Source organism: Rhodococcus sp. D-46, from assembly GCF_011290655.1.
Lineage (GTDB): Bacteria > Actinomycetota > Actinomycetes > Mycobacteriales > Mycobacteriaceae > Rhodococcus_F > Rhodococcus_F qingshengii.
The window spans coordinates 1-230,686 of record NZ_JAANTF010000009.1; the positions used below are offsets into that span (position 1 = coordinate 1).

Genomic DNA, 230,686 nt, shown 5'->3' on the forward strand with positions numbered 1-230,686 from the left:
TCCGCATCGTCGTCGACTTACCGGCACCGTTCGGGCCCAGGAAGCCCGTCACGATGCCCGGCTTGACCGTGAACGACAAATCGTCCACCGCTTTCGTCGGTCCGTAAACCTTGGTCAATCCCCTCAGTTCAATCATGAGGAGAACTGTGCCCTACCGGCACTGACCAGCACATCGGTCCCGAGGATGACATGAACCCTGAGATGTGAATACGGCAGTTCAGGGAAAACCCTGTGCTCGACCGGAAGTCGGAACTGGCGCGGCATGCGGGTAGGGCGCATCGAAGTCGCCGTCGAACAATCGCCAGTAGAAGTCGTTCATCCTCGCAGCGACGGGCGCGTGCCGTGTCACGATCGCGGCCACCTCTGGTGTCACATCACATGGAATATGACCTGTGGCGCATCGTCGTACGTACTGGTTGCGGGCGACTGGTCCGCCGCTCGTCGGCCTCGGTACCCCGCAGACCTCGGTCACCAGCCAGTTGACCAGAAGCATGGCGGCGTAGTCGGCGTCATGAGTGGCGTGGCGCCGGACGAAGTCGTGCTCGGCAGTCGACAGGTCGAAGTGTGGGGATGTGGCCAGTCCGAAGTCGGTGAGATAGATCCGCTCCATGTCGGTGCGCATGTTGCCGAAATGTCCGTCCATGTGCAGCAACTGTCGATCGCGCAAGAACGCCACGATCTCCGAAAACTGTCGCTCGACTTCGGCAGCTTTGGCGGACGGGTTGTCTTCCAGCCAATTCGAGATCGGGTGTTCGATGTACTCGCAGAACAGTACGAGGCTGCACGGCGCAGCGGCAAGCGCTTCGAGACGGGTCCGCACTTCACGGCTGGCGCCGGCGGTGTGAACGGAATCGATGTCGGCGTGTTCGACCGCAACGGGCGAACGTCCGGGAAGTATCCGCCAGTGGTAAAGCATTGGGAACGACTGTGTTTCGCCGGCCAGAACGGCATCGGTGACCACGAGGTTCGCGGCCAGTTCTCGCCAGGCGTTGAAGCTTGGGCCACCAATGCCGTACTGGCAGAACGTCGGCAGATCGAAATGGTTGGAAGTAGAGCCCACCTCGGCGATTTCCCGCACGCTCAGTGGGATGCGTTTGGTGAATACCGGAACGCCGTTGAGCCTGTTGTCATAGACCCTGATCACTCCTGCGGCGCCACCTACGCCGACACTCGAGATTCGAACGGTGTCGACCAGTCGCGCCAGTTCGACATCGTTCTGGGAAGACAGGAACGCCGACAGCTTTCGGTGGCGTTCAATCCTGACGTCTGTCATTCCACGACTGTGCCACAGGCTCGTCCGGCTTCGATTTCGCGGAGCCGCCTGTCGAAGTCACCGATTCTGGCGGTGTCCTCGTAGTAGTCCTCTTGCTCGATGATCTTTCCCCACTTGGTCCGAACGAGAAGCACTGTTCGATTTCGATAGATGACGGCGCCGTCGGGGCCAAGGGCTCGGTCGTCGAAACGGGCGAGCAGGGTCATGCGCCAGAGCGGACCACCGAAATACGCTTCGGTGACCGCGCCTTGAAGCCCCGCATCGACAAATTCTTGGAGAAACGTCTCGATTCGGTCCCCATCGTTTCATCTTCGAAGCTTGTCGTGGCATCGATGCCCTGTCAACGAAATGCCCGGGTCTGCTGATATCTGACAGAGAATTGGATATTGACAGTGACTGTCACAATAGGTGAGACTCGCATTATCGAGAACGGCCGGATCTCGGCCGAGGCGGGAGGACGTTGCTGATGTCACTACGGGAGAGACAGCGGTTGCAGGTGCGAGCAGACATTCAACGTGCGGCATTCGATCTGTTCGCGCGTGACGGTTTCGAGGATGTGACCACCGAGCAGATTGCGGCGGCAGCGGGGGTATCGGCGAGTACGTACTTCCGGCACGTCCGTAACAAGGAGGATCTGCTGTTGGATCCGGTCAGGCAGGGCGGTGCCGGAATCGTGACGCTCCTCGAGGATCGCCCGGCATCCGAGTCGGCTGATCTTGCGATCTCGCGGGCAATCCTGGAACGCTCCAATGCTTTCGAGTCCTCGGAGATCGATCAGTGGCGAGCAGCGTTCCGCACCGCGCCGCACCTGATGGATCGAGTCGCCCTGATCGCGCCCGAGCATCGTGATCGGTTGGTCGAGTTGGTGGCACAACGGATGTACCTCGATCCGGAAAATGACAGCCGTCCAGGACTTCTCGTTCATTTGATGTTGGCAGCGGCGGAGTTCGGTTATCGGCAATGGATACGTAACCCTCACAAGCGCGGGGCATCACTTCCCGTGTGCGTCGAGGGGGCGCTCGACGCAGTTCGGGGATCCCGGTGGCACACGCAGGACGAAGATGACACGAAAGGTCGTGACCAGTGATGGACGAGAACTCTCAGGGCGCCGTGCCGCCCGTAGTAGATGTGCCCGTAGTGGATGTCGTTGTTGTCGGATCGGGGGCTGCCGGCATGTCTGCAGCCATCACCGCAGCCCGCAACGGACTCTCGACGATACTCGTGGAGAAGTCCGAATACTGGGGCGGTTCGTCGTCCCGGTCCGGGGGCGGCGTGTGGATTCCGGGAAACTCGATACTTCGCCGCGAGGCACCGAAAGATGATATCGACTCTGCGCGAACATATCTGAAGAGCATTGTCGGAGAGGATGCAGACGCCGACCGAATCGACACGTATCTCGATCGGGGTCCGGAAGCCCTCGATTTCCTGATTCGTCACTCTGCGTTGGAGCTCGAATGGGTGAAGGGTTACTCCGACTACTTTCCCGAGGCACCTGGCGGACGTGCAAGCGGCCGCTCGTGCGAGCCGCGCCCGTTCGACGCGCGAGCTCTGGGCGACGATCTTGCGACACTTCATCCGCCGTACATGAAGGTTCCGCTCAACATGGTTGTCCAACAATCTGATTACCGTTGGCTGAGCACGGGGATCCGGCATTGGCGGGGTCCGGTGCGGATGCTTCGGGTAGGAATGAGATCTCTGGCCGCAAGAGCTCGGAGGAAGAAGCTGATCGGGCTCGGGCCGGCGCTCATGGCCGAACTGATGCTCGGAGTTCGGGACGCCGGAGTGACGGTGGAGCTCGGGACGAGGCTTGTGGATTTGGTGACCGACAGTGATCGTGTCGTGGGTGTGCGACTCGAGTCCGGGGGAGTGCAGACCACCATGCACGCTCGATGCGGTGTCATCCTCGCGTGTGGCGGGTTCGACAACAACGACGACATGCGAGGCGAGTACCAGCGACGGCCGAGTAGCGCGCAGTGGACTCTCGGGGCACCGACCAATACCGGGGATGGCATCCGTGCAGCTCTACGCGTCGACGCCGCAATTTCGTACATGGACGACGCGTGGTGGGCCCCGTCGATTCCACTGCCCAAAGGCCCGTGGTTCGCCTTGGCGGAACGCTCGTTGCCTCGCAGCCTCATGGTCAACGCCAGCGGTCAGCGCTTCATGAACGAGTCACTTCCCTATGTCGAAGCGGCACACGCCATGTTCGGCGGAAAGTACGGCCGAGGTGAAGGACCCGCTGAGAACATCCCGGCTTGGCTGATCTTCGATCAGACGTACCGTGACCGTTACCTGTTCGCGGGGGTTCCGGCGCGCAGGCCGATACCTCGGTCGTGGATCGAATCGGGTGCGATTGTGCGAGCTGGATCGATTGCCGAACTCGCTGCCGAGATCGGAGTGCCGGGCGATGCGCTGTCCGCCACCATCACACGATTCAACAGTCACGCGCGCGACGGAGTCGATCGCGACTTCGGCCGTGGGACAAGCAGATACGACCACTACTACGGCGACTGCACCAACAAGCCCAACCCCAGCCTCGGAGAACTTACGAAGGGTCCGTTCTATGCCGCGAAGATGGTGCCTGGAGACCTGGGGACCAAAGGCGGCATCAACACGGACGCTCGCGCGCGAGCGTTGCGCGCCGACGGTTCGGTCATCGACGGGCTCTACGCGGCAGGTAACACCAGCTCGCCGGTGATGGGTCATACCTATGCCGGTCCAGGTGCAACTATCGGTCCCGCAATGGTTTTCGGATATCTGGCGGCGCTCGATGCGGTCGGTCGATCCCGTGACGGTAGTGAGCTCGAGACCGAAGGCAGGAATAATGGTTTGGCAGATCGTCGTGGGTAGGGTTCTCTTGACAGCGTGACCCACCTCAACATCGCCGACGTCGATTACTTTCTCCCTGATGGTCGGCAACTGCTCAGCGGTGTCAGCTTTCGGGTCGGCAACGGTGCAAAAACTGCACTGATCGGGCCCAACGGGACTGGTAAGACGACGTTGCTTCGCATTATCGCCGGAGACGCCGTCGCCGACGAGGGCGCTGTCACTCGATCCGGAACACTGGGCGTGATGCGGCAATTCGTCGGCCAGGTTCGCGACGAGTCCACCGTGCGCGATCTTCTGTTGTCCGTCTCGCCGGCACGGATCCGGGACGCAGCACTGGCGCTCGATACGGCAGAAAACGCGATGATCGAGCGCGACGAGGAATCAACTCAAATGAAGTATTCGCATGCGCTGGCCGATTGGGCCGACGTGGGCGGCTACGAGACCGAAGACTTCTGGGACAAGGTCACTACCGCGGCTCTCGGTGTTCCCTATGACCGTGCGAAGTGGCGCGCGGCCAACTCCCTCAGCGGTGGCGAGCAGAAACGGTTGGTTCTCGAAGCACTGTTCGCTGGGCCCGACGACGCACTCCTGCTGGACGAGCCGGACAACTACCTCGATGTTCCGGGCAAGCGATGGCTGGAAAAGACGATCTCGGAATCGTCGAAAGTGGTTTTGTTCGTCAGCCACGACCGCGAACTGATCGCCAACGCGGCCACCCACATCGTGACGCTCGAGCCCGGAATCAGCGGCGCAACGTCGTGGACCCACGGTGCTGGGCTGGCCAGCTACCACCAGGCCCGCGAGGATCGCAACGCTCGATTCGAAGAACTGCGTCGACGCTGGGACGAGGAGCACGCGAAACTGCGTGCCCTGGTTCTGCGATTGCGTGAAAAGGCCAAGTTCAACGACGGCGTCGCTGCGCGGTATCACGCCTCGCAAACGAGGTTGGCGAAGTTCGAGGAGGCAGGGCCACCCGAAGCGATTCCACTTCAGCAGAAGGTGACGGTTCGGTTGGCGGGCGGGCGAACCGCCAAGCGCGCGTTGGTATGTCAAGATCTCGAGCTGACCGGATTGATGAAGCCTTTCGACACCGAGATCTGGTACGGAGATCGGGTTGCCGTGCTGGGCTCCAATGGATCCGGAAAGTCGCATTTCCTTCGGCTCTTGGCGGGTGGGGGGACCGATCCGGGGAGCGAGCATCTGCCTGTCGAGGCGCTCGACATCGCGCCGGTCGAGCACGGGGGTACTGCGACGCTGGGTGCTCGGGTACGTCCCGGATTGTTTGCGCAGACACACTCCAGGCCCGATCTGACCGGAAACACGCTGCTCGAGATCCTGCACATGGGCGACGAACACCGCAGCGGAATGGGACGCGAAGCGGCGAGCCGCGCGCTGGACCGTTACGGATTGTCCCAGGCTGCGGAACAGAAGTACGACGACCTGTCCGGCGGTCAGCAGGCACGATTGCAGATCCTGCTCCTCGAGCTCTCCGGCGCCACGATGTTGTTGCTCGACGAACCGACCGACAACCTCGACCTTCATTCGGCTGACGCGCTCGAGCAGGGCATTGCTCAGTTTGCCGGCACGGTCATCTCGGTCACGCACGATCGCTGGTTCGCGCGCGGGTTCGACAGGTTCCTCGTCTTCGGATCGGATGGGAACGTGTACGAGAGCGAGTCGCCGGTGTGGGACGAGGCCAGGGTCGAACGAGCGCGCTGAGATCGAGCAGCCACTCCCTACCTGGTGAGAGGCGGCAGCTCGTTGATCATCGCGCGAAGGAGGCCCGGATCGCTGCGATCCGATCGAGGCGGGGGACAGCGCGAAAGATCGAGCTGTGTCGGAAAGCGCCACACAACGCGACCTGGATCTACCCTGTTCACTGCCGAGTACCAGTGGGTGAGGGGCTCGGCGAGCGCCGCGTGAAGCTCGAAATGCCGTCGGCGGCGGCTGGGGTCTCCTTCGCGCTGAAGTAGAAGCTGCTCCGGTGACGGTATCGAGATGACGGTCAGATCCGCGAAACCCAGTTCGAGGTGCTCGAAAGCTGTCTCGACTGCCGCGAGCTCGTACTCGAATCGCTCCCGAGGTGCTGCGCCCACTGCAGCGAGACACCAGCTGTAGTGCAGTTTCAGCGGGTCGCTGTCGCAGAGCGCGATACCGGTTCTCGCTTCGAGATCTTCCGCTTGCGACCATCGCTTCGAATTGACCGTTGTCCAGTAACTTGCCTGAAGGTCGAGATCCGTACCGTCCGGCTCGAACCCGGTGGGCTGATACTCGGCGACGAATCTCTCCGCCGCGGATTCGCCACCGAGTTGGGTTCGGCACCAGGTGGTCTTGCCGGCGGCGCTGGGTCCTTCTACTGCGATGATCACCAGTCCATTCTCCATAATGATTGGGGCGGTTGGTTTTTCCCGTTGCCAGGAATCACTTAACATCCCCAGGATCCTCGTTGGCGGTCCGACACGGCCTGTTTCGGTGTGGTGGGTCACAAAATCACCGTGACGGTTGCCACATAACGGACGGATAACGATCGGTATGGTTGAAGCTCGAATCAATTAGTTGACCTGTGGTTATTGCTCGAGTTTCGACTGAGTCTGGTACAGCAGTGCCGGAAAACTGCCCCGTGACCAATCCGTGACCATCACCTACGGTCGTTGACAGCCCGAAACTACCGGGCAAACACCGACCCGCAACTGCGTGCTTCTGCCCCGCGGGTCCGGTACTCCCGAAACCTTCGCGGGGCAGGAGTGAAACAGACGAGTCGATCGACGAGACGTGAAAGCGTCCGGGCCGACCTCGTCCGCGGTAGCGGAGAGGATTTACCCAATGACCAGCATCACCTTCAAGCGCGCCCTCGGCGCAGTTGCAACCGCAGGCGCAGTCGTCGCGATCCCGCTCGCCATGAGCACCGGCACCGCTTCGGCAGCCGGCCACGACTGGTCCGGAGTCGCAAACTGCGAGTCCTCCGGTAACTGGGCCGCCAACACCGGAAACGGCTTCTACGGTGGTCTGCAGTTCACGCAGAGCACCTGGAACGCATTCGGTGGATCGGGCAACGCTGCCAACGCCAGCCAGGCCGAGCAGATCCGTGTCGCCGAGAACGTTCTCGCAGGCCAGGGCGTCGGCGCATGGCCCGTCTGCGGTCAGTACCTGACCACCGGCACCACCGCAGGCAACTACGAGGCCGCAGCCGCCCCCGTCACCGCTGAGGCTTCCGTCGAGTCGGCTCCGGCAGCAAGCACCGGAAGCGGCAACTACGTGGTCAAGGCAGGCGACACCCTGTCGAAGATCGCTGCTGCACACGGCATCTCGCTCGAGAACCTCGCCAGCCAGGTTCCGAACATCAACCTGATCTTCCCGGGACAGTCCCTCTCGGTCTAGTCTCGTGGCCGTTTAGGTCCTCAATGCGTCGAAATTGTCCGGAGCTGATGCAGCCCCGGACAATTTCGGCGTTTCTGCGTTCGCAATGAGCGTTGCCGCTTCCGTATGGATGGGGTCAAGATCCTGGCGCCACCCAAGAATGTGCAGCGCCGACCCGGCGATGACAGCTGCGTCGGGAATCGGGGTGCCTTCGAGCGCGTCGGCTCGCGCGCTGATCACGCTTTCTACCAGGCGAAACGGAAGCTCGGCCAGGTGCGTTGATGATGGATCGTCAATCGCGTCGAGCACATCCTGGGCGAGTGCCCGGTATTGCTCGCGAAGCCGATCGCGATCGGCTCGGAACGACATGAACCTGTCACTTCTCAGTTCCGGTAAGAGATAAAGGACGCCGAGGTTCCACCGTCCGGTGATCAGTTGGGCCGCGTCGATGTACGAAAGTGCGTACAGCTTGACCTCGGGTGCGGTGTCGAGTGGCCTGAGATTCTCCGCGAAGTCGAGCGCCGGCGTCACGGTGTCGGCGAGCAGTGCAACCAGGATGTCGTCCTTGGTGGCGAAATGGTTGTACAGCGACGCCTGACGCATTCCGACTGCTTCGGCGATGTGGCGTGTGGACGTCGCGGCGAAGCCTCGGGTGGTGAACAGTTCAGCGGCTGCATCCAAGATCTCCGCCCGGGCAGTGCCACCCGGGCGTCGGCGAGCGGTCAGGCGGGGTCGTCCGGGGCCGGCGTTGGTCACGCCTTCCATAGTGGCAGGCTGCGGCCTTACGTGCGGGATGGCCGCCGCTGTGAGCATTCGGTCACGTGCTCGAAACGTACTCAACGAGCCTGTTACAGAATCAGGCGAATCGTATACGCGGGCGTCACCTGCGGCGAGTGGATTTCGCGAAAACTATCAATCGACAGTTATTCGCCTCTGAATCGCCTCGCCGAAGGAGTACGCCGTTGAGTGCAACCACCCCGGCTGCGCAGCCCACCACCGCATCCGCACTCGCCTCTTCGCCTCACGACGACGGTGACCTCGCGGAGTTCGGCTACGAGCAGCAGCTGCATCGATCGCTGGGAAAGTTCGCGTCTTTCGCCGCGGGCTTCTCCTTCGTCTCCATCCTCACCACGATCTTCCAATTGTTCGGCCTCGGTTTCGGTTTCGCGGGTCCGGCATTCTTCTGGACGTGGCCGGTCGTCTTCATCGGTCAGTTCATGGTCGCTCTGAACTTCGCGGAACTTGCTGCCAGATATCCGATTTCGGGTGCCATCTACCAGTGGTCGCGGCGGATGGGTGGTGAGATCGTCGGCTGGTTCGCCGGTTGGTTCATGATTCTCGCTCAGATCGTCACTGCATCGGCCGCCGCGATCGCCTTGCAGGTCGTGCTCCCCAATGTGTGGAGCGGGTTCCAGATCATCGGCGAGGACAGCGCACTCACCTCATCGAGTGGTGCCGCCAACGCCGTGCTGCTCGGATCGGTACTTCTGGTTCTGACCACCATTATCAACTGCATCGGCGTCAACTGGATGTCGCGTATCAACAACATCGGCGTGACCTGCGAAATCGTCGGTGTCATCGCAGTGATTGGGATGTTCTTCACCCACGCTCAGCGCGGACCGGACGTCGTCTTCGACACCGGCAGTGCCGGCGGTCAGCCCGGATACGCCTGGGCGTGGATCATGTCCGGACTGATGGCTGCTTACGTCATGGTCGGCTTCGGTTCGGCAGGCGAACTGGCCGAGGAGACCCGCAACCCCCGACGCGTCGCACCTCGTACGATCCGGCTTGCACTGTCCGCTTCCGCGCTCGGCGGCGGCTTGATGATCCTCGGCGCGTTGATGGCAGCGCCCTCACTCACCGACGGACGCCTGGCCACGGAAGGTTTGCCGTACGTACTGACATCGATTCTCAGTTCCCCGTGGGGCACGGTCTTGTTGATCGACGTCTCGATCGCAGTGTTCGTGTGCACCTTGGCCATTCAGACTGCTGCTTCACGGCTGATGTTCTCGATGGCCCGCGACGGGCGGCTTCCTGCCTCGCAGGTACTGGCAAAGGTCAACCCCCGCACCGGAACACCTATCGCGCCGTCCGTCCTCATCGGTCTGGTCTGCATTGCCGTCCTGGCCGTCAACGTGGGCAACTCGGCAATTTTTGCAACCCTGTCCAGCGTATGCATCATCTTGATCTACTTGGCCTACCTCATGGTGACCGTGCCGCTGCTGGTTCAGCGTCTCAAGGGATGGCCTCGCACGGCAGTCGGCCCCAAGTTCGACGCCGAAGGCAAAAAGCTTTTCTCCCTGGGCGTCTGGGGAATTCCGGTCAACATCGCCGCGGTTGTGTACGGCGCGCTGATGGTGATCAACCTGTCCTGGCCACGAGCCGAGATCTTCAACCCCACCGGGGAGTACCCCATTCTGCAGTGGGCCGCGCCCATCACGGTAGCGCTGGTCGTGGGGCTGGGAGTCGCTTGCTTCCCACGTGGCCGCGCCACCCCGAATCCCGTCACGATCGGAGCCTGACCATGAGTACTCAGACCACCGCCGGAGCGCGCGAGCATGCCCGGTCTCAAGCTGGAACGATCACCGATTCCATGCCCGTATTGCCGGCAACGCGTTGGCCGAACCCACCCGAAGACGTCGCTCCCGAACGTCTGACCTGGGCTGAGACAGTGCCGGGTGGGCGGTACACGACCAAGGTTCTCGCACGTGGAACCCGATTGCGACTTCGCGACATCGCTGGCAGCGCCTGCGCAAACATCTTGCTCTATCGCGCCGACGCCCCCTGGGAGCGTCTCAACGTCGCCGATACCGTCAAGGTGCCATGGCAGGCCTATCTCGGCGTCGGGCACCCGTTGCTCTCCGATCAGGGGCGAGTACTTGCGACCGTGGTCGCAGACACGTCGGGTCACCACGACGCGTTCTGCGGAACGACGTCACGCGCCACCAACGAGGCGAAGTACGGGCAGGGCTCGCTGCACAGTGCCTCACCCGCCGGGCGTGAACTGTTCACCGTCGCTGCCGCGAAGAACGGACTCGGGCCGCAGGACATTGCGCCTCCGTTGTCCTTCTTCCACGGTGTCCGCGTCGAGGCGGACGGCGCTCTCACCAGTACGGGGTCCGCCGGCTCAGGCGCAACGGTCGACCTTCTGATTCACCTGCCCGTCATCGTGATGATCGCCAACACCGCGCACCCACTCGATCCGGCGCCGCAGTTTCCCACCACGTCCCTCGAAGTGCTCGCGTGGAAGGCCGCCGACGAACTCGGCAGCCTTGACGATCTCGGGCCGGAATACCAACGCGCAGTGCTCAATACCGAAGATGCCTGGACGGCTTCGAACCTGGAGGAGATCGCATGACCACCACCTTGGATGTCCCCGCCCTCGTTCCCGGAACGGTGATCCTCGACGAGATTGCTGACGCATTCGGGCCGTGGTCCGCAGTTGTCCGTGCCGGTGACGTTCTGACCATCGTCGATCTACACGGAAATCAAGCCGTCGACACCCTCGTCTACGCCGGTGACGATCACAGCGTTCGGTACTCGGCAGCAGCGACGGTCACAGCCCAGAAGAACCTGTTTCTGTCCACAGGCTCCGTGCTCCGCAGTGACGACGGAACTCCACTCATGACCCTGGTCGCAGACGAGGTCGGAAACCACGACACCGTCGGCGGCGCGTGCTCACAGGAATCGAACACCCTGCGATACGGCCACCACACCAAGCATCAGCACGCGTGCGTCGAGAACTTCCTCGTCGAGGGCGCAAAATGGGGGCTCGGTAAGCGGGACCTGGTGTCCAACATCAACTTCTTCATGAACGTCCCGGTCGACCCCGACGGCACACTCGGAATCGTCGACGGACTGTCGGCACCAGGCAAGCGGCTCGCGTTGCGTGCCGAACGTGACGTGCTCGTCCTCGTGTCCAACTGCCCGCAGATCAACAACCCGTGCAACGGCTTCGATCCCACGGCCGTCCGCATGATCGTCACACGGCCGGGAGCAGACGAATGAACGCAAAACTGACCATCGTGCGTCCCGGAATGCTGACGACGGTTCAGGACTATCCAGGACGCGTCGGATACTGGCAGATCGGAGTCCCACCATCGGGCCCGATGGACGACCTGTCGTTTCGGTTGGGAAACACCGCACTCGGAAACCCCGAAGGCGCCCCCGGCATCGAATGCGCGATGGCCGGACCTGCCATGACGTTCGACGAAGACACCACGGTCTGCATCACAGGTGCCCCGGTGTCGGTGACCGTCGACGGCGTCGTACACGGTCAGTGGCGACCAGTTTTCGTCCCCGCTGGATCGGTGCTCGACGTCGGAACGGTCAGCGGCCCGGGACTGCGCATCTACGTACTCGTACAGGGCGGAATCGAGACCGACGACTATCTCGGCAGTGCGTCGACCTTCACCCTGGGCAGGTTCGGGGGACACGAAGGTAGGACTCTGCGGGCAGGAGACGTTCTCAAACTCGGACAGGCGACCGGGGTCGCGGGAGCTGTTCCCGCCGAGCATGTTCCGGCGATACACACGTGCTGGGAACTTGCGGTGACCGAGGGCCCGCACGGGGCGCCGGAGTTCTTCACCCGCTCCGACATCGACACGCTGTACGCGACCGAGTACGAGGTCCACTTCAACTCCGACCGCACCGGTGTCCGGTTGATAGGTCCGAAACCAGACTGGGCCAGAACCACCGGCGGCGAAGCCGGACTTCACCCTTCGAACATCCACGACAACGCGTATTCGATCGGTGCACTCGACTTCACCGGCGACACGCCCATCCTCCTCGGACCCGACGGACCGAGCCTCGGCGGCTTCGTCTGCCCGATCACGGTGGTGTCCGCTGATCGCTGGAAGCTCGGACAGTTGGCTCCCGGGAACAAGATTCGCTTCGTGCCGGTCCGCGCCGAACGGGCAGCCTCCCGGCGTGACCTCGGAGTATCGCGTCGAGCCTCCAATTCGGTTGTTCATTCCTCCGGTGGTGACGGCGACGACGGCGTCATAGCCCGTCGTGACGGCGACACCGTGGTCACGTACCGGCGCTCAGGCGATGACAACGTGTTGGTCGAATACGGCGACATGAATCTCGACCTGGCGTTACGTGCGCGTGCTCATGCACTGCATCAGCGACTCGACGCCGAGAAGCCGGCCGGACTACTCGATCTCACCCCGGGAATCCGCAGCCTGCAGGTCCGCGTCGACCCGGACGTGCTGCCCGTCGGCAAACTGATGGGAATGCTCACCGAGGCGGAGGACACCTTGCCGGCGGCCAACGAACTCGTTGTGCCCAGTCGCACTGTGCGGATGCCACTGTCGTGGGACGACCCGGCAACGCGCGAAGCGATCCAGCGGTACATGCACGGGGTTCGCGCCGACGCGCCGTGGTGCCCGTGGAACATCGAGTTCATCCGCCGGATGAACGGTCTCGAATCCGTGAACGACGTGTTCGACACCGTCTTCGGCGCCGAATACATGGTGCTCGGACTCGGTGACGTCTACCTCGGAGCGCCGGTCGCGACGCCGCTCGATCCGCGTCATCGTCTGGTCACGACCAAGTACAACCCCGCCCGCACCTGGACCCCCGAAAACGCCGTCGGGATCGGTGGGGCGTACCTCTGCATCTACGGCATGGAAGGCCCAGGCGGGTACCAGTTCGTCGGACGTACGACGCAGGTGTGGAATCACCGCCACCCCGCGAAGTCCGGGCCGTTCGAGGAGGGCACTCCGTGGTTGCTGCGATTCTTCGACCGGATCTCCTGGTACCCCGTCGAGCCGGAAGAGTTGATGGATCTGCGCGCGGACACCGCCGCCGGCCGCGGCGGGGGCGTCGAGATCGAGGACGGCAGCTTCTCGCTGGCCGAGCATCAGGAGTTCCTCGCGTCGAACTCGCGCTCGATCGAGGAGTTCCGCGCGATGCAGTCCGTCGCGTTCGGGGCCGAGCGTCAGCGCTGGTCCGACGCAGGAGAGTTCGCGCTGCCCGGTTGATGGTCGAGTGAGCACAGTCGTCTTAGAGTGAGCACCGCTTCCAGAGTGTCGGAAGCGGTGCTCACTCAGCAGTAGCGGTGTTCAGTCCGCCTGGAACGGGCAGCAGATGTCTGCGTCAGCGAGTCAACGCGCGATTGAACAGATCGATGAACGGGCGAGGCGACGGGGTTCCGGTGGGCCGGAAAGGCGCAGAATCCCTCGACGCGGATACCCACTCGGTTCTGCTCACCCGCGACAAGTCGAGCTGATACCGGGTGTCGGCGGCGAGTCGGTGCAGGAAGAGGGTTCCGGTTCGCCCGTTTCCTTCCCGAAACGGGTGGGCATGATTGAGCGTCGAGTACACCGATGCGAGCGCGAACGACGCAGCGCCGTGATCGAGTGCTACCCAATCGACGGCGGCGATGATCTCTTCGACCTCGGACAGGTAGTTCCGAATCGCCGAGACCGGAGCAAACGTTGCCGCACCTTTCCTGATGTCGACGGTTCTGATGTGTCCGGCCCACTGGTACAGATCTTGGAAAACGTGCTGGTGAAGTAGGAGAAGTTCGGCTGTGTCTCGCGTGTGCGGTACGAGGTCGCTGCCGAGATGCGCCTCACCCAGACGAAGCGCGGTCGCCGCGAACTCGAGTGATTGCAGTGCGGCGGGATCTCGTACGTCGAAATTGTTCGCGAGCACCGATGTACCGCGATAGACGTACGGCGCTGATCTTCGCCAGCGGATCCGCGGGGGAATCGCAGACGAGAGGCCGACGGCTCGCGCCAATTCCTGCTCGAAATACTCACGCCGAGAAAGCATCCCGATCATCACGGCCTCGAGTTCCGCGATCTGTTCATCGCTCGGATCCCAGCCTTCGAGGCGCTCCGCCGCCAGAACCTGTTCGAGCGCAGTGCGATTCACGGATCGATGTCGGGTAGCGCCGACGCGGACGCGGCATATTCGAGTCGTCGTTGCACACCTGCGACCTCGCGCACTGCATTGCTCAGCAAGCTCCGCGAGAGCGGAGTGAGTTCGGAGATCACGACTTCGTCGGTCGGTGGCCGACCTGCCGCGAACTGATCGGTCTGGTGGCGGACACGAATCTGCTGCAACACCTCGAAAGATTCGATCAGTACCTGGGCGTCGTCGTCGAGTAGGAAACCGCTTCCCGCTGCAGCCTTGAGGCGTTCGAGTGTCGAACTCGTGCGGGCGCCCACGGAAATCCCCGCCCAACGAGCGATGTTCACGATCGGTTGGACGGCGCTGGCTTTGAGGTCGACGGTTCCGGTCCGACGCGTCATCACGTCCTTGAACGAATGGAGCTTTGCCTTGTCTCCGACGGCTTCGCGAAGGAGCAGTCGCATGACGGCCGGGTGCAGTCGCAGTTGATCCAACGCCGCAGGGCGAGGATCCAACGCCGGATCGCCCGCGACGACACGGGCATCCGCCAGCATCGACAACATGACCAGGGCCTGGTCCTGGTACGGATTGGATACCCATTTCCGCAGCGCAGTGCGCCATTGTGGGAGCGTCCGAGCGAACCTGGCCTGGGTCGCGACGGCGTTCTTGGTGTCGCGAGGGAACCCGCAGAGATCGAGGATGTCGTGGATCGTCTTCGCGGCGTCGGCTCCCTCGTGATGAGATTCGCCGCCCCACACCAGCGCACTGTCGATATCCGAAGAGGGGAGCGCTTCACGTCTGGCGACGCTGCCGAGCGACAGCCACGCGAAATCCGGTCGCTCGTCTCCGTCCACCACCAATTCGATGGCGCGCCTGACCGTCACGTCGATCAGCACCGCCAGCGTCGCACCGATGTCGAGCGGTGAGACCCGTGACGCCACCAATTCCGTCACCAGAACAGGGACCGCGCGGGCTGTTTCGACGAGGTGGGCGTCATCCTGTGCTGTGGCGAGCGCTGCGCGCAGTTCGAAACCCTGATTGGTGGCCGAAGTCAGGAGGTCGCTGAGTTCGAGCACGCCCATCAGTGCGCCTGCCTCGGTCACGACCGGGAGATGGCGCAATCCGTACTCGAGCATGTCGGTCACGGCGTCGGCGCCCAATCGATCCGGATCGACTGTCACTGCTGACGGCGTCATCACCGTTGATACCGGCTGATTGCTGTCGATACCACCGACTACCACACGAGCACGTAGGTCACCTTCGGTGAAGATTCCGAAACCGGTTGTCTCCGTCGGGATCACAACAGCGCGGCGGCCCGCGTCGGTCATCAACTTCGCGGCCTCGCGGATGGTTGCTCGGCCATCGCAGACAATTGCGGGCCCGCGCAACAGGTCTCGCACCCGGCGCATGGCGGGACTCTGCATGCCTTGCCCCGTCGAGTGCCCCGTCATGGGGTCATTGTCGCAGGTGTGTCCGGTTCAGGCAGCGGAGGGTGAGATGTCACAGACCACCGAGTCGCGAGAGTACGTCGAGAGCGGAATCTGTAGTACGCCAGAGTGCGTCGATCTCCTGTTCTGCGCCCGGACGTGTCTGCGGATTCTGGAGGGCGAATCCGTTGGCCAGCGTGATGGTGTTGTATCCGCTGTCGGCGGCGCGGAGCAACAATTCCGAGGGCTGCGAGTTTCCGGCCAATCGGTCGAGTCCTTCGCCGACGAAGTAGAACCGCCAGAGCGGCCCCAGATCGGCGTCGTACTCGGCCTTGGTGAGGGTCACGATCGAACCACCCTTGACGGCAATGGAATCGACGATCTTGTAAAAATCGGGGACATCCTCCGCAGTGGTTCCGGACGTGGCGACGGCGTGAGCGAGGTCGACGGTGAGATGCGCGTTGTAGCCGGCCATGGCGACCCGTGCTGGACTGGCGTCGCACTGACGTGTCAGGGCGAAGTAGTTGCTCCACGCCGGATCGGTGGGAGTACCGGTGAACTCTGCATGGACGTTCACCAGGTACCTGCGCAGCAATTCGTAGCTGACGGAATGGGCCCACTCGTCATCGGCGAAGGCCGCAGGGTCTCGCTGCAGCGGCATCACCGCCTCGTGCTCGACAGCGTCGAGGCCGATGGAGAACAAGCCTCGCCAATCGTGGTGTGAGACGAGGATCGACGTGATCTCACGATGACGTTCGACAGCGGTCTCGAGCCGAGGCAGTCCGGCACCGTTCAGGGTCGTGACGTCGCTGAGTTCGGCAATCCGGCCCACCTCGGCATTGCTCAACTGGCTGCCGCAAGCCGTCGAAAGACTCTCGCCCGGATCTGCGAGTGCAGAACCGGGCGAGAGGAAAGCGGCGGTGATGCCGAGCGCGAGCGTCAACGGATACAGCCGCATCGGTTTCATCGGCTCAGACTAGGCGCCCATTTCACAAATGTCCGGATTGGCGATCAGCTGAGGACCGCGTCGGCCTCGATCTCGATGAGCAGAGCGGTGTCGATCAGCGAGCTGACCTCGAGGATCGTCGTGGCGGGACGAATCTCGCCGAACACTTCACCGTGCGCGAGAGCGGCCTGCTCCCACTGCGTCATGTCGCGCAGGTACATGCGAGTGCGGATGACGTCGTCGAGCGAGGCGCCGGCCTCGGCCAGTGCTGCCTTGATAGTTTCGAGCGCTGCGCGGGTCTGATCTGTGAGGGTCTCACCAGGAGCGGTGGTGCCGGAGACTGCGATCTGGTTACCGATGCGCACGGCACGGGAGTAACCGATCTTGGGTTCCCATTCGGAACCGGACGAAATATTGATTCTGTTCGACATGCACCGAATTCTGCCAACAACTTCCCGGCCGTGGTGAGGCACGGTCGGGTATTCGCTCCATCTTGACATACCTTAGAACAAGTGTTCGACTTGGGGCCATGAGGTGGTCGGGTCAGGCATTGGATGCAGATGACGGAGCGCTACCCGGACTCGAACGGGCCGGGTTGGTTCGCTCCGTGCAGACTCCCGAGTTCGAGGGAATCACGTTTCACGAGGTGCTCTGCAAGAGCGCGCTCAACAAGATGCCCGAAGAGTCGACGTTGCCGTTCAGCTTCACCGTCAACGCTTTTCGTGGTTGTTCGCACGCATGCCGATATTGTTTCGCGAGACCGAGTCACGAGTATCTCGACCTCGACGCCGGCGCGGATTTCGATTCCCAAGTGGTCGTGAAGACGAACATTGCCGCGGTGCTCCGCAAAGAGTTGGCGCGAAAGTCCTGGAAACGGGAGGCGGTGGCACTGGGTACCAACACCGATCCCTATCAGCGAGCGGAGGGCCGATACCGCTTGATGCCCGGCATTATTCGCGCGTTGACCGAATCCGGAACTCCCTTCTCGATCTTGACGAAGGGAACTTTGCTCCGACGGGATCTGCCGCTGTTGAAAATGGCGGCGGCGCAGGTCGACGTCGGAATCGGAGTGTCGTTGGCGATCAACGACGCTGCACTTCAGAAGCAGATCGAGCCTGGTACCCCGTCGCCGCGGGCGCGTCTCGAGATGATCCGCGCCATCACCGACGCGGGATTCTCGTGCAATGTCATGGTGGCGCCGGTCATTCCGTTCCTCACCGATTCCACCAGTCATCTCGACGGGCTGTTCGAGGCACTGTCCGAAGCCGGTGCGACGAGTGTGACGGTCTTCCCGATGCACCTGCGGGGGAGTACTCGGGGTTGGTTCATGAATTGGCTTGCTCAGGAACATCCGGCGCTCATCCGTCGCTACCGCGAGCTGTACGGGCGGGGCGCGTATGTCACTCCCGAATACAAGCGTTGGCTCGCAAGCCGTGTCGAGCCATTGGTCGAGCGCCATGGGTTGGGTGGTCGTTCGGAGCATCGAGACGTCAGTGCAGCTGGCAGTGAGCCGCGTGAGGCGCCCCGGGAACTGGTGGGTGCGGGAGCAGCTCTCACTTTGTTCTGACGGCCGCGGGCGCGTAAATCGGAGGCGCCCCGGACGTTTGCCGGGCTACATTCGCCTGGTGCTACTCACACTGACGTCCACCCCGACCCCGCAGACTCCTGATGCGACCGCGTTGAGCTACCTGCTGCACAAACATCCCGACCGCGTGCAAAGCTTCGACTTGGCGATCGGCACCGCCACGGTTCTGTACCCTGAGGCCTCAGCCGAAAAGACCACGGTGGCAGTGATTGTGGACGTCGACCCCATCGAACTTGTGCAGAGTAGGTATCGACGCGGCAAGAGTGGCGACAACTTTTCGCTGGGTGAGTATGTCAACGATCGGCCGTATGCGGCGTCGTCCATACTCTCGGTTGCTCTGTCGAAGCTGTTTCGCACCGCGTTGACGGGAACGTGCAAGTCGCACCCGGAACTCGTCGGAACCGAACTCGCGTTGACCGTCTCGATTCCGGTGGTTCCGTGCGGCGGCGATGCGGAATTGCCTCGTCGGTTGTTCGAGCCGCTGGGCTGGGATGTGACCGCGATACCGGTGCAGCTTGATCCGCACCTGCCGACGTGGGGAAACTCCGACTTCGTGTCGTTGACGCTCACCGGGGAACACACGGTGCAGAGTGCCCTTCGGCACCTCTACGTGCTGTTGCCGGTCCTCGACGACGTGAAGCACTACTGGGTGGGACCCGACGAGGCAGACAAGTTGATCCGCGTCGCTGGAGAGTGGTTGGCGTCGCATCCGGATTCCGCGCTGATCATGTCCCGCTACCTGGCGCGTCGACGCGACCTGGTCGAATCGGTGGTCGATCGACTGATTCCCGAACAAGCAGAGGCGCAGATCGAAGTACCGCGACCGGATCCGCCGCTGGCACGGCTTCGCGTCGACGCAGTTTTGGCGACACTTCAGCGACTGCACGTCAGAACGATTGTCGACATCGGTTGCGGCGAAGGCAAACTGATCGAGGCGCTGATGCCGCACGCTCAATTCGACAAACTTGTCGGCGTCGATGTGAGCGCGCGCGAACTGACACGGGCGCAACGCAGATTGAAGTTCACCGAAATGTCCGACGCCCAACGTGAACGTGTGTCTTTGATGCAGTCGTCCGCGACGTACCGCGACGCACGCTTGAAAGGCTTCGACGCAGCCGTGCTGATGGAGGTGGTCGAGCACGTCGACACGGCGCGCCTGCCGGCGCTGGTCAGATCGGTCTTCGTGGACGCAGCACCGCAGTATGTGCTGCTGACTACTCCGAATGCCGACTACAACGTGCTGTATCCGGCATTGGCCGCGGGAGAGTTCAGGCACCCCGATCACAGGTTCGAGTTCTCCCGAACCCAATTCCGCGACTGGGCATCCGAAACGGCCCGAGTCCACGGCTATTGCGTGGAGTTCGAATTTGTCGGAGCAATTGATCCGGTCCTTGGCGGGCCGACACAGATGGCAATCTTCACGAAGGAGGCACGAACGTCATGACGGTGTACGAGATTCCAGATCTCGCCCTGGTAGTACTCATCGGCGTCAGTGGCTCGGGAAAGTCGACCTTTGCGGCGCGTCACTTCAGTGAGTTCGAAACTCTCTCGAGTGACACATTCAGAGGGTGGGTCAGTGATGATCCGAACTCACAGGAGTCGACGTCCGATGCTTTCGAAGTGCTGGAGTTCGTCGCGGCCAAGCGTTTGCGACGCGGACGCCTCACGGTGGTCGACGCGACCAACGTCCAGCCCGCCGCGCGCAAGCGACTCGTTGCGTTGGCTCGCGAGCACGACATACTGCCGGTGGCAGTCGTGCTCGATATTCCGGAATCGGTCTGTTCTGCGCGCAACGACGCACGCTCTGATCGGACGTTCGGACGCGACGTCATTCGCCGCCAGCACCAACAGCTGACTCGCTCGCTTCGCGGGTTGGGCAAGGAAGGTTTCCGTTCGGTTCACATACTCAGAGGTGAGGACGCGGTTTCCGAAGCCACATTCTTGCGCCACCCGCTCCGCAGCGATCTGCGTGTCGAGCGTGGTCCGTTCGACGTCATCGGTGACATCCACGGATGTCGAAGCGAGCTCGAGACGCTCCTCGTGAAACTCGGCTACACCATCGACTTCGGGACGGATGGCAGAGCTGTCGATGCGGTGCCGCCGGTCGGGCGAACTGCCGTCTTCCTCGGTGACTACGTGGATCGAGGTCCGGATTCGGTCGGTGTGCTGCGTCTGGTCATGGGGATGGTCGCGGCGGGACACGCGATAGCGGTTCCGGGTAACCACGAGAACAAACTCGTCAAGGCGCTGCGCGGCAAGAAGGTCACGCCGAGTCACGGACTCGCCGAGACCCTCGAGCAGATGGCCACCGAGTCGGCGGAGTTCCGCGAAAGCGTCGTCGACTTCTGTGACGGCCTCGTCGCGCACCTCGTCCTGGACGACGGCAAACTCGTTGTCGCGCACGCCGGTCTCAAGGAGGACTACCACAACAGGGCATCCGGTCGAGTCCGGAGCTTTGCGCTCTACGGTGAAACTACCGGTGAGACGGACGAATTCGGCTTACCCGTTCGATACCCGTGGGCGCAGGACTACCGAGGATCAGCGATGGTCCTCTACGGTCACACGCCGGTGCACGAGGTGGAATGGATCAACAACACCGCGTGCCTCGACACCGGGTGCGTCTTCGGTGGATCCCTCACCGCCCTTCGATACCCGGAACGAGAGATCGTGTCGGTTCCGGCGGAGCAGGTTTGGTACGAGCCGGTGGTACCGCTGGCACCGCCGACTCGTGATCCGGATGTGCTCGATCTCGCCGACGTCCTCGAAACGACCGGCGTCGACACCGAACTGCGCGGTCGAGTGTCCGTTCGCACCGACAACGCTGCCGGCGCCTTGGAAGTGATGAGCCGATTCGCGGTCGCGCCGCAATGGCTGCGGTACCTACCGCCGACCATGGCGCCCTGCGCGAGCGCCCAATCCGATGACTATCTGGAACACCCGTCGACCGCGTTCGACGCATACCGGGCCGGCGGAATCGGAACAGTGATCTGCGAAGAGAAGCACATGGGTTCGCGGGCAGTGGTGCTCGTGTGCCGTGATCGATCGGTTGCTCAGTCCCGCTTCGACGCACCGGATGCGCTCACCGGGATGGTGCACACCCGCACCGGCCGCCAGTTCTTCGACGACGACCTGACTCAGCAGTTGATCGACGACATCGCCGCCGCAGTCACCTCCGCTGGGTTGTGGGAAGAGCTGGGCACCGACTGGCTGCTCCTCGACTGCGAACTGTTGCCGTGGAACGTCAAAGCGGAAGGTCTGCTGCGCTCGCAGTACGCGTCGGTCGCGGCGGCCGGGCGATCAGACCTCACAGCTCGCGAGGCCGTGTTGGCGCGGGCCGGGTCGCGGGGCCTGGACGTGGCGGAGATGTTCGAACAGACAACTGTTCGGGCCGCCAGTATCGAGCGCTTCGGCGAGGCGTACCGACGGTACGTGTGGCCGACGAACGGACTGGACGGCGTCACCATCGCGCCGTTCCAGATTCTGGCGGCCGAGGGCCAGTCGTACGGGGAACGGGATCACGAATGGCACCTCGGTATTTCGGACCGCCTGGCCGCGGCCGACCCGAGTCGATTTACCACTACACGTCGCCTGGTGGTCGATCTCGGTTCCGAGGACTCGGTGTTCGAAGCGACGAAGTGGTGGGAGTCGCTCACCGGCGACGGTGGTGAGGGGATGGTCGTCAAACCGCTGGCGAATCAGATTCACGGACCGCGGGGGTACAACGCGAAGGTTCAGCCGGGGATCAAGGTCCGCGGCCGGGAGTACCTGCGATTGATCTACGGTGCCGACTACCTCGAACCGTCGACGCTTGCGAGATTGCGTAACCGCAACCTCGGACACAAGCAGTCGATGGCGCTGCGCGAGTACGCGCTCGGCATGGAGGCGGTATCCAGGCTCGTCGACCGTGAACCTTTGTGGCGAGCGCACCAGGCCGTGTTCGCGGTGCTGGCTCTCGAATCGGAGCCGGTCGACCCGCGGTTGTGACGGCCGGTGCGCGGGCTCGGATTGATACCGTCGGGTATGGGTGTGATTGCTCGCTTGGACGGTTTCAATCGACGCCATCCGTGGAGTCACAACGATCACTACGGCCGGTGGGTTCTACGTAATCTGCGCGGGGTCAGGTCCGGTCGCGCTCTCGACGTGGGGAGCGGGACCGGCAATCTGATCGACCTCTTGCGTCGGCGGTTCGACGTGGTGGTCGGTGTGGAACCCGACCTGACAACCTCGGCCGCCGTGCGCGCAAGGTTTGTCGACGACGGGAACGTGATCATCGACGCGCAGCGGATCGAGGACTTTGCATCCGAGGCGAAGTACGACGCGATCACAGTCGTCGCAGCGTTGCATCATCTTCCACTCGAAGAATCGATGAAGCAGCTGAGTAGCCTGCTCGAACCGGGCGGGCGGCTCGTCGTGGTCGGGTGTTATCGATCGACCACAGCCACCGACGCACTCCTGTCGGTGTTGGCGACCGTGTGCAATCCCGTCGTCGGCGTCGTCAAGCATCGACGGGTTGCCTCCGAGCCGCTGAAGGCGATGACGGCTCCCACCGCGGAACCGGGGGAGTCGATGGCTGACGTCCGGCGCGCGGCCGCGTTGTGTCTGCCAGGTAGTCGGATCAGGAGACGACTGTTCTGGCGATACACCCTGATCTACGACGAGAGTCCGGCCGGCGCGTCGGTGGGGGAGTGAGTAGACCGTTCCGGTTCCTGGGGAAACGCGCGTCGGCCGAACCCGACTATCGCCAACGAAGCGATCATCAGAGCGACCCCGATGCCCGCCAGATGTGAGAGCCCGCCACTGTCGACGACGGCCGCACCGAGCAGAGCGCCCGTTGCAATCGCGATCTGGAACACGACAACGTAGATGGCCGAGGCACGGTCGGTCCCGATAGGGACGGCGCGCAGAACCGAGGACTGGAGGCAGATCGGAACGGTGGTGAACGCCGCACCCCACAAGATCGTGGCGACGACAGCGAACGCTCCCATCGACGGCGCCAAGAGCCAGAAGATGGCCAGCGCGCCTGCCACCGTCGCGATCGAGATGAGCGTGAAGAGACGCGGTCGGCGGTCGTAGTACTTGCCGGCGACCCACACTCCGACGGCGCCGGCGGCGCCGTAGACCAGAAGCATCGCGGTACGGATGCCACCGGACGAGCCGAGGCTTTCCTCCACCAGAAGTGTGAAGAACGTGTACGAAGCGAATTGCCCAAGGGCGGCAAACAGCGTTGCCGCGCAGATGACGGCGAGTGCCCGTTTCATCGCCGGTGTCGGCTTCGGTTTGTCTCGCTTACTCCGATGGTGTTGATCGACCGGCATTTCTGGCAACGCACGATACAGTGAGAAAGCAATGCCCACTGCCACCACACCGATTGCCGCCGACGCGGTCCGCCAACCCCAGGACTGGCCGATCGCCGAAGACAGGGGTCCTCCGAGAACAAAAGCGAGAGACGTACCGGCATACACCATCGCGATGGCCTTGCCCTGTTGTCCGCGCGGAACCAGGGTGGCAGCGACCGGTGCAACGACAGCCCAGAACACTCCGTGCGTCGCAGCGCAGAGCAATCGTCCGATCACCAGCATCGGATAGTTGACGGCCAATGCTGCGACCAGTTGCGACACCGCGAGGGTGGCCACCGTCAGAACGACGACGCGTCGTCGCGGCCAGGTTTTGACCGCTCCAATCAGCGGAAGCGTCAAGACCGCGACACCGTATGCGTAGAAGGTCAGCAGTAGGCCGACACGCCCTTCGGTGACGTCGAGGTCCGTTGAGACTTCGCTGAGCAGTCCGACGGGGAGCATTTCGGCCGTCACGTAGGCGAAGGCTGCTCCGGCCAGTGTCATCAGCCGTAGCGTGGTTGCCTTCGGCAGTCGAGCACTCATGTTGTGTAACGATACATGTATCGATACACGCCTGCGCAATGGATATTTTTCACTCGCTATGCTGATGCTCATGGCCATACGTGCGCAGCGTTCGAGTCGTCCGACGATGGCCGACGTCGCCAAGGCCGCAGGCGTGTCGGTGATGTCGGTGTCGTACTCCTTCGCGCAGCCCGAGCGCGTGTCTGAATCAACGCGGGCCAAGGTGTTCGCCGCCGCCGAAGAGCTCGAGTACGCGGGCCCGAACCGGGCGGCGCAGTCCTTGCGGAGCGGGAAATTCAACAACATCGCGGTCGTCTTCAGCGAGAAGCTGACGTACGCCTTCGAAGACGCAGTAGCTCGGCGATTCCTCTCGGGAGTCGCCGAAGCGTGCCTGGATGCGAACGCCGGGCTGATGATGCTGCCGAACTCGGGGAAACCGGGAGACGTCGACAGAGTTCGCGACGCGGCAGTAGACGGTTTTGTCGTCTGGACCACCGTCTTCGACGATCCCATCCTCGACGCGATTGTCGGCACCGGAAAACCCGCATGCATCCAGGGTGGTCCGTTGCACGAGGGTGTGGATCTCGTCGGGATGGACGATGTCGCCGGCGCCGTCGCGATCGCGGCAGTCGGGTTGTCGGGGGCGCAGCGGCCCGCGGTGATCAGCCTTCCGTGGGATCGTGAGCGTCGGTCCGAGATTCGGATGGACGTGGATCCAGGTGAAGCGTTCTTTCCGGTGTCCCGCCATCGGCTCGAGGGCTACGAGCGCGCCGTCCGCGACGCGGGCCTCGATTGGCCCTCGGTGCGGGTAGGGGTCGTCACTGTCAACGAGCGGAGCGAGGGTGCGCGGATGGCTCGGTCCCTGCTCGACGTTCCCGAGAGCCGAAGGCCCGATGTCATCTTGGCGATGAGTGACGAACTGGCTCTGGGGGTTCTGGACGCGATCCGTGAACTCGGCCTCGCGCTGCCCGACGATGTCGCAGTCGTCGGATGGGACGACACAACAGCCGCATCGGACGCCGGCCTGACAACGGTTCGCCAGTCCCTGTTCGATCAAGGGCGCAATGCAGCTCGCGTGGTTCTCGGGCTGGACGATGCGGTCGAGCCGGTCGAATGGTCGGTGCGTCGGCGAACCTCGACACGATGATCACGCCGGTAGTCATCGACGGTCTGCGTTTTCGGTGGTTTGTTCCTCCAGAATTGGGGGAGACCGTCCGGTGGGGACTCTCCTGGAATGTCGACAACCCGCGCCGGTGGGCGGTTGCCGAAGTCGCGGGTGCATTGCACCTACTTGCCGGAACTCCTCGTGACGACCCAAACGCGCGTCAGGCGTGGATAGACTTCGGCGCAGATGCCGCCACGACCGGGGTAGTTCGGCGCCTGCGGCTCATGTCGATCGAGTCCGACATGCTTCCCGACCCGAAGATTCCGCACGGCGCAGATTGGGGTTGGGCTACGAGGCAATTCGTGCCTGGCTCCGAGCGCTTCTACGAGTTGGCCCGTGCACCTCGCGCGTTGCGCTCGTATCAGCTGACCGATCGTGAATACGGGCCGCGGCGCGAGGACTTCCTCCTGGTCGACCTCGAGACGGCGGCTTGATCGTTGGGACCTGACACCGTTTTTATTCAGTGGACACAGACTCCAGCTGACCGGAACCAGTGTCTGCTCGACGAAACCGGTGCCAGGTGCTGCGACTAGCGCGCTCCACTGGCCACGTTCAGTGAGTATTTGCCGGGCGGCGCCCCGACATGCTTGACGAAGTGCCGCGACAGGTGGGATTGATCGTGGAATCCGACGTCGACGGCCACGTCCGCCAATTCGCGCCCGGCGAGGATTGCGCGTCGCGCCAGATCGATTCGACGTCCCGTCACGTACTTGTGAGGCGGAAGCCCGAAATGCTTCGCGAAGTTCTTGATCAGATACGTGGGCTTCCGCTGCAGGATGTTCGACGCTTCCCGCATCGTGATTCCCGTTGTGAGTCGCGCATCGAGCAGGTCCCGAAGTTGATCGGCAACGCGTTCGTCAACGGTCGGCGTGTGAAGGGATCGACCTGTGGCCGGTGTGAGGATCTCGTTCAATCTTTCAGCGAGGAACCCCAGGCGACTTTCGGCCTCGAGTGATTCGCCGTCCGGGCCGAGTGCAGAGTGCAGTTGATCGATGCGATGGCGCAGCAGAGGGTCTCGAATCTCGGGGCTGTCCACCGCCGGGCCTATGAGGACCTCGCCGAGAACTGACGTGTCGAGGTAGAGGATTCGTTGACGAAATCCGGCCTCGGTGACCGGAACTCCGTCGTGTGCAATGCCTGGCGGCAACAGAGTCACGATCTCTGGTGCTGCGCCATGAGCGCGATGATCGAGGTCGTATGCAATCGTGCCGCGGTCGACGAGCATCAGGGACCACTGATCGTGCGTGTGTTTGGGATAGGCGTGTCCGACAAAATCGGCATGGAAGACCTCGGTGATTCCCGCGAGGCTCGGTGCCCACGCGGTGATCTGTGCGCCGCGGGGGTCCATGTCAGAAACGTACAAGACGCAGCTGCCTCGGGTGACGAAGAGTGGCGGGGTCGTCATCGCAGTGGTGGCGCGCCCGAGGGAGGAACAACATGAACAGTTCGGCAACAGCGGTATCGCTCCGCGAGAAGTTCGGTCAGTTCACCGAGCACTGGTCGCCCAAGAAGATTGCGGGCCTCAATGATTACGAGATCAAGATCGTCAAGATCAAAGGTGAATTCGTCTGGCACTCCCACACCGACACCGACGAAATGTTTCTGGTGACAAAGGGGCAGATCCGAATCCAACTGCGCGACGGAGATGTTTCGCTGGGGCCCGGTGAATTGTTCGTTGTGCCTCGCGGAGTCGAGCATTGTCCCATCGCCGAAGAGGAAGCGGAGGTGATGTTGATCGAACCCGTGGGCGTGGTGAATACCGGGAACGTCGGAGGATCACGAACCGCGGTGCTCGAGGACTGGACGTAGCTAGCGGCTCTTCCAATCCAGGGGATTGGTTCGGAGCGGCAGTGCCATGCCCGATCTCCAGAGCGTCGCCGCGCGAGAGTGCGGACGGAGCTGGACCTCGCGCCTCATCGACTGCGTGAACTCGTCGGTGAACCCTGTTCGCGGGTACTCCGCGATTGCTGCATCAACAGTTGCTCGCGGAATTTCGGGCGCACGCCGACCGGCAACGTCGAAATGCGCTGCGGCATGCAGTAGATAGGCGTCAGCGCCCGCGCCGCGGTCGACGGTCAGATCCATGTGCAGACGGATCGCTTCGCCGATTCGCTGTACCGACCTCTCCGAAGTTCCCACTCGGGTCGCGAGTTCTTCTGCGTCTGCGGCACTGATGTAGGTGAAACACCCGTGCTCGGCCGATCCTTCTGCGCCCAGTCCGACATCGTGTAGGGCGCACGCAGTGAAGAGATCTTCGGGGTCGTACTCGATCGCATCGATCTGCGCGAAGGCGTCGGCCCAGATCCAGCAGCGCAGGCTGTGGTTCAAGACCGCGGGGGAGAGGGTTCCTCTGGCGTGATCGAGCGCTTCGCTGCACAGCTTGGTGTCGGGGAGTGGGCGTTTGCGCAGCTCGGGTGTGCGAGTGGGGTAGCGGCCGAGCCGGAGTCGGAGCATCGACGGAGCACTCATGGCCTGCGCAGCAGCCGCGCGGGCCATGAGTTGTATCTGCTCGAGAGTGGTGAGCTCACCAGGGCGCATCGAATTCCTGTTCTGGGTGGGGGACAGCTGGATACGAATCTAGTTGGCAGGGAAACTTCTTCACAGATGTCCAATATCTGTCAATGACGGAAACACGGAATTATCCGAATATTGGTTGAAAGCAAGTGCCATCCAACGGCAACCCCCAATCTGTAGCCTCACCTCTGCACATCGCAAGAACCATCAAGCAACGACGGTGGGGCTCGGGCTCAGATGACGCCGAACCCGACGATCCCCGGGACTTCCGACGGGACGATGCGATGGAGCATGACCTTGTTGTTCTCGTTGCCGCCGACGGTCGTCAGAGTGCCGGCGTCGTTGACCAGAACGACGTTGACGTGTTGGCCGAAGGGGCTCGAGTCGCCGTACAGGATCGTGTCGCCGACCTTGGGTTGGTAGTCCTGACCGTAGGGGACAAACGCGTCGACGGACTCGTAATACTCCTGCAGCGTGTACACCCCGGGGATGCGCCACGACCCTGAGTTGGGGTTCGAGAACGGCGTGCCGATCTGGTTCATCGACCAGCTCACGAAATCGGCACACCACGATTCTTCGACACCCTCGGCGTATTTGGTGCCGGGACTCCCTGACTCCCACTCCTGCTCGAGGACGCCCAGTAGCGCACTCTGCTGAGCGCTGAGAATGCTGTGGTCGACGGCCGGGAACGAATCGAGATTCTCGCCGGCAAGAGCGTCGTCGCCGCGCGCGAACCACCACAGTGCGCCGGCGACAACTACGACCACCACAACGCCGAATACGCCCAGAACAGCGAGAGTGCGTCTGGGCGTATTCGGTGCGTGCGACATCACGCCACGATAGTCAATTACTCGAGCGGGGGCGCCGAGCGATCGATCGTCGTCGCGAGGGGCTTCTCCTTGACGAAGAGCAACAGGACAACCGCCGCGATGACCAAGGGGACGAGGTACAGGAAGATCGGCGCCAGCGCGTCGTTGTATGCACCGACGATGATCTCGCGAACCTGGCTCGGCAACTTCCAGAGGATTCCCGGGGTCAAGGAGTTCTCGTCACCACCGACCGCGCCGCCATTCGCCGGGAGTCGCTCGGCCAGGAGATTGGTCAGACGCGAGGCGAACAGGCTGCCCACGATCGCGCTGCCCAACGACGCACCGATCTGGCGGAAGAAGTTGTTCGACGCGGTGGCCGTTCCCACTTCGGCCGCGGGGAAGGTGTTCTGCACGATCAAGATCAAGATCTGCATGACGAGGCCGAGTCCGATACCCATGAGTGCGATGTAGCAACCGAAGACCAGCAGTGAGGTCGACGGCGTCAGACGTGAGAGCAGGACCAGAGCAACAGCGACGATGGATGTTCCGACGATGGGGAAGATCTTGTAGCGGCCGGTCTTGCTGACCAGCTGGCCGGACCCGATGGAGGCGACGAGCAGGCCCGCCATCATGGGAATCATCATCAATCCAGCTTCGGTGGCGTTCTTGCCGGTCACCATTTGGATGTAGGTCGGCAGGTAGGCGAGCGCACCGAACATGGCGATTCCGATGATCAGGCCGGCGACGGTGGTCAACACGAAGTTGCGCTGAGCGAACAGGTGCATCGGAATCACCGGTTCGTCGGCACGCTTTTCGACGAAGACAAAAGCCACTGCCGTCACGACGCAGCCGACGATCAACCCGATGATGACGGCCGATCCCCAGGCGTAGGTGTTTCCGCCCCAGGTAGTGAACAGGATCAGACACGTCGCTGCCGTCGCGACGAGAACCATGCCCAGATAGTCGATGCGAGGCTTGCCGAGGTTCGGCTTCCGCAGGTGCAGAAATGCCATCGCGCTCGCGATGGCGAGTAGGCCTAGGGGGATGTTGATCCAGAAGGCCCAACGCCAACCGATGCCCTCGGTGAACCAGCCGCCGAGTAGGGGACCGGCAACCGAAGCCAGTGCGAACACCCCGCCCATCGCACCCATGTACCGGCCGCGTTGCCTGGCGGGGACGACGTCGGCGATGATCGCCTGGGAAAGCAGGATCAATCCGCCGCCGCCGAGTCCCTGCACGGCTCGACCAGCGATGAGTGTGGTCATGTCGTGGGACAGACCGCCGATCACCGAACCGACGATGAAAATGCTGATGGCGCCGATGAAGAGGCCCTTGCGGCCGATCAGGTCACCGAGTTTTCCGTACACCGGCATCATGACGGTCGAGGCGAGGATGTATGCCGTCGTCACCCAGACCATGTGGTTGACGCCGTTCAATTCGCCCACGATGGTGGGCAACGCGGTACTGAAGATCATCTGGTCGAGCGAAGCCAGAAGCATCGTGATCATCAGCCCGACAAAAACGAGGATGATCGACCGTTTGTCCGGCGAGGCCTCGGTGTCGGTATGCGTGCCGTCGGGCTCGACGGTCGCAGCTTCTCGAGTGGACATGTAGTTCCTTAGTTGAGTGACGGCGGGTGCGAGAGTGTGGATCAGCTCTCGGACCTCAGTATTCGAGCCATCAGGAGTAGTGCCGGATCGAGCAAATCTGTTCTGGGGCTTGCCCGTTCACTGTTCTGCCATTTTCGGAAGACGTAACGCATCGCGGCGCCTGCGGTGATGACCGTTGCTGTGGCTTCGTCGGCAGCGGCTGTGTCCGAGTGCAGGCGGCGATACTCGGTTCTGTTCGACAACTCCCGCGTGAGGATCCGGGTGAGCGTGTCTTCAAGATCGTGGAAGGTGGCCAGATGTTGTTGCAACAGCGTGGGATGACGCTCGAACAATTCGCGTCGATGCGCGAGCAGATCGGGTCGCTCGTCGACGATTTGCATCGCCGCCTCGAATACCGCGAGGGCGCCGCGCAGCGGATCGTCCGGGTGCTCGCCGATGAGCGTGAGCATGGTCGTCTCACTTGGCACGACGAGCATGAGCCCACCGATCGCTGCGTCCTTGGTGGGGAAGTAGTTGAAGAACGTGCGGGTCGACAGATTGCAGGCTTCGCAGATTTTCTCGACGGTCACTTCGTCATAGCCCAGGTCGAGAACGAGTTCGACGGCGGTGTGCTCGATCAGCTGCCTCGTCGCAATTCGTTTTCGTTCGCGCAATCCGAGAGTTTCGGTTCCCATTTCATCCATAATTGCACAGAGTGCAAAGTTTCATCGAATGCAATATTTCGCCCAAGAATGCCTCATGAAATGCAAAATGGGGATCGGGTGCCTGGTGGATAGGATGAACCGCGTGGAAGACACCTTGCCCCCTTGCCCTGAATGCGCCGGCGAATACACCTACGAGATGGGCGCGTTGATGGTCTGCCCGTCCTGCGCGCACGAGTGGGCGCCGACCGATAGTGCCGGCGAGGACCTGGGTGTGGTGAAAGATGCCGTAGGCAACATTCTTGCGGACGGCGACACGGTGACGGTCGTCAAGACGCTCAAGGTGAAGGGCAGTCCGACCGGCATCAAGTCAGGTACGAAAGTTCGCAACATCCGCCTTGTTCAGGGTGTTGGTGACCACGACATCGACTGCAAGGTCGACGGCATCGGACCGATGCAATTGAAGTCGAGCGTCGTCAAGAAGGTGTGACCGGACAGCGATAGTTGTCGGCTCGAAATCCTGTTCAGTTTCGACGGTTCGATAGCCACAATCGAGGTGATTCTCGACCGCTCGAACGAATGGACCGAACTGTGCCGAACTCGATCTGCCTGGCGCCCGCACTCGATAACACCGCACTCGATACAGACGAGCAGTGGAAACGCATCGTCGATGCGCTGACGCGCAGGGGTTTCCTCGGCGCCGGGCTCGGTGCCGCGGCCGCGACCTTGCTGGCAGCGTGCAGCAGCGACGAAAACGGCTCGGCGCCAAGTGGTCTCGTCACAGTGCAGGATGAGACGGGCAGTGTCGAGATTCCGTCGGACCCGCAGCGAATGGTCATCGCCCATGTCAGCGCCATGGCGACGGTGCTCGACCTCGGTGTGCCGCCGGAGAAGATCGTCGGCGGCTTCTTCGGTCTCGAGGGTGTGAGCGGTGACGCGGTGTTGCGTACGATGCCGGAGGCTGCGAACATCCCGAACCTCGGTACGGCGGGGACGTGGAACAAGGAAGCGATCATCGGCGCGTCGCCGGATCTGATCGTCATGCTCCTGACGGCCGGAAATGCTTATGCGGCAAAGTCCTACGACGAACTCTCCGCGACCGGTGTTCCAGTATTCGCCGGCTTCAACGGGTACCTCACGTGGGCCGAGATGAAGAAGTTGGTCACCTCGATGGGCGTCGCGGTCCGACGCGAAGACGCTGCTGCGGAATTGAACGCGAGAACGGAAGAGCGCCTCCTCACAATCAAGGATCGACTCTCCGCCCTCGGTTCGTTGCCGTCGGTGACCCTCCTCCGCACCGGCGAGAACGGTGTCGTCTACAACCAGGTCGACGCTCTTCTCGACGCCCTCGGTTTCCCCGGCGAACGAGCTACATCGGAGGAGTTCACGCGCACACTCACAGCGGAGCAACTCGATCAGGTGACCAGCGACGTGATCATCGTGGGCGCATTCCAGGACCAGCAGGACGTCCGTGCGCAGTTGGCGATGAACCCGCTCTGGGAGCGTCTTCCCGCTGTCCGCTCGGGGAACGTCCATTACGTCGACGACAGCCTGTGGGGCTCGGGCTATTCTCCCCGCGCGACCGAGCTGCGACTCGACGACATCGAGCGGATCTTCAGCTGACGCCGTCGTGTCACCTCGACTTATCGGTGCATTACCTCGAGAATCATGACCATGGACAAAATCAGGTTCTTCGAGCTGGTCACCGAATGGTTCGAGGTACTCGGTGTTGTCGCCATGGTTCTCGGGTTCGTGTTCGCATTCGTGATCGCGGGGCGCGCATGGAGTCGAACGCGGGACGGTAGTTCGGCGTTTCGTACTCTGCGCGAGACCATGGGCGCGGTCATCCTTCTCGGCCTCGAGATCCTTGTCGCCGCTGATCTGGTGAAGACGGTGACGTCGTCGCCGTCGCTGACAGACGCCGCAGTTCTGGGCATGATCGTTCTTATTCGGACCGTGCTGAGCCTGTCGATTCAGATCGAGATCGACGGGGTACTTCCGTGGCGCAAGGCGTTGGTGTCAAGTCCGGAACTCCTGGTACGCGCAGCGCGCGGATCAGGAGGCCGCACGACGCCCGACGCGTCGAGTTCGTAGCGATAGCCGTTGCGAGTGAAAGGTCGGGCAGATGACAGCAGTGCGCACCGAGCATCTCACGGTCGACGAAAGGCGGGCACGCGGCCGTCAGGCGCGTAGAGATACGCCATTGGCCGCGCTCGCGGATCTGGCAGAGAGTGACCGTGATCCGATATCACTGCTCGAATTGCAGGCGAAGTCGCGGGTACAGGACCTGGTGCCCATCCGATACGGGCGGATGTCGGCATCGCGGTTCTCGTTCTTCCGCGGCGCTGCGCTGGTGATGGCCGACGATTTGTCACGCAGTCCGGATTCGGGTCTTGCCAGCCAACTCTGCGGCGACGCGCACCTGAGCAACTTCGGTATCTATGCGACGCCCGAGCGAAAGCTCGCGTTCGACATCAACGACTTCGACGAAACGTACCCGGGACCGTTCGAATGGGACGTGAAACGACTGGCCGCAAGTTTGGTGATCGCCGCAAAGGACAACGGATTTTCGGGCAAGGAGCGGAAGAAGATCGTTCGCGGATGCGCGGCCGAGTATCGGGAAACCATGATCACCCAGGCAGGATTGGGAAATCTTGCAGTCTGGTACTCGCACATCGCACCCGAGGACGGGCTCGAGGCTCTCCAGATCGACCTGAAGAAGCGCATGCTTGCTCGCACACAAGCGACGCTGGACAAGGCTCGTCGCCGCGACAGTGTGCAGGCGGCAGGCAAGTTCACCGAAATCGTCGACGGCCGGCGGCAATTCATCAGTGATCCGCCGCTGATCGTGCCCGCAAACGAGTTGTTCGCAGGGACCGATCTCACGCAGATCGAGGAGTTGCTACGTCAGCGCGTTCGGTCGTATCGGAGCACGCTGCAGTGGGACCGTCGGGTGTTGCTCGAAAGCTTCGAGATGACGCACATTGCGCGGAAGGTTGTCGGTGTCGGGAGCGTCGGAACACGCGCATGGATGATCCTCATGAAAGGCGTCGACGACGACGATCCGTTGATCCTGCAGGTCAAGGAAGCGCAACCCTCGGTATTGTCCGGCTACGTCGATGGTCCGACCTTCAAGAACGAAGGGGAACGCGTCGTCAACGGGCAACGCTTGATGCAAGCGACAAGCGACATCTTTCTCGGCTGGGAACGAGGGCCGGGGCTCGACGAGGGTGAGCACGATTTCTACATTCGTCAACTGCGTGACGGTAAAGGGTCGGCAGTCATCGAAGAGATGGTGCCGCAGGGGCTGGAACTCTACGGGCGCCTGTGCGCCAGGGTCCTTGCCTACGCACACGCTCGCTCGTCCGATCGGATAGCGATCGCCGAATATCTCGGTGACGGAACCGAATTCGATTTCGCGATCGGGGAGTTCGCGGCTGCCTACGCCAAGCGCAATGCACGCGATCATGCCGCTCTGCTGACCGCGATCGACGACGGTCGCGTGTCAGCAGAGCGGGGAGTGTGACGACTCAGGCGAACACGCCGTCGAGCCAGCCCTGCCACGCTGCCGTTGCTGATCCACCGTCAGCGCCCTCTGCGAAGAGGTGATGGGCCGCGTCGACGTTGCCGCCGAAAGCATTTCGGCCGTAGAACCGCAGCAATGCGTCCTCGGTGCGCAAGCCGATGAACCAGTCGTTGATGTAGTCGACAATCGCGTCGACGGTTCCGATTCCGGGGACTTCCACCGACGCGGAGTCACCGACACCGGCGCCCGAGGTGATTCCGAGGGCGCTGCGAAGCGTTCCCATCGCTTGCGGCGCGGACGAGGATTCCGGGCCTTCGGCCGAGACATAGGTGACGGGTTTTCCGGCGAAGTACCGCACGTATTGGCCGAGACTGTGCAGGTAGAAGTCCGTGTGCTTGCTCGCGCCGTCGTACTGGTTGTCCCAGTCATCGGCAAACACTCCGGCGTGGACGTAGCGGACAACGGCGGTGCTCTCGTCGCGTGCTTCGACGACGTATTCGAGGTTGTTGAACCAGCCGTCGGGGCCTTGCATGTGGATGGCGAGTTCGCGGGGCGGCTCCCAGGTCGCGATGATCGGGCTGTCCGGGCGGCTGCCGTCGGCGGGGATCTCGAGAGGGGAGGGGAACATCCAGCCGGCCGTTTCGGCCGAGATGGCGGCCCAGATCTGCTCGGGGGTTCCTGGGACGACCACCTCGCGGCGGATTTCGAATTTCTCGGACATTGCTACTTCTCCGTTTCGGGCGCGTCGATGGCTTGGGTTGTGATGGTTTGGGGTGTGGTGAGGCTGGGATGCAAGGCGACAACGAGGCGGTGTTTGCGTCCGCCTTCGGAATTGCCGTTGTGATACTTGGCGACGAGTGAGTTGATCGACTCGCCGAGTTCGCCGGCGAACGCGGCACGGTCGGCCGCCGTGGCAAAGGTGATGTCGCTGTCGATGGCAAAGGACGCCAACGGTTTTCCGGCTGCAGTTGCGCCGGCGATCAGCTCGCCGACCTCTCGGACGATCCGCGCTGCGAGACTGACGAGCCAGCGCGCCGAGAGCTGATCGGGGAACCGGCCCGGGTCTGGGGCGAGCGCCGACATGGCGGCAGGGGATATGACGTACGACGCGGCACTGGCCTGCATGATTCGCTCGGTCATGTTGCCTCGCTTGCGTTCCTCGACGAGCTCGACAAGTCCGTGGTCTTCGAGAGTGCGCAGGTGGTAGTTCACCTTCTGGCGTGTCAGCCCGATCCGGGGCGCCAGCGAGGATGCCGATCCCGGCACCGCCAATTCGGCCAGAATCCGTTGCCGAATCGGATCGAGCGACGCCTCGGCAGCTCCGGGGCGATCGATGACTGCTACGTCCAACATGAGAAAACCATCCCACCGACAACAAAATCTGTCAAGACAGAAAAAATTTTCGGTGGGATGGTTTCGGAGATTCGCTATCGCTTGAGGTCGGGCGGGTTGTTCAGATCCCGCGCCGAGTACGTGTCACACGACGAAATCTGGCCGGTCTGGTATCCGGTCATGAACCACGCCTGACGCTGTGCGGAGGAGCCGTGTGTCCAACCTTCAGGGTTGACCCGACCGGTCGTGGACTTCTGGATACGGTCGTCGCCCACCGACGAGGCGGCGGACAACGCGTCGCGAATGTCGTCTTTTGACAAGGGCTTCAGGAACGGTTGACCGGTCGCCTGATCGGGAATCGTGTCCGCAAAATGTGCCCAGACGCCTGCGTAGCAATCGGCCTGGAGTTCGGTGCGAACCGCACCCGACTGCTCACCCTGCGGGTCGGCCTGCGCGCGGCCGATGTCGCCGAGCTGATTCTGGATGTGATGTCCGAACTCGTGCGCGACCACGTACTCCTGTGCGAGCGGTCCGGCGCTGGAACCGAAACGGTCGACGAGTAGTTGGAAGAAACTCGTGTCGAAGTACGCAGTCTGGTCGGCCGGGCAGTAGAACGGACCGACGTCACTAGACGCCTGGCCGCAACCGGTGTTGACCGAACCGCTGAACAGAATGACTTCGGGTCGCACGTACGCCGTGCCGGTCTGCTTGACCAACTGCTGTTCCCAAACGTCGTCGAGGCTTCCGACGGTCAGTGTGACGCGGCAGTTCACATCGGCGTTTGCCTGAGCACCGGTGCACTCGTCGACCGACGACAGTCCGGTCGACGAACTCGAAGTCTCGGTAGACGTACCCAGGAGTGAGCCGGGGTCACCGCCGAACAACAGCGCCAGGATCAGAACGATGATGCCGCCCGCGCCACCGCCGATCGCGATTTTGCCGCCGCGGCCACCGCCACCCCCGCCGCCTTGAACCTGAACGCGTCCCGCTTCGCCGCGGGCCCCCTCGTTGAAGGTCATCTATGTCCGCTTTCTGCTGTCGTGAACAAGTGCTTGCCGTCACTTCTGGAGATAGCTTCGCATGCGATGCGGGTCCGCGTTTCCGCTCTGTGCAGTTCGCTCCGTAGGATCGCAGGCAAAGTAGTCGGTCGTCGGTTATTGGAAGTAGTTCGAAAGGAATCCCGTGCTGCGCACACATCTCGCCGGTTCATTGCGACCCGAGCAGGCAGAGCAGACCGTAACGCTCACCGGTTGGGTAGCCAGGCGTCGTGATCACGGCGGAGTGATCTTCATCGATCTCCGTGATGCATCCGGAGTTGCGCAGGTAGTTTTCCGGGCAGGTGACGTGGCCGAGCAGGCGCACCGTCTGCGCGCGGAATACTGCGTTCGCGTGACCGGAACGGTCGAGGTTCGCCCAGAGGGCAACCAGAACTTCGAGATCCCCACCGGAGCGATCGAGGTCAACGCCACAGAACTCGAGGTTCTCAACGAAAGCGCACCGCTGCCGTTCCAGCTCGACGATCAGGTCGGCGAAGAAGCGCGCCTCAAGTACCGCTACCTCGACCTGCGTCGTGAAGGCCCCGGCTCCGCAATTCGCTTGCGCTCCAAGGTAAGTGCTGCAGCGCGCGGCGTTCTCGCGCATCACGAGTTCGTCGAGGTCGAGACTCCGACGCTCACGCGCTCGACGCCCGAGGGTGCCCGTGACTTCCTGGTGCCGTCGCGCCTTCAGCCCGGTAGCTTCTACGCACTGCCGCAGAGCCCGCAGCTGTTCAAGCAGCTCCTCATGGTCGGCGGCATCGAGCGCTACTACCAGATCGCACGTTGCTACCGCGACGAGGATTTCCGCGCCGATCGCCAGCCCGAGTTCACTCAGCTCGACATCGAGATGGCTTTCGTCAACCAGGACGACATCATCCTGCTCGCCGAGGAAATCCTGACGGCGCTCTGGAAGCTCGTCGGCCACGAGATCAAGACGCCGATCGACCGCATGACCTACACCGAGGCAATGCGTCGTTATGGCAGCGACAAGCCGGACCTGCGTTTCGACATCGAACTCGTCGAGTGCATGGACTTCTTCAAGGACACGACGTTCCGCGTGTTCCAGGCGGAGTACGTCGGCGCCGTCGTGATGCCCGGCGGTGCAAGCCAGCCGCGCAAGCAACTCGACGCCTGGCAGGAATGGGCCAAGCAGCGTGGGGCCAAGGGTCTGGCGTACGTGTTGGTCGGTGAAGACGGCACTCTCGGTGGACCTGTTGCCAAGAACCTGACCGACGCCGAGCGTGAGGGCCTGGCCGCCCACGTCGGAGCTCAGCCGGGAGACTGCGTCTTCTTCGCAGCTGGTGCAACGAAGCCGATGCGCGCCCTCCTCGGCGCTGCCCGTGGTGAGATCGCCCGCAAGAAGGACCTCATCGATCCTGACGCGTGGGCCTTCGTGTGGATCGTCGACGCTCCGATGTTCGAGCCGACCGCCGACGCCACTGCATCCGGTGACGTCGCTCTCGGCCACTCCGCGTGGACCGCCGTGCACCACGCGTTCACGTCGCCGAAGCCGGAGTTCTTCGACACGTTCGACACCGATCCGGATTCCGCTCTCGCCTACGCGTACGACATCGTCTGCAACGGCAACGAGATCGGCGGCGGCAGTATTCGTATCCACCGCAAGGACATTCAGGAACGAGTGTTCAAGGTGATGGGTATCTCCGAGGAAGAGGCGCAGGAGCAGTTCGGCTTCCTCCTCGACGCCTTCGCCTTCGGTGCGCCGCCGCACGGCGGAATCGCATTCGGCTGGGACCGCATCACCGCGCTCCTCGCCGGCATGGATTCCATCCGTGAGGTCATCGCGTTCCCGAAGTCCGGCGGCGGCGTCGACCCGCTGACGGATGCTCCGGCACCGATCTCGGCTCAGCAGCGCAAGGAATCGGGTATCGACGCGAAGCCCGAGAAGAAGTCAGAGGACAAGAAGTCCGAAGGCGACACCGGCGAAGCCAAGTAGAGCCGACACCGGATCGCCATGCTGCATTTGCGGGTGATCTGCCCGACCGAGCGCACCGAGCAAGTTCTCGGTGCGCTCGCGTCGCAGCGGGGCGCGACACACATCGTCGTGATGCGCGACGTCGCGGTTCATCCTGCCGGCGACATGGTGGAGGCCGACGTCGCCCGTGAGGCGGCAAACGACGTCGTCGATGCCCTGAACGAACTCGGCGTCGCCGAGGACGGCGGAATGACGCTCGTACCGGTCGAGACGGTGTTGTCGGCGGCGGCGCGCAAAGCCGAGCGTGACGTGCCTGGTGATCCCGCGGATTCCGTCGTGTGGGAGGAATTGCTGTCCCGCACTCGCGAAGAGTCGACTCTCAACGGATTGTTCGTCGCGTTCCTGACCATTGCGTGTCTGCTGGCCGCGATCGGCGTCGTGACCGACTCTCAGATCACGATCGTCGGCGCCATGGTCGTCGGTCCGGAGTTCGGTCCGCTGGCTGCTTTGGCAGTCGCACTCGTACGGCGGGATCGACGGTTGCGTCGGCGTTCGATTCTCGCGCTTGCCGTCGGATTCCCCATCGCGATGGGCGTGACGCTTGCCGCAACGTTCGTGGTGAAGTTCTTCGGATGGATGGACGTCGTCAGTCTCGAGTCACTCCACGAGGTCGATTTCGTATACAAGGTCGGGCCCATTTCGTTTGTCGTCGCGCTTCTTGCCGGTGCGGCTGGGATGCTGGCACTCGTCTCGTCGAAGTCCGCTGCCTTGGTCGGGGTGTTCATCTCTGTCACCACGGTTCCTGCCGCCGGTTTCGCGGTGGTTGCGGCAGCAAACGGAGAATGGCGGATCGCCGGGTTGTCGTCTCTGCAACTGGCTGTCAACCTGCTCGGGATCGTCACTGCCTGCGTGATTGTTCTCTGGCTCAGAACCCGGGCCGACGAGGAATTCGAAGCAGCGTTGAAAGGCATTTCTCGATTTGTCGACGAGGACAAAACTCCATGACGTCGCAGGTTCGGAGTTCTGCTCACCGACAGCAAAATTCTCGAGAGAACTGTGAGCCGGTGTGGCGATTAGGGACTTTTGTCATCGCCGCAGGTAGTCGGCAATTTCTGTTGCTGTGAGGCCTTGAATTCTCCGCTGCGAGCGGACGAGCTGGGCATGATCGGAGTCACTAACGGGTAAGTTGGTCGGTGATGACCGCATTACTGGCAGACCCCGTTTCCGAAGTCGTCGCAGCTGCTGAGCAGTTGCTGACACGCCGCACAGGGGCACCCGTAACCCTGGTGGATCCCGTAGATCTCGGGGGGAGTGGCCGCACCGTCGTGCTGCGCGTTCGTGTCGCCGAGAACCCGTTCTCCCTGCCCCGAACTTTGGTGATCAAGCAGGTCCGCGACAACTTCCAGGGAGCTACCAAAACAGCGATTGCGCTCCCGGCCGCGTCCGAAGGTGACTTCGACGTCGAGACCGCATTCCTTCGTGAAGCGGTGTCGTATCAGTTCGCCAACGCGCTTGCCAAGGACGCACGCCCCGGCGCCGAACTGTTGGCGTCCGACCTCGATGCTCGCCTCCTGATCCTGAGTGATCTCGGCGACGCCACCGCAATCAGCGTCCGACTCGAAGACTCCGACCCGGACACCGTCACTTACACGTTGATGGCCATGGCTCAGGCAATGGGACGCATGCACGCCGCGACCGTCGGCCGTGAGGACGACTTCACCGCGCTTCTGCGTCGAGCCGAGGTTGCGCATTGTTCCGACGAAGTGGCGGATCAGGTGGGACGTGCCGTGGCCGGTGTTCCCGCGATGCTGGTGGAAAGTCTCGGCATCGATGTGAGTTCGGACATTCTCGAGCAGGTTCAGCATGCGCAGACACTGTTCAGCGGTGGCCGGTTCCGTGCCTTCAGTCCGTCGGACCTGTGCCCCGACAACATCATCGTCAACGACGACGGCGTGCAGTTCCTCGACTACGAGTGGGGTGGCTACCGCGATGCCCTCCTCGACATCACCTACGCGTTGGTGTCTTTCCCCGGTTGCCTGTGCAACATCGACCTGACCGAAGAGCGGGCGTCGGCGATGGTCGATGCCTGGCGGGCCGAGGTGGTGGGGATGTGGCCCGCCCTGGCCGACGAGGCCGAATTGGGGCGCAGGATCGTCGAGGCCCAACTCATCTGGGTCTGGCTCAGTACCTATCTGTACCTGCCCGAGGATCATTCGCGTATCGCCGCCGTCCGCGAACATTATCTCTCGATTCCACGCGCCGACGCACTGGTCGGACGCTGGGCCAGGCTCGCACGCTCGGCTCAGCTCGCCGGCAACGACGCCGTCGAGGCACACGCCCGCGAGGTCGTGGCGGCGCTGCGGACCGAGTTCAGCTGAGGCCCTGACCGATCACACACAGAAGGGCGCCCGTGCACGAAGCACGAGCGCCCTTTCTGGGTCGAGTCCGATCAGTTGTCGGAGACCAGATCGTTCTCGGACAGGTCCGTCGCCGCGAGCGCTGTCGCCAGATCGGGATGCCGGAACGTCGACGTCACCTGGTCGGCCACGACTCGGAAAGCAGAGGCCAGGGTCGCGGACTTGTCCGGTTCGGCCGCCCACGTTGCGGTCTGTTCGACGACGACCACGCCGTGGTGGACGTACATCTTTCCGGGGACGAGCGTGATGCCGGCGTTGGTGGCCCACTCGCGCAGGGCAGCGAGTCCCTGGCTCGCGCCCTTGGGGCCGCCTACCTCGATGTCGTCACTCGACAACTGCAGCAGAGTGTCGACGTCTTGGGAGTTGAGTGCATCGTGCCACGCGAGGACGGTGGCGATCTCGGAGGTGCTCATGGCGACAACGCTATCCAATGCGGATTCACGACTGGGTGAGGGCTGGCGGAACAGCGGATTGTGTCGGGCGTCGGTGGTCTCTAGTAGCGTCGATTCGTGAGCGATTGGCAAGCGGAAGACAGTGTGGGGGCGAAAGACGGCGTGGTGGCGGAAGACGGCCTGTTCGAGGCAACTCCGGAGGAATCCGCGATCGTCGACGAACCAGATGTCGTGTCTGTAGCCGAGCGCGCCCTGTCCTCGGTGCCGCCCGGTGCTCCTCTGGCTGTCCGCATGCGTCCGCTCACTCTTGGTGAAGTTGTCGGTCAACAGCACTTACTCGGGCCCGGCGCGCCACTCCGCAGAATGGTCGAGGGGTCCGGCGCCGCATCGGTACTTCTGTACGGACCTCCCGGCACCGGCAAGACCACGCTCGCATCGTTGATCTCGGGTGCTACCGGCCGCCGGTTCGAGGCTCTGTCGGCTCTGTCCGCCGGAGTCAAAGAAGTCCGCGGTGTCATCGAACTCGCGCGCCGCCGCCTGCTGAACGGCGAACAAACCGTCTTGTTCATCGACGAAGTTCATCGCTTCTCCAAGACCCAGCAGGACGCCTTGCTCGCCGCGGTCGAGAACCGCATCGTGCTCTTGGTCGGCGCGACCACCGAGAACCCGTCGTTCTCGGTCGTCTCCGCTCTGTTGTCGCGCTCGTTGGTCCTGCAACTGCAATCGCTCACCGCTGCGGATGTCCAGGAACTGCTCGAGCGCGCTGTCGCCGACGAACGCGGGTTCGGCGGAGCGATCACGATCGACGACGACGCGATGGAACACCTCGTTCGTCTGGCGGCCGGCGACGCCCGCCGAGCCCTGACGGCACTCGAGGCTGCCGCCGGAGCTGCACTGGACACGGCCGGTGACGCTTCGGGCCCGGTGGTGCTCGACCTCGCGACCGTCGAGGCCAGTGTCGACAAGGCCGCGGTTCGGTACGACCGTGCCGGAGATCAGCACTACGACGTCATCAGTGCATTCATCAAGAGCATTCGTGGATCAGACGTCGACGCCGCCCTGCACTACCTCGCACGGATGCTGACCGCGGGCGAAGACCCTCGCTTCATCGCACGGCGTCTGGTGGTTCACGCCAGCGAAGACATCGGCATGGCTGATCCGATGGCGCTGCAGACTGCCACCGCCGCGGCGCAGGCAGTGCAGCTGATCGGTATGCCGGAGGCTCGTCTGGCGCTGGCACAGGCCACCATTCATCTGGCGACGGCTCCCAAATCGGGTGCGGTCATCGCCGCACTCGGCGCGGCCATGGCCGACGTGGCCGCCGGAAAATCCGGACTGGTACCGCCGCACCTGCGTGACGGGCACTACAAGGGCGCCGAGCAATTGGGCAACGCAGTCGGATACAAGTACCCGCACGACACACGTGATGGTGTTCTGCGGCAACAGTATCCACCGGACGATCTGGTGGGTGTCGACTATTACCAGCCCACCGCGCACGGCAACGAGCGGGAGATCGCCGATCGGGTGAGCAAACTTCGCCGAATAGTTCGTGGCTGACGCCTGCCAGGTTCCACCGGCCGACGCGTTAGTCTGGACACCCATAGCTCGACGCTCTTGAAGGTAAGGACCGGTTAGTGCAAACCCACGAGATCCGCAGGCGATTCCTCGACCACTTCGTCAAGGCCGGCCACACCGAGGTGCCCAGCGCCTCGCTGATTCTCGACGACCCGAACCTTCTGTTCGTCAACGCGGGCATGGTTCCGTTCGTGCCGTTCTTCCTCGGGCAGCAGACGCCGTCCTACTCACGGGCGACGTCCGTGCAGAAGTGCGTCCGCACCCTGGACATCGAAGAGGTCGGCATCACCACCCGCCACAACACCTTCTTCCAGATGGCGGGCAACTTCTCCTTCGGTGACTACTTCAAGAAGGAAGCCATCTCCCACGCCTGGCAGTTGCTGACAGGTTCGGTCGAGGACGGCGGATACGGCATCGATCCCACGCGCCTGTGGGCCACCGTCTACCTCGACGACGACGAAGCGTTCTCGATCTGGCGCGACGAGGTAGGAGTGCCCGAAGAGCGCATCCAGCGCCGCGGCATGAAGGACAACTACTGGTCCATGGGCATTCCCGGGCCGTGCGGCCCCTGCTCGGAGATCTTCTACGACCGCGGCGCCGAATACGGCGTCGAGGGTGGCCCCGAAGCCGACGAGGATCGCTACATCGAGATCTGGAACCTCGTGTTCATGCAGAACGAGCGCGGCGAGGGCACCAACAAGGGCGACTACCCGATCCTCGGACCGTTGCCGAAGAAGAACATCGACACCGGCATGGGCGTCGAGCGCGTTGCGTTCCTCCTGCAGGGCGTCGAAAACGTCTACGAGACAGATCTTCTCCGCCCCGTCATCGACAAGGCCGCCGAACTGACCGGCAGTGTCTACGGGACCGACCACACTTCAGACGTCCGTTTCCGCGTCATCGCCGACCACGCACGCACCGCAGCGATGTTGATCGCCGACGGTGTGAACCCCGGCAACTACGGCCGCGGCTACGTCCTGCGCCGGTTGCTGCGTCGCATCGTGCGTTCGGCCAAACTGCTCGGCAGCGAGCAGCCCACCATGCGCGAGTTCATGATCGTCGTCCGCGACACGATGGCGCCGTCGTACCCGGTTCTGGAAACCGACTTCACGCGCATCGAGAACGTTGCCGTCGGCGAGGAGACCGCGTTCCTCAAGACGCTGGCTTCGGGTTCTGCTCTGTTCGAGAATGCTGCCGAGACGGTCAAGTCGTCCGGAAAGTCGGTCATCGCCGGCGATCAGGCGTTTGCACTGCACGACACCTACGGCTTCCCGATCGACCTCACGCTCGAGATGGCGTCCGAGGCCGGTCTCACCGTGGACGAGGACGGCTTCCGCACGCTCATGGCCGAGCAGCGCAAGCGCGCCAAGGACGACGCTCAGGCTCGTAAGCACGCCCACGCCGACCTCACGGTCTACAAGGAACTGCTCGACCGAGGCGCCACCGAGTTCACCGGTTTCGACGAACTCGTCTCCGAGGCTCACGTCCTCGCACTGATCGTCGACGGCGTCCGTGTCCCGGTAGCGAAGGCCGGTCAGGACGTCGAGGTCATCCTCGACCGAAGCCCGCTCTACGCAGAGTCCGGTGGACAGATCGCCGACATCGGTTCGCTCACCGCGCCGGGCCTCGAAGCCAAGGTCAACGACGTACAGAAGATCGCCAAGAAGGTCTGGACGCACAAGGTGACGGTGCAGAAGGGTGAGATCACCGAGGGCGACGTCGTACTCGCGCACGTCGACGCCGAGTGGCGCAAGGGTGCAACCCAGGGGCACTCCGGCACCCACATGGTGCACGCTGCACTGCGTCAGGTGCTCGGCCCCAACGCGGTGCAGGCAGGCTCGCTCAACAAGCCGGGTTACCTCCGCTTCGACTTCTCGTGGCAGGGCGCGCTGTCCGACTCCCAGAAGCAGGACATCGAGGCACTTACCAACGAAGCCGTGGCGTCGAACTACGCGGTCAACACATTTGTCACGGATCTCGACAAGGCCAAGGCGATGGGTGCGATGGCACTCTTCGGTGAGAACTACGGCGACGAGGTTCGTGTCGTCGAAATCGGCGGCCCGTTCTCGATGGAACTGTGCGGTGGCACTCACGTCGGAAGCTCCGCACAGATCGGTCAGGTCACGCTGCTCGGTGAGCAGTCGGTCGGCTCCGGAATCCGACGCGTCGAGGCGTACGTCGGTTTGGACTCCTACCGCTACCTCGCCAAGGAACGCGCGCTCCTGGCCGGACTCTCCTCCTCGCTGAAGGTTCCTTCGGAAGAGGTGCCCGCCCGCGTCGAGGCGCTCGTCGAGCGACTCAAGGTGGCCGAGAAGGAACTCGAGCAGACCAAGGCCAAGGCTGTGCTGGCGTCGGCAGGCGAGTACGTCGCCAAGGCCAAGCGCATCGGCAGTGTCCTCGTCATCGCCGAGCCTGCTCCCGCCGGAGTCGGCGGAAACGACCTGCGCAGCCTCGTCACGGACATCAAGGGTCGCCTCGGCTCCGAACCTGCCGTCGTAGCTCTGCTCGGTGACGTCGACGGCAAGGTTCCGTTCGTGGTCGCCTCGAGCAAGGCAGCTCAAGGTCTCGGTGTGAAGGCCGGCGAGCTGGTCGCGTCGTTCGGTCCCAAGATCGGTGGCCGCGGCGGCGGAAAACCCGACATGGCCCAGGGTTCGGGTTCGGACTCCGCAGGAATCCCGGCGGCGCTCGATGCGATCCGGGACAGAGTCGGAGAGCTGGCGGGCGGCAGCTGACGGTGGTGGCTACGCAGCAGGGTCCCGATCGCCCCGGCATCGACGACCCTGGTCGCGGGCGGCGCATCGCCATCGACGTGGGCAGTGTTCGCATCGGCGTCGCGTCCAGCGACCCCGACGGCATCCTCGCGACACCGGTGGAAACGGTTCCACGCTCGAAGGAGCGTGGGCCCGACGCGCCGGATATCCGGCGCATTATCGCCATCGTGTCCGAATACGAGGCCGTTGAGGTTATCGTCGGACTGCCACAGACGCTGCGCGGTGAGCAAGGTAAAGCCGCCGGTATCGCGACTGCATTCGCCAAACGACTGCAGCGGGCCGTCGAACCGATCCCGGTGAGACTGTCCGACGAACGACTGACGACCGTCACGGCTGCGCGCAATCTCCGCGAAAGTGGAGTCAAGGCACGCGGCCAGCGACCGATGATCGATCAGGCTGCGGCGGTGGAAATCCTGCAAGGCTGGCTGGACGAGCGGAGTAGAGCTGTGAAACCAGGGGAGTCGTCGAAGGACGCTGCACTGGAGGGCGATCTGTGAACGCGCGGTGGGATGAGGGCGGCGGAAGCCGGCCCACCAGTTCGTTCGACTTCGACAACGACGAGACCATGGTCATGCGTGCACTGCCGCAGAACATCGATCCGCCGCATATGTCGCGAGCCGAGGCACGCAAGCAACGCGAAGCGCGCAACAAGCGCGCCAAGCGTGGCAAGAAGGTCGGCGTTCTCGCCCTGCTGGTGTTGGTGATCGCAGTCCTCGGTGTCGGTGCATACGGCGCTCTCTGGTACATGGATCGCAACAAGACCGCGGAGGATTTTGCCGGCCCCGGCGGCGCACCCGTGGTCATCCAGATCAACAGTGGAGAAACTGCATCGGAGATCGGTGCGACGCTCGAGGCGAAGAACGTCGTCGCGAGTTCCGCTGCTTTCTACAACGCGGCGATCGCCAATCCGTCTGAGATCCAAAAGGTGCAACCCGGCTTCTACCAGGTGCCGGTGCAGAGTAGCGCCGCGAGCGCACTCGACACCTTGGTTGCCCCGGACTCCCGAGTCGGCAGTGTTGTCATCGCCGAAGGGCGTCAGCTGCACGACAGTTCGGACGCGCAGACCGGCTCGCTCAAGAAGGGCATCTACAACCTCATTTCCGAGGCGAGTTGTGTCGGCCCGGTTTCCGCTCAGAAATGTGTCTCGACAGACGAATTGAACACTGCGGGAGCATCTTCCGATCTGGCTTCGCTCGGCGTGCCCGAATGGGCGATGTCGTCGGTCAAGAGCGTGCCGGACAAGGACCGTCAGCTCGAAGGCCTGATCGCCGCCAGCAGTTGGGATTTCGATCCCACTGCGACGCCCACCGAGATCCTGCGGTCGTTGGTCGAGGGTAGCGCCGCCAAGTACGAGGCCACGGGAATTCTTACAGCCGGCAGCGGGGTCGGAATGTCTCCGTACCAGTTGTTGGTGGCAGCGTCGCTGGTCGAGCGTGAGGCGTTGCCCGCTGACATGGCCAAGGTCGCGCGGGTGATCGTCAACCGACTCGCAGTCGATCAGCCTCTGCAGTTCGACTCCACGGTCAACTACTCACTCGACACCACCGAGGTCGCAACCACGGATGCCGACCGTGAGCGCGTCACGCCGTGGAACACGTACGCAATGCCGGGTCTGCCTGCAACGCCCATCGCTTCGCCGAGCATCGACGCGCTGAAGGCCGTGGAATCGCCGGCGGCCGGTGACTGGTTGTACTTCGTCACGATCAACAAGGAAGGCCAGACGCTCTTCACCAAGAGCTACGAGGAGCATTTGGCCAACATCGAACTGGCACAGCAAAGTGGGATTCTCGACAGTGGACGGTAGTACCGCGACTTCGCTCGCGACGCCCCGTAAGGCGGCAGTTCTCGGAAGCCCGATCGCTCACTCGAAGTCCCCGTTGCTGCATCTTGCGGCGTACGCGGCTTTGGGGCTGAGCGATTGGACCTACGAGCGGATCGAATGCACCGGCGAGCAGTTGCCTGCCCTCGTCGACTCACTCGGCCCCGAATGGATCGGCCTCTCGGTGACGATGCCGGGCAAGATCGCAGCACTCGAATATGCCACCGAACGCACACCGCGAGCGGTGACCATCGGCTCGGCCAACACCCTGGTTCGCATCGACGGCGGTTGGCGTGCCGACTGCACGGACGTCGACGGAGTCAGCGGTGCGTTGATCGCCGGCGGTGTCGGCGATCTCAGCGGCACTTCGGCGGTAGTTGTCGGCGCGGGCGGCACCGCGCGGCCGGCATTGGTCGCGTTGGCCGACATGGGAGTTCGGACAGTCACCGTGGTCGCGCGTGATCCGGGGCGCGCATCCGGTGCCATCGAATGCGGCGGTGCTGTCGGGTTGGACATTGATCTGGTCGCCTTCGACGACGCACGGCTAGGCGGGATCTGCGCCGAATCCTCGGTCTTGGTCAGTACCGTTCCCGCGGAAGCGGCAGCGCCCTTTGCCCAGCAATTGGGGAAGGCGCGATTTGTCCTCGACGCGATCTACAACCCCTGGCCGACGCCACTTGCTTCGGTTGTCGAGGCGGCCGATGGCACGGTGATCGGTGGCCTCGAGATGTTGCTCAATCAGGCCTTCGGGCAGGTAGAGCAGTTCACGGGCAAGCCCGCTCCGCGAGAGGCGATGGCAGCCGCTATCGCTTAGGTCTGTTCACAGTGTCGAGGTAGTCCACAAGACGATTCGTAGTCTGCCGCTGGCGAACGGCAGACGCCAAGCTCGAAACCATGTGGACGTTGATGGTCTTGGCAGGCTCGGGGGTAGTCGCTGGCTTCGGAGCTCGGGCGATCGTCGACAATTGGTTGCGGCGACACGGTTATCGACCAGTCGTGACTTTCTGTTGTGTGCCGCAGTGCGCCGTCGCAACAGGCTGGGTTGTCGTCGGTGCGCTGAATACCTCGGTGGTGCAGTTATTTTCCGGTCTCGCCGTGGTGTGGTGGTGCGTCGCGATCTCGACTGTCGACCTGGCTGTGCGTCGGCTGCCCAACAGTTTCACGCTGCCGGGCTACGCCGTCGTGATGGTCTACGCGACGGTGTCGGGAACGGTGTGGGTGGCGGTGGTGGGGTCGGCACTGCTCGCCGGAATCCACCTCCTGGCGCACGTGATGTCGCCTGGTTCCATGGGCGTCGGCGATGTGAAGCTCTCGCTTCCTCTGGGCGCCGTGACCGGATTGGTGGGAGCGGACGCCTGGCTGTGGTCGTTGGTGTCTGCCTCGGTGCTCACCGCAACGCTGGGCACCGCGCTGGAACTGCGAAGACGAGGGCCGGTAGCCCACAATTCGCCCATTGCGCACGGACCCTCGATGTGCCTGGCAGCCTGCGGTTCGATTGCGTTTGCCTGGCTGACGTGACGAGTGCAACATCCGCGAGAAGTCTGGCGTTATTGACCGTTCAACGACGGACGGTGAACTGCAGGAAAGACGTAACCGTCGGTTTCATAAATGCGGGTATTGCCAGCGCGCGGTCCCAGTATGCGGCGAGTCGGACTTGCCGAATGTCCACACCCTGACGTTCACTGAGGTTTCGGAAATGGGACAAAACGAATCTCGTTTCGCACTCGATTATCGGGGGAACCTATGCGCACAAGGCTTTTCGTCGCTGCGGCAGCCTGTTTGGCGGCTGTGGCTGCAGGAGCGGGCGTCGCCGGCGCCGCGCCTGCACCTTCATCGGTGGCACTGGGCGGGGGCTCAGGAATCCTGCTGCCGGACGTGGATCACTCCGATCCTGACCGAGTTGCAGCATGCACGTTGACCGCGGTCGGCTACGACAACGCCGGTTCTCTCGTGGCACTCACCGCCGGACACTGCGGAGTTGTCGGGGACCGGGTGTTCGCCGAGTACCTGCCCGAGGCCGGACCCATCGGTCGGTTCTCTTACTCGAGTCCGGTCTCGGACATCGCCGTGATCGATCTCGACGACGCCAAGGTAGCTCCGCTGCGTACCGTCGGCGGCACGACGATCAACGGAATCGGCGCCCCGCCGGCCCCGGGCACGATCGTGTGCAAGGAAGGCCGTTCGACCGGCACCACGTGCGGTATCACCTGGGGTTACGACTCCGTCTACGGTGAGATCGTCGAGCACACGTGCTCGATTCCCGGTGATTCCGGTGGACCGCTCGTCGTCGGTGACCGCCTGGTGGGCTTGATCAGCAACGGCTACCCGCCGTACTGCTTCGAGCCGCTTCCGCCGCCGTTCCACGCTCCCGACAACTCGGCGGACATCAACATCGGTTTGGCTGACATCAACGCAAACGGTGGAGGATTCCGCCTGTTCTAGACCCACAGGTACCTCTGAGATGGCCCACACGCCTCGTGCGTGTGGGCCATCTGTGTTCACCGGGAGGACCACTGTGACAACTGAGGTCTGCGACGTGGAAAGATGGTCGGCGTGCTGCGTTGGATAACTGCCGGAGAATCCCATGGTCCCGCCCTCGTCGCGATGCTCGAGGGCATGGTCGCGGGGGTCGAAGTGACCTCTGAGGCCATCTCGTCGGAACTTGCCCGTCGTCGACTCGGTTACGGCCGTGGCGCACGGATGAAGTTCGAGGCCGACAAGGTCACCATCATCGGCGGTGTCCGCCACGGATTTACGCTCGGTGGCCCCGTGGCCATCGAGATCGGCAACACCGAGTGGCCCAAGTGGGAAACCATCATGTCCGCCGACCCGGTCGACCCGGACCTGCTCGCCGATCAGGCTCGCAATGCCCCGTTGACGCGCCCGCGTCCCGGACACGCCGATTACAGCGGCATGCTCAAGTACGGCTTCAACGATGCGCGTCCCGTCCTCGAGCGCGCCAGCGCTCGCGAGACCGCAGCCCGGGTGGCCGCTGGAACCGTCGCACGGTCCTTCCTGCGTCAGGTATTCGGTGCCGAGGTCGTTTCACACGTTATTTCCATCGGTGCTTCCGAGCCGTACGTCGGACCCGTGCCGGAGGGCAAGGATCTCGACGCGATCGACGCGAGCCCGGTCCGCGCATTCGACAAGGCTGCAGAAGAGTCGATGATCGCCGAAATCGAATCGGCGAAGAAGGACGGCGACACCCTCGGTGGCGTCGTGGAGGTCGTCATCCACGGCCTGCCGGTCGGACTCGGCACTTTCGTCAGCGGCGCCGAGCGTCTCGATTCACGACTTGCTGCTGCTCTCATGGGAATTCAGGCCATCAAGGGTGTCGAGGTCGGCGACGGCTTCGAGACCGCGCGCCGTCGTGGCAGCGAAGCTCACGACGAAATCCGCCCGGGCCCGGACGGCATCGTGCGCTCCACGAACCGCGCAGGCGGTATCGAAGGTGGCATGACCAATGGTGAGGCTCTTCGAGTTCGCGCCGCGATGAAGCCGATCTCGACGGTTCCGCGCGCTCTGGCGACGGTCGACATGGAGAGCGGCGAGGAAGCGGTTGCCATCCACCAGCGCAGCGACGTGTGCGCGGTTCCGGCTGCCGGCGTCGTCGCCGAGTCGATGGTTGCGCTCGTCGTGGCTCAGGCCGCACTCGAAAAGTTCGGTGGTGATTCCATTGCTGAAACCACTGCCAACTACCGTCGTTACGCCGAGGGCATCGCAGCCCGACCGCCTCGATAGGACTCACGTATCGATGAAGCCGAAGGCTGTACTCATCGGTCCGCCCGGTGCCGGCAAATCGACCATCGGTCGACGTCTCGCGCAGGCACTCGAACTCGAATTGGTCGATACCGACGCCGAGATCGAACGGACCACGGGTAGGACGATCCCGGAGATCTTCACCCATGACGGAGAGCCTCGGTTTCGTGAGATCGAGGAATCGGTGGTTCGCGAAGCGTTGCAGGCCACCGACGGAATCGTCTCGCTCGGCGGTGGTGCGATCCTCTCCGATCGCACGCGCGAACTGCTCCAGGGGCACACGGTCATCTACCTCGAGATCAGTGTCGCCGAAGGGCTTCGCCGCACTGGGGCGAACAATCATCGCCCGCTGCTGGCCGGCGGAGATCCCAAGGTCAAGTACCAGGAGTTGATGAGGCGTCGTCGTCCGCTGTACCGGCGTTCGGCCACGATTCGGATTCGGACCGACGGCCGAAGTCCGGCGCGTGTCGTCGGGCAACTGGTGTCGAAACTTCAAGACAAATGAACAACCGGAGCGGAGTAGTGGAGCAGTGACCGAACCCGTACGTGTAGAGGTGAAGACCGCAAGTCCTTACCCGGTCGTGATCGGCCGCGGCCTGCTCGGTGATCTCGTTGCCGAGTTCGACGGCGCGCGCACTGTCGCGATCTTCCATCAGCCGCCGCTGGCAGAGACCGCGGAGGCCGTACGGGCTGCGTTGGCGGAGAAGGGAATCGACGCCCACCGTATCGAGATCCCCGATGCCGAGGACGGCAAGGATCTTGCTGTCGCGGGCTTCTGCTGGGACGTGCTCGGCCGGATCGGCCTGACTCGCAGCGACGCGATCATGAGTTTGGGCGGGGGAGCGGCGACCGACCTCACCGGCTTCGTCGCGGCTACGTGGATGCGCGGTGTCAAGGTAGTTCACGTCCCCACCACCTTGCTCGCGATGGTCGACGCAGCAGTGGGCGGCAAGACCGGTATCAACACCGAAGCGGGCAAGAACCTCGTCGGTTCGTTCCACGAACCGGGAGCGGTGTTCATCGATCTCGCGACGCTCGAGACTGTGCCGCACAACGAGATCGTTGCCGGCATGGCCGAGGTCATCAAGACCGGATTCATCGCCGACCCGGTGATCCTGGATCTCATCGAAGCCGATCCCAAGGCAGCTCTCGATCCGTCGGGAACTGTTCTGCCCGAGTTGATTCGGCGCTCCGTAGAGGTCAAGGCCAAGGTCGTGGCCGCGGATCTGCGCGAGTCGGATCTGCGCGAAATCCTCAACTACGGCCACACCCTCGGCCACGCGATCGAACGTCGTGAGCGCTACAAGTGGCGCCACGGTGCCGCTGTCTCCGTCGGCCTGGTCTTCGCTGCCGAACTCGGACGGCTCGCGGGCCGACTCGACGACGCCACCGCGGATCGTCACAAGTCGATCCTCGATCTCGTCGGGCTGCCGACGTCGTACGACGGTGATGCGTTCGGCGATCTGATGAAGGGAATGCAGACCGACAAGAAGAACCGTGCCGGGCTGCTGCGTTTCGTGGTCCTCGACGGACTGGCCAAGCCGGGTCGCCTCGAGGGGCCGGATCCGAGTCTGCTGGTTGCGGCGTACTCCGCGATTGCCCGCGATGCGCGGCCGGCCGGCGGAACGGTCCTGTTGTGAGGATCAACGTCGTCAACGGACCCAATCTGGGGCGTCTGGGTAAGCGTCAGCCCGAGGTCTACGGCGCGACCACACACGACGATCTGATCGAATTGTGCGTCGCGGCAGGCAAGGAGCTCGGCGTCGAGGTGATCGTCCGTCAGAGCGATCACGAAGGCGATCTGCTCGGTTGGATCCACGACGCGGCGGACGCGGGGGAACCGGTGATCCTCAATGCCGGTGGCTTGACGCACACGTCGGTGGTCCTGCGAGATGCATGCGCCGAACTGACCGCAGGTCTCGTCGAGGTACACATCTCGAACGTTCATGCGCGAGAAGAGTTTCGGCACCACTCCTACCTGAGTCCGATTGCGACCGGAGTGATCGTCGGACTCGGCGTCGCCGCGTATCCGCTGGCGATCAGGTTCCTCGCCGAGCGAGGCTGAACGAGGGAAGTCGAAAAAACAGCCACACGAATGCGGCCCCGAGGAAAATATCCTCGGGGCCGCATTCGGTTGTGTGGACGGTGGGCGTTACTGCTCGCGCTTGCCCAGATCGATCGCCGGGAAGACCGCGGTATCGGCGTCGGATTCCTCGACGGACATCGCGGCTCCGCTGTATGCGTGCTGCTCGGTGGGGGAGTCGTAGCCCTCGCTGACGGGCACCGGTTCGTGGTGACGCTCGTGGGACGGGGTCTGCGGAGCTGTTCCGTTCTTGCGCTGTTCACGGCTGACGAAGAAGCGTCCGACGGTGATGGCGATCATGGCGGGGACGAAGATGAGAAGGATCGTGAACGCCGCACCGGAGGTCACCTCGAAGAACAAGCCCTGCTGGGTGAGTTCGAGGGAGGGGACGAGGCTGAGTGCCCAGCTGGCAGCGCCGGCGACGAACCCGCCGACCAATGCGGCCTTGAGCCACAGCATGGTCAGATCGGCGCCGTCCTCGGGTTCGGGGAAGTTCTGGCGGTCACGAATGCCGTCGATACCACCCCAGATCGCGGCGAAGACGATGACGATCAACAGGGACAGCCAGCGCAGGGTGGACCCCTGAAGTGGCCACTGTGCGATCGCTGCACCGAGCAACGCACGAAACACAACATGTATCAGGGCCATGCCGAGGCCACGTACCAACCACGCATTCATGGGTACAGCCTAACTAGAACCCATTACACCTTGTGGCCTAACCCACACTTATTGCTGTAACCGCGAGTTTCGAGTTGATCGGCAGGTCTGCGCGGGCGGTAGGTTCGAGGGATGCCGGTCGACTTCAGAACACGCCGTGAATCCCTCAGACGCCTCCTCTCGGAGCGCGAACTCGACGCGATTCTCGTCACAGATCTCCTCAACATCAGATACCTCACCGGTTTCACCGGTTCCAATGCGGCGCTCGTCGTCAGTGCATCCGATTCAGCGTCCGACGAGCGTGAGACGGTGATCTGCACCGACGGCCGCTACGTGACGCAGGTGTCAGAGCAGGTGCCGGACCTTCGGGCCGAAATCGCCCGTTCGAGTGCTGCGCACTTGATCGAGAAGTCCACGGCGCCCGTTCTCGCGTTCGAGTCACATGTGGCGACGTTCGCCGAACATCGGGCTTGGACCGAAGCAGCGCCGAAGATCCGGTTCGAACCGGTGAGTGGACTCGTCGAACAATTGCGCATGGTCAAGGACGAGTACGAGGTGGAGTTGTTGCGAGCCGCGTGCACCGCAGCCGATGTCGCGTTGGCGCAGTTGATCGCTCGCGGCGGTCTGCGACCTGGCCGAACGGAACGAGAGGTCGGCCGCGAGCTGGAAAATCTGATGCTCGACAACGGGGCGGACGGTATTTCCTTCGAGACGATCGTGGCGGCCGGCGCCAACTCGGCGATTCCGCATCACCGACCGACCGACGCGATCCTGGCGTCGGGTGACTTCGTGAAACTCGACTTCGGCGCCCAGGTCGGTGGGTACCACTCGGACATGACACGGACCTACGTGCTCGAGTCCGTTTCCGATTGGCAACGGGAGATTTACGAGCTCGTCGCGCGTTCGCAAGCTGCCGGTTGCGACGCGCTCGCGCCGGGTGTCGAATGTGCGGCAGTCGACGCCGTCGCCCGTGCGGTGATCGACGATGCAGGCTACGGCGAGTTGTTCCTGCACGGCCTCGGCCACGGTGTGGGGCTCGAAATCCACGAAGCACCGGGGATCGGCAAGCTCGGCACCGGTACACTTCTTTCCGGCGCGGCGGTGACCGTCGAGCCGGGCGTGTACTTCTCCGGGCGCGGAGGTGTACGGATCGAGGACACGCTCGTTGTTCGTGAGCAGGGGCCAGAGCTGCTCACACTGACCGCAAAAGACCTTACCGTCGTCTGAGACGGTTTCCCGACCCCTAGGAGACGCGAAGCAAGTGGCTTCCACCAGTGATTTCAAGAATGGTCTGGTTCTGCAGATCGAAGGCCAGCTGTGGACGATCATCGAGTTCCAGCACGTCAAGCCCGGCAAGGGCCCTGCCTTCGTGCGCACCAAGCTCAAGAACGTGCTCTCGGGCAAGGTAGTGGACAAGACGTTCAACGCCGGTGTGAAGGTCGAGACCGCCACGGTCGACCGTCGTGACATGACGTACCTGTACCACGACGGCAGCGACTACATCTTCATGGACGGCGACACCTACGACCAGGTGTCGATCAGCGAATCCACCGTCGGCGACCAGTCGCGTTTCCTGCTCGAGAACATGGCAGTCCAGGTCGCGACCCACGAAGACGTTCCCCTCTTCGTCGAGCTTCCGGTCACCGTCGAGCTCGTCGTCAAGCACACCGATCCGGGCCTGCAGGGCGACCGCTCCACCGGCGGCACCAAGCCTGCGACCCTCGAGACCGGTGCCGAGATCAACGTCCCGCTCTTCATCAACACCGGTGACAAGCTCAAGGTCGATTCTCGTGACGGCAACTACCTCGGGCGTGTGAATTCCTGAGTGTCCGGCACACATAAGAAACTCGGTGCACGCCACAAGGCGCGCAAGCGTGCCGTCGACTTCCTCTTCGAAGCCGAGGCACGTGACCTCGATCCGGTCGCACTGGCGTCGGAGCGTTCCGATCTGTCCGTCAAGGACGACGCGGTAGCACCCGTCGCGGCCTACACCGTCACGTTGGTGTCCGGCGTTGCGGAGAATCTGGACCGGATCGATCAGGTCATCTCCTCGCATCTGCAGGACTGGACGCTCGAGCGTCTGCCCGCCGTCGACCGTGCGATTCTGCGTATCGCCGTGTGGGAGCTCTTCCACGCGACGGACGTTCCGCCGGTTGTCGCCGTGGACGAGGCCGTCGAACTCGCGAAGCAGCTCTCGACGGACGACTCTCCGGGATTCGTCAACGGAATCCTCGGCCAGGTCGTTCTCGTTGCGCCGCAGGTTCGATCGGCTGCGGCCGCGACCTCCCAGCGCGCGCAGGAATCGGATTCGGGTACCGAGTAGCAAGTTTTGTTCCACCACCGCCGTGCGAGTGTCACCGAGCGCGTTGTGTGTCTGCACACAACCGGTCGGAGTCGCTGCTCGCACGGCGGGATCAGGTCTGTCGGCTGATAGGGTGGGGACCGTCAGACATCCTTTAACGATCCGTCCAGTGAGGCGGAGAAGGAGGTCGCTGCATGAGCGTGCCCGAAGGGTCTCGCCCATCCGATCTTGCAGGTCCAGGTAACTCGAAGGCGCCGGTCGGTGCCGAGGCAGGTAGCGAAACCCGCGAATTGTTGTCCGCCCAGGATGTGGGCCGGACCATCGCGCGGATCGCTCACGAGATCATCGAGAAGACCGCACTCGACGGACCCGAGGGAACTGCCCCTCGTGTGGTCCTGATCGGTATCCCGACGCGTGGAACCACCCTCGCCACGCGACTGCGCGCCAAGATCGAAGAATTCTCCGGTGTGCGTCTTCCCATCGGATCTCTCGACATCACCCTCTACCGCGACGATCTCCGGAACAAGCCGCACCGCCCGCTCGAGCGCACGTCCGTCCCCGAGGGTGGCGTCGACAATGCGCTGGTCGTTCTCGTGGACGACGTCCTCTTCTCCGGTCGCACCGTGCGCTCGGCACTCGACGCGTTGCGCGATCTGGGCCGCCCCCGCGCGGTCCAACTCGCAGTGCTCGTGGATCGTGGTCACCGCGAACTCCCGCTGCGCGCCGACTACGTCGGCAAGAACGTCCCGACCGCGAGGTCCGAGGACGTCAAGGTTCTCCTCCAGGAGCACGACGGCAGGGAAGCGGTAGTCATCTCCGGGGGTAAGAGCGCGTGAAGCACCTACTTTCCATCGCGGACCTCGATCGTGAGTCCGCGGTAGAACTTCTCGACGAGGCAGAACGGTTCGAGCAGGCACTTCTGGGACGAGAGGTACGCAAGCTCCCGACGCTGCGCGGACGCACGGTCATGACGGTGTTCTTCGAGAACTCGACGCGCACCCGGGTGTCTTTCGAGGTGGCAGGCAAATGGATGAGTGCCGACGTCATCAATGTCAGCGCATCCAGTTCCTCGGTGTCCAAAGGTGAATCCCTGCGCGATACCGCGATGACCCTGCGCGCGGCCGGTGCCGACGCACTCATCGTGCGCCACCCGGCTTCGGGCGCCGCCCACCAGATCGCAAAGTGGACCGGAGCGGCCGACGACGGTGGCCCGGCAGTCATCAACGCAGGTGACGGCACGCACGAGCACCCCACTCAGGCGCTTCTCGACGCTTTGACCCTTCGCCAGCGTCTCGGCGACATCGAGGGCAAGCGGATCGCCATCGTCGGCGACATCCTGCACAGCCGTGTCGCCCGCTCCAACGCACTGCTGCTCTCGATGCTCGGTGCCGAGGTTGTTCTTGTTGCGCCGCCGACACTGCTGCCGGTCGGTGCGCACACGTGGCCGGTCACGGTTTCGCATTCGCTCGACGCGGAACTGCCCGGACTCGACGCGGTGCTGATGCTGCGGGTTCAGGCCGAACGCATGAACGGTGGCTTCTTCCCGTCGCAGCGCGAGTACTCGATCAACTACGGCCTGTCCGAGAAGCGGCTGGCGATGCTGGCCGATCACGCGGTGGTCCTGCACCCCGGCCCGATGCTGCGCGGCATGGAGATTGCATCCGCCGTTGCCGATTCCTCCAAAACTGCTGTACTGCAACAGGTTACCAACGGCGTACACATGCGCATGGCTGTCTTGTTCCGACTGCTGGTCGGGTCGGAGGACGGTGCGCTGTGATCAGAAACGAGAACGGAGAATCACCCGTGAGTGTCCTGCTCCGCGGAGTCCTGATCTACGGAGAAGGTGAGCCCACCGACGTACTCGTCGGCGACGGCACGATCCTCGAGATCGGCGTGGACCTCGATCCGGCCACGGCATCCGAGGTGATCGATGCCGGCGGGCAGATCCTGCTTCCCGGCTTCGTGGACCTGCACACACATCTGCGTGAGCCCGGCCGCGAAGACACCGAGACCATCGAAACCGGAAGCTCGGCAGCGGCTCTGGGTGGATACACCGCGGTCTTCGCGATGGCCAACACGAGTCCCGTCGCCGATTCGGTGGTCATCACCGATCACGTCTGGCGACGCGGGCAGGAAGTCGGCCTCGTCGACGTCCACCCCGTCGGCGCAGTCACAGCGGGCCTGGAAGGCAAGCAACTCGCCGAGATGGCGACCATGGCCGCAGGCGTCGGCAAGGTCAAGATGTTCTCCGACGACGGCCACTGCGTCTACGACCCACTGATCATGCGTCGCGCGCTCGAATACTCCAGCTCACTGGGCGTCCTGATCGCCCAGCACGCGGAAGAGCCGCGTTTGACCGTCGGTGCGGTCGCCCACGAGGGCCCCACGGCCGCGCGTCTCGGCCTGGCCGGGTGGCCGCGAGCAGCCGAAGAATCGATCGTGGCCCGCGACGCACTGCTCGCGCGTGACGCCGGCGCCCGCGTTCACATCTGCCACGCCTCCACCGCCGGAACCGTCGAACTCGTGAAGTGGGCTCGCAGCCAAGGGATTTCGATCACCGCCGAGGTCACCCCGCATCACCTGCTCCTCGACGATTCACGGCTCGAAACGTACGACGCGATCAACAAGGTCAACCCGCCCTTGCGTGAGGCCAGTGATGTTGCCGCGCTGCGCAAAGGTCTGGCCGAGGGAATCATCGACTGCGTCGCGACCGACCATGCTCCGCACGCCGAGCAGGACAAGTGCTGCGAGTTCGCAGCCGCTCGCCCCGGAATGCTCGGCCTCGAGACCGCACTCTCGATCATCGTGCAGACGATGGTCCAGCCCGGCCTGCTGGACTGGCGCGGTGTTGCCCGGGTCATGAGCGAGCGCCCCGCGGCAATCGTCGGCCTCGACGATCAGGGCCGTCCCATCGAGGTGGGGGAGCCCGCGAACCTGACATTGGTCGATCCGTCGGCCGAGTGGACGGTCCACGGTCCCGACCTGGCGAGTGTCGCGCATAACACTCCGTACGAGTCGATGACATTGCCCGCTCGGGTCACGACCACACTGTTACGTGGCCGCATCACCGCACACGACGGGAATGTGCGGCTGCGGAGTAGCGAGGAGTAGCGCGTCATGGACAGAGCACTGTGGATCATCGGTCTGGCGATCTTCTGGGTCGCGATGATCGGCCTGATGTACGTCGGCTGGCGTGGACGCGCTCGACGCCAGAAAGACAAGATCGGCGAACTGCCGACGGTACCGGCAACCCTGGGTGAACTGCTCGTCCTGCCGACCACCGGCCTGTACGTCGGCAGCACCATCGCACCCAGTTGGCAGGACCGAATCGCCGTCGGCGACCTCGGTTTCCGCGCCACCTGCGAGATCAGCCGCTACAGCGGCGGAATTCTGGTCGAGCGTGACGGCGCGTCGGCCATCTGGATTCCGGAGAAGTCGATCCGCGCGATCCGCACGGAGAACGGTCTTGCCGGCAAGGTCATGAGCAAGGACGGCGTCCTGGTGATTCGCTGGGAATTGCCGAGCGGAACCGAGATCGACACGGGCGTGCGCGGTGACGACAAGACGGTTTATCCGGACTGGGTCAAGCCGGTGACTGCTTCGAACAAGACCGCTTCGAACAAGACGAATGACAACGAAGACGCAAGCTCTGGCGACATCGAGCAGAACGGAAAGAACGCATGAGCGGCTTTGACAACAGCCCCGCAGTACTGGTCCTCGAAGACGGACGGGTGTTCCGCGGAACCACCTTCGGTGCGGTTGGACAGACCCTGGGCGAAGCGGTGTTCAGCACCGGAATGACCGGCTACCAGGAAACGCTCACCGATCCCAGCTACCACCGCCAGATCGTCGTCTCCACCGCACCGCAGATCGGCAACACCGGCTGGAACGACGAAGACGACGAGTCGGTCGGACCGACCGGCGAGCGTGCCGGCGCGAAGATCTGGGTTGCCGGGTACGTCGTTCGTGACCCCTCGCGCGTCACCTCGAGCTGGCGTGCAACTGGTTCGCTGCAGGCCAAGCTCGAAGAGCAGGGCATCGTCGGAATCGCCGGGATCGACACTCGTGCCCTGGTTCGCCACCTGCGTACTCGCGGTTCGATGAAGGCCGGAATTTTTTCCGGTGAAGCCATCGCCGCCGATGACGAACTGGTCCGACGGGTTCAGGATCAGCCGACCATGCTCGGCGCCGATCTTGCCGGTGAGGTCAGCACCACCAGCGGCTACGTCGTCGAGCCGAAGGGCGGGGAGGCGCTGTACACGGTTGCCGCCATCGACCTCGGTATCAAGACCAACACCCCGCGCATGTTCGCCGAGCGCGGTATCCGCGTCCACGTGTTGCCGTCCAACGCGAGTCTCGAACAGATCCTCGACCTGAAGGCCGACGGAGTGTTCCTCTCCAACGGTCCCGGTGACCCGGCCACCGCCGACGGCGCAGTCCACCTCACGAAAGAGGTCATCGGACAGGGCTTGCCGCTGTTCGGTATCTGCTTCGGCAACCAGATCCTGGGCCGCGCCCTGGGCCTGAGCACCTACAAGATGAAGTTCGGCCACCGCGGCATCAACATCCCGGTGATCGAGCATCAGACCGGTCGCATCGCGATCACCGCTCAGAACCACGGCTTCGCGCTCGAAGGCGAAGCCGGTCAGGAATTCGACACCCCGTTCGGCCGCGCGGTGGTCAGCCACACCTGCGCCAACGACGGAGCCGTCGAAGGTGTTCGCCTGCTGGACGATTCGGCCTTCTCGGTGCAATACCACCCCGAGGCAGCAGCCGGCCCGCACGACGCCGCGTACCTCTTCGACCGCTTCACCAGCCTGCTCTCCGCACGGAAAGAAACCGGAGTCAAGAACTAATGCCACGCCGTACAGATCTCAAGCACATCCTGGTAATCGGCTCCGGTCCGATCGTCATCGGTCAGGCCTGCGAGTTCGACTACTCGGGCACCCAGGCCTGCCGCGTCCTCCAGGAGGAGGGCCTGCGCGTCAGCCTGGTCAACTCCAACCCGGCCACCATCATGACGGACCCCGAGTTCGCCGACGCCACGTACGTCGAGCCGATCACGGCCGAGTTCCTCGAGAAGGTCATCGCCAAGGAAGCCTTGCAGGGCAACAAGATCGACGCCGTCCTCGCGACGCTCGGCGGTCAGACTGCGCTCAACGCCGCAGTGGCGCTGCACGAGCAGGGCATCCTCGAGAAGTACGACGTCGAACTGATCGGCGCCGACTTCGATGCCATCCAGCGCGGCGAGGATCGCCAGAAGTTCAAGGACATCGTCGCCAAGGTCGGTGGCGAATCCGCGAAGTCCGCAGTTTGCTACACGATGGACGAAGTACACGCCACGGTCGCCGAACTCGGCTACCCGGTTGTCGTGCGTCCGTCCTTCACCATGGGCGGCCTCGGTTCCGGCATGGCGTACGACGTCGACGATCTCAACCGCATCGCCGGTGGCGGTCTGGCCGCGTCGCCGACGGCGAACGTCCTGATCGAGGAATCCATCCTCGGCTGGAAGGAATACGAACTCGAGCTCATGCGCGACAGTCGCGACAACGTCGTGATCGTCTGCTCCATCGAGAACGTCGACCCGGTCGGTGTCCACACCGGAGACTCGGTCACCGTCGCCCCGGCGATGACGCTGACCGACCGCGAGTACCAGGCGATGCGCGACCTTTCCATCGACATTCTGCGTGAGGTGGGCGTCGACACCGGCGGCTGCAACATCCAGTTCGCGATGGACCCGAAGGACGGCCGCCTGGTCGTCATCGAGATGAACCCGCGTGTCTCCCGCTCGTCGGCTCTGGCGTCGAAGGCGACCGGTTACCCGATCGCGAAGATGGCGGCCAAGCTTGCCATCGGCTACACGCTCGACGAGATCGTCAACGACATCACCAAGGAAACCCCGGCTTGCTTCGAGCCGACGCTCGACTACGTCGTCGTCAAGGCTCCGCGGTTCGCTTTCGAGAAGTTCCCCGGTGCCGACGGAACTCTGACCACCACGATGAAGTCGGTGGGCGAGGCCATGAGCATCGGCCGCAACTTCACCGAGGCTTTCGGCAAGGTCATGCGTTCGCTCGAGACCAAGCGTGCGGGTTACTGGACCGGCGCCGACATCGAGACGGAGAGCCTGGATGCACTGCTCGCCGATCTGAGCGTTCCGCAGGACGGCCGCATGTACGGCATCGAGAAGGCATTCGCGCTCGGCGCAACTGTCGAGCAGCTCTTCGACGCCACCAAGATCGATCCGTGGTTCCTCGACCAGTTCCAGCAGATTCACGAGCTCGGTGAAAAGCTGCGCGCTGCGGAGTCTTTCGACGAGGCTTCCCTGCGTCAGGCCAAGTACCACGGCATCTCGGACCGCCAGATCGCGGCTCTGCGCCCCGAACTCGGTGGTGACACTCACGCAGGTGAGGACGCCGTTCGCGCTCTGCGTGATCAGCTGGGCGTGCGCCCCGTCTACAAGACCGTCGACACCTGCGCCGCAGAGTTCGAGGCCAAGACGCCGTACCACTACTCGACCTACGAGCTCGATCCCGAGGCCGAGTCCGAAGTTGCTCCGCAGACCGAGCGACCCAAGGTTCTGATCCTCGGATCCGGCCCCAACCGCATCGGTCAGGGTATCGAGTTCGACTACTCGTGTGTCCACGCGGCGCAGACGCTGTCCGAGGCCGGGTACGAGACCGTCATGGTCAACTGCAACCCCGAGACCGTCTCCACGGACTACGACACCGCTGATCGCCTGTACTTCGAGCCGCTGACGTTCGAGGACGTCTTCGAGGTCTACCGCGCGGAGGCGCAGTCGGGCACCGTTGCCGGCGTCATCGTCCAGCTCGGCGGCCAGACCCCGCTCGGACTGGCGAAGCGTCTCGAAGCTGCCGGCGTCCCCATCGTGGGAACCAGCCCCGCAGCCATCGACCTGGCGGAGGACCGCGGCGAATTCGGCCGCGTACTGACCGAAGCCGGTCTGCCCGCACCGAAGTTCGGTACCGCCACCACGTTCGACGGCGCCCGCGAGATCGCGGCAGGTATCGGCTACCCGGTGCTGGTGCGTCCGTCGTACGTGCTCGGTGGTCGCGGCATGGAGATCGTCTACGACGAGGTTTCCCTCGCCGACTACATCTCGCGCGCCACGGAGATCTCCGACGATCGTCCGGTCCTGGTCGACCGCTTCCTCGAAGACGCGGTCGAGATCGACGTCGACGCTCTGTGTGACGGCACCGAGGTGTACCTCGGCGGCGTCATGGAGCACATCGAGGAAGCCGGCATTCACTCCGGTGACTCGGCGTGTGCGCTCCCGCCCATCACTCTGGGCCGGGCGGATCTCGAGAACGTCCGCCGCTCCACCGAGGCTCTCGCGAAGGGCATCGGCGTCAAGGGCCTGCTCAACGTCCAGTACGCCCTCAAGGACGACATCCTCTACGTGCTGGAAGCAAATCCCCGCGCCAGCCGCACGGTTCCGTTCGTGTCCAAGGCGACGGCCGTCCAGCTGGCCAAGGCATGCGCCCGCGTCATGCTCGGCGAATCCATCGCGGAACTGCGTGCGAGCGGCATTCTGCCGGCGAAGGGCGACGGCGGAAACACCCCGGCCGGTGCACCGATCGCGGTCAAGGAAGCTGTGTTGCCGTTCAACCGCTTCCGCCGCGCCGACGGTACCGGCGTGGATACCTTGCTCAGCCCGGAAATGAAGTCCACCGGTGAAGTCATGGGAATCGACTTCGACTTCGGTACGGCTTTTGCCAAGTCGCAGACTGCCGCCTACGGTTCGTTGCCCACCACGGGCGCGGTGTTCGTCTCGGTCGCCAACAAGGACAAGCGTTCGCTGATCTTCCCGGTCAAGCGCCTGGCAGACCTCGGATTCACCATTCTTGCCACCGAAGGAACCGCAGATGTTTTGCGGCGCAACGGTATCGAGTGCAAGCAGGTGTACAAGCAGTCGGGTGAAGATGTTCCGGCCGGTGCCGAGACCATCGTCGACCAGATCCGCAGCGGCGAGGTCGCCATGGTCATCAACACGCCGTACGGCAACAACGGCCCGCGTGTCGACGGCTACGAGATCCGAAGCGCAGCGGTTGCGTCGAACATCCCGTGCATCACGACGGTGCAGGGCGCCTCGGCTGCCGTGCAGGGCATCGAAGCAGCCATTCGCGGCGACATCGGAGTTCACTCCCTGCAGGAATTGCACGCAGGTCTTCGTCAGCCGGCACAGCAGTCGTGAGTCACAGTTGGGGGCATCGTCTCCGGTCCGCGATCGCGGACCGGGGGCGGCTGTGCGTCGGTATCGACCCGCATCCCGCGCTTCTCGACGCGTGGGGACTGCCGCGTACGGCCGAAGGTCTCGAGACTTTCGCTGAGATCTGCGTCGAGGCGTTCACCGGTGAGGTCGGACTGGTCAAACCGCAGGTTGCGTTCTTCGAGGCTTACGGCAGCGCCGGCTTCGCCGTGTTGGAGCGGACCATCTCGGTTCTTCGCGATGCAGGAACGCTGGTCGTCGCGGATGCCAAGCGCGGTGACATCGGTTCGACGATGGACGCGTACGCGCAAGCCTGGTTGGGTGATTCGCCGTTGGCCTCCGACTCGGTCACCGTTTCGCCGTACCTGGGATTCGGGGCGCTGACTCCGACACTCGAACTGGCACGGCAGAACGCCCGCGGGATCTTCGTCCTGGCACGAACCTCCAATCCGGAAGGCGGCGTACTTCAACAGTCGTCGACTGACGGTGTGAGCGTGGCTCAGTCGATCGTCGACGCTGCGGTCGATGCGAACGGCGACGGCCGTGACACCGTCGGACTGGTGGTCGGTGCAACTCGGGACCACGGTCTGGACCTGTCGCAGTTCAACGGCCCGATTCTCGCTCCGGGACTCGGCGCTCAGGGTGCGACGGCAGCGGATCTCGCAGACATCTTCGCGGGATCGACCGAGCTCCTGCTGCCGAACACTTCCCGTGGGGTGCTCAAGCATGGTCCTTCGGTATCGGCACTTCGGGAGGCAGCAATGCGTGACCGAGACGAGATCGAAGCCGCATTGGCGAACTGATCCGTGAGTGACCTCGAGGCTCGTTCGAGCGGTGGAACCCGGTGGTACCGTCCGTCGGTGAATCGTTGGTGGCAGATCGGACTTCTCGTCGCGGCGTGCGCGCTGCTGGCCACCGGGTTCCAATCCGTCACCGGCGTACACGGCGACGATCTCGCCGTGTACCGGACGGCGGGTCAGGCCGTCCTCGACGGCTCGAACCTGTACGACGAGTCGTTCAACGCGAGACTGCCGTTCACGTATCCGCCCTTCGCTGCGCTCGTCGCCGTTCCAGTCGCCCTGGGTTCCTGGGGTGCGGTCCAGTGGGGATGGAGTTTCGTCAGCCTCCTGATGCTGGCCGCGATCATCGTGCTCAGCTATCGCGAAGTCCCGTTCACACGTAAGCGGCCAGTCGTCGTCTACGTGGGTTTCCTGGTCCTGTGGACGGCGGCATCGCCGATCTCCGATCACCTCGGGTACGGCCAGGTCGGGTTGTTTCTGACTCTCCTGTGCTTGATCGACGTGCTGGCTCGACCACGGTGGATTCCCGAGGGTGTGCTGGTGGGGATCGCCGGCGCGGTCAAACTGGTGCCACTCGTCTACATCGGTTACTACGTGATCACCGGGCGCTGGAAAGCAGTTGCGGGCGGCCTCGCCGGCTTCCTCGGCGCCACGGCTCTGGGCTTTGCGGTTCTCCCGCGCCAGACGATCGACTACTTCGGCGACATCGCCTCACTCTCGGGGCGCGTCGCCGTCGGTGACCCGTCCGTGTTCGGTAACCAGTCCGTGCGTGGAATGGCCTTGCGGCTACTTCCCGAGGGCCTGGTGGGTCCGGCATGGCTCGTCGCCTGTGCGGTGTTGGGTGTCCTCGGAATTGTCGCGACGCGGCGCGCTCAGCGCCTGCGGGGCCATCTCGCCGGTTTCACGGTGGTGGCTCTGCTGGCGGCAATCGTGACTCCCATTGCCTGGACGCACCACTTCGTGTGGTTGGTGCCGGCGGTCGGTGTACTCCTCGTTCCGATCAAGTCTGGCGTGGGGGAGGGCACTCGATCGGTCCCTGTGTGGTCCTGGATCGCGATCGGTCTCACCGCTGTCGTAGTGCTGTTTCGGCTTCCTCGAGTCGGCGCGGACATGGATATCCCGGTAGTCGGCTTCGTGCTGGAGAATTCATTGCTCTGGGCGAGCCTCGCGGTAGTGCTCGCTCTGGCCGCCCCCGGCGTGAGTCGCATCGAACCCGAGACGGTCGACGCCGGCGATCCGAAATCGTCGCTGCAGACCTGAAAACGGGCCGCGACACGCGCATAGGCGTCGAAAATGCTCGAAAATTTTGGATGTGTCGGCGACCACGTTCATTCCCGCAGGTAACGATTTCGCACACTCGCACGGGGGTGTCTCACGCTATGGGTCGAAATACATTGTGTTACAGTCTATTTCGGTACTGTACGCACGTTCGTGTGGCGTCGAATTCGTCTCGATCCAGCCGAAAACGGTGACGATCCGTGACATCGATTCGACGCGCATAACCCACCGCGATCTGCATCGGACCGCGGGGGGTGGGTTAGCAATTCGCGCCAGGCGTGAGTACGGTCGCTATCGCTGCTGGTTATCAGCGGAATAGACAAAATTTGCACACGACGAGACGGAGGAACCGTGGCCCTTCCCCAGTTGACTGATGAGCAGCGCGCTGCTGCTTTGGAGAAGGCAGCTGCTGCCCGCAAGGCCAGGGCTGAGCTCAAGGAGCGCCTGAAGCGTGGCGGCACCGACCTCAAGCAGGTCCTCAAGGACGCCGAAGACAACGAAATCTTGGGCAAGATGAAGGTTTCGGCACTGCTCGAGGCGCTGCCCAAGGTGGGCAAGGTCAAGGCTCAGGAGATCATGACCGAGCTGGAGATTGCACCGACCCGTCGCCTTCGTGGCCTCGGTGATCGGCAGCGCAAGGCTCTGCTCACCAAGTTCGACTTCGAGGCCTGAGCCGACAAGTGATGATTGCTGACGCGGCAGTGTCTGATGATTGCTGACGCAACAGTGTCAGAGAGCAAGACCGCAGTGCGGAGGGGTCGGCTGGTTGTACTGGCCGGCCCTTCGGCTGTCGGTAAGTCCAGCGTCGTTCGCGAGCTGAGAACTCGGTTGCCTGAACTCGTTTTCAGTGTTTCGGCGACCACTCGCGATCCCCGTCCAGGTGAAGTGGACGGCAAGGACTACCGATTCACCTCCCGTGAAGAATTTCAACGGATGATCGACTCCGGTGAACTTCTCGAATGGGCTGAAATCCACGGCGGCCTGCAGCGCTCCGGCACCCCCGCAGCTCCGGTCGAAGAAGCGCTCGAAGCTGGAAAGCCCGTTCTCGTCGAGGTCGATCTCGCCGGAGCACGAGCTGTCCGCAAGGCGATGCCCGAGGCTCTGTTGGTGTTCATGGCTCCACCGAGCTGGGACGTTCTGGTGCAACGGCTGACCGGACGTGGAACCGAAACGGAAGACGTCGTGGCGCGCCGACTCGAGACGGCCCGAGTGGAATTGGCCGCACAGGACGAGTTCGACACGGTCATCGTGAACGAGGATGTAAGCCGTGCTTGCGATGAGTTGGTATCCTTGTTGGTTGGGAACTGATTCCGCACCCTTCGGGAACCGATTTCCACCCCGTTTCTCAGATATCCGGATCGATAAAACTAGTTCTTCAATGAAGATCTAATTCAGGAGACACAAGAGTGAGCAGCACTTCAGCCGCGTCCGCAGCAGGTCAGGGCGCTCTGCCTGCCTACGACACCCCGCTCGGCATCACCAACCCGCCGATCGACGAGTTGCTCGAACGCACCTCTTCCAAGTACGCCCTGGTCATCTACTCAGCCAAGCGCGCGCGCCAGATCAACGACTACTACAACCAGCTCGGTGACGGCATCCTCGAATACGTCGGACCTCTGGTCGAGCCCGGTCTGCAGGAAAAGCCGCTGTCCATCGCGTTGCGTGAAATCCACGCTGATCTCCTCGAGCACACCGAAGGCGAGTGAGCACCACATCTGCCGCACCCGAACCTCGTTCGGGTGTCGGGGGAGTGTCCGACGCGCCCACATCGATACGTAAGCGCATTGTCGTCGGTGTCGGTGGGGGTATCGCCGCGTACAAGGCGTGCTCGATCATCCGCAGCTTCACCGAGAGCGGTCATCACGTCCGCGTGATTCCGACTGAATCCGCTCTGGAGTTCGTCGGGCGCGCGACGTTCGAAGCACTCTCCGGCAACCCGGTTCACACCGGCGTCTTCAACGACGTCCCGCAGGTTCCGCATGTCCGTCTCGGACAGGAAGCCGATCTGGTCGTCATCGCGCCGGCAACCGCTGATCTGATGGCGCGAGCGGTCATGGGTCGCGCAGACGACCTGTTGACGGCCACTTTGTTGACCGCGCGCTGTCCGGTCGTCTTCGCCCCAGCAATGCACACCGAGATGTGGGAGCACCCCGCAACGGTCTCGAACGTGGCGACACTGCGTTCGCGCGGCGTCCACGTGATCGAACCAGCCTCCGGGCGTTTGACCGGGAAAGACACCGGAGCCGGTCGACTTCCCGAACCCGACGAGATCGTCGGGTTGGCATCGTTGCTCCTCGAGCGCTCGGACGCGTTGCCGCGCGACCTGGAGGGTCGCCGCATTCTGGTCACCGCCGGCGGTACTCGCGAGCCGCTCGATCCCGTGCGCTTTCTCGGTAATCGCAGCTCAGGCAAGCAGGGCTACGCGCTCGCCCGTCTTGCCGCGCAACGCGGCGCGCACGTGACACTGATCGCCGGGTACACGGCTGATCTCGCCGACCCCGCCGCTGTCGACGTCGTGCACATCAAGACGGCCGAAGATCTCCGGTTGGCAGTGGAAAAGCACGCACCGGGACACGACGGAGTCGTCATGGCTGCGGCTGTCGCGGACTTCCGCCCCACCACCGTCGAAGGCAGCAAGATCAAGAAGGGCGCAAACGAACCCGACTCGATCAGCCTCACCAGAAATGCCGACATCCTCGCCGGTCTCGTCGAAGCGCGTCGTGACGGCGACTTGGATGCTCGAACGGTGATCGTCGGATTCGCCGCTGAGACCGGTGACGCCCATGGTGACGTACTCACCTACGCCCGCTCCAAGCTTGCCCGCAAAGGTTGCGATCTCCTCGTGGTCAATGCGGTCGGCGAGGGCAAGGCGTTCGAGGTCGATCACAACGACGGTTGGCTGCTCGGTTCCGACGGCTCGGAGTCAGCTCTCGAACACGGATCCAAGGCTTTGATGGCCAGTCGAGTACTCGACGCCCTGGTCAAGCTCTTTCCCGAGTAGCGACACGCGCCCGGTGGTGAGAGTTACCCCACGATAATCGGGTGAGTACAAGGGTGTTGCGCAGGCGGTCCAACCGTTATCGTCGGCTCAGCCCCCAGCTAACAAAGCATGACAAAACGGTCACCGAACGGTGATTCGGATACTTCAATAAGCTGTAGTCAAGAACTCAGTCGTCGAGAGGGAGATCTGTGAGCAAGTCCGGCAGTCGGCTATTCACCAGCGAGTCCGTCACCGAGGGGCACCCGGACAAGATCTGTGACGCGATCAGCGACTCGATCCTCGACGCGCTGCTCACCCAGGACCCGCGCGCCCGCGTGGCCGTCGAGACACTGGTCACCACCGGCCAGGTTCACGTAGCCGGTGAGGTCACGACCACTGCGTACGCGGACATTCCGAAGATCGTGCGCGACACGGTCCTCGAAATCGGCTACGACAGCTCCGCAAAGGGCTTCGACGGTAACTCCTGCGGCGTCAACGTCGCGATCGGCGCCCAGTCGCCCGAGATCGCGCAGGGTGTCGATCACTCGCACGAGGCTCGCGTCGACGGAATCAGCGACGACGAGATCGACCGTCAGGGTGCGGGCGACCAGGGCCTGATGTTCGGCTACGCCACCACCGACACGCCGGAACTGATGCCGCTGCCCATCGCGCTGGCTCATCGTCTCTCTCGCCGGTTGACCGAGGTCCGTAAGTCCGGCGTGCTGCCGTACCTGCGCCCGGACGGCAAGACCCAGGTCACCATCGAGTACGACGGTGACAAGGCTGTCCGTCTCGACACCGTGGTCATCTCCACCCAGCATGCCGCTGACATCGACCTCGACAACCTGTTGACGCCCGATCTTCGCGAGAAGGTGCTTCACTCGGTGCTGACCGACGTCAACCTCACCGATCTCGACACCTCCGATGTTCGTCTGTTGGTGAACCCGACGGGCAAGTTCGTCCTCGGTGGCCCGATGGGTGACGCCGGTTTGACCGGCCGCAAGATCATCGTCGACACCTACGGCGGAATGGCTCGCCACGGTGGCGGCGCGTTCTCCGGCAAGGACCCGTCAAAGGTCGACCGCAGCGCTGCCTACGCCATGCGCTGGGTGGCCAAGAACGCTGTTGCCGCAGGTCTGGCCGACCGCATCGAGGTTCAGGTCGCCTACGCCATCGGCAAGGCAGCTCCGGTCGGACTCTTCGTCGAAACCTTCGGCACCGAGAAGACCGATCCGGCACGGATCCAGAAGGCGATCACCGAGATCTTCGACCTGCGTCCGGGAGCGATCATCCGCGACCTCGACCTGCTGCGCCCGATCTACGCGCAGACGGCGGCATACGGTCACTTCGGTCGCACCGATATCGACCTCCCGTGGGAGAGCACCGATCGCGCCGACAAGCTGCGTAGCGCAGCTGGTCTCTGATCACTGACGTACAGACGGGGCGCGGGTGGGCGCGGAAAGAGTAGCGGCAGAAGTCGATCCGGTCGCCCGGGTGCTGCCGATGCTCCCGCTCGCTCACCTCGACCGTGAATTCGACTACCTCGTTCCTCGTGAACTCGAAGCGGATGCGCAGCCCGGAGTCCGGGTGCGCATCCGCTTCGCTGGTCGTCTGGTGGACGGTTTCATCGTCTCGCGCGAGGCGACCAGTGACCATCAGGGGAAGTTCGGCTGGCTCGAACGCGTCATCTCGTCCGAGCGGGTCCTGACGGCCGAAATCGCGCAAGTCGTCGATCGTGTGGCGGAGCGTTATGCCGGAACCCGTGCCGATGTTCTCCGTTTGGCGGTACCGCCGCGGCACGCGAAGGTCGAGGCGGAACCGTGGGGGCCCGCCGAGCCGCCGTCCGCTCCTGAACCGATCGAAAATGGTTGGCATCTCTACAGATTCGGTGACGCCTTCCTGTCCGCCATTCGCGAGTCGAAAAGCCCGCGTGCGGTCTGGCAGGCGTTGCCTGGTGAAAACTGGCCACTGCGCCTGGCCGAACTGGCCGGGGCCGTAGCGGCAAGTGGTAAATCCGCGATCCTGGTTGTGCCCGATCAACGCGACCTGGACCGCGTCGTCGCCGCTTGTACCGAACTCTCCGGAGCGGATGCGGTGGTAGGTCTGTCCGCGGGCCTGGGGCCGGCCATGCGATACCGAAGGTGGCTCGCTGCACTGCGCGGGACCGCCCGGATCGTCGTCGGCACGCGGAGTGCTGTTTTTGCGCCGACGGCCGAGACCGGTCTTGTCGTCGTCTGGGACGACGGCGACGACAACTTGTCCGAGCCGCGGTCGCCGTATCCACATGCCCGCGAAGTTGCCGTCCTGCGTGGCTACGTTGCCGGGTGCGCCGTCGTGATCGGTGGGTTCTCCCGTACGGCGGAAGCGCAGGTACTCGTCGACTCGGGATGGGCGCACGATCTGGTCGCTACGCGGGACGTCGTTCGTGCCCACGCACCCAAGATCACCGCGCTCGCCGACAGCGATCAAGCCTTGGCCCGCGATCCGGGAGCCAGAGCGGCTCGTTTGCCCGCTATTGCATTCGCGGCCGCCCGGCGCGCTCTGGGTGAGGGCAACGGAGTCCTGGTGCAGGTGCCTCGGCGGGGGTACGTACCGACCCTGGCCTGCGGAAAGTGCCGTGCCCCGGCACGGTGCCGTCGGTGCAACGGCCCACTGGCTCTTCCCGCTGCGGCAGGTCCCGACGGCGCCGGGACACCGGCGTGCCGCTGGTGCGGGGTTGCCGATGCCGCCTACCGATGTCACGCGTGCGGGGCGAAAGCGTTGCGCGCGGTGGTGGTCGGTGCCGGCCGGACCGCCGAAGAACTCGGGCGGGCGTTTCCCGGTGTGAAAGTTGTTCTGTCCGGGGGCAGTGATGTGGTCAAGGAACTGCCACACGGGCCCGCGTTGGTGGTCTCGACAGTGGGTGCGGAGCCGGTGATGACCGGCGGCTACGGCGCCGCGCTCTTGCTCGACGGTTGGGCACTGCTCGGCCGGCCCGATCTTCGCGCCGCCGAGGAAACACTCAGACGCTGGATGTCGGCTGCTGCCATGGTGATTCCGCTGTCCGAAGGCGGTGAAGTTGTGGTTGTCGCAGACTCGGGTATCCCGACGGTGCAGGCGTTGGTCCGATGGGATCCAGTGGGGCACGCACAGTCTCAATTCGAGGAACGGGACGAGGTCGGCTTTCCTCCGGCCGTTCACATGGCTGCGATCGACGGTGGATCCGCGGCAATTGCGGAGTTGGTGGATTCAGCTGATCTGCCGGCAAGTGCTGTACTGCTCGGACCAGTGGAATTGCCTGCGGGGGAGAGGCTTCCGTATTCCGGTGAGGACGAGAGCGGTGTCGCGCCGGAGCGAATGCTGGTCCGCGTTCCACGCAAGGACGGTCGCGGCCTTGCGGACGCTCTGGCACATGCGAGGGCCGCGCGCAGTGCGCGGAAGTCTTCGGGTCCGGTCCGCATTCAGATCGACCCACGCCGCATCGGCTGAGTTTCGAGTTGTCGGAGGAATCCTTGCGCTACCCGATATGACGATATATCGTCGAACTATCAACGATAGTGATGGAGGTTCGACGATGGATGCAAGTTTCCCGAACGAGGGGATGTTCGGCCGGCGCGGTTTCTTCGGCGGTTTCGGCCGTGAGCAACGGCCACCATTTGTGATGTGGGTGCCGACGGACGACGGCGCGTCGGGCGATGGTCCCGGCGATCGAGACGGTGGACGACGCGGTCGACCGCACGAGCGGCCGGGCTTCGGTGACATGCCACGCAGAGGCCATCGGCGGGGGCGTTTCGGTCCAGACGGCGGACCCGGCCCCGGCTTCGGTCCGGGCGCTCAGTTCGGTCGCGGGCGAGGACGTGGCGGACGAGGTCGTCGAGGAGATGTGCGCGCTGCGATTCTGCTGTTGATCGCGGAAGAGCCGATGCACGGCTACGAATTGATTCAGCAGATCGTCGAGCGCAGCGGCGGCGTCTGGAAGCCGAGTCCGGGCTCCATTTATCCCGCGCTGTCCCAACTCGAGGACGAAGGACTGGTGATCATCGAAAAGGTTGCCGGCCGCAAGACCGCCAAGCTGACAGAAGAAGGCGTCGCGTACGTCGAGGAACATCGCGCCGATCTCGGGGCGCCGTGGGATGACGTTCGTCTCAGCGTAGGGGAGCCGGAGCAGGACCTTCGAGAACTGATCGGCCAGCTGATGGGCGCGGCCGGTCAAGTGGCTGCTGTAGGCACACCAGCGCAGGTCAAGGCCGCAGCCGACGTGCTTGTCGAGGCGCGCAAATCGCTCTACCGAGTGCTTGCCGGTGATGACGCCGGTGAAGGCGGCAATTGAGACGTCGGATACCTACTGTTCGGTAGGGTATGCGCCTCGAAGTTTCTGGTGTTACGGTCAGCTCCCTCGTAGGATCAGAGCAGGAGCAGGAACAATGTCTGGCGTCAAACGGTCTGTGGGACTGACATTTTCGGTAGCAGTGGCGCTGCTGATCGGAGCACCGCCGGCTATATCGGGTGCCGCACCGACGCTTCCGTCTGCGAGTGCCGACGCGATGGACGTTCCTCTCGACGTCGGTCCGGGTCAGGCGACCCGTTCCGTTGCTACGGCATATGCGCATGCTCATCCAGCATCCGCACCTGCCGGATCGAACGATTTCGGCTGTGAGCCTTCCGCCACGCATCCCCGACCGGTTGTACTCGCCCACGGAACCGACACCGAGGCGTACGCGGATTGGGCGGCCCTGTCGCCGGCACTGGCAGCTGACGGCTACTGCGTCTTCGCTCTCAATTACGGCGGTGCGATCAAAGAAGAAGACGGGGACGTCGCACACGAGACCTACGGCGTCGGCGACATAGTCGGTAGTGCCACCGCGTTCGGTTCTTTCGTCGATCAGGTGCTGACCGCGACCGGAGCGGACAAGGTCGACGTGATCGGCTATTCCCAAGGCGCGACGGTGACGCGGTACTACGTCAACAAGATGGGCGGCGACGCCTACGTCGATCATTGGGTCGGTTTGGCTTCGCCGACATACGGTGGGGTGATGTTCGGGTTGGTTCCCATTGTCCGTGCGATCCCCGGCGGAGAAGACTTTGTCGAAGACGTCTTTTCGCGAGCTGTCCGCGAGCAGATGCAAGGGTCGGATATGTTGAACACCCTCAACGCCGGCGGTGACACCGTACCCGGAGTGCGCTACACGACCATCGGGTCCACTGTCGACGAGATGATCCAGCCGTCCTCGAACATCGCGCTCCGCGGTGCCGGTGCAGAAAACATCGTCCTCCAGGATCTGTGCCCGTCTAACCTGACCGGCCACTTCCGCATGCCGTACGACCCCTACGTGATCGACGTCATCCGGACGGTCCTCGACCCCGATGCCGAGCGGCACGCTTCGTGCAGCGTGGTGCCGCTCGGCACGGATATTCCGCAAGTGGTCATCGACGCAAATTCGTGAGCTGCAAATTCGTGAGCTGCTAACTCGTGAGCACCGAGATCACGTGGGTCGGGATGTTTACTCGGCGAGCTTGGCAGTGGCCTGCGCCCACAGGAAGAACTTGTTCGTTCCGAGGTCGCGGACGGTCTTGATGTTGAACGCTGCCTTCAAATGTTCTGCGTCCGAATCGCTTACGCCGTTGAGTGCCGCGACCGGGGCGTCCGCCAATTCTTCGACGGACTTTCCTGCGTAGGCCTTGTCGAACTTACTGTCGATGCCTGCCATCTAAGTTCCTCCGTGTGATCGGTGTATCCCGTATCAGCCTCCGCCGAGTGGCGACGACAGAAACAGTCAATACCGAGGACCGGTGAATGTGCAGGGTTCTGATCAAAGAAATTGCTGAGAAAGTGGTTCGGTGTGGCGCGAGGTAGGTCGTAGCTCTCGCAGTCCTTAGACTGACAGTTCCACCCACCGACACATCCGGGAGCATTTTCGTGAGTTGCAGTCCACCGCGTTCGACAGGCCGATCGGCTGATCAGAGTCCGAAGAGCCCAACGAAACGGGAGAGCTGACATGCGCGTCGTGTTCGCCGGAACACCCGAACCCGCGGTTCCTTCACTGCGTCGGCTCATCGAATCCGCCAACCACGAAGTGGTAGCCGTCGTCACGCGTCCGGACGCTGTGGCGGGCCGCGGTCGAAAAGTCACCCGATCGCCGATCGGTCTGCTTGCCGACGAGCACGGCATCCCGGTGCTGACGCCGGCCAAGGCGTCCGATCCCGACTTCGCGGCCGAACTCGCCCGCCTCGAACCGGACTGTGCACCCGTCGTCGCCTACGGAAACCTGTTGCCACAGAACGTCCTCGACATTCCGAAATACGGTTGGGTCAATCTGCATTTCTCGTTGCTTCCCGCGTGGCGCGGCGCCGCGCCGGTGCAGGCCGCGATCAGTGCCGGTGACGAGGTGACGGGTGCGAGCGCGTTCCGTTTGGAAGCCGGGATGGATACCGGCCCCGTGTACGGAGTGATGACCGAGCGGATTCGCGACACCGATACGGCGGGCGACCTGCTCGGACGTCTCGCGGAAAACGGCGCTGCCCTCCTCGAATCGGTACTCGACGGACTCGAGGCCGGCGAGATCAACGCGGTTCCGCAGTCTGCCGACGGCGTCTCGTATGCCCCCAAGGTGACGGTGGACGCGGCCCGCGTGCGGTGGGAACTGCCCGCTCGCACAGTGGACCGGCATATCCGAGCCGTCACACCCGCACCCGGGGCATGGACGATGATCGGTGATCTTCGAGTCAAGGTCGGCCCGATCACCGTCACGGACGAGACCCTGGCAGTCGGTGAGATCTCGGTACGCAAGGATGGTCTGTACATCGGTACCGCGACCACCGCGGTGCGACTCGGGCAGATTCAGCCCCCGGGCAAGAAATTGATGTCGGCAGGGGACTGGGCACGCGGTGCCCGACTCGACGCGGAGGTACGAGCACAGTGACCGAATCACGACGACCGGCACGGCGGACACAGGGTCCCGGAGCCAAGACCGGCGGCGGCGGCAAGAACACCAAGCCGAAGCAGGCCAAGCGGCCTGATCCGGCAACCGCCGGGCTCGATCAACCGCGTCTGGCGGCGCGTGACGTCCTGCGCGCGGTCCGTGAGCGTGACGCGTACGCGAACCTGGTTCTGCCAGGGCTCCTGCGTGACCGCAAACTCGACGCACGCGATGCGGCGCTGGCAACCGAACTGGCGTACGGCGCGGCACGTGCTCAGGGACTGCTGGATGCGGTGATCGCCCATGCAGCGGGTCGGCCGATCGAAGAGATCGACGGAACTCTGCTCGATGTTCTCCGACTCGGCTCGTACCAATTGCTGCGCACTCGTGTCGCACCGCATGCTGCCGTCGCAACCTCGGTCGATCTGGTCCGCGCCGAAAACGGCCAGGGCCGAGCAGGATTCGTCAATGCGGTCCTGCGCCGTGTTTCCGAACGCACCCAGGAGGAGTGGGTCGAGCTGCTGGCCCCGAAGGACCCGGTCGGCCGGCTCGCCTTCGAGCACGCTCACCCCCTGTGGATCGCGCAGGTATTTGCCGACTCGCTCGGCGCTGCTGCCGGTGAACTCGAAGACGTCCTGATCGCCGACGACGCCCGCCCTGCCGTACACCTCGTCGCCCGCCCCGGCGAGATCTCCGCCGAGGAGCTTGCACTGGTGACCGGCGGCGAGATCGGGCCGTACTCGCCATACGCCGTGCATCTCGACGGCGGTGACCCCGGACAGCTCGAGGCGGTCCGCCAAGGCTTGGCGGGCGTGCAGGACGAGGGCAGTCAGCTGGTGGCCCGCGCCCTCAGCATTGCTCCTCTCGAAGGTGAAGACTCCGGACGCTGGCTCGATCTCTGCGCAGGTCCGGGCGGTAAGGCAGCGCTTCTCGGCGCTCTCGCCGGTATCGAAGGCGGGCGACTCGACGCCGTCGAGCCCGTCGAACATCGCGCCGAACTGATCCGCAAGACCACTCGCGAGCTTCCCGTGGACGTACACGTGGCGGACGGCCGCGAATCCGGGCTCGAACCCGGATACGACCGCATCCTCGTCGACGCTCCCTGCACCGGGTTGGGTGCGCTGCGTCGGCGCCCGGAGGCACGTTGGCGTCGGCAGCCGTCCGATGTGGCCCCGCTCGTGAAGTTGCAGCGTGAATTGCTTGCTGCCGCAATCGAACTGGTTCGCCCCGGCGGAGTGGTGCTGTACTCCACGTGCTCGCCGCACTTGTCGGAAACGCTGGCTGTGGTCGCCGATGCGGTGCGGCGTCATGGCGTCGTGGAACTTGACACCAAGGAATTGGTGCCAGGTGTCCCGGACGTCGGAGACGGATCGTCGGTTCAGTTGTGGCCGCATCGACACGGCACGGACGCTATGTTCATGGCCGCTTTGCGTAAGCCGCTGGCCTGATCGGATGACTTCTGGGCATCGGTAGTCGTATGGTGCCTACATGGTTACGTGGGAACAGGTTGTAGTACTGGGTTCGGCTCTTCCCTCCGTGGAAGAGTCGACCTCGTACAACACCCCGGCACTCAAGGTGGCAGGTAAGACTTTTGCACGGCTCCGCACCGAAGCGGAGGGCGCTTTGGTCGTGATGTGCGGTCTGGACGAGAAGGAGGCGCTACTCGCCAGTGGCGAGGCGGCTTTCTTCACCACCGATCACTATCACGGGCACGGCTCGATCCTCGTGCACCTCGAACTGATCGACGAGGTGCAGTTGGGTGAGATGCTCGAAGACGCGTGGCGGATCAAGGCACCGGCCAAGGTGCGAAAGCTCCACACCGTCGTCAAGAACTGATCTGATTGCACCGGCTCCGATGTGCATGCACGGTCGGCAATGAGACACAGCTAAACTCGGCGTCGTGGCTTCCCCGATGATTGCACCGTCCATTCTGTCCGCAGATTTTGCTCGACTCGCTGATGAAGCGACTGCCGTGTCCGGCTCCGACTGGCTTCACGTCGACGTGATGGACGCGCATTTCGTTCCCAATCTCACGCTGGGTCTGCCGGTGGTCGAGAGTCTGCTGAAGGCGACGGATATTCCGCTCGACTGCCATCTCATGATCGAGAATCCGGAGCGCTGGGCGCCGCCGTACGCCGAGGCCGGTGCGTACAACGTCACGTTTCACGCCGAGGCCACCGACGATCCGCGTTCGGTTGCCCGCGATATTCGTGCAGCTGGTGCCAAGGCGGGGCTGAGCATCAAGCCTGGAACCCCGATCGACGACTACCTGGAAATCCTCGAGGACTTCGACACCCTCTTGATCATGAGCGTCGAACCCGGATTCGGTGGTCAGTCCTTCATGCCTCAGGTGCTCGACAAGGCACGCGCAGTTCGAAAGCTCGTCGACTCGGGTGAGCTGACGCTCCTTGTCGAAATCGACGGCGGCATCAACGCTTCCACGATCGAGCAGGCCGCTGAAGCAGGGATCGACTGCTTCGTCGCCGGTTCGGCGGTGTACGGAACGAGTGATCCCGGTGAGGCGGTGCGCAAGCTGCGCGCGCAGGCCGCCTCGGCGTCGCCGCACCTGACGCTGTCGGTCTGAGCCGCTCGATGGCAAAGGGTGGACAGGCGTCGACGGCTGATCTCGACGCCGCGATGCAGATCGCGCTGGCCGCAGCTGATTCCGCGCGCGGATTCACCAGCCCCAACCCACCGGTCGGCGCGGTCATCCTCGCTGCCGACGGAACCATCGCGGGCGTCGGTATGACGCAACCGCCCGGTGGACCGCACGCGGAGGTCGTGGCTCTCGACGAGGCCGGCGATGCAGCGCGTGGCGGTACGGCAGTGGTGACACTGGAACCGTGCAATCACCAGGGGCGAACCGGCCCTTGCTCACAGGCATTGATCGATGCCGGAGTCTCGGCGGTTGTCTACGCCGTCGGTGATCCCAATCCCGAGGCTTCCGGCGGCGCAGCGACGCTCATGCGCGCTGGAATCAGCGTCACGGCCGGACTGAGAGCACCCGAGGTGGAAGCTGGTCCACTGCGGGCCTGGCTGCACAAACAGCGCACCGGTCGCCCGCACATCACGTGGAAGTACGCGGCCAGTCTGGACGGACGCAGCGCCGCCGAGGACGGAACGAGTCAGTGGATCACCGGTCCGCAGGCGAGGGCGCGCGTGCATGCGCAGCGAGCGCAGATCGATGCGATCGTGGTCGGTACCGGCACCGTGTTCGCCGACGATCCGTGGCTGACCGCACGTCAGCCCACCGGTGAGCTCGCGGCGCACCAACCCGTTCGCGTCGTCGTCGGAAAGCGCGAAATACCCTCGACGGCAAGCATTCTCGACGACACCGCACCGACTCTGGTGCTCAACACCGACAACATCGACGAAGTAGTCGAGGCGTTGGGGGAGTACACGGACGTACTTCTCGAGGGTGGGCCCCGTCTGGCCGGAGCATTCCTTGCCGCCGGATATGTCGACGTCATAGAGGCATACATCGCTCCGATCCTGCTCGGCGCGGGCGCCTCCGCACTCGTCGATGCCGGAGTGCACACCATCACCGACGCCCACCGATTCCGTTTGGAGTCTGCGGTAACGATCGGCCCCGATATTTTGTTGAGTCTGGTTCCGGAGAGTTCTGCTCCGGGGAACGAGGAGTAGGGCGCGTGTTCACAGGAATTGTGGAAGAACTCGGCGAAATCGTCGCCAAGGAAGAACTGGTCGATGCTGCACGTTTCACGGTGCGCGGGCCACTGGTCACCTCCGACGCCGGCCACGGTGATTCGATCGCGGTCAACGGAGTGTGCCTGACGGTGGTCGACGTGCTTGCCGACGGTTCGTTCACCGCAGATGTCATGCAGGAAACCCTGAACCGCTCGAGCCTGGCGAAATTGGATGTCGGCTCTCGCGTCAACCTCGAGCGTGCCGCGGCGCTGAACAGCCGACTCGGCGGCCACCTGGTTCAAGGGCATGTCGATGGAACAGGCCACGTCATTTCCCGCTCGCCGTCCGAGAACTGGGAGGTAGTGCGGATCGCACTGCCCGACTCCATTTCCCGTTACGTCGTGGAGAAGGGTTCGATCACCGTCGACGGAGTCTCGCTGACGGTCTCCGCGCTGGGCGGAGACCGCGGGTTCGAGTACTTCGAGATCTCGCTGATCCCGACAACGCTCGAGTTGACGTCGCTCGGAACCGCTGTGGTCGGTACGCCGGTCAACCTCGAGGTGGACGTGATCGCGAAGTACGTCGAGCGGCTTCACTCTGCCGGTCGGTAGGACCAGGCTGATCGGACCCGTCCGATTGGTCGTAGGGTTGTCAGTGCATCCGTCGGATGCACTTGTTGTATTCGATGATGTGAAAAGTCAAGACTTTGGAGTGCGAGCACGTGACCAGGTTCGACAGTATCGAGCGCGCAGTGGCAGATATCGCTGCAGGTAAAGCTGTTGTCGTCGTGGACGACGAGGATCGCGAGAACGAGGGCGACCTCATCTTCGCCGCCGAGAAAGCCACCCCGGAACTGGTGGCGTTCATGGTCCGGTACACCTCCGGCTACCTGTGCGTGCCGCTCGACGGTGACGATTGTGATCGGCTGGGCCTGCCCCCGATGTACGCCACCAACCAGGACAAGCACGGCACGGCGTACACCGTCACGGTCGACGCCCGTGAGGGAATCGGTACCGGCATCTCGGCGTCGGACCGCGCTGCGACGATGCGTCTGCTCGCCAACCCCGAATCCGGTGCCAACGATTTCACTCGCCCCGGTCACGTCGTTCCGCTCCGCGCGAAGGAAGGCGGAGTACTGCGTCGTCCTGGCCACACGGAAGCTGCAGTCGACCTCGCCCGCATGGCGGACCTGCGTCCTGCCGGCGTCATCTGCGAAATCGTCAGCCAGAAGGACGAAGGCGCGATGGCTCAGACCGACGAGCTGCGAGTATTTGCCGACGAACACAACCTTGCTCTGATCTCGATCGCGGACCTCATCGCGTGGCGTCGCAAGCACGAGAAGCACGTGCTGCGCATCGCCGAGGCCCGCATCCCCACCCGCCACGGTGAGTTCACCGCTGTCGGCTACACGAGCATCTACGACGAGGTCGAGCACGTTGCGCTGGTGCGTGGCGACATCGCAGGCCCCGACGGAGACGGTAGCGACGTGCTCGTCCGCGTTCACTCCGAGTGCCTCACCGGCGACGTCTTCGGTTCGCTGCGGTGCGATTGCGGCCCGCAGCTCGACGCCGCACTGGACATGGTCGCCCAGGAGGGCCGCGGCGTTGTTCTGTACATGCGCGGGCACGAGGGTCGTGGCATCGGTCTCATGCACAAGCTGCAGGCCTACCAGCTCCAGGACGCCGGTTCCGACACCGTCGACGCCAATCTCGAACTCGGCCTACCGGCGGACGCCCGTGACTACGGCATCGGTGCCCAGATCCTCGTCGATCTGGGGATCTCGTCGATGCGTCTGCTGACCAACAACCCGGCCAAGCGTGTGGGTCTGGACGGCTACGGCCTGCAGATCACCGATCGTGTTCCGATGCCGTTGCGCGCGAATGCGGAGAACCTCACCTACCTGCGCACCAAGCGCGATCGGATGGGGCACGATCTGATCGGACTGGACGAGTACGAGGCGAACCAGAACACCGCACAGCCGGGAACCGCATTGTGAGCGGGGAAGGTCAGCCGCAGCTCGCGATCGCCGAGGCCAAGGATCTGAAGCTGGCGATCGTTGCCGGGCAGTGGCACGCGACGATCTCCGAGGCTCTGATCGCCGGCGCGCAGCGCGTCGCGCAGGAGGCACAGATCAAGGACGTGACACTGGTCCGTGTCGCCGGCGCGATCGAACTGCCGGTCGTTGCGCAGGCATTGGCGCGCACGCACGACGCCGTCGTCGCTCTCGGTGTTGTCATCCGCGGCGGCACGCCGCACTTCGAGTACGTGTGCGACGCGGTCACCGCGGGCCTCACACGCGTCTCGCTCGACGAAAGCACCCCCGTGGGGAACGGTGTCCTGACCACCGACACCGAGCAGCAGGCTCTTGACCGTTCGGGTCTGCCGGGTAGCGTCGAGGACAAGGGCGCACAGGCCTGCGCCGCCGCACTGGACACCGCAGTGACCCTGCGCCATCTCCGAGCACCATGGACCGAGGATTCGTTTCGATGAGTACACCCGGCGACAACGAGAACTGGGAACTGATTGCGTCACCGCGTAAGTCGACGCGATACGCGATCGGAGTTGCTGTCCTCCTGGTGATCGTTCACGTCACTCTGGCACTCCTGCTTCGCCAGGGGTCCACCGGCGTGTACTTCCGTGCCGCGGACCAGATCGCGATGGCAGGCATCGGCACCATTCTGGCTCTCGGTGTGCTGATGTTGACGCGGCCCCGGGTCAAGGTGGGCAAGCAGGGTATTGCCGTACGAAACATCCTGGGCGAGAAGATCGTCGACTGGGATCTGTTCGAGGGACTCTCGTTCCCCGACGGTGCCGCCTGGGCACGCATCGAATTGCCCGACGACGAGTACATGGCAGTGATGGCGATCCAGTCCAATGACCGCGAGTACGCCGTCGACACGGTCGGTAAGTTCCGCGAACTGGCCGACCGCTACGCACCGGTCGCGCACAAGAGCATCTGACGTCTTCCGACCGGTTCGGTGCCCGCATCCTGCGCGTTTCCGAGTCGGTCGGTGGCGGCGACTAACCTGAAACCGTGCCGGATCCCTCGACTTACCGCCCCGCTACCGGAACCATTCCGGCTGCGCCGGGCGTCTACAAATTTCGCGATCCGCATGGTCGGGTCATTTACGTCGGAAAGGCGAAAAGCCTCCGTTCACGTTTGAACTCGTACTTCGCGGACGTCACGACACTTCATCCCCGTACTCGGCAGATGGTGACCACCGCCGGCAGCGTCGAGTGGACCGTCGTCAGTACCGAAGTCGAAGCGCTTCAGCTCGAGTACAACTGGATCAAGGAATTCGATCCGCGGTTCAACGTCCGGTACCGCGACGACAAGACGTATCCGGTTCTCGCTGTGACGCTCAACGAAGAGTTCCCGCGCTTGTTCGTCTACCGCGGTCCGCGGCGCAAGGGTGTCCGCTACTTCGGTCCCTACTCCCATGCCTGGGCGATCCGCGAAACTCTCGATCTGCTGCTACGAGTCTTTCCCGCACGAACGTGCTCGTCCGGAGTCTTCAAACGGCACAACCAGATCGGCCGGCCGTGTCTGCTCGGCTACATCGACAAGTGCTCGGCGCCCTGCGTTGGGCGAGTCAGCGCCGAGGAGCATCGTCAGATCGTCGAAGATTTCTGCGACTTCCTCGCCGGCCGCACGGACAAGTTGGTCAAAGATCTCGAAAAGCGCATGCAGCAGGCTTCCGAGGATCTCGACTTCGAGACCGCAGCCCGTCTGCGTGACGATATCGGGGCTTTGCGCAAGGCGCTCGAGAAGCAGGCCGTCGTACTCGGTGACGGCACCGACGCCGATCTCGTCGCCTTTGCCACCGATGATCTCGAAGCCGCCGTTCAGGTGTTCCACGTGCGGGGCGGACGCGTGCGGGGTCAGCGTGGATGGGTCGTGGAGAAGGCAGGCGACGCCATCGACTGGGCCGCACTCGACGCCGAGTCCGACCTGCCGATCCTGGTCGAGCAGTTCCTCACCCAGTTCTACGGGGAGCAGGCGGCCCTCGACCCGGGAGCGGGTTCCGAGGCCGGGATCAGCGCAGTTCCCAAGGAAGTTCTGGTGCCGGTTCTGCCGGCAAACGCGACCGAGATCCAGGCGTGGCTGAGCAAGCTTCGGGGATCGCAAGTGCAACTGCGGGTTCCGCAACGCGGCGACAAGAAAGACCTCGCCGAAACAGTCCAGCGAAACGCGAAAGAGGCTCTGGCGCAGCACAAGCTCAAGCGCGCCGGCGATTTCACTTCGCGTTCCGCGGCGCTGCAGGGCATCCAGGAAGCACTGGACCTGGACTCGGCTCCGCTACGAATCGAATGCATCGACATCAGTCACGTCCAGGGAACCGACGTCGTGGCGTCACTGGTCGTGTTCGAGGACGGGCTCCCGCGTAAGTCGGACTACCGCCATTACGCGATCAAGGAAGCTGCCGGCGACGGTCATTCCGACGACGTCGCGAGTATCGCGGAGATCACGCGTCGGCGGTTCCTGCGCCACAACCGCGACCTGGGCGTCCTCGCGGCGTCGGCGTCGACCATGGACTCGGACGGTGGGGATCTGGCTCCCGAAGCGGCGATCGACCCGGCGACGGGCCGGCCTCGGCGGTTCGCCTATCCGCCCAATCTGTTCGTCGTGGACGGCGGCGCCCCTCAGGTCACGGCGGCAGCGGCGGTCCTCGACGAGCTGGGGGTCACTGACGTCGCGGTAGTCGGGTTGGCCAAAAGACTCGAAGAGGTATGGGTACCGGGGGAAGAAGATCCGGTCATCCTCCCTCGGACGAGCGAGTCGTTGTACCTACTGCAGCGCATCCGAGACGAAGCCCACCGCTTCGCGATCACGTTCCATCGCAGCAAACGCTCGAGGCGGATGACGGCTTCGGCTCTGGATTCGGTCAAGGGGCTCGGTGAAACTCGTCGAACCGCTCTGGTGGCTCACTTCGGTTCCGTGGCGAAGCTGAAAACGGCAACGGTCGAGGAGATCATGCAGGTCCCCGGTATCGGTGAGACCACCGCCACAGCAGTTCTGGCCGCACTCGGCACGGATTCGGCTGCAGCCGACGCGGGCGCTGAAGCTCGAGCGCTGCCAGCCGCGGTAGGGGATGATGAGCTGGACACGGAATCCGAATCGTCTGTTACGTCTGCTGACGCGCCCAGCGCCGAATCCGGTAGCGGTGACGAGGGCTCCGAGTCGCGAGAATTGTCCATGCCGACGACGGGGCCGAGTGCACAGTGACTACCGACAGCGCCAAAGACAGTCGAACGATGGATTTCCTGCTGGTGACGGGATTGTCCGGAGCAGGTTTGAGTACCGCTGCCAAGGTGCTCGAAGACCTCGGCTGGTATGTCGCGGACAATTTGCCACCTGAGCTCATTTCCCGAATGGTCGGTCTGAGCCTGACCTCCGATCCGCCGGTCGATCGTCTGGCCGTCGTGATCGACGTGCGGAGTCGACTCTTCACCGGCGATCTCGGGTGGGTGCTCACCGAACTCGAGGCGGAACCGATCCATACTCGGGTGCTGTACCTCGAAGCGTCGGACGACGTGTTGATCCGACGGTTCGAACAGGTGCGCCGCAGTCATCCGTTGCAGAACGACGGCATCGACGGCACGTTGTCCGAAGGGATCGCAGCCGAGCGTCGGCAGTTGGCCGTGGTGAAGGCGGCCGCCGATCTGGTCATCGACACGTCGGCACTGAAGGCGCATCAGCTGCGTCAGAAGATCGAAACGGCGTTCGGAAACGATGCCAACCGCACGATGAAGGTGACGGTCCAGTCGTTCGGATTCAAGTACGGCCTGCCGATGGACGCCGATCTCGTCTGTGACGTTCGTTTCCTGCCCAATCCCCACTGGATCCCTGAACTTCGCCCGCACACCGGTCAGGATGCCGACGTCCGCGACTACGTGTTGTCCCGCGAGGGCGCGGAAGACTATCTCGACACCTACCGACATCTGGTGGATTTGACGATCGCCGGATATCGACGAGAAGGAAAGCGCTACATGACAATTGCGGTCGGATGCACCGGCGGTAAGCACCGAAGCGTAGCCATGTCCGAAGCTCTCGCGAGGCGTTTGGGTTCCGAGGACGACATCTCGGTCAGCATCGTGCACCGGGATCTGGGGCGCGAATGAGTGAACCGACACATCGCTCGCGGGAGACACCCGAAGGGCCGGCCATCGTCGCGCTCGGCGGCGGGCACGGATTGTTCGCCACGCTCCAGGCCGTCAGACGCTTGACGGTCGACGTCACCGCCGTGGTCACGGTCGCCGACGACGGTGGTTCGTCGGGCCGGCTGCGCGCCGAACTCGGCGTCATCCCGCCTGGAGACCTCCGGATGGCGCTGGCAGCTCTCGCGTCGGACGAACCCGAGATAGTCGACTGGACTCGGACCATTCAGCATCGCTTCGGCGGTGTCGGCGCACTTGCCGGGCATTCGGTGGGCAATCTCATCCTGGCCGGACTGACCGAGGTGCTCGGCGATCCGGTCGTCGCGCTCGACGAGATGGCGCGACTGCTGCGAATCCGTGGCCGTGTGCTGCCGATGTCGCCGATCGCGCTCGAGATCGAAGCCGACGTTCAGGGACTCGAAGAGGACCCCCGCGTCAGCCGCTGCATTCGTGGACAGGTTGCCGTCGCGACGACCCCGGGCAAGGTTCGGCGTGTGAGACTGCTCCCGTCCAATCCGCCCGCGTGCCCCGATGCCGTGACTGCGATCGATCGGGCCGATCTCGTGGTTCTCGGCCCGGGATCGTGGTTCTCGAGCGTGATCCCACACGTCCTGGTACCCGAACTCGTCGAATCACTGTCGTCGACGACGGCTCGAAAAGTACTGGTGCTCAATCTCGCACCCGAGCCGGGGGAGACCGCCGGATTCTCCGCGGAGCGTCACCTGCACGTACTCTCCCAACACGTGCCCGATTTCCGGGTCGACTACGTGGTGGTCGACTCGGCGTCGGTACCGGCCGGGCGTGAACGTGAACATCTGCAGCGTGCGGCGGATCAATTTTCAGCCGAAGTCAGGTACGCGGATGTCGCGGACACCTCACCGGGCGCAGCGCATGTACACGATCCGGCAAAACTGGCCGATGTACTGGCTGAACTGTCGAGCAGTGCGGCAGTAGGGGATTCGACACAGTCTTCCCTGCAAGAACAGCAATCCGAAGAACAGAGGGAGAACGCTTCGTGGCAATGACAGCGGAGGTCAAGGACGAACTGAGCCGGTTAGTGGTGACTCAGGTCAGCTGCCGCAAGGCAGAGGTCTCCGCGTTGCTGCGCTTTGCCGGTGGGCTCCACATCGTCGGCGGCCGGGTGGTCGTCGAAGCAGAGGTGGATCTGGGCTCCACGGCGCGACGTCTGCGCCGGGAGATATTCGACCTGTTCACCTACAGTGCCGACGTGCACGTACTCAGTGCGGGCGGGCTTCGAAAGTCCGCTCGCTACATCGTGCGTGTAGCGAAGGAGGGTGAGGCCCTCGCGCGCCAGACGGGACTGCTCGACCTTCGCGGGCGCCCGGTTCGCGGCTTACCTGCGCAGGTCGTCGGCGGAAGTGTCGGCGACGCCGAAGCAGCGTGGCGCGGTGCGTTCCTCGCGCACGGTTCCCTGACCGAACCCGGCCGTTCGTCGGCGCTCGAAGTGAGCTGCCCCGGCCCGGAAGCTGCACTTGCTCTGGTTGGAGCTGCGCGGCGTCTGGGGATCTCGGCGAAGGCACGTGAGGTTCGCGGAACGGATCGTGTGGTGATCCGCGACGGTGAGGCCATCGGCGATCTCCTGACCCGAATGGGAGCCCAGGACACACGCCTGGTGTGGGAGGAGAGGCGGATGCGACGCGAGGTCCGCGCCACCGCCAATCGTCTCGCCAATTTCGACGACGCAAACCTGCGACGCTCTGCTCGCGCTGCCGTTGCGGCTGCTGCGCGCGTCGAGCGTGCGTTGGAGATCCTCGGTGAGGACGTGCCCGATCACCTCGCGGCGGCGGGTGCACTGCGCGTCGAGCATCGGCAGGCGTCCCTCGAAGAACTCGGCCAGTTGGCCGACCCGCCGATGACCAAGGACGCCGTTGCCGGACGTATCCGTCGCCTGCTGTCCATGGCTGATCGCAAGGCCAAGGAAACGGGCATACCCGACACCGAATCCGCAGTGAATGTGGAGCTACTCGAAGAGGGGTGACCTGCCCTCCGTCAGGGTGGGCTGCGCACGTTCGGGCCACGCGCATTAGGGTATGAGTCACATCGACCGATGAACCCCACGTCCGCGTCGTGCACACACGGATTCGGAGTATGCGTGGGTCAAGTTGCACACCAGAATCATGGTCAAAGGAGCGAATTGTGACTGTCCGGGTTGGCGTAAACGGTTTCGGCCGTATCGGACGTAACTTCTTCAGGGCGGTGGATGCGCAGAAGGCGCTCGGAACCACCGATATCGAGATCGTGGCAGTCAACGACCTGACTGACAACGCGACGCTCGCTCACCTGCTGAAGTACGACTCCATCCTCGGCCGTTTGCCGTACGACGTGTCGCTCGACGGTGACGACACGATCGTCGTCGGCGATCAGCGCATCAAGGCCCTCGCACACCGTGGCCCGTTGAACGAACTTCCCTGGGGCGAGCTGGGCGTCGACGTCGTCGTCGAGTCCACCGGCATCTTCACCGACGCCGCAAAGGCCAAGGGACACCTCGAAGCCGGCGCCAAGAAGGTCATCATCTCGGCTCCGGCCAAGGGTGAAGACATCACCATCGTGATGGGCGTCAACGACGACAAGTACGACGGCAGCCAGAACATCATCTCCAACGCGTCGTGCACCACCAACTGCCTCGGCCCCATCGCCAAGGTTCTCGACGACGAGTTCGGCATCGTCAAGGGTCTGATGACCACGATCCACGCGTACACCCAGGATCAGAACCTGCAGGACGCTCCGCACGCAGACCTCCGTCGCGCCCGCGCAGCTGCCCTCAATATCGTTCCCACCGGTACCGGTGCAGCCAAGGCAATCGGCCTGGTTCTCCCGCAGCTGCTCGGCAAGCTCGACGGCTACGCACTGCGCGTGCCGATCCCCACGGGCTCGGTCACCGACCTCACCGCGAACCTGAAGAAGTCGGCCACCGCCGACGAGATCAACGCTGCGATGAAGGCTGCTGCCGAAGGACCCCTCAAGGGCATCCTGAAGTACACCGACGCACCGATCGTCTCCTCGGACATCGTCACCGACCCGCACTCGTCGATCTTCGACTCGGGTCTGACGAAGGTCATCGACGACCAGGTCAAGATCGTCTCCTGGTACGACAACGAGTGGGGCTACTCCAACCGCCTCGCCGACCTCATCGGCCTCGTCGCCAAGTCTCTCTGAGCGGAGTTTCGATAACAGTGGCAGTTCAGACGCTGAAGGATCTGCTGGACGCTGGGGTCGAAGGGCGCACCGTACTGGTGCGTTCCGACCTCAACGTCCCGTTGGATGGCGGAGAAATCACGGACCCGGGTCGCATCGTCGCGTCCGCTCCCACCCTGCGGGCACTTGCCGAGGGTGGAGCGAAGGTCATCGTGACCGCGCACCTCGGGCGCCCCGACGGTCAGCCCGATCCCAAGTTCTCCCTCGCACCGGTTGCCGCGAAGTTGGCCGAAATCCTCGGTCGCAACGTGCAACTCGCCGGTGACGTCGTGGGACAGGACGCGCTGGCTCGTTCCGAAGGACTCACCGACGGTGACGTCCTGATGCTCGAGAACATCCGTTTCGACCCTCGCGAGACCAGCAAGGACGAAGCCGAGCGGGTCAAGCTCGCCAAGGCTCTCGTCGAGCTGGTCGGTGACGACGGCGCATTCGTCTCCGACGGATTCGGTGTTGTTCACCGTAAGCAGGCGTCGGTCTTCGACGTCGCGAAGCTGCTCCCGCATTACGCCGGATACCTGGTCGGCGCCGAGGTCGAGGTGCTCGCCAAGCTCACTCAGGACGCAGCGCGTCCGTACGCGGTGGTGCTCGGTGGCTCCAAGGTCTCGGACAAGCTGGCCGTCATCGAGGCACTGGCGCCGAAGGTCGACACCCTGGTGATCGGCGGCGGAATGTTCTACACGTTCCTCGCGGCTCAGGGTGTGTCCGTGGGCAATTCGCTGTGTGAAGAGTCCATGATCGAGACCTGCAAGGATCTCCTCGACCGGTACGCCGACGTCATCCACATCCCTCAGGATGTTGTCGTCGCGGACTCCTTCTCGGCCGATGCCGAGTCGAAGATCGTTCCGTTCGACAAGATTCCCGACGGCTGGATGGGTCTGGACATCGGACCGGAGTCGGTCAAGCGCTTTGCCGCGATCCTGACCGGCGCCAAGACGGTGTTCTGGAACGGCCCGATGGGCGTGTTCGAGTTCCCGAAGTTCGAGGCAGGCACCCGCGGTGTCGCCGAGGCAATCGTGGAGGCAACCGAGAAGGGCGCCTTCAGCGTCGTCGGCGGCGGCGACTCCGCAGCAGCCGTTCGTCAGCTCGGTATCCCGGACGAGGGCTTCTCGCACATTTCCACCGGTGGTGGCGCTTCCCTCGAGTACCTCGAGGGCAAAGAGCTGCCTGGCATCGCAGTACTGGAAGGCTGATCCGACATGGCACGTAAGCCGTTGATCGCCGGCAACTGGAAGATGAATCTGAACCACCTCGAGGCTATCGCCCTGGTGCAGAAGATCGCTTTCTCCTTGCCTGCGAAGTACTTCGACAAAGTGGACGTCACGGTCATCCCGCCGTTCACCGACATCCGAAGCGTCCAGACGCTGATCGAGGGCGACAAGCTCCTCCTCACGTACGGCGCGCAAGATGTCTCGGCTCATGACTCGGGTGCGTTCACGGGCGAGATCAGCGGCTCCATGCTGGCCAAGCTCGGTTGCACCTTCGTCGTGGTCGGCCACTCCGAGCGTCGCACCCTTCACGGTGAGACCAACGAGACCGTCCTCGCGAAGACGAAGGCTGCTCTCAAGAACGGCCTCACGCCGATCGTGTGCATCGGCGAAGGCCTCGAGATCCGCGAAGCGGGCGAGCATGTCGCCTACAACGTCGACCAGCTCAAGGGTTCGTTGGCGGGCCTGAGCGCGGAGGAGATCTCCAAGATCGTCATTGCGTACGAACCTGTCTGGGCCATCGGCACCGGCCGTGTCGCTTCTGCCGCCGATGCACAGGAAGTGTGTGCTGCGGTACGAGCAACAGTGGCCGAACTTGCCGACGCCGAGGTCGCGGCCGGCGTTCGCGTTCTGTACGGCGGTAGCGTCAGCTCGAAGAACGTCGGAGAGATCGTCGGCCAGACCGACGTCGACGGCGCTCTTGTCGGCGGCGCGTCACTCAAGGCTGACGAGTTCGCGACACTGTCTGCGATCGCTGCAGGCGGTCCACTCCCGTGATGATCGGGTAGTGAGCTGAAACTGCTCGAGACTAAGACTGCGGGTGTGTGACCGAGTAGGTCACACACCCGCAGTTTTTTTGTTCGCGAGTCAGCTCACCAGTTTGGTTTCCAGAGCGCCGACGAGTTCGGGAGCAAGCTCCAACCCGGCGGTCAGATAGTTCTCGACGGTCCCGTAGTGGTGCTCGACCTGCTCGAAGGCAGCGCCCAGGTAACTCGCGTCGACGGAAAGCAGCAACCGGATCACCTCGCCCTTGTCTGCATCTGTGGCAGCGGCGATCTTCGCGACTGTTGCATCGATGTACTCGGCCGAGTACGTGTTCGTGAGCAGGTAGTCCGCCGTGATCGTTTCGCGCGGTACACCAGCGAGTGTCTGCAGTAGTGCTGCCGCCCAACCTGTTCGGTCCTTGCCCGCCGTGCAGTGGAAGAGTTGCGGCCCCTCGGTGGTCGCCAGGGCGGCGAACAACTGCGAAAATCCGTTCCGAGTGACGGGGTCTGCGACAAAGCTGCGATTGATGTTCTGCATGAAAGCTGTTGCAGCGTCCGCTGTTCGGAGAGCCATCGCTTCGGCGTGGATGTTTCCGGACAGGATGGGAATGTGGGCGTACATCGCCGGCGCCGGCACGATGTCGGGAGTTTCGTTCGCCTCGGTTTCGGAGCGCACGTCATAGACGGCGGTCAGCCCCAGCGATTCCACGATTGCAAGATCCTCGGGCGAGGGCGTCAGTACGTTTGCACGGTAGAAGACTCCGCGGCTCATCGCCTGTCCGCTGGTCGTGACGTACCCGGGGCCGGCCACGTCGCGGAAGTTGTGAATCGAAGCCAGACGCGGTGTGTTGGGCAGGGCAGTGTCGGAAAGCATGGAGCCGGCCTTTCGGAGGTAGAGTCGCGTCGACTGAAAAACTACTGAATCGGTATCTCGACAGTGTGATCGATGCCACTGACCAAGAATCGTGCCTGGCCGGGTGCAAAGTCATGTGCGAGGCGGGTATGTGGTCAGGCTATCTGCGCGCGCCTGTATGGTGTTATCGGTTGTAGTTGTCCCTATTGGATTGGTGGACGTAGACAGACATGAAACTGTTCCTGGATATCCTGCTGGTCATCACCAGCTTGCTCCTCATCGCCTTGGTGCTCCTGCATCGCGGTAAGGGCGGCGGTTTGTCGAGTCTGTTCGGTGGCGGTGTCCAGTCCAGCCTGTCCGGATCGACTGTTGTCGAGAAGAACCTCGACCGGTTGACGGTCTTCACCGCGTTGATCTGGCTCATTTCGATCGTCGGCATCGGCCTGGAGATCAAGTTCGCCTGATTCTCGGCTCATGACTTACAGCCGGTAGTTTTTCACACACGAATTTCAGACACGGAACCCCGCCTATCGAGCGGGGTTCTTTGTTTCGGTCGATAATTGTGTGATGACTGAAACCGCGTCGCATCGAGAAACACCGCGAGAGGCCACCGAGCCGCTGCGCGAAGACATCCGGCTTCTCGGCGGAATACTCGGACAAATAGTGCGAGAGCAAGCCGGCGACAATGTGTTCGATCTGGTCGAGCGAGCCCGTGTCGAGTCGTTCCGAGTCCGTCGTTCGGAGATCGATCGTGCCGAACTGGTGTCGCTGTTCGCCGAAATCAGTACGGACGACGCCATTCCCGTCATCCGGGCGTTCAGTCACTTCGCACTGCTCGCCAACCTGGCCGAGGACATCCATCGCGAGCGTCGACGGGCCATCCACGTCAACGCGGGGGAACCGCCCCGCGACAGCACTCTCGCGGCCACGTACACCAAACTTGATGCAGCCGATATCGATTCGGCCACCGTCGAAGAAGCGCTTCGGGGCGCCCTGGTCTCACCCGTCATCACCGCTCACCCGACGGAGACTCGACGCCGTACGGTGTTCGAGACGCAGAGTCGGATCACCGAGTTGATGCGATACCGCGAGCGCACGGCGCTGAGCGTCGCAGAAACCGCTGATGTAGATCTGCAATTGCGCCGTCAGATCCTGACCCTGTGGCAGACGGCTCTGATCCGGCTCAGCCGCCTCCGCATCCAGGATGAAATCGAGGTAGGCCTGCGCTACTACGACGCAGCGTTGTTCGAGGTGATTCCGAAGATCAATGCGGAGGTTCGCAAAGCTCTGCGCGCGCGTTGGCCGGAAGCTGGCCTGCTGCCGGAACCGATCCTGAGGCCGGGTTCGTGGATCGGCGGTGACCGAGACGGCAATCCGTACGTGACCGGCGAAATCGTCCAGCGCGCCACGTCGCGCGCTGCGGCGACTGCTCTCGAGCATCACCTCGAGGAACTCGAACATCTCGAGCGTGAACTGTCGATGTCGGCGCGGCTGGTTTCCGTCACGCCCGAACTCGATCTGCTGGCGTCTAGCTCCGGCGACGACTCTGCCTTCCGGGCCGACGAGCCGTACCGTCGCGCGATTCGCGGTATCCGCGGGCGCTTGAGCGCCACAGCACTGACGGTACTGGGGGAGTTGCCCGCCCACGGCTCCGACGACGGACTCGAGGCGTACACCGACCCGGCACAGTTGCAGCGGGATCTCGGAATCATCGACACCTCGTTGCGTCGTTTCGGTGACGAGACCATCGCCGACGATCGACTCGATCGGCTCCGAGAAGCGGTGGAGGTGTTCGGCTTTCACCTGTCCGGTCTGGACATGCGGCAGAACTCCGAGGTACACGAAAGCGTCGTCGCAGAACTTCTGGCGTGGGCCGGAGTTCACCCGGACTACGCGTCCTTGCCGGAAGCCGATCGAGTCGAATTGCTGTCGGCCGAGTTGACGACGCGGCGACCACTGACTTCGCCGGACGCCGAGTTCAGCGAATTGACCACCAAGGAACTGGCCATCATGGCGGCCGGTGCCAAGGCAGTGCGGGTTCTCGGAGCGGGTGCGGTACCCAACTACATCATCAGCATGTGTACCTCGGTCAGTGACATGCTCGAGGCCGCAGTGCTGCTCAAAGAGGTCGGGGTGCTCGATCCGGGCGTCGGTAGCGAGCCCTCGTGCCCGATCGGCATCGTGCCGTTGTTCGAGACGATCGAGGATCTGCAGGGCGGCGCCGACACATTGCTGGCGACGCTCGACATCCCGATCTATCGTGCGATCGTCCGTTCCCGTGGTGACAGTCAAGAAGTGATGCTCGGGTACTCCGACTCGAACAAGGACGGCGGGTACCTGGCAGCCAACTGGGCGCTGTACCGTGCCGAACTCGACCTCGTCGATGCCGCGTGTAAGAGCGGAATCAGGTTGAGGCTCTTCCACGGCCGCGGCGGAACCGTCGGACGTGGCGGCGGACCGAGTTACGAAGCGATTCTGGCTCAGCCTCCCGGTGCAGTCGCTGGTTCTCTGCGAATCACCGAGCAGGGTGAGGTGATTGCGGCCAAGTACGCTGAACCGCGTCTGGCACATCGCAACCTCGAAACACTCATCGCCGCGACTATCGAGTCGACGTTGCTCGACGTCGAAGGACTCGGCAGCGATGCCGACGCTGCCTACGCGGTACTGGACGAGCTCGCGGCCCTCGCCCGCACCGCGTACAGCGAATTGGTCCACGACACAACAGGATTCGTGCAGTACTTCGAAGCGTCGACACCGGTCGCCGAGATCGGGGCACTCAACATCGGCTCTCGTCCGGCCTCGCGCAAGCAGACCAAGGCGATCTCCGATCTGCGAGCGATTCCCTGGGTGCTCTCGTGGAGTCAGTCTCGCGTGATGCTTCCGGGTTGGTACGGAACCGGCGCCGCGTTCGAAAGATGGATAGACGGAGACGACACTCGGCTTGCCACGTTGACGGCCCTGTACGAGAAGTGGCCGTTCTTCCGAACCGTGCTCTCGAACATGGCCATGGTGATGTCGAAGTCGGATCTCGGTTTGGCGGCCCGGTACGCGGACCTCGTGCCCGACGCCGAACTGCGCGATCGAGTCTTCGGAATGATCACCGACGAGCACGAACGCACAATTCGCATGTACAAGGCAATCACGGGCAACGAGAACCTCTTTGCCGACAACTCGGGCCTCGAGCGTTCGGTCCACAACCGGTTCCCGTACCTCGAACCTCTCAACCATCTACAGGTCGAGCTGATCCGTCGGTACCGTTCCGGCGACGAGAGCGATCAGGTGCGTCGGGGTATCCAGCTGACGATGAACGGCCTTGCCACTGCGCTTCGTAACAGTGGCTAGGTAACAGCGGCTGGTTCTGCAGGTTTACCAGGGTGTGCGTGCGGCGACTCTAGAGCTGTCGCACGCACACCCAACGCTGCGCACCGGACCGAACGGGGACCGCAGTGGATCTGCAATTGGACGGACGAACTGCCGTCGTTACCGGCGCGGGAAAAGGTATCGGGTTGGCGATCACTCGGGCCCTGGTGGCCGAGGGAGTCCACGTCGTCGCGGGCTCGCGGACGCTCTCGCCGGAACTCGAATCGCTGCAGTCCGGCGGCGCCGTCACCTTTGTCGGCGTCGACCTCGCGAGTGTCGAAGGATCAACCCGACTGCTCGAGGTTGCAGCAGCGAGGGGCGGCGTCGACATCCTGGTCAACAACGTCGGCGCCGTCACCCCGAGAACGAGCGGTTTCGCGGCCATCACAGACGAAGAGTGGGCGGCGTCGTTCAATCTGACGTTCTTGTCGGCTGTACGCACTGTTCGCGCTGCGCTGCCGGAGTTGATCCGCCGAGGTGGCGGGAGCATCGTGACGATCAGTTCGGTCAACGCATTCTTACCTGACCCCACGGTGATCGACTACAGCGCCGCCAAAGCGGCGTTGACCAACTTCTCGAAGTCGTTGTCGAAAGAACTGGGCGGGCAGGGGATCCGCGTCAATACCGTCAGCCCTGGCCCGGTGCAAACGGAGTTGTGGCTCGGCAAGCACGGAGTGGCCTCGACGCTGGCGAAGGCGAGTGGATCAGCCGCCGACGACATCGTCGAAAGCGCCGCGGCCGGAGCCGAGACTGGGCGGTTCACCTTCCCCGAAGAGGTTGCCGACCTGGTGTTGTTCCTCGCCAGCGATCGTGCGGGGAACGTGACAGGCGCGGATTTCGTGATCGACGGCGGTCTGATCAAGACCTTGTGATCATTGCTGCCTGAAACCTGATCATGTGCGCGACAGTCGACGACGTGATGCACAGGATCACTGCGGCCGCGATGACCACCCACAGTCCCCACCCGATGGACGGTCCGGCAGTGTGCCCTGCGAACTCGGTACTACGTCGCACGATGGACGCGGCGTTTCCGACGGCAACGATCAAGACCGCGATTCCGACCAAAGGGCCGGTGCAGTGATTCTTGATCTCGGGCGTGACGTCTCGAACCATGAGGGTGATCAGCGCGGTCACCGCGCAGAGAGCGAGGACGAGAGTGATCACTCCGCATTCGTCGATACCACTGTGGTCCAGTGCGGAGGATGACGTCCACGGGCCGAGGCTTCCGGCGACGATCCCGGCGCACGCCCAGAGCGATCCGATGAGGCTAGGTCCGAAACGGTCGGGCATGAGGGAGGGAATTGCGCGGGTCGACGGCGTCTGAAACCCGAAGGCGCGTTGGTGATCCGGCTGGTTGGGTGTGAACGTCACGCGACGGACCACCTTTCCTCCGCGGCGTCGAGCCGCCCAATCCAATGCTTTTCCGGAGTCTAAGGGCCGCCCAGTTCACTTTTGCCGAATCGAGCGAAATTGATCGAACCGGCGCTAGGGCTCGAGCAACTCGGCGTGAGAATATTCGTTGCGGCCCGCACCGACGAGGCGCTTACTGATCAAACGGCGTCGTGAACGACACTGGTTTGCCGGCGGCGCGCGCGTACGCGATCTCTCGGCGCGTGGACTCACCGATGTATCCGCGAGGGTTGACGACCAGAACCCGATCGGCGAGGTCGATCTTGCGCAGATGGAGCGCGTCGAGCAGGTTCTTCTGCTCGACAGAGACCGCCTCGTCTGCTTCAACCGGCGCGACGACGATCACGCCCGCGAACGTCAGGTCGCGGTTCGCCTCCCGCATCTCTTCAGCGAATCGCGCAGAGCCGCAGATACAGACAATCTCAGGTCGATCGGGCACGGTTCAGTCTCTCATCGACGCGAGAGCCCGCGGCCACACCAATCTCGTCAGATATCTTCGGCAACGCACCCCAGCTGTCAGTGAACGAAGTCCAGAGCTTCCTTGATCCACGCGTTGAATTCGACGTTCGAACTCGTCCCGGTTCGGTCGACGACGATCCATCCCTTGCTCATCGGCTTACCCCGCATCTCGGGCCAACTTGCACCCTTGTGCGTCAGAAGCTCGTCGACTCGATCGGGGTCACACCGAACCATGATGTTGCCGTGTGAGTTCGCACTGGCGGCCAGCTTCCCGTTCACCATGAAGCTCAGCCCACCGAACATCTTTACTTCCTCGACGTCGTCCTCGCCCGAGAGCGCATCGCGGATACGCTCAGCCAGCGCTTTGTCGTATGCCATGGAGGCCTCCTGGGGTGGAGTTCCAGGTTAGATCAGATGGCGCAGGTACGTGTGCGGGTCGTGAAGGAACCGCTGCCAGTTCGAGACCAGATCGAGGTCCTCCCAGCTCGAGGCTCGGATTCCCCATTCGCCGATCTCGAGCAGGTTGGCGTTCGGCAGCGCCGCGATGATCGGCGAGTGCGTCGCGATCACCGCCTGCGCGCCGGATTCCACCAGCTCGCCGAGCAGCGCCGCCAGTGTCAGGGTCCCCTGGAAGGAGAGTGCGGCATCGGGTTCGTCGATGAGATAGAAGCCGCCGTCGGCGGTCCTCGACGACAGGATCTCGAGCAGCGCCTCACCGTGGGAGAGGTGATGGTAAAGCGGTTCAGGTCGCTTGGGATTGGGGTTGTCCTCCAAGTACGTGTACAAACCGTGCAGGGTTTCGTCTCGGAGGTAGTACGCCCACTTCGATGCTCCGGGACTCCGCTCGATCACAAGGTCGAGGCCGCCCGGTTCACTCGATCGAGTCTGATGCCGCGTATTGGTCGACCCGCCTTCGGCGTTGAGACCGAGAACGGCGGCAATAATTTCGATGACGGTCGACTTTCCCGCTCCGTTTTCGCCGACCAGAATGGTGACACCCGGTGGAAGCTCGAGACCGTGCTGAACGATCTGCGCGACTACAGGCACCGTCATCGGCCAGCTGCCTACGTCGGCGCCCGACGATGGCCCGGCCTTGATGCGGCGGATGGGTTGTCTCTGCACGGCCATACGTTCTCACAAGGCTCCGACGAGAACGGACGTTAGTGGCGCTGCGCGAGCAATTCGACGATCCGAGCCACGAGATCGAGAGGGATCGGTTTGTTCAGCGGGAACTTCACCGTTGATTTCGCAGCCCGGTAAGGGTCGACGGACTTCTCGAACTCGGCGTCACCCGCCGGGAGCGGGTACATCGAGATGTGGTTTTTCCAGCCTGCGAAGTGAATCAGGTTCTTTCCGTTCACCGTCATGGTCGGCATCTGATAGCTGATGGTCTCATCGAGGCCTGGAACCGTGTTGTGAATCGTCTCGCGGATACTCTCGAGGGCTGGTTGCACGTCGGTGGGAATCGAAGCGATGTATTCGTCGATCGTCGCGAATTCGGCCATGCGCGGATCATAATCGCAGCCGGATTCATTTGGTCCGCCAGAAATCGGGGCGGCTGCCGTCCGCGTCGGTGAACCCGTATTCCGTTCCGAGTTCGCCTGAACTGACCGATCGCTGATTCCATCGCTGTCGATTCGGATCGGCAGCGATGGCCGCGATCGCACGTCCGATGAATCTCGGTGACTCGGAGCGTGCGAAATCCGCGGGCGCAGTCGGACCATCCCGCTCCGGCAACAAAGCGTCACGCCAATTCGATTCGCCGACACCAAAATTCTCGAGCATCATCTCCGATCGCAGGAACCCGGGAGTGATGGCGACGGCAGTACAGCCGAACGGGGCAAGTTCGTGGCCTTGCGAAAATGCGAGCCTGTTCACGGACACCTTGGCCAAGTCGTAGAACACCGAGATGCGATAGTTCGATGCGTTGTATTCGGTAGTGCCATCGGTTATTTCGGCGACCAGTCCGCCTGGCCGATCAGTCATGAGCGGCAGGAGGTGGTGCGACGTGGTGATGTGGGTGTCGATTGCCAGACGCAAGATGTGAAACCCCTTGTCCAGATCGTGTTCCCATACCGGCGTGTTCCACTCCGCCGGCCCACCCTTGAGTAATTCCGCGCCCCAGATGTCGTTGACCAAGATGTCGATATGGTGATAGTCGATTCGCAAGCGTTCGGCGAGATCAGCCACTTGTTTGCTCTTGAGATGATCGACGGCAATCGGCACGCCGACGCCGCCCAGCTCGGTGACCAGCTCTGCCGTCTCTTCGATTGTCTCTCCGCGCGGATAGTCCGACTGAAGAATTCCGGCAGATGTGCTCCGGCCAGTGCAGATGACGGTTGCACCGGCCTCGCCCAAGGCCGCGGCGATTCCGCGTCCGGCGCCCCTCGTCGCCCCGGCAACTACAGCCACTCGCCCGCGAAGTGCGTCCGGATTCGGTGTCCACGACATTGTTCGATTGTTCTCGCCTGGATTGCTTCGTTCAAGAGTGAACGCGATCTGCGGAACCGAACCTTACTTCGCGGCGTCCAAGGTAGTAATCACTCGGATGAAGGAGGTAGGGGAGAGATGGATCGTTGTGTGGGGCGCAGTGCTGGTTGGAGAAACGGGATCTCGGGATTGAGTTCCGTTCCGTCAAAAGGAAATTCGCATCGGATCCGGACTCGGCGGGTAGTCGAAAGTCGCCACGGTGAGGAAGTCGTCGACGTACCACCAAGCCGGGAATCGCCCGAAGACGATTCCCGACCGGTGTGAAATCAGATCTGTGAAATCAGATCTGTGAAATCAGATCTGTGAAATCAGATCAGGGAAGCTGCGAGGCAGCGTCCGAATCGAGGAACCAACGTGTCGCAACCAAACCGGTGGCGCCGGCGGACGGCCAGTCGTCGGCCGAAGCACCTCCGACGGCTTTGGCAACGGCCTCGGCCTTTGCAGCACCCGAGACGAGCAGCCAGACCTCTTTGGCTCGCCGAACAGCAGGCAACGTGAGGGTGATCCGCACCGATGGCGGCTTGGGGGAGTCCGTCACCGCGACTACGAAACGCGCTTCTTCGCGAACAGCGTCGGTATGCGGGAACAACGAGTTGACGTGTCCTTCGCCGCCCATACCGAGCAGGTGCACGTCGAACGTCGGAACCTGATTCCCGTGTGCCTGGGCGCCCAGCAGTTGTTCGTACGCCGTCGCCGCCCCGTGTGGATCACCGTCGTAGATACCGTCGGATGCGGCCATCGCATGTACCCTGTCGGGATCGACCGGCACATGATCGAGAAGCGCCTCACGTGCTTGCACTTCGTTCCGCTCGGGATCGCCGGACGGCAGGAACCGTTCGTCGCCCCAGTACAGATCGATCTGCGACCAGTCGATGTCGCCGGGAGCTTCACGCAACTTCTCGAGAAGTGCGATGCCGGTTCCACCGCCAGTCAGCACGATGGACGCAAACCCGCGAGCCTTCTGGGCATCGACGATGGTCGTGACCAGGCGTGCGGCGGCAGCGTCGACAAGTTGGCCGGCGTCGGAAAACTTCTCCACGACAACATCACTCATAGGTCACCTTCTCCAATCCGGCCAGAGCTTCTTCGTAGATCTCGTCCGGATCGAGCCGACGCAATTCCTCGGCGAGGCAATCGCGTGTCTCTCGACGACCCAGAGAAACCAGCGCGTCAGGCTGGCCGGTGCGGATCAACGTAGCGGTCGTGCCCTCCTGCGGACGACTGATGGAGATACTGCGGGTCTCGAGCTTCAACTCGACCGTCAGCTCACCCGTACGTCGAATGACCGGACCGTCGATCTTGGCCGCCAACCAACCGGCGAGAATATCCAGTGCCGGTTCGGTTTTGAGACCGGAGACCACCGCTGAGGTGATCTTCTCGTGCGGCGGCTGATCGAGAGCCGACGCGAGGAGCGCGCGCCAGTAGGTGACGCGACTCCAGGCGAGATCGGTATCGCCGGCGGTGTACGACGCGAGTCGCCCCTTGATGGTGGCGGTCGGATCGGGGGCGCCGGTGGCATCGGTGATGCGCCGTATCGCGAGCTTCCCGACGGGATCCTTGGCCGGAATCTCGGGTGCCTCGAGGGGCCACCACGCGACTACCGGTGTATCGGGGAGCAGGAACGGGATGACGACGCTGCTCTCGTGATCCGCAAGCGGACCGTAGAGACGCAACACGACAACCTCCGAGGCGCCGGCGTCCCCGCCGACACGGATCTGAGCATCGAGCCTGGGCTCACTCTGCTCGTCGCCACGCAGAAGCACGATGACGCGGCATGGGTGCTCGCGGCTTGCTTCGTTGGCGGCCTCGATGGCTTCCTCGGCATTCCCGGTGTCCCTGGTGCAGACGACGAGCGTCAACACTCGTCCCAAGGTGACAGCGCCGCCGGTCTTACGTACCTCGACCAGTTTCTTGCTGACCTGGACCGTGGTGGTGGACGGCAAATCGAGAATCACTAGGGTCGCCTCCATTCGCGTCCGGTGCGTTGCATCATTTCGTCCGCAGACGGTGGTCCCCACGTTCCGGCCTCGTAGGGTTCCGGCTTACCGCCGGCAGCCCAGTGCTCGAGGACGGGATCGAGGATCTCCCAAGACAATTCGACTTCGGCATTCACCGGGAACAGAGACGGCTCGCCGAGCAACACGTCGAGAATGAGCCGCTCGTACGCCTCCGGAGACGACTCGGTGAAAGCCTGGCCGTACGAGAAGTCCATGTTGACGTCACGGACTTCCATGCTCGATCCGGGAACCTTCGAGCCGAACCGCATGGTGACGCCCTCGTCGGGCTGCACGCGGATGACCAGAGCGTTCTGGCCGAGGTCTTCGGTCATCGTCTTGTCGAACGGTAGGTGCGGTGCACGTTTGAACACCACCGCGATCTCGGTGACACGGCGTCCGAGTCGTTTGCCCGTGCGCAGGTAGAACGGCACACCCGCCCAGCGGCGGGTGTCGACCTCGAGGGTGATGGCGGCAAAGGTCTCCGTGATGGAGTCCGCTGCGAAGCCGTCTTCTTCGAGGAGCCCGACCACCGGCAGCCCACCCTGCCAGCCGCCCGCGTACTGGCCGCGGGCGGTGGTCTCGTCGAGGGGCTCGGCAAGGCGAGTAGCCGAGAGGACCTTGATCTTCTCCGCCTGCAGATTGAGCGGCTCGAAGCTGATGGGTTCTTCCATCGCCGTGAACGCGAGCAACTGCAGCAGGTGGTTCTGGATCACGTCACGGGCCGCGCCGATGCCGTCGTAGTACCCCGCGCGTCCACCGAGGCCGATGTCCTCGGCCATCGTGATCTGAACGTGGTCGACGTAGTGCGCGTTCCAGATCGGATCGAACAACTGGTTCGCGAAGCGCAGAGCCAGAATGTTCTGGACGGTTTCCTTACCGAGGTAGTGGTCGATACGGAAGACCGTGTCCTCGGGGAACACCTTGTTGACGACGGCGTTCAGTTCGCGAGCGCTCTCGAGGTCGTGGCCGAACGGCTTCTCGATGACGACTCGTCGCCACTGACCGTCCTCGGCCTGCGCGAGGCCCGACGCCGACAGTTGCTCGAGCACCTGAGGAAACGCGTTGGGCGGAATCGCAAGGTAGAAACCGTGATTGCCGCCGATACCACGTTCGTTGTCGAGCGTGGCCAACGTGTCGGACAGGTTCTGGAAGGCCTCGGCCTCGTCGAAACTGCCCTCCACGAACCGGATACCTTCGGCGAGCCTCTCCCAGACGTCCTGACGGAACTTGGTGCGAGCGCCGTCCTTGACTGCTTCGAGGACGACGTTCGCGAAGTCCTCGTCCGTCCAGTCACGCCGGGCGAACCCGACCAGAGCGAATCCGGGCGGCAACAGTCCACGGTTGGCGAGGTCGTAGATGGCGGGCATGAGCTTGCGCCTGGCAAGGTCGCCGGTAACACCGAAAATCACCAGGGCGCAGGGCCCCGCAATGTGCGGAAGCCGTTTGTCGGTGCTGTCCCGAAGGGGATTCACCCAATCTGATGCCGCCGCGGAATCGCTCACAGGCTCAGCTCTTCTGGGTTGCTGCGCGGAGCTGCTCGGCGGTTGCGTCGAGCAACTCGTTCCAGGACACCTCGAACTTGTCGACGCCCTCTGTCTCGAGGACTTTGAACACGTCCGCAAGATCGATGCCGACTGCAGCGAGCTGATCGAAGACCGCCTGTGACTTCTGAGCGGTGCCCGAGATCGTGTCGCCGGTGATCTCGCCGTGGTCGGCGAGAGCGTCGAGCGTCTTCTCCGGCATGGTGTTGACCGTGTTCGGCGCAACCAACTCGGTGACGTAGAGAGTGTCGGGGTAATCCGGGTTCTTCACGCCGGTCGACGCCCACAGCGGACGCTGAGCCTTGGCGCCGTCGGCCAGAAGAGCCTGGAAGCGCGGCTGCACCTCGAAGATCTGCTGGTACGCGTTGTACGCCAGACGTGCGTTTGCGAGTGCAGCCTTGCCACGAAGCTCGAGGGCTTCCGGCGTGCCGATTGCCGTGAGGCGGTTGTCGATCTCGGAATCCACGCGGGAGACGAAGAACGAGGCGACCGACTCGATGGACGAGATGTCGCGGCCGGCAGCCTTGGCGGTGTCCAGACCTTCCAGGTATGCGCCCATGACTGCCTCGTAGCGCTCGACCGAGAAGATCAAGGTGACGTTGACGCTGATGCCCTCACCGATCACCTTGGCGATGGCGGGAATGCCTGCCAGCGTCGCGGGAATCTTGATCAGGACGTTCGGGCGATCGACGATCTTGTGCAGCTCGATCGCCTGCGCGACGGTGGCGTCGGTGTCGTGTGCCAGGCGAGGATCAACTTCGATGGACACGCGACCGTCGACGCCGTTCGACGCCTCGAACTGCGGAGCCAGGATGTCGCACGCAGCACGCACGTCGTCGGTGGTCACCGCGGTGATGGTGGCGTCGACATCGGCGCCGCGCTGTGCGAGCTCACGGACCTGAGCGTCGTACGCCGATCCCTTGGACAGTGCCGCCTGGAAGATCGACGGGTTGGTCGTGACACCCACGATCGACTTCGTGTCGATGAGGTTCTGCAGGTTGCCGGACTGGATGCGATCCCGCGAGAGGTCGTCGAGCCAGATGGAAACGCCTGCAGCGGAGAGCTTTTCGGTATTCACGTTCTGTGTCATCGAGATCATCCCTTCACAGCTGCGAGGGAGCGCTGCGCGGCTTCGACAGTCGCGTCGGCAGTGATGCCGAACTCCCGGAACAAGGTCTTGTAATCGGCGGAAGCGCCGTAGTGCTCGAGCGAGACGGCCTGACCGGCGTCGCCGAGGATGCGCCACCACGGCATCGCGATGCCGGCTTCGACGGACACACGCGCGCGCACGGCGGGCGGAATGACCTCGTCGCGGTACGCCTGATCCTGCTCGAGGAACCAATCGAGGCACGGCACGGAAACGACGCGGGTTGCGACGCCCTGAGCTTCGAGGGTTTCGCGAGCCTCGGTGGCCAGATGCAGTTCGGAACCGGTCGCCAGCAAGATGACCTCGGGCGAACCGTTGGCTGCGTCGACGAGGACGTAAGCGCCGCGCTTGACACCCTCGGCAGCCTTCTCCTTGGTGCCTTCGAGAACCGGGATGTCCTGGCGCGTGAGTGCCAGAGCCGTCGGGCCCGTCTTGTTCTCGAGTGCTGCCTGCCATGCGAAAGAGGTCTCGTTGGCGTCACCCGGGCGGACGACGGCGAGGTTCGGGATCGCACGAAGAGCAGCGAGGTGCTCGACCGGCTGGTGGGTCGGGCCGTCTTCGCCGAGACCGATGGAGTCGTGGGTCCAGACGTAGGTGACGGCAGTCTTCATCAGTGCGGCCAGGCGAACCGCCGGACGCATGTAGTCGGAGAAGACCATGAAGGTTCCGCCGTACGGGCGGGTGGGTCCGTGAAGCGCGATGCCGTTGAGGATCGAGCCCATCGCGTGCTCGCGGATGCCGAAGTGGAGCGTGCGGCCGTAAGGCTGCGCATTCCAGTCGTTTGTGGAGATGGAGAACGGGCCGAACGAATCTGCGCCCTTGATGGTGGTGTTGTTGCTGCCGGCGAGGTCGGCGGAGCCGCCCCACAGCTCGGGCAGGATCGGTCCGAGCGCGTTGAGCGCCGAACCGGAGGCCTTGCGAGTCGCAACGCCCTTGGCGTCGGCCTCGTAGGTCGGGAGAGCGTCGGCCCAGCCGGCAGGGAACTCACCGGCGAACAGGCGGTCGAAGAGTTCCTTGCGCTCGGTCTCACGTGCAGCCCACGCGTCGAACTCGACCTGCCATGCCTTGCGTGCGTCGGCGCCGCGGGAGACGACCTCACGGGCGTGAGCCAGGGCGTCGGCGTCGACGTCGAAGGACTTGGCCGGATCGAAGCCGAGGGCTTCCTTGACCGCTGCAACTTCGTCGGCACCGAGAGCGGAGCCGTGGACGTCGCCGGTGTTCATCTTCTTCGGAGCCGGGAAACCGATGATGGTGCGGAGCAAGATGATGGAGGGACGATCGACGACGGCCTTGGCCGCGGCAACCGCGTCGAGGATGCCGGAGACGTTCTCGCCACCTTCGACGTGCTGAACGTGCCAGCCGTATGCCTCGTATCGCTTTCCGACGTCTTCGCCGAGAGCGATGGTGGTGTCGTGCTCGATGGAGATCTTGTTGTCGTCGTAGAAGACGATGAGGTTGCCCAGTTCCTGGACACCGGCGAGAGACGAGGCCTCGGACGTAACGCCTTCTTCGATGTCACCGTCGGACGCGATCACGTAGATGTGATGGTCGAAGGGGGAGGAGCCGACCGGGGTCTCCGGATCGAACAACCCACGCTCACGACGCGCAGCCATCGCCATACCGACTGCGGACGCAAGGCCCTGGCCCAGCGGACCGGTGGTCATCTCGACGCCGACGGTGTGGCCGACCTCGGGGTGGCCGGGGGTCAGTGCGCCCCACGTGCGGAGAGCTTCGAGGTCAGCGAGCTCGAGACCGTAGCCCGACAGGTAGAGCTGGGTGTACAGCGTCAAGGATGAATGGCCACAGGAGAGAACGAAGCGGTCACGGCCGACCCATTCTGCATCCGAAGGATCGTGGCGCATGACGCGCTGGAAGAGGGTGTATGCCAACGGCGCCAAGCTCATTGCAGTTCCGGGATGGCCGTTGCCGACCTTCTGAACCGCGTCGGCGGCGAGCACGCGGGCGGTATCGACAGCCTTGGTGTCCAGGTCGGTCCAGTCCGAGGGGTGGACGGGTTGCGTGAGGACGTGGATCTCGTCTGTGATCGACACTGGCAGATGTCTCCTGACATGGTGTACGTGGATTGCGAGGGTGGGGTGTCCCTCCACTGCGTAACCCAGCCTAATGGTCCTGGCTGTCCGGGTCGATTCGGTTCCTCAATGGCTGCGGTCTACCATCGTTCGTAGTAGAGAACAGTGTCAGCAGTGTGTCGTGAAGAGTTAGTGCGGTAACGCGTGGTGCAAGGAGAGAACGTGCGGACAGGGCAACAGCCGAGCGGACATGGCTTCGGCAGCCCAGGTGCCGCCCCGCGGGCGACCAATACCGATACGGTGTGGGGTCGCGCAACGGGCAAGGTTCTGGCTTATATCGCGCTCACGAAGCCGCGAGTGATCGAATTGCTGTTGGTGGCAACCATTCCGGCAATGCTGTTGGCCGATCGCGGAACAGTCGACATCGTTCTGATCCTCAGCACCCTCTTCGGTGGCTGGATGGGCGCGGCGAGTGCGAACTCGCTCAACTGCGTCGTCGACGCCGACATCGACAAGGTCATGAAGCGCACGGCGAAGCGTCCGCTGGCCCGCGAGGCGGTGCCGACGCGCAACGCGCTCGTCTTCGGGCTCCTTCTCGGACTCGCGTCGTTCCTGTGGCTGTGGTGGCGAGCCAACCTCTTGGCCGGCATCCTCGTCGTGATCACGATCGCGTTCTACGTCCTCATCTACACGATGGTTCTCAAGCGTCGTACCTGGCAGAACGTCATCTGGGGTGGCGCAGCCGGATGTATGCCCGTCCTCGTGGGCTGGGCCGCTGTCACCGGGTCGCTGAGCTGGCAGCCCGTCGTGCTGTTCCTGATCATCTTCTTCTGGACGCCGCCGCACACCTGGGCGCTGGCGATGCGATACAAAGAGGACTACAAAGCTGCCGGTGTTCCCATGCTTCCGGTGATCGCCACCGAAGAGCACGTCACCAAGCAGATTCTGTTCTACAGCTGGGCAATGGTCGTCACGACGCTTGTCCTCGTCCCCGCGTCGGGCGTCATCTACGCCGCAATCACCATCGTCGCCGGTGCGTGGTTCCTGCTCATGGCACATCAGCTGTACCGCAGCGTTCGCGGTGGTGCTCAGGTCAAACCGCTCCGCCTGTTCCTGCAGTCCAACAACTATCTTGCGATCGTGTTCGTCGGCCTCGCTGTCGACTCGGTTCTCGGACTGCAGACGATCAGCGACATGCTCAGCTGATTCTGCTGTGCGCCTTTATTAACCGCGGGCGGTTAATAAAGGCGCACAGCACTTCGCTAGGGAATCAGAACGATCGACCCGGTCGTTGCTCGACCTTCCAGATCCCGATGGGCTGTTGCCGCGTCGGCGAGGGGATACTCGGCGCCGACGCGAATATCGAGCTTCCCGTCCGCAATGGCGTCGAAGACATCGCCGGCACGCCAGGTCAGTTCCTCACGAGTGCGAATGTGATGCGCGAGCGTCGGACGCGTCAGGAACAGCGAACCCGACGAATTGAGCCGCTGCGGGTCGACAGGCGGAACCGGTCCACTGGCCGCACCGAACAAAGCGACCGTGCCGCGGATGCGCACGGAAGCCAAGCTCGAATCAAAAGTTGTCGCACCGACGCCGTCGTATGCCGCCTCTACTCCTTCGCCGCCGGTCAACTCCCGGACTCGCGCTGCTATGTCCTCGTCGTACCGCAGGACCTCCGAGGCACCGGCGCCGCGCGAGAGTTCTTCTTTTGCGTCCGATGACACAGTCGTGATGACCCTCGCCCCGAGGCTGACGGCCATCTGCGTCAGGATCAACCCGACGCCGCCCGCGCCTGCGTGCACGAGCACGGTGTCGCCGCTCTGGATCGGATACGTCGACTTCGCGAGGTAGTGCGCTGTCATCCCCTGCAGGAGCGCCGACGCTGCGGCCGATGCCGGGACACCGTCAGGCACTTTCACGGCGACTGCGGCGGGAACAGCCACCTTCTCGGCATAGCTGCCAGTGGCAGCGGCCCACGCGACCCGGTCGCCCACGGCGAATTCGTTGACCTCGGAACCGACAGCTTCGACGACACCGCTGCCCTCGTCGCCGGGAATGTAGGGGAGCGGACGCTTGTACTGGCCCATTCGGAAGTACGTGTCGATGAAATTGATGCCGATCGCTTCGGTCTTGACGAGTAGATCGCCTGGGCCGGGTGTCGGTTCGGGTTGTTCGGTCAGAGTCAGAACGTCTGGTCCGCCGGTCTCGGTCACGTAGATGGCTCGCATGGTTTCTGTTCTACACCCGAGGCGGCCGACGCTCAGTCCATGCCTGGTGTCGCTTCCGGGCTACCGACCAGTATTGTCGAGTCATGAGCACCGATACCGAGAAGTCGGACGCCACCCCGTCCGCGCCGGAACTGCCGAAGTCCACGGTGAACGCCATCACCAAGTTCGTCGCCGAGCACGGCGGCTCCGCCAGCGCCGTCATCCAGCCGGTCGGCCTGGCCGGCGTTCGCATCACCCTCGTAGGTGCCGACGGCATCCTCGGTGATCAGGTCGTCGAGGACCTCGCCACGGCAAACGCGGTCGTCGCGTCCTTCGACAACGTCACCGTCGCCGAGTGGGAGCGCGAACTGACGAGCATCGTCACCCCGCAGGAAGGCCATTTCAAGAAGATGGCCGGTTGGGTCGCCAACCAGACTCGGTTCCCGAAAGCTCGCAACGAATCCTGAAATGACGTGTGGGGCGTAGGAACACCTTTTGGTGTTCCTACGCCCCACACGTGTCTTGAAGCGTCAGACAGCTGGTATCGGCGAATTGGTCGGCGTGTACTGGCGGGTCTTACCCGCAGCCCAAACTGCTGCGGTCGCAGCCGTGCACAGTCCTGCACCGGCGACGTGCATGATCACCAGAACTTCCGGCACATCGGTGAAGTACTGCACGACACCGATGAGCGACTGCGCGAGGATCAGTCCCAGCAGGACCTTCAGACGGATCTTCACGGCTGCGGATGTCCCGACCGCATACAGGCCGAAGGTCAGACCCACGACCAGCGCGAGATATCCGACCAGAAGCTGTGAGTGCAGATGGACGAGCGTCACGATCTCGATCTCCAGGCGAGGCACCGTCCGGTCCAGTCCCTTGTCGCCGGCGTGCGGGCCTGCGCCCGTTACGAGAGTTCCAGCGACCAAAACGCCGGCGAGCGCGACACCTGACAGCGCGGTAAGCCAGCGCAACGGCTTCGGCATCACGACCAGAGTTGTTGCTTCGTCGGGTTCCGCGATCTTCGCGTACATCACCGTGGCAACCCAGACCATCAGCATCGACGCAACCAGGTGAATGGCGACCGTCCACCACAGCAAGCCTGTGAGGACGGTGATACCGCCGATCACTGCCTGAACGACAGTGCCGAGCGGCATCATCCAGGCGTAGACAAGCACTTCTTTGCGTCGGCGAGCGCGAGTCACCGCAAGCACGATCGCAGCGGCGACGATGACGACCAGGAAGGTCAGCAGGCGGTTGCCGAACTCGACGGCTTGGTGAATCACCGCGACCTGTCCGTGGCCGACCGGGACGAAGCTACCGGGGAAGCACTGCGGCCACGTCGGGCAACCGAGTCCCGAGTCCGTCACGCGCACCACCGCGCCGGTGACAGCGATGCCGCCCTGCGTCAGGATCACGATGAACGCGATGATCTTCTGCGTTTTCAGCGAGGGGAGAGGTAGTCGATCCACCAAGCGTAAAAATCCGGCATACACACGATTCACCACGCCAACGATCGTAGTTCCCCATCAACTACACAGTGTCGTTGGGGCCAGCTCGCTCCGCGCCTGCCCCGCGTCGTTGGGGCCAGCTCGCTCCGCGCCTGCCCCGCGTCGTTGGGGCCAGCTCGCTCCGCGCCTGCCCCGCGTCGTTGGGGCCAGCTCGCTCCGCGCCTGCCCCGCGTCGTTGGGGCCAGCTCGCTCCGCGCCTGCCCCGCGTCGTTGGGGCCAGCTCGCGTCAGTTCGCGCGAACTCGCACGATTCCCGAGATCGTTCCCTGGAAGTACTCGCCCGACTCGGTGATGAGTGCAGACATCTGAAGGGTGTCGTTGAGGATCGTCGACGGCAACGGAGTCGAACCGATCTGAGACCCGTCCTTCGAGTCGATCACCGCGAAGGAGTAACCGTCCAGCGGAGAGGTGTTCGGAGCACCGTCCCGTGTCACCGTGTAAATCGAGCCGTCAGCCGTCGAGAGGTGAGGTACCGCGGAGCTGCGAATCGTGTTGTCCCACACGACATGGCAGCCGACCGGATCGATGTCGACGCGGGTCATTCCGCCGTTGAAGGGTGCCGTGGCGGGGACCGCTGGACCGGCACCTTCAGGAGTCGTGGGGTACGGGTATCCGTGAGTGCCGGCGACGTAGACGGAATGACCGATGCCGACGGGGGAGTTCTCGCTGCCGCTCGGTGAGCCGTCCTGGCTGGCAGCGGACAACACCGGCTGCGTGCACACCTCGGCGCCCGTGTCAGCGCGATAGACATGCAAGCTCACTGTCGGGTGGGCGTTGTCGACGATGGTCAAGAAATCGCTGCCCGTCGACGGGCCGAAGTATGTCGGCGTCGATCCGGTTCCCCAGCTGAGCTGACCCGGATTACGGGCCGGCCCGCGGTCGTACGGCTGACGCCAGTCGATGACGACCTCGTCGCCATTTCGCTTCAGTTGGTAGAGCGCGTGGGTAGTTGCGACAGCAGTGCCCGTCGGGGAGGTGGAGATGCTGTTCTGCACCTGTTCACCTTCGGGGAGCGCAATGCTGTGCGCGATTCGATCCGCGCCGACATACCCGACGGTGCCGTGCCCGGTGGCGAACCAGACATTGCCGTCCCAGTCCGGAGCGAGGCCGGTGACGTTGTCGTCGGCGGCAACCGCACCACTGAGATCGATGACCTCCGCGAGTTCCAGCCGCCAACTGCCGTCCGGATTCTGCGCATGGGAAATGCGGACCAGTTGACGGTTTCCGTCGACGGCTACGAGACGGTTCTCGTTGTCGAGGTAGGCGTAGACGCCGCCGAGCAGACTGCCCTTCGCGAGCGGCAGTTGTGCTGCGGATCTACCCAACGGCGTGGCGTCGGCCTTCGGATCGATCAAATGGATGGTCGGGATCTGGCCGATCATCGTCGTGCAGAGCGAGACGACCATGCCGTCGGAACCCTGGAGGACCGTCGGGCAGGCGGCCATCATCGGGAAAGCTGTCACCTCGTGTGGGCCGGTTCCTGGACCAGGCAGCGGCGTGACGTCGGACGAGCCCGCGTCACCGTGCATGGTGGAAGTACCGACGGGACCGAGGTACGGATTTGCAGGTGCGAGGGGACCGGACACCGAAGGGGTCGCCGTTGCGGGTCCGGCACACAACATGACTGTTGCGGCCACACAGCCGACGATCTGAGCTGTCCGTCGTGTACTCACGTGAACTTGAACCACCTTGCTGCGCAGACTCCGGCCACTGCGGCCCAGATGAGAAGTACGAGAATCGAGAACCAGTCCATCGAGGTGTCGAGGGCCGCTTCGAGTGCGTGTGCGAGAGCGCCGGACGGAACAATGCGGACCAGCGTGTGGACGGCGGTCGGAAGTTCACCACTGGCGAAGACCACACTGCCGATGCCCACCATGATGAACCACAGGATGTTGGCGAGAGCGAGAACGATCTCTGCTCGCAAAGTACCGCCGAGCAGTAGGCCAAGCGCTGCAAATGTGACAGTACCGATGGCAATGACCACTGCGCCGAGTACAAGTTCGACGAATGACGGACGCCATCCCAACGCCAAACCGATAGCGCCGAGCAAGAGTGACTGCAGAGCCACGACGATGATGACGGCAGCGCTCTTGCCTGCGATGATTCCCCACCGCGGTAGCGGCGTTGCACCGAGTCGCTTGAGCGCGCCGTATCGGCGGTCGAATCCGACGGCGATGGCCTGTCCGGTGAACGCCGTCGACATCACGGCAACCATCATGACACCAGGGAGCACGGTATCGACCCGAGAATCGCCCAAATCGCCGATCGGAAGTAGACACAGTCCGATGAGCAGGGTGATCGGGATGAACATGGTGAGCAGCAATTGCTCACCGTTGCGGAGCAGAAGAGTCAACTCCAGTTTGGTCTGCGCCGCCAGCATCTTGGCCGCCGAATTGGGGCGGGGATCCGGCGAGAAGGTGCCTGGCTCGAAGCGGTTCTCGGCGAGCCGCCGGTCTCTGGCAACGCTGATGGGACTGCTCTGGCCGTTCGACGCTGTTTCGTTCATGACCTTGATCTCCGTCATCCCCTCAGTTCCCGGCCCGTCAATTCGAGGAAGACGTCTTCCAGACTCCGTTGATCGACGCGAATGTCGTTGATCAGCACGTCCTGATCGGCACACCATGTTGCGACAGTCGCCACGGTTGCCGGATCGATTGCACCTTCGACGACGTAGGTGCCGGGGTTGGATTCCTCGATGCGGAACCCGGCGAGTGAACCGGCCAGCGAATCGAGGCTCAAACCGGGAACCGTCGTCAGACGGAGTTGTCCTTCGGCGCCCTTGCTGGTGACCTCCGCCGGCGTTCCCGACGCGACGATCTTGCCGTGGTCGATGATGACCAGTTCGTCGGCGAGCGCTTCGGCCTCGTCCATGAGGTGTGTGGTGAGCAGGACGCTCACGCCGTCGCGTCGCAGAGCGTCGATGAGTTCCCACACGAGTAGACGTGCCTGAGCGTCGAGGCCGGCGGTGGGTTCGTCCAGAAATACCAATTCGGGACGGCCGACCAGCGCGCACGCCAGGGACAGTCGTTGCTGCTGGCCTCCGGAGAGGCGGCGGTACGGGGTCTTGCGCGCATCGGTGAGGCCGAGTTTGGAAAGGAGCCAGGCGGGATCGAGCGGGTCGGCCGAGTATGCGGCCACGAGGTCGAGCATTTCCCCGGCCTTGGACCCGGGGTACGCGCCGCCGCCCTGCAGCATGACACCGATTCGCGAGCGGACTTCACCGGAGTCGGCGATGGGATCGAGACCGAGCACTCGAACCGTGCCGGCATCGGGGGTGACAAACCCTTCGCACATCTCGACGGTGGTTGTCTTACCGGCTCCGTTGGGGCCGAGCAGGGCAACTACCTGGGCCGTCTCGACAGTGAGATCGATACCGTCGACGGCTCGAACACCGTCGAAGGACTTGACGACACCCTGGATCTGTACCGCCGGCGTCGACGATCTGGAGGCTCTCGAGGTCACGGGGAATCAGCGTAAGCCCCCGCCGAGTTGTCTTCGTCTACCGGTCCGCCTTTCGTGATCTCCGCTACTGGCTTGTCGCTACGCCAGGGGAGTGAATTGCGGGTGAAGACGATGAGCGTTCCGGCGGTGAGGATGGTCGCGATGACGGCCTGCACGATCATGAACGGAAGGTATTCGGCGCCGTTGGACATCAACATGACGCTGACGATCGAGGTGAAGACGACGGCAGGGATGCGGAAAATCGGCGCGGTGGCCCACGCCGCCAACGGAAGGATCGCCCACAGCAGGTACCACGGCTGAACGACGGGGAACAGGAGAACGATCGCTCCGAGTGCGATGCCGAGTCCACCGACCGGGTGTATGCGGCCCATGTACACCGAGATCATCATCCGTGCGGTGACGAGCATGGCGACGAGAGTTGCGATGGGCCGCGTGATCGTGAGGATCGCCGTCGTGTGATCGCCGAGTCCGAGTAGTACACCGGCCAATCCCGTGCCGACGCCCAGGAGCGTCGGGATGGACATCCAACTCCGGACTGCGGTGGCGGTGTCGAGGGTGTTGATCCAACCCATACCGAGCCCACTGGCCACGCTGATGACAAACGTGACGACAGCGGCAACGATGCCCAGGAGAATCGCGGCTCCCGCCAAGGCTTTCCAGGTTCCACCCCAACGCCGGGCCAAAGCCATGCCGACAAATCCCAGTGCAAGCAAGGACGGAATTTTGACGGTCGACGACAAGGCGATCAAACCTGATCCCGCAACGAGATAGAACAGCGCTCGCCCACGGATGGGCCCGGACCCTTCGACTGCGCGAAGAGCGATCTCGATTCCGGCGAGCATCAACCCGAGCATGAGTGCTTCGTTGTGGATGCCGGCCACCAAGTGGAAGAGCAACAGTGGGTTCGCGGCACCGAGCCAGAGCGAACTGACGGCAGAGACACCGCATCGCTTGGCCAGTCGCGGTATCGCCCACACGATGAGCGCGACGCCGGCCAATGCGAGCAAGCGGTGCAAGAAGATTCCGGCCACGATGTTGTCGCCGGTCAGTGAGCTGATCCCGCGTCCCAGCCACAGGAAGAACGGTCCGTACGGAGCCGGGGTGTCGCGCCAGATCGTCGGAACCGTGCGGGTGAGAACGTGGTCGACGCCCAGTGCCGCCTTGGGGCCGATGGCGTACGGATCGAGTCCACGGGCCGCGATTTCGCTTTGAGCCAGATACGAGTAGACGTCGCGGCTGAACATCGGCGGTGCGACCGAGAGCGGCAGGATCCACAGCAGGAGTGTGCGGTCCAACTGGGAACGGGTCATGCGCCGCGGTGCGCCGGAACGGCTGCGTATGTCCCCGACTGCAAATCGGCCCATCATCAGCCAGGCCAGAACGACGAGCACGGTTCCGGTCATCGTCATGGTGAGTGAGACCGTCGGCATACGTCCGGGAAGGCTGAGGACTCGAAGTCCTGCGGTCGGATTCTGCAGGACGGGTTGTGCGCCGGCGCCGAGCGCTCCGACTGCCATCAAGACCGCGCCGGTTGCGCCGAATCGGCGAATCCCTCGCAGTTGTGCGGTTTCCTTCGCGTTCAGGCCAGGGCGCTCGTCCTCGTCGCCGTGCAGCACCGCGGCCATACTCTGCCGGGGAGCGGATCCGAAAGGTCGAACGCCGATTGTGGAAAGCGCGAGTGCCTTGGGTTTTTCCAGCAGGATCGCGCGCGCCGATCGGGCGGTCGTCGTCTTCTCGGGGGTCTGCGGCACACCAGGCAGCGTAGCGGCTCCATCCAGCCGGACAGACAAGCACAAACAACGTACGTTGTCCGGATATTCCCGAATGTAATGCAGGTTGCCCTTAGTAGACCTGCGAAAAGAATTCCGTCACACTTGTGTTGTGAAAAGAAATGCGTCAGACCCACGAAGCAAGGAAGTTGCAGGTCAGCCCACTGTAGCGGCCTCGCCGAGTGCTGCCGCAAATCCGGTGACAGTGAGCGTCGAAGGTCAGACGCGGGCGGCAGTGGTCAAGCTGCTACTCGAAGAAGGCCCCATTACCGCCTCCGAAATCGGCACGCGCCTCGGTTTGAGTGCCGCAGGTGTCCGACGTCACTTGGATGCGTTGATCGAGTCCGGCGAAGCCCGAACTGCTTCGGCGTCGTCGCTGCGTCAGCGTGGACGAGGTCGTCCCGCCAAGCAGTTCCAGATCACCGCGACCGGTCGCGGCCGCCTCGGCCACACCTACGACGATCTGGCGGGAGCCGCGATGCGGCAACTCCGTGAAATCGGCGGAGACGCGGCAATCGAGGAGTTCGCCAAGCGTCGGGTTCAGGCGATCGTCGGAGACGTCGAACCGGCTGATCCGACAGATGTCGACAACGTCGAGGCGACAGCGGACGCAATCGCCGAAGCCTTCAACGCGGTGGGGTTCGCGGCGTCGACCCGGCCGGTCGGCAACGGCGTGCAGATCTGCCAACACCATTGCCCGGTTTCCCATGTGGCAGAAGAGTTTCCGGAACTGTGCGAGGCAGAGCAGCAAGCATTCCGGCAATTGCTCGGGACTCATGTTCAGCGTCTGGCGACCATCGCCAACGGTGACTGCGCCTGCACGACGCACGTGCCCCTCGTGTCCACCGGGAGTAGATGACCGGACCAGAGTGTTCTACAGAGCGTTGCCACCGTGCAGCGTTCGAATAGAGATTTTTCAGCTAGTTCTTCAAAGTCAGAACTGCTCGACCACAGCGACCAGCCCTCGCTGAACCCGAGCAGCCGTCAAGAAACAAGACTCCGGAAGGAGCTCGCATGACCGTCACATCAGACCAGGCGACTACCACTGCGGCAGCAGGCACCGAGCCGCTCACGCAGGAAGAGACCATCGCGTCCCTCGGTCATTACGGCTACGGCTGGTCCGATTCCGACGAAGCCGGAGCCAGCGCGCAGCGCGGGTTGTCCGAGGCTGTCGTGCGGGACATCTCCGCCAAGAAGAGCGAGCCCGAGTGGATGCTCGACATCCGCCTCAAGGCGCTGCGCACCTTCGACAAGAAGCCGATGCCGAACTGGGGCAGCGACCTCGAAGGTATTCACTTCGACAACATCAAGTACTTCGTCCGGTCCAGCGAGAAGCAGGCCGAGTCGTGGGAAGACCTGCCCGAGGACATCAAGAACACGTACGACAAGCTCGGCATCCCCGAGGCGGAGAAGCAGCGCCTCGTTGCCGGCGTCGCAGCTCAGTACGAGTCCGAGGTCGTCTACCACTCGATCCGTGAGGACCTCGAGGAGCAGGGCGTCATCTTCCTCGACACGGACACCGGTCTCAAGCAGCACCCGGAGCTGTTCAAGGAGTACTTCGGATCGGTCATCCCGGCCGGCGACAACAAGTTCTCCGCGCTGAACACCGCCGTGTGGTCCGGCGGCTCGTTCATCTACGTTCCGCCGGGAGTCCACGTGGACATCCCGTTGCAGGCGTACTTCCGCATCAACACCGAGAACATGGGTCAGTTCGAGCGCACCCTGATCATCGTCGACGAAGATGCCTCCGTGCACTATGTCGAGGGTTGCACCGCGCCGATCTACAAGTCCGATTCACTGCACTCGGCCGTCGTCGAGATCATCGTGAAGAAGGGCGGCCACTGCCGCTACACGACCATCCAGAACTGGTCCAACAACGTCTACAACCTGGTGACCAAGCGCACCAAGGTCGAGGCAGGCGGATCCATGGAGTGGGTCGACGGCAACATCGGCTCCAAGGTCACCATGAAGTACCCGGCCGTGTGGCTGATGGGCGAGTACGCCCGCGGTGAGGTTCTCTCCGTTGCGTTCTCCGGCGAGGGCCAGCACCAGGACACCGGCGCCAAGATGCTCCACCTCGCGCCGCACACGTCCTCGACCATCATCAGCAAGTCTGTCGCCCGCGGCGGTGGACGTGCGTCGTACCGCGGTCTGGTGCAGGTCAACAAGGGTGCCCACGGTTCCAAGTCGACCGTCAAGTGTGACGCTCTGCTCGTCGACCAGATCAGCCGCAGCGACACCTACCCGTACGTCGACATCCGCGAGGACGACGTCACCATGGGTCACGAGGCCACCGTCTCCAAGGTCAGTGACGATCAGCTCTTCTACCTGATGAGCCGCGGACTGACCGAGGACGAGGCGATGGCCACCATCGTGCGTGGATTCGTCGAGCCCATCGCGAAGGAACTCCCGATGGAGTACGCGCTCGAGCTCAACCGCCTTATCGAACTTCAGATGGAAGGGGCTGTGGGTTAGTGACCACGCCAGAGACCGGAGTCATCGGAGCTGTTGCCGGGGAGAACCCGACCGCTCCTGTAAAGGGTGCAGCCACCGGCTCACCCATCACGAACAAGGGTGAGCAGTTCTCCTCGTTCGACGTCAATGCTTTCGAGGTTCCCGGCGGACGTGACGAGATCTGGCGGTTCACCCCGCTGCGTCGTCTCCGGGGATTGCACGACGGCAGCGCCGTCGCCAACGGACAGGTCACCGTCGAGGTCGACGGCGGAAGCGACATCACCGTCGAGACCGTCGGGCGTGACGACGCACGTCTGGGCAAAGCCGGCGTTCCCGCTGATCGCATTGCAGCGCAGGCGTATTCGAGCTTCGAGACGGCAACGGTCATCTCGGTTGGCGCCGAGGTCGAGGTCGAGAAGCCCGTCGTGGTCACCATGACCGGCCCCGGAGTCGACAACGTCGCCTACGGACACACCCAGATTCGTCTGGCGCAGTTCGCCAAGGCGACGTTCGTGATCGACCAGCGCGGCAGCGGAACCTTCGCGGAGAACATCGAATTCGTTCTCGGTGACAGTGCGCAGCTGACGGTGGTGGCCATCCAGGACTGGGCGGACGACGCAGTTCACGTGACGTCACACCACGCTCGCCTGAACCGCGACGCAGTGCTTCGGTACACCTCGATCAGCCTGGGCGGCGATCTGGTTCGCCTGTCCGCCACCGTCAAGTACGACGGACCGGGCGGCGACGCCGAACTGCTCGGCCTGTACTTCGCCGACGCCGGCCAGCATCTGGAACAGCGTCTGCTGGTGGACCATTCGCAGCCCAACTGCAAGTCCAACGTGGTCTACAAGGGTGCGCTTCAGGGAGATCCCGGATCCGGCAAGCCCGACGCGCACACCGTGTGGATCGGCGACGTTCTCATCCGCGCCGCAGCGGAGGGCACCGACACGTTCGAGCTCAACCGCAACCTGGTGCTGACCGACGGCGCCCGCGCCGACTCGGTTCCGAACCTCGAAATCGAAACCGGTGAGATCGTCGGGGCCGGCCACGCAAGTGCAACGGGACGTTTCGACGACGAGCAGCTGTTCTACCTGCGTGCTCGTGGTATCCCGGAGGATCAGGCTCGTCGTCTGGTCGTACGTGGGTTCTTCCACGAAATCATCAACAAGATCGCTGTTCCCGAGGTGCGCGATCGCCTCGAAGCCGCAGTCGAAGCCGAACTCGCAGCCGTCGGCTCCTGACCGCCCCGCCGGCGACACCACCCCGTCGCTACGCTCGCCCGCCTCATCTTGAAGGAATTTCATGTCTACCAGTGACAACACCACCACCTCGGTCCTCGAGGTTCGTGACCTGCACGTCGAGGTCGCCAACTCCGATGCCAACGCCGAGCCCATCCAGATCCTCAAGGGCGTCGACCTGACGGTCCGCTCCGGGGAGACCCACGCGATCATGGGCCCCAACGGCTCCGGCAAGTCGACTCTGTCGTACGCCATCGCCGGTCACCCCAAGTACCAGGTCACGTCCGGCTCCATCACCCTCAACGGTGAAGACGTCCTCGCAATGAGCGTCGACGAGCGTGCACGTGCCGGGCTCTTCCTGGCCATGCAGTACCCCGTCGAGGTTCCCGGCGTTTCCATGTCCAACTTCCTGCGCACCGCCGCTACGGCCGTGCGAGGCGAGGCTCCCAAGCTGCGCCACTGGGTCAAGGAAGTCAAGGAAGCCCTCAGCGAGCTCGAGATCGATCCCTCGTTCATCGAGCGCTCGGTCAACGAAGGCTTCTCCGGTGGCGAGAAGAAGCGCCACGAGATCCTGCAGTTGGGCATGCTCAAGCCGAAGATCGCGATCCTCGACGAGACCGACTCCGGCCTCGACGTCGACGCTCTGCGCACCGTCTCGGAAGGCGTCAACCGCTACAAGGAGCGCGAGAACGGCGGCGTTCTGCTGATCACGCACTACACGCGCATTCTGCGCTACATCAACCCCGACTTCGTTCACGTGTTCGTCGGTGGCCGCATCGTCGAGTCCGGTGGACCGGAGCTGGCCGACGAGCTCGAGACCAACGGCTACGTTCGTTTCACCGCGGACACCGCAGCTACCCAGGGAGCGTAATCACGATGACCACCTCGGTGCGCGAGCTCGACGTCACAGCGGTTCGGGCCGACTTCCCGATCCTGGCGCGAACCGTGCGCGACGGAAAACCTTTGGTGTACTTGGATTCCGGCGCTACCTCGCAGCGTCCGGTCCAGGTTCTCGATGCCGAACGGGACTTCCTGACCACGTGTAACGCGGCAGTACACCGGGGTGCTCATCAGCTCGCAGAAGAGGCGACGGACGCGTACGAGAATGCTCGCGCCACCATCGCTTCTTTCGTGGGCGCGGATTCGGACGAGTTGGTGTTCACCAAGAACGCCACCGAGGCTCTCAATCTGGTGACCTACGTTCTCGGTGACGATCGCTTCGACCGCCATGTCGGTCCTGGCGACGAAATCGTCATCACCGAACTCGAACACCACGCCAACCTCGTTCCCTGGCAGGAACTTGCGCGCCGAACCGGTGCGACGCTCAAGTGGTACGGAGTCACCGACGACGGCCGGATCGATCTCGATTCGCTGGAGCTGACAGACGCGGTGAAGGTCGTTTCGTTCACCCACCAGTCCAACGTGACCGGCGCGATCGCGCCCGTCGAGGAATTGGTGCGACGAGCACGCGCCGTCGGTGCACTCGTCGTGCTCGACGCGTGCCAGTCGGTGCCTCACATGGCCGTCGACTTCCACGAACTGGGAGTGGACTACGCGGCGTTCTCGGGCCACAAGATGCTCGGCCCTTCGGGGGTCGGAGTTCTCTACGGCCGTCGTGAACTGCTGGCAGCGATGCCTCCGTTCATCACCGGCGGGTCGATGATCGAGACGGTCACCATGGAGGTCAGCACCTACGCGCCGCCGCCTCAGCGTTTCGAAGCCGGCGTACCGATGACCTCACAGGTGGTCGGACTGGGCGCTGCCGTGGATTACCTGAACACCTTCGGGATGGACGCCGTCGCTGCGCACGAGCACGTGTTGGTGGAGGCTGCTCTCGAAAAGTTGTCGGCGATCGAAGGTCTGCGCATCATCGGACCACAGACGTCCGAGAACCGCGGCGGAGCGATTTCCTTTGTCGTGGACGGTATTCACGCCCACGACCTCGGACAGATCCTCGACGACGAGGGCGTCGCGATTCGCGTCGGACACCATTGTGCGTGGCCGCTGCATCGTAAGTTCGGTGTCGCTGCGACGGCCCGTGCGTCGTTTGCGCTCTACAACACCACCGCGGAAATCGATGTTCTCGTTGCCGCGATCAAGCGTGCGCAGGAATTTTTCGGTGTCGCAGGGGAGTTGAACTGAATCATGCGCATGGAGCAGATGTATCAGGAAGTGATCCTCGATCACTACAAACATCCGCACGGCCGCGGACTCCGTGAGCCGTTCGGCGCCGAGGTGCACCACGTCAACCCGACGTGTGGCGACGAGGTGACGTTGCGCGTCCAGATATCCGAGGACGGAACGGTCTCCGACGTCTCGTACGACGGTCAGGGTTGTTCGATCAGCCAGGCGTCGACGTCGGTGCTCAACGACCTCGTCATCGGGATGCAGGTCACCGACGCACTGAAGACGGTGACGGCGTTCAACGAGATGGTGAGCAGTCGGGGCACCGTCGAGGGGGACGAGGACGTTCTCGGCGACGGTATCGCGTTCGTCGGAGTCTCGAAGTATCCGGCACGCGTGAAGTGCGCCTTGCTCGGATGGATGGCATTCAAGGATGCTGTAGTCCAGATTGTCGACGGCAGTGCTGTGACGACGGCGGACAGCAGCAGTGAATTGGTCGACACGACTGAAGGACAGGGATCATGACCGAGACACAACCAGTGCAGGACGCCGAGGTCGGCGCTCCGGTGAATCCGAATCCCGATTCCACTGCGGAATTCGGTGGCGCACAGGGCAGTGGCACTGTCCCGTCGCCTGAGCGACTCGACGAACTCGAAGAAGCGATGCGCGACGTCGTCGATCCCGAACTGGGAATCAACGTCGTCGATCTCGGCTTGGTCTACGGACTCTTCGAAGACGACGGTGTCGTCACGATCGACATGACTTTGACGTCGGCGGCGTGCCCGTTGACCGACGTGATCGAGGACCAGGCGCGCGGCGCACTTGTGCGTAGCGATCTGTGTACCGACATGAAGATCAACTGGGTGTGGTTGCCGCCGTGGGGACCGGACAAGATCACCGAAGACGGACGCGAGCAACTGCGCGCACTCGGCTTCACGGTCTGACAAGCAACCTCGGCACGATCAACTGAATACATTTCACCGGAGCGTCGGTGCCCGTTCGTCGGGTACCGGCGCTTCGGTTTGTTATATAGGGCCGTTTTAGCCATGATATTCAGGACAATAGTCCCAAATGGTTGTTTGATGAATATTTGCTGGAAGCTGACTGATCGGTAACATCGCAGCTGATTGTCACGATGTGATCTCCGGCGGGCGATTTGCCAGTTTCCACCCGAGCTTTCCAAAGTATTCGTCTCATTTTCGAAGTGCCCCGATCAGTTCGAAGCGTCCAGCGGACGCATAAACCTGTTTGCATCATGATCAAGTTGTAAGAGGGAGATTCGTGTGGATGGCAGTCCCGACCGAGGAATCGTTTCCGCAGCTCGTCCGGACGACGAACTCACCTTCCCTCTTTCTGCCGCGCAACTTTCCCTGCTTGTCGCACAACAGCTTCGACCCGAGATTCCCGTCAGCATCGCTCAGTACGTGGACGTGGACGGCCCACTCGACATCGAGCTGCTGACCGCTGCCAGCAAACAGACCGGTCGTGAGATCGGCTCCGGATATCTGCGCCTGGTCGAGGTGGACGGGGTTGCGCGTCAGTGGCTCGATCTCGACATGGACGACTCCCTCGACGTGGTCGATCTTCGCGCCGAATCGGATCCGGAATCTGCAGCGCAGGAATGGATGCGCAGAGAGCACACTGCTGCCATCGATCCGTTCACCGATCGCCTGGTCAGGCTGGCAGTCCTGGTGCTTCGCGACGACCATTACTACTGGTACAGCCGTATTCATCACGTAGCGCTCGACGGTTTCGGCGCGATGTCGATGATGAACCGCACAGCCGAGATCTACACCGCCGCGGTGCGCGATCTACCAGTTCCCCCAGCGGTAACTGCCCCCCTCCAATCGTTGGTGAAGGCAGAGGCCGACTATCTGGGCTCCACGCGGTGGGAGCGCGATCGCGACTACTGGAACACCAAGATGGCCGACAAACCGGGCGGAACCTCGCTCGCGTCCTCGACTGCTCCGTCGCAGGCATGGTCTCGCCTACGGTCGGCGACGGTACCTACGGAACTGCGGAGCTCCCTCGAACGGCTGGCCGCCGCCCACGATGTGACGACGTCGTCAGTGGTGATCGGTGCTCTGGCGGCTTACCTCGCCCGGGCCACCGGGACCCGCGACGTGGTCCTCAGCCTGCCGGTCTCGGGGCGGACGACAAAAGCTGCTCGCCGGTCCGGCGGAATGATGTCGAACGTCGTCCCGATACGTGCGAGCGTCGATCCGCATTTCGCGGTCGGGGACTTGCTGCACGAGGTGAAGATCGAACTCACCGGCGCACTGCGTCATCAGAAGTACCGCCACGAGGACCTACGACGCGACCTCAACGCCGGTGATCACAGCATCGCCGACGGACGAGGCTTCCACGGGCCGTTGATCAACCTCATGCTGTTCCATTCCGGAATCACTCTCGGGGACGCGCACGGCGAACTGAACGTGATCTCGACCGGGCCGATCGAAGACCTCTCCGTCAACGTCTATCAGACTTCCGCAGCCGAAGAGATCCAGATTGACTTCGCCGCGAATCCAGACCTGTACACCAACGAGGACATCTCGCGTCACCACCGGCGTTTCCTCGAGTTCCTCGACTTGTTCTGCGCTGCGGAATCGGGAACTCGATTGATGGATATCGACCCCGACGCCGCGGGTAAATGGATCGCCGAAGTTCAACACGCCCGCAACGTCGAGTACTGGTCTGCGACCTTGTCGAACCCCGCCGAGGAACTGGGTTTGCCGGTCGTCGCCGGATCCGGTCGAACGTCCACGCCCCTCGAGATCGAGGCAGGCCTCTGCCGGAGCCTCGAGACGATGGCGACGACGATGAACACGAGTCTGTTCGTGCTGTTCCAGTCTGCGATGGCCGGACTGCTGCGCCGCGTCGGTTCGGCCGACGAGGTGTCGATCGGTGTCTCGGTCCGAGGGTACGGCGCCTCCAATCCGGACGATTTCGTCTCGATGTTCGCCAACCAGTTGGTGCTTCGCTCGACGGTGTCGAACACCATGACGCTCACCGACCTGGTCGGTGCGGTGGACACCGTCGCAATCGAAGCTCTCGAACACGCAGACATTCTTCTGTCTTCGGTGACCGCCGCACTCGGTGACGGCCGCTGGGTCGAGACGGGCCCGTTGTTCCGGGCGATGGTCTGTTTCGAGGAGCCGCTGGATGCTCACCCGAGATTTCCGGGGCTCATGGTCGGTGCGCCTATCGGATCGGATCTGGCCACCGTGCCGGAACTGTTTGTTTCCCTGGCGATTCCGACTGGTGAGCATGCCGATTTCGATCAGCCGATCTCCGGTGTTCTGGATTGGCTCGGCACGAAGAAGCAAGCCGAGGACCTCGCCGACCGTTATCTACGAATCTTGACCGCGATGGTCGGTACTCCGCACTCGGCGCTCGGCTCAGTGGATCTACTGCGCCCGGAGGCGCGCCAGGCGCTGGTGCCGCCCGTTCTGCCGATTACCCCGGTCCGAACGCTCTCCGAGATCCTTTCCGACCGCATTCGTGCGACCCCGGAAGCGATCGCCGTTGTCGCGGGCAGCGAGCGCGTGTCGTACCGCGAACTCGATCGACGATCGAATCAGTTGGCGCGCAAGCTCGTCGATCATGGCGTGCAATCCGAGTCGTTGGTCGGAATCATGCTGCCGAAATCCGTGGACATGATCGTTGCCGCTGTCGCGGTAGTGAAGGCCGGCGGCGGATACCTCCCACTCGATCGTGCACACCCCGCCGAGCGTTTGGCATACGTGGTCGAGGATGCGCAACCGGTGTGCGTCATCTCCGATTCCACTTTCCCGAACTCCGCCTTCCCGAACTCTGACGTGGTGGTCGTCGGGGTCGAATCCGACGAATACTCCGGTGAGAGTCTGGAAACCGATGAGCGCCCGCGCGGACACGGAGCCGACAATCTGGCGTACGTGATCTACACCTCGGGGTCGACGGGCCGACCCAAAGGTGTCTCCGTCACCCACGCCACTGTGGTGCGATTGTTCGAGAACACGCACGTCGAATTCGGATTCGACGGCAACGACGTGTGGACGATGTTCCACTCGTTCGCCTTCGACTTCTCGGTCTGGGAACTGTGGGGCGCGCTGCTCCACGGCGGAACGCTGGTCCTGGTCGATCACGAGGTATCACGCGACCCTGACGCCTTCCGGGCGCTGGTCGCCGCAGAAGGCGTCACCGTGCTCAATCAGACGCCCTCGGCCTTCTACCAGTACATCGAAGCCGACCTTCGGGCCGATTCGGAGACCCGGCTCCGGTACGTGATCTTCGGTGGCGAAGCCTTGGACCTGCGTCGACTCGGGCGCTGGTACGACAATCACCCGGGGTACGAAAGTCACACGGAATCCGCGCCTGCACTCGTCAACATGTACGGCATCACCGAGACGACGGTGCACGTCACCCATCTCGAACTCGACCGGGCGAGCGCGAGTGCGCTGACCGGCAGCCGGATCGGTGACGCGATCGACGGACTTCGTGTGTACCTGCTCGACGAGCATCTCTCCCCGGTCCCGGTGGGGATCGCGGGGGAGATCTATGTCGCGGGCGGTCAACTCGCCCGTGGCTATCTGGGCCGTCCAGACCTCACCGCGGGCCGGTTCGTTGCCGATCCTTTCAATGCCGGCGGACGACGGTTGTACCGGTCCGGCGACCGCGCACGATGGATTGCGCCCGGACAACTCGAGTACCTCGGACGCGGCGACGCGCAGGTCAAGATCCGCGGATTCCGGATCGAACTCGGCGAAATCGACTCCGTCATCCTCAGCGCGCCGGGAATCGACGATGCCGTGACCGTCGTGGCTCCGACGCCGGCGGGCGGCGCTCTCGTGACCTATGTGACCGCTTCCGACGTCGTGGACGCCGACGCCCTCCGAGCTCACGCCGCCGAAGCCCTCCCGACCTACATGGTTCCCGATGCCTTCATGGTCCTCGATTCGATTCCGTTGACCACCAACGGAAAACTGGACCGGCGTGCGCTGCCTTCGCCTATCCTGGCCTCCACCAAGGTCTTCCGACCCCCGACGACCCCGACCGAGGGCAAGGTTGCGGCGGTTCTGGCTGACATCCTGAGTAGTGGACCGCTCGGACTCGACGATAATTTCTTCCATCTGGGCGGAAACTCGCTGGTAGCGACGACGGCGGTAGCGCGCTTGACCGAAGCCACCGGGGTTAAAATGCCGCTGCGTGCACTCTTCGACCATCCCACGGTGTCTGGGATCGCGGCGACGATCGAGCGTGCGGCACAGACCCCGGACGCCGACGGTATTCAGGTCGTGGCCCGGCCGGCTGTACTGCCTCTCGCTCCCGCGCAGCAGCGACTGTGGTTCCTGAACCGCGTGGCACCGGAATCAGGTGCGTACAACATTCCACTGGCGGTGTCGTTGCGCGGCGCCGTCGATCCCGACGCACTCAGTGCCGCGATCGTGGACGTCGTGACACGTCACGAGTCACTACGCACCGTGTTTCCTCAGGTCGGTGACAACGCGACGCAGAAGGTTCTGGGCCTGGGCGAGGGGATCGCAGGGCTCGAGTCGATCGACGTGGAACGCGGAAGCCTCGAGAGAGTGATCTTCGAATTCTCTTCGGCCGGTTTCGATCTGGTCCGCGAACGTCCGGTGCGCTACCTGCTGATCACTGTCGCCGCCGAGAAGGAAGGCGATGAGGAGGAAGCTGTCCTCGTAGTGGTTCTGCATCACATGGTGGCCGACGGTTGGTCACTCGCCCCGTTGGCTGCTGATCTCACCGGCGCTTACGCCGCTCGCGTCGGCGGCAACAGCCCGCAGTGGGCACCGCTTCCAGTGCAGTACGCCGACTACACGCTCTGGCACCGAGAACACCTCGGGGACACGGCATCCACCGAATCGCTTGCCCACTCACAGATCACGTTCTGGAAGCGGCAGCTGGCAGGAGCACCCGAGCAGCTCCACCTGCCGACGGACCGTCCGCGCGCACTCGACCCGACCATGCGCGGAGCCGGAGTCGACATCAGAATCGGCGCTTCCACGCATCAGAAGCTCGTTGTACTTGCCGCCGATCACGACGCCACGCCGTTCATCGCCCTGCACGCGTGCTTCGCCCTGCTTCTGGCCAGGTACAGCGGCACGGACGACATCGTCATCGGAACACCGGTGGCCGGGCGAGGGGACAGATCTCTCGATCTGCTCGTCGGCATGTTCGTCAACACTCTTGCCCTGCGGACCGTCGTCGATCGGGACGTAACGTTTGCCGCACACCTGTCACAGGTCAGGGCCGTCGACGTGGATGCCTTCGACAATGCGGACGTGCCTTTCGACGTCGTCGTGGACGCGCTCGAACTGGACCGCTCGCCTGCGCACCACCCGGTCTTTCAAGCGGCCATCACCTCGCGGATAGCCACCACCCACACTGCCGAACTGGCCGGGGTGTCGATGACGGCGCGGGCAGTCGAGACGGGGCTGACCAAGTTCGACCTCGAGCTCACCGTCACCGAACGTCACGAGGCCGGAGCTGCAGCTGGGATCGATGCCACGTTCACCTATTCCACCGACCTGTTCGACAGCGCGACCGTCGAAGCGTTGGCGCGAAACTTCGTGACCCTCGTGGAATCGGCAGTGTCGGAACCGACTGCACCGGTTGGTGACCTTCGTGTACTCGGATCGCGGGAGAGTGCCGCGACGTTGCCGCGACGCGGTGTGGCTTCGGTGGGCGAATCGACGCTGGCGCAGATCCTCGGAGACACCGCGAGGAAGTATCCCGACGCGATCGCCCTCGAAGACTCCGAGCGCTCACTCTCGTACGGGGAGCTGGAGCGTCGATCGAATCGGATCGCTCGATACCTCATGGACCTGGGCGTCGGCCCCGAGACACCGGTCGCACTGGCAGTTGCCCGATCGGTCGCCTCCGTGCTCGCAGTCTGGTCGGTCACCAAAGCCGGTGGCGTTTTCGTCCCGGTCGATCCCCGTTATCCCGCAGATCGAGTTGCGCACATGCTCGCGGATTCGGGTGTGCGGATCGGAATTCGGTCCGCCGAGGTTGCGGCCGGTCCGGCAGCCGGCGGGAACGTCGCAGTCTGGATCGACCTCGGCGACGCGGACACGGTCGCAGAATGTGCCGCCTACTCCGACGCTGCCATCGACGACGCTGACAGAACAGCGTCGATCACTGCGGCGTCGGCCGCGTACGTCATCTACACCTCCGGCTCGACCGGAGTGCCGAAGGGCACCGTCGTCACTCACGCGGGTTTGGCCAATCTTGCTCGCGAACAACAGGATCGGTACCGGATCACCGCCGGGTCGCGAACTCTGCATTTTGCGTCACCGAGCTTCGACGGCGCCGTACTCGAGCTACTGCTCGCCGGTTCGACCGGCGCGACGATGGTGATCGCCCCTCCCGACATCTACGGAGGGGAGGCGTTGAGCGAGTTCCTCCGAAGCCACGAGGTCACTCATGCCTTCATCACTCCGGCTGCGCTGGCGACCGTCGATCCGGCGGGCGTGACGGCACTGGAATGCGTAGTCGTCGGCGGCGACGTGTGCACGCCGGAATTGGTCTCGAGCTGGGGCAACGGGCGCAGACTGCACAACGGATACGGTCCGACCGAAACCACTGTCATGGTTGCCATCAGTGACCCACTCTCACCGGGGGAGCCGATCACCATCGGCGGTCCCATCCGCGGCATCGACGCCGTGGTGCTCGACTCTCGGCTGCAACCGGTCCCGATCGGCGGCGTCGGCGAGCTGTACATCGGTGGGCCGGGCCTTGCACGTGGTTACCACCTTCGTCCCGCGCTGACGTCGGATCGGTTTGTCGCGCATCCGTACTCGACGCCCGGTGCCCGGATGTACCGAACCGGTGACCTGGTCCGCTGGACCAAGGACCTGACCCTTCGCTACGTGGGCCGCAGCGATCATCAGCTCAAGATCCGCGGGTTCCGCATCGAACTCGGCGAGATCGACGCTGCTCTGATGGATTCCCCTCTCGTCCAGTTCGCCACGACGATTCCCGTCGAATCCGCCGCGGCTACCACTCTGGCGTCGTACGTGTTGCTGAGCGGCGACGCTGATATCGAGTCGCTGTTCGTGGGACTCGCCGACACGCTACCGCGGTACATGATTCCGTCGTCGATCACCCCGATCGACGCCATTCCGTTGACTCCGGTCGGCAAACTCGATCGCAGAGCGTTGCCGACGCCGATACCGCGCGAAATCCTCGGAACGGGCCGTGAACCCGAGGCCGGACTCGAACGAACCGTTGCCGACGTGTTCGCTTCACTGCTCGACGTGCCCGAGGTCCGGGCCGGAGACAGCTTCTTCGATCTCGGGGGCAACTCGCTCGTCGCGACGCAGGTGTCCGCGCGGTTGAGCGCAGCGACGGGACTCACGGTGGACGTTCGCTCGATCTTCGAATCACCGACCGTCGAAGCTCTCGCTGCGCGTCTGGCGGCGAGCGCCGAAGAGTCAGACGATCGACCTGCCCTGAGCGCCGGTGCTCGCCCTGACCGCCTACCGCTCTCCGCAGCGCAACAGCGCCTGTGGTTCGTCAATCGCTTCGATCCGCAGTCCTCGGTCTACAACATTCCGTTCGCGATCCGCATCACCGGCGACCTCCACGGCGATGCACTCGAGGAGGCGCTTGCGGACGTCATCGCACGCCACGAGGTACTTCGAACGATCTACGTCGACAGCGCGGACGGGCCGAGCCAGGTCATCCGAGCGCTCTCCGACGTGCAGTTCTCCGTCGAGCGCTACTGCGGCTCCGAAGGTATCGACGCGGCGACGAGGGAGTTTGCGGCGCGGGGGTTCGATCTTGGTTCGGATCTGCCGATTCGGGCACTGCTCGTGCGCGTGGACGCCGACGCTCACGTACTGGTCGTCGTCATCCACCACATTGCCTTCGACGGCTGGTCGCTGACTCCTTTTGCCGCAGATTTCATCGCGGCGTACTCGGCGCGCTCTGTCGGAGATGCACCGGTTTTCACGCCGCTCGACGTGCAGTACGCCGATTACGCGCTGTGGCAGCAAGACTCGCTCGGACAGATCAACGATCCGGAGTCTCTGGTTGCCCGCGAGCTGACGTTCTGGACAGCTGCCATGGCTGGCGCCCCGGACGAGGTACTGCTACCGGTGGATCGCCCACGCGGATCTGTCACCACGACCGCCGTCGGATCGGTGCCGATCGTCATCGACGCGGCGACGGCGGAGCGACTCGGCGCCCTGGCGCGGCGCAGTGGCATGACGCAATTCATGGTCGTACACGCGATCTTGGCGGTTGTTCTCGCCCGTCTCGGTGCAACCGACGACGTGGTGGTCGGCACCCCGGTGGCAGGCCGCGGGCGACCCGAGCTGGATTCCCTGATCGGGATGTTCGTCAATTCGGTACCGCTTCGGACGCCGGTCGATCACCGAGCGTCGTTCACCTCCCTGCTCGAGGTCGTCCGTGAACGCGACCTTGCCGCCTTCGCGCACCCCGAGCTGCCCTTCGAGGTGCTGGTCGACGCCCTCGATCTCGACCGGTCCACTACGCGACACCCCCTGTTTCAGGTCATGCTGTCGTACCACCAGAATGTGGTCTCGCCGCAGGTCACGGTCCACGACGCGCATCTCGAAGCGCAAGCACTCGAACCGTCCGTCGCGAAGTTCGACCTCGAGTTCACCCTGCTGGCAGGCGATTCCGAGAAGACCGAGATCACCGGGTCGCTCAGGTTCGCCGAGGCGCTCTTCGACATTGCCACCGCGGAAACGATCGCCGCGCGTGTGCAGTCGGTGGCCCGCGCCGTCGCCGCAGATCCGGACGCCGCGATCGACGACCTAGATTTCCTCAGCACCCTCGAGCGGGCGTCGCTGATGCCGGTTCGCGGTCCGGCGTGGACCAGTTCGCGCACCTTGGCCGAAATATTGACGCGGACCGCCACCCGTTCAGGCGATTCGGTGGCCCTTCGATCCGGTGACACCACCGTGCTCTACCGAGATCTCTTCGCCCGTGCATCGGCGCTTGCCCGCCGTCTGACCACGGAACGGATCGGTGCCGAAGACATTGTGGCGATCGCGATTCCGCGCTCGATCGACTCGATCGTCGCCTTGTGGGGCGTTTCCTTGACCGGCGCCGCGTTTGTTCCGGTCGATCCGCGATACCCCGCCGATCGCATTCTGCACATGCTCACCGACTCCGGAGCCACTCGCGGAGTGACGACGGAAGCGGTGATCGAATCACTGCCCCGCCCGGTTCCGTGGATGACAATGGACGACATCCACGGCGACGGTGTCGGGCAGCCGGTTCCGGCCGCGCCGATCCGAATCGACAACCTCGCCTACATCATCTACACCTCCGGATCGACGGGAAAGCCCAAGGGCGTCAGCATCACTCATCGTGGCCTGAGCGCGTTGGCGGCCGAGCAGACGGCGCGTTACGGCATCTCGGCGCAGTCGCGGACGCTGCACTTCTCCTCACCGAGCTTCGACGCATCCATCCTCGAACTGCTGCTCGCAGTCGGTGAAGGCGCGACGATGGTGATCGCCTCTCCCGACGTCTACGGCGGCCAGGACCTCGCCGAATTGGTCACCGATCACCAGGTGACCCACGCGTTCATCACACCGGCAGCGCTGGCCTCGGTCGATCCCACCGGGCTGGACGTCTTGCAGTCGATCGTTGTCGGTGGCGAGGCATGCCCACCCGAACTGGTCCGTAAGTGGGCACCGGGTCGCCGATTGTTCAACGGCTACGGGCCGACGGAAACCACCGTCATGGTCTGCATCAGTGATGCCTTGAGCGTGGGGGAGACCGTGACCATCGGCGGGCCCGTCCGCGGCGTGTCCGCGGTAATTCTCGACGGCTCGGCTCAGCCGGTACCCGTCGGGGTCACCGGTGAGCTCTACATCGCCGGCCTGGGACTTGCCCGCGGCTACCTCGACCAACCCGCCTTGACGGCGACGCGATTCGTGGCAGCGCCGTTCGGCCCGGCCGGCACCCGCATGTACCGGACCGGTGACTTGGTTCGGTGGACGCCGCTCGGGACGATCGAATACGTCGGACGCTCCGATCACCAGGTGAAAGTGCGCGGATTCCGCATCGAACTGGGCGAGATCGACTCCGTCCTCAGCACTTACCCCGGCGTCGAGTTCGCGGTCACCGTGGGCGTCGACGCAGCTTCCGGTGAGACGATGTTGGCGTCGTACGTAGTGCTCGGCGCCGATGCGGTCGAGATGGACGAGTTGCTGAGCCATACGCGCCGCTCACTGCCCGCCTTCATGGTGCCGTCGGCGATCACCCCGATCGATCACGTACCGCTGACCCCCGTCGGGAAGCTCGACCGATCGGCGCTGCCGGCGCCGACACTGCGTTCGTCCGAGCGAAGTGTCGAGCCGCTGACGACCGCGACCGAACTCCAGGTTGCCGGCGTCGTGGCGGAACTGCTGGGTATCGAACAGATCAGTGCGTCGGACAGTTTCTTCGAACTCGGTGGCAACTCACTGCTCGCCACCAGACTGGCCCAGCGACTCGGCGAGTCGTTGGGCAGGCAGGTGCCTGTCCGAATGCTGTTCGAGCACCCCGAAATTCGGGAACTTGCCACCGCGCTCGACACATCCGCCGGGGCGAAGGCGCTTCCACCGATCACCGCCGTAGACCGCCCCGAGCGAATTCCGCTGTCCTACGCGCAAGCACGCATCTGGTTCCTCAACCAGATGGATCCCGGCTCACCCGCGTACAACGTCCCTGCTGCGATCTCCCTCGACGGTGCACTCGACGTTCCGGCCCTCGAAGCTGCGGTCCTCGACGTGATCGAAAGGCACGAAATCCTGCGCACGGTGTTCCCCGACTCCGGCACCGGTCCACACCAGGTGATCCAGGATGCATTCACCTCGTTCGAGTACGGAAATGCGGACACCCGTGAACCGGCAGAGTTCGCCAGAGAATTCGCGTCGCGTGGATTCGACATCACGACCCAAGCTCCCGTTCGCGCGCTCCTGCTCGAATCGACGCCGCAGCACCACACACTTGTCATCGTGATCCACCACATCGCGGCGGACGGATGGTCGATCGCGCCGTTGATGAAGGACGTGCTCACCGCCTACGTCGCGAGAAGTTCGGGACACGCTCCCGAGTTCACCCCGCTCGAAGTGCACTACGCGGACTTCGCCATCTGGCAGCGGGAAGCGCTGGGCTCGGTGGACGAATCCGAGAGCGTGCTAGGGGCACAGGCGTCGTACTGGCGGGAGACGTTGCGGGGAGCACCTGAATTGATCGACCTTCCGAGCGATCGAGCGCGCCCGCGCACCCAGTCGTTAAGCGGTGCCCACACCGCGGTCTCGCTTCCGGCGCACACCCGGATCGCGGTCGAGGCGGTTGCCGGAGCCAATGCGGCGACGCCGTTCATGGTGCTGCACGCTGCCTATGCCGTTCTGCTGTCCAGGCTGAGTCGAAGCACCGACATCGTGATCGGATCTCCGGTCGCCGGGCGAGGACACCGAGTTCTCGACGACCTCGTGGGAATGTTCGTGGGCACGGTCGGACTGCGCACGACGGTCGATCCCGGGTCGACGTTCGTCGACGTTCTGCGTACTGTCCGCTCCGTCGATCTCGACGCCTTCGCCCACGCGGACATTCCGTTCGAGCAGGTCGTGGACGTGGTGGCGCCGACCCGGAGCACCGACCGTCATCCGGTGTTCCAGACGATGATCTCGTTCCACGGCGCCCACCCGACGACGTGGGACCTGCCTGGACTTGCCGTTCGTGCCCACGAGATCACACCGGACATCGCCAAGTACGACCTGCAGTTCACCGTTGTCGAACAGACCGCGGAGGAAGGCGGCGGCTACGAGGCCTCCCTCACCTACGCGAAGGATCTCTTCGACACCGATACGGCGGAGTCGTTTGCTGTGATGCTGGAAACGATCGTCGAGACACTGACTGCCCAGCCCTCCGCCGTCGTCGGTGACGTGGATCTTGCGGGACGTCGCCTGCGTGCGTTGCCCGGACGTCCGGCCGGCGATGCTTTGACCTTGCCGGAGTTGCTGCTTCGCGGCGCTGCCGATCCGCACGCTCCGGCAATCGTCGACGTCGCCACATCCGTCACGCTCACGTACGGCGAACTCGACCGACGCTCCGACGCTATGGCGTTTGCGTTGATCGCTCGCGGAATAGCGCCGGAAATGATGGTGGCACTGGCGCTTCCGAGGTCGGCCGACTATGTGATCGCGCTCTGGGCCGTAGCGAAAGCCGGCGGAGTGTTTCTTCCCGTGGATCCGGCGTACCCCGCCGAGCGGATCGAGCACATGCTCACCGACAGTGGAGCGGTACTCGGTATCACCAGGGGCGAGTATGCGGCCGACCTTCCTGGCGTCACATCGTGGATCGAGTTGGATGCGATCGAATTCACCACCGAAATCGAGGCAGTCCATTCCGAGACACTGCCGGACGCGCCACTCGAGTTCGACAACCCGGCCTACTTGATCTACACCTCGGGCTCGACAGGAAAACCCAAGGGCGTATTGGTCACTCACGCGGGACTGGCAGCGTTTGCCGACGAACAGCGGGAGCGTTTCGGCGTCACCGCGCACTCTCGCGCTCTGAGCTTCGCCTCGACGAGCTTCGACGCGTCGGTTCTCGAGCTCCTTCTGGCTTTCGGCGCCGGCGCAACGATGGTGATAGCGCCTCCGACAGTTCTCGGCGGTGTCGAATTGCACGAACTGCTCGACGAGCAGACGATCACCCATGCTTTCGTGACTCCAGCCGCCTTGGCGACTGTCGATCCCGCCGGGCTCGACCATCTCGAAGCCGTCGTCGTCGGCGGCGACGCCTGTTCCGCCGACCTCGTATCTCGGTGGGCACCGGGGCGCCGAATGTTCAACGCGTACGGCCCGACCGAGGCCACCGTCGCCGTCACCATCAGTGATTCGCTGGTCGCGGGGGAGCCCGTGACGATCGGCGGCCCGATCCGCGGCGTGGACGCGATGATTCTCGATTCCCGACTGCACTCGGTTCCCGGCCAGGTCGTCGGTGAGCTCTACGTCAGCGGCGACGGTCTCGCCCGCGGGTACCTCGGCAACCCCGCACTCACAGCCGCGCGCTTCGTCGCCGACCCGCATGGACCCGAAGGCGCTCGCATGTACCGCACCGGGGATCTTGTGCGCGAAAATCGCTCAGGGGCACTGATCTACCTCGGACGCGCAGACCACCAGGTCAAGATCCGAGGGTTCCGAATCGAACTCGGAGAAATCGACGCGGTGCTGGCAGCGGAAGCGTCCGTGCATTCGGCTGTCAGCGTCGTCGTCGGGGAGGGCGTCGACGCTCGGATCGTCGCGTACGTCGTCCCGGCACATGCGGACTTCGACGCCGCCGCGCTACGCCGTCACGCAGGTATATCGCTGCCTGCGCACATGATCCCGTCCGCTGTTGTCGTGATCGACGCAGTCCCGACCACACCGGCGGGCAAGCTCGATCGCAGCGCTCTGCCTGCTCCCAACTGGGAGTCGCCGAGTGGACGCAGTCCGGAAGGCAGCGACGAGATCGCGATCTGCGCTGCTTTCGCAGAGGTACTCGATCTGGCCGACGTAGACACGTACGCCGATTCGAGTTTCTTCGAACTCGGCGGCAACTCACTCATGGCAACGCGTTTGGTCGCTGCCATCAAAGAACGCACCAGCATGACCGTCCCCGTCGCGTGGATATTCTCCGACCCGACTCCGGAGGCATTGGCGCGCAGACTCTTCGAACTCGAGGCAACAGTTGTGACAAGTGACGCGGATACCTCCGCACTTGCGGTAGTCCTGCCACTACGTCCGGAAGGCCGCGCCGAGCCACTGTTCTGCATCCATCCGGCCATCGGATTGGCCTGGTGCTACGGAGCGCTCGATCGCTACGTCGACTCCAGCCGGCCGCTCTACGGCCTGCAGTCGCCGGTCCTGACGGACTCCGAATTTCGGGCGGAGCTGATCGAGGACTTCGCGGCGCGGTACGTCGAGGAAATTCGCGGAGTTCAGCCGCACGGTCCGTATCACCTGCTGGGGTGGTCCATCGGCGGATTGATCGCTCACGCGGCGGCGGTACAGTTGCAAGCCGCGGGTGAGAGCGTCGCCGACCTGATTCTGCTCGACAGCTTCGTTCTCGAAGACCCGACGATGGCAGGCGCGCAGCCTTCTCTCGCCGAACTGATCGGCGGGTTGGGGATCTCGGTCCCGGACACCGGCGAGCGTGATCTGACACCCGAGGACGCCGAAGCGCTCTTGCGCGAAGCCATCGGCGATCACCCCTTGGTCTCGAGCGATCGGATCGAGCGACTGTTCGAGGAATACTCCGCCGGCGCCGAACTGGCTCACCGATACCGCCCGGGCAAGTTCGTGGGCGATCTGCTGTTCTTCTCGGCACACGCCGACACCTTCGACCCGCTGCGAACCGCGTCGGCGTGGCGACCGTTCGTCTCCGGGGTGATCATCGACCGTCCGGTGCCCACGTCACACGCCGAAATGTTCACCGAGGCAGGTCTGGAGGCGATCGGACCCGTGATCAACCTTGCGGTCGGAACGGGTCGTCACGCGGCCCCGGACGTCGACGCAGAGTTGGACGCTCTGATCGAGATCCAAGACGTGCGCGGCTGACTCAGGCTCGTTTCTTCCTCGGTGTAGTCGACTTCGACGAGCCGGCCTTGGAGGCGTTCGACTTCGCTTCGTCCACACTGCGCTGCAGTGCGGCAACCAGGTCCACCACCTCCGCATCGGTGCCCTCTTGGTCGACCTCGGCGGCCGGGATGACCTTCTTGCCGCCGTTCTCGATCATCTCGTCGAGCAACTGCCTCAGTTGGAGCTGATAGTCGTCGGTGAACTCGGTCGGATCGAAATCGCCCGCCATGCTCTCGACGAGCGTCTGCGCCATCTTCAGTTCCTTCGCCTTCGGCTTCTCCACGTCGTCGAGGGAAGGGAACTCTGCTGCACGAACTTCGTCGGGCCACAGCAAGGTCTGGATCACCAGAACACCATCGCGAGCGCGCATCGCGGCCAGGCGCGTCTTCTGTCGCAGCGTGAAATGCACCAGTGCCGTTCGATCACTCTCGGTGAGCACAGTCGAAAGCAGGACGTACGCCTTCGGCGACGCCGAATCGGGCTCGAGGAAGTAACTCTTCTCGAACAAGATCGGATCGATCTGATCGTTCGGCACGAATTCCAGCACCGGAATCTCGTGCTTCTCCGCAGCCGGGAGTTTGTTGAAGTCCTCGTCGCTCAAGATGACGCGCGATCCGTCTTCCGAGTCGTACGCCTTGTCGATGTCCGCGAACTGAACCGTGTTTCCGCACTCGGAACACACACGGTTGTACTTGATGCGGCCACCGTCTTTTGCATGGACCTGGTGAAATCGGATGTCGTGGTCCTCGGTCGCCGAGTACACCTTGACCGGGACGTTGACCAGACCGAAGGCTATCGAGCCTTTCCAAATCGAGCGCATGCCTCCCATGATGGTCGCCGCCGGCCGTTTGCGCGAGGCAAACGATCACGGTTGATCCCGAACCGTTGCGTGTGGATGGGTCGGTTCGGGGCGTATCGAGCGGGTATCCGCTTCGAGAACCCGACTCGCACACCTGGGGAGACGCTCCGATGAGAATCCGAACCTACCGTCGACGCGTCACCGCGGCGCTGGCGATTTCACTGGTTCCACTGCTGTTTGCGCCTTGGCCCGCGAACGCAGATCCGGCACGCACCGTAACCATCAGCGTCCACTCCGACGCGATGGGCCGCGACATTCCACTCGAGGTGGTCCTCCCCGCCGACACGAGCGCCCCACGGCCCACGTTGTATCTGCTCAACGGCGCCGGTGGTGGCGAGGACAGTGCAACGTGGGAAGGACGGACCGATGTCCTGGACTTCTTCGCCGACAAGAACGTCAACGTCGTGACGCCGCTGGAAGGTGCGTTCAGCTACTACACCGACTGGCAGAAAGACGATCCCGTACTCGGGCGCAACAAGTGGCAGACGTTCCTCACTCGCGAACTGCCGCCCGTCATCGATGCGCAGTTCGGTACCAACGGGGTCAACTCCATCGCGGCGATTTCGATGACGGCGACGTCGGTACTCAATCTCGCGATCTCGGCACCAGGGCTTTATCGGAGTGTCGGGGCCTACAGCGGGTGCGCGGAGACTTCCACCCAGCCGGGTCAGGACTATGTGCGGTTGGTGGTCGGCGCGCGGGGTGGCGCTGATCCGACAAACATGTGGGGACCGTTCGACGGTCCGGGGTGGCGCGAGAACGATCCGGTCGTGAACGCGGAGAAGTTGCGGGGGACCGCACTGTACGTTTCCACCGGATCCGGGCTGCCAGGTCCGCATGACAACCTTCAGGCACCCGATGTGAACGGAAATCCCGGAGCCCTCCTTAATCAGATCGTCGTCGGCGGCATCATCGAATCCGCGGTCAACGGGTGCACGCACGGCTTGGCGGACCGACTGAACGCACTGGGCATCCCCGCGACCTTCGACTTCAAGCCGACTGGAACCCACTCGTGGGGCTACTGGCAGGACGACCTACACAATTCCTGGCCGATGATCGCCGGCTCGATGGGAGCGCAGTAGTCGGTCCGGAGTGCTCACCTCAGAAACGGCGCGCGCATCAACGTCTTTCGGACGTGCCACGGTGACGATCGGAACAGGGTTGCCATCACCTTCGCCGTCGCGGACGCGTCCCGCCGATCGGACAGGTAGGACCGCTGAGCCTCGACCGGTAGATCGAAGAACGTGTCGAAGAATGTCGCGACCTCTCTCGAGCCGAGGGTGAGAAGTGCGTTCAGGCCAACGCGGCGAAGGGCAGACACCGCCTTGGCCGACCGCGGCCAGAGCGCCGCGTTGGGATCTCCACCGTCGGCGATTGCTTTGGCGACAGCGTCTGCCTCGGCGAGTGACGAGGCAACGCTGTATCCGGTTCCCGGATGCATCAGACCGCCTCGCCCGCCGAAACGGAGGACACCGTCGGGGAACGATTCCTTCGGGCCTTCGACTGCAAAACGGACTCGCTCGACCGGTGCGTCGTCGGGGACTTCGCAGCCCCGATTGCGAAGCCGGGTGCGCAGACGCGCTTCGAGTTCGCGGAGCCCCAACGCCGGCCGGCCGACGAGGCAGGTCTCCTCGAGGAGAACTCGCTCGTCATCGAGTGGGACCGCATAGAGAAACGACGGAGTGTCGGCGTCGGAGGCGCCGTTGTCTGTTCGCCAGTCCATGAACCAGGCTTCGCCACCACCCAGAATCGGATCGGCCAGAGCGCGGTCGACGATCACTCCGAAGGCGGTCTGCTGGGCGGTTGTCACCGTCAGTTCGGTACCTCGGGCGTCGATGACGACGGAACCTGTCAGCTGCGATCCGTCCACGCACAGGACGGCGGTAGGTGACAGTGTTTGAGCACGCACGGCTCTGAACTGTACGGATGTTCCCGAGAGAAATGATTGCAGTAAAGATGTACTCAATACGCAATATGTGCGATCAAGCGTTTTCTGTCTGCGGGTCCACACGCTCGGGCGTTCGATCCGGCTTGCGATCACATCGACCGGCAGCCACGACGGCAGCTCGTCAGCCCACGCCGAATAGGTCGGCGTCCACACCCGATGGGGATGCGGATCGACAACGACGACGGTGAGTTGCCGGGCGATACAGCGGGTGGCGAGTGCCCGCCCGGCCGGGCCGCCACCGACGATCACCACGTCGGCGGTGGAGTTGTCTGTGCTCACGACCGGCGCACTACATCGATCCCGTTGCGAGCAGACCGCCGTCGACCCGGACCGTTTCGCCCGTGATCCACGCCGCCGCGTCGGAGACGAGGAAGCCGACCAGACCGGCAACGTCCTCGGGGGTGCCGAGCCGCTTCATCGGGTAGCCCGCCGATGCCTTGTCCTCGCCGGCAGCGACCAGGGCTGCCGCGAACTGCGTCTTGACGATCCCGGGAGCTACGGCGTTGACACGAATCTTCGGTCCCAGTTGCCAGGCCAGTTCTTCCGTCAGGCGGATGAGCGCAGCCTTCGACGCGCCGTACGCCGCGATGACGCCCGTCGACCGGATCCCGGCCACACTTGCCAGGTTCACGACGGCTCCACCGTGTTCGCCCATCCATGCCCGATGTGCTTGTTGGACGTAACCGAGGGCGGCAACCACATTCACGTCGAAGATCTTGCGCACGGCGTCGAGGTCAGCTTCCATGAGCGAACCGAAGACGGGGTTGATTCCGGTGTTGTTGACCAGAATGTCGAGTGAACCGAATTCGGACACGGCGCGGTCGACGGCACCGGAGCGGGCTTCGGCATCGGCTGCGTTGCCCGCGAATGCGACGACCTTTCCGCCGTGCCCCAGAGCGGACAGCTCGGATGCGGCGGCCTCGAGAGGCTCCGGCTTGCGGGCTGTGATCAAGACGTCGGCACCGCGAGCGAGGAGTTCGGCGGCGACAGCTTTGCCGATTCCGCGACTTGCGCCGGTGACGATGGTGGCACGGCCTTCGAGGTCGCGAGGACGAGTGCTGTTTTCGCTAGTCATGTCCCGAACGTTAGCGGACTCACACGCTGCTGGTCGGAACGACCGTCAGGTCACGGTAAAATCGATAGTTCTTGTGTCTGTAGTCAGGCATTGTTTACCCGTATTCGTCGTTTTTCCTGAGGAGTTTGCTTGATTACCGCCACTGACCTCGAAGTTCGTGCCGGTGTCCGCACCCTTCTCACGGCTCCCGGGCCTTCGTTGCGCATCCAGCCGGGCGACCGGATCGGACTCGTCGGACGTAACGGAGCCGGAAAGACGACCACACTGCGCATCCTCGCCGGCGAAGGTGAGGCATATGCGGGAAGCGTCGTACGTACCGGTGAACTCGGATACCTCCCGCAGGACCCCAAAGAGGGCGACCTGAGCGTCCTCGCCAAGGACCGGGTTCTCTCCGCACGTGGCCTCGACACGATGCTCCGCGAGATGGAGAAGCAGCAGATTCTGATGGGCGAGGTGCTCGATCAGGAATCGCAGGACCGCGCGGTCAAGAAGTACGGTCAGCTCGAGGATCGGTTCTCGGCCCTCGGCGGATACGAAGCCGAGAGTGAAGCTGCACGCATCACCAGCAGCCTCGGTCTCGAAGACCGCATTCTCGGGCAGCCGCTCAGCACGCTGTCCGGCGGTCAGCGTCGTCGCGTCGAATTGGCGCGCATCCTCTTCGCCGCCTCCGACGGCAGCGGTGCCCGCTCGGACACGACTCTGCTGCTCGACGAGCCCACCAACCACCTCGACGCCGACTCCATCACCTGGCTGCGTGGCTTCCTCCAGAACCACGAGGGTGGACTGGTGGTCATCAGCCACGACGTCGACCTGCTCAACGACGTCGTCAACCGCGTGTGGTTCCTCGATGCCGTCCGCGGTGAGGCCGACGTCTACAACATGAACTGGAAGAAGTACCTCGACGCTCGTGCCACGGACGAGCAGCGTCGTCGCCGCGAGCGCGCCAATGCCGAGAAGAAGGCCGGTGCGCTGCGGATTCAGGCCGCCAAGATGGGCGCAAAGGCAACCAAGGCCGTCGCGGCTCAGAACATGGCCAAGCGAGCCGACAAATTGATGGCGAACCTCGATGCCGAACGTGTCTCGGACAAGGTTGCGCGGATTCGTTTCCCCGAACCCGCCGCTTGTGGCAAGACTCCGCTGATGGGCAAGAACCTCACCAAGGTGTACGGCTCGCTCGAGATCTTCACCGGTGTCGATCTCGCGATCGATCGTGGGTCTCGTGTGGTGATCCTCGGACTCAACGGTGCAGGTAAGACCACACTGCTCCGCATCCTCGCGGGCGCGGAGAAAGCGGACGCTGGTGAGCTGATCGCCGGTCACGGACTCAAGGTCGGCTACTTCGCTCAGGAGCACGACACCCTCGACGACGACGCGTCCGTGTGGGAGAACATCCGCCACGCCGCGCCGGACACAGGGGAGCAGGAACTGCGTTCGCTGCTCGGTGCCTTCATGTTCACCGGCCCGCAGCTCGAACAGCCGGCCGGAACGCTCTCGGGTGGTGAAAAGACGCGTCTGGCTCTGGCCGGTCTGGTGTCGTCCGCTGCCAACGTTCTGCTTCTCGACGAGCCCACCAACAACCTGGACCCGATCTCACGCGAGCAGGTGCTCGACGCGCTCCGCAGCTACACCGGTGCCGTCGTCCTGGTCACCCACGATCCGGGCGCTGCCGAGGCCCTCAACCCCGAGCGGGTCATCCTCCTGCCCGACGGCAACGAGGACCACTGGTCGCAGGAATACCTCGAGCTGATCCAGCTCGCCTAACCCCCTGTGCGCCTTTTTGGTAGTGGGAACTACCAAAAAGGCGCACAGGGGCGAAGCCCCTCAATCTCTCCGCCGCACCGATTCCTCGACCAGATCGAGAACCGCTGACAGGTTGTCGACGCCGTGGCCGGAGGCGATTCTCGCGACCAGGCCGTCCATCACCAGATCCAGGTATCCGATCAGAATTTCGGTGGGGACGTCGTCACGGAGTCTGCCTGCCGATTTCTGTCTGGCGAGACGCGCACTGGTCGCTTCCGTCAGTTCTACGGAGCGCTGTGACCACTTCTCGCGGAAATCGGCGTCGTTGCGCAGTCGACGCGCTATCTCCAGTCGCGTTCCCAGCCAATCGAATTGGTCGGGCTGCGCGAGCATGTCCCGCATGACCTGGACGAGGCCCTCTTCGGCGACGACATCTGCCATCCGGCTCGCATCCTCGCTTGCGAGAGCGAGGAACAGGCCGTCCTTGTCCTTGAAGTGATGGAAGATCGCTCCGCGGGACAAACCGGTGACTTCTTCGAGACGGCGAACTGTGGCGCCGTCGTAGCCGTATTCCGCAAAGCAGCGGCGGGCGCCGTCAAGGATCTGACTGCGCCGTGCCGCGAGATGGTCTTCACTGACCTTGGGCACGGGCATCCCTCCTTTGTCGGGTTGCCTGTGAACACTTTCGGCCGTAGGCGCTGAATGTCGACTCAGTGCACAAAGCGCTCACGACCACCGATGAAACCTGGTTCGCCTTCCGGCGAAAGTGGTCGTGAGCGCTTTGTGACCCGTCAGGGGCCGAAAGTGCTCACAGGCACGTAGTGCCTACTAGCCGCGGATCATGTTGCGAAGCACGTACTGCAGGATGCCGCCGTTGCGGTAGTAATCCGCTTCGCCGGGGGTATCGATGCGTACGACTGCGTCGAACACGACCTTCTCGCCGTTCTCGCGCGTCGCCGTGACCTTCATGGTCTTCGGGGTGACGCCCTCGTTGAGCTTCTCGACACCTTCGATGTCGAAGGTCTCGGTGCCGTCGAGCTTGAGCGAACCTGCGGACTCGCCGACCGGGAACTGCAGCGGGACAACGCCCATGCCGATCAGGTTGGAGCGGTGGATGCGCTCGAACGACTCGGTGATGACGGCCTTGACGCCGAGCAGGCTCGTGCCCTTGGCTGCCCAGTCACGCGAGGATCCGGAGCCGTACTCCTTGCCGCCCAGGACGACCAGCGGGATGCCGGCTGCCTGGTAGTTCTGCGACGCGTCGTAGATGAATGCCTGCGGTGCGCCTTCCTGCGTGAAGTCGCGGGTGTAACCACCCGAGACGTCGTCGAGGAGCTGGTTGCGCAGACGGATGTTCGCGAACGTTCCGCGAATCATGACCTCGTGGTTACCGCGACGCGAGCCGAGCGAGTTGTAATCCGCACGCTCGACGCCGTGGGAGTCGAGGTACTGCGCAGCGGGGGTACCGACCTTGATCGGACCTGCCGGGCTGATGTGGTCGGTGGTGACCGAGTCGCCGAGCAGTGCGAGGACGCGAGCGCCCTTGATGTCCTTGACCGGAGCCGGATCCATCGTCATGCCGTCGAAGTAAGGTGGCTTCCGCACGTAGGTGGAGTTCTCGTCCCACTCGAAGGTGTCACCCTTCGGGGTTTCGAGGTTCTGCCAGCGGCTGTCGCCCGCAAAGATGGTTGCGTACGACTTGCGGAACATGTCCTGGTCGATCGAGGACTTGATGGTCTCTTCGATTTCCTGCGTGGACGGCCAGATGTCCTTGAGGTAGACGGGGTTTCCGTCGGTGTCGTTACCGAGCGAATCGGTCTCGAAGTCGAAGTCCATGGTTCCGGCGAGGCCGTAGGCAATCACGAGCGGCGGGGAAGCCAGGTAGTTCATCTTGACGTCGGGGGAGATACGTCCCTCGAAGTTACGGTTACCCGAGAGCACCGCGGTGACCGAGAGGTCGTTGTCGTTGATCGCCTTCGAGACTGCCTCGGGCAGCGGTCCGGTGTTACCGATGCACGTGGTGCAGCCGTAACCGCCGAGGTAGTAACCGAGCTTCTCGAGGTACGGCCACAGGCCGGCCTTCTCGTAGTAGTCGGTGACGACCTGCGAACCGGGAGCCATGTTGGTCTTGACCCACGGCTTGGTGGCGAGGCCCTTTTCGACGGCGTTGCGTGCGAGCAGTGCAGCACCGAGCATGACCGACGGGTTGGACGTGTTGGTGCAGGAGGTGATACCTGCAACGACGACGGCGCCGTGGTCGAGAACGAACTCACCGGCGTCGGACTTGACGACGACCGGCTTGCTCGGACGGCCTTCTGCACCGTTGGCAGCAGAGAGAACGTCGACCGCTCCGTCGTCGGCAAACGACAGAACCGCGGGATCGGAAGCCGGGAAGGACTCTTCGACGGCCTCGTCGAGCTGGGTGTGCTCGGTCGGGTGGTTCTCTTCCACGTAGTTGTGGATGTCCTTGCGGAACGCAGTCTTGGACTCCGACAACAGGATTCGGTCCTGCGGGCGCTTCGGGCCGGCGATCGAGGGAACAACGGTTCCCAGATCCAGCTCGATGTACTCCGAGAAGACGGGTTCCTTGTCGGGGTTGTGCCACAGGCCCTGTTCCTTGGCGTACGCCTCGACGAGAGCGAGCTGCTCGTCGCTGCGGCCGGTGAGGCGCAGGTATTCGATGGTCTCGGCGTCGATCGGGAAGATCGCTGCGGTGGAACCGAATTCGGGGCTCATGTTGCCCAGCGTCGCGCGGTTCGCGAGCGGAACCTCGGCAACACCGTTGCCGTAGAACTCGACGAACTTGCCGACAACGCCGTGCTTACGGAGCATCTCGGTGGCGGTGAGCACGACGTCGGTTGCGGTGACGCCGGGCTTGATCTCACCGGAGAGCTTGAAGCCGACGACGCGGGGGATCAGCATGGAGACGGGCTGGCCTAGCATTGCTGCCTCGGCCTCGATGCCGCCGACGCCCCAGCCGAGCACGCCGAGGCCGTTGACCATCGTGGTGTGCGAGTCGGTGCCGACACAGGTGTCGGGGTATGCCTGTCCGTTACGCGACATGACGGTGGGTGCCAGGTACTCGATGTTGACCTGGTGAACGATGCCCATTCCCGGGGGGACGACCTTGAAGTCGTCGAATGCGCCCTGGCCCCAACGGAGGAACTGGTAACGCTCGCCGTTGCGCTCGTATTCGAGGTCGACGTTGCGCTCGAGTGCGTCGGCCTGGCCGAAGACGTCGAGGATGACCGAGTGGTCGATGACCATGTCGGCGGGGGAGAGCGGGTTGACCTTGTTCGGGTCGCCACCGAGGGTGGTGACGGCCTCACGCATGGTGGCGAGGTCGACGATGCAAGGAACGCCGGTGAAGTCCTGCATGATCACGCGGGCAGGCGTGAACTGGATTTCGATGCTCGGCTCGGCTGAGGGATCCCAGCTTGCGATTGCGCGGATGTGATCCGCGGTGATGTTGGCGCCGTCTTCGGTGCGGAGAAGGTTCTCGGCGAGAACCTTCAAGGAATAGGGCAATTTCTCGGTGCCGGGGACGGCCGAGAGGCGGAAGATCTCGTAAGAGTTCTCACCGACCTCGAGGGTTCCCTTGGCTCCGAATGAATCGATACTGGTGCTCACGTCTGCTCCACTCGTCTATGAGGGTCGCTACCGACGGGGCTGTGTCGGCAGCTGAAGCGAGGTACTTCGGCCGGGAAGATCCTCCGTAGCTCACGCCAATCGCACAGTTCGCGTGAGAACTGTCCGAACATCGGAGCTGCAGTAGAACCTGTCCTGACCGGTGGTACCTCTTGGTCCAAGTCTAACAGTACGCTTGTCCTGTGAGAATTCAGGGCAAGTTGACCGAAACAATCTTCATGCAGACTGCGGGCCTGCGCAACGCAGGCTTGGCTGGGTGACCGCACCCACAGCTACCGCTCGGGCGGCACGCGCGGCGGTTGTGTGTGACGCCTGGTGGCAGTCGACCTGAAGTAGGGTGCATGCAGGCCCGTCGCGGGTCGGCCGCCGAAAAACGACCTCGGAAGAACTCCCCGCATCTCAGCGGTGGACGGAATCCGAACAGCACCCGGATGAGAGATGTCTGCTCCTACAAATCACGCTTTTGCGCCTGTGCACGTGAAGTCCCCGTCGCACGTCGCTGTTCCGTCGGACGTCGATCTCGACGACGTGCTCGCGGACATTTCGACGGACGGCGTCTCCGCCCCCGCGGATGATGTTGCGGGGCTGACCGCGGTGGTGACCGACGCTCGTGAACGTGGTGTCGACTTGAGCGTCGTAGTAGTCGACGCAAATCCGGGCCGGCCGTCCGATCTTCGAGACCTGGCCACGACGGTCGGCAAAACAGAAGGCGGAACGGTTCTCGTTCTGAGCCCTGACTGGATGGGTAGCTACAGCGATTCGATCAGTCGAGTGCAGCTCGAAACTGCACAGGACCGATCTTTCGGCGAAAGCGCAAGCGTGACCGCGGACCGCTTCTCGCACGAGATCGTGGCGCCAGGTCCGCCGTGGACGCTTTACACGGTCCTTGTCATCGCAGTGGTGGCGGTTATTGCCGGTATTACCTTTGCCGTCAAGTGGCGGCGAGAGCCAGAAAACGCGCAAACCAGACATATCGCCTCGACTTCAGAAACACCAGCACCATCCGACCACCGGGCCGATTCCGTCTGACCTTGGTCCTTTTGCGAGATTTTCAGTAACTCGTCGAAAACAGGTACTCACTGCTGTTTGCGGTGAGTACCTGCCCTTTTTGGTGCCTGCATGCCATCCGACCAGCTCAAATACCGTTTGTGTTATTTGTGGCTAAAGTTTCCAAAGAACGCTTGAGTGTCGTACGGTACAACTGGCACTTTTTGGGGAAGAAGTGTCGCAGACAGGCTGATGTTGTTCGACGCGTACTTGTCGGTTGCCTCGTTCTCGAGGTGTCGACGGTGGCGTTCGTACGGCACGTCCAGGTCGACGAGCAGCTCTCGGGCTGTGGGCGACCGGTGCTTGGTCTGCGCATTCCCTCCCCGCACGGATCGGCGACCCAGCGGGCCGTGGCGTTACACGCGAGGGAGAGTTATTTGTGAGGCAAGTAACACGTGGCGGCGAGTCCCGTCGTGGTCCTTCCCGTAAATCGATGCGCCTGGCGCAACTGGTCATCGGATTCGGCGTCGTCGGATCCCTGATCGTCGGGACGCCGGCCATGTCCTCGGCCGTACCGCCACCGCCGCCGAATCCGAGTGACTCGGATATCGCCGCGGCAGATTCGCAGGTCTCGTCGAGCGTCGGCACCGTCAGCGCGCTCATCAATCAAGTCGCATCGGCAAACGAACAGTTGTCGGCACTCGACAACGAAGTTGCGATCAAGCGTGAAGACGTCAACAAGACTCTCGTGGATCTGCAGAACGCTCGCGGCGCCGCAGACTCCGCAGCGCAGGCCGTCGGAGTCACGAAACAAGCTCTGAAGGACGCGTCGGCGCAGATCGAGGTCGCTCAGACGGACTTCGACAAGTACGCACGCTCGAGCTACGTCAAGGGCACCAATACTGCGTCGATCTCGTCGTTCCTCGACGCCAAGGGTCCTGGCGACGTTCTCGACCGCGCGCAGGTCCTCAAGCTTCTCGCCAATACGCAGAGTGCAGTGCTCGACGGTCTCCAGCGAGCACGTACCGAGCAGGCGAACAAGGATTCCGCGACCCGCCAGGCCAAGCAGCAGGCCGATGCCGCCGCCGAGGTCGCCGCGCAGCTGAAGGATCTGGCGGAGCAGGCGATTCAGATCGCGCGCAACGCTCTCGATCAGCAGGTAGCCAAGAAGGCCGCGATCGAAGCCGAGCGCAACTCTGCCCAGGCTCAGCTCGACGCCGCCCGCAACGCCGTCGCCGGCTTGCAGGGTCAACGCCAGGCATACGCGACCTGGGACGAACAGCGCCGTGCCGAGGAAGCTCATCAGAAGGCTCTCGAAGCCGCGGCCAAGGAAGCGGCCGCTCAGGCCGCCGCCCGTGCCGCAGCCGACCAGGCAGCCAAGGATCGAGCTGCCGCACTGGCAGCGGCCCAGCGTCCGCACACCGCGGTCGAAGACCCGACTCCGACCGTCATCCCGGACGACGACGACACCTGGACTGACGAAGAAACAGGGACCGACGAGGAAACAGGCACGGACGAAGAGACCGGCACCGACGAGGAAACGGTCACGACGCCCAAGCCCACCACCCCGAAGCCGACGACGCCGAAACCCACCACTCCGAAGCCTTCCGTTACCGGAAGCGCTGCAATCGAGTCCGTCATCGACCGCGGAATGTCTCAGCTAGGCGTGCAGTATGCCTGGGGCGGCGGCGACGAGAACGGACCGACGCGAGGCATCCGTGACGGCGGCGTCGCTGACAGTTACGGCGACTTCAACAAGGTCGGGTTCGACTGCTCCGGCTTGATGATTTATGCCTTTGCCGGCATCGGGATCTCGCTGCCGCACTACACCGGCTACCAGTACACCGCAGGCACTCAGGTTCCGTCTTCGGAGATGAAGCGCGGCGACATGATCTTCTACGGCCCCAACGCCAGCCAACACGTGGCGCTCTACCTCGGTAACGGTCAGATGCTCGAGGCACCACAATCCGGTTCGAGTGTCATGGTCTCACCGGTTCGGTGGGGCGGAATGACGCCGTACGCCGTCCGACTGGTGTCCTGACCGTCAGAGGAAATGCCGCTGACACCCGCATTGTCAGGGAAGTATCAAGTTCCCGACGTGGTGTTACGGCATCGAGCGCAACTACCTGGAATAGTTGACGGGGAACACGTTACTGTCGGTACTTTTCTAGGTGAAAGCGATGGATTCTTGGTGACCTCACGTGAAGATTCGGTCGGAACGGTCGACGTAAGCAAGGCGAGTGGAAGTGCGGACGGAGCAGCACCTTCCCTGGCAGCCGACGTTCAGACCTTGGAACGAGCGATTTACGAGGTCAAGCGAGTCATCGTCGGGCAGGACCGGCTTGTCGAGCGCATTCTCGTCGGACTTCTCGCCAAGGGGCACGTCCTCCTCGAAGGCGTACCCGGTGTCGCCAAGACGCTGGCCGTCGAGACTTTCGCGAAGGTCGTCGGCGGTTCGTTCTCCCGCGTCCAGTTCACCCCGGACCTGGTGCCCACCGACCTGATCGGCACGCGCATCTACCGTCAGGGCCGCGAGGAGTTCGACACCGAACTCGGCCCCGTCGTCGCCAACTTCGTGTTGGCCGACGAGATCAACCGTGCCCCGGCCAAGGTGCAGTCCGCGCTCCTCGAGGTGATGGCAGAACGCCACGTCTCGATCGGTGGCAAGCGGTACCACATGCCCGATCCGTTCCTGGTGATGGCGACGCAGAACCCCATCGAGAACGAGGGCGTCTACCCGCTCCCCGAAGCGCAGCGCGACCGCTTCCTGTTCAAGATCCTCGTCGATTACCCGACAGTGGAGGAAGAACGCGAAATCGTCTACCGGATGGGCGTGGCAGCGCCGGAGCCGCACCAGATCCTCGGTCCGGAGGAGTTGGTCAGGCTCCAACGCGTCGCCAGCAACGTCTTCGTTCACCACGCGCTCGTCGATTACGTTGTCCGGGTCATCGCCGCTACGCGTACTCCGCGTGAAGTCGGACTCGAGGACGTCGCAGGCTGGATCGCGTACGGCGCCTCACCCCGCGCGACGCTCGGCATCATCGCCGCGTCGCGGGCCCTCGCTCTCGTCCGCGGGCGCGACTACGTAGTGCCGCAGGACGTCATCGAGGTGATCCCGGACGTGTTGCGTCACCGTCTCGTTCTTTCCTACGACGCCATGGCCGACGAGGTGACTCCCGACGCCGTCATCGCCCGGGTGCTGCAGACCGTCGGACTGCCGCAGATCGCCGCGCGGCCGGTCCCCACCGTTCCCGGTCCGCCCCAGCAGGGCGCACCACAAGCACCGCAGTTCAACGCACCGGGCACAGCTAACCCACAGGGCACAGCTAATCCGCAGGGCAACGGCGCGCCGATCGCGACCGCTGAGACGATGAGTCGCCCGCAGTGACCGAAGGCCGCGACGGTGGCCAGGCGACACCCGCCGGATCCACCGGTTCTCCGCCGTCGTTCCGATCCGGCGAGCTCAGCGACCCGAAACTCACCGCTGCGCTGCGCACCCTCGAGCTGACGGTTCGCCGCCGCCTGGACGGTGTGCTGCACGGCGATCATCTCGGCCTGATTCCCGGTCCGGGTTCGGAGCCGGGAGATGCCCGCGAGTACCAGCCGGGCGACGACGTGCGGCAGATGGACTGGTCCGTCACCGCACGGACGACGCACCCACACGTGCGTCAGTCTGTCGCAGATCGTGAGCTCGAGACGTGGCTCGTCATCGACTTGTCCGCAAGTCTCGACTTCGGGACCGCTGGATGCGAGAAGCGCGACCTGGTCGTCGCCGCAGCCGCGGCCATCACTCACCTGACCAGTTCGGGCGGTAACCGCGTCGGCGCCATCATCTCGACCGGCGCACAGACAACTCGAATTCCGGCCCGCGGTGGGCGAATTCACGCACAGGCGATGCTCCGCAAGATCGCGACGACTCCGCACGCGCCGGACGGGGTACGCGGTGATCTGGTCGGCGCGATCGAAGCGCTCAGACGCCCACAGCGTCGGCGCGGACTCGCGGTCGTCATCAGCGACTTCCTCGGACCGATCGACTGGGAACGCTCGCTGCGCGCCATTTCAGGACGGCACGACGTGCTCGGTGTGGAAGTGGTCGATCCGCGAGACCTCGAACTGCCCGACGTGGGTGACGTGGTGCTCCACGATCCCGAGTCCGGCCGGACCAGAGAATTCACCACGACGCCGCAACTGCGCGCCGACTTCGCCAGAGTCGCCGCCGAGCACCGCGTCGAGGTCAGGCAAGCTCTACGTCGATGCGGCGCACCGCTCATGTCCCTGCACACCGATCGGGACTGGATCGCCGACGTCGTGAGATTCATCTCGGCACGCCGACACAGTTATGGTGCCGGCGCCGGAACTGGGGGCGTTCGTTCGTGAGTCTTTCTCAATTCACCGCACCGTGGTGGCTGCTGTTCCTCGCTGTCATCGCCGCGTTGGTGGTCGGTTACGTACTCGTGCAGAAGCAGCGAGCCAAGCACACACTTCGGTTCACGAACTTCGCACTGTTGGAGAAGGTCGCGCCTTCGCGGCCCGGGCGGTGGCGTCATATTCCGGCGATTCTGATGGTCATCGCATTGGTGTTCTTCACCGTCGCCCTTGCCGGTCCGACGGCAGACAAGAAGGTCCCGCGAAACCGCGCCACGGTGATCCTCGTGATCGACGTGTCGCTGTCGATGCAGGCCACCGACGTCGAGCCGACGCGATTGGCAGCAGCGCAGGAAGCTGCCAAGTCGTTCGCCGACGGTCTGACTCCCGGCATCAACCTCGGGTTGGTCGCATTTGCCGGGACCGCTTCGGTTCTGGTGTCGCCCACCACGAATCGTGACGCGACGAAGGTTGCCATCGACAACCTCAAGCTCAGTGAGCGAACGGCGACGGGCGAAGCGATCTTCACCTCGTTGCAGTCGATCGACACGCTGTCGGCTGTTCTCGGCGGCAGCGACCAGGCGCCACCGGCGCGCATCGTGTTGCTGTCCGACGGTAAGCAGACCGTTCCCGAAAACTCGGACGATCCGCGGGGCGGATTCACCGCTGCCCGTCAGGCCAAGGACAAGGGCGTTCCGATCTCGACCATTTCCTTCGGAACGACATACGGGCGAGTCGAGATCGAAGGAGACCGAATCCCCGTCCCGGTCGACGACGCGTCATTGAAGGAGATCGCCAACCTTTCCGGCGGAAGTTTCTTCACGGCATCGAGCCTCGAAGAACTGCGCCAGGTGTACGACACGCTCGAAGAGCAGATCGGTTTCGAGACGACACGAGGCGATGCGAGTCGACCGTGGTTGGTTCTCGGCGTCGTGTTCGCGACCGCTGGTCTGACGATTGCCCTGGTACGCAGGCAGCGTCTGCCCTGATCGAGAGCAGTTCCGAATTGTCCAAATACCGCTGGTACGCGGCCCGCAGAGAATTGATAGGTTGATCGCCATGTCTACCCCTCCCACGACAGTGGTTTCCGAACGGACCGTCACCACACCGCGCTCGGTGCTCGTCACCGGCGGTAACCGCGGAATCGGCTTGGCCGTCGCTCAGCGGCTCGCCGCAGACGGCCACAAGGTAGCCGTCACGCACCGCGGTTCCGGTGTCCCCGAAGGGTTGTTCGGCGTCGTGTGCGACGTCACCGACACCGAGTCGATCGACCGTGCATTCAAAGAGGTCGAAGCGCACCAGGGGCCGGTCGAGGTCATCGTCGCCAATGCCGGCGTCACCGACGACACACTGATCATGCGAATGAGCGAAGAGCAGTTCACGAGCGTCGTCGACGCGAACCTCACCGGTACGTTTCGCCTCTCGAAGCGTGCGACCCGGTCGATGCTGCGCGCGCGTTTCGGACGGTTCATCTTCCTCGGCTCTGTGGTGGGTCTGGCAGGTCAAGCCGGCCAGGTCAACTACGCCGCGTCCAAAGCAGGCATCGTCGGTATCGCTCGTTCCCTGACAAGGGAACTCGGCTCACGTTCGATCACCGCCAACGTCGTCGCTCCCGGGTTCATCGAGACCGACATGACGGCAGCACTGGGCGACGACGTCAAGGACAAGGCCACCGAGTTCATCCCGTTGCAGCGGACCGGAAAGCCGGAAGATGTTGCAGCAGTTGTCAGTTTCCTCGCCTCCGACGATTCGGCCTACGTCTCGGGTGCGGTCATCCCCGTCGACGGTGGACTCGGCATGGGGCACTGACCCGCTTTTCGCACACACACCTTTCTCGTACGTCTGAAATCAGGAGGACATCTCATGGGCGGCTTGCTCGAGGGTAAGACCATTCTTGTCACCGGCATCATCACCGATTCGTCGATCGCGTTCCACGTGGCCAAGGTCGCGCAGGAGCAGGGCGCGAAGGTACTGATCACCGGATTCGATCGTCTGCGCCTCATCGACCGCATCGCCCAGCGACTGCCGCAGCCCGTGCCGCCGGCAATCTCGCTCAACGTCCAGAGCTCGGAGGATCTCGCATCTCTCGCCGAGCGTGTGCGCGAGCTGGCTCCCGAGGGTATCGACGGCGTCGTCCACTCGATCGGCTTCGCTCCCCGCTCCTGCCTGGGAAGCCCGTTCATGGACGCGCCGTGGGAAGACGTGGCGGTCGCACTCGAGGTGTCCGCATACTCGTACAGCGCACTGGCCAAGGCCTTGCTGCCGGTGCTCAACGACAACGCGTCCATCGTCGGTATGGACTTCGATCCGGCACGCGCAATGCCCTTCTACAACTGGATGGGTGTCTCCAAGGCAACCCTCGAGGCCGTCAATCGGTACGTGGCCAAAGAGGTCGGCGTCCGCGGCATCCGCTCGAACCTGGTGTCCTCCGGCCCGATCAAGACCCTGGCCGCCAAGGCCATTGCCGGCGACAGCACCGGTCCGGGCGCGGAGTTGGACAAGCTGAACACCGCCTGGGACGGTGCTGCGCCCATCGGCTGGGACGTCGACGATCGCGAGCCGGTCGCCAAAACGGTCTGCACCGTTCTCTCGGATTGGTTGCCCGGCACGACCGCGTCGATCATCTACGTCGACGGCGGCTTCCACGCGATGGTCGGCTAGTAGCACCCCTTCTACTACGCAGGTGAGTACCCGGGTGACTCCCGCCGAACGGCATCGCGCAAGATTGAACTCATGACCGTAAGTATGGACATGCAGTTCGATGCTCTTCTCGTTTTGTCGTTCGGCGGTCCCGAAAAACCCGAAGACGTACGGCCGTTCCTCGAAAACGTCACGCGCGGTAGGGGAGTGCCACCGGAGCGGCTCGACGCCGTTGTCGAGCACTACATGCATTTCGGTGGAGTTTCGCCCATCAACGCGCTCAACCGAGACCTGATCGAACGGGTCGAAGGTGAGCTGGCAGCAGCCGGCGTGGATTTGCCCGTGTACTTCGGCAACCGCAACTGGCACCCGATGGTCGAAGACACCGTTGCCAAGATGCGCGAGGACGGTGTCCGCAACGCCGCCGTGTTCGCCACGTCGGCGTGGGGTGGTTACTCCGGATGTCGGCAGTACCACGAGGACATCGCCCGTGCCCGTGAGGCGGTCGGTGACGGCGCACCGACGCTGACAAAACTTCGCCAGTACTACGACCATCCGCTGGTCGTCGGCGCGTTCGCCGACGGTGTGCGCGCGGCCCGCGCAGAGTTGCCCGAAGCGACTCGCGATACTGCGCGCCTGGTGTTCACCGCGCATTCGGTACCGAGTGCCGCAGACCGCAATGCAGGGCCTCCGGCAGAGGGCGGAAACCTCTACAGTCGACAGGTCGCCGAGGCCGCGAAGTTGGTTGCCGAGGCCGTCGGCGCCGAGGATTTCGATCTGGTGTGGCAGTCGCGATCAGGCCCGCCGCAGGTTCCGTGGCTGGACCCCGACATCTGTGATCACCTGGATACGTTGTCCGCCAAGGATGTTCGCGCCGTGATCGTATGCCCCGTCGGTTTCGTCTCCGATCACCTCGAAGTGGTGTGGGACCTGGACACCGAGGCCAAGGACAAGGCAGCCGAACTCGGGATGGATTTCGTTCGGGCAGCAACGCCCGGCCGCGATCAGCGTTTCGCGCAGCTGGTGCCCACGCTCGTTCGGGAACTGGCCGAGGCCGAGCAGCCACTGCGACTGGGGGTCGAGCCGCTGCTCGGCTCGACCACCAACGGTCTCTCGTGTGCGGTCAATTGCTGCGCGGCCGTTCAGCGTCCCCGCTGACGGTCCGGCGCTCAGGTGTTCGGATGCTTGAGCTTTCCGCAGGGCCCGGGAACGGTGGACGTGCTGCGCGAGGTGAGGAGCGTCTCGACGATCTGTCGATCCTCGGGGCTCAGTGACGGGTCTATGTAGTTGAGTTCGGGCGCGCCCAGTTCGCGGACTCGCCCGGCGAGGGTCGCGACAAACGAGACGCGTTCTTCGTCGTCGTCGTTGACGTCGTGGATCTGCAGCACCGACACCGGAAACTTGCGCAGCGTCACAGGCAGGAAGCGGGCGCCGAGCACATGGTCGACGTTGAATCCCGCCCACTGCCCCTGGTTGGCCTCCACGCATTCGGCGTCGGAGTGAATTGCGCTCTCGCCGATGTACTTACGTGCGGGCAGCATCTTCTTGGGTGCAAGTTCGGATGCGCCCTGCTGAAGGACGGGAAAGTCGCCGTCCGAGTACAACCAGGGCTGGTTGGCCATCGAGATCAACCGACCGGCGTCCAGATCCGGGAGATAGCGAGACTTGAGGAGAAACGCGACGCTGTCGACCGAGATGCCCAGCAGTTCTGCGGCCTTCTGTCGGCTCATCGCGAACGTCGGGGCATTCTTCGGGGCGATCTGGATCAAATTGACCATGCGAACTCCTGTAAGTGTTCAATTGTTGCGGGCTTGGTACAGCTGACATGACAATTCGCCGATTATCAACCTCTAGCTGATTTCCGACTTGTAGATGAGTCGGTTGTCACCATCCGAGTTCACGCAACCGGGGATCTCCGATCCCGAAGTGGTGGCCGATTTCGTGGATCACTGTTCGGCGAACTTGCTCGATCACCTCGTCTTCGGTGCTGCAGATCGCACAGATGGCCCTGCGGTAGATCGTGATGCGGTCGGGAAGGACGCCGGCGTACGTGGTGGTTCTCTTGGTCAGTGGGATGCCCTGATACAGCCCGAGTAGCCCCGGTCGTCCACCTTCGAGTTGAACGGTCACTGCGACATTGGCCATCTCCGCACCCAATTTCGGTGGCAGGCTGTCGAGCGCCCGCTTGACCATGTCCTCGAACTGGCTGTCGTCCACGTCGATCATCTGCCCATTGTGCGTGCGGGGGCGGGATCCGGGTGTGTCCATGTGGAAACAGTGCAGCTTACGGCTATGTTCATTGCGTGGCCGAAGACCTCTATCACCGTTACGAATTCACATTCATCGTTCAGATGCTGACAGTCTCGCAAGAGCAGGCGATCGAAGAGAGCTTGGGCGGAAGGGTCGAGGACCGACGCGGGCTGCAGCTGCTGACGCTCACCTCGGAAGGTATGCGAGCGGCGACAACGGCTATCACAGTGGTGGACCAGTTGGTGGCTGCAGGCGTGCGTCCCCAGCGGACACATCCCGATCTGGTGTCACGTCAGGACATTGCCGACCGTGCGGGGGTGACGCGGCAAGCTGTCGGGCAGTGGGTGCGAGGGGTCCGGCAGGCGGCTACGCCTTTCCCGATTCCGTACAACTCGGTTGCCGGGGGGATCTGGTTCTGGGGCGACGTCCTGGATTGGTTGCGCCGTCAGGGGTACAGCCAGGACACCGGTTTGCGCTACCCGACGCTGGATGAACATATTCGCATCGACCGCCATATCGCGATCAATCACAAGACTGTGGGTTGATCGATCAAAAGGTTTGCTTGAAAATAGCTATTGAAACAAACCGACGGTAGGTATAAAGTCCCTAAATACCTCAATCAATCTATCGGTGCGTCGGTCCTGCTCTGGGGGGAGTCTGGTCTGCGCTGCAGATACCCGAGCATGCGAGCAGGAATTCATGGTTTCGACCCCCGAAGTACGACCGATGCCCAAATCGGCCGCGCTCACGACTTCTGTGGCTATTTCCAGCGATGGAGCAACGGCGAAGCTACGTGAAGGTGTATCGGGCAGGGGCCGTCTGCGAGCGGCGACGGCGGCGCTGTTCCGGCGCTCACGCCCACGTATGACCTTCGCGCCACCGTTGAGCGTGCTTCTTCTCGTCACCTCCGACAACGGTCTCTCGCAGCGGGCCGGTCTTGTTCTTCGCGAGGCGGGACACCAAGTCCGTACAGCCGTCGTCGCCGACGCGGACGCAGTGCTGGCCGCGACTTCTTCGGGAGATTTTGACCTCGTCATCTGCCCGTTCTTGAAAGCCTATGTCCCGGAATCTGTTTGGCAGCGGTGGACAACGATCATCATCCATCCCGGCCCGCCCGGAGATCGCGGGCCGTCGTCGCTGGACTGGGCGATAACGGATGGCGAACCGATCTGGGGTGTCACGGCATTGCAGGCCGCTGAGGAACTCGATGCCGGGCCGGTGTGGGCGTGGCGGACGTTCGAACTCCGGAACGGGGCAACCAAATCCTCGGTATACAACGAGGAAGTCACCGACGCGGCGATGGAGTGCATTGGAGAGGTCGTCGAACATTTCCGTACTCCTGACTTCCAGCCGATTCCATCGGACCGAGTTGCGCGGCCCGTGGCTTCGACCCGATCGCGGCCGAGCATGAAACAGGCCGATCGCGTTTTCAGCTGGGAGGAAGACGCGCCGAGCATCGTCCGCGCCGTCAACGCCGCCGACGGGTTTCCCGGCGTCGCCGTTCAGTTGGGGCTCGACCGGGTCTACGTCTACGACGCTCACCTCGATACCCACGTCGATGCAGCGCCCGGCACCATCGTCGAGTACTTCCACCAGGCAATACGTGTTGCCACCGGTGCGGGCTCCGTTTGGATCGGACATGCGCGGCTCGTCGGCGCCGGCAATGTCAAACTTCCGTCGACCGCGGTCGTACGTCCGGACGTGTTCGTTCCACAGGTCTGGGAGGGTCGTTACCCCGAGACCGACTATCACCGCGACGGCGATATCGGATATCTCTCGTTCCGCTTCTACAACGGTGCGATGAGTACGAAGCAATGCGCGCGACTGGCCGCCAGGCTCCGCTGGGCGATCGCGCAGGACACCAAGATCCTTGTCCTGACGGGTGACTACGACAGATTCAGCAACGGTATCCACCTCAACGTCATCGAGGCCGCGTCGGATCAAGCCGGAGAAGCGTGGGCCAACATCAAAGCCATCAACGAGATCGCGAAAGCGATCGTCACCTGTACGGAACAGGTTGTGGTGGCGGCATTCACAGGCAACGCCGGTGCCGGCGGGGTCATGCTCCCGCTTGGAGCCGACGTAGTCGTGGCCAGGGACGGTGTGGTTCTCAATCCTCATTACGCCACGATGGGCCTGTTCGGCTCGGAACTGCACACGTACACACTTCCGGCTCGGGTCGGCGAGCAGCAGGCCCGCAGTCTGCTGGCCGAGTGCAGTGCGATAGGCATCCGTCGAGCCTTGGACATCGGACTTGTCGACGCGATCGGCCCCAGGCGGCCGGATCTGTTCGAGGCGTGGTTGCGCGAGGTCGCCACCGACTTGCTCGAAGGAGATCGGCTGGAATCGATGCTGGAGCGCAAACGTCTTCGACTGGAACGTGATCCGGTGGAGCCCTACGAGGAGCGTGAGCTCGAAGAGATGAAGATCGACATGTTCGGTGACCGCAACGGGTTTGCCGAGAAACGCCGGAACTTCGTGCTCAAGCTCTGATCGACACGCTGTTCGCCGACGCGACACGGGCAATGCGAACAACGTCCCACAGTCGTCGCAGCAGGTCGTCACGCCTCTGCGCAGTGGACACGCTCGGGGCCTGATTGGTCGATATCGACGCAGCCACGGTGAGAATGGCTGCCACGTTGTCGGCGGTGTCGATCACCTGTAAATGCCGAGGTGACAGTGTCGACGGCCAGCGGTGTCCGGCCTGGGCCTGCAGGGCTTCGGCGACCAGCGTACGAGCGTCGTTTCCAGGCATTCCGGTGGCTACGGTCGGAAGCCCGCCGAGCACCTCGGCTGCGTCCCGAACAGCTTGGCGCAGTTCGTATTCGGCTTCGCGGAGTCCGATCGATTCGGCGCTGCCCGCCACAGTGGGAATGGAGAAGACCGTCCATCGCAGGACGTCCGGGCCTTCCTTCGACGGCACGAGTCCGACTCCCGGCTTGCCGACGGCGCCGATCTGTATCCCTTCACCCGTTGCGATCGCAGCGCGCGCGAACTCGGTCCCGGTGGGCAGACCACGTACGTCACCGGCCGTGGGAAGGACCAGGCGGACCTCGGCAGCCTCCGAGCGCGCGATTCTGAGCAGGGTGGGCACACCGGAAGCCGTGACTCCCGGCCATTCGAGATCGTGGCGGACCGCGGTTTCCGCATCGGCGGCGCCGATCAGGTGCATCGGTGCCCACGCGGCAAGGGCGTCGATGACGTCGTCCGGCGCAGCGTCGCCGGCGAGCCATGACGCTGCCCACACGGTGAGGGTTGCGCTGGGAGAACTCATGACCGTGAAGTTTAGTTCGGCGTGGCGACATGCGCGGCCCCGGCGTTGTGACCTAGCGTGATCCGGCGTGAGCGGTGGCAACGGATACGGTGACATTTTTGCGGGTCATACCCGCAAACAGAAGCGCGTGACGCCTGAAGTGGCGGCCGAGCGTGATCTTGTCGTCGAGGATGCGGCGACGGGATTCTGCGGTGCGGTAGTCGGTTTCGAGCGCACGTACGACGGCGATTTCGTGCGACTCGAGGACGGTCGTTCCCGGACGCGGTTGTTCGCGATGCGCGAGGCGGCCTTCCTCATCGACGGCTCACCGGTCACCCTCGTACGCCCGGCCCCCAAGCCCGTGTCCACCAAACCCGCACGGTCGGCTTCGGGTTCGACGCGAGTCGAAGGCTTACGCGCCCGCACGGCACTGCCCAGCCGGATCTGGGTGGAGGGAGTACACGATGCTGCCCTCGTCGAGCGGGTGTGGGGTCACGATCTTCGCGTCGAAGGTGTTGTCGTCGAACATCTCGAAGGACTCGACAATCTGGGGGAGCGGCTTGCCGAATTCGGGCCTGGTCCCGGCCGCCGCGTCGGGGTCCTGGTCGACCACCTGGTCACCGGTTCCAAGGAAACCCAACTGACTCAGGGCCTCGGCCCGGACGTGTTGGTGACCGGGCACCCGTACATCGACGTGTGGGAGGCCGTTCGTCCCAAATCTGTCGGAATCGCCTCCTGGCCGAAGATTCCACGCGGCGAGGATTGGAAGACGGGAATCTGCCGCGAACTGGGCTGGGGGACACCTCAGGAGGGCTGGCGGCGGGTCTACAACTCGGTCGAGAGCTTCCGCGATCTGGAAGCTCCTTTGATCGGTGCAGTCGAACAACTTGTCGATTTCGTTACCGAGCCGAACTGACGTAGCGGCGGCCTGGGTCACACATTCTGGTTAGATGGTGTTGTGGCTGCACTTATTTGGCTGATCGGAGCACTGGTGCTCGCCGGGGCCGAAGCACTGGTGGGGGATTTCTTCCTGCTGATGCTCGCCGGTGGGGCGCTCGCTACTGCCGGTGTCAGTGCTGTCACCGACTTCCCGGTGTGGGTCGACGCCGTCATGTTCGGAGTGTTCTCCGCCGCCCTCGTCCTGGGCGTGCGACCGATCATGTTGCGTCGCTTCGGTAGTCCGCCGCCGACCCCGACCGGAATACAGGCACTCGAAGGTAAGCACGCTCTGGTTCTGGAAGAAGTGGGCGAGCATTCCGGGCAGGTCAAGTTGGACGGCGAGGTGTGGACTGCCAGGCCGTACGACACTACCGAGGTGTACCCGCCGGGTACCAAGGTGACGGTGATGGAAATCAACGGCGCAACAGCAGTCGTCTGGAGGGGACCTTAATGGCAGCACTCATAGTGCTCGGTGTGTTGGTGCTATTCGTGATCTTGGTGGTCGCGAAGTCGGTAGCACTGGTACCGCAGGCAGAAGCCGCGGTGATCGAGCGGCTCGGTAGGTATTCGAAGACGGTGTCCGGGCAGCTCACGTTCTTGATCCCGTTCGCCGATCGTGTGCGCGCCAAGGTGGATCTTCGTGAGCGGGTGGTCTCCTTCCCACCGCAGCCGGTGATCACCCAGGACAACCTGACACTGTCCATCGACACGGTGGTGTACTTCCAGGTCACCAATCCGCAAGCTGCGGTGTACGAGATCAGCAACTACATCGCTGCCGTCGAGCAGTTGGCGACCACCACGCTGCGAAACGTCGTCGGTGGAATGACCCTCGAAGAGACGCTTACCTCGCGTGATTCCATCAACGGTCAGCTTCGTGGTGTCCTCGACGAGGCGACCGGTCGCTGGGGCCTGCGAGTGGCCCGCGTCGAGCTCAAGAGCATCGATCCGCCGCCCTCGATCCAGGAGTCGATGGAAAAGCAGATGAAGGCGGACCGCGAGAAGCGCGCGATGATTCTGACGGCTGAAGGTCACCGCGAATCCGCTATCAAGACCGCCGAGGGTGCCAAGCAGAGCCAGATTCTTTCTGCCGAGGGAAACAAGCAGGCCTCGATCCTCAACGCCGAGGGTGAGCGTCAGTCCCAGATCCTTCGTGCTCAAGGTGACCGCGCGGCCAAGTACTTGCAGGCTCAAGGCGAGGCCAAGGCCATCGAGAAGGTTTTTGCTGCAATCAAGTCCGGTAAGCCGACTCCGGAATTGCTTGCATACCAGTATCTTCAGACGTTGCCGCAGATGGCGCAAGGCGATGCGAACAAGGTGTGGCTCGTACCCAGCGACTTCGGTGACGCGCTGAAGGGATTTGCCAAAACGCTTGGCGCGCAAGGGCAGGATGGCGTTTTCCGGTACGAGCCGCCGGCCGCCGAAGAGAATCTTCCCAATCCTGAGGACGATTCAGCCGAGGTGGCGGAGTGGTTCGAGACCAAATCCGATCCGGCTATCGCGGAAGCAGTGCGCGCTGCTGAAGTTGCTGCACGCACACCGGTCGAAGACCCGGCAGCTGCGGTCAGGCACCGCCGTGAGAGTGCGCCCGAGCAGCCTGGATTCGTAGATCCCGCGTTGCCACAGCAGGGCGAAAATCCTTGGCCGGGTCAGTTGCCGCTGCCGCCCGAGCGTGAAGATTTCCAGCAGAAGTACCTGTACCAGGGGCAGCCGCCCGAGGGTGGCCAGCGCCAGTAGACGCCTCTCGTAGCGAACGTTGATCGGGACGGGCACTCATCACCTACGTGATGAGTGCCCGTCCCGTTCCGCATACGGCGATCGCCCAGAGGACACTGACGAAGGTTCCCATGATGAACTGCTCGGACGCATGAGGTTCGCGAAGTTCCGGGTACCGCGCGAGCCCCTTGACTGCCAAGACGATCGCGATGCCTTCCGGCCAGGTTGCGAGAATCGATGCCGCCACCGCGAGCCGTTCGAGGATGCCGATCACACGTCCGCCGCGAAGAGGTCCGGCGTCCGGTGCCGGGCTCCCGTCCGGTTGGCGACGCGCGATCTTGAAGGTGGCAAGTACCAACGGTGCACCGGCCGTGGCGGCGGCAAGTACGCACAGGACAAGCGTCGCCCCGAGAGCGAAACCGGTGACCGGGGTCGTTCGGGTCGATGCCAGTGCGGCAACACCCAGCGCCGGAAGAGCCACCACGGACGACGCCCATTCGGGGACTTCGAGTCGACCACGACTGAGCGGTCCCAGTGCCGCTGCAACTGCTGGTGCCGCGGCGGCGACGGCGAGCGCGATCAACGCCAGAACGACCATGTATTCGAGCCCCCTGCTGTGTCGACGAGTTTGTACCGGTGCGAGCGTGAGCAGTCTAGGGCTGGAGTCTGACCAAAAGTCGTTCTGCGAGTCTGCGCCCGGCGAGTTCTGCGTGCCACCCGGCTGTCAGGAGTCGCTTGGACATGGCCTGTTTGGTGATTCCGAGGTGGGCCGCTGCGCTGACCTGAGTGAGTCCGCTGTCCATCAGGGCGATGGCTTCGCGTCCGTCCTTCGTCTGTCTCGTGACGATCGTTCCGAGCAAGGTGAACGCGGCATCGACATCTGCGGCGAGTTCGTCGCGTGAGCTATCCGCCGGCGCCTGTTCGACGGCAATTCTGGCCGGAGCTCGCTTGGCTCGCTCGACGGCGATCCGAGCAGCTTCGAATGCCGGTCCGCGTCCGGCCCGGGTCTGCCGTGGGAGAGGCTGCTCGACGGGACCGATCCCGATCCCGACACTCCAGTGCTCGCGCCGAATCAGCTCGAGTGCGACGAGGACGAGTAGCGCCGGATCGTCGGTCACCGCTTGAATCTCGTCGCCCGCTGTGCGCTCGAACGGCCGCAGGAGCCTGCAATCGGCCATGTCGTCGATGATGTCCCCGACGCGGTCGACATCCCGTCGGCTACCTCGCTGATCCACCGTCAGTACAAACATTAGTCAATGCTAGATAGTTGACTTTCAATAGTCAATCGTTTTGGGTTGACTCAATCAAATCAACCTCTTGGGGTTGACCGTTGTCAACGATGGTTTCGCCCGGTGAAGGCTGACGGCGAGCGTCGAACACCAGACCGGCGATGCCGATCGCAATGCAGATCCCGGACAGAATCAGGAGACGAGGATCGGCTTCGCCGGAGAGCGCATCGCCCAGAACGACAATCCCAACAGTGCCGGGCAAGATGCCGACGACGGTGGCAAGGATGTAGGGCACGATCCGGATCGACGAAATGCCGCAGCAGTAGTTCACCACCGAGAAGGGGACAAACGCGATCAAGCGCAGAGAGCCGACGGCCAGCCACCCCCGCTTTTCGATCCGCTCGTCCACCCGCCGGATCGTCGGACTCGAAATCCGTTGCCACACGACGTCGCGGCCGATGGCGCGGACCAGGTAGAGGGCCAGAACGGCGCTCACAGTCGTTGCCGCCACGGTAAGAGCGATGCCGGTCACCGAGCCGAAAAGAACCCCCGCGCTGAGCGTGAAGACGGTGCGCGGGAACGGCGCGACGGTGACTATCGAATGAACCAGGAAGAACACGAGGGGAAACGCCGGGCCAACCGAGTCCGCCCACTCTCGCACCTGGGACACCGTGGGATGTGGGGCGAGGAGGGCTGCGAGGAACAAAGCGAGCACTACCAGGACTATTGCGATCAATCTTCGGTCCAGCAGGCGTCCCATCACAGGTCACAAGGCTACCTGCGAACGGTGAACCGGGCCGACTGCCGACCCGCAATCGTGAGTCGAACATCGCCACGGGGGCGGGAAAGCGACGTGCTCCAGGCGACAATGAAACGGCGCTGTGACGAAAACCACTAGGCTTTCGGAGTGGCCTTCACCTGCAGTCCCGGCCAGTGAAACGAACTCGCGGGTAACCCGCAAACATGCTGAACAATCGCTAGGTAAGGGCCGGTTACACGTGCACGAACGACCGAATCCGCACGTCGCCCGGCCGGTCGGAAAGTGGCCACGAACAGCCCTGTGAAGAACATGACGTGATCCTCACGATATCTGGGCTCAACCGCGGGTTAGCATCACAGAACTAACGAACAAATCCGATTATCGGTAAAGCGCTCACGCAAAAAATGAGAGGGAGCGGACACAGTGTCATTAGCTTCAGAAGCCGAGGCTGTCGAGCAGGCGTACGCGGAGTGGCAGCGCTCCGTAGCCGGTGTGCTCGCCAAGTCCCGCAGAGTCGATGCGGCAGAACTGGGCCCCGAGCCACAGAAACTGCTCGAAACCGTCACCTACGACGGTGTCACTGTCGCACCGCTCTACAGCCCACGCGACGAGCGTCCCGAGCAGAGCTTGCCGGGCACGTTTCCGTACGTGCGTGGCGTCGACGCTCACCGTGATGTCAATGCCGGTTGGTTGGTTTCCGCTGCATTCGGAACCGCCTCGGCGGCCGAGACCAATCGCGCCATCCTGGACGCCCTCGAAAACGGAGTCAGCGCACTCTGGTTGAAGGTGGGCGCCGACGGCGTTCCGGTCACCGACCTCGCCGCTGCGCTCGAGGGCGTGCTTCTCGACCTCGCACCGCTCACGCTCGATGCAGGCGCAGCGACAAACGATGCAGCCCGAGCACTCATCTCACTCCTCGATGCACGCAGCGAAGCCGGCGACGGTGTCAGCGATCGCAGCAGTATCCGAGTTCACCTCGGTGCAGCACCGCTGACCAGTTCGTTCTCCGGCGCAGCCGACGTCGAATTTGCAGGCGCAGTCGAGTTGGCCGCCCTCGCCGCCGCTCGTGCGGAAACCGTGCACGCGATCACCGTGGACGGCACGGCCTTTCACAACGCGGGTGCCGGCGACGCCGAAGAACTCGGAGCCGCAATCGCCGCCGGCCTCGAGTACCTCCGTGCACTCACCGCCCAGAGCGGCCTGACCATCGGTGCTGCGTTGTCGCAGTTGGCTTTCCGCTACGCGGCAACCGACGATCAGTTCCAGACCATCGCGAAGTTCCGCGCCGCACGTCTCGTATGGGCACGCATCGCCCAGGTCTGCGGAGCTTCCGATTTTGGTGGAGCGCCGCAGCACGCAGTCACCTCCGCCGCGATGATGGCTCAGCGTGATCCCTGGGTGAACATGCTGCGCACGACCCTCGCTGCATTCGGCGCCGGCGTCGGCGGAGCAGATGCAGTGACTGTTCTTCCGTTCGACGTCGCCCTGGCCGACGGCACCCTCGGTGTCAGCAAGTCCTTCTCCTCGCGCATCGCGCGCAACACACAGCTGCTCCTGCTCGAGGAGTCGCACCTGGGCCGTGTCCTCGATCCGTCGGCCGGGTCTTGGTACGTCGAGGACCTGACACAGCAGATCGCCGCCACCGCGTGGGAGTTCTTCCAGGAAATCGAAGCAGCCGGCGGATATCTGGCGGCACTCGAAGCGGGAATCGTCTCCGGTCGCATCGCCGCTACCAAGGCCAAGCGCGACTCCGACATCGCACACCGCAAGACCACGGTCACCGGTGTCAACGAGTTCCCGAACCTCGGCGAAACGCCGCTGTCCGCCGAAGCCGTCGAGCCCGGCCAGTCCGTCGCCCGCTACGCAGCTGCATTCGAAGCGCTTCGTGACCGTTCGGACGCGTTCCTCGCCGCCGGCGGCGCCCGTCCCACTGCGCTTCTCGCGCCGCTGGGCTCGGTTGCAGAACACAACGTGCGCACCACGTTTGCGTCCAACCTGCTCGCTTCGGGTGGTATCGACGCAGTCAACCCCGGCCCGCTCGAGGTGGGCGCCGAAGCCATCTCCGCTGCAGTCAAGGCTTCCGGTGCCACCGTCGCCGTGCTGTGCGGCACGGACAAGCGCTACGGCGAGAGCGCCGCAGCGGCCGTCGCCGAACTTCGCGCCGCCGGCATCGCCAAGGTGCTGCTCGCAGGACCGGAGAAGGCAGTCGCCGACGCGACCGGCGATTCTCGCCCGGACGGATTCCTCACCGCCCGCATCGACGCAGTGTCGGCACTGACCGAACTGCTCGACTTCATCGAGACGGGAAGCTCCAAGTGACGACACGAGAGGTCAAGCACGTGATCGGCAGTTTCGCCGAGGTCCCACTCGAGGACCCGCAGTCTCCGGCACCCACACCGCCGTCGGTCGAGCAGGCCCAGGCGCTCATCGAAGAGGGCGCCAACGCCAATAACTACGCCGCCGAGCAGGTTGTCTGGTCCACCCCGGAAGGCATCGACGTCAAGCCGGTGTACACCGGTGCGGACCGCACGGCCGCCGCCGAGTCGGGTTACCCGCTCGACAGCTTCCCGGGCGCAGCGCCGTTCCTGCGTGGTCCGTACCCGACCATGTACGTGAACCAGCCGTGGACCATTCGCCAGTACGCCGGATTCTCCACTGCCGCGGAGTCGAATGCGTTCTACCGTCGTAACCTCGCGGCCGGTCAGAAGGGCCTCTCGGTCGCCTTCGACCTCGCTACACACCGCGGCTACGACTCCGATCATCCTCGCGTTGCCGGTGACGTCGGAATGGCCGGTGTCGCAATCGATTCCATCCTCGACATGCGTCAGCTCTTCGACGGAATCGACCTCTCGCAGGTGTCGGTCTCGATGACGATGAACGGCGCCGTGCTGCCGATTCTCGCGCTGTACGTCGCTGCGGCAGGCGAGCAAGGTGTCACTCCGGACAAGCTGGCCGGAACGATCCAGAACGACATCCTCAAAGAGTTCATGGTTCGTAACACCTACATCTATCCGCCGAAGCCCTCGATGCGGATCATCTCGGACATCTTCGCGTACTCCAGCGCGGAAATGCCGAAGTACAACTCCATCTCGATCTCGGGCTACCACATCCAGGAAGCCGGAGCGACGGCCGATCTGGAACTGGCGTACACCCTCGCCGACGGCGTCGAGTACATCCGCGCCGGCCTCGACGCCGGTATGGACATCGACAAGTTCGCACCTCGCCTGTCCTTCTTCTGGGCCATCGGCATGAACTTCTTCATGGAGGTCGCCAAGCTCCGCGCCGGACGCCTCCTGTGGGCCGAGCTTGTTGCCAAGTTCGATCCCAAGAGCGCGAAGTCTCTCTCGCTGCGTACCCACTCGCAGACCTCCGGCTGGTCCCTGACCGCGCAGGACGTCTTCAACAACGTTCCGCGTACCTGCGTCGAAGCCATGGCTGCCACCCAGGGCCACACTCAGTCCTTGCACACCAACGCACTCGACGAAGCGATCGCATTGCCGACGGACTTCTCCGCCCGCATCGCCCGTAACACCCAGTTGCTGCTGCAGCAGGAATCCGGCACCGTGCGTCCCATCGACCCGTGGGGTGGCTCGTACTACGTCGAGTGGCTCACCAACGAACTCGCCAACCGGGCTCGTAAGCACATCGAAGAGGTCGAGGAAGCCGGCGGAATGGCTCAGGCCATCAACGAAGGCATCCCGAAGCTGCGCATCGAGGAAGCTGCCGCCCGCACCCAGGCACGCATCGACTCCGGTCGGCAGCCGCTCGTCGGCGTCAACAAGTACGTTCCCGACGAGGTCGACACCATCGAAGTTCTCAAGGTCGAGAACTCCAAGGTCCGCAAGGAACAGCTCGAGAAGTTGGTTCGTCTTCGCGCGGAACGTGATCCGGAAGCCGTCGAGGCCGCACTGGCGAACCTCACTCGCGCTGCCGCATCCACCGAAGGCGGCATGGAGAACAACCTCCTCGCCCTCGCTGTCGTCGCCGCCCGCGCGATGGCTACCGTCGGCGAGATTTCCGACGCCCTCGAAAAGGTGTACGGACGCCACCAGGCCGAGATCCGCACCATCAGTGGTGTGTACCGCGACGAGGCAGGAACGGTGAGCAACATCAGCAAGGCGATGGAACTGGTCGAGAAGTTCGCCGAGGACGAGGGACGTCGTCCCCGCATCCTCGTCGCGAAGATGGGCCAGGACGGTCACGACCGTGGCCAGAAGGTCATCTCCACCGCCTTCGCGGACATCGGATTCGACGTCGACGTCGGACCGCTGTTCCAGACCCCCGAAGAGGTCGCCAATCAGGCGGCCGACAACGACGTCCACGTAGTCGGTGTGTCGTCGTTGGCAGCCGGTCACCTCACCTTGGTGCCGGCGCTGCGGGAGGCTTTGGCTGCGGCCGGTCGTCCCGACATCATGATCGTCGTCGGCGGCGTCATTCCGCCCGGTGACTTCGACGAACTCTACGAGGCCGGCGCTGCTGCCATCTTCCCGCCCGGCACCGTCATCGCCGACGCTGCCAGCGGATTGTTGGAGAAGCTCTCCGCCCAACTGGGTCACGACAACAGCTGAGAAGGGGGTCACTGAAGATGGCACGTCAGCCCATCGACATTGATTCCCTCGCCGAGGCGGTGCGCGGAAATCAGCGTGCCGGCCTCGCTCGGGCGATCACCCTCGTCGAGTCCACCCGCGACGACCACCGGGCCCTCGCGCAGCAACTTCTACTGAAGTTGCTGCCGGAGGCCGGGGGAGCGCACCGGATCGGCATCACCGGCGTTCCCGGCGTCGGCAAGTCGACCTTCATCGACGCGCTCGGAATGTACTTGCTGGGCAAGGGACATCGGGTTGCGGTGTTGGCGGTCGATCCGTCGTCCACCCGCACCGGCGGCTCGATTCTCGGCGACAAGACACGCATGGCTCGGCTCACCGTCGAACCGAATGCGTACATCCGGCCGTCACCGACGTCCGGCACGCTCGGTGGTGTTGCCAAGGCAACCCGCGAGACCATCGTGCTTCTCGAAGCTGCCGGTTTCGACGTCATCCTGGTGGAAACGGTGGGTGTCGGCCAGTCCGAAGTCACTGTTGCCAACATGGTGGACTGCTTCACGTTCCTGACCCTCGCTCGTACCGGTGATCAGCTCCAGGGCATCAAGAAGGGTGTCCTCGAGCTCGCAGATCTGGTGGCGGTCAACAAGGCCGATGGCAAGCATGAGCGCGAGGCAAAGGGCGCTGCCCGTGAATTGGCGGGTGCGCTTCGCCTGATCTACCCGCACGACGCCATCTGGAAGCCGCCCGTCATCACGATGAGCGGTCTCGAAGGTGTCGGGCTGGACGAGTTCTGGGGAACTGTCACCAAACACCGTGAGGTGCTCACCGAAGCGGGACAGTTCGAGGAGAAGCGTCGCAAGCAACAGGTCGATTGGACCTGGACGATGGTCAACGATCAGCTGCTACGCAGGCTCTCGAGCAACGATCGGGTGCGTGCGATCCGGGCCGACGTCGAGCAGAGCGTGCGTGACGGTTCGCTGACGGCAGCGTTGGCGGCGGGGCGAATTCTCGACGCGTTCGACGGAAGCAACTAGCGCGGAAAGAACGAAATCCCGGGTATCCGAGCGCGGATACCCGGGATTTCTTCTGTGACGAGCTATCGTTCGCGTTTGACTGCAGGCTCGGTGAGTTCGGTCTCGACAGCGAGTTCGACTCCCGTGAAATCGCCTTCTGCCTCGGCCGGGGTGAGAGTGGACCGCTTCCACGCGTAGAACAGCAGCGCTGCCCACGCGCCGAGAATGGTCAGGTAACCGGCCACTGTAACCGCCCCGGTGATGTCGAAGGATTTGAACAGCTTCTGTGCGTTGGTCAACACGATGACGCCGCCCACCGCCGTTCCGAGCAAGGTTGCAGGTACGCGGCTGACCAGCCACGCCGCGAACGGAGCTGCGATGACACCGCCGAGCGCGAGACCGGCGACAACGAGGAGGTTTCCCGCCGACTCACGTCCCAATCCGACAAGGAATCCCAGCGACGCGGCTGACGCGACCAGAAACTCCGAGGCGCTGACCGAGCCGATCACGGTGCGCGGCGCGGTCTTTCCTCGTGAGAGCAGCGTGCTGGTGGTGATCGGACCCCAACCACCACCGCCGGATGCATCGATGAAGCCACCGAACAGGCCGAGTGGGGACAGGAAACGTGCAGTGTGCGGGGTGGTACGAGCGTCCGCGACGGCCGGTGGGCGGACCGAAAAGCGTAGTGCCACATAGATACCGATGGCCAGCAGGATCGTCGCCGTGATGGGGACTGCCGCTTCGGTGGACAGACCCGAGAGCACAGTTGCGCCGATGAATGCACCGACTGCGCCGGGCACACCGAGCTTGGCGACGAGCTTCCAGTCGATGTTCTTGAACTTCCAATGCGACACACCCGAAGCGAGGGTGGTGCCGACCTCGGCCAGGTGAACAGCGGCGCTGGCCTGAGCCGGACCGAGGCCACCGATCATCAACAGAGTGGTTGCGGTGACACCGAAGGCCATACCGAGGGCGCCGTCGACGAGCTGGGCGCCGACGCCGACAAGGGTGAACAAAAGAAGGTTGAACATGAGAAGACAGACTCCGAGCGAAGAAGCGACAAAGTCAGGGGTGCAGGCAGCGAGAATCGCCGCTCAGCAACACGCCTGATCGAAGCATGCGCTACGACGAGTGGGCCAGAACGCCATCAATCCGAGCGCAAATGCCGGGGAGGCATCGTGGCTGGAAATCTGCACGTCAGGTCCTTTGTTCTCGTTCGTTGGCGTTCTGTCCATGCGAGCATAGCCGGTGCCCGGCTCGGTCAACCCACGACGCGGGCGTAATTTCCCACTCGGTGGACAAGTCGATCGAAGAATTCCGCCGGATCGGTGCTGACCGCGATATCCGCGTTGGGCTCACGCTTCCAGTGCCCGACCCAGTCCGCAACCGTCGTTCCGATCAGCAGTGGACTCTCGGTTTCGACATCTACCGTTGCCGGTTTCAGCGTCGCCAGGCTCGGATCGAGCGCGACGGCAGCAGCGAAGGGATCATGCATGTGAGCAAGAAATCCCTGGTCGTATTCACGATGGAATTCCATGTAGAACCGGATTGCGTCGGACATATGCCTGATCACGCTGTTGGACGCGGAACTGCGGGCGTCGGGACCGTCGTCAGGCGAGATGATCTCTTCCGGGGTGCTCCCGGCAGCTTCGGCGAGCCGACGCACATGTTCGGGGAACATCTCGATGGATTCGGTGACGTTGAGGCCGCAGATGATCGGGCGCCGGTGCGCGGGTACGACGGAGAACGCGTCGAACACCTCCTTGGCGGCGTGCGGATCGACCGAGACGTTCCACTCCGCGGTCGGCGTCGTGTTGCCCGGATAGTTGAACGACCCACCCATCACTACCAGTCGCTTCAGCAGAGACGGCAGATCGGGTTCACGTTTGATCGCCAAGGCCAGGTTGGTGAGCGGCCCCGTCACCAGCCCGGTGAGTTGTCCGGGGTACTCCCGGACGAGATCCACCCAGAGGTCGGTGGCGGTTCGGACCGAGCGCTTGCGACCCGAATCGGGGAGGACCGCATGGCCGATTCCTTGCGGACCGTGAGTCTCCTCGGTGGTGCGCAACGGTATGACCAATGGCTCGCGGGCGCCGAGTGCAACCTCGATGTCCGGGGCGCCGCAGAGCGCAAGCCAGTTCAAGTTGTTGGCCGCGACCTGTTCCACCGGAACGTTGCCGGCAGTGCTCGCAATCCCCAGTATCTCGGCTTCGGGGCTGGCAAGGAGATAGAGAAGCGCCAACGAGTCGTCGATACCGGTGTCGACGTCGACGATGAGCTTGTGCATGTCACTCATCGGTGGCCACCAGGATCGTCGGGGAATGCAGGACGGGGAAGTTCACCGACCGAGCGATGAAGCACTTCGTGTGTGCGGGGCCGTGAAGCTCCTGGGCCTTCTCGACCATCGACGCCTCCGCGACCAACACCGTCGGATTCAACGTCACTTCGATGAACTGGCCGCCGCCATCGGATTCCTCGATCATGCTGCCGACCGGCTGATCGCTGTAGTCGAGAACGACGACCCCAGCGGCAGCTGCCAGCCCGAGGTACCAGAGCATGTGGCACTGGGCGAGGGAGGCAACGAGCAGTTCCTCGGGGTTCCATCGCTGCGCGTCGCCGCGGAACGAGGGATCGGAGCTGCCGAGAAGTTCCGGCTTTCCGACCGCGGATATTGCATGATTGCGCGAATATCCCTGCGTGCTGGACGTTCCGGTTCCCAGATCGCCCGTCCACTGAAGGTCGAGTGTGTAGGTATGTGACTTCACAGGTCCATCTTGCCCTGAATGTGCCGGTCCCTCAGTGTGCCCACTCCGCGCGATCCGATCCCCACGGATGCGCCGGTTCGGGGTAGTCCTCGAACTCTGCCAGCGCGGGTCGTGCGGTGGTCACGTCGGCATGGTTGACAACAACATTCAGGCCGGGAGCGGTCGGTAGACCGGGATGGGCGGTTCGGCCGGGTGCGTCGAGAAGACGAGCGCCTGTGCTTGCCAGCGACACGTCGACGTCGCGGCCACGGCCGTCGTGCGAGCGCAGTGTCAACGCGTCGAGGATCCCCGCTGCCAAGAAGTATCCGGTCGAGTGGTCGAGTGCCTGCGCCGGAAGTGCGCCAGGGTTCTCACCACCCTCGAGGAACGAAATGCCGGACGCGGCCTGCACGATGCTGTCGAAGCCACGGCGATTCGCCCACGGACCTTCCCATCCCCATGCGCTGACGCGCCCGTGAATCAGGTGGGCGGGAAGATCCTGCCCGATGAGCGCTTCGAGTGCACCCGGCCGGTAGCCGGTGACCAGTACGTCTGCGGTTTCGAGGAGTTCTCGGAACGCTGCCGCTCCGGCCGAGGACTTCAGGTCGAGAAGCGCCGACCGCTTGCCCTGTCCACTGTCGAGGTGCTGCCATCCGATCTCGGGGATCGCCGGGGGATCGATCCGCAGAACGTCAGCGCCGACCAACGCCAGGGCACGCGTCGCGACCGGACCGGCGATGACGCGGGTCAGGTCGAGAACGCGTGGGCGCGTCGGATGCGTGCGGGGTTTTCCCTCGTCGCGTGCTCGGATGGATACCAGAGGCGCAGACCTCGCAGCTGCGCACTGCTCACTCAGGCGCCACTCGGTCTCGGTACGAACACGGACCGCGATGGCTCCGATCTCGGCGGCCTGCTGCTCGATCTCGATGGCGCTGAGTTCGGATATCCGTTGCGCCACTGCATCTTTGGGTGATCCATGAACGAGCGCGAGGACGGCGAGCAGGCGGTCGCGATGGTGCGGATAGTTGCCGTGCGTGCGGACCCAACCGTCGCGGGCGGCAAAGAACCCCGAGTGCTCGGAGAACCCGTTGATCGGCTCGCCGCCGATCCGGAACAGTCGATCGCTCGAGAAGGACGCGGCGATGCGCTCGGGATCGAGGGTCCAGTGTCCGTCGCCCGGGCGGGTTGACCGATGAATCGCCGAGGCGAACGCCGCGACTGAGCCCGCAGCGAGGTCGAACACCGGCAAGTGCGCCGCAAGGAAACCCGCCGAGTCCGGGCATTCGATGTGCCCGCGTCGGTCGTCGCTGTGCACCCCGACGTCACGCTGGTATTCGTCGAGATAGAACCCGTACCCGTGATCCATGCGACGCCTTTCGGCAGTTCAGTGGCCGAGAAGCTCCCGGCACTTCTCTGCCAGCGTATCGCGGAGCGGCGCAGCACGATCCGCCAACTGTTGTTGCTGACGCACGTATTCGGCGCGGCCCGCGGGAGTTTCGATACGAATGGGGGAGTACCCGTACTCGGCAAGGTCGTATGGGCTCGCGCGCATGTCGAGTTCACGGGCCAGGAGCGCGTGTTCGAAGCACCGCATCACCAGGTCGGAATCGACGAGTGGCAACAACTTGAAGCTCCACTTGTACAGATCCATACCGGCGTGCAGGCAGCCCGGCTGTTCGTGATCGATCTGAGTTTCGCGTGCAAGCGGGAGCGAGTTCTTGGGGGCCGCGTCCGGTGTGAAGAACCGGAACGCGTCGTAGTGCGTGCATTTGAGTGGCAGGGATTCGACGACCGCGTCGGTACCGGCGAACCCGAGTCGCAGCGGCACCGACTGGTGACGGATTGCGTCCTCGCCGCCGCGATAGACCATCGCCCATTCGTGGAGGCCGAAGCAACCCAGCACAGCGGGCCGCGCAGACGTCTGATTCAACAGATTCCACACGAATTCGACTGTGTGACGCCGACGCTCCAGCACTGAGGCCTCGACCGTCGCGGTACCCGACTCGTCGACGCGGTAGCCGGAGAAGGCTGCGTATTCGGCGGCGTTCTCGAGCGCGACTCCGTACCCGGGGTGCCAGCGGCGCAGTTGGGCGGGTTTGAAGTTGTAGTACGTGAAGAGGAAGTCGTGCACCGGGTGAGAGATACCGGCGCTACGACGCGCTCGGTGCGGCTCGACGAGCTTCTCCACCTCCTCGAGGTGAAGTGCCCGCCGAGCCGTCCACTCGCTCTGCGCGAGTGCGAGTGAATGCACCGAACGTGTCATCGATCAGCTGTTTCTTTGTCCGGGAACAGCATCCGTGCCGCGGTGCGTGCCGTCGCGGACCGTTCCGACGTACTCCTCGAGGAGATCCTCGAGCGCGACGATACCGATCACCACTCCGTCAGCGTCCGTGACAGCGCCGAGGTGCGAGCTGGCCCGACGAAGGCCGGCCAACGCTTCGGCCAGCGGTGTGCTGAGCGGAACGATGGGCAGCGGCCGGATATCCGACGTCGGAACGACGGTGTCCGGTCCAGCGGCCTCGTCGAGCACCTCGTCGAGCACGTCCTTGAGGTGCACGTACCCAGCCAGCGATCCGTCGCTCGCTCGCACCGGGTAACGCGAGTATCCGGTCTCGATGACCGCACGCTCGATCTCACCCAGTGTTGTTCCCGACGGTGTGAGGGGAATGGTCCGCACCTTGTCGAGAGTGATCAGGACCTCGGAGACGGTCCGATCGGTCGATTCGAGTGCCTGCTTCAACCGCCGGTGTTCTTCGGCGTCGATCAGACCTTCAGATCGCGATTCACCGATCATCGCGGACAACTCCACCGCCGAGACCGTGACGTCGAGTTCGTCCTTGGGTTCGACGCGCAGGAGCTTGAGCACTCCGTTCGCGCACAGGTTGTAGAACGCGATGATCGGGCGAGCGATCTTGATGAACGCCAGATGCACGGGAACGAGCAGCATGGCCGTCTTCTCGGGGCCGGCCAACGCGATGTTCTTGGGCACCATCTCGCCGAGCAGGATGTGCAGCACGACGACGAGCGACAGCGCGATGGCAAACGAGATCGGGTGCAGCAATCCGTCGGGCAGGCCGACGGCTTCCATCGGCACCTCGAGGAGGTGCGCAATGGCGGGCTCGGCGACCTTACCGAGGAGGATCGAGCAGATCGTGATGCCCAGCTGAGCCGCCGCAAGCATGAGCGAGAGGTTCTCACCGGCCTTGATGACTGTGAGCGCCCGCTTCTTGCCTTGCGCGACCAGTGCTTCGAGGCGGTCACGTCGTGCGGAGATCAGTGCGAACTCCGCACCGACGAAGAATGCATTGCCGGCGAGCAGCACGACGGTGAGGAGTACACCGAAGAGGTTATTCATCGTCGGACTCCTTCTTGCTGTCGTCTGCGGATTCGGGTTCGACGTAAGCGGGGACCGGCGTGATGGTCACCCGGTCGATACGGCGGCCGTCCATGCCGGTCACTCGTGCAATCCACTTTCCGCGCGAATCACCGGACGAGTCGACGTCGGGCAATTCCACCTCGTCACCCTCGTCGGGGATGCGGCCCAGTTCGGTGAGCACCAAGCCGCCGAGCGTGTCGTAGTCGCCTTCGGGAGCGGTGTACCCGGTTGCCGAAGTGACCTCGTCGATGCGCAGGAGACCGGAGCACGACCATCCGTCGCCGACGCGCTGCACGTCGAGTTCGGGTTCGTCGTGTTCGTCGCGCACATCGCCGACGATTTCCTCGATGAGGTCTTCCATCGTGACGATGCCGGCAGTTCCGCCGTACTCGTCGACGACGAGCGCAACCTGCATACCGTCCGAGCGGATTCGCTCCATGACGGTGTCTCCGTCCAGGCTCGACGGCACGACGGGAACACGTTGAGCCAGACTGTCGACGCGCGTCGTGCGCCGACGTTCGGCCGGAACGGTGAACGCGTGCTTGATGTGTACGACGCCGACCGTGTCGTCGAGATCGCCGCGAACGACCGGGAAGCGCGAATAGCCGGTCCGCGACGCCGTCACGATCAGGTCTGCGACGGTGTCCGAGAGTTCCAGCGATTCGATCTTCACTCGCGGAGTCATCAGCTCTTCTGCCGTGCGGTCACCGAACTGCAGTGAACGGTCGACGAGCATCGCCGTGCCCTTGTCGATGGACCCGCGCTGCGCGGACGTCCGCACGAGGGACCCGAGTTCCTGCGGTGATCGCGCGGAGCGCAATTCCTCCGCGGGTTCGATGCCCAGGCGTCGCACGATCCAGTTGGCGGTTCCGTTGAGGCCGTTGATGGCCCACCGGAAGATCAGCGAGAACCCTGCTTGCAGGCCCGCAGTCGCGCGGGCGGTGGGCATCGGCTTGGAGATTGCGAGGTTCTTCGGTACGAGCTCACCGAAGATCATGGAGAACGAGGTCGCGATCACGAGAGCCAGGATCAAAGACGTTGTCGAGGCAGCGGATTCACTGAGCCCGACGGCCTTCGTGACCGGTGTGATGAACCGTGCCAGGACCGGCTCGGCCAGGTAACCGGTGATCAGGGTTGTGATCGTGATGCCCAGCTGAGCGCCGGAGAGCTGGAACGAAAGAGTCTTGTGCGCGTGTTGAACCTGCCGCGAGCGTCGGTCGCCGCCACGAGCAGCTTCGTCGACGGTGCTGCGTTCGAGCGCGGTCAGTGAGAATTCGGCCGCCACGAAGAGGGCGGTGCCTGCAGTCAGCGCGATGAAGCCGACCAGGCTGAGAATGGTGAAAACGATGTCCATGTGTCATCGCCACCTGAGATGTGCACGGGGGCCGCCGGGTTTGTCTCCCGGCTCGCTAGAGGAGCCCTCCGAACCGGCGGAATCAGAAGATTCCTCGGATAAAACGACGGGTGTAGCGCCGGGTAAGTGTGTGGGTGCCTCGGGCACCGGGTTCCTTTCGTCAGAGCCGAGTAGTTCTCGGCTGTAGCGGGCTCGGTCGGGTCGCCGAAGGGCACCCGACCGAGTTTTGTTTTCTGTTTACGGATCCAATGATACCGGCGGGTGCCCGGGAGTAGGGACCCGAGCACCCGCCGACAGTCACAGAACGTGGTTCACCAACCAGACGGAAGCGGCCGTCCTTCGGCAAATCCGGCGGCGGACTGCACGCCCAGAACGGCCTTCTCGTGCAGCTCCTCGAGAGAGCGCGCACCCGCGTACGTGCAGGTACTGCGCACGCCGGAACAGATCTGATCGATCAGGTCCTCGACTCCGGGGCGCTCGGGATCGAGACGCATCCGCGAACTGGAGATGCCTTCCTCGAACAATCCCTTACGAGCGCGATCGAAAGCCGTTTCGGTGGCCGTGCGAGCGGCAACAGCGCGCTTGGAGGCCATACCGAAGCTCTCCTTGTACGCGTTGCCCGCCTGATCGACTTTGAGATCGCCGGGGGACTCGTATGTGCCGGCGAACCACGAGCCGATCATGACGTTCGACGCGCCCGCCGCGAGGGCGAGTGCAACGTCGCGGGGGTGGCGAACGCCGCCGTCGGCCCAGACGTGCTTGCCGAGCTCACGTGCCGCTGCAGCACATTCCGCGACGGCCGAGAACTGCGGGCGTCCGACGCCGGTCATCATGCGAGTCGTGCACATGGCTCCGGGTCCGACGCCGACCTTGACGATGTCCGCGCCTGCGGCGATCAGATCACGGGTTCCCTGTGCGGAGACCACGTTGCCTGCAACCAACGGGACGCCGAGATCGAGCGCCTTGAGGGTGGTGAGCGCATCGATCATTCTCTGCTGGTGACCGTGAGCCGTGTCCACGACGATTACGTCGGCACCGGCGTCGACGAGTGCCTTGGCCTTGGCGCCCACGTCACCGTTCACACCGACCGCCGCAGCGACCCGGAGTGCGCCGCGCTCGTCGACTGCGGGGTCGTAGATGCCGGCACGAATCGCGCCGGTGCGGGTGAGGACGCCGGCAAGAGTCCCGTCTTCGTTGACGATGACCGCCAGCGGATCATGCTTGGTTTCGAGCAGTTCGAAGACCTCACGCGGTGTGGCGGTGACCGGGGCCGTGACGAAGTCGGTGATCGCGACGGTACGGAGGCGAGTGAACCGATCGACATCCGCGCAGGCAGCCTCGGTGACGACACCGAGAGGCTTACCGTCCTCGACCACCACGACCGCGCCGTGAGCGCGCTTGGGAAGCAGCGCCAGCGCATCGGAGACGGCGTCGTCCGGACTCAGCGTGACCGGCGTATCGGCGACGAGGTGGCGGCTCTTGACGAACGCCACGGTCTCGGCGACAGCTTCGGTGGGGACGTCCTGCGGAATGATGACCAGTCCGCCGCGGCGGGCGACAGTCTCCGCCATGCGGCGGCCGGCGACTGCGGTCATATTGGCGACCACGACGGGAATGGTCGTTCCGGATCCGTCGGAAGAATTGAGATCGACGTCGAACCGAGAGGTGACCTCGGTCCGGTTAGGGACGAGGAAGACGTCGTCGTAGGTCAGGTCGTATGGGGGGCGTTGCCCTTCGAGGAACTGCACGTTTCACGAGCCTACCGTCGATTCCGCCGTAGCGCCCTCGGTATCGCGCGCTTGTGAGCGGGAGAGGGCGATCGTGGTCATGATCATGACGGCGACGGCGCACCCGATGAGAGCAATTCCGGGACCGTCGACGCGGAGGCGTTCGTCGAGCACTGTCATCCCCAGGAAGATGGCCGCGATCGGCTCGCCGATCGTCAGGGCGGGTAGCGACGCCGACAGCGGCCCGACCTGGAACGCGCGCTGTTGCAGGTAGACCCCGATTGCGCCCGAGGCGATCAGCGCCCACGTCTGCCATGCCGAAATCACCCCGACGACGCCGTGGCCGAGTAGGTCGGTGACGTACTTGGTGAATGCGACGGCGACGCCGTAGAAGATGCCTGCCGCAGAGCCGAGAAGCAGTGCGCGCCAGCCGCCGTCGAGTTTGGACAAGCCGCCGACAGTTGCGGCCACGGCCACTGCGACCGTAATCGTCAGGGGCACAGCCCAATCCGACCATGGAGCATTGCTGTCTCCCTCGGTGGGATCGCCGACGACGAGGAAGATCGCCAAGGAAATCGCGAGCATGATCGCCAGTGACCACGCGGAACGGGTGATGCGGATTCCCGAGAATTTGGCCGAGAGAGGCAGCGCGAACAGCAACGAGGTCACGATCAGCGGCTGCACCACCAACACCGAACCCAACGACAGTGCAACGGCCTGCATGACGTACCCGCCGCCGTCACCGATCAGCCCGGCCCACCACCGAGGACTGCGAATCAACGACGCCACCAACGCCTCGCCCTCGGGAACCGCGGACGCCGCCCGTTGCTGAGCGACCGAAGCGCACGCGAAGAGCAGTGCAGCGAGAAGTGCGCAGAGAACCGAGATCAGTGGAAGATCACCCATTCCCTCAGTGTGCGCGCTTGCCCGCCCGATTTCCGGCAGACGGCTTTCCTGCGCCGGGTGCGCCGCGACGCGGGGTCAAGCCCTTGGACGCCAGACGCTCCGAACGGGTCGGGACCGGAGTGCCGTCCGCACGGATCTTCTTCACACTCTTCGGATCGGTGACGCGCCGCGAGGAGGCGGCGCGCTTGTCGCCGTCCTTCTTCATCCGGCCTCCGGCAGCGGTCCGGCCTGCAGTGTCGTGTTCCTGACGGCCACGCTTGGCGGTGTGCTTGACGGCAACCGTCGTATCGGGAGCCTCGACCGGAATTCCCGTCGGCTCCATCGCACCGGTGATGCGCGTGAGCTCAAGATCGTCAGGACGAACCCGCACGCCGTGAACCTTGATACCTGCCTGCTTGGTCAACTTCTCGACCGAATCACGTTCTTCGTCTGTGACGATGGTGACGACGACGCCCGATTCCCCGGCGCGTGCCGTCCGGCCGGCCCGGTGCAGGTAGTCCTTCGCCTCGGCCGGGGGATCGACGTGAACGACGAGCGTCACGTCGTCGACATGGATTCCGCGCGCGGCGACATCGGTGGCGACCAGGACCGGTGTTGTCCCGTCGGAGAACGACGCGAGGGTCTTGGTCCGATTGTTCTGCGTCTTGCCGCCGTGCAGAGCCCCGGCCGAGACGCCGATCAAATGCAGTTGCTGCGCAAGACGATCCACACCGTGCTTGGTCTTGACGAACATGATGGTCCGCCCCGCACGCGAAGCGATATGTGCGACAACGGATCTCTTATCGTCGCGGTCGACGAAGAGCAGATGATGTTCCATGGTCGAGACGGTCGCAACCGGGGGAGCAGTCGAGTGCGACGCCGGATTGCGCAGGTAACCCGCGACCAGATCGTCGACCTTGCCGTCGAGTGTCGCCGAGAAGAGAAGACGCTGACCGTCTTTCGGAGTCGTGTCGAGAATCTTCGCAACCTCGTCGATGAAGCCCATGTCCGCCATGTGGTCGGCTTCGTCGATGGTCGTGATCACGACGTCGTCGAGAATCACCGACTTCTGCTCGAGTAGGTCGAGCAAGCGCCCGGGGGTCGCGATCAGCAGATCGACGCCGCGGGCAAGGATGTCGGCCTGACGCTTGATCGGAACGCCCCCGACCGCATTTGCCACACGCAAACCGATCTCGGTAGCGGCGTCGTCGAGTGCCTTGTGGATCTGGATCGCCAGCTCACGGGTGGGAGCGAGCACCAAACCGCGCGGACGATTCCGCTTGCTCGCCCCACCCTTGAGGCGCACCAGCATCGGAAGCCCGAAGGCCAGAGTCTTTCCGGAACCCGTCGCACCGCGCCCGAGTACATCCCGACCGGCAAGAACATCGGGGATGGTTGCCGACTGAATGGGGAAGGGGGCATCGATGCCGCTTCGGCGCAACGCGTGCACCATCACGGCGGGGATTCCGAGGTCGACGAACGAACGCCCTTCGGTCGAGGTGGGCGAGTCGATCGTCGATTCCTGCATTTGTCCAGGCTACCGGGTATCGGTAGACGCAGATGACCGCATCTACCGATACCCGCTGTGAATCAGGCCTCGATTTCGCTGCGGTCACCGCTCCACAGTGTGTGGAACTTGCCCGGCTTGTCGATGCGCTCGTAGGTGTGCGCGCCGAAGAAGTCGCGCTGACCCTGAGTCAGGGCGGCCGGCAGACGCTCCGCGCGGAGACCGTCGTAGTACGACAGCGAGGACGCGAACGCAGGTACCGGAATGCCGAGCATCGTCGCGGTGGCGACCACGCGGCGCCAGCTGTCGATGCCTGCCTCGATGGCCTCGCGGAAGTACGGCGCCAGAATCAAGCTCGGCAGGCTCGGATCGGCGTCGAACGCGTCCTTGATGCGGTTGAGGAACTGCGCACGGATGATGCAGCCACCGCGCCAGATCGTCGCCAGGTCGGCAGGCTTGAGGTTCCAGTCGTACTCGGCGCTGCCGGCAGCGATCTGATCGAAGCCCTGCGCGTACGCCACGATCTTCGACGCGTACAGCGCGGCCTGGATGTCGGCGGCGAACTGCTCGGCGTCAGCAGGCTTGTCGCCGAGAGAGCCGGCAGCCAGACCCTGCGCCTGAGCTGCAGCGCGCTGATTGCGGCTACCGGACAGTGCGCGAGCAAACACGGCTTCGGCGATACCGGTGACCGGCACGCCCAGATCCAGAGCGGACTTGACCGTCCAGCGGCCCGTGCCCTTCTGCTCGGCAGCGTCGACGATGACGTCGACCAAAGGCTTGCCGGTCTCGGCGTCGACCTGGCGGAGCACCTCGGCGGTGATCTCGATCAGGTAGGACTCGAGGGTGCCCTTGTTCCACTCGGTGAAGACGTCGGCAACCTGACCGGCGTCGTAGCCCAGAGCGTCGCGGAAGAGGTTGTACGCCTCGCCGATGAGCTGCATGTCGGCGTACTCGATGCCGTTGTGCACCATCTTGACGAAGTGACCGCTGCCGTCGGGGCCGATGTGCGTGCAGCACGGGGTGCCGTCGACGTGAGCGGAGATGGACTCGAGAAGCGGGCCGAGAGCCTCGTAGGACTCCTTCGGGCCGCCCGGCATGATCGACGGACCGTTGAGTGCGCCTTCTTCGCCACCGGAGATACCGGCGCCGACGAAGTGCAGTCCGCGGGCGCGGATCGCCGCTTCACGACGGATCGTGTCGGTGTAGAGCGAGTTGCCACCGTCGATGATGATGTCGCCGGGCTCCATGGCGTTTGCGAGCTCTTCGATGACAGCATCGGTCGGGGCGCCGGCCTTGACCATGATCAGGACGCGTCGCGGCTTCTGAAGTGCGGCAACAAACTCCTCGACGGTCTCGGTGCGCACGAAATCGCCCTCGGAACCATGCTCGGCGATCAGGGCATCGGTCTTCGCGATGCTGCGGTTGTGCAGGGCAACGGTGTGACCGTGGCGGGCGAAATTGCGGGCAATATTCGAACCCATGACGGCCAGGCCGGTGACGCCGATCTGAGCTCGGGGTGATTCGGTGCTAGTGGTTGACATGCTTACAGCTTTCCCTCTCGGTCCGCGGCTGTGAAATCCTGCGCTGTGCGCAGCCGAAAACGGTGCGGCCGCGACGCGCGTGAACATCAGACCGTGCATACAAAACACGGATGCAGATCACTTTAATTGCAGTGACCTGCATCCGTCTCGATACAGCTTCCGGCACAGCCGGAAGGTTCTCAGTGTTCAGTTGTCGAGCCGCAGCTCAGCGCAGGTATTACCGCTGATCGCGCTTCGGGCCGTCGAATCCGTCATAGCTACGACGGTCGGTGCGGCTGCGGAAGCCGCCACCGCTGGTCGAGGCTGCACGGTTGTCGCCGCCTCCGCGGTTTCCCTGGTAGCCGGTCGAGGGGCGGCTGTCGCGATCGCCGTACGAGCGGTTGTTGTCACGGCTGCCCTGGTATCCACCACCGGACGAACGGTTGCCCTGGTATCCGCCGCGGCTCTCGCCGTCACGGCTTCCCTGGTATCCGCCCGACGAGCGGTTGCCCTGGTAACCCGTCGACGGGCGGCTGTCGCGGTCTCCGTAGGACGGACGGCTGTCACGGTTGCCCTGGTAACCACCGCTGGAGCGATCACCCTGGTATCCACCACCGGACGAACGGTTGCCCTGGTATCCGCCGCGGCTCTCGCCGTCGCGGTTGCCCTGGTAGCCACCCGAAGAGCGGTTTCCTTGGTATCCGGTCGAGGGGCGGCTGTCGCGGTTGCCCTGGTAACCACCGCTGGAGCGATCACCCTGGTATCCGCCGCGGCTCTCGCCGTCGCGGTTGCCCTGGTAGCCACCCGAAGAGCGGTTGCCTTGGTATCCACCGGACGAGCGGTTGCCCTGGTATCCGCCACGGCTTCCACCACGATCACCGAAGGAACGCTCGCCACGAGAAGAGCTCTCGCGCAACGGTTCTCCGGTCGGCTTCTTGGCACCGGTGATTCGAGCAAGTTCAGCAGAACCCGGGGTGACGGCAACGGCTGCGGCATTGACGCCGGCCATTCCGGTCAGCCGCTTGAACTGACGCTTCTGGTTGGGCAGCACGATGGCGACAACGGTGCCCTTCTCGCCGGCGCGAGCGGTACGACCAGCGCGGTGCAGGTAGTCCTTGTGGTCGGCCGGGGGATCGACGTGAACGACGAGGTCGATGCCGTCGACGTGGATTCCGCGTGCTGCGACGTCCGTTGCGACGAGGACCGGGGTGCGGCCGTTCTTGAAACGCTCGAGGACGCGGGTGCGCTGGTTCTGTGCCTTGCCGCCGTGAAGCGACTCGGCAGCGATGCCGACTGCGCGGAGGCGGTCGGTGATTCCCTCGCAACCGAGCTTGGTGCGGGCGAACATGATGGTGCGTCCGTCGCGGGCACCGATCTCGGCGAGAACGGAATCCTTCTGTCCACGATCGACGAGGAGAACGTAGTGCTCCATCGTGTCGACGCTTGCGCGGCCGTCTTCGGTGGAGTGGGTGACGTGGTTGGCCAGGAACTGACGAACCAGCGACTGGACCTCACGGTCGAGGGTTGCCGAGAACAGCAGACGCTGTCCGTCTGCGGGGGTCTCACCGAGGATCGAGCGAACCTCGGGCAGGAAGCCCATGTCTGCCATCTGATCGGCTTCGTCGAGTGCGGTGATTTCCACCGAGTCGAGGATGCAGGTGCCCTGACGCAGGTGGTCGCCGAGACGACCCGGCGTTGCGACGAGGACGTCTACGCCGCGTCGGAGCTGATCGACCTGCTTGGCGAACGGCGTTCCACCGACAGCGGGACGAACCGTGAGTCCGAGTGCGCCGGCGTAGGAGTTGAGGGAGTCGACCACCTGGAAAGCAAGCTCACGGGTGGGGACGAGCACGAGTGCGCGGGGACGCTTGGCGGCCGGGCGATCTTCGTGGCGTGAGAGGCGGGTCAGCATCGGCAGGCCGAAGGCGAGGGTCTTGCCCGATCCGGTCTGTGCGCGGCCGAGAACGTTGGTTCCGGCGAGCGCGTCCGGGATGGACTGCGCCTGGATGGGGGACGGGACGGTGATGGAGTTGCGCGCCAATGCGGCAACAAGCTGCTCGGGCAGGCCGATCTCGGCGAAGGTGATACCCGGCTCGGTGGCGACTGCTTCTTCGGCAGCGGGGGTGTTGACGGTGGGGTCTTCGATGTTCTCGGAAGACGACATTTGGACAGCGTTGGTCACGCGGAAACCTCTCCGGACTACGGGCACGTCGCGGAGCGGAAGAAGCCATGCTGAAATACACGACACAGTTCGCAAAGGGACGAGCCAGGGCACATGTCACCTGGCAATCCGAACGCATACTGCGGGGAATTGGGCTGTGTGCCGTTATATGTTGACGGACCACGATGGTGGCCGTGATCCACTCTACGCCACCGGGGACACCGAAGTCAGGTAGCCCCGCCTGTGACCTGCACTACTACACGGGGTTACGCAGGTCAAGACTCAGTATGCGTTGAAAAGCAGTCGAAGTTCGGTGAGCCAGGGCACAGCCACCGCAACCGTGGGAACAACGAGAATCGCGACCGCCCCGAGATACGCAAAAACTGCGATGCGGGGATCTGCGTCGTCGGCCGAGAGGCGTTGCACTCGGATGAGCGTCGACGGCCCGCCCGCTGCCATTGCCCCGCGGGGTGCCGTCGATCCGGCACACGCGACAAGCGCCCGCGCGAGGGGAGTGGGACCGGTAGCCCGCACGGCTGAATCGTCGGCGAGCAACTCCACCAGTAGCTGCACCGATCCCAGGGCCGACTTGCTACGAACGAAACGGGGGAACGCGTGGTTGACGGCAGTGAAAGCCTCGAGGACCAGATCGTGACGAGCTCGCAGGTGGGAACGCTCGTGCGTCAGGATGGCTTTGACCTCGGCATGATCGAGGTTCTGCAGAGTGCCTTGACTGAGAACCACGCGTTGACGCAGACCTGGCAGGCAGTATGCGATCGGTTCGTCGACGTCCAGTACCCGCAGATCGGGTGTGCGTTCCACCGACGCGGGCATGGCGCAGTCGTCGAGAAGGTCCACCAACACGCGGTGACGTGCACGGCGACGTCGGGTTCTCACAGCGACCTGGATGATCGAGAAGATCAGCTTCGCGCCGATCAGAAGCGTCAGGGCAAAAACAACCACGTACAGAATCCACAGCGGGAGCCCGAGTGCATCGATTTCGGCGGTCGGGGCCGTCGTCGGCCTACCGTCAGCGCCGGGAACGAGCAGCTGGCTGGCAATGGCCAGCCCCGAGCTGAATGCCGACAACACCGCAGCAATTGCGACGGCTTGCCACAGAACCAACGCCGCGCGTGGAGCGCGGTAAGGCCACGTGGAGCGGCTCAGGAGTGCGGGAACCGGACCGGCCAGCAACAAGGCAAGCAGTCCGAAAACCAGTGCAGTAGTGGCGTTCATGTCCTACACATCATGCACGACGAAATCAGTTCGGCCTAGAAATTCCGGGCTGCGCAGCCTTTTTCGCGGACTCGCGCACCTCGAGGGCAGCGAGCGCCTCGCGGAGAGCATCGGCTTCGTCAGCATTGACCTGTCCCACGAAGTGGACGAGCGCCGCAGCGCGACCGCCGGACTCCGGAGCCTGGGCCAGCGCGTCGACCATCAGACTCGCGACCAGTTCTTCGCGTTTGTTGACGGGAAGATAGCGATGTGCGCGATCGTCACGCTGCTGAATCACCAGATGCTTCTTCGCCAGGCGCTGCAGAACGGTCATTACCGTCGTGTACGCCAATTCGCGATGCGTCGCGAGTGCTTCATGCACCTGTCGCACAGTTTGCGGTTCCGATGTGGACCACAAATGATCCATCACCGCGCGTTCGAGTTCACCTAGACCTGCCATTCTTCGATTCTACGGACTTCCACGACGAAATACGTACTACTGGTAGTAGTAACCACCTCGGTGGGGGTGTGGTATTGGCCATAGTGATCTGCGTGACGGTTACGGTGGTGTGAGACGACGAAAGTCCCGACAATGACGATGCCCGATAATTGCAAGCCAACAGTCGATCCGCAGAAAGTAGCCGCACGTAGATGACGATCGACAGTTCACCGGGCACCGAAGAATCGACATCACGGGCGCGGGTAGTCACGCAGAAAGCTGCCGGCATCATCCGTTTCGGCATTCGCGACGCACCGTTGACGGTCGTTCTACTTCTCACCATGTGGATCGTGGGTGCCGCAACCGGCAGCCTCGTTCACGGACCGTCCCGCGATCTCGAGCACACGATCGGTGCCGGAATGGGCTCGATCCAGCACGGCCGCATCTGGACTCCGCTCACGTCCGTGCTGTGGGCAGGAAACCTGCTCGGGTACCTCGGCGCGACCGTGCTCCTGATCGCAGTCGCCGCACCCCTCGAACGCCGAATGGGAACGATCAAGCTTGCGATCGCCGGCGCAAGCACTCAAATCTTGGGAGTCCTGCTCGGGCTCGGCTGGGCGTCGTTTGCGAAGGTGTTCGATTCCAGTTGGGGATTCCGCCTCCACGTGGGCTCCGCGGTCGGAGCCAGTGCATGGATCGTCGGCGCTGCGATGGCCGCCAGCTCGAACATGGGCACCCTGTGGCGCCGTCGCATTCGCGTCGGAACTTTGGCGTTGACGATCACTTTGGCCTTGTTCAGTGGTCAGCTGCAAGACGTCATCCGATTCTTTGCCGCTGTGGTGGGTTTGGTGATCGGTCAGTGGATCGTCGGACGATCGGCGCGCGGTGAGCGCATCGCCGGGACACAGCGAGAGGGTCGCGTCCTGGTCGCCATCGTCGTCGCGGCGAGTGCGATCGGCCCGATGATCGCCGCATTGTCCCCGCAGGCGGTCGGCCCACTCGCGGTCCTCCGTGACCTCTTCCGCGGAGTTCCCTGGACTGTCGCCGAGGTTCGAGAACTGTGCGAGGAGTCCTCGTCGGATCCGGACTGCCGACGAGGACTCCTCGAGCTCAGACTCTCCGGTATCGGCCCGACTCTGCTCTCGCTGATGCCGTCGATCTTCGTTCTCGTGTTGAGTGACGGGCTCCGTCGTGGCCGCAGATTCGCCTGGATTGCGACAGTGTGTGCTCAGGTAGTCCTACTCGTCCTCTCGATCGGGAACTTCGTCATCAGGTTCGTCGACGCCGTCGACAGTGACAGCTTGTTCTACGGAATCAGCGATCCGAACGTGTACCGAACTCTGGTGCCGTTCCTGACACCGCTCTTCGTACTGATCCTGCTGATCGCGACACGTCGATACTTCGACGTCGCGGCCCCGGCCAAGACATACCGACGTCTCGGTGCTGCGATCGTGACCTTGCTCGCGGTCCTCGCCGTGATCTACGTCGGCGGCGGAATGCTCGCCAGGCACGGGTTCGATCGCGAGCCAACCGTAACGATGTTGCTCGCGGACTTCCCTCAGCGCCTTGTACCGCCCGTGTACCTGCAATTGATCGATCCGCGTCTGCTTCCCGTGGACATCGAGTCGACGTTGCTCTTCGAGTGGACCGGCGTCGTGTTCTGGGGCGTCGCCGCCGTGTTGGTGTTCGTGAGTTTCCTCAAGCCGGTCAAGACCGCCGATCCCAAAGCCGCCGAACGAGCGCGATCCATGTTGATCGCCGGTACCGGCAGCCCGTTGTCCTGGATGACGACGTGGAAGGGAAACACATACTGGTTCAGCGCGGACGGTTCGAGTTACGTCGCGTATCGCGTCATCGCCGGTGTTGCTCTCACAACCGGTGATCCGGTCGGTCCTCCAGATCGCATGCGCACGGCGATCGAGGAGTTTGCCGAGTTCGCGTCGTCGAACGGTTGGATTCCCTGCTTCTATTCAGTGACCGACGACGCCCGAAGCATCACTGATTCCATGGGCTGGAGCGGCCTGCAGGTCGCCGAGGAAACCGTGCTCGACCTCGGACAGGTCGCGTTCACAGGAAAGCGGTTCCAGGATGTGCGAACAGCACTGAACCGGGCGAAGAAGTCCGGGATCACGGCCGAGTGGATTTCCTTCCCTCATGCACCTCTCGCGATCAAGGATCAGATAGTTGCGATCTCGGAGGAATGGGTGGCGGACAAGGGGATGCCCGAGATGGGATTCACCCTCGGCGGACTCGACGAGGTCGACGACGAACAAGTGCGGTGCCTGATCGCCGTCGACGAGGATCGCACCGTGCACGGTGTCACGTCGTGGCTACCGGTGTACCGCGACGGCAAAGTCGTCGGGTGGACACTCGACTTCATGAGGCGACGCTCCGAAGGATTCCGTCCCGCGATGGAGTTCCTCATCGCCTCCGCTGCACTGAAATTGGAGGAGGAGGGCGTCGAGTTCCTCAGTCTGTCCGGTGCACCGTTGGCAACAATCGCCGGTGACTCCGAGAGGAATGCGAACGAACCGGAGGCCACGACTTTCTCGGCGATGATGGACAGCGTGCTCGACCTACTCGGTCGCACCCTGGAACCGGTGTACGGATTTCGTTCGCTGTTGGCCTTCAAATCGAAGTTCCAGCCTCGGTACGTGCCGATGCACATGACTTTCGCCGATCCAGCCGCGTTGCCGAGCATCGGGAACGCGGTCGGACGGGCGTACCTGCCGACCGTGACGATCGGTCAAGGATTCAAACTTGTTCGGACGATTCTGGGTCGCTGATTCGCGATCGTCACGCAGGCTTTGCCGGCCCGCCGACGGCGCCGAACACGTGCCGGGTACCGATCGGAACGATCAGCGGCCGATCCGAGACGGGATCGTCGATGACCGCAGCTTCGAGACCGAACACCTCGAGCAGAAGTTCCGCGGAAATGATGTCCTTGGGGACACCAGAAGCGACGACGGCGCCGTCGCGCATCACGATCAGATGATCGCTGTATCTGACCGCGAGATTGAGGTCGTGCAGCACCATCACCACGGTGCGCCCCATTTCCTCGTGGAGTTGATCCACCAGGTCGAGGACTTCCATCGAGTGCGCGAGGTCCAGATAGGTAGTCGGTTCGTCGAGAAGCAGAATGTCGGTTCCCTGGGCGAGAGCCATCGAGATCCAGGCTCGCTGGCGCTGACCGCCGGACAATTGATCGACGGGTCGATCGGCGAGATCCGAGACACCGGTCAGCTCCAGCGCTTCGGCGACCTCGCCCTCGTCGTCCGCGGACCACTGCCTGATCCACGACTGGTGCGGGTGGCGCCCACGTGAGACCAGATCGGCGACCGTGAGTCCTTCGGGCGCAACCGGAGTCTGGGGGAGCATTCCGAGCACCCGTGCGACTTCCTTGGTCTTCATCGAACTGATCGCCTTGCCGTCCAGGACAACCGATCCGCCCTTGGGCTTGAGCAGACGACCGAGCGCACGCAGGAGCGTCGACTTGCCGCAACCGTTGGGGCCGATGACCGTCGTGATCACGCCGGTGGGGATCTCGAGATCGAGTCCGTCGACGATGATGCGGTCCCCGTACCCGAGCGTCAGGTTCTTGGCGACGAGACGCGAAGGAGTATCGGTGGACTGGGCGATGGTGGTCATGCTGTGACCTTCCGATTGTTACGAACCAACAGGTAGAGCAGGAACGGACCACCAAGTGCGGAAGTCACGATTCCGACGGGGAGTTCCACAGGCAGAATTGTTCGAGCGATGACGTCGCTGCCGACCACCAGTACAGCACCGGTCAGCGCGGACGCCACGATGGGCGGGCCGGCAGAGCGCACCAGACGCATAGCGACCTGTGGCGCAGCCAGGGCGACAAAGCCGACCGGACCTGCTGCGGCGGTTGCGATGGCGGCCAGCGCCACGGCGGAGAGCAACAGTTTGGCCTGCGATGATTGCAAGCGAACACCGAGAGAGGTGGCGTTGTCGTCGCCCAACCGCAGCGCTCCCATGGTGAACGAAGCGATCACCGCGTAGCCGCCGACTACCGCGACAGCGATGGCTACCGGCCACATCTGATTCCAGGTGGCACCGTTGAGCGAACCGTTGAGCCACACCTGTGCGCGGGAAGCATCGTTGATGTCCGCCGAGATGAGAAGCCATCCCGTCGCTGCCACGAGCATGGCGTTGATGCCGATGCCGATCAGGATGAGGCGGAACCCCTCGACGCCCTTGCGCCACGCCAAGGCGTAGATCACCACTGCTGTCAGTAGGCCGCCGCAGAGTGCAGCCAACGGAATCCCCAGTGTGGCAAGCAGTCCCACGAACGAGCCACCCCCGCCGAGTACGATGAGTGCCACTGCGGCGGCACTCGATCCAGCCGTGATTCCGAGGATGTCGGGGCTGGCGAGGGCGTTGCGAGCGATCGTCTGGGTGACCGCACCGGCAATGCCGAGTGCCATACCGATGAAGAGCGCGGTGAGCGACCGAGGAAGTCGAAGGTCGAAGACGATCAGGTTCTGTGTCTTGCTGCCATTGCCGAGCAGGACCGAAATGACATCGGGGATCGAGATCGGATAGTCGCCCCGTCCGATGTTGATGCAGAGCAGAAGGAAGAGTGCGACCGCGAGCGCAATGCACACCGACACCGCGAGTGGACGGTAGACCAGCGAGAATCCACCGATACGAATCGACTTACGTGAGGGGACGGTCCGGGGGAGTACCCGGAGTTCTTGCTTGAGCGTCACAGACTTGCCAACTTCCTGCGGCGTACGAGAGCGATGAAGAACGGGGCGCCGAACAGGGCCAGGATGATTCCGACCTGCAACTCGCCGGGGCGCACGACTACGCGACCGATGATGTCCGCGGTGATCAGCATGACCGCACCGAGCAAGCCCGCGTACGGGACCAGCCAGCGGTAGTCGGGTCCGGTGATGGCCCGGGCCACGTGGGGGACCACCAATCCGATGAACGCGATAGGTCCACACGCTGCGGTCGCGGCGCCGGTCAGCAGGGTGATCGCGATGATGCCGAGTGTGCGACTGAACGCGATGTTCGTTCCCAACGCTTTTGCGACGTCTTCACCCAGGCTGAGGACATTGAGACCAGGCGTACTCGCCAGGGCGATGACCAAACCGAGTATCAGGAAGGGGAGGACCTGCCAGAGAACGTCGAACCCGCGACCGGACACCGACCCCACTACCCAGAAACGGTAGGCGTCCAGACTGGTCTGGTCGAGGATGATCACGGCATTGGTCATGGCTTGCAGGAAGAACGCGACGGCTGCGCCCGCCAGAGCCAAACTCAGAGGACTCGCGCCGCCGTTTCCGATGGAGGACAAGCCGAAGACGACGATGCTGGCGACGAACGATCCTGCAAACGCGAACCAGAGGTACTGACTCGGGGCGGTGAAGCCGAAGAGATAGATCGCCATGACTACGAAGAAAGCCGCGCCGGCGTTGAGGCCGAGTAGTCCGGCATCTGCCAACGGGTTACGCGTGTGTCCCTGAATCAGGGCGCCGGCGATACCGAGTGCGATGCCGACGACAAGACCCAGGATGGTCCGCGGAGCGCGCAATGTTCGCACGATGATGTCCGTCTGGGTGCCGTCCGAACTGAAGATGGCGTGGAAGATCTCGGCAAACGTCAGCGGACGTGCGCCCACCGCGATGCTCGCGAGCATGACGAGCGCGAGAAGAACCGTGAGCACCGCGAGACCGATCAGCCGGCGTCGACGAGTTGCCCCGACGCTGTTGTCGCGCGCGAGTTCCTCGAACCCTTCTTCGCGCGCCGTGCTTTCACGGACCACCTCGATACCGGTTCGATCGAACGGCCTGCGCAGAGCCCGGCGAACACCGATGGGCTGCTTTGTCTTCGCGTCACGCGTGACCAGACCTACCCATCCCTTTCCCGAGGTCCGGCCTGTGGCACCTTCGCGGAATCCCAGGTTCCACACGAGGAGACCAACGGCAATGGCTATTGCCGTCCCACCGAACACTGCGCGGTCGGCTTCGCCGCCACCGTTCTCGTCTCGGAGCGACTGAACGACGTACCAGCCGACGAGCAACGGAAGCAGGAACACCCCCGCGTCGAAAATCCCAGCTAGAACACGCATTCGGACAGGAGCCGGGCCGCGCGGCACTATGCGCCGTCCGTACGTCTCGCTGGGTCCTCGGGGATGTCCGTTCCCGAGCGGTTTGATCATCGTCACTGGCGGTTCGAGCTCCTGGTCTTTGTGCGCAGGGAATTCGCATCTTAGGTTACGGAACCCTATGTGGGTGTGCTCCCTGCGGGGCAAGTTCCTGTGAATATGCGGTGCCCAGCGTCACAGTTCTTTACTCTTGAATTATGGTGAGGCTAACCTACATTAAGAACCACAAGACAACTTCGGCCGATTGGAGTGCACGGTGACAATCACCTTGACCACCCAGCATGCGGATGTTCGTGAATTCGAACTCCGGTCGAACGCATTGAGCCGCACCAGCGTTCGCCTACGAGCACTCAACCCTGACTACCCGCGCGTCTACGCGGTTGCCGCCATGTCAGGTGAAGGCAAACGGCGTTGGTGGCAGTTGAGTGAAGGCTTGTGCGGGGATCGGGTGCATCAGATGTTCGCCCGCTCGCTCCAGGATCTCGACAGTGCCGAAGCTGCGGCGATACAGGTCGCAACATCACTGATTCACGCTGTGGTCGGCAGGGTTGCCGCATCGATCGTCTCCGAAGGTGCCGCTTGGGATCCAGGCCTCGAGAACCTGTTCATCCACATGGACAGCGACGGCGGTATCGACTGGGCCGGGGTGATCGACGAAACTCTGCGAGTTGCGCCGAACGGACGGGAGTCCGGCAGTGACGGCGTCGTCGACATGCCGTGCGAAGAAGCGCTCCTCGTCTGGACCGCGCACCGTTGCCTGACCTCGCTACGGGCGATCTACGACGCCGTCTCCAGGTGTGCGCCCGTCGACCAGTTCAGATTCTGGGGCTTGGTAGGGGAGTCGATCCTGGGCGCAGCGGCATATGTCCCCATCTTGGCCGGCGGGGGCGAATCAGCCGCTCAGCGCCGCGGGCAGGGGCTGCTGGACGCTTTTGTCGCCGCAGGGCTGCCCGTGCGTGCACGCCGCAAGGTCTCGCTGCGTCCTCGTTGGAACCAGTTCGACGAAGGGCTTGCTAAATTAGGTCAGCCTTGCCTATGATTGTGGAACACCACGCGGAGAGTTACACCCCGCGAGAGTGACGAAACTGCCGGACCGCGCCGGAGTCCTGAGGGCTGCAGAGACTCCCGGTCCTTCCCACGGCGGGTTTCACATCGAATGATGTGAAACCCGCCGGTTCTTTTTCCAGACCTGATTCCAAGCTCGAGTTACCTCTCGTGTAATCAGGTAGGGAGTGGCAGCCACACCGGCGCCAGAGAATCACAGATGGAGATGGCATGGTCGACACTGCTGAGACCGCAGAGATGATGAAACGGCTCGGAACGGGCTTCGACGCCACCATCGGCCTGGAATACACCGAACTGAGCCCAGATCGCGTGCGGGCGCAATGGACCGTCAAGCCCACGCTGCACCAGCCCGCCGGGATACAGCACGGGGGTGTGTACTGCTCGGTGGTGGAGTCTCTCGCCAGCGTCGGTGGCACCGTGTGGCTGGGCGAGCGAGGACACGTGGTCGGAGTCAACAACAACACCGACTTCCTGCGCGCAACGCGGGAGGGCACTCTCACCGCTGAAGCCACCCCGATTCATCGCGGACGCACCCAGCAACTCTGGGAAGTTCGCATCACCGACGAGAACGACCGACTCGTTTCCAAGGGACAGGTTCGCCTCGCGAACATCACCGAGGTGGCGAAGATCGGAAACTGACCACGCGGCAGTCGATCGAATGACGGAGGGCGGCTGCGGAGTTGAACTCCACAGCCGCCCTCCGCCGGTCACTCAGGTGTTGATCAGCCGGCGGCCTTCTGCTGCTTGTCGGCAGCCTTCTTGGCTTCGCCATTCGAAGCGCTGCCGGACTCCGTCGCTTCCTTGTTCTTCTTCTCCAACTCGCCCATCGCGTTTCGCGCGAAGACCTGCTGCTCGGTGGACGCCATCTGAGCACGGCCACGCCCGAAGAACGTCACCGCCCATGACAACAGCGTCGAGGCACGGGAACGGAATCCGACGAGGTAGAGGAGGTGAATTGCCAGCCAGGCAACCCACCCGATGAAGCCGCTGATCTCGAGCTTGCCCACCTTGGCTACCGCGCTGAAGCGCGAGATCGTTGCCATACTGCCCTTGTCGAAGTACTTGAACGGAACTCGTTCCGACGGGGACTTGCCGTCCAGTGACGCTTTGATCTGCTTGGCCGCGTACTTGCCACCCTGCATGGCAACCTGAGCCAATCCGGGCAGCTTGTCGAGCGACATCATGTCGCCGATGACAAAGACGTTGGGGTGCCCGGGCAGAGACAAGTCGGGATTGACCATGACGCGGCCGGCGCGGTCGGTTTCTCCGCCGCTCTGTTCTGCGAGCTGCTTGCCGAGGGGGCTGGCCTGCACGCCGGCGGACCACACCTTGCACTGCGACTCGATACGGCGAAGCGTGCCGTCCTTCTCCTTGATGATCAGACCGTCGTTGTCCACGTCGGTGACCATCGCGTCGAGCTGGATCTCGACGCCGAGCTTCTCGAGCGTCTCGGCAGCCTTGCGGCTGAGCTTCCCGCCGTACACGGGCAACACGGCAGGGGCGCCGTCGAGGAGCACGACGCGTGCTTCACGAGGATCGATCTTGCGGAACGCGCCGTCCAGCGTTCGACGGGAAAGCTCGGCGATCTGCCCGGCCAACTCCACGCCGGTGGGGCCGGCGCCGACAACGACGAAGGTGAGCAAGCGCGCACGCTCGGCGGGATCGTCCGACAGTTCGGCCTGTTCGAAGGCCCCAAGGATTCGTCCGCGCAGTTCGAGGGCGTCGTCGATCGTTTTCATTCCGGGGGCGAACTCCGCGAACTGGTCGTTGCCGAAGTACGACTGACCGGCACCGGCTGCCACGATCAGACTGTCGAACGGCGTAACAGTGACGCGTTCGAGCAGGCGCGAGGTCACGGTCTGATTCTCGAGATCAATGGTCTCGACCTCACCGAGCAGTACCTGTGCGTTCTTCTGCTTGCGCAGCACCAGTCTCGTGGCGGGAGCGATGTCACCGACCGAGAGGATGCCGGTCGCAACCTGATAGAGGAGCGGCTGAAACAGATGGTGGGTTGTACGCGCGATCATCGTGATGTCGGCATCGGCTTTTTTGAGAGCCTGAGTGCCGAACAATCCTCCGAAGCCGGAACCGATCACCACTACGCGGTGGCGGTGCGGTTCAACCGACTGGATGCTCATTCCGTACTCCTCGAGTTCTAGGCGACAGTCCTACGGTAGTCCCACCGCGGCCGAGCTTCTCTGCGAGCAGTCCGACGCGCGCCGGTGTGTCCGAATCGATCAAGCGGCCTCGAGGGTGATCACTCCCGAGGTGATCGGCTTGGCCGGACCCCGGGGTGATCACCACTTTGTCGAGGTGTCAGCTACTGGCGGACGGACAAGATGAACAGTGCGATGCACCCGCCGACGAAAACCAGGATCGACAGGGCCACCGAGGCATACCCGACACCCACTCCAATTGCTGCCCAGTCCATGTGCCCAACCTCTCTTACGGTGTAATCCGGGATTCAGATCACATCTGCCTAGAGACATCACACCTCATCTGTCCCAACTTTCGAAACCCGGCACGCCCAACCGTTGACATGCAAGTAAATGCTTGCATATTGTGAAGTTGTGAACGACCGGATGAATGCAGCCTTCAAAGCACTGGCCGATCCCACACGAAGGCTTCTCCTGGACCGCTTGTTCGTAGCCAACGGTCAGTCGCTCGGCGAGCTGTGCGACAGCCTCGACATGAGTCGGCAAGCTGTCACTCAACACCTCACCATGCTCGAGGACGCCAATCTGATCAGCACGGTCCGACAGGGGAGGGCGAAGCTTCACTATCTCAATCCCGTTGCGCTCGAGGAGATTCGAGAGCGGTGGATCAACAAGTTCGAGGTACCGCGCCTTCGTGCGCTCAGTACCGTCAAAAAAATCGCGGAGGAAGCCATGACCGACAAGCCCAGTTTTGTGTACGTCACCTACATTGCGAGCACGGCGGACAACGTCTGGAAAGCGCTCACCGACGCACAGGCCACCGCAGAGTATTGGGGACACAGCAACGTCTCCGACTGGCAGCCGGGATCGACCTGGGAGCACCGCCGGATCGACGGTTCGAACATTGCCGATGTAGTCGGCACCGTAGTCGAGAGCAACCCTCCGTCGAGGTTGGTCACCACCTGGGCTGATCCGAACGGCGAACCGGGCGTCGACATCTCTCGGGTGAGTTTCGACATCGAAGCCTTCGGCGCGATCGTGCGACTGACCGTCAAGCACACCGATTTGGCGGACGAATCGGCTCGCATGGAGGTGGCCGGTGGATGGTCGGCGGTGTTGTCGAACCTGAAGTCCTACCTCGAAACCGGAAGCACTCTTCCGGTGGCGCCGTGGGAGATGCCGGTCGGTTGACGGTTGTCGACCGGGACAAACGAGTCCCCTGAACAGGAGGAGATCGCCGTACGTTTGTCCGAACAGTCGGCCCAGTCCGGACTCAAATTCGCATAACCGTCAAATATCGGCGCGTTCAGTCTGTAAAGTTGCCAGAAGGATGCTAGCGTTTTGCCCGACATCGAGTGAGGACGACCTCGTCTCGGACGCATGGGAGAAACGCTATGGGCGGCGACGCTTTTCAGAATGTTCCAGTTGATCGACGCAAGTTCGTCAAGACAGTTCTAGCGGCCTCGGCGGTAACTGTGCCAGTCGTGACGTCGATCAGCCTCGGTGGTGCGGCGCCGGCCTTCGCAGCCGGTGACACGCCGAATCTTTCCGGAGCGCCAAGTCGTGGCCAGCAGAATCCGAATCAACCAGGCGGCGAGCAACCAGGCGGGAATCAACCCGGTGGTAATACTCCGGGAGGGAATCAGCCGGGCGGAAACGAGCCGGGCAATCCCGGATCATCGGGAAGTTCGGGATCGTCAGGAAGTTCGGGTAGTTCCGGGAGTTCGGGACCGTCCGGAAGTTCCACAGGTTCCGGATCAACCGGTAGCTCGTCAGGTTCGGGTGGAACGACGACCGCCAAACCCACCGGGCCGACAGCGCCGACGGAGCCGACCGTCCCGACTGTGCCAACCGTACCGACGGTGCCGACCACTCGCACCGAGCCGACCTTCCCGACCCCTCCGACCCAGCCGACAAATCCCACGGAACCTACGTAGCCGACACGACGCGACTGGTTCCGAGGGGGAACACCGACGATGACAGAGTTCGACGTCGCGCTACACCGCGCTCTGAAGAAGTTTCAGAGCGCGGGGTCAGTTCAGGTGAAGGAGACTCCGCCACACGGAGAACCGGCCGATCTGACTGTCGCGATCGCGACCTACGACGATTTCGACGGCGCGTACTTCACGATCCACTCGATCTTGGTCCATCATCGCGAGGTTCTGGACAGAGTCGAATTCGTCTTGTTGGACAACAACCCCGAGGGGTTGCCGGCGCCGATGCTCGAATCGTTTGCCGGTTACATCGATCGGTTCCGCTACATCCCGTTCACCGACGTTCGATCGACTGCGGTGCGGGACGTCCTGTTCCGCAAGGCCACCGGAAAGTATGTCCTTGTCCTCGACTCTCACGTGATCTTGGCACCGGGATCGTTGTCGGCGTTGCTGGCGTATTTCGATGCGGACCCGGAAACCGACGATTTGATCCAGGGACCGATGCTCTCCCAGGATTCCTCGCACATCGCGGCCACCCACATGGACCCCAAGTGGCGCAACGGGATGTTCGGCTCGTGGGGAGTTGATCCGCGAGCGAAGCAACACCCGGACGTGCCTTTCGAGATCGTCATGCAGGGCCTCGGCTCATTTGCCTGCAGGCGTGAGGCGTGGCCGGGATTGAACTCGCACTTCACCGGATTCGGAGGTGAAGAGGGGTACATCCACGAGAAGTTCCGGATCAACGGCGGCAAGGTCGTCTGCCTTCCGGCTTTCGGCTGGCACCATCGGTTCGAGCGCCCGGCAGGCGTCCCATATCGAATAAACTGGGAAGATCGTGTTCACAACTACCTGCTCGGTTGGACTGAGGTCGGTTGGGACATCGATTCACTCCATCGTCAGTTCTCCGAATACCTCGGTGATTCGTATCCCGAGATCCGTCTCCGTGCGGAGCTGAGCGTCCAGAAACCCGAGTTGGCCTTTGGTGGAGTGATCGTTCTCGGCGACGACGGCCGAGTCGCTCCGTGGCGTTCATGCCTGGCGGAGGCCGAGTCGATCGAACTGACCGTTCACCGTGCCATTCCGTCGCAGGACGACGCTCCGGATGTGTGGAGGACTGCGTCTGCGTTCGTCGCCGGAATCGACAAGGCCATTCTGTTGGCCTGGAAATCGGTAGTTTTTCTGGACGAGGCTCGCGTGATCGAACCCGCGGTTATGTACAAGCTACGGAACATCGTCGACGACCTCCCGGCCGAGGCCGATACGGCTGTCATCCACGCACACGGCGAAGATCTGGTCGGAGTTGCACTGATTGTTCGCGCGGCGACATACGGAACTTTGCGAGACGAACTCTCACGAAGGATCAACGGACCCGTGCCGTCCGACTTCTCACTGGCGGCTTATCTGCTCGAGCGAGGCGCAGTCGACGTTGTGCTCGATCGCCCACTGTCGCCTGTCCGCGTAGGGGGAGAACCCAACCCCGTTGTCGAGGATTCTGAGTCGGACCTCGGTGTTGCCGTCGTGAATCTCGATCTTGACATCGACAGATGGAAAGCATCCTGGCATAGATTCATTCGCTTACCGCGCGTAACAGCGGTGGAAAGAGTGTCGGCTTTCGAGGACGCGATGAATCAGGACGCGGCCTTTGCCGTCTCGTGGCGTCGTGCGCTCGCTCGGGCGACTGAGAAGGGCTGGGATTCGGTCCTCATCGCTGCTGACGACGTCAGTTTGCTGGATGCCGCCGCATCGATCCTTGGCCATGCCCGCGAAGAGTTGGATCACGGCGATTGGGATGTCGTCCACCTCGGACACGACCCGAAATCGAGGGACGGAGCTCTGCTCGACGGTTCGGCACTCTTGCGCACCAGTCCTGAGAACCGTGGAGTCCACGCCGTTCTCGTACATTCGCGCGCCTTCGAGCGAATTCTCGACGAGATTGCGGATCCGGAGTCAGATCCCGAAGCATTCGGACAATGGGCGGGTCACTACCGAACTCTGGGCGACTACCTGGTGGATGCGAGTGCCGGGGGAGCGCTCACGTGCCTGACGCTGTCGCCCGGCATCGCCTCCACACGCAGCCTGATTCGTTCGGGCGCAATCGAATCCGAATACTCACGACGCTTCGCACTGTGAGACCACCACCGAAACGAAATCGGATTCGCTGAATCAAGGAGATATCTTGACCGAACTACTCGAAGGTGTGAGACCGCAACGCTCTCAGACGGTGGAGAGCAACGATCTCACCGACGGTGTTGTGCTGTACGACAGCTCCAGCGAGGTTGCCCATCACCTCAACCCGGTCGCGACGTTGGTGTGGGAACTGTGTGACGGCCGGACCGTCAGCGAAATTGTCCAGGCCGTGGCAGAAGTGCTCGAGATCCCTGACGACGAGGCGAAGTCGGTAGTCAACGAGACGTACGGACAGCTGAGCACCTCTCGTCTGCTGGTGTGAGAATTCCGTGACAGGCAACCACGTACCACAATTCCGGGCGCACTACCTTTGGGTTGACGCGATTGTGCGCGGTTTCCGCATACCCGAGGTCGGTGTCGTCGAGCATCGGATTGCCAGCCCGTGGCCTGCGGACAACAACGTCGAAGTTCGGATTCAGCGGAATCGAGCGACATTCGGTCGCTGGGACGTCACCATCGAATCGACCATCGGCGGCAGCCTTGAAACGCTGATCGGTCTGGACGGTCTCCAGCTCGCGGAGAGCGTGTACCGCACGGTGCACCGGGATGTCATGACGGCCGCGCACGCCCGACAGTGGACACGCCTGCACGCCGCTCTGGTCGACTGCAACGGTGTGAGAGTGGCGATCGCCGGGCATTCCGGGGCGGGCAAGACCACCTTGGCGCTCGCCCTTGCCCTGCGGGGTGCACAACTGCGTGCTGACGAAGGCGTCTTCATTCGTGGTACCGAAGCTGTGGGCTTACCACGGCGGGTTCACCTCAAAGCCGGTACGTTCGACGTCCTCCCGGAGATCAAAGCGCACGATTCGCTGTATCTTCCGTACGCCCCGCCGGTGTGGGCGTTGGACCCGTCAACCTTGCCTGCTGAACGAAACGTCAGCTCGGCGGTTCGCGGAATCGATCTGGTGCTGATCCTCGATGGATGGGACGAGGCGCCGACTCGACTCGCTCCGATGCCCGTATCCCAAGCGATACAGTCGCTGGCCGGGCAATCCGCACTGTGGTCCGACAATCACGGAGTGACCCTGAGAAACATCGCTGCTCTACTCTCGAATGCCCCGTGCTACAGACTGATTCGACATCACGGCGATACCGGCGCCGACACCGTGGAGGAACTGGTGGCGTCATGCGTGACACCCGGTACCTGATTTCCATGTTGAAACCCGAGTGTGGGGCCGACGTCATCCGCTTGTGTTCGCAGCAGGATTGGCCCAGAGTCATCGACGCCGCTGTAAGGCACAAGGTATTGCCATTGCTCGCCTCCCGAGCGGTCGAGGCCGGCTTCGCATCGGTCCTACCTGCGAGCTTCGCGGAAATGCTGTCGGAATCCTCGGCCACCGCATCGAGTCCGGAATTGACGCTGAGCCTTGTCCATCACCGAAACACCATAAGGATCTCGGACCTCGACGCGCAACGAGTGGAACTGCAAGAGTTGTTACACAGCAACGGCTTTCCGACGGTTGCACTGAAGGGTGCCGCCCTTCTCGAGCGAAGAATCTGGCCGAACCCGGCAGCTCGACGGATGACGGACATCGACCTTTTGGTCGTCGACCCTGCACATGCCGTTCCGGCCAACGACGCGATCCTCGATTTCGGCTACCGAATGGTCCGCCCCGACGAAGTGGACTCCGACTCCATCGATCACGACGATCACCAGGAACCGGCACTCCTTCGCGACGACCGTCATGGCTCCGTCGAAATCCATTCGCACTTACTTCCGAGGTTCGCCCGTCACGCGCTGACCCGGGAGGCCGCGGTCCGAGGAATCAGCTCGGAGGCGGAAGGATCCCGCCTTGCGATGGCCGACGTGACGCTGCACGTCATCGCTCACGCGCGGCTTGCCGATCGGGCCTTGATTCGAGCCGATTTGTCGTTGAACAGTGTCTTCGACGTGGGGTACCTGCTCACTTCCGAACCGGAACTCGCTGTGACGCTCTCCAGACGCCAGTTGCCACGCGATGTCCGTCGGGCGGTGAACGTCCACTGGGCGGCGGTGGAATCGATCTTCGGCGTCAGTACCGGAATGACGACCTTCCCGGCGCATTGGTGGTGGCGATGGACGCTGTGGTTGGCGGATCGCCCACGCCTGCACTCGCTCTACCGCGATCTGGTCATGGTGCCGCTCTTTCTCGACCGTGATCGGCTTTCCATCCGGGACGGGCGCGACCTACGTGGATGGGACTTGGCGCGCTCACGCGTGTCCCACTTCGTCCGTCGTGCGAGGACTGCCGTCGAAGATGCCGGGGGAGCGGCGTGAAAGTACTGATCACGGGCGGAGCGGGATTCATCGGAAGCACCGTAGCGTCGAAGTGCGTCGACGCCGGGATCGATGTCGTGATTCTCGACAACCTGCTGACCGGCCGCGCCGAATTTGCGCACAGATTCCCGTTCTACTGCGGCGACATCGCGGACGAGAAACTGCTCGACAAGGTATTCGCAGATCATTCCGATATCGATGCGACAGTTCACTGTGCGGCCTTGATCGTGGTCGGAGATTCCGTGAGTAGCCCGGCGCGGTACTACGAGAACAACGTATCCAAGTCGCTGACGCTGGTATCGAGTGTCCTTCGGAACGGGTGTGAGCGCTTCTTGTTCAGTTCCTCTGCGGCGGTGTATGCGCCGAGCGACGGTGGGTGTGTCGACGAACGTTGGGGGATCGCACCGCAGAGTCCCTATGCGCACAGCAAGGCTCAGTTCGAAACGATGCTCGACGACATTGCGGCGGCCACTGAATTATCGGCGATATCTCTACGCTACTTCAACCCGGTCGGGGCAGATCCGGATCTGCGAAGTGGTACACCATCGGCACGCCCGACCCACGCACTCGGAAAGCTGTTCGAATCATATTCGACAGGAACGCCTTTCAGGGTTACGGGAACGGATTGGCCGACGCGCGACGGATCCGGAGTGCGTGATTACGTTCATGTCTGGGACCTTGCAGACGCTCATGTTCGAGCACTCGAAAGGTTCGACCGGGTCACCGCTGATTCATCACGCATGACTGTGGTCAATCTGGGCAGCGGGCGGGGGACGACGGTGTGGGAGCTGGTACACACATTCGAGAACGTGCTCGGCGAAGATATCGACGTGGTCGCTGCCGGCCGACGCACCGGTGACACTGCCGGCGCTTATGCGTCGAACGATCGTGCGTTGCGACTACTCGGGTGGGTTCCGACATTCACCCTGGAACAGGGGATCGAGGACACCGCGCGGTGGCTGGCAGTGCGGCCGCACCTGCTCAACTCGGTGTAGCCGAACGTCAGCCCGTCGGGTCGTCGTCAACGGTGATGTTGTTGCTACGTAGCCAGAAGGTGGCGTCCGGATCCCACCCGGCGAGCACGGTGGCCCCCGCGTTGGCCGACAACGGGATCGCGATGCCTGGCGTGGTCAGATAAGCCATCATGGTCAGGTGCACGGCGTCGTAATCTGCAGCGACCGAAACCCAGTCCGGAATGAACCAGTCACGGTATTCACCGGTCGTGTCGTACCACACGGAGCGACGTGAAGCGGGCACTGGCAGGGGATAGGTATCGACCAGATTCGCCCAGTCCTGCGGACCGGTGATCTCGTAGATCCGGGGCGCGCCGTAGATCCTTACCGGCTGCACCCGCGCCTCGTTCGAGGAGCTGTCTTCTTCGAGAAACACCCCGAGCGCCCCGATACCGTCGCGGGCCCTGGTTGTTTCGGTTGTACCGTTGGCAAACGGGATAGACCACCATTCGCCTCCGATGTGACGGTCCGGATCTTCGATCTGGTATTCCAGAAACTGACGTTCGTTGTCGAGTGCCTCAGCACGCCACTGTTCGAGGCCGTCCTCTGCACGGTAAATCCGCAAGGGTAGGTCCGACCAGCCGTAAATAGGGTTTCGCTTTTCAACCAGATTCTGGTTCAGACGGTCGATCGGCTCGGTCCACCAGGCAGTGTGTGGGGAGTCGAGTAGTGCTTCGGCAACCGGTCGCAGCGCCGCTGCGACATCCGGCCGGACGAAGATCAGGTCTTCTTCGTCCGGCGGCTCCCAGTAGCGTGCGCAATCTACGGCATACGCAAGACAGTGCAGAATCTCGAGTTCGGACATCTCGCCGATTGCCCGGATATCAACAGCGCCGAGAACTTGGAGCGCATCTTCCGGCGATTGAGGCCAGTGTCCACCGGATGTGCGTGCGCCGGCGCGGCATGCGTAACCGACGTTCGCACAGAAGCGACGGCCACGTGGTGAACCGAGGACGAGTGCAACGGAATCCATGTGGGTAAAGCTAGCGGACAAGCTGACGGGGGACGTTCGAATATCCATTACTTGACATAATGTAGATTATCGGCAAATTCTCGACCTGGCGATATCCGGCTCACGCCTGGTTCGTGCAACCTTCCTTGTTTCCGCCCACCTATGTCTGTCTGCCGGTACATTTGCCGGCTTTCCTGCGTTTCCGTCCTAGATCTGCGACCGGCTTGCACGACTCGACCATTGCGACTCCGCGATCGCCGGCTGAATTGGTACCGATCACCGCCTGGCCTCGCCGGCGACTGCGGCTACGCCGCGCGACCTGGACGTCAGGAACGACCAATAAGTGCTCTGATGTGGATTGATGCCGATAAACACGTCTCACCGACTTCCGGCTGGCTACCCCACCTCAATTCGTCACTGTGACGTATTATGGTCGACAGGCTGGAGGCGAGTTCAGTTCCCTTGTCATCGCCACGGACTACTATCGCCGCATGTGTTGTATTCGACCGGCCGCTTCTCATGGTCAGTGGCCGCGATGAGCGACACACCCAAGGTCGTGCATCGCTGGCTCGCAGTGCCAGACCAGTTTGACCGATTCACGCGATTCTTGCGCGACAACGGAATTTTGATGCCGACTCGGATAGGCATCGGCGTATTGGTTTTCCTCCTGGGTATCACGATTCTGCTGAAGCGACTGGGCACTCATTCGGTACAGACCATCGGATTTCCGTTGGACGTCGTCGTCGCAGTGCTTGTGATGATCGGCGGAATTGCCCTGCCTGTCGTAGCGACCACCCGTGAAAGGTCGTATTTCTTCGTCGTTGCCGGGGACTTCGCCGTTGCGGTGATCGTGCTGGCTGAGGCGAATCCGGATCAGAGATTGCTCGGATGTCTCGTCTTCGGGCTCGTCGGCTCGTACATAGCCTTCTTTCACAATCTTCGAACTCAGCTGTGGCACCTGCTGTTTTCCGGGGCGGTCATCGTTGTTGCCAGCATCGGCGTGTTCACCGATGTACCTTCTGGCCTTCCAGACGTCCTGGGGCGCATTGCCTTTGCCATTCCTGTCATCACTGTCATACCGGTGGTCACGCAGATTGCTCTGGCGCTCCTGAGCAACGACGCTCAAAGCTCAGAACTCGATCCGTTGACGGACCTGCTGAATCGGCGCGGACTCGCACGGCGGACTTCCGAACTACTGCAAGCGAAATCCAGCCTCGACCAGTCTTTGCTGGTGGTAGTGATCGACATCGACAATTTCAAACACTTCAACGACACCTACGGTCACGACGTCGGCGACCGAGTCATACTGCGCACGGCCTATCGACTACACGACTGGGCCAGATCGGACGCGGCGATAGCGCGCATCGGCGGTGACGAGTTCGTCGTCGTTCAGATGATGCCGTTGCCGTACGTCGGCGATCTACTGGCCCGGATCGCGCCCATCATGAACTCCCCTACAGGCGAACCAATCTCGACGACCAGCATCGGCATAGCCATCCACAACGGCGCCTGGCCGGACGTACAAGCAGCAGAAAGTGGCGTTCACGATCTACATCGCCTCGCCGATTCGGCGATGTACGAAAGCAAGAGAATGGGTGGAAATCACGTCCACTCCATCGTTCTCACCGATCAACAGCTACAACAGCCACAACAGTCAGGCGGTCGTTCAGTCCTCTGAATCGTCGATCAGATGCATCGCGGCTTCCTCTGCCGACGCTGCGCCGCCGTCGATTCCGACGTCTCCGGCAATGAGTTCACTTTCCTCGTCCTCGTATCTGCCCTCGTCTTCGGCAACGAGACGGCCGACCCGACGGTTACCCACTTCGTCACCGTTCGGGAATTCTTCTTCCCGTTCGAATTCGTCGGCATCGGCGGGATCCTTCAAAGGATCTCCGAGCGACGCGTACGGATCGGGTTCTTCTTCGGCCAGGCGCTCGTCGAGGGTCTCCCCCGCTGATTCCTCGCTGCCGGTCAACCCGTGGGCATCAAGTCCCAGTGGGCGTTCCGGTGGTGAGATTCCCTCGTCGAGAATGTCGTCGACGCCTCGATCGATCAGAGTGTCTTCAGGTTGAAGCTGGTCGTCGGGATCGAGACTGTAATCGCCATTGCCGGCCGCGCCGGTGTCATCCGTGTCGCTCATACGATCAACGATGCCACGGGCACACCGAGTTGGCCATGTGCCGCGCCTGCTCGATACGTCACTCCGGAGACATTCAGCACGAACGCGGGGCCGGCACTCCGTCGAATCGGTCCTGTAGGTACTCGAATGCGGTGGGCAGACCGAGGACCGCAGTGGTGAGGTGGTCCGGGCTGGGGAACAGTTGGGATTGAATCGTGGCTCCGGCGGCGCAGTACCGCGAAATCGTGTTGACCACCGAATCGATGGGGATCAGAACGTCGTCGGGCGTGTGCCATTCGAACACCGGGGCAGTCGGCACACCGGGATAGAGTTCGACGCTGTTGTCGTCCATCACCTTTCGCACTTCAGGGCTGGACAGCAAGGATGTCGACGTCGACACCTGAGAGGCACTGCGCCCGGCACCGACCCTGAGGATGTCGTTGGTGCACGCGTTGGTGAGTTCGGCCCGCATCGACCGTCCGAGGTCGTTGAGTTGGTTGCTCAGCGGCAGTAGGTCGGGATACTCGCGTTCGAGGCCCATTGCTGCGGCGAAGGCGAGGCCGAATGCCGGGTGCGGATCCTGTCCGAGGCCGTTTGCCATCTTGGACAGATTCATCGGGACGCCGCCCTCGGCTACACCGACAAGGTTGACCTCGGGTGCGTAGCTCGGGGCCAGTGCGGCCGCCCACGCGGTGGCCATGCCGCCGCCGGAGTAGCCGGCAATACCTACAGGGCTGGCGCCACTACGCAATTCGGGGACTTTCTGAACGGCGCGGATACCGTCGAGCGTGATCTGTCCGCCCAGGCGCGCGGCGCCGTACGCACTGTTGGGTCCGAGATGGTCGGGAAGGGCAATGGTCCATCCACGTTGCAGCGCGACGTTGAGGATGGGCGCTTCACGGATGACGATGTTGGGATCCGATGCGTAAAGCGCGCGAGACGGCGCACATCCCGTACCGAGTGCATTGACGATGTGCTGATACGAGAGCAACGGGCCGTCTTGTGCTTGATTCGGCGGGACCAGGATCGTGCTGACCGCGGCAATAGGCTTGTTCTCGGAGTTCGTGGACCTGTAACTGACCTGCCAGATCGCGACGCCGGGAAAGGTCATCAGGTCAGGGGCCCGGCGCACGGAGATCGGCGTGCCGGCGGTCCCCTCGGCCGCTGCTTGCGAATAGAACGGGTCCGGGTCCGGTGCCGGATATGCGGGATCGGCCTGTGCAGTCCCCCCGGAGAGCAATGCGGCAGTCAGTGCAGCGGCAGTCAGCATCGATCCGGTAAACACGCGTGTGGTTCGCAGTTTCAACGTTTTCCCCTCGTCCGGACCCACCCGGGGTCCATCACCCTGTGTGTTTCACTCATACCCATGTCGAACCTGGTTCAGACACCCCACTGAGCGATAACTTCTCGCAATCGTACAGCTATGGTCGCCGCCGGACCCGGTTCGATCATCTGGTTGTGTTCGCAATCGACTACGGTGACTCGGATGTCCCCTTCTACAAACCTTCGCCATTCGGCGACATCGTGTCCGTTCTCCGTAGATCTTCCGGCTACGAAGAACTCGATGGCTCCAACGTGGACAGGCGGTTGGTGCCGATTCGTCAATTCGACGGAGTGGGAGTAACCGCGACTGATCCGCGCCAGATGCTCCGCTTCGATTCCGATTCCGGCACCCAGGGTCTGCTCCAGCAATTCCGCCGCTTCTTCGAAGGTCTCGACCGTCTTGGATCCCGCCGGCATCGCGAGCCCGGCCAGTAGTTCGGAGACCGAGAGTTCTGCGGGCTGATCGGAATCCGACGACGGATAGCTGTCGAGTATCGACAGAGTCACGTCACGTCCGCTCCGAGTGAGGCTGTGTGCCACGGCGTGTGCGATCACGCCGCCGAGCGACCAGCCGGCCAGATGGATCGGGCCGGTCGATGCCACGGCTGCAATGCGATTCGCGTAGTCGTCGGCGAGTTCGGTCAGCGAGTCGAAGCTGGGCCCGCCGCTCAGGGACGGTAGCTGAAGACCGTAGACGGGTTGATCCAGCTCGAGATGCTTGACGAATTCTGCGTAACCCCAGGACAATCCGATACCCGGATGGACGAAGAACAGTGGTGCACGATCGGATCCGGCGCGCAGCGTGATCATCGGGGCGAGAAGATCCGACGAATCGTCCGGCGAGTGTGCGTCCATTCCGTCGGCAGCCCGGGCGACTCCGGCAGGTGTCGGGTCCAGGAAAAGCGATTGCAACGGCACTCGCATCCCGAGACGCTTCTCGAGTTCGATGGTGATGCGAGTGGCCACGATCGACGTTCCGCCCAGTTCGAAGAAGTCGTCGTCGACGCCGATGTGCTCGTGCCCGAGCACGGTCTCGAAGATGTCGACGACCGTTCGTTCGGTGTTGTTTGTCGGCGGTGCGTACGGGACCGTGCGTCGCTCGAAGCTCGGGGTCGGCAGTGCCTTGCGGTCCAGCTTGCCGACCGGTGTCACCGGAATGCGGTCGACGACGACGATCGCGCCGGGAACCATGTGCGCGGGCAGGCGAGAAGACAGATGGCGGCGAAGCTCCCAGTCGTCGACGGTCTGTCCTTCCACGGGCTGGATGTAGGAGGCGATCATCGTCTCCCCCGACGGCGCTTCGTGCCCGAGTGTGGCGGCGAAGTAGACGGATGGGTGTGCCATCAGAACAGAGTCGATTTCGCCGAGCTCGATGCGGAATCCGCGGACTTTGATCTGGAAGTCGCTGCGGCCCAGGTATTCGAGGGTGCTGTCGGAGCGCCAGCGCACCAGGTCGCCCGTGCGGTACATCCGCTGGCCTGGTTCGCCGAACGGATCGGCGACAAATCGGTCGGCGGTGAGGTCGGGACGATTGTGGTATCCCCGGGCGAGTCCGGGGCCGGTCACGTACAGCTCCCCGATGACTCCCACCGGCACGGGCTTGAGGTGCCCGTCGAGGACCAGTCCGGCAAAGCCGATGGCCGGTCGTCCGATGTTGATGTCCTTGCCCGGCCGCATGGGTTCACTGACGCTGGCCTGGATGGTGGATTCGGTGGGTCCGTATCCGTTGAACATGCGACGGTCGCGGCCCCAGATGTCCACGAGTTCGGGTGGGCAGGCCTCGCCACCGACTGCGAGTACGCGGAGTTCGGGTAGCGCGGAGCTTTCGATCGAGCTGAGCGCGGTCGGAGTGATGAACGCGTGTGAGACGTGTTCGTCGGCAAAGATTTCGGCCAACTCGGATCCGCCGAAGACCGTCGGTGGGATGACGACCAGGCACGCTCCGCTGCCGAACGCCATCATGAGTTCGAAGACCGAGGCGTCGAAGCTCGGTGATGCCAGGTGAGAGATCCGCGAATAGGGCTGGACGTTGAATCTCTGATGTTCCTCGGCGTTGAGGTTTGACAACCCGAGGTGGGTGACGATGACGCCCTTCGGCTTCCCGGTTGAACCCGAGGTGTAGATCAGGTATGCGGGATGCCCGTGATGCAAGGGGATCGTGCGGTCGCGATCGGTGATCGCGGCTGCGCTCTGGGCGTCGATCTCGTCGACGGTCTCGGCTTCATCGAGGACCATCCACTCGACCGTGTCGGGAAGTTGACTGCGGTGAGCGTCGTCGGTGATGCCGAGTACGGCCCGCGAATCGTCGAGCATGTGGTTGATGCGATCGTCGGGATAGTTCGGGTCGACCGGCAAGAACGCTGCACCGGTTTTCGTGACCGCCCAGATCGCGACGATCTCCGCAGTGGACCGCGGCAGACCCAGCGCCACAAAATCTTCGGGACCGACGCCGCGCCGACACAGCGCGCGCGCCAGCTTCGTCGATTCCTCGTCGAGCTCGCGGTAGGTCATCGACCTCTCGCGACTCGAGAGGGCTGGGGCATCCGGGTTCGAGGCGACTGCTTCGGCGAGGATCTCCGGCCACACCCGCGCTCGAGTCGCGGCGGCACCGGATGCCGGCACCAGGGCAGCTGTTTCATCGGCGCCGAGGATGCCGATGTCGGCGATACGTGTTGCGGGTTCGCGTCCGACAGCGTCCAGGATCAGGCGCAGTCGGTCGGCAAACCGACGAATGGTGGCGGGTTCGAAGAGATCGGTTGCGAAGTCGAAGGCTGCGGACATCCCAGCCGGGATGCCGAACTCGTCGAACTTCTCGTCGACGATCAGCTCCAGGTCCTCCTTCGCGAATTTGGTTTCCACGGTCAGTCCGTCGATGTCGAGGCCGGGTAGGTGGAAATGTGCGGGTTCGTTGTTCTGAAGTTCGAGGGCGACCTGGAACAACGGTGAGTACGACGTGGATCTGGTTGGGTTGATGACGTCGACGAGCCGTTCGAATGGCAGGTCCGAGTTCTGGAATGCGGCCAGGTCGATTTCCCGGACGTGCTCCAACAGGTCGGCAAACGTGATGTCGGGATCGACGCTGGTTCGCAGGACCAGTGTGTTGACGAACATTCCGACGAGATGGTCGAGCGCTGCCTGACCTCGGCCGGCGATCGGTGTGCCGATGGTGACTTCGTCGGCGCCCGACAACTTGGACATCAGCACTGCGAGCGCGCCGTGCAGCGCCATGAACATCGTGACACCGTTTGCCCTGGTGAGGTCCGCGAGGGCGCGGTGGGTGTTCGCGTCGATGTCGAAGGTGAATCGGTCACCGTGGAAGGTCTGTTGCACGGGTCGCGGGTGGTCGGCGGGCAGTGCGATGACGTCGTCGAGTCCGGCGAGTTGCTCACTCCAGTAGTGCAATTGGCGACTGATGACGGATTCCGGGTCGTCTTCCGATCCGAGGACGCGATGCTGCCACAACGTGAAGTCTGCGTACTGCACCTCGAGCGGCGCCCACGTGGGCTCGGTCCCTGCCGTACGCGCCAGGTAGGCCGTCATCACGTCGCGAGCGAGCGGCGCCATCGACGATCCGTCGGCGCAGATGTGATGGACCACGACAAACAGAATGTGAACGGGTTCAGCGGTGTCGAGTCGGAACAGTGCCACACGCAGCGGCAGGTCCACCGACACGTCGAAGCCGGTCGTGGCGAGTCGTTGCATGCGCTCCGCGAGTTCGTCCTCCCCCAACGTCATTTCACGGACCGGCGGTACTGCCTCGTCGACGGTGAGCACTTGCTGAATCGGATCGCCGCCGACGGCGGGGAACACCGTCCGCAGTGTTTCGTGCCGCTCGACGACGTCGGCGATGGCCTGTTGCATGGCCGTGACGTCGAGGTCACCGGTGAGGCGAACAGCTAGTGGGATGTTGTACGCGGCTGAGCGTGTGTCGAATTGGTTCAGGAACCACATGCGCTTCTGCGCCAACGAGAGCGGGACGCTGCCACTGCGCTCCATGGGAGTGAGCGGCACAGTGCCGACGGCAGTGACAGCGCTGGAGAGCCGTTCGGCGAGCTGAGCCGTCGTCGGTGCCTCGAACAGCACGCGCACCCCGACGTCGATGTTCAGTGCGGAGTTGAGCCGCGAGACCACGCGAGTGGCGATCAGCGAGTTGCCGCCGAGCTCGAAGAAATTGTCGTCGACGCCGACCCGTTCGACGCCGAGTACGTCGATGAACGCATCGGCGATCCGACGTTCGAGGCTGGTGCCGGGCGCCCGGAATTCCACACCGGTTCCGGTGAACTCCGGCGTCGGCAACGCTTTTCGATCGAGCTTGCCGACCGCGGTGCGCGGTAGCTCGTCGACGATCATGATGCTGGCCGGAACCATGTGCGAGGGAACACGTCCGGCGAGGTGCGCGGTGATCTCTGCACCGGTCAGCGTCGATCCTTCCTCGACGGTGAGGTAGGACGCGAGAACTGTGGCGCCGGCCGGTCCGTCGACGCCGAGTGTCACGCAATTCGTGACACTCGCCATTGCGGTGATCTGGGCGTCGACCTCGCCGAGCTCGATGCGGAATCCGCGAATCTTGACCTGGAAGTCGCTGCGCCCGACGTATTCGATGGTGTGATCGCTTCGCCAGGAGACGATGTCGCCCGTGCGGTACATCCGGTCGCCTGGCTTGCCGAAGGGGTCGGCGACAAATCGCTCGCTGGTCAGGCCGGGACGCCGGTGGTATCCGCGAGCCAGGCCGATGCCGGCGATGTACAGCTCACCGGGAGCTCCGACGGGTACAGGTTGCAGGCGCGAATCGAGGATCATCTCGTGCACGCCGCGGATCGGTCCACCGATCGTGATGGGTGCGCCCACTGTCATGGGTTCGCTGATGTCTGCCATGACGGTTGTCTCGGTCGGGCCGTAGGCGTTGACGAATTCTCGTCCGGGAGCCCAGAGGCCGACGAGATGCGGCGGTAGTGTCTCTCCCCCGACGACGACGTGCCGGAACTCGTCCAGGCCGGCCGGGTCGACGGTGGCGAGCGCTGCCGTGGTGACGAACGCGTGAGTGACGTGTTCGCGGCGGATGAGACTTGCCAGTTCGGCGCCGCCGTAGATGTCGGTCGGGACGATCACCATGGTTGCTCCGACACCGAATGCCTGCAGGTACTCGAAGACGGCTCCGTCGAAGCTGGGGGTGGCGAAGTGCAGGGTTCGAGAGTGGTGATCTGCGTGGAATCGACGCTGCTGGTCGAGTGCGAAGCTGTCGAGTCCGGTGTGGGTGACGACAACTCCCTTGGGTCGGCCGGTGGATCCCGAGGTGTAGACCACGTAGGCGGCGTTGTCCATGACCACCGGTGCACGCCGTTCGTCCTGGGTGATCGGCAGCGTGCAACTGGTGGCGACGTCGTCGTCGAATGCCTCTTCTCCGAGCACCAACCAGGACACGATGGGTGGAAGTGTGTCGATGGCGTCGACGACGGTCAACCCGAACAACACCTCGGAGTCGCTGAGCATGTGTTCGATTCGGTCAGCCGGATAGGTGGGGTCGACGGGGACGAACGCTGCGCCGGTCTTGGCCACCGCCCACACCGCGAGTACGGATTCGACGGACCTTTCGATGCCGATGGCAACCGACGTCTCGGGCCCGGCGCCGCGGCGAATCATGGCTCTGGCCAACTGGTTCGAGCGCCGGTCCAGTTCGGCGTAGGTCATGGAACGGCTGCCGGCCGAGAGCGCGATGCGGTCGGGATAGGTGGCAGAGACGTCGGCGAGAATCTCTGGGAGCGTTCGCGCGGAGCGCCCCGGGGAGCCGAAGACCGGCGCAAGATCACGGCTCTCGAACTCCGTGAGAACCTGCAGACGGGCCAGCGGCTGATCCGGTGCCGAGGCGAGTTGCCCGAGGACGATGCCCACGCGCTCGGTGATCTTGGCGACTTCGCGGGCGGAGAAGTGCGTCGGCAAGTACTCCATCTTCAGATTCAGCGTGTCACTTTCGGACGCCACCACGGCAATCGGATAGTGCGCCGAGTCGCGTCCGTCGATGCCGAGAACGTGCATTCCCGCGATGTCGGTTTCGGCGGTCAGGGCTGTCTCGTCGACGGGATACGACTCGAATACCGTCAGGGTGTCGAAGGAACCGGCGGCGCCGACTGCTCCGGCGATGTCCGACAGTCCGATGTGGTGGTGGTCGAGCAATGACGCTTGCTCGGATTGGACGCGAATGGCCAGTTCGGCGAGGGTTTCTCGGGCGTCGAGGCGGACTCGGACAGGCACCGTGTTGATGAACAGGCCGACTATCGATTCCACGCCGGGCACCTGTGGTGGGCGTCCTGAGACCGTTCCGCCGAAGACGACGTCGTCGCGTCCGAGAAGTTCGGCGAGCACGATTCCCCATGCCACCTGTACCAGGGTCGCCATGGTCAGACCGCGGCTTCGCGCGAACGCTCGAAGAGTCTCGGTTCGTTCTGTCGGCAGCGAGTACGAGTGGATTTCACTTGCCACGGTTTCGGCGGCGGTGTCTGCCCTCGAGAGGTGGGTGGACGTGTCGACGCCCCGTAGCGCTTCTTGCCACGCCCGTAGCGAAGTCTCGGGTTCTTGCTTCGAGATCCAGGAGAGATAGTCGCGATACGACTGAACTCGGGGCAGAATCTCGGGGTCACCGTCGGTTGCGTAGAGAGTGAGCAGGTCTCGAAGCAACAGCGGGGTGGACCAGCCGTCGAGCAGGATGTGGTGGTTCGTCACGACGAGGCGTGCTGTGTCCGGTCCGATTCGCACGAGCATGAAGCGGATCAACGGGGCTGTTTCCATGTAGAAACGATGAGCGCGATCGCGTTCGAGCAGCTGACCGAACGCGACTTCACTGTCTTCGGCCCCGGACAGGTCGATCTCGGCCCAGCCGATGTCGACACCGGAACGGATCACCTGCAGTGCCCGCCCTCCCGGTGCGGAGACAAATCCCGCGCGCAGGCTCGGATGACGATCAACCAAGGCCTGCGCGGCGCGGCGCAGGCGCGGCGCCTCCACCCGACCCCCGAGCTCGAGGGTCAGTTGCACCATGTACGGGTCGATTTCGGTTTCGTCGAACTGGGCGTGGAAGAGCATGCCCGATTGCAGAGGTGACAGTGACCAGATGTCGGTCAGGTCGGGGAATCTGCGCTCGAGCTGTTCGATGCTCTGTTGATCCGCGGTGACGAGATCGAGATCGGTGGGCGTGAGCTCGCGCTCGGAGTGTTCCTCCACGTATTCACTCAGTGCGCCCAGTGCTCGGGCCCAGAGCTCCGCCAGTTCGGTGACTTCGGCCTCGCTGAGAATGCCGCGGGGGAAGGACCACGTAGCGCGCAGAATCGGACCGTGTGCGGTATCGGTCGTGACGGCGTTGATGTCGAGCACCGACGCGGCGGCCAATTCGCCGCTGTGCGCTTCGTCGAGGGTCACTTCCGAGATCGGCAGCCACGGCACTTCGCCGTGCTCGGGATCCGAGCCGGCAAATCGTCCGAGGTAGTTGAACGAGATCTGCGGCGTGGGCAGCTCACGAAGTTCCTCGTTTCGATCGAGGTACTTCAGGATGCCGAACCCGATTCCGTTGTCGGGCAGGCCGAGCAGCGTTTCCTTGACGAGTTTCACGGCGGAGGCGGCGGTTGATCCCCCGGCCAGTGCATCGACGACATCGAGTCCGGTGAGATCGATCCGGACGGGGAACAAGGTGGTGAACCAACCGACCGTGCGCGAGAGGTCGGCGCCCGGTACGGCGTTCTCCTCGCGGCCGTGCCCTTCGAGGTTGACGAGCACGTCCCCGCTGCGCTGTCCGCGCGATCGACGCCAGGCGGTGACGGCAATCGCGAGAGCAGCGAGCAGTCCGTCGTTCACCGAGCCTCCGAAATGCTGAGGCACCGTCGAGATGACGTTCTCGGTCACGGAGGTCGGAACGTCGACGCTGACTCGGTCGACGGTGGCTCCGACATCGACGGCTGGGTCGAGCCCGCGTGCCCCGAGCAATGGCTCGTCGGTCCGCATTCTCGACCACAGGTCGATCTCGTCGCGTCGCTGCGCAGCGGTCTCGGCGAGCGCTGTCGCCCAGCGACGTATCGACGTTCCGCCCGGCGGAAGTATGGGTGTTTCTCCGTCGAACGCCGAGGCATAAGCAGTGACCAGGCCTGGGACGAGCATGCGCCAGGACACACCGTCGACCGCGAGGTGATGAAGGACCAGGAGCAACCGTCCGGCTTCGGCCCGGTTGCCGTTCGAGCTGACGGGATCCAACCAGACTGCGCTGATCATCTTCCCGTGTTCGGGATCGAGGCGGCTGGATGCGTCCTGCATCGCGGTTTCCGCAGCGGCGACGAATTCTTCGCCGCTGGTGGACACGATGGAGGTTCGGCGCAGGATGTCGGGGGCGGTGATGCTCCCTGGCTCGCGGATCTCGAGTTGGTGAGTCGCGGCGTCCAGGCGCGCCCGCAGCACGTCGTGACGATCGAGGATCGTTTGCAATGCTCGTTCCAGCGCGGGGCCGGAGACATCCGCGGGCAGTGCGATCAGCGCGCTCTGGCTGTAACTGCGGATCGTGCTCAGGTCACCGCGACTGCGTTCGACGAGCCACTCCATGATCGGCGTGAGCGGTAGCGGGCCGGCTCCCCCGCCGGGTAGCTCCGTGAGAACCGGTGCCGTTTCCGATGATTCGATGAGGAGCACTTTGGTGAGGCCGGCCACGGTCTTCGCTTCGAAGACGTCCCGCGGAGTGAAGACGAGGCCTGCGGACTTCGCCCGTGAGACGAGTTGGATCGACATGATCGAATCGCCGCCGAGACCGAAGAAGGAATCGTCCACTCCGATACTGCCCCGACCCAGCACCTCCGCGAAGAGGTCCGCGAGGACCGCTTCGGTAGCGGTGGCCGGCGCCCGCGTCGCCTCGGTTGTTCCCGTGACGGTGAAGTCCGGAGCCGGGAGGCTGCGTCGGTCGAGCTTTCCGTTGACCGTCAGTGGAAGCGATTCGAGGACGACGATGGCGGTGGGCACCATGTACTCCGCGAGTTCGGCGGCGACGAAGTCGGTCACCGTCGCTGAATCGACGGTACTGCCTGTTTCGGCGACCACGTACCCGACGATCCGCGGTGACGCTCCCTCCGTTCGAACAAATGCTACCGAGGCAGCGACGCCGGGGCAGCGGAGCATTGCGGCTTCGATCTCGCCGAGTTCGATGCGGAAACCACGCACCTTCACCTGGAAATCACTGCGGCCCACGTACTCCAACTGCCCCGCGTCGTTCCACCTCGCCAGGTCCCCGCTCCGATACATTCGATCCCCCGAACTACCGAATGGATCGGGAAGGAACCGCACCGAAGTCAATGCGGGTTTCCCGAGGTATCCCCGAGTCACCTGATCACCGGCGACGTACATTTCGCCGACGACACCTGGTGGTACCAAGTTCAGCCGCCGATCGAGTACGTAGACGGACAATCCCGGTACTGCTCGCCCGATGATGCTCGCCGACGCGTGCTCGCTGTCGTTGCGGTCGAGTGCGATTCGACTGACGTGCACTGTCGTCTCGGTGATCCCGTACATGTTGACCAACGTCGGAGCCGTGTCGGCCCGCCTGTCGTACCACTTGCGCAACTGCCCGAGGTCGAGCGCTTCGCCACCGAAGACGACGTAGCGCAGTGCAAGGTCGGGACCCGTGCCGTTCGGTGAGTACGCACGGTCGGCTTCGGCGAGTTGGTAGAAGGCGGTGGGCGTTTGGTTCAGGACCGTCACTCGCTCACGGCGGAGCAGTTCGTGGAACATGTCCGGTGATCTGGTCGTGTAGTAGTCGACGACGACCAGTCGGCCGCCGTGTAGCAGCGGCCCCCACAGCTCCCAGACGGAGAAGTCGAATGCGTACGAGTGGAACATGGTCCACACGTCCGTGTTGTCGAACCCGAACGTCGGGGCGGTGTTGTCCATCAGAGTCAGGACGTTTCGGTGGCTGACCTGGACACCTTTGGGGCGCCCTGTGGATCCGGACGTGTAGATGATGTACGCGATCGCGTCGGGCAGAAGTGGTGTCGTCCGGTCCGCGTCGGTGATGCGACGGGGCGCGGAGTGATCGAGGCGTACCGCGATCTCCGGCGATCCGAGTTCGACGACGTCTATGCCGGATTCGATGATCTCCGAAGGTAGGTCGCTTCGGAAGTCTCCGGTCGTGACCAGGCATACCGGCCGCGCGTCGTCGAAGAGGAACCGCATGCGCTCGGCCGGGTAGGTGATGTCGACCGGCAGGTATGCCGCTCCGGTTTTGATGACGGCGACGAGGGCGAGCACGAGATCGGTGGTTCTGGGCATTGCAACGGCAACCACGGATTCCGGACCGATACCGCGGCCGATCAGGAGCCGCGCCAGGCGGTTAGCGCGCCCGTCCAGTTCGGCGTACGTCATGGCGCCGTCGCTGTCGTTGACCGCGGTCGACGACGGATGTGCTGCAACAGCCTCGAAGAATCGGTCCGCGATGTTGTCCGCTGGAGCCGGTTCGGCGTGAGTGTTCCACTCGGTCAGCATCTGTCGACGCTCGTCGGCGCTCACGACGTCGATGTCACCGGTAGGAGTCGACGGCTCTCGGGAGACCGCCTCGAGGATGGTGAGCAGTCTGCGTGAGAACGAATCGATCAAGTCACCGTCGAACAGGTCTGTGGCGTAGATGAATTCGGCGTCGATGCCATCCGTTCCGCCATCCGCGTCGTAACGCTCGGTGACCGAGAGTTGCAGATCGAACTTGGCGACGGGTAGGTCGAACTCGACTCCCGAGACCGACAGCCCCGGCAATTCGAGTTGTGGGAGTGCATTGTTGCGGAACTCGATGAGGATCTGGAACAACGGAGTGTGCGAAGTCGAGCGTTCCGGGTCGAGTGCGTCGACCAACCTTTCGAAGGGCAAATCGGTGTGCTGGAACGCGCCGAGGTCGCCTTCGCGAACCTGGGCGAGGACGTCCTCGAACGACGCGTCGGGCGTGATCTGTGTTCGCAGCACAAGAGTGTTGACGAACATACCGACCAGGTGATCGAGTTCGGCCTCGCCGCGGCCGGCGACGGGTGTCCCGATGGCGATGTCCTCGGTACCGGCCAGGCGCGCCGCAAGTACCGCCAGTGCTGCGTGCATGAGCATGAACATGGTGGTGCCGTGCTCACGTGCCAGGTCGGTCAGCGCCCGATGGGTCTGCGGCGATACCGCGAACCGGTGGACCGAGCCGACCATGGACGGCTTTGCCGGACGTGGGAACGACGTCGGCAACGCGATCGGCTCGCCCAGTCCCGCGAGTCGGTCCTTCCAGTAATCGAGCTGACGGGTCAGAGCCGAGTCCGGATCTTCCTCGGAGCCGAGCACTTCGTGCTGCCACACAGCGAAGTCGCCGTACTGCACGGCCAGTTCCGACCAGTTCGGCGCACTGCCGGCACTGCGGGCCGCGTAAGCCGCTGCCACGTCCGCTGCGAGGGGGTTCATCGAGAACCCGTCGGCGACGATGTGGTGGACGACGATCACGAGTACGTGCCTGCGCTCGTCCCCGTCGACGCGCAGGACCGCGCAGCGGATCGGAACTTCGGCCGAGGCGTCGAAGCCTGCCGAGGCCAGCTCGAGGATTCGATCGGACACTCTGGCAGCAGTGACGATTTCCGGCTCCAGGATCGGCATGACCTCGTCGCTGGACATCACCTGCTGAACCGGCTGTCCGTCGATCGAGGGGAACTTCGTCCGCAAGCTCTCGTGGCGCCCCAGTACGTCCGCTACCGCGGCCTGCAATGCGGCGAAGTCCAGATCGCCGTCGAGGCGCACTGCCAGGGGAACGTTGTAGGCGGGGGACGTCACGTCGAACTGGTTGAGGAACCACATCCGCTTCTGTGCCAGTGACACGGGCAGTGGGTCCGGGCGGGATCGCCGAGTCAACGGTGGTCTGGGGTTCTCTCCGCGGCCGACGCTCTCCGCCAGACGCGAGAGCTGCCGAACTGTCGGAGACTCGAACAGTCCTCGAACGCCGATGTCGGTGCCGAGAAGTGCGTTGACGCGGGCGATGACGCGGGTCGCGGTCAGTGAGTTTCCGCCGACGTCGAAGAAGTGAGTGTCGATACCGATCGGAGACACTCCGAGCACGTCCTCGAAAACGCCCACCACCAGCCGTTCCAACTCGGTGGCCGGTGCAGTGAGTGTCTCGGCATCGGTGTCGAAACGAGGCGCCGGAAGAGCAGCCCGATCGACCTTGCCGACGCCGGTCAGCGGTAGTTCGTCGAGCACGACGACGCTTGCGGGCACCATGTGTGCCGGCAGTAGCTCCCGTGCCGCCGCCCGGATGTCCTCGGCGCTCACCCGGCGTTCGTCGTCGCAGACGACATATGCCGCCAAGGCCTGCTCGTCGGAGGGTCCGCGCACCGCCAACGTGACCGCGTACTCCACGCCGGGCAGCTGACCCAACGCCGTGTCGACCTCGCCGAGTTCGATACGGAAGCCGCGGATCTTGACCTGGAAGTCGCTGCGTCCGAGGTACTCGATGGTGCGGTCGCTGCGCCAGCGCACCACGTCGCCCGTGCGGTACATCCGCTCCCCCGGCTCGCCGTACGGGTTGGCGACAAATCGTTCGCTCGTCAGTGGTGAGCGCCCGTGATAGCCGCGCGCGAGTCCGACTCCGGCGACATACAGTTCGCCGGGAACTCCGACGGACACCGGTTGAAGTCTGCGATCGAGGACGACCTCGCTGAATCCGCGGTTCGGCGGTCCGAGATAGACCTTCTCGCCGGCCGGGATGGGGTCGCTGAGGTTGCAGGAGATGGTGGTTTCGGTGGGTCCGTAGACGTTGACGAACGATCTTCCCGGCGCCCAGGTGCGCACCAGGTCCGCCGAGGGCGCCTCGCCGCCCACCGTGATGGTGGTCAGTTCGTCGATTCCCTCGGGATCCACCGACGTCAGCGCTGCAGGCGTGATGAACGCGTGGGTGACATGTCCCTCGCGGAGAACGTCGGCCAGTTCGGTTCCTCCGTAGACGGTGGTGGGAGCTACGACCAGTTCGCCGCCGACGGCGAAGGCGAGCAGGTACTCGAGAACGGAGGCGTCGAAGCTCGGAGAGGCGAAATGCAGTGCGCGTGAATTCTCGGTGAGACCGTAGCGATGACGCTGTTCGTCGGCGAAGTTCTCGAGACCGGTGTGCGTGACGACGACGCCCTTGGGTCGGCCGGTCGAGCCCGAGGTGTAGATGAGGTAGGCGGTGTTCTCCAACCGCGGGGTTCCCCGGCGCTCGTCCTCGCGTAGCGGCGCCGCGGATACTCCGGAGAGCCGAGCGATGCTCGTCGGGTCGTCGAGTTCGAGCCACTTCGTCACACCGCCGTCGCCGGGTCTGTGGGCGGCCGTGGTCAATCCGAGCGAGGATGCCGAGTCCTCGAGCATGAACGAGATCCGGTCACTCGGGTAGCGAGGATCGATCGGCACGAAGGCGGCGCCGGTCTTGGTGATCGCCCAGACCGCTGCGACGGATTCGAAGGAGCGTTCCACACAGATCGCCACCCGTGAGTCCGGGCCGGCGCCTTCCGAGATGAGCACGCGCGCCCACTGGTTCGACGCCTCGTCCAGCTCTCGATAGGTCATCTTTCTCTCACCACAGGACAGTGCGACCCGTTCGGGGAATCTGCTCGCGGTGTCCGAAAAGATGCGATCGAGTGTCCTGACCGAGCGGCCCTGCCGGCCGCGCGCGGGAACCAATTGCTGCACTTGCGAATCCGGCATCAGGCGCAGTTTCGCCAGCGGGAGATCCGGTTGCGCGGTGATCAGCTCGAGGGTGCGGAGCAGCCGGTCGGCGATCGCGTCGATGTCGTGATCGCCCAGGACTCCCGGGAAATACTCGAATTTGAGCCGCAGTCGCCCGTCTGCCGCAGAGGCAACGATCGCGAGTGGATAGTGCGCGGCATCCTCGGCGTCGTGGACGTCGAGAACGTGCATTCCGGCTATGTCGGTACCGGAGGAGAGTCCACCGCGGTCGACGGGATACGACTCGAACACAGTCAGCGTGTCGAACGATGCAGCGGACCCCACAGCCGAAGTGATATGCGAAAGCCCGACATGATGGTGATCGGACAACCGCGCCTGTTCCGCTTGGACGCGAACGCACAGCGCCGCCAGGGACTCTCGCGGATCGAGGCGAACTCGGACGGGGACGGTGTTGATGAACAAACCCACCATCGACTCGACGCCGGACACCTGGGGTGGTCGGCCGGAGACGGTTCCACCGAAGACGACGTCGTCGCGGCCGAGGAGTTCGGCGAGCACGATTCCCCAGGCCACCTGGATCAAGGAGGCTGTCGTCAGGCCACGGGAGCGGACGAATCCACGCAGAAGTTCCGTCTCACCTTCTCCGAGCGCTGTGGTCGTCGAGCGTGAGGTAGCGCCGTCCTCGTCGACGGCGTGAGTTCCGGTGAGCAGCGTCGGGTCGTCGAGTCCGCGGAGTGCTTCGCCCCAGGCCTCGATCGACACGCTGTCGTCGCGAGTGCTGATCCAGCTCAGATAGTCCCGGTAGGGGTGTACGCGTGGGATGGCACTGTGATCACTGTCTGTCGCGTAGAGCGTCAGTAGGTCGCGGACCAGCAGCGGCATCGACCATCCGTCGAGGAGGATGTGGTGGTTGGTCAGGATCAACCGATACGCGTCGTCACCGGTTCGCAGAAGCAGGAACCGCAGCAGGGGCGGAGTGGCCATGTCGAAGCCGCGGACCCGATCCGCATGGAGAAGCTCGCGTATCTCGGTCGCCTGTTCGGTGGGGGCCAACGGAGAGATGTCGATCTCGGTCCACGGCACGTCAACGTCTGCGTTGATCACCTGCACCGATCGTCCACCGGTATCGGTCGTGAACGCCGCGCGTAGGTTCTCGTGTCTGTCGAGCAGTGCCTGTGCGGCACGGTGCAACCGGGACGCGTCGACGCCGTCGAGTTCGAGTGCGAGTTGGACGGTGTACGCGTCGACTGTGTGTTCGGCGTAGCGGGCGTGGAAGAGCAGTCCGGATTGCAGCGGTGAGAGGGACCAGACGTCGGTCAGTGTCGGGAACTCGCGCTCGAGGTGGTCGATGGAATCCTGGTCGAGGTCGATCAGGTCGATGTCGGACGGGGTGAGTCCCCCGCGTTCGCTGTGTTCGGCATAGGTGGCCAGCGCGCGCAACGCCTGCACCCAGAGGTCGGCGATGGCGCGAGCATCGCGCTCTGCCAGTACGCCGGTGGGATAGGCGATAGTGGCACCGATGTGCGGTGCGCCCGAGATCTCGGTGGTGACGACGTTGACGTCCAGGACCGAACCCACTGGCATCTCGGACCGCGCTGCCGCTTCCAGATCGACGTCCCGGGCCAGTGCCCAGTCCCCCAGTGACTCTCCTGCTTCGGTGCCGGAGAAACGGCCCAGATAGTTGAACGAGATCTGCGGTTGGCGGAGGTCTTCGAGTTCCGCTCGACCCACCTCGTCGAGGTAACGCAGAACTCCGTAGCCGATGCCGCTGTCCGGAACACCCAAGAGTTCTTCCTTGACACGCTTGAGCACCACCGCTGCCTCTGGGGCGCTGCTCATCACTTCCGCGATGTCGATGCCGGCGAGGTCGATCCGCATCGGGAAGACGCTGGTGAACCAGCCGACCGTGTGCAGGACGTCCGCACCGGGCACCACGTGAGCTTCGCGTCCGTGGCCCTCCATCGAGATGAGCACGTTGTCGGTTCGTATGCCCTGTGCCTGCCTCCACTGCGTCAGTGCCAGTGCGAGAGCAGCAACGAGACCGTCGTTGACTGATCCACCGAAAAGCGCCGGAAGCGTGGTCAGGACTGTGTCGGACAGTTCGACGGGTACGTCGGCGACAACTCGGCCGACCGAATCGAACGTGTCGAGCCGCGGGTCCAGCGGCCGGGTTCCGATCAGCGGGTCGGCACCTTCGAGTATCGAACGCCACCGGGGCAATTCGACTCTTCGATCGGGCGCGATGTCGCGGAGCGCATGCGACCAACGACGAACCGACGTGCCCGAGTACGACGGCTCCGGTTCCTCGCCTGCATCGATGCGGTGGAAAGCCGACGCAAGTTCCGGCACGAGGACGCGCCAGGAGACACCGTCGACGGCGAGGTGGTGGATCACCAGGAGCAGCCGGCCGGTGTTGCGCACGCCGGACAACCAGACGACCCGCACCATCACGCCCCGGCCGGGGTCGAGTTCTCGACGCGCACCGCCCAGTGCGTCGACGATCGCCGCGTCGAACACCGCGGTGCCCGGCTCGGCCTCTACCTCGATCACCCGGCAAATATTCTCGGCTGCAACAGATCCCGGCTCGCCGACAACAAGCCTGCGCTCGCCGTCGAGCTCGAGGCGTGCGCGAAGGATGTCGTGACGATCGAGAACAACTTGAAGAGCCGCGGTCAACTGCTCCACACTGTGAAGCCCGTGCGGCGCGTTGAGAAGAGTCGCTTGGGAGAACGAATCGAGACCTCGGAGATCGGAGCCGAGCCGGTCGAGCCACCACTGAGCCACCGGCATCAACGGCACGTGGCCCACGCCGTCTCCGGGAAGTTCCTCGAGCACCTCGGGTTCGTCGTCCTTGGTCGATGCCAGCAAAACCGCAAGACCGGCGACCGATTTCACCTCGAAGACGTCACGCGGGGTGAAGACGAGCCCGGCATCGCGGGCACGGGCGACGAGCTGAATCGACATGATCGAATCGCCGCCCATCGAGAAGAACGAGTCGTCGACGCCCACCGATTCGACACCGAGGACATCGACGAACAAGGCGGCCAGCGTGCGTTCGGTATCGGATTCGGCGGCCCGCGAGCGTGCCTGGGTTGCTCGCAAGTCGGGAACCGGCAGGGCTCGGCGGTCGAGCTTTCCGTTGGCAGTCATCGGCAGTTCGTCGAGAACGACCACGACCGCAGGAACCATGTACGGGGCCAGAGCCGAGCCCGCGAACGCGATGACGGCCTCGGGATCCACAGTCTGAGCGTCGTTGGCAGGCACGACGTATCCGACGATCCGTGCGGCGCCTCCGTCACGTTCGAGCGTAGTCACCACGGAATGTGCAACGCCGGGATAGCGAGCCAGAACTGCCTCGATCTCGCCGAGTTCGATGCGGAATCCGCGAATCTTGACCTGGAAATCGCCTCGACCCTGGTACTCGAGTTCGCCGTTCTTGTTCCACCTGGCGAGGTCGCCGGTTCGGTACATCCGTGTGCCCGCACTGCCCGCGGGATTGGGCACGAATCGTTCGGCGGTCGTGCCGGCGCGGTTTCGGTAACCGCGGGCGAGGCCGTCGCCGCTGACGTACAGCTCTCCCGTCACTCCGACCGGGACGCGGTGTAGGCGATTGTCGAGGACCCACGCGGTGATGCCTGTCGACGGGCGACCGATCGTGACTCGATCGGTCGGGGACATCGGCTCGGTGATGCTGGCGACGACCGTCGATTCGGTTGGTCCGTAGGCATTGATCATGATCCGGTGATCGCTGACCCAGGCGGCGACGAGGTCGGGTGGGCAGACGTCGCCGCCGGTTCCGATGCACACCAGCTCGTTCAGTCCGCTCGGATCGACCGTGGCCAGTGCGGCTGGTGTGATGAAGGCGTGCGTGACGTGCTGGTCGGCGATCAGACTCGTCAGTTCGGTTCCGCCGATGATGCTCGGTGGGGCGATGACCATCGTGGCCCCGGCACCAACAGCCATCAGGAGTTCGAGAATCGAGGCGTCGAAGCTCGGTGAGCTGAAATGCAGCGTGCGCGAGGTCGACTCGACGCGGAAGCGACTGCGTTCCTGCTCGGCGAGTGCCGAAAGCCCACGGTGAGTGACCATGACGCCTTTGGGGACGCCGGTGGAACCGGAGGTGTAGATGACATAGGCCGGGTTGTCCAGGGACACCGCAGCCAGCAGCTCCGAGGCATCTATCCGCTGATCACCGATCTGTTCGAGGGTTGCGAGTGTCTTTGCCTGATCGAGCAGAACGGCGTCTGCCTCGTCGGGGACGACACCCACATGCTCGGCGGTGGTGAGAACGACGCCCGCTCCCGAGTCGTTGATCATGTGGTGCACGCGGTCGACGGGATACGCCGGGTCGACGGGTACGAATGCAGCGCCGGACCGGGCAACCGCCCAGATCGCGACCACGGATTCCAGTGAGCGTGGTAATGCCAGGGCGACAACGGATTCCGGACCGACCCCGCGGCTGATCAACAGTCGTGCAAGCCGGTTGGCGCGGCGGTCCAGATCGGAGTAGGTCAGATGGCGGTCGCCGAAAATCAGTGCAGTCCTCTGCGGTTCGTCGACGTACTTCCGCTCGAGCAACGTCGAGAAGTGAACCTGCTCGGGAAGTTCCGGTGCGACGGCGCGAATCGTGTCGAGATCACTCACGAGATCGATGTCGCCGACCGGCGTGTGCGGTGATTCGGTGACAGCACCGAGAATCCGAACCAGGTATCGAGCGAAACCTTCGACGGTCGACTCGTCGAACAGGGCGCTGGCGTAGGTGAACCCGGCCTCGATTCCCGCCGGCCGGCCGTCGTCGTCGAAGGTCTCGGCAAGCGTGAGTTGCAGATCGAAATTCGAGACGGCGGATTCGAGTTCGAGGACCTCGACGTCCAAATCCGTCAGACGAACTGCTGGCCGAGTGGTGTTCTTGAACTCCAGCATCACCTGGAACAACGGTGAATGCGACGTCGACCGCTCCGGAGCCAGCGCATCGACGACGCGCTCGAAGGGGACGTCTGCGTGAGCGAAGGCGTCGAGGTCGGTGCTGCGAACTCTGGCCAACAGATCGGTGAACGAGGCGGCGGGGTCGACGTCGGCGCGCAGGACCAACGTGCCGACGAACATACCGACCATCGGATCCAGCAGGGCATTTCCGCGCCCGGCGATCGGTGAGCCGATCGTGATGTCTTCCATGCCGGACAATCTCGCCACGAGCACTGCGTATGCGGCGTGTACCGCCATGAACATACTGCTTCGGTGTTCGATCGCGGTTTCGCTCAGACGGCGGTGGATGCCGGCATCGATGTCGAATCGAACGACGCCGCCCGAGAGATCCTGCACACGCGGACGCGGTCGATCTGCGGGGAGCGCAAGAAGTTCGGGAACACTCGCCAGTTGACGTGTCCAGTACTCGAGCTGACCGGCAAGAGTGCTGTCCGCTTCGTCGATCCGACCGAGAGCCCTTTCCTGCCAGATGGCGAAGTCCGCGTACTGGACCGGAAGAGGAGACCAGTCGGGCGCCTCACCTCGATGCCTTGCCGAGTACGCGCTCATCACGTCGAACGCCAACGGTGCCATCGAGAATCCGTCGGCGCAGATGTGATGGACGACCACGGTCAGGACGTGATCTTCTTCGTCGACCTCGATCAGTTCCGCCCTGATCGGTGGAGCCTGCGTGACGTCGAAGCCCCTCGAGGTGAGACGTTCGATCTCCCCGAGTACCGCTTCGGCGTTTGCGGCGACAACCGGCAGCGCGCCCAACGCTTCACCGGGTTCGACGATCACCTGCGCCGGCACTCCCTCGATCATGGGAAACAGCGTGCGCAGCGATTCGTGGCGAGTAAGCACGTCGGTGATCGCGCCCTCCAACACGGCAACGTCCAATCGGCCTCTCAGCCTGATCGCTATGGCGACGTTGTACGCCGCGGACGTGACGTCGAATTGATTGACGAACCACATGCGCTTTTGTGCCAGCGACAGCGGGATCGTCTGTGGCCGCGGCAATGCCTCGAGCGGAAGGACTGCCGGTCCCCCTCGTGCCGTGGCGCACTCGACCGCCAACTGCGCAACGGTCGGCGCGTCGAACAACTCTCTGATCGACAAGTTCAACGACAGCGAATCGTTCACGCGCGCCACAGCGCGTGCAGCGACGAGGCTGTTTCCGCCGATCTCGAAGAAGTTGTCGTGAACACCGACTGCCCCGGATTCCAGAAGCTCCTCGAAGATCGCCGCCAACTGCGCTTCGAGCGGTGTTCGCGGCGCCAGATACGTCTGCGAACTGTCGAAGCTGGGCGCGGGCAGAGCCTTCCGATCAAGCTTGCCGGTCGAACCGAGAGGGAACACGTCGAGGGCGATGACCACAGCGGGAACCATGTAGGCCGGAAGGAGACCTCTCAACTCGGTGCGTAGACCGTCCGTGTTGATCGAAGTGCCGGTCTCGGCGATGACGTAGCCGACCAAACTGTCACCGACCACGTCGTCGTGATGGACGAGAGCAGCAGCTTGCGTGACACCGGGCAGCCTGAGCAACGCTGCTTCGACCTCGGCGAGTTCGATGCGCTGGCCGCGGATCTTGACCTGAAAATCGCGTCGACCGACATAGTCGAGCAGCCCGTCGGCGCGCCACCGGACGACATCACCGGTTCGGTACATCCGGGTGCCAGACGGGCCGTACGGGTCGGCCACGAACCTGTCGGCGGTGAGATCGCTGCGCCCGAGGTATCCACGCGCCAGTTGCACTCCCGCCAGATACAGCTCGCCGTGAACGCCGACCGGAACCGGATGCAGCCGCCCGTCGAGGACATAGAGCTGGGTGTTCCACACGGGCGCACCGATGGGAACGGTGACGGTCATGTCGGGGGTGAATTCGGCGGCGCTGACGTCGACGGCAGCCTCCGTGGGTCCGTACAGGTTGAACAGTCCCGCAGAACTCAGACGGGTGAACGCCTCCGCAGTGGTAGGCGCGAGCGCTTCACCGCTGCAGAACACCTGACGCAGGCTCGCACACTGCCCGGCAGTCGCGGCAGCGACGAATTCCGCGAGCATCGACGGAACGAAGTGCGCCGTCGTGACGCCTCTGTCGGCAATCAACGCCGACAGGTACCCGGGATCACGGTGCCCGTCCGGTTCCGCGATCACCAACTGCGCGCCGGTCTGCAGGGGCCAGAACAGTTCCCACACCGAGACGTCGAAGGTCACCGGGGTCTTGTGCAGCACCACGTCCGACGCGTGAAGGGGGTACGTGTCCTGCATCCACAGCAGGCGATTGACGATCGAACGGTGTGATACTGCAACACCTTTCGGTCGACCCGTCGATCCGGACGTGAAGATCACGTAAGCAGCATTGTCCGGGCGCAGGGGTCCGAGCCGATCAGCGTCGGTGATCGGCGCCGTCGTGGACACCTGACGATCGAGATCGACGTCCACGATCGGGACTCGCGCGGGAAGAGCGCCGTGGTCCTGGGGCCGGCTCAGCACGCAGATCGGTTCCGCGATGTCGAAGACGTACGCGATGCGCTCGGCGGGATGATCGGGATCCACCGGGACGTATGCCGCACCGGCACGGATCACGGCGTGGACCGCGACGAGTAGTTCCGGTGACCGTCGAATCGACACCGCGACGCGCATGTCCGGGCCGACCCCGCGGGCGATGAGGGTTCTGGCAAGTTCACCGACCCTCGCGTCGAACTCCGCATAGGTCAGTGTCCGCTCGCCGTAGACCAGCGCGGCCCCCTCGGGTGTCCGGGCTGCCTGCTCCGCCACCAGGTCCGAGAGGGTGGTGATCGGTACGGCGTGTTCGGTGGCATTCCAACGCTCGAGGACCAGTTCCGCCTCGCCCGGAGCTGTGAGATCGACGTCGCCGACGACGGATTCCGGGTAGGCAGCTACCGCGTCGAGGAGCATCGTGAAGCGATCAGCGAGGCCGGACATGGTGTCCGAGTCGAAAAGCTGGCTGGCGTAGTTCAACTGGCCGTCGAGATGGTCGCCGCGGTCGGTGAGAATGACCTGAAGATCGAACTTTGCCGCGCCCGTCGACAGTTCGTCGACCGTGACCTCGAGCTCGGGCAAAGTGACCTCGGTGGGAGCGGCGCCCTGCATCACCAGCATCACCTGGAACAGCGGCGCCTGGTTGTCTGCGAGGGATTCGACGAGTACGTCGTACGGCACTTCGGTGTGCTGCAAGGCCGCCACGTCGACGTCGCGGACGCGGGTGAGAACTTCACCGAAGGTGAGTCCCCCCTCGAGAACCGTCCTCAGCACCACCGTGTTGACGAACATTCCGACGACGTCGTCGAGAGCGCGCTCGCTCCGCCCGGCCACCGGAGTGCCGATCGTGATGTCGTTCGCTCCGGATTCTCGGCTGAGCAGGACGGCCAGCGCGGCGTGGATCACCATGAACACGCTGACATCGCTGCGCGCCGCGATCTCGCCGACCCGGCGGTACGTCGCGGAGTCGATCCGGAAATCGAGATCGTCACCGCGCAGCGAGACACCCGCAGGGCGCGGATGATCCATCGGCAGTTCCGCGAGCTCACCGCGTTCGGTGAGCGTGTGCGACCAGAACCGCAACTGCTCGGCAAGAATCGAATCCGGGTCGGACGCTTCACCGAGCGCTCCGCGTTGCCACTCGCTGAAATCGCCGTACTGCACTTCGAGTGGCAGCCACGCCGGCACGCGTCCGCTCGCCC

General features: G+C 63.5%; 182 protein-coding genes (1 of these 182 cut by a window edge). 109 read left to right on the top strand and 73 right to left on the bottom strand.

Annotation, left to right across the window (positions count from 1 at the left end; all coding sequences use genetic code 11):
• The 3 genes from G9U53_RS23010 to G9U53_RS23020 form a co-directional block, all read right to left on the bottom strand.
• On the bottom strand, positions 1–136 hold a 136-nt coding region (locus tag G9U53_RS23010), incomplete at its 3' end, for an ATP-binding cassette domain-containing protein (protein WP_124567042.1).
• Positions 137–217: 81 nt separating this feature from the next.
• Entirely contained in the window at positions 218–1,273 is a 1,056-nt protein-coding gene (locus tag G9U53_RS23015; RefSeq protein WP_165639239.1) for a serine/threonine protein phosphatase, read from the bottom strand.
• The gene (locus G9U53_RS23020) at positions 1,270–1,479 is read right to left on the bottom strand and encodes a hypothetical protein (protein ID WP_007728109.1); all 210 of its coding nucleotides are present in this window, start codon (positions 1,477–1,479) and stop codon (positions 1,270–1,272) included. Before G9U53_RS23020 ends, G9U53_RS23015 begins: the two co-directional genes overlap by 4 nt.
• A 260-nt stretch (positions 1,480–1,739) precedes the next feature.
• Between G9U53_RS23020 and G9U53_RS23025 the strand changes: the two genes are divergently transcribed.
• The 3 genes from G9U53_RS23025 to G9U53_RS23035 are packed head-to-tail and all read left to right on the top strand — an operon-like array spanning position 1,740 to position 5,821.
• Positions 1,740–2,360: a TetR/AcrR family transcriptional regulator gene (locus G9U53_RS23025; protein ID WP_030536452.1), complete on the top strand. Its 621-nt coding sequence runs from the start codon at positions 1,740–1,742 to the stop codon at positions 2,358–2,360.
• Entirely contained in the window at positions 2,360–4,123 is a 1,764-nt protein-coding gene (kstD, locus tag G9U53_RS23030; protein WP_165639240.1) for a 3-oxosteroid 1-dehydrogenase, read from the top strand. Before G9U53_RS23025 ends, kstD begins: the two co-directional genes overlap by 1 nt.
• 15 nt (positions 4,124–4,138) lie before the next feature.
• On the top strand, positions 4,139–5,821 hold the full coding sequence (locus tag G9U53_RS23035; protein ID WP_050656324.1) for an ATP-binding cassette domain-containing protein: 1,683 nt from the start codon (positions 4,139–4,141) through the stop codon (positions 5,819–5,821).
• A 17-nt stretch (positions 5,822–5,838) separates the two neighbouring features.
• Here G9U53_RS23035 and G9U53_RS23040 read toward each other — a convergent pair whose 3' ends face one another.
• Complete coding sequence (locus tag G9U53_RS23040) at positions 5,839–6,486, bottom strand: hypothetical protein (RefSeq protein WP_165639241.1); 648 nt, start codon at positions 6,484–6,486, stop codon at positions 5,839–5,841.
• 439 nt (positions 6,487–6,925) lie between these two features.
• On the opposite strand from G9U53_RS23040, the gene G9U53_RS23045 reads away from it, so the two are divergent.
• Positions 6,926–7,480, top strand: a complete 555-nt coding sequence (locus tag G9U53_RS23045) for a transglycosylase family protein (RefSeq protein WP_003944949.1) — start codon at positions 6,926–6,928, stop codon at positions 7,478–7,480.
• 12 nt (positions 7,481–7,492) lie between these two features.
• On the opposite strand, the gene G9U53_RS23050 is transcribed toward G9U53_RS23045, so the two are convergent.
• Positions 7,493–8,224, bottom strand: a complete 732-nt coding sequence (locus G9U53_RS23050) for a TetR/AcrR family transcriptional regulator (RefSeq protein ID WP_003944898.1) — start codon at positions 8,222–8,224, stop codon at positions 7,493–7,495.
• 197 nt (positions 8,225–8,421) lie between these two features.
• Between G9U53_RS23050 and G9U53_RS23055 the strand changes: the two genes are divergently transcribed.
• The 4 genes from G9U53_RS23055 to G9U53_RS23070 are packed head-to-tail and all read left to right on the top strand — an operon-like array spanning position 8,422 to position 13,446.
• Positions 8,422–9,981: an amino acid permease gene (locus tag G9U53_RS23055; RefSeq protein WP_165639242.1), complete on the top strand. Its 1,560-nt coding sequence runs from the start codon at positions 8,422–8,424 to the stop codon at positions 9,979–9,981.
• A 2-nt stretch (positions 9,982–9,983) separates the two neighbouring features.
• On the top strand, positions 9,984–10,817 hold the full coding sequence (locus G9U53_RS23060; protein ID WP_047270362.1) for an urea amidolyase associated protein UAAP1: 834 nt from the start codon (positions 9,984–9,986) through the stop codon (positions 10,815–10,817).
• Positions 10,814–11,467, top strand: a complete 654-nt coding sequence (locus G9U53_RS23065; RefSeq protein WP_007728099.1) for an urea amidolyase associated protein UAAP2 — start codon at positions 10,814–10,816, stop codon at positions 11,465–11,467. The genes G9U53_RS23060 and G9U53_RS23065 overlap by 4 nt, the downstream gene beginning before the upstream one ends.
• Positions 11,464–13,446, top strand: a complete 1,983-nt coding sequence (locus G9U53_RS23070; protein ID WP_165639243.1) for a 5-oxoprolinase/urea amidolyase family protein — start codon at positions 11,464–11,466, stop codon at positions 13,444–13,446. The genes G9U53_RS23065 and G9U53_RS23070 overlap by 4 nt, the downstream gene beginning before the upstream one ends.
• A 115-nt stretch (positions 13,447–13,561) precedes the next feature.
• Here the strand turns inward: G9U53_RS23070 and G9U53_RS23075 are convergent, their stop codons facing one another.
• Genes G9U53_RS23075 through G9U53_RS23090 form a run of 4 tightly spaced genes read right to left on the bottom strand, consistent with a single transcriptional unit; the run spans position 13,562 to position 17,127 of the window.
• Positions 13,562–14,344 carry a Fic family protein gene (locus G9U53_RS23075; RefSeq protein ID WP_075833101.1) on the bottom strand — a complete coding sequence of 261 codons (783 nt, stop codon included), beginning with the start codon at positions 14,342–14,344 and terminating at the stop codon, positions 13,562–13,564.
• Positions 14,341–15,774: a putative nucleotidyltransferase substrate binding domain-containing protein gene (locus G9U53_RS23080; protein ID WP_231915016.1), complete on the bottom strand. Its 1,434-nt coding sequence runs from the start codon at positions 15,772–15,774 to the stop codon at positions 14,341–14,343. Before G9U53_RS23080 ends, G9U53_RS23075 begins: the two co-directional genes overlap by 4 nt.
• A 49-nt stretch (positions 15,775–15,823) precedes the next feature.
• Entirely contained in the window at positions 15,824–16,708 is an 885-nt protein-coding gene (locus G9U53_RS23085; protein ID WP_082661458.1) for a DUF5995 family protein, read from the bottom strand.
• Positions 16,709–16,761: 53 nt separating this feature from the next.
• Entirely contained in the window at positions 16,762–17,127 is a 366-nt protein-coding gene (locus G9U53_RS23090) for a RidA family protein (protein ID WP_058038743.1), read from the bottom strand.
• Between the two features lie 98 nt (positions 17,128–17,225).
• Here G9U53_RS23090 and G9U53_RS23095 point away from each other — a divergent pair, with 98 nt between their 5' ends.
• Genes G9U53_RS23095 through G9U53_RS23110 form a run of 4 tightly spaced genes read left to right on the top strand, consistent with a single transcriptional unit; the run spans position 17,226 to position 22,970 of the window.
• Positions 17,226–18,263 carry an Rv2578c family radical SAM protein gene (locus tag G9U53_RS23095; protein ID WP_003944842.1) on the top strand — a complete coding sequence of 346 codons (1,038 nt, stop codon included), beginning with the start codon at positions 17,226–17,228 and terminating at the stop codon, positions 18,261–18,263.
• 37 nt (positions 18,264–18,300) lie between these two features.
• Positions 18,301–19,725 carry a 3' terminal RNA ribose 2'-O-methyltransferase Hen1 gene (locus G9U53_RS23100; protein WP_165639244.1) on the top strand — a complete coding sequence of 475 codons (1,425 nt, stop codon included), beginning with the start codon at positions 18,301–18,303 and terminating at the stop codon, positions 19,723–19,725.
• Positions 19,722–22,265: a polynucleotide kinase-phosphatase gene (locus G9U53_RS23105; RefSeq protein ID WP_165639245.1), complete on the top strand. Its 2,544-nt coding sequence runs from the start codon at positions 19,722–19,724 to the stop codon at positions 22,263–22,265. The genes G9U53_RS23100 and G9U53_RS23105 overlap by 4 nt, the downstream gene beginning before the upstream one ends.
• Before the next feature lie 36 nt (positions 22,266–22,301).
• Complete coding sequence (locus G9U53_RS23110) at positions 22,302–22,970, top strand: class I SAM-dependent methyltransferase (RefSeq protein ID WP_042449164.1); 669 nt, start codon at positions 22,302–22,304, stop codon at positions 22,968–22,970.
• On the opposite strand, the gene G9U53_RS23115 is transcribed toward G9U53_RS23110, so the two are convergent.
• On the bottom strand, positions 22,931–24,160 hold the full coding sequence (locus G9U53_RS23115) for an MFS transporter (RefSeq protein ID WP_165639246.1): 1,230 nt from the start codon (positions 24,158–24,160) through the stop codon (positions 22,931–22,933). The two genes, G9U53_RS23110 and G9U53_RS23115, sit on opposite strands and share 40 nt — an antisense overlap.
• A gap of 70 nt (positions 24,161–24,230) precedes the next feature.
• Here G9U53_RS23115 and G9U53_RS23120 point away from each other — a divergent pair, with 70 nt between their 5' ends.
• Positions 24,231–25,286 (top strand): LacI family DNA-binding transcriptional regulator, encoded by a 1,056-nt coding sequence (locus G9U53_RS23120; protein ID WP_228232709.1) that lies wholly within the window; start codon positions 24,231–24,233, stop codon positions 25,284–25,286.
• Positions 25,283–25,738, top strand: a complete 456-nt coding sequence (locus G9U53_RS23125) for a hypothetical protein (protein WP_218960183.1) — start codon at positions 25,283–25,285, stop codon at positions 25,736–25,738. Before G9U53_RS23120 ends, G9U53_RS23125 begins: the two co-directional genes overlap by 4 nt.
• A gap of 95 nt (positions 25,739–25,833) precedes the next feature.
• Here the strand turns inward: G9U53_RS23125 and G9U53_RS23130 are convergent, their stop codons facing one another.
• A complete protein-coding gene (locus tag G9U53_RS23130; RefSeq protein ID WP_042919858.1) occupies positions 25,834–26,652 on the bottom strand; it encodes an AraC family transcriptional regulator in 819 nt (272 codons plus the stop codon).
• Between the two features lie 89 nt (positions 26,653–26,741).
• On the opposite strand from G9U53_RS23130, the gene G9U53_RS23135 reads away from it, so the two are divergent.
• Positions 26,742–27,113, top strand: coding sequence for a cupin domain-containing protein (locus tag G9U53_RS23135; RefSeq protein ID WP_054781205.1), 372 nt, complete (start codon positions 26,742–26,744; stop codon positions 27,111–27,113).
• On the opposite strand, the gene G9U53_RS23140 is transcribed toward G9U53_RS23135, so the two are convergent.
• From G9U53_RS23140 to G9U53_RS23155, 4 genes are all read right to left on the bottom strand, one after another.
• Complete coding sequence (locus G9U53_RS23140) at positions 27,114–27,842, bottom strand: HD domain-containing protein (protein WP_050656334.1); 729 nt, start codon at positions 27,840–27,842, stop codon at positions 27,114–27,116.
• A gap of 209 nt (positions 27,843–28,051) precedes the next feature.
• On the bottom strand, positions 28,052–28,648 hold the full coding sequence (locus G9U53_RS23145; protein ID WP_176742021.1) for a CHAP domain-containing protein: 597 nt from the start codon (positions 28,646–28,648) through the stop codon (positions 28,052–28,054).
• Positions 28,649–28,665: 17 nt separating this feature from the next.
• Entirely contained in the window at positions 28,666–30,237 is a 1,572-nt protein-coding gene (locus G9U53_RS23150; protein WP_003944867.1) for an MDR family MFS transporter, read from the bottom strand.
• A 41-nt stretch (positions 30,238–30,278) separates the two neighbouring features.
• A complete protein-coding gene (locus tag G9U53_RS23155) occupies positions 30,279–30,911 on the bottom strand; it encodes a TetR/AcrR family transcriptional regulator (protein WP_003944787.1) in 633 nt (210 codons plus the stop codon).
• 112 nt (positions 30,912–31,023) lie between these two features.
• Between G9U53_RS23155 and G9U53_RS23160 the strand changes: the two genes are divergently transcribed.
• The 4 genes from G9U53_RS23160 to G9U53_RS23175 all read left to right on the top strand — a co-directional run bounded on the left by G9U53_RS23160 (position 31,024) and on the right by G9U53_RS23175 (position 34,404).
• On the top strand, positions 31,024–31,368 hold the full coding sequence (locus tag G9U53_RS23160; RefSeq protein ID WP_003944988.1) for a zinc ribbon domain-containing protein YjdM: 345 nt from the start codon (positions 31,024–31,026) through the stop codon (positions 31,366–31,368).
• A gap of 101 nt (positions 31,369–31,469) precedes the next feature.
• The gene (locus G9U53_RS23165) at positions 31,470–32,501 is read left to right on the top strand and encodes an ABC transporter substrate-binding protein (protein ID WP_228402242.1); all 1,032 of its coding nucleotides are present in this window, start codon (positions 31,470–31,472) and stop codon (positions 32,499–32,501) included.
• A gap of 51 nt (positions 32,502–32,552) precedes the next feature.
• Positions 32,553–32,972 (top strand): DUF1622 domain-containing protein, encoded by a 420-nt coding sequence (locus G9U53_RS23170; RefSeq protein ID WP_007728052.1) that lies wholly within the window; start codon positions 32,553–32,555, stop codon positions 32,970–32,972.
• A 31-nt stretch (positions 32,973–33,003) separates the two neighbouring features.
• Positions 33,004–34,404, top strand: coding sequence for a DUF2252 domain-containing protein (locus G9U53_RS23175; RefSeq protein ID WP_007728051.1), 1,401 nt, complete (start codon positions 33,004–33,006; stop codon positions 34,402–34,404).
• A 4-nt stretch (positions 34,405–34,408) separates the two neighbouring features.
• Here G9U53_RS23175 and G9U53_RS23180 read toward each other — a convergent pair whose 3' ends face one another.
• The 3 genes from G9U53_RS23180 to G9U53_RS23190 all read right to left on the bottom strand — a co-directional run bounded on the left by G9U53_RS23180 (position 34,409) and on the right by G9U53_RS23190 (position 36,755).
• On the bottom strand, positions 34,409–35,125 hold the full coding sequence (locus G9U53_RS23180) for a hypothetical protein (RefSeq protein ID WP_058038751.1): 717 nt from the start codon (positions 35,123–35,125) through the stop codon (positions 34,409–34,411).
• Between the two features lie 2 nt (positions 35,126–35,127).
• On the bottom strand, positions 35,128–35,757 hold the full coding sequence (locus G9U53_RS23185) for a helix-turn-helix domain-containing protein (protein WP_042448756.1): 630 nt from the start codon (positions 35,755–35,757) through the stop codon (positions 35,128–35,130).
• Positions 35,758–35,831: 74 nt separating this feature from the next.
• Positions 35,832–36,755, bottom strand: coding sequence for a neutral zinc metallopeptidase (locus G9U53_RS23190; RefSeq protein WP_003945028.1), 924 nt, complete (start codon positions 36,753–36,755; stop codon positions 35,832–35,834).
• 163 nt (positions 36,756–36,918) lie between these two features.
• Here G9U53_RS23190 and aspS point away from each other — a divergent pair, with 163 nt between their 5' ends.
• The 3 genes from aspS to G9U53_RS23205 all read left to right on the top strand — a co-directional run bounded on the left by aspS (position 36,919) and on the right by G9U53_RS23205 (position 41,084).
• Complete coding sequence (aspS, locus tag G9U53_RS23195) at positions 36,919–38,727, top strand: aspartate--tRNA ligase (protein WP_003944808.1); 1,809 nt, start codon at positions 36,919–36,921, stop codon at positions 38,725–38,727.
• An 18-nt stretch (positions 38,728–38,745) separates the two neighbouring features.
• Positions 38,746–39,711, top strand: coding sequence for a DUF389 domain-containing protein (locus G9U53_RS23200; RefSeq protein WP_058038752.1), 966 nt, complete (start codon positions 38,746–38,748; stop codon positions 39,709–39,711).
• Positions 39,712–39,902: 191 nt separating this feature from the next.
• The gene (locus G9U53_RS23205; protein ID WP_058038753.1) at positions 39,903–41,084 is read left to right on the top strand and encodes a kinase; all 1,182 of its coding nucleotides are present in this window, start codon (positions 39,903–39,905) and stop codon (positions 41,082–41,084) included.
• A gap of 71 nt (positions 41,085–41,155) precedes the next feature.
• Here the strand turns inward: G9U53_RS23205 and G9U53_RS23210 are convergent, their stop codons facing one another.
• Positions 41,156–41,536 (bottom strand): nuclear transport factor 2 family protein, encoded by a 381-nt coding sequence (locus G9U53_RS23210; protein WP_003944973.1) that lies wholly within the window; start codon positions 41,534–41,536, stop codon positions 41,156–41,158.
• Positions 41,537–41,746: 210 nt separating this feature from the next.
• On the opposite strand from G9U53_RS23210, the gene G9U53_RS23215 reads away from it, so the two are divergent.
• From G9U53_RS23215 to aroQ, 11 genes are all read left to right on the top strand, one after another.
• Positions 41,747–43,072: a replication-associated recombination protein A gene (locus tag G9U53_RS23215; protein ID WP_223304671.1), complete on the top strand. Its 1,326-nt coding sequence runs from the start codon at positions 41,747–41,749 to the stop codon at positions 43,070–43,072.
• 77 nt (positions 43,073–43,149) lie between these two features.
• Positions 43,150–45,822: an alanine--tRNA ligase gene (alaS, locus tag G9U53_RS23220; protein WP_019748361.1), complete on the top strand. Its 2,673-nt coding sequence runs from the start codon at positions 43,150–43,152 to the stop codon at positions 45,820–45,822.
• 2 nt (positions 45,823–45,824) lie between these two features.
• A complete protein-coding gene (gene ruvX / locus G9U53_RS23225) occupies positions 45,825–46,358 on the top strand; it encodes a Holliday junction resolvase RuvX (RefSeq protein WP_003944838.1) in 534 nt (177 codons plus the stop codon).
• Positions 46,355–47,665, top strand: a complete 1,311-nt coding sequence (gene mltG, locus G9U53_RS23230) for an endolytic transglycosylase MltG (RefSeq protein WP_042445689.1) — start codon at positions 46,355–46,357, stop codon at positions 47,663–47,665. The genes ruvX and mltG overlap by 4 nt, the downstream gene beginning before the upstream one ends.
• Complete coding sequence (locus tag G9U53_RS23235; protein ID WP_003944839.1) at positions 47,655–48,494, top strand: shikimate dehydrogenase; 840 nt, start codon at positions 47,655–47,657, stop codon at positions 48,492–48,494. The genes mltG and G9U53_RS23235 overlap by 11 nt, the downstream gene beginning before the upstream one ends.
• A 182-nt stretch (positions 48,495–48,676) precedes the next feature.
• The gene (locus G9U53_RS23240; protein WP_231916201.1) at positions 48,677–49,198 is read left to right on the top strand and encodes an A24 family peptidase; all 522 of its coding nucleotides are present in this window, start codon (positions 48,677–48,679) and stop codon (positions 49,196–49,198) included.
• Positions 49,199–49,423: 225 nt separating this feature from the next.
• Positions 49,424–50,122, top strand: coding sequence for a S1 family peptidase (locus tag G9U53_RS23245; RefSeq protein WP_058038755.1), 699 nt, complete (start codon positions 49,424–49,426; stop codon positions 50,120–50,122).
• 111 nt (positions 50,123–50,233) lie between these two features.
• A complete protein-coding gene (gene aroC, locus G9U53_RS23250) occupies positions 50,234–51,421 on the top strand; it encodes a chorismate synthase (protein WP_003944974.1) in 1,188 nt (395 codons plus the stop codon).
• 13 nt (positions 51,422–51,434) lie between these two features.
• Entirely contained in the window at positions 51,435–51,944 is a 510-nt protein-coding gene (locus G9U53_RS23255) for a shikimate kinase (protein WP_030536425.1), read from the top strand.
• A gap of 25 nt (positions 51,945–51,969) precedes the next feature.
• Positions 51,970–53,079, top strand: a complete 1,110-nt coding sequence (gene aroB / locus G9U53_RS23260; protein WP_003944873.1) for a 3-dehydroquinate synthase — start codon at positions 51,970–51,972, stop codon at positions 53,077–53,079.
• A complete protein-coding gene (gene aroQ / locus G9U53_RS23265; RefSeq protein WP_003944916.1) occupies positions 53,076–53,504 on the top strand; it encodes a type II 3-dehydroquinate dehydratase in 429 nt (142 codons plus the stop codon). The genes aroB and aroQ overlap by 4 nt, the downstream gene beginning before the upstream one ends.
• Before the next feature lie 87 nt (positions 53,505–53,591).
• Here the strand turns inward: aroQ and G9U53_RS23270 are convergent, their stop codons facing one another.
• Positions 53,592–54,200, bottom strand: a complete 609-nt coding sequence (locus tag G9U53_RS23270; RefSeq protein WP_058038756.1) for a B-4DMT family transporter — start codon at positions 54,198–54,200, stop codon at positions 53,592–53,594.
• A 111-nt stretch (positions 54,201–54,311) separates the two neighbouring features.
• On the opposite strand from G9U53_RS23270, the gene G9U53_RS23275 reads away from it, so the two are divergent.
• The 19 genes from G9U53_RS23275 to G9U53_RS23370 all read left to right on the top strand — a co-directional run bounded on the left by G9U53_RS23275 (position 54,312) and on the right by G9U53_RS23370 (position 75,189).
• Positions 54,312–55,406, top strand: coding sequence for a Xaa-Pro peptidase family protein (locus G9U53_RS23275; protein WP_003944812.1), 1,095 nt, complete (start codon positions 54,312–54,314; stop codon positions 55,404–55,406).
• A gap of 34 nt (positions 55,407–55,440) precedes the next feature.
• On the top strand, positions 55,441–56,004 hold the full coding sequence (gene efp, locus G9U53_RS23280; RefSeq protein WP_003944958.1) for an elongation factor P: 564 nt from the start codon (positions 55,441–55,443) through the stop codon (positions 56,002–56,004).
• Positions 56,005–56,502 (top strand): transcription antitermination factor NusB, encoded by a 498-nt coding sequence (nusB, locus tag G9U53_RS23285; RefSeq protein WP_007728014.1) that lies wholly within the window; start codon positions 56,005–56,007, stop codon positions 56,500–56,502.
• A 173-nt stretch (positions 56,503–56,675) separates the two neighbouring features.
• Complete coding sequence (gene pyrR / locus G9U53_RS23290; protein WP_003944977.1) at positions 56,676–57,317, top strand: bifunctional pyr operon transcriptional regulator/uracil phosphoribosyltransferase PyrR; 642 nt, start codon at positions 56,676–56,678, stop codon at positions 57,315–57,317.
• Entirely contained in the window at positions 57,314–58,258 is a 945-nt protein-coding gene (locus G9U53_RS23295; protein WP_003944883.1) for an aspartate carbamoyltransferase catalytic subunit, read from the top strand. The genes pyrR and G9U53_RS23295 overlap by 4 nt, the downstream gene beginning before the upstream one ends.
• A gap of 26 nt (positions 58,259–58,284) precedes the next feature.
• Positions 58,285–59,592 carry a dihydroorotase gene (locus G9U53_RS23300; RefSeq protein WP_003944990.1) on the top strand — a complete coding sequence of 436 codons (1,308 nt, stop codon included), beginning with the start codon at positions 58,285–58,287 and terminating at the stop codon, positions 59,590–59,592.
• Between the two features lie 6 nt (positions 59,593–59,598).
• On the top strand, positions 59,599–60,165 hold the full coding sequence (locus tag G9U53_RS23305) for a transporter (RefSeq protein WP_003944773.1): 567 nt from the start codon (positions 59,599–59,601) through the stop codon (positions 60,163–60,165).
• Positions 60,162–61,337, top strand: a complete 1,176-nt coding sequence (gene carA / locus G9U53_RS23310) for a glutamine-hydrolyzing carbamoyl-phosphate synthase small subunit (RefSeq protein WP_007728009.1) — start codon at positions 60,162–60,164, stop codon at positions 61,335–61,337. The genes G9U53_RS23305 and carA overlap by 4 nt, the downstream gene beginning before the upstream one ends.
• On the top strand, positions 61,337–64,693 hold the full coding sequence (gene carB / locus G9U53_RS23315) for a carbamoyl-phosphate synthase large subunit (protein WP_165639249.1): 3,357 nt from the start codon (positions 61,337–61,339) through the stop codon (positions 64,691–64,693). The genes carA and carB overlap by 1 nt, the downstream gene beginning before the upstream one ends.
• Complete coding sequence (gene pyrF, locus G9U53_RS23320; RefSeq protein WP_050656337.1) at positions 64,690–65,511, top strand: orotidine-5'-phosphate decarboxylase; 822 nt, start codon at positions 64,690–64,692, stop codon at positions 65,509–65,511. Before carB ends, pyrF begins: the two co-directional genes overlap by 4 nt.
• Before the next feature lie 57 nt (positions 65,512–65,568).
• Positions 65,569–66,768 carry a glycosyltransferase 87 family protein gene (locus G9U53_RS23325; protein WP_230793238.1) on the top strand — a complete coding sequence of 400 codons (1,200 nt, stop codon included), beginning with the start codon at positions 65,569–65,571 and terminating at the stop codon, positions 66,766–66,768.
• A gap of 369 nt (positions 66,769–67,137) precedes the next feature.
• Positions 67,138–67,458 (top strand): integration host factor, actinobacterial type, encoded by a 321-nt coding sequence (gene mihF, locus G9U53_RS23330; protein WP_003944825.1) that lies wholly within the window; start codon positions 67,138–67,140, stop codon positions 67,456–67,458.
• Positions 67,459–67,494: 36 nt separating this feature from the next.
• Positions 67,495–68,094: a guanylate kinase gene (gene gmk, locus G9U53_RS23335; protein WP_003944801.1), complete on the top strand. Its 600-nt coding sequence runs from the start codon at positions 67,495–67,497 to the stop codon at positions 68,092–68,094.
• Between the two features lie 98 nt (positions 68,095–68,192).
• Positions 68,193–68,492, top strand: a complete 300-nt coding sequence (gene rpoZ, locus G9U53_RS23340) for a DNA-directed RNA polymerase subunit omega (protein WP_003944996.1) — start codon at positions 68,193–68,195, stop codon at positions 68,490–68,492.
• Between the two features lie 44 nt (positions 68,493–68,536).
• Positions 68,537–69,787: a bifunctional phosphopantothenoylcysteine decarboxylase/phosphopantothenate--cysteine ligase CoaBC gene (gene coaBC, locus G9U53_RS23345; RefSeq protein WP_085989960.1), complete on the top strand. Its 1,251-nt coding sequence runs from the start codon at positions 68,537–68,539 to the stop codon at positions 69,785–69,787.
• 188 nt (positions 69,788–69,975) lie between these two features.
• Entirely contained in the window at positions 69,976–71,190 is a 1,215-nt protein-coding gene (gene metK / locus G9U53_RS23350; protein WP_003944827.1) for a methionine adenosyltransferase, read from the top strand.
• Between the two features lie 25 nt (positions 71,191–71,215).
• Complete coding sequence (locus G9U53_RS23355; RefSeq protein ID WP_082239108.1) at positions 71,216–73,234, top strand: primosomal protein N'; 2,019 nt, start codon at positions 71,216–71,218, stop codon at positions 73,232–73,234.
• 85 nt (positions 73,235–73,319) lie between these two features.
• Positions 73,320–74,075: a PadR family transcriptional regulator gene (locus G9U53_RS33330; protein ID WP_347570823.1), complete on the top strand. Its 756-nt coding sequence runs from the start codon at positions 73,320–73,322 to the stop codon at positions 74,073–74,075.
• 94 nt (positions 74,076–74,169) lie between these two features.
• Positions 74,170–75,189, top strand: a complete 1,020-nt coding sequence (locus G9U53_RS23370) for an alpha/beta fold hydrolase (RefSeq protein WP_165639250.1) — start codon at positions 74,170–74,172, stop codon at positions 75,187–75,189.
• Between the two features lie 57 nt (positions 75,190–75,246).
• Here the strand turns inward: G9U53_RS23370 and G9U53_RS23375 are convergent, their stop codons facing one another.
• Positions 75,247–75,453 (bottom strand): hypothetical protein, encoded by a 207-nt coding sequence (locus G9U53_RS23375; RefSeq protein WP_003944900.1) that lies wholly within the window; start codon positions 75,451–75,453, stop codon positions 75,247–75,249.
• Positions 75,454–75,741: 288 nt separating this feature from the next.
• On the opposite strand from G9U53_RS23375, the gene fmt reads away from it, so the two are divergent.
• From fmt to tpiA, 16 genes are all read left to right on the top strand, one after another.
• Positions 75,742–76,665, top strand: coding sequence for a methionyl-tRNA formyltransferase (gene fmt, locus G9U53_RS23380; protein WP_007727991.1), 924 nt, complete (start codon positions 75,742–75,744; stop codon positions 76,663–76,665).
• The gene (locus G9U53_RS23385) at positions 76,662–78,110 is read left to right on the top strand and encodes a transcription antitermination factor NusB (RefSeq protein WP_047270385.1); all 1,449 of its coding nucleotides are present in this window, start codon (positions 76,662–76,664) and stop codon (positions 78,108–78,110) included. Before fmt ends, G9U53_RS23385 begins: the two co-directional genes overlap by 4 nt.
• A gap of 40 nt (positions 78,111–78,150) precedes the next feature.
• The gene (locus G9U53_RS23390; RefSeq protein ID WP_003944924.1) at positions 78,151–78,498 is read left to right on the top strand and encodes an MmcQ/YjbR family DNA-binding protein; all 348 of its coding nucleotides are present in this window, start codon (positions 78,151–78,153) and stop codon (positions 78,496–78,498) included.
• 64 nt (positions 78,499–78,562) lie between these two features.
• A complete protein-coding gene (rpe, locus tag G9U53_RS23395) occupies positions 78,563–79,246 on the top strand; it encodes a ribulose-phosphate 3-epimerase (protein ID WP_064688257.1) in 684 nt (227 codons plus the stop codon).
• Positions 79,247–79,254: 8 nt separating this feature from the next.
• Positions 79,255–80,307 carry a bifunctional diaminohydroxyphosphoribosylaminopyrimidine deaminase/5-amino-6-(5-phosphoribosylamino)uracil reductase RibD gene (gene ribD, locus G9U53_RS23400; protein WP_030536416.1) on the top strand — a complete coding sequence of 351 codons (1,053 nt, stop codon included), beginning with the start codon at positions 79,255–79,257 and terminating at the stop codon, positions 80,305–80,307.
• Between the two features lie 5 nt (positions 80,308–80,312).
• On the top strand, positions 80,313–80,921 hold the full coding sequence (locus G9U53_RS23405; RefSeq protein WP_064688256.1) for a riboflavin synthase: 609 nt from the start codon (positions 80,313–80,315) through the stop codon (positions 80,919–80,921).
• Between the two features lie 110 nt (positions 80,922–81,031).
• On the top strand, positions 81,032–82,306 hold the full coding sequence (locus G9U53_RS23410; protein WP_003944833.1) for a bifunctional 3,4-dihydroxy-2-butanone-4-phosphate synthase/GTP cyclohydrolase II: 1,275 nt from the start codon (positions 81,032–81,034) through the stop codon (positions 82,304–82,306).
• Positions 82,303–82,800 carry a 6,7-dimethyl-8-ribityllumazine synthase gene (gene ribH / locus G9U53_RS23415; RefSeq protein ID WP_003944999.1) on the top strand — a complete coding sequence of 166 codons (498 nt, stop codon included), beginning with the start codon at positions 82,303–82,305 and terminating at the stop codon, positions 82,798–82,800. Before G9U53_RS23410 ends, ribH begins: the two co-directional genes overlap by 4 nt.
• Positions 82,797–83,270 (top strand): PH domain-containing protein, encoded by a 474-nt coding sequence (locus tag G9U53_RS23420; RefSeq protein ID WP_064688255.1) that lies wholly within the window; start codon positions 82,797–82,799, stop codon positions 83,268–83,270. Before ribH ends, G9U53_RS23420 begins: the two co-directional genes overlap by 4 nt.
• 74 nt (positions 83,271–83,344) lie before the next feature.
• Positions 83,345–85,537, top strand: a complete 2,193-nt coding sequence (gene uvrC, locus G9U53_RS23425; protein WP_003944805.1) for an excinuclease ABC subunit UvrC — start codon at positions 83,345–83,347, stop codon at positions 85,535–85,537.
• On the top strand, positions 85,534–86,433 hold the full coding sequence (rapZ, locus tag G9U53_RS23430) for an RNase adapter RapZ (protein WP_003944872.1): 900 nt from the start codon (positions 85,534–85,536) through the stop codon (positions 86,431–86,433). The genes uvrC and rapZ overlap by 4 nt, the downstream gene beginning before the upstream one ends.
• The gene (yvcK, locus tag G9U53_RS23435; protein WP_064688254.1) at positions 86,430–87,494 is read left to right on the top strand and encodes a uridine diphosphate-N-acetylglucosamine-binding protein YvcK; all 1,065 of its coding nucleotides are present in this window, start codon (positions 86,430–86,432) and stop codon (positions 87,492–87,494) included. Before rapZ ends, yvcK begins: the two co-directional genes overlap by 4 nt.
• On the top strand, positions 87,491–88,468 hold the full coding sequence (whiA, locus tag G9U53_RS23440) for a DNA-binding protein WhiA (protein WP_021344225.1): 978 nt from the start codon (positions 87,491–87,493) through the stop codon (positions 88,466–88,468). Before yvcK ends, whiA begins: the two co-directional genes overlap by 4 nt.
• Before the next feature lie 158 nt (positions 88,469–88,626).
• The gene (gene gap / locus G9U53_RS23445) at positions 88,627–89,646 is read left to right on the top strand and encodes a type I glyceraldehyde-3-phosphate dehydrogenase (RefSeq protein ID WP_003944851.1); all 1,020 of its coding nucleotides are present in this window, start codon (positions 88,627–88,629) and stop codon (positions 89,644–89,646) included.
• Positions 89,647–89,663: 17 nt separating this feature from the next.
• Positions 89,664–90,875, top strand: coding sequence for a phosphoglycerate kinase (locus G9U53_RS23450; protein WP_003944901.1), 1,212 nt, complete (start codon positions 89,664–89,666; stop codon positions 90,873–90,875).
• 6 nt (positions 90,876–90,881) lie between these two features.
• Entirely contained in the window at positions 90,882–91,667 is a 786-nt protein-coding gene (gene tpiA, locus G9U53_RS23455; RefSeq protein ID WP_042445664.1) for a triose-phosphate isomerase, read from the top strand.
• Positions 91,668–91,757: 90 nt separating this feature from the next.
• On the opposite strand, the gene G9U53_RS23460 is transcribed toward tpiA, so the two are convergent.
• Positions 91,758–92,528, bottom strand: a complete 771-nt coding sequence (locus G9U53_RS23460) for a tyrosine-protein phosphatase (protein ID WP_064688467.1) — start codon at positions 92,526–92,528, stop codon at positions 91,758–91,760.
• A gap of 209 nt (positions 92,529–92,737) precedes the next feature.
• Between G9U53_RS23460 and secG the strand changes: the two genes are divergently transcribed.
• From secG to G9U53_RS23475, 3 genes are all read left to right on the top strand, one after another.
• Positions 92,738–92,971, top strand: a complete 234-nt coding sequence (gene secG, locus G9U53_RS23465; protein WP_003944946.1) for a preprotein translocase subunit SecG — start codon at positions 92,738–92,740, stop codon at positions 92,969–92,971.
• A gap of 103 nt (positions 92,972–93,074) precedes the next feature.
• Positions 93,075–95,849, top strand: a complete 2,775-nt coding sequence (gene ppc, locus G9U53_RS23470; RefSeq protein ID WP_064688252.1) for a phosphoenolpyruvate carboxylase — start codon at positions 93,075–93,077, stop codon at positions 95,847–95,849.
• A gap of 104 nt (positions 95,850–95,953) precedes the next feature.
• Complete coding sequence (locus G9U53_RS23475; RefSeq protein WP_042919818.1) at positions 95,954–96,739, top strand: oxidoreductase; 786 nt, start codon at positions 95,954–95,956, stop codon at positions 96,737–96,739.
• On the opposite strand, the gene G9U53_RS23480 is transcribed toward G9U53_RS23475, so the two are convergent.
• The 11 genes from G9U53_RS23480 to tkt form a co-directional block, all read right to left on the bottom strand.
• Entirely contained in the window at positions 96,726–97,238 is a 513-nt protein-coding gene (locus tag G9U53_RS23480; protein WP_225320373.1) for a hypothetical protein, read from the bottom strand. The two genes, G9U53_RS23475 and G9U53_RS23480, sit on opposite strands and share 14 nt — an antisense overlap.
• 172 nt (positions 97,239–97,410) lie before the next feature.
• The gene (locus tag G9U53_RS23485) at positions 97,411–97,659 is read right to left on the bottom strand and encodes a hypothetical protein (protein WP_207624530.1); all 249 of its coding nucleotides are present in this window, start codon (positions 97,657–97,659) and stop codon (positions 97,411–97,413) included.
• A 134-nt stretch (positions 97,660–97,793) separates the two neighbouring features.
• Positions 97,794–98,114: a TfoX/Sxy family protein gene (locus G9U53_RS23490; protein ID WP_003944891.1), complete on the bottom strand. Its 321-nt coding sequence runs from the start codon at positions 98,112–98,114 to the stop codon at positions 97,794–97,796.
• Between the two features lie 27 nt (positions 98,115–98,141).
• Positions 98,142–98,864: an AAA family ATPase gene (locus G9U53_RS23495; protein ID WP_165639251.1), complete on the bottom strand. Its 723-nt coding sequence runs from the start codon at positions 98,862–98,864 to the stop codon at positions 98,142–98,144.
• A gap of 32 nt (positions 98,865–98,896) precedes the next feature.
• A complete protein-coding gene (locus G9U53_RS23500; RefSeq protein ID WP_165639252.1) occupies positions 98,897–99,241 on the bottom strand; it encodes a DUF1801 domain-containing protein in 345 nt (114 codons plus the stop codon).
• A 25-nt stretch (positions 99,242–99,266) separates the two neighbouring features.
• On the bottom strand, positions 99,267–100,187 hold the full coding sequence (locus G9U53_RS23505) for an SDR family oxidoreductase (protein ID WP_030536406.1): 921 nt from the start codon (positions 100,185–100,187) through the stop codon (positions 99,267–99,269).
• Between the two features lie 352 nt (positions 100,188–100,539).
• Positions 100,540–101,280 (bottom strand): 6-phosphogluconolactonase, encoded by a 741-nt coding sequence (pgl, locus tag G9U53_RS23510; protein ID WP_165639253.1) that lies wholly within the window; start codon positions 101,278–101,280, stop codon positions 100,540–100,542.
• Entirely contained in the window at positions 101,273–102,181 is a 909-nt protein-coding gene (opcA, locus tag G9U53_RS23515; RefSeq protein WP_003944921.1) for a glucose-6-phosphate dehydrogenase assembly protein OpcA, read from the bottom strand. Before opcA ends, pgl begins: the two co-directional genes overlap by 8 nt.
• On the bottom strand, positions 102,181–103,725 hold the full coding sequence (zwf, locus tag G9U53_RS23520) for a glucose-6-phosphate dehydrogenase (RefSeq protein ID WP_003944956.1): 1,545 nt from the start codon (positions 103,723–103,725) through the stop codon (positions 102,181–102,183). The genes opcA and zwf overlap by 1 nt, the downstream gene beginning before the upstream one ends.
• Before the next feature lie 4 nt (positions 103,726–103,729).
• Positions 103,730–104,854, bottom strand: coding sequence for a transaldolase (gene tal / locus G9U53_RS23525; protein WP_165639254.1), 1,125 nt, complete (start codon positions 104,852–104,854; stop codon positions 103,730–103,732).
• Positions 104,855–104,859: 5 nt separating this feature from the next.
• Positions 104,860–106,962: a transketolase gene (gene tkt / locus G9U53_RS23530; RefSeq protein WP_003944976.1), complete on the bottom strand. Its 2,103-nt coding sequence runs from the start codon at positions 106,960–106,962 to the stop codon at positions 104,860–104,862.
• 201 nt (positions 106,963–107,163) lie between these two features.
• On the opposite strand from tkt, the gene G9U53_RS23535 reads away from it, so the two are divergent.
• Positions 107,164–108,147: a heme o synthase gene (locus tag G9U53_RS23535; RefSeq protein ID WP_003944994.1), complete on the top strand. Its 984-nt coding sequence runs from the start codon at positions 107,164–107,166 to the stop codon at positions 108,145–108,147.
• 56 nt (positions 108,148–108,203) lie between these two features.
• Here G9U53_RS23535 and G9U53_RS23540 read toward each other — a convergent pair whose 3' ends face one another.
• Entirely contained in the window at positions 108,204–109,169 is a 966-nt protein-coding gene (locus tag G9U53_RS23540) for a quinone oxidoreductase (protein WP_083057193.1), read from the bottom strand.
• 83 nt (positions 109,170–109,252) lie between these two features.
• Between G9U53_RS23540 and G9U53_RS23545 the strand changes: the two genes are divergently transcribed.
• Positions 109,253–109,615 (top strand): hypothetical protein, encoded by a 363-nt coding sequence (locus G9U53_RS23545; RefSeq protein WP_003945032.1) that lies wholly within the window; start codon positions 109,253–109,255, stop codon positions 109,613–109,615.
• 63 nt (positions 109,616–109,678) lie between these two features.
• Here the strand turns inward: G9U53_RS23545 and G9U53_RS23550 are convergent, their stop codons facing one another.
• The 5 genes from G9U53_RS23550 to mptB form a co-directional block, all read right to left on the bottom strand.
• The gene (locus G9U53_RS23550; protein WP_021332987.1) at positions 109,679–110,653 is read right to left on the bottom strand and encodes a heme A synthase; all 975 of its coding nucleotides are present in this window, start codon (positions 110,651–110,653) and stop codon (positions 109,679–109,681) included.
• Positions 110,654–110,882: 229 nt separating this feature from the next.
• Positions 110,883–112,277: a hypothetical protein gene (locus G9U53_RS23555; protein WP_207624545.1), complete on the bottom strand. Its 1,395-nt coding sequence runs from the start codon at positions 112,275–112,277 to the stop codon at positions 110,883–110,885.
• Positions 112,278–112,324: 47 nt separating this feature from the next.
• A complete protein-coding gene (locus G9U53_RS23560) occupies positions 112,325–113,179 on the bottom strand; it encodes an ABC transporter permease (protein WP_003944914.1) in 855 nt (284 codons plus the stop codon).
• Positions 113,176–114,117, bottom strand: a complete 942-nt coding sequence (locus G9U53_RS23565) for an ABC transporter ATP-binding protein (RefSeq protein WP_007727917.1) — start codon at positions 114,115–114,117, stop codon at positions 113,176–113,178. Before G9U53_RS23565 ends, G9U53_RS23560 begins: the two co-directional genes overlap by 4 nt.
• Entirely contained in the window at positions 114,114–115,868 is a 1,755-nt protein-coding gene (gene mptB / locus G9U53_RS23570) for a polyprenol phosphomannose-dependent alpha 1,6 mannosyltransferase MptB (protein WP_003944776.1), read from the bottom strand. Before mptB ends, G9U53_RS23565 begins: the two co-directional genes overlap by 4 nt.
• A gap of 130 nt (positions 115,869–115,998) precedes the next feature.
• Between mptB and G9U53_RS23575 the strand changes: the two genes are divergently transcribed.
• The 8 genes from G9U53_RS23575 to G9U53_RS34230 all read left to right on the top strand — a co-directional run bounded on the left by G9U53_RS23575 (position 115,999) and on the right by G9U53_RS34230 (position 137,271).
• Complete coding sequence (locus G9U53_RS23575; protein WP_269455348.1) at positions 115,999–116,745, top strand: metalloregulator ArsR/SmtB family transcription factor; 747 nt, start codon at positions 115,999–116,001, stop codon at positions 116,743–116,745.
• Positions 116,746–116,900: 155 nt separating this feature from the next.
• Positions 116,901–118,361 (top strand): Fe-S cluster assembly protein SufB, encoded by a 1,461-nt coding sequence (sufB, locus tag G9U53_RS23580; protein WP_003944799.1) that lies wholly within the window; start codon positions 116,901–116,903, stop codon positions 118,359–118,361.
• Positions 118,361–119,581: a Fe-S cluster assembly protein SufD gene (gene sufD / locus G9U53_RS23585; RefSeq protein WP_042919809.1), complete on the top strand. Its 1,221-nt coding sequence runs from the start codon at positions 118,361–118,363 to the stop codon at positions 119,579–119,581. The genes sufB and sufD overlap by 1 nt, the downstream gene beginning before the upstream one ends.
• Positions 119,582–119,642: 61 nt before the next feature.
• Entirely contained in the window at positions 119,643–120,449 is an 807-nt protein-coding gene (sufC, locus tag G9U53_RS23590; protein WP_003944795.1) for a Fe-S cluster assembly ATPase SufC, read from the top strand.
• A 5-nt stretch (positions 120,450–120,454) separates the two neighbouring features.
• Positions 120,455–121,720, top strand: coding sequence for a cysteine desulfurase (locus G9U53_RS23595; protein WP_003944865.1), 1,266 nt, complete (start codon positions 120,455–120,457; stop codon positions 121,718–121,720).
• Between the two features lie 3 nt (positions 121,721–121,723).
• Complete coding sequence (sufU, locus tag G9U53_RS23600) at positions 121,724–122,227, top strand: Fe-S cluster assembly sulfur transfer protein SufU (RefSeq protein ID WP_003944894.1); 504 nt, start codon at positions 121,724–121,726, stop codon at positions 122,225–122,227.
• The gene (locus tag G9U53_RS23605) at positions 122,224–122,646 is read left to right on the top strand and encodes a metal-sulfur cluster assembly factor (protein WP_003944963.1); all 423 of its coding nucleotides are present in this window, start codon (positions 122,224–122,226) and stop codon (positions 122,644–122,646) included. Before sufU ends, G9U53_RS23605 begins: the two co-directional genes overlap by 4 nt.
• A 339-nt stretch (positions 122,647–122,985) precedes the next feature.
• Positions 122,986–137,271, top strand: a complete 14,286-nt coding sequence (locus G9U53_RS34230; protein ID WP_165639256.1) for a non-ribosomal peptide synthetase — start codon at positions 122,986–122,988, stop codon at positions 137,269–137,271.
• A 1-nt stretch (position 137,272) separates the two neighbouring features.
• On the opposite strand, the gene G9U53_RS23615 is transcribed toward G9U53_RS34230, so the two are convergent.
• Positions 137,273–138,121, bottom strand: a complete 849-nt coding sequence (locus tag G9U53_RS23615; RefSeq protein WP_020907736.1) for a Ku protein — start codon at positions 138,119–138,121, stop codon at positions 137,273–137,275.
• A gap of 140 nt (positions 138,122–138,261) precedes the next feature.
• Between G9U53_RS23615 and G9U53_RS23620 the strand changes: the two genes are divergently transcribed.
• A complete protein-coding gene (locus tag G9U53_RS23620) occupies positions 138,262–139,233 on the top strand; it encodes an alpha/beta hydrolase family protein (RefSeq protein WP_058038776.1) in 972 nt (323 codons plus the stop codon).
• A 14-nt stretch (positions 139,234–139,247) separates the two neighbouring features.
• Here the strand turns inward: G9U53_RS23620 and G9U53_RS23625 are convergent, their stop codons facing one another.
• Complete coding sequence (locus G9U53_RS23625; RefSeq protein ID WP_165639257.1) at positions 139,248–140,378, bottom strand: lycopene cyclase family protein; 1,131 nt, start codon at positions 140,376–140,378, stop codon at positions 139,248–139,250.
• Between the two features lie 10 nt (positions 140,379–140,388).
• The gene (locus G9U53_RS23630; protein ID WP_064688214.1) at positions 140,389–141,174 is read right to left on the bottom strand and encodes an SDR family oxidoreductase; all 786 of its coding nucleotides are present in this window, start codon (positions 141,172–141,174) and stop codon (positions 140,389–140,391) included.
• Positions 141,175–141,303: 129 nt separating this feature from the next.
• On the opposite strand from G9U53_RS23630, the gene G9U53_RS23635 reads away from it, so the two are divergent.
• On the top strand, positions 141,304–142,935 hold the full coding sequence (locus G9U53_RS23635) for an ABC-F family ATP-binding cassette domain-containing protein (protein WP_003944932.1): 1,632 nt from the start codon (positions 141,304–141,306) through the stop codon (positions 142,933–142,935).
• Between the two features lie 60 nt (positions 142,936–142,995).
• On the opposite strand, the gene G9U53_RS23640 is transcribed toward G9U53_RS23635, so the two are convergent.
• Complete coding sequence (locus tag G9U53_RS23640) at positions 142,996–143,562, bottom strand: TetR/AcrR family transcriptional regulator (protein ID WP_003944970.1); 567 nt, start codon at positions 143,560–143,562, stop codon at positions 142,996–142,998.
• A 180-nt stretch (positions 143,563–143,742) separates the two neighbouring features.
• A complete protein-coding gene (gene acnA, locus G9U53_RS23645; protein ID WP_007727883.1) occupies positions 143,743–146,544 on the bottom strand; it encodes an aconitate hydratase AcnA in 2,802 nt (933 codons plus the stop codon).
• Between the two features lie 456 nt (positions 146,545–147,000).
• On the opposite strand from acnA, the gene G9U53_RS23650 reads away from it, so the two are divergent.
• The 8 genes from G9U53_RS23650 to G9U53_RS23685 all read left to right on the top strand — a co-directional run bounded on the left by G9U53_RS23650 (position 147,001) and on the right by G9U53_RS23685 (position 155,712).
• A complete protein-coding gene (locus G9U53_RS23650; protein ID WP_165639258.1) occupies positions 147,001–147,591 on the top strand; it encodes a DUF6676 family protein in 591 nt (196 codons plus the stop codon).
• Positions 147,592–148,042: 451 nt separating this feature from the next.
• Entirely contained in the window at positions 148,043–149,590 is a 1,548-nt protein-coding gene (locus tag G9U53_RS23655) for an NlpC/P60 family protein (RefSeq protein WP_003944866.1), read from the top strand.
• Between the two features lie 228 nt (positions 149,591–149,818).
• Entirely contained in the window at positions 149,819–150,937 is a 1,119-nt protein-coding gene (locus G9U53_RS23660; RefSeq protein WP_223304533.1) for a MoxR family ATPase, read from the top strand.
• Positions 150,934–151,926: a DUF58 domain-containing protein gene (locus G9U53_RS23665; RefSeq protein WP_003944991.1), complete on the top strand. Its 993-nt coding sequence runs from the start codon at positions 150,934–150,936 to the stop codon at positions 151,924–151,926. Before G9U53_RS23660 ends, G9U53_RS23665 begins: the two co-directional genes overlap by 4 nt.
• Positions 151,923–152,903, top strand: coding sequence for a VWA domain-containing protein (locus G9U53_RS23670; protein ID WP_003944878.1), 981 nt, complete (start codon positions 151,923–151,925; stop codon positions 152,901–152,903). Before G9U53_RS23665 ends, G9U53_RS23670 begins: the two co-directional genes overlap by 4 nt.
• Positions 152,904–152,973: 70 nt before the next feature.
• Complete coding sequence (gene fabG1 / locus G9U53_RS23675) at positions 152,974–153,723, top strand: 3-oxoacyl-ACP reductase FabG1 (protein WP_007727875.1); 750 nt, start codon at positions 152,974–152,976, stop codon at positions 153,721–153,723.
• 54 nt (positions 153,724–153,777) lie between these two features.
• A complete protein-coding gene (inhA, locus tag G9U53_RS23680) occupies positions 153,778–154,575 on the top strand; it encodes an NADH-dependent enoyl-ACP reductase InhA (protein ID WP_003944803.1) in 798 nt (265 codons plus the stop codon).
• A 72-nt stretch (positions 154,576–154,647) separates the two neighbouring features.
• Positions 154,648–155,712 (top strand): ferrochelatase, encoded by a 1,065-nt coding sequence (locus G9U53_RS23685; RefSeq protein WP_192712423.1) that lies wholly within the window; start codon positions 154,648–154,650, stop codon positions 155,710–155,712.
• An 11-nt stretch (positions 155,713–155,723) separates the two neighbouring features.
• On the opposite strand, the gene G9U53_RS23690 is transcribed toward G9U53_RS23685, so the two are convergent.
• Positions 155,724–156,332, bottom strand: coding sequence for a hypothetical protein (locus tag G9U53_RS23690; RefSeq protein ID WP_003945014.1), 609 nt, complete (start codon positions 156,330–156,332; stop codon positions 155,724–155,726).
• A 106-nt stretch (positions 156,333–156,438) separates the two neighbouring features.
• The gene (locus G9U53_RS23695) at positions 156,439–156,780 is read right to left on the bottom strand and encodes a metallopeptidase family protein (protein WP_003944783.1); all 342 of its coding nucleotides are present in this window, start codon (positions 156,778–156,780) and stop codon (positions 156,439–156,441) included.
• A gap of 77 nt (positions 156,781–156,857) precedes the next feature.
• On the opposite strand from G9U53_RS23695, the gene G9U53_RS23700 reads away from it, so the two are divergent.
• Both G9U53_RS23700 and G9U53_RS23705 read left to right on the top strand, forming a co-directional pair.
• On the top strand, positions 156,858–157,349 hold the full coding sequence (locus G9U53_RS23700; protein WP_003944993.1) for a hypothetical protein: 492 nt from the start codon (positions 156,858–156,860) through the stop codon (positions 157,347–157,349).
• 181 nt (positions 157,350–157,530) lie between these two features.
• Positions 157,531–159,297 carry an enoyl-CoA hydratase-related protein gene (locus G9U53_RS23705; protein ID WP_242692668.1) on the top strand — a complete coding sequence of 589 codons (1,767 nt, stop codon included), beginning with the start codon at positions 157,531–157,533 and terminating at the stop codon, positions 159,295–159,297.
• On the opposite strand, the gene G9U53_RS23710 is transcribed toward G9U53_RS23705, so the two are convergent.
• Entirely contained in the window at positions 159,287–160,078 is a 792-nt protein-coding gene (locus G9U53_RS23710) for a hypothetical protein (protein WP_165639260.1), read from the bottom strand. The two genes, G9U53_RS23705 and G9U53_RS23710, sit on opposite strands and share 11 nt — an antisense overlap.
• A 67-nt stretch (positions 160,079–160,145) precedes the next feature.
• Here G9U53_RS23710 and G9U53_RS23715 point away from each other — a divergent pair, with 67 nt between their 5' ends.
• Genes G9U53_RS23715 through G9U53_RS23725 form a run of 3 tightly spaced genes read left to right on the top strand, consistent with a single transcriptional unit; the run spans position 160,146 to position 162,730 of the window.
• On the top strand, positions 160,146–160,973 hold the full coding sequence (locus G9U53_RS23715; protein ID WP_065455737.1) for a DUF3097 domain-containing protein: 828 nt from the start codon (positions 160,146–160,148) through the stop codon (positions 160,971–160,973).
• Positions 160,974–161,015: 42 nt separating this feature from the next.
• Positions 161,016–161,447 (top strand): NfeD family protein, encoded by a 432-nt coding sequence (locus G9U53_RS23720; protein ID WP_003944877.1) that lies wholly within the window; start codon positions 161,016–161,018, stop codon positions 161,445–161,447.
• Entirely contained in the window at positions 161,447–162,730 is a 1,284-nt protein-coding gene (locus G9U53_RS23725) for an SPFH domain-containing protein (RefSeq protein ID WP_165639261.1), read from the top strand. The genes G9U53_RS23720 and G9U53_RS23725 overlap by 1 nt, the downstream gene beginning before the upstream one ends.
• 43 nt (positions 162,731–162,773) lie before the next feature.
• Here G9U53_RS23725 and G9U53_RS23730 read toward each other — a convergent pair whose 3' ends face one another.
• Genes G9U53_RS23730 through G9U53_RS23740 form a run of 3 tightly spaced genes read right to left on the bottom strand, consistent with a single transcriptional unit; the run spans position 162,774 to position 164,701 of the window.
• On the bottom strand, positions 162,774–163,307 hold the full coding sequence (locus G9U53_RS23730; protein ID WP_003944797.1) for a hypothetical protein: 534 nt from the start codon (positions 163,305–163,307) through the stop codon (positions 162,774–162,776).
• Positions 163,308–163,362: 55 nt separating this feature from the next.
• A complete protein-coding gene (locus G9U53_RS23735) occupies positions 163,363–163,959 on the bottom strand; it encodes a hypothetical protein (protein WP_042449124.1) in 597 nt (198 codons plus the stop codon).
• Between the two features lie 31 nt (positions 163,960–163,990).
• Entirely contained in the window at positions 163,991–164,701 is a 711-nt protein-coding gene (locus tag G9U53_RS23740; protein WP_003944944.1) for a TVP38/TMEM64 family protein, read from the bottom strand.
• Between the two features lie 420 nt (positions 164,702–165,121).
• On the opposite strand from G9U53_RS23740, the gene mutA reads away from it, so the two are divergent.
• The 3 genes from mutA to meaB are packed head-to-tail and all read left to right on the top strand — an operon-like array spanning position 165,122 to position 170,276.
• Entirely contained in the window at positions 165,122–167,017 is a 1,896-nt protein-coding gene (mutA, locus tag G9U53_RS23745; protein ID WP_047270407.1) for a methylmalonyl-CoA mutase small subunit, read from the top strand.
• Positions 167,014–169,266 (top strand): methylmalonyl-CoA mutase, encoded by a 2,253-nt coding sequence (gene scpA, locus G9U53_RS23750; RefSeq protein ID WP_003944912.1) that lies wholly within the window; start codon positions 167,014–167,016, stop codon positions 169,264–169,266. Before mutA ends, scpA begins: the two co-directional genes overlap by 4 nt.
• Positions 169,267–169,283: 17 nt before the next feature.
• Positions 169,284–170,276, top strand: coding sequence for a methylmalonyl Co-A mutase-associated GTPase MeaB (gene meaB / locus G9U53_RS23755; RefSeq protein ID WP_003945003.1), 993 nt, complete (start codon positions 169,284–169,286; stop codon positions 170,274–170,276).
• A 62-nt stretch (positions 170,277–170,338) separates the two neighbouring features.
• Here meaB and G9U53_RS23760 read toward each other — a convergent pair whose 3' ends face one another.
• The 14 genes from G9U53_RS23760 to G9U53_RS23825 form a co-directional block, all read right to left on the bottom strand.
• A complete protein-coding gene (locus G9U53_RS23760; RefSeq protein ID WP_007727818.1) occupies positions 170,339–171,286 on the bottom strand; it encodes a sulfite exporter TauE/SafE family protein in 948 nt (315 codons plus the stop codon).
• 230 nt (positions 171,287–171,516) lie between these two features.
• The gene (locus G9U53_RS23765) at positions 171,517–172,551 is read right to left on the bottom strand and encodes a nucleoside hydrolase (protein WP_165639262.1); all 1,035 of its coding nucleotides are present in this window, start codon (positions 172,549–172,551) and stop codon (positions 171,517–171,519) included.
• Complete coding sequence (locus G9U53_RS23770) at positions 172,544–173,020, bottom strand: OsmC family protein (protein ID WP_007727816.1); 477 nt, start codon at positions 173,018–173,020, stop codon at positions 172,544–172,546. The genes G9U53_RS23765 and G9U53_RS23770 overlap by 8 nt, the downstream gene beginning before the upstream one ends.
• 31 nt (positions 173,021–173,051) lie before the next feature.
• The gene (locus G9U53_RS23775; RefSeq protein ID WP_054782066.1) at positions 173,052–174,365 is read right to left on the bottom strand and encodes a CoA transferase; all 1,314 of its coding nucleotides are present in this window, start codon (positions 174,363–174,365) and stop codon (positions 173,052–173,054) included.
• A gap of 18 nt (positions 174,366–174,383) precedes the next feature.
• A complete protein-coding gene (locus G9U53_RS23780) occupies positions 174,384–175,262 on the bottom strand; it encodes a hypothetical protein (RefSeq protein WP_030536382.1) in 879 nt (292 codons plus the stop codon).
• A 3-nt stretch (positions 175,263–175,265) separates the two neighbouring features.
• Complete coding sequence (locus G9U53_RS23785) at positions 175,266–176,354, bottom strand: hemolysin family protein (protein ID WP_003944826.1); 1,089 nt, start codon at positions 176,352–176,354, stop codon at positions 175,266–175,268.
• A complete protein-coding gene (locus G9U53_RS23790; RefSeq protein ID WP_003944847.1) occupies positions 176,347–177,729 on the bottom strand; it encodes a hemolysin family protein in 1,383 nt (460 codons plus the stop codon). The genes G9U53_RS23785 and G9U53_RS23790 overlap by 8 nt, the downstream gene beginning before the upstream one ends.
• A gap of 311 nt (positions 177,730–178,040) precedes the next feature.
• Positions 178,041–179,477 (bottom strand): GuaB1 family IMP dehydrogenase-related protein, encoded by a 1,437-nt coding sequence (locus G9U53_RS23795; RefSeq protein WP_020969620.1) that lies wholly within the window; start codon positions 179,475–179,477, stop codon positions 178,041–178,043.
• Positions 179,478–179,480: 3 nt separating this feature from the next.
• Positions 179,481–180,362: a DMT family transporter gene (locus G9U53_RS23800; RefSeq protein WP_003944968.1), complete on the bottom strand. Its 882-nt coding sequence runs from the start codon at positions 180,360–180,362 to the stop codon at positions 179,481–179,483.
• Positions 180,363–180,366: 4 nt separating this feature from the next.
• Positions 180,367–181,869 (bottom strand): DEAD/DEAH box helicase, encoded by a 1,503-nt coding sequence (locus G9U53_RS23805; protein WP_003944962.1) that lies wholly within the window; start codon positions 181,867–181,869, stop codon positions 180,367–180,369.
• 62 nt (positions 181,870–181,931) lie between these two features.
• Positions 181,932–183,389 carry an NADP-dependent phosphogluconate dehydrogenase gene (gene gndA, locus G9U53_RS23810; protein ID WP_007730904.1) on the bottom strand — a complete coding sequence of 486 codons (1,458 nt, stop codon included), beginning with the start codon at positions 183,387–183,389 and terminating at the stop codon, positions 181,932–181,934.
• Between the two features lie 217 nt (positions 183,390–183,606).
• The gene (locus tag G9U53_RS23815; protein ID WP_165639263.1) at positions 183,607–185,550 is read right to left on the bottom strand and encodes a DEAD/DEAH box helicase; all 1,944 of its coding nucleotides are present in this window, start codon (positions 185,548–185,550) and stop codon (positions 183,607–183,609) included.
• A 261-nt stretch (positions 185,551–185,811) separates the two neighbouring features.
• Complete coding sequence (locus G9U53_RS23820) at positions 185,812–186,765, bottom strand: M56 family metallopeptidase (RefSeq protein WP_003944922.1); 954 nt, start codon at positions 186,763–186,765, stop codon at positions 185,812–185,814.
• Positions 186,766–186,790: 25 nt separating this feature from the next.
• A complete protein-coding gene (locus G9U53_RS23825) occupies positions 186,791–187,204 on the bottom strand; it encodes a BlaI/MecI/CopY family transcriptional regulator (protein WP_003944876.1) in 414 nt (137 codons plus the stop codon).
• Between the two features lie 191 nt (positions 187,205–187,395).
• Here G9U53_RS23825 and G9U53_RS23830 point away from each other — a divergent pair, with 191 nt between their 5' ends.
• Entirely contained in the window at positions 187,396–189,969 is a 2,574-nt protein-coding gene (locus tag G9U53_RS23830) for a phosphatidylglycerol lysyltransferase domain-containing protein (RefSeq protein WP_042450926.1), read from the top strand.
• Positions 189,970–189,979: 10 nt separating this feature from the next.
• Here the strand turns inward: G9U53_RS23830 and G9U53_RS23835 are convergent, their stop codons facing one another.
• From G9U53_RS23835 to G9U53_RS23845, 3 genes are read right to left on the bottom strand one after another with little or no spacing between them, the layout of a single operon-like run.
• Entirely contained in the window at positions 189,980–190,831 is an 852-nt protein-coding gene (locus G9U53_RS23835) for an ABC transporter ATP-binding protein (protein ID WP_003945031.1), read from the bottom strand.
• On the bottom strand, positions 190,828–191,919 hold the full coding sequence (locus G9U53_RS23840; protein ID WP_003944960.1) for an iron chelate uptake ABC transporter family permease subunit: 1,092 nt from the start codon (positions 191,917–191,919) through the stop codon (positions 190,828–190,830). Before G9U53_RS23840 ends, G9U53_RS23835 begins: the two co-directional genes overlap by 4 nt.
• Positions 191,916–193,376: an iron ABC transporter permease gene (locus tag G9U53_RS23845; RefSeq protein WP_073512408.1), complete on the bottom strand. Its 1,461-nt coding sequence runs from the start codon at positions 193,374–193,376 to the stop codon at positions 191,916–191,918. The genes G9U53_RS23840 and G9U53_RS23845 overlap by 4 nt, the downstream gene beginning before the upstream one ends.
• 202 nt (positions 193,377–193,578) lie before the next feature.
• Here G9U53_RS23845 and G9U53_RS23850 point away from each other — a divergent pair, with 202 nt between their 5' ends.
• Positions 193,579–194,361, top strand: coding sequence for a hypothetical protein (locus tag G9U53_RS23850; protein ID WP_003944809.1), 783 nt, complete (start codon positions 193,579–193,581; stop codon positions 194,359–194,361).
• Between the two features lie 236 nt (positions 194,362–194,597).
• The gene (locus tag G9U53_RS23855) at positions 194,598–195,026 is read left to right on the top strand and encodes a PaaI family thioesterase (RefSeq protein WP_003945020.1); all 429 of its coding nucleotides are present in this window, start codon (positions 194,598–194,600) and stop codon (positions 195,024–195,026) included.
• Between the two features lie 83 nt (positions 195,027–195,109).
• Here the strand turns inward: G9U53_RS23855 and G9U53_RS23860 are convergent, their stop codons facing one another.
• Positions 195,110–196,525, bottom strand: coding sequence for an NAD(P)/FAD-dependent oxidoreductase (locus tag G9U53_RS23860; protein WP_165639264.1), 1,416 nt, complete (start codon positions 196,523–196,525; stop codon positions 195,110–195,112).
• Positions 196,526–196,936: 411 nt separating this feature from the next.
• Between G9U53_RS23860 and G9U53_RS23865 the strand changes: the two genes are divergently transcribed.
• The gene (locus tag G9U53_RS23865; protein WP_080726673.1) at positions 196,937–197,734 is read left to right on the top strand and encodes a metalloregulator ArsR/SmtB family transcription factor; all 798 of its coding nucleotides are present in this window, start codon (positions 196,937–196,939) and stop codon (positions 197,732–197,734) included.
• 451 nt (positions 197,735–198,185) lie between these two features.
• On the opposite strand, the gene G9U53_RS23870 is transcribed toward G9U53_RS23865, so the two are convergent.
• Positions 198,186–198,467, bottom strand: coding sequence for a hypothetical protein (locus G9U53_RS23870; protein WP_042450929.1), 282 nt, complete (start codon positions 198,465–198,467; stop codon positions 198,186–198,188).
• A 52-nt stretch (positions 198,468–198,519) separates the two neighbouring features.
• On the opposite strand from G9U53_RS23870, the gene G9U53_RS23875 reads away from it, so the two are divergent.
• Genes G9U53_RS23875 through galE form a run of 5 tightly spaced genes read left to right on the top strand, consistent with a single transcriptional unit; the run spans position 198,520 to position 203,916 of the window.
• Positions 198,520–200,607 (top strand): glycosyltransferase, encoded by a 2,088-nt coding sequence (locus tag G9U53_RS23875; RefSeq protein ID WP_165639265.1) that lies wholly within the window; start codon positions 198,520–198,522, stop codon positions 200,605–200,607.
• Between the two features lie 46 nt (positions 200,608–200,653).
• Entirely contained in the window at positions 200,654–200,926 is a 273-nt protein-coding gene (locus G9U53_RS23880) for a PqqD family protein (protein WP_007732082.1), read from the top strand.
• Between the two features lie 7 nt (positions 200,927–200,933).
• The gene (locus tag G9U53_RS23885; protein WP_230359874.1) at positions 200,934–201,812 is read left to right on the top strand and encodes a hypothetical protein; all 879 of its coding nucleotides are present in this window, start codon (positions 200,934–200,936) and stop codon (positions 201,810–201,812) included.
• Positions 201,791–202,921 (top strand): nucleotidyltransferase family protein, encoded by a 1,131-nt coding sequence (locus tag G9U53_RS23890; protein ID WP_054781625.1) that lies wholly within the window; start codon positions 201,791–201,793, stop codon positions 202,919–202,921. Before G9U53_RS23885 ends, G9U53_RS23890 begins: the two co-directional genes overlap by 22 nt.
• The gene (galE, locus tag G9U53_RS23895; RefSeq protein ID WP_054781624.1) at positions 202,918–203,916 is read left to right on the top strand and encodes a UDP-glucose 4-epimerase GalE; all 999 of its coding nucleotides are present in this window, start codon (positions 202,918–202,920) and stop codon (positions 203,914–203,916) included. The genes G9U53_RS23890 and galE overlap by 4 nt, the downstream gene beginning before the upstream one ends.
• Positions 203,917–203,923: 7 nt before the next feature.
• On the opposite strand, the gene G9U53_RS23900 is transcribed toward galE, so the two are convergent.
• Positions 203,924–204,907, bottom strand: a complete 984-nt coding sequence (locus G9U53_RS23900; protein ID WP_165639266.1) for a hypothetical protein — start codon at positions 204,905–204,907, stop codon at positions 203,924–203,926.
• A 607-nt stretch (positions 204,908–205,514) separates the two neighbouring features.
• On the opposite strand from G9U53_RS23900, the gene G9U53_RS23905 reads away from it, so the two are divergent.
• The gene (locus G9U53_RS23905; protein WP_230793231.1) at positions 205,515–206,564 is read left to right on the top strand and encodes a GGDEF domain-containing protein; all 1,050 of its coding nucleotides are present in this window, start codon (positions 205,515–205,517) and stop codon (positions 206,562–206,564) included.
• On the opposite strand, the gene G9U53_RS23910 is transcribed toward G9U53_RS23905, so the two are convergent.
• From G9U53_RS23910 to G9U53_RS23920, 3 genes are all read right to left on the bottom strand, one after another.
• Positions 206,553–207,026 (bottom strand): DUF5709 domain-containing protein, encoded by a 474-nt coding sequence (locus G9U53_RS23910; RefSeq protein ID WP_003945009.1) that lies wholly within the window; start codon positions 207,024–207,026, stop codon positions 206,553–206,555. The two genes, G9U53_RS23905 and G9U53_RS23910, sit on opposite strands and share 12 nt — an antisense overlap.
• Before the next feature lie 73 nt (positions 207,027–207,099).
• On the bottom strand, positions 207,100–208,305 hold the full coding sequence (locus tag G9U53_RS23915; RefSeq protein WP_030536368.1) for a lipase: 1,206 nt from the start codon (positions 208,303–208,305) through the stop codon (positions 207,100–207,102).
• 80 nt (positions 208,306–208,385) lie between these two features.
• Positions 208,386–230,686, bottom strand: partial view of a non-ribosomal peptide synthase/polyketide synthase gene (locus G9U53_RS23920; RefSeq protein ID WP_165639267.1) — the 3' portion only. It continues 4,276 nt past the right edge of the window; 22,301 of the gene's 26,577 nt are visible here — the last part of the coding sequence; its start codon lies beyond the right edge, outside the window; the stop codon is at positions 208,386–208,388.

What these genes read in the sequence shown, in the direction of transcription:
- fmt (WP_007727991.1), top strand. Translation starts at nt 75,742, where the DNA reads ATGCGCGTCGTGTTCGCCGGAACACCCGAACCCGCGGTTCCTTCACTG.
- G9U53_RS23150 (WP_003944867.1), bottom strand. Translation starts at nt 30,237, where the DNA reads ATGTCCACTCGAGAAGCTGCGACCGTCGAGCCCGACGGCACGCATACC.
- G9U53_RS23270 (WP_058038756.1), bottom strand. Translation starts at nt 54,200, where the DNA reads ATGAATGCGTGGTTGGTACGTGGCCTCGGCATGGCCCTGATACATGTT.
- G9U53_RS23865 (WP_080726673.1), top strand. Translation starts at nt 196,937, where the DNA reads ATGCTTGCATATTGTGAAGTTGTGAACGACCGGATGAATGCAGCCTTC.
- G9U53_RS23800 (WP_003944968.1), bottom strand. Translation starts at nt 180,362, where the DNA reads ATGGGTGATCTTCCACTGATCTCGGTTCTCTGCGCACTTCTCGCTGCA.
- G9U53_RS23040 (WP_165639241.1), bottom strand. Translation starts at nt 6,486, where the DNA reads ATGGAGAATGGACTGGTGATCATCGCAGTAGAAGGACCCAGCGCCGCC.
- G9U53_RS23200 (WP_058038752.1), top strand. Translation starts at nt 38,746, where the DNA reads ATGCTGCATTTGCGGGTGATCTGCCCGACCGAGCGCACCGAGCAAGTT.
- G9U53_RS23710 (WP_165639260.1), bottom strand. Translation starts at nt 160,078, where the DNA reads ATGAGTTCTCCCAGCGCAACCCTCACCGTGTGGGCAGCGTCATGGCTC.
- G9U53_RS23605 (WP_003944963.1), top strand. Translation starts at nt 122,224, where the DNA reads ATGACCGAGACACAACCAGTGCAGGACGCCGAGGTCGGCGCTCCGGTG.
- G9U53_RS23370 (WP_165639250.1), top strand. Translation starts at nt 74,170, where the DNA reads ATGTCTGGCGTCAAACGGTCTGTGGGACTGACATTTTCGGTAGCAGTG.
- G9U53_RS23695 (WP_003944783.1), bottom strand. Translation starts at nt 156,780, where the DNA reads ATGATCGACGTGGACGACAGCCAGTTCGAGGACATGGTCAAGCGGGCG.
- G9U53_RS23170 (WP_007728052.1), top strand. Translation starts at nt 32,553, where the DNA reads ATGGACAAAATCAGGTTCTTCGAGCTGGTCACCGAATGGTTCGAGGTA.
- G9U53_RS23785 (WP_003944826.1), bottom strand. Translation starts at nt 176,354, where the DNA reads ATGAATAACCTCTTCGGTGTACTCCTCACCGTCGTGCTGCTCGCCGGC.
- G9U53_RS23210 (WP_003944973.1), bottom strand. Translation starts at nt 41,536, where the DNA reads ATGAGCACCTCCGAGATCGCCACCGTCCTCGCGTGGCACGATGCACTC.
- G9U53_RS23020 (WP_007728109.1), bottom strand. Translation starts at nt 1,479, where the DNA reads ATGACCCTGCTCGCCCGTTTCGACGACCGAGCCCTTGGCCCCGACGGC.
- ppc (WP_064688252.1), top strand. Translation starts at nt 93,075, where the DNA reads ATGACTGAAACCGCGTCGCATCGAGAAACACCGCGAGAGGCCACCGAG.
- yvcK (WP_064688254.1), top strand. Translation starts at nt 86,430, where the DNA reads ATGAGTGAACCGACACATCGCTCGCGGGAGACACCCGAAGGGCCGGCC.
- kstD (WP_165639240.1), top strand. Translation starts at nt 2,360, where the DNA reads ATGGACGAGAACTCTCAGGGCGCCGTGCCGCCCGTAGTAGATGTGCCC.
- G9U53_RS23505 (WP_030536406.1), bottom strand. Translation starts at nt 100,187, where the DNA reads ATGTCGTGGACACCGAATCCGGACGCACTTCGCGGGCGAGTGGCTGTA.
- G9U53_RS23120 (WP_228232709.1), top strand. Translation starts at nt 24,231, where the DNA reads ATGGCCATACGTGCGCAGCGTTCGAGTCGTCCGACGATGGCCGACGTC.
- G9U53_RS23560 (WP_003944914.1), bottom strand. Translation starts at nt 113,179, where the DNA reads ATGACGGAGATCAAGGTCATGAACGAAACAGCGTCGAACGGCCAGAGC.
- G9U53_RS23045 (WP_003944949.1), top strand. Translation starts at nt 6,926, where the DNA reads ATGACCAGCATCACCTTCAAGCGCGCCCTCGGCGCAGTTGCAACCGCA.
- G9U53_RS23135 (WP_054781205.1), top strand. Translation starts at nt 26,742, where the DNA reads ATGAACAGTTCGGCAACAGCGGTATCGCTCCGCGAGAAGTTCGGTCAG.
- G9U53_RS23180 (WP_058038751.1), bottom strand. Translation starts at nt 35,125, where the DNA reads ATGTCCGAGAAATTCGAAATCCGCCGCGAGGTGGTCGTCCCAGGAACC.
- G9U53_RS23155 (WP_003944787.1), bottom strand. Translation starts at nt 30,911, where the DNA reads ATGGGAACCGAAACTCTCGGATTGCGCGAACGAAAACGAATTGCGACG.
- inhA (WP_003944803.1), top strand. Translation starts at nt 153,778, where the DNA reads ATGGGCGGCTTGCTCGAGGGTAAGACCATTCTTGTCACCGGCATCATC.
- G9U53_RS23460 (WP_064688467.1), bottom strand. Translation starts at nt 92,528, where the DNA reads ATGCTTTCCGACACTGCCCTGCCCAACACACCGCGTCTGGCTTCGATT.
- G9U53_RS23890 (WP_054781625.1), top strand. Translation starts at nt 201,791, where the DNA reads ATGCGTGACACCCGGTACCTGATTTCCATGTTGAAACCCGAGTGTGGG.
- G9U53_RS23015 (WP_165639239.1), bottom strand. Translation starts at nt 1,273, where the DNA reads ATGACAGACGTCAGGATTGAACGCCACCGAAAGCTGTCGGCGTTCCTG.
- G9U53_RS23545 (WP_003945032.1), top strand. Translation starts at nt 109,253, where the DNA reads ATGAGCACCGATACCGAGAAGTCGGACGCCACCCCGTCCGCGCCGGAA.
- pgl (WP_165639253.1), bottom strand. Translation starts at nt 101,280, where the DNA reads ATGAGTGATGTTGTCGTGGAGAAGTTTTCCGACGCCGGCCAACTTGTC.
- G9U53_RS23730 (WP_003944797.1), bottom strand. Translation starts at nt 163,307, where the DNA reads ATGGTCGTTCTGGCGTTGATCGCGCTCGCCGTCGCCGCCGCGGCACCA.
- G9U53_RS23130 (WP_042919858.1), bottom strand. Translation starts at nt 26,652, where the DNA reads ATGGACCCCCGCGGCGCACAGATCACCGCGTGGGCACCGAGCCTCGCG.
- G9U53_RS23085 (WP_082661458.1), bottom strand. Translation starts at nt 16,708, where the DNA reads ATGCGGCTGTATCCGTTGACGCTCGCGCTCGGCATCACCGCCGCTTTC.
- G9U53_RS23835 (WP_003945031.1), bottom strand. Translation starts at nt 190,831, where the DNA reads ATGACCACCATCGCCCAGTCCACCGATACTCCTTCGCGTCTCGTCGCC.
- G9U53_RS23540 (WP_083057193.1), bottom strand. Translation starts at nt 109,169, where the DNA reads ATGCGAGCCATCTACGTGACCGAGACCGGCGGACCAGACGTTCTGACT.
- G9U53_RS23735 (WP_042449124.1), bottom strand. Translation starts at nt 163,959, where the DNA reads ATGTTTGTACTGACGGTGGATCAGCGAGGTAGCCGACGGGATGTCGAC.
- sufB (WP_003944799.1), top strand. Translation starts at nt 116,901, where the DNA reads ATGACCGTCACATCAGACCAGGCGACTACCACTGCGGCAGCAGGCACC.
- G9U53_RS23630 (WP_064688214.1), bottom strand. Translation starts at nt 141,174, where the DNA reads ATGACTAGCGAAAACAGCACTCGTCCTCGCGACCTCGAAGGCCGTGCC.
- G9U53_RS23500 (WP_165639252.1), bottom strand. Translation starts at nt 99,241, where the DNA reads ATGGCCGAATTCGCGACGATCGACGAATACATCGCTTCGATTCCCACC.
- G9U53_RS23685 (WP_192712423.1), top strand. Translation starts at nt 154,648, where the DNA reads ATGACCGTAAGTATGGACATGCAGTTCGATGCTCTTCTCGTTTTGTCG.
- G9U53_RS23050 (WP_003944898.1), bottom strand. Translation starts at nt 8,224, where the DNA reads ATGGAAGGCGTGACCAACGCCGGCCCCGGACGACCCCGCCTGACCGCT.
- G9U53_RS23185 (WP_042448756.1), bottom strand. Translation starts at nt 35,757, where the DNA reads ATGTTGGACGTAGCAGTCATCGATCGCCCCGGAGCTGCCGAGGCGTCG.
- G9U53_RS23615 (WP_020907736.1), bottom strand. Translation starts at nt 138,121, where the DNA reads ATGGGAGGCATGCGCTCGATTTGGAAAGGCTCGATAGCCTTCGGTCTG.
- G9U53_RS23690 (WP_003945014.1), bottom strand. Translation starts at nt 156,332, where the DNA reads ATGGTCAATTTGATCCAGATCGCCCCGAAGAATGCCCCGACGTTCGCG.
- fabG1 (WP_007727875.1), top strand. Translation starts at nt 152,974, where the DNA reads ATGTCTACCCCTCCCACGACAGTGGTTTCCGAACGGACCGTCACCACA.
- G9U53_RS23105 (WP_165639245.1), top strand. Translation starts at nt 19,722, where the DNA reads ATGACGGTGTACGAGATTCCAGATCTCGCCCTGGTAGTACTCATCGGC.
- G9U53_RS23175 (WP_007728051.1), top strand. Translation starts at nt 33,004, where the DNA reads ATGACAGCAGTGCGCACCGAGCATCTCACGGTCGACGAAAGGCGGGCA.
- G9U53_RS23070 (WP_165639243.1), top strand. Translation starts at nt 11,464, where the DNA reads ATGAACGCAAAACTGACCATCGTGCGTCCCGGAATGCTGACGACGGTT.
- meaB (WP_003945003.1), top strand. Translation starts at nt 169,284, where the DNA reads ATGGCACGTCAGCCCATCGACATTGATTCCCTCGCCGAGGCGGTGCGC.
- gmk (WP_003944801.1), top strand. Translation starts at nt 67,495, where the DNA reads ATGATTGCTGACGCAACAGTGTCAGAGAGCAAGACCGCAGTGCGGAGG.
- G9U53_RS23485 (WP_207624530.1), bottom strand. Translation starts at nt 97,659, where the DNA reads ATGCGGGAGGCGAACCGCGACCTGACGTTCGCGGGCGTGATCGTCGTC.
- G9U53_RS23760 (WP_007727818.1), bottom strand. Translation starts at nt 171,286, where the DNA reads ATGTTCAACCTTCTTTTGTTCACCCTTGTCGGCGTCGGCGCCCAGCTC.
- G9U53_RS23875 (WP_165639265.1), top strand. Translation starts at nt 198,520, where the DNA reads ATGACAGAGTTCGACGTCGCGCTACACCGCGCTCTGAAGAAGTTTCAG.
- G9U53_RS23910 (WP_003945009.1), bottom strand. Translation starts at nt 207,026, where the DNA reads ATGAGCGACACGGATGACACCGGCGCGGCCGGCAATGGCGATTACAGT.
- G9U53_RS23820 (WP_003944922.1), bottom strand. Translation starts at nt 186,765, where the DNA reads ATGAACGCCACTACTGCACTGGTTTTCGGACTGCTTGCCTTGTTGCTG.
- G9U53_RS23145 (WP_176742021.1), bottom strand. Translation starts at nt 28,648, where the DNA reads ATGTCGCACGCACCGAATACGCCCAGACGCACTCTCGCTGTTCTGGGC.
- G9U53_RS23855 (WP_003945020.1), top strand. Translation starts at nt 194,598, where the DNA reads ATGGTCGACACTGCTGAGACCGCAGAGATGATGAAACGGCTCGGAACG.
- pyrR (WP_003944977.1), top strand. Translation starts at nt 56,676, where the DNA reads ATGAGCGTGCCCGAAGGGTCTCGCCCATCCGATCTTGCAGGTCCAGGT.
- G9U53_RS23115 (WP_165639246.1), bottom strand. Translation starts at nt 24,160, where the DNA reads ATGAGTGCTCGACTGCCGAAGGCAACCACGCTACGGCTGATGACACTG.
- sufU (WP_003944894.1), top strand. Translation starts at nt 121,724, where the DNA reads ATGCGCATGGAGCAGATGTATCAGGAAGTGATCCTCGATCACTACAAA.
- G9U53_RS23765 (WP_165639262.1), bottom strand. Translation starts at nt 172,551, where the DNA reads ATGAGTGACATGCACAAGCTCATCGTCGACGTCGACACCGGTATCGAC.
- G9U53_RS23830 (WP_042450926.1), top strand. Translation starts at nt 187,396, where the DNA reads ATGACGATCGACAGTTCACCGGGCACCGAAGAATCGACATCACGGGCG.
- G9U53_RS23205 (WP_058038753.1), top strand. Translation starts at nt 39,903, where the DNA reads ATGACCGCATTACTGGCAGACCCCGTTTCCGAAGTCGTCGCAGCTGCT.
- G9U53_RS23805 (WP_003944962.1), bottom strand. Translation starts at nt 181,869, where the DNA reads ATGCAGGAATCGACGATCGACTCGCCCACCTCGACCGAAGGGCGTTCG.
- G9U53_RS23905 (WP_230793231.1), top strand. Translation starts at nt 205,515, where the DNA reads ATGCCGACTCGGATAGGCATCGGCGTATTGGTTTTCCTCCTGGGTATC.
- G9U53_RS23140 (WP_050656334.1), bottom strand. Translation starts at nt 27,842, where the DNA reads ATGCGCCCTGGTGAGCTCACCACTCTCGAGCAGATACAACTCATGGCC.
- G9U53_RS23375 (WP_003944900.1), bottom strand. Translation starts at nt 75,453, where the DNA reads ATGGCAGGCATCGACAGTAAGTTCGACAAGGCCTACGCAGGAAAGTCC.
- G9U53_RS23655 (WP_003944866.1), top strand. Translation starts at nt 148,043, where the DNA reads ATGCGCCTGGCGCAACTGGTCATCGGATTCGGCGTCGTCGGATCCCTG.
- G9U53_RS23390 (WP_003944924.1), top strand. Translation starts at nt 78,151, where the DNA reads ATGGTTACGTGGGAACAGGTTGTAGTACTGGGTTCGGCTCTTCCCTCC.
- G9U53_RS23705 (WP_242692668.1), top strand. Translation starts at nt 157,531, where the DNA reads ATGCCCAAATCGGCCGCGCTCACGACTTCTGTGGCTATTTCCAGCGAT.
- tpiA (WP_042445664.1), top strand. Translation starts at nt 90,882, where the DNA reads ATGGCACGTAAGCCGTTGATCGCCGGCAACTGGAAGATGAATCTGAAC.
- G9U53_RS23725 (WP_165639261.1), top strand. Translation starts at nt 161,447, where the DNA reads ATGGCAGCACTCATAGTGCTCGGTGTGTTGGTGCTATTCGTGATCTTG.
- G9U53_RS23420 (WP_064688255.1), top strand. Translation starts at nt 82,797, where the DNA reads ATGAGTACACCCGGCGACAACGAGAACTGGGAACTGATTGCGTCACCG.
- G9U53_RS23305 (WP_003944773.1), top strand. Translation starts at nt 59,599, where the DNA reads ATGGACAGAGCACTGTGGATCATCGGTCTGGCGATCTTCTGGGTCGCG.
- G9U53_RS23490 (WP_003944891.1), bottom strand. Translation starts at nt 98,114, where the DNA reads ATGGCATACGACAAAGCGCTGGCTGAGCGTATCCGCGATGCGCTCTCG.
- whiA (WP_021344225.1), top strand. Translation starts at nt 87,491, where the DNA reads ATGACAGCGGAGGTCAAGGACGAACTGAGCCGGTTAGTGGTGACTCAG.
- G9U53_RS23065 (WP_007728099.1), top strand. Translation starts at nt 10,814, where the DNA reads ATGACCACCACCTTGGATGTCCCCGCCCTCGTTCCCGGAACGGTGATC.
- G9U53_RS23255 (WP_030536425.1), top strand. Translation starts at nt 51,435, where the DNA reads ATGAAGCCGAAGGCTGTACTCATCGGTCCGCCCGGTGCCGGCAAATCG.
- G9U53_RS33330 (WP_347570823.1), top strand. Translation starts at nt 73,320, where the DNA reads ATGGATGCAAGTTTCCCGAACGAGGGGATGTTCGGCCGGCGCGGTTTC.
- G9U53_RS23650 (WP_165639258.1), top strand. Translation starts at nt 147,001, where the DNA reads ATGTCTGCTCCTACAAATCACGCTTTTGCGCCTGTGCACGTGAAGTCC.
- G9U53_RS23555 (WP_207624545.1), bottom strand. Translation starts at nt 112,277, where the DNA reads ATGTTGTGTGCCGGACCCGCAACGGCGACCCCTTCGGTGTCCGGTCCC.
- carB (WP_165639249.1), top strand. Translation starts at nt 61,337, where the DNA reads ATGCCACGCCGTACAGATCTCAAGCACATCCTGGTAATCGGCTCCGGT.
- G9U53_RS23790 (WP_003944847.1), bottom strand. Translation starts at nt 177,729, where the DNA reads ATGGACATCGTTTTCACCATTCTCAGCCTGGTCGGCTTCATCGCGCTG.
- G9U53_RS23060 (WP_047270362.1), top strand. Translation starts at nt 9,984, where the DNA reads ATGAGTACTCAGACCACCGCCGGAGCGCGCGAGCATGCCCGGTCTCAA.
- G9U53_RS23780 (WP_030536382.1), bottom strand. Translation starts at nt 175,262, where the DNA reads ATGACACGTTCGGTGCATTCACTCGCACTCGCGCAGAGCGAGTGGACG.
- G9U53_RS23860 (WP_165639264.1), bottom strand. Translation starts at nt 196,525, where the DNA reads ATGAGCATCCAGTCGGTTGAACCGCACCGCCACCGCGTAGTGGTGATC.
- G9U53_RS23495 (WP_165639251.1), bottom strand. Translation starts at nt 98,864, where the DNA reads ATGGCCGTGCAGAGACAACCCATCCGCCGCATCAAGGCCGGGCCATCG.
- tal (WP_165639254.1), bottom strand. Translation starts at nt 104,854, where the DNA reads ATGACACAGAACGTGAATACCGAAAAGCTCTCCGCTGCAGGCGTTTCC.
- G9U53_RS23190 (WP_003945028.1), bottom strand. Translation starts at nt 36,755, where the DNA reads ATGACCTTCAACGAGGGGGCCCGCGGCGAAGCGGGACGCGTTCAGGTT.
- ribD (WP_030536416.1), top strand. Translation starts at nt 79,255, where the DNA reads ATGGCAAAGGGTGGACAGGCGTCGACGGCTGATCTCGACGCCGCGATG.
- G9U53_RS23595 (WP_003944865.1), top strand. Translation starts at nt 120,455, where the DNA reads ATGACCACCTCGGTGCGCGAGCTCGACGTCACAGCGGTTCGGGCCGAC.
- gndA (WP_007730904.1), bottom strand. Translation starts at nt 183,389, where the DNA reads ATGTCAACCACTAGCACCGAATCACCCCGAGCTCAGATCGGCGTCACC.
- G9U53_RS23845 (WP_073512408.1), bottom strand. Translation starts at nt 193,376, where the DNA reads ATGATCAAACCGCTCGGGAACGGACATCCCCGAGGACCCAGCGAGACG.
- G9U53_RS23245 (WP_058038755.1), top strand. Translation starts at nt 49,424, where the DNA reads ATGCGCACAAGGCTTTTCGTCGCTGCGGCAGCCTGTTTGGCGGCTGTG.
- G9U53_RS23275 (WP_003944812.1), top strand. Translation starts at nt 54,312, where the DNA reads ATGCCGGTCGACTTCAGAACACGCCGTGAATCCCTCAGACGCCTCCTC.
- G9U53_RS23095 (WP_003944842.1), top strand. Translation starts at nt 17,226, where the DNA reads ATGAGGTGGTCGGGTCAGGCATTGGATGCAGATGACGGAGCGCTACCC.
- G9U53_RS23900 (WP_165639266.1), bottom strand. Translation starts at nt 204,907, where the DNA reads ATGGATTCCGTTGCACTCGTCCTCGGTTCACCACGTGGCCGTCGCTTC.
- G9U53_RS23090 (WP_058038743.1), bottom strand. Translation starts at nt 17,127, where the DNA reads ATGTCGAACAGAATCAATATTTCGTCCGGTTCCGAATGGGAACCCAAG.
- G9U53_RS23775 (WP_054782066.1), bottom strand. Translation starts at nt 174,365, where the DNA reads ATGGATCACGGGTACGGGTTCTATCTCGACGAATACCAGCGTGACGTC.
- sufC (WP_003944795.1), top strand. Translation starts at nt 119,643, where the DNA reads ATGTCTACCAGTGACAACACCACCACCTCGGTCCTCGAGGTTCGTGAC.
- G9U53_RS23825 (WP_003944876.1), bottom strand. Translation starts at nt 187,204, where the DNA reads ATGGCAGGTCTAGGTGAACTCGAACGCGCGGTGATGGATCATTTGTGG.
- G9U53_RS23025 (WP_030536452.1), top strand. Translation starts at nt 1,740, where the DNA reads ATGTCACTACGGGAGAGACAGCGGTTGCAGGTGCGAGCAGACATTCAA.
- G9U53_RS23620 (WP_058038776.1), top strand. Translation starts at nt 138,262, where the DNA reads ATGAGAATCCGAACCTACCGTCGACGCGTCACCGCGGCGCTGGCGATT.
- carA (WP_007728009.1), top strand. Translation starts at nt 60,162, where the DNA reads ATGAGCGGCTTTGACAACAGCCCCGCAGTACTGGTCCTCGAAGACGGA.
- G9U53_RS23125 (WP_218960183.1), top strand. Translation starts at nt 25,283, where the DNA reads ATGATCACGCCGGTAGTCATCGACGGTCTGCGTTTTCGGTGGTTTGTT.
- secG (WP_003944946.1), top strand. Translation starts at nt 92,738, where the DNA reads ATGAAACTGTTCCTGGATATCCTGCTGGTCATCACCAGCTTGCTCCTC.
- G9U53_RS23080 (WP_231915016.1), bottom strand. Translation starts at nt 15,774, where the DNA reads ATGACGGGGCACTCGACGGGGCAAGGCATGCAGAGTCCCGCCATGCGC.
- G9U53_RS23110 (WP_042449164.1), top strand. Translation starts at nt 22,302, where the DNA reads ATGGGTGTGATTGCTCGCTTGGACGGTTTCAATCGACGCCATCCGTGG.